Annotated in this window: 202 protein-coding genes, 3 tRNA genes, 1 other RNA gene, 8 pseudogenes and 1 riboswitch (2 of these 215 running past the window's edge); of the genes and pseudogenes, 94 read left to right on the plus strand and 120 right to left on the minus strand. The window is 70.5% G+C overall.

Going from position 1 to position 230,686, the window contains the following annotated elements; all coding sequences use genetic code 11:
* Positions 1-466, minus strand: the start of a protein-coding gene (locus OG948_RS13075; RefSeq protein WP_406296396.1) for a GlxA family transcriptional regulator. Its footprint begins 821 nt before the window's first position; the window shows 466 of its 1,287 coding nt (coding positions 1-466); the start codon lies at positions 464-466; its stop codon lies beyond the left edge, outside the window.
* A 185-nt stretch (positions 467-651) separates the two neighbouring features.
* Positions 652-1,578, minus strand: a complete 927-nt coding sequence (locus OG948_RS13080) for a LysR substrate-binding domain-containing protein (RefSeq protein ID WP_406296399.1) — start codon at positions 1,576-1,578, stop codon at positions 652-654.
* Positions 1,579-1,589: 11 nt separating this feature from the next.
* Between OG948_RS13080 and OG948_RS13085 the strand changes: the two genes are divergently transcribed.
* The 3 genes from OG948_RS13085 to OG948_RS13095 all read left to right on the plus strand — a co-directional run bounded on the left by OG948_RS13085 (position 1,590) and on the right by OG948_RS13095 (position 5,277).
* Positions 1,590-2,702, plus strand: a complete 1,113-nt coding sequence (locus tag OG948_RS13085; protein ID WP_406296401.1) for a YeiH family protein — start codon at positions 1,590-1,592, stop codon at positions 2,700-2,702.
* A 716-nt stretch (positions 2,703-3,418) separates the two neighbouring features.
* The gene (locus OG948_RS13090) at positions 3,419-3,916 is read left to right on the plus strand and encodes a universal stress protein (protein ID WP_020550635.1); all 498 of its coding nucleotides are present in this window, start codon (positions 3,419-3,421) and stop codon (positions 3,914-3,916) included.
* An 83-nt stretch (positions 3,917-3,999) separates the two neighbouring features.
* Positions 4,000-5,277, plus strand: coding sequence for a MerR family transcriptional regulator (locus OG948_RS13095; protein ID WP_406296403.1), 1,278 nt, complete (start codon positions 4,000-4,002; stop codon positions 5,275-5,277).
* A gap of 85 nt (positions 5,278-5,362) precedes the next feature.
* On the opposite strand, the gene OG948_RS13100 is transcribed toward OG948_RS13095, so the two are convergent.
* Positions 5,363-6,031, minus strand: coding sequence for a TetR/AcrR family transcriptional regulator (locus tag OG948_RS13100; RefSeq protein ID WP_406296405.1), 669 nt, complete (start codon positions 6,029-6,031; stop codon positions 5,363-5,365).
* Positions 6,032-6,206: 175 nt separating this feature from the next.
* On the opposite strand from OG948_RS13100, the gene OG948_RS13105 reads away from it, so the two are divergent.
* Positions 6,207-8,672 carry a beta-glucosidase gene (locus OG948_RS13105; protein WP_406296406.1) on the plus strand — a complete coding sequence of 822 codons (2,466 nt, stop codon included), beginning with the start codon at positions 6,207-6,209 and terminating at the stop codon, positions 8,670-8,672.
* Positions 8,673-8,941: 269 nt separating this feature from the next.
* A complete protein-coding gene (locus tag OG948_RS13110; RefSeq protein ID WP_406296408.1) occupies positions 8,942-9,526 on the plus strand; it encodes a TlpA family protein disulfide reductase in 585 nt (194 codons plus the stop codon).
* Between the two features lie 30 nt (positions 9,527-9,556).
* On the opposite strand, the gene OG948_RS13115 is transcribed toward OG948_RS13110, so the two are convergent.
* Positions 9,557-9,760, minus strand: a complete 204-nt coding sequence (locus tag OG948_RS13115; protein WP_406296409.1) for a hypothetical protein — start codon at positions 9,758-9,760, stop codon at positions 9,557-9,559.
* Positions 9,761-10,004: 244 nt separating this feature from the next.
* Here OG948_RS13115 and hemC point away from each other — a divergent pair, with 244 nt between their 5' ends.
* Positions 10,005-10,904: a hydroxymethylbilane synthase gene (hemC, locus tag OG948_RS13120; RefSeq protein ID WP_406296411.1), complete on the plus strand. Its 900-nt coding sequence runs from the start codon at positions 10,005-10,007 to the stop codon at positions 10,902-10,904.
* Positions 10,905-11,085: 181 nt separating this feature from the next.
* Here hemC and OG948_RS13125 read toward each other — a convergent pair whose 3' ends face one another.
* Entirely contained in the window at positions 11,086-11,568 is a 483-nt protein-coding gene (locus OG948_RS13125; protein WP_406296412.1) for a hypothetical protein, read from the minus strand.
* 341 nt (positions 11,569-11,909) lie between these two features.
* Between OG948_RS13125 and OG948_RS13130 the strand changes: the two genes are divergently transcribed.
* Positions 11,910-12,458, plus strand: a complete 549-nt coding sequence (locus OG948_RS13130) for a hypothetical protein (protein WP_406296414.1) — start codon at positions 11,910-11,912, stop codon at positions 12,456-12,458.
* A 63-nt stretch (positions 12,459-12,521) separates the two neighbouring features.
* On the opposite strand, the gene OG948_RS13135 is transcribed toward OG948_RS13130, so the two are convergent.
* Positions 12,522-12,764: a hypothetical protein gene (locus OG948_RS13135; RefSeq protein ID WP_395863159.1), complete on the minus strand. Its 243-nt coding sequence runs from the start codon at positions 12,762-12,764 to the stop codon at positions 12,522-12,524.
* Between the two features lie 131 nt (positions 12,765-12,895).
* On the opposite strand from OG948_RS13135, the gene OG948_RS13140 reads away from it, so the two are divergent.
* The gene (locus OG948_RS13140) at positions 12,896-13,102 is read left to right on the plus strand and encodes a hypothetical protein (protein ID WP_395863161.1); all 207 of its coding nucleotides are present in this window, start codon (positions 12,896-12,898) and stop codon (positions 13,100-13,102) included.
* On the opposite strand, the gene OG948_RS13145 is transcribed toward OG948_RS13140, so the two are convergent.
* The gene (locus OG948_RS13145) at positions 13,093-14,256 is read right to left on the minus strand and encodes a nucleoside 2-deoxyribosyltransferase domain-containing protein (RefSeq protein ID WP_406296416.1); all 1,164 of its coding nucleotides are present in this window, start codon (positions 14,254-14,256) and stop codon (positions 13,093-13,095) included. The genes OG948_RS13140 and OG948_RS13145 overlap by 10 nt on opposite strands.
* Before the next feature lie 164 nt (positions 14,257-14,420).
* On the opposite strand from OG948_RS13145, the gene OG948_RS13150 reads away from it, so the two are divergent.
* A complete protein-coding gene (locus tag OG948_RS13150; RefSeq protein WP_406296418.1) occupies positions 14,421-16,124 on the plus strand; it encodes a protein kinase domain-containing protein in 1,704 nt (567 codons plus the stop codon).
* A 15-nt stretch (positions 16,125-16,139) separates the two neighbouring features.
* Here OG948_RS13150 and OG948_RS13155 read toward each other — a convergent pair whose 3' ends face one another.
* Positions 16,140-17,861 carry a class I adenylate-forming enzyme family protein gene (locus OG948_RS13155; protein ID WP_406296420.1) on the minus strand — a complete coding sequence of 574 codons (1,722 nt, stop codon included), beginning with the start codon at positions 17,859-17,861 and terminating at the stop codon, positions 16,140-16,142.
* A gap of 172 nt (positions 17,862-18,033) precedes the next feature.
* Between OG948_RS13155 and OG948_RS13160 the strand changes: the two genes are divergently transcribed.
* Positions 18,034-18,891, plus strand: coding sequence for an enoyl-CoA hydratase-related protein (locus OG948_RS13160; RefSeq protein WP_406296421.1), 858 nt, complete (start codon positions 18,034-18,036; stop codon positions 18,889-18,891).
* A 207-nt stretch (positions 18,892-19,098) separates the two neighbouring features.
* Positions 19,099-19,575 (plus strand): MarR family winged helix-turn-helix transcriptional regulator, encoded by a 477-nt coding sequence (locus OG948_RS13165; protein WP_406296423.1) that lies wholly within the window; start codon positions 19,099-19,101, stop codon positions 19,573-19,575.
* Positions 19,576-19,614: 39 nt separating this feature from the next.
* Here the strand turns inward: OG948_RS13165 and OG948_RS13170 are convergent, their stop codons facing one another.
* Together OG948_RS13170 and OG948_RS13175 are read right to left on the minus strand one after the other, a co-directional pair.
* Positions 19,615-21,870: a RelA/SpoT family protein gene (locus OG948_RS13170; RefSeq protein ID WP_406296424.1), complete on the minus strand. Its 2,256-nt coding sequence runs from the start codon at positions 21,868-21,870 to the stop codon at positions 19,615-19,617.
* A gap of 243 nt (positions 21,871-22,113) precedes the next feature.
* Entirely contained in the window at positions 22,114-23,250 is a 1,137-nt protein-coding gene (locus tag OG948_RS13175) for a phosphotransferase family protein (RefSeq protein WP_406296426.1), read from the minus strand.
* 241 nt (positions 23,251-23,491) lie between these two features.
* On the opposite strand from OG948_RS13175, the gene OG948_RS13180 reads away from it, so the two are divergent.
* Positions 23,492-24,304, plus strand: a complete 813-nt coding sequence (locus OG948_RS13180) for a phosphatase PAP2 family protein (protein ID WP_406296428.1) — start codon at positions 23,492-23,494, stop codon at positions 24,302-24,304.
* 279 nt (positions 24,305-24,583) lie between these two features.
* On the plus strand, positions 24,584-25,249 hold the full coding sequence (locus OG948_RS13185) for an HAD family hydrolase (RefSeq protein ID WP_406296429.1): 666 nt from the start codon (positions 24,584-24,586) through the stop codon (positions 25,247-25,249).
* 352 nt (positions 25,250-25,601) lie between these two features.
* Here the strand turns inward: OG948_RS13185 and OG948_RS13190 are convergent, their stop codons facing one another.
* The gene (locus tag OG948_RS13190) at positions 25,602-26,648 is read right to left on the minus strand and encodes a transcriptional regulator (protein ID WP_406296430.1); all 1,047 of its coding nucleotides are present in this window, start codon (positions 26,646-26,648) and stop codon (positions 25,602-25,604) included.
* Positions 26,649-26,992: 344 nt separating this feature from the next.
* On the opposite strand from OG948_RS13190, the gene OG948_RS13195 reads away from it, so the two are divergent.
* Together OG948_RS13195 and OG948_RS13200 are read left to right on the plus strand one after the other, a co-directional pair.
* A complete protein-coding gene (locus OG948_RS13195) occupies positions 26,993-27,442 on the plus strand; it encodes a hypothetical protein (protein WP_406296432.1) in 450 nt (149 codons plus the stop codon).
* Between the two features lie 401 nt (positions 27,443-27,843).
* On the plus strand, positions 27,844-28,179 hold the full coding sequence (locus OG948_RS13200; RefSeq protein WP_406296434.1) for a hypothetical protein: 336 nt from the start codon (positions 27,844-27,846) through the stop codon (positions 28,177-28,179).
* Between the two features lie 145 nt (positions 28,180-28,324).
* Here the strand turns inward: OG948_RS13200 and OG948_RS13205 are convergent, their stop codons facing one another.
* The 4 genes from OG948_RS13205 to OG948_RS13220 all read right to left on the minus strand — a co-directional run bounded on the left by OG948_RS13205 (position 28,325) and on the right by OG948_RS13220 (position 34,228).
* Positions 28,325-29,668 (minus strand): AAA family ATPase, encoded by a 1,344-nt coding sequence (locus OG948_RS13205; RefSeq protein WP_406296436.1) that lies wholly within the window; start codon positions 29,666-29,668, stop codon positions 28,325-28,327.
* A complete protein-coding gene (locus OG948_RS13210; RefSeq protein WP_406296438.1) occupies positions 29,665-31,206 on the minus strand; it encodes a hypothetical protein in 1,542 nt (513 codons plus the stop codon). The genes OG948_RS13205 and OG948_RS13210 overlap by 4 nt, the downstream gene beginning before the upstream one ends.
* Entirely contained in the window at positions 31,203-32,339 is a 1,137-nt protein-coding gene (locus tag OG948_RS13215) for a hypothetical protein (RefSeq protein WP_406296439.1), read from the minus strand. Before OG948_RS13215 ends, OG948_RS13210 begins: the two co-directional genes overlap by 4 nt.
* A gap of 74 nt (positions 32,340-32,413) precedes the next feature.
* A complete protein-coding gene (locus OG948_RS13220; protein WP_406296440.1) occupies positions 32,414-34,228 on the minus strand; it encodes a hypothetical protein in 1,815 nt (604 codons plus the stop codon).
* Positions 34,229-34,484: 256 nt separating this feature from the next.
* On the opposite strand from OG948_RS13220, the gene OG948_RS13225 reads away from it, so the two are divergent.
* Positions 34,485-34,558 (plus strand) — tRNA-Lys (locus tag OG948_RS13225).
* Between the two features lie 216 nt (positions 34,559-34,774).
* Positions 34,775-35,989, plus strand: a complete 1,215-nt coding sequence (locus OG948_RS13230; protein WP_406296442.1) for a cytochrome P450 — start codon at positions 34,775-34,777, stop codon at positions 35,987-35,989.
* A 46-nt stretch (positions 35,990-36,035) separates the two neighbouring features.
* Here OG948_RS13230 and OG948_RS13235 read toward each other — a convergent pair whose 3' ends face one another.
* From OG948_RS13235 to OG948_RS13255, 5 genes are all read right to left on the minus strand, one after another.
* On the minus strand, positions 36,036-37,331 hold the full coding sequence (locus tag OG948_RS13235; protein ID WP_406296444.1) for a cytochrome P450: 1,296 nt from the start codon (positions 37,329-37,331) through the stop codon (positions 36,036-36,038).
* Positions 37,328-37,951: a GTP-binding protein gene (locus OG948_RS13240; RefSeq protein ID WP_406296446.1), complete on the minus strand. Its 624-nt coding sequence runs from the start codon at positions 37,949-37,951 to the stop codon at positions 37,328-37,330. The genes OG948_RS13235 and OG948_RS13240 overlap by 4 nt, the downstream gene beginning before the upstream one ends.
* Complete coding sequence (locus tag OG948_RS13245; protein ID WP_395863201.1) at positions 37,932-38,291, minus strand: DUF742 domain-containing protein; 360 nt, start codon at positions 38,289-38,291, stop codon at positions 37,932-37,934. Before OG948_RS13245 ends, OG948_RS13240 begins: the two co-directional genes overlap by 20 nt.
* A complete protein-coding gene (locus tag OG948_RS13250) occupies positions 38,288-38,752 on the minus strand; it encodes a roadblock/LC7 domain-containing protein (RefSeq protein WP_406296448.1) in 465 nt (154 codons plus the stop codon). The genes OG948_RS13245 and OG948_RS13250 overlap by 4 nt, the downstream gene beginning before the upstream one ends.
* An 83-nt stretch (positions 38,753-38,835) precedes the next feature.
* Complete coding sequence (locus OG948_RS13255) at positions 38,836-40,344, minus strand: ATP-binding protein (RefSeq protein ID WP_406296449.1); 1,509 nt, start codon at positions 40,342-40,344, stop codon at positions 38,836-38,838.
* A 969-nt stretch (positions 40,345-41,313) separates the two neighbouring features.
* Here OG948_RS13255 and OG948_RS13260 point away from each other — a divergent pair.
* The 3 genes from OG948_RS13260 to OG948_RS13270 all read left to right on the plus strand — a co-directional run bounded on the left by OG948_RS13260 (position 41,314) and on the right by OG948_RS13270 (position 44,842).
* Positions 41,314-42,570, plus strand: coding sequence for an Ig-like domain-containing protein (locus tag OG948_RS13260; protein ID WP_406296451.1), 1,257 nt, complete (start codon positions 41,314-41,316; stop codon positions 42,568-42,570).
* Between the two features lie 153 nt (positions 42,571-42,723).
* Complete coding sequence (locus tag OG948_RS13265) at positions 42,724-43,911, plus strand: Ig-like domain-containing protein (RefSeq protein ID WP_406296453.1); 1,188 nt, start codon at positions 42,724-42,726, stop codon at positions 43,909-43,911.
* A 265-nt stretch (positions 43,912-44,176) separates the two neighbouring features.
* Complete coding sequence (locus tag OG948_RS13270) at positions 44,177-44,842, plus strand: DUF6629 family protein (RefSeq protein WP_406296454.1); 666 nt, start codon at positions 44,177-44,179, stop codon at positions 44,840-44,842.
* Between the two features lie 91 nt (positions 44,843-44,933).
* Here the strand turns inward: OG948_RS13270 and OG948_RS13275 are convergent, their stop codons facing one another.
* Both OG948_RS13275 and OG948_RS13280 read right to left on the minus strand, forming a co-directional pair.
* Positions 44,934-45,950 (minus strand): S-adenosylmethionine:tRNA ribosyltransferase-isomerase, encoded by a 1,017-nt coding sequence (locus OG948_RS13275; protein WP_406296456.1) that lies wholly within the window; start codon positions 45,948-45,950, stop codon positions 44,934-44,936.
* Positions 45,947-46,654, minus strand: coding sequence for an SDR family NAD(P)-dependent oxidoreductase (locus tag OG948_RS13280; protein WP_406296458.1), 708 nt, complete (start codon positions 46,652-46,654; stop codon positions 45,947-45,949). Before OG948_RS13280 ends, OG948_RS13275 begins: the two co-directional genes overlap by 4 nt.
* A gap of 134 nt (positions 46,655-46,788) precedes the next feature.
* Between OG948_RS13280 and soxR the strand changes: the two genes are divergently transcribed.
* Positions 46,789-47,271, plus strand: a complete 483-nt coding sequence (gene soxR, locus OG948_RS13285) for a redox-sensitive transcriptional activator SoxR (protein WP_406296460.1) — start codon at positions 46,789-46,791, stop codon at positions 47,269-47,271.
* Positions 47,272-47,467: 196 nt separating this feature from the next.
* On the opposite strand, the gene OG948_RS13290 is transcribed toward soxR, so the two are convergent.
* Complete coding sequence (locus tag OG948_RS13290) at positions 47,468-48,748, minus strand: hypothetical protein (RefSeq protein WP_406296462.1); 1,281 nt, start codon at positions 48,746-48,748, stop codon at positions 47,468-47,470.
* Between the two features lie 278 nt (positions 48,749-49,026).
* On the opposite strand from OG948_RS13290, the gene OG948_RS13295 reads away from it, so the two are divergent.
* The gene (locus tag OG948_RS13295; RefSeq protein ID WP_406296464.1) at positions 49,027-49,827 is read left to right on the plus strand and encodes a YoaK family protein; all 801 of its coding nucleotides are present in this window, start codon (positions 49,027-49,029) and stop codon (positions 49,825-49,827) included.
* A 233-nt stretch (positions 49,828-50,060) separates the two neighbouring features.
* Positions 50,061-51,704, plus strand: a complete 1,644-nt coding sequence (locus OG948_RS13300) for an ABC-F family ATP-binding cassette domain-containing protein (protein WP_406296466.1) — start codon at positions 50,061-50,063, stop codon at positions 51,702-51,704.
* A gap of 91 nt (positions 51,705-51,795) precedes the next feature.
* On the opposite strand, the gene OG948_RS13305 is transcribed toward OG948_RS13300, so the two are convergent.
* Positions 51,796-52,314, minus strand: a complete 519-nt coding sequence (locus OG948_RS13305; protein WP_406296467.1) for a pyridoxamine 5'-phosphate oxidase family protein — start codon at positions 52,312-52,314, stop codon at positions 51,796-51,798.
* Positions 52,315-52,356: 42 nt separating this feature from the next.
* Between OG948_RS13305 and OG948_RS13310 the strand changes: the two genes are divergently transcribed.
* The 3 genes from OG948_RS13310 (at position 52,357) to OG948_RS13320 (ending at position 57,031) form a co-directional block, all read left to right on the plus strand.
* Positions 52,357-53,349 carry a helix-turn-helix transcriptional regulator gene (locus tag OG948_RS13310; protein WP_406296469.1) on the plus strand — a complete coding sequence of 331 codons (993 nt, stop codon included), beginning with the start codon at positions 52,357-52,359 and terminating at the stop codon, positions 53,347-53,349.
* Positions 53,350-53,682: 333 nt separating this feature from the next.
* Positions 53,683-54,441, plus strand: coding sequence for an ABC transporter ATP-binding protein (locus OG948_RS13315; RefSeq protein WP_395863474.1), 759 nt, complete (start codon positions 53,683-53,685; stop codon positions 54,439-54,441).
* A 22-nt stretch (positions 54,442-54,463) separates the two neighbouring features.
* Positions 54,464-57,031: an ABC transporter permease gene (locus OG948_RS13320; RefSeq protein ID WP_406296471.1), complete on the plus strand. Its 2,568-nt coding sequence runs from the start codon at positions 54,464-54,466 to the stop codon at positions 57,029-57,031.
* A gap of 200 nt (positions 57,032-57,231) precedes the next feature.
* On the opposite strand, the gene OG948_RS13325 is transcribed toward OG948_RS13320, so the two are convergent.
* Together OG948_RS13325 and OG948_RS13330 are read right to left on the minus strand one after the other, a co-directional pair.
* Positions 57,232-57,933 (minus strand): endonuclease V, encoded by a 702-nt coding sequence (locus OG948_RS13325; RefSeq protein ID WP_406296473.1) that lies wholly within the window; start codon positions 57,931-57,933, stop codon positions 57,232-57,234.
* A 79-nt stretch (positions 57,934-58,012) separates the two neighbouring features.
* Complete coding sequence (locus OG948_RS13330) at positions 58,013-59,023, minus strand: acetamidase/formamidase family protein (RefSeq protein ID WP_406296474.1); 1,011 nt, start codon at positions 59,021-59,023, stop codon at positions 58,013-58,015.
* 212 nt (positions 59,024-59,235) lie between these two features.
* Between OG948_RS13330 and OG948_RS13335 the strand changes: the two genes are divergently transcribed.
* The 6 genes from OG948_RS13335 to OG948_RS13360 all read left to right on the plus strand — a co-directional run bounded on the left by OG948_RS13335 (position 59,236) and on the right by OG948_RS13360 (position 64,201).
* Positions 59,236-60,441 (plus strand): amidohydrolase family protein, encoded by a 1,206-nt coding sequence (locus OG948_RS13335; RefSeq protein ID WP_406296476.1) that lies wholly within the window; start codon positions 59,236-59,238, stop codon positions 60,439-60,441.
* A 250-nt stretch (positions 60,442-60,691) separates the two neighbouring features.
* Positions 60,692-61,189 (plus strand): hypothetical protein, encoded by a 498-nt coding sequence (locus tag OG948_RS13340; protein ID WP_406296478.1) that lies wholly within the window; start codon positions 60,692-60,694, stop codon positions 61,187-61,189.
* A 123-nt stretch (positions 61,190-61,312) separates the two neighbouring features.
* Complete coding sequence (locus OG948_RS13345; RefSeq protein WP_406296480.1) at positions 61,313-61,762, plus strand: hypothetical protein; 450 nt, start codon at positions 61,313-61,315, stop codon at positions 61,760-61,762.
* Positions 61,763-61,800: 38 nt separating this feature from the next.
* Positions 61,801-62,844, plus strand: coding sequence for a cation diffusion facilitator family transporter (locus OG948_RS13350; protein WP_406300248.1), 1,044 nt, complete (start codon positions 61,801-61,803; stop codon positions 62,842-62,844).
* A 45-nt stretch (positions 62,845-62,889) separates the two neighbouring features.
* A complete protein-coding gene (locus OG948_RS13355) occupies positions 62,890-63,273 on the plus strand; it encodes a BlaI/MecI/CopY family transcriptional regulator (RefSeq protein WP_395863242.1) in 384 nt (127 codons plus the stop codon).
* A 4-nt stretch (positions 63,274-63,277) separates the two neighbouring features.
* Positions 63,278-64,201 carry a M56 family metallopeptidase gene (locus OG948_RS13360; RefSeq protein WP_406296482.1) on the plus strand — a complete coding sequence of 308 codons (924 nt, stop codon included), beginning with the start codon at positions 63,278-63,280 and terminating at the stop codon, positions 64,199-64,201.
* 14 nt (positions 64,202-64,215) lie between these two features.
* Here the strand turns inward: OG948_RS13360 and OG948_RS13365 are convergent, their stop codons facing one another.
* From OG948_RS13365 to OG948_RS13400, 8 genes are all read right to left on the minus strand, one after another.
* Positions 64,216-64,779: a Uma2 family endonuclease gene (locus OG948_RS13365; RefSeq protein WP_402234161.1), complete on the minus strand. Its 564-nt coding sequence runs from the start codon at positions 64,777-64,779 to the stop codon at positions 64,216-64,218.
* A gap of 68 nt (positions 64,780-64,847) precedes the next feature.
* The gene (locus tag OG948_RS13370; RefSeq protein WP_395863247.1) at positions 64,848-65,255 is read right to left on the minus strand and encodes a hypothetical protein; all 408 of its coding nucleotides are present in this window, start codon (positions 65,253-65,255) and stop codon (positions 64,848-64,850) included.
* Between the two features lies 1 nt (position 65,256).
* Entirely contained in the window at positions 65,257-67,824 is a 2,568-nt protein-coding gene (locus OG948_RS13375; protein ID WP_406296484.1) for an Hsp70 family protein, read from the minus strand.
* The gene (locus OG948_RS13380) at positions 67,821-68,666 is read right to left on the minus strand and encodes a hypothetical protein (RefSeq protein ID WP_406296485.1); all 846 of its coding nucleotides are present in this window, start codon (positions 68,664-68,666) and stop codon (positions 67,821-67,823) included. The genes OG948_RS13375 and OG948_RS13380 overlap by 4 nt, the downstream gene beginning before the upstream one ends.
* Positions 68,666-69,127: a hypothetical protein gene (locus OG948_RS13385; RefSeq protein WP_406296487.1), complete on the minus strand. Its 462-nt coding sequence runs from the start codon at positions 69,125-69,127 to the stop codon at positions 68,666-68,668. The genes OG948_RS13380 and OG948_RS13385 overlap by 1 nt, the downstream gene beginning before the upstream one ends.
* Positions 69,128-69,134: 7 nt before the next feature.
* A complete protein-coding gene (locus tag OG948_RS13390) occupies positions 69,135-70,409 on the minus strand; it encodes a hypothetical protein (RefSeq protein ID WP_406296489.1) in 1,275 nt (424 codons plus the stop codon).
* Entirely contained in the window at positions 70,402-72,465 is a 2,064-nt protein-coding gene (locus tag OG948_RS13395) for an AAA family ATPase (RefSeq protein WP_406296491.1), read from the minus strand. The genes OG948_RS13390 and OG948_RS13395 overlap by 8 nt, the downstream gene beginning before the upstream one ends.
* 44 nt (positions 72,466-72,509) lie before the next feature.
* Positions 72,510-73,859: a hypothetical protein gene (locus OG948_RS13400; RefSeq protein ID WP_406296493.1), complete on the minus strand. Its 1,350-nt coding sequence runs from the start codon at positions 73,857-73,859 to the stop codon at positions 72,510-72,512.
* Positions 73,860-74,065: 206 nt separating this feature from the next.
* Between OG948_RS13400 and OG948_RS13405 the strand changes: the two genes are divergently transcribed.
* Positions 74,066-74,139 (plus strand) — tRNA-Lys (locus tag OG948_RS13405).
* Positions 74,140-74,504: 365 nt separating this feature from the next.
* Here the strand turns inward: OG948_RS13405 and OG948_RS13410 are convergent.
* A pseudogene (locus OG948_RS13410) lies at positions 74,505-74,825 on the minus strand (peptidoglycan-binding protein); the annotation flags it as partial.
* A pseudogene (locus OG948_RS13415) lies at positions 74,800-75,803 on the minus strand (IS5 family transposase). The pseudogenes OG948_RS13415 and OG948_RS13410, both read right to left, overlap by 26 nt.
* Before the next feature lie 126 nt (positions 75,804-75,929).
* Here OG948_RS13415 and OG948_RS13420 point away from each other — a divergent pair.
* The 4 genes from OG948_RS13420 to OG948_RS13435 all read left to right on the plus strand — a co-directional run bounded on the left by OG948_RS13420 (position 75,930) and on the right by OG948_RS13435 (position 78,509).
* Positions 75,930-76,934, plus strand: coding sequence for a DUF932 domain-containing protein (locus tag OG948_RS13420; protein WP_406296495.1), 1,005 nt, complete (start codon positions 75,930-75,932; stop codon positions 76,932-76,934).
* Positions 76,925-77,179, plus strand: a complete 255-nt coding sequence (locus tag OG948_RS13425) for a hypothetical protein (protein WP_406296497.1) — start codon at positions 76,925-76,927, stop codon at positions 77,177-77,179. The genes OG948_RS13420 and OG948_RS13425 overlap by 10 nt, the downstream gene beginning before the upstream one ends.
* 106 nt (positions 77,180-77,285) lie before the next feature.
* The gene (locus OG948_RS13430; protein WP_406300249.1) at positions 77,286-77,981 is read left to right on the plus strand and encodes a recombinase family protein; all 696 of its coding nucleotides are present in this window, start codon (positions 77,286-77,288) and stop codon (positions 77,979-77,981) included.
* Between the two features lie 60 nt (positions 77,982-78,041).
* Positions 78,042-78,509 carry a hypothetical protein gene (locus OG948_RS13435; RefSeq protein ID WP_406296498.1) on the plus strand — a complete coding sequence of 156 codons (468 nt, stop codon included), beginning with the start codon at positions 78,042-78,044 and terminating at the stop codon, positions 78,507-78,509.
* A gap of 220 nt (positions 78,510-78,729) precedes the next feature.
* Here OG948_RS13435 and OG948_RS13440 read toward each other — a convergent pair whose 3' ends face one another.
* Positions 78,730-79,437 (minus strand): HAD-IA family hydrolase, encoded by a 708-nt coding sequence (locus OG948_RS13440; RefSeq protein ID WP_406296500.1) that lies wholly within the window; start codon positions 79,435-79,437, stop codon positions 78,730-78,732.
* A 142-nt stretch (positions 79,438-79,579) separates the two neighbouring features.
* Between OG948_RS13440 and OG948_RS13445 the strand changes: the two genes are divergently transcribed.
* Positions 79,580-80,146: an NUDIX hydrolase gene (locus OG948_RS13445; protein WP_406296502.1), complete on the plus strand. Its 567-nt coding sequence runs from the start codon at positions 79,580-79,582 to the stop codon at positions 80,144-80,146.
* 4 nt (positions 80,147-80,150) lie between these two features.
* Here OG948_RS13445 and OG948_RS13450 read toward each other — a convergent pair whose 3' ends face one another.
* The 4 genes from OG948_RS13450 to OG948_RS13465 all read right to left on the minus strand — a co-directional run bounded on the left by OG948_RS13450 (position 80,151) and on the right by OG948_RS13465 (position 84,112).
* Positions 80,151-80,840, minus strand: coding sequence for a class I SAM-dependent DNA methyltransferase (locus OG948_RS13450; protein WP_406296503.1), 690 nt, complete (start codon positions 80,838-80,840; stop codon positions 80,151-80,153).
* A gap of 5 nt (positions 80,841-80,845) precedes the next feature.
* Positions 80,846-82,039 carry a radical SAM protein gene (locus OG948_RS13455; RefSeq protein ID WP_406296505.1) on the minus strand — a complete coding sequence of 398 codons (1,194 nt, stop codon included), beginning with the start codon at positions 82,037-82,039 and terminating at the stop codon, positions 80,846-80,848.
* 26 nt (positions 82,040-82,065) lie between these two features.
* A complete protein-coding gene (locus OG948_RS13460) occupies positions 82,066-83,166 on the minus strand; it encodes a hypothetical protein (RefSeq protein WP_406296507.1) in 1,101 nt (366 codons plus the stop codon).
* Positions 83,167-83,500: 334 nt separating this feature from the next.
* Positions 83,501-84,112 (minus strand): hypothetical protein, encoded by a 612-nt coding sequence (locus OG948_RS13465; RefSeq protein ID WP_406296509.1) that lies wholly within the window; start codon positions 84,110-84,112, stop codon positions 83,501-83,503.
* 214 nt (positions 84,113-84,326) lie between these two features.
* Here OG948_RS13465 and OG948_RS13470 point away from each other — a divergent pair, with 214 nt between their 5' ends.
* Complete coding sequence (locus OG948_RS13470) at positions 84,327-84,671, plus strand: hypothetical protein (protein ID WP_406296510.1); 345 nt, start codon at positions 84,327-84,329, stop codon at positions 84,669-84,671.
* Between the two features lie 62 nt (positions 84,672-84,733).
* Here OG948_RS13470 and OG948_RS13475 read toward each other — a convergent pair whose 3' ends face one another.
* From OG948_RS13475 to OG948_RS13490, 4 genes are all read right to left on the minus strand, one after another.
* On the minus strand, positions 84,734-85,297 hold the full coding sequence (locus tag OG948_RS13475; RefSeq protein ID WP_406296512.1) for a DUF6262 family protein: 564 nt from the start codon (positions 85,295-85,297) through the stop codon (positions 84,734-84,736).
* On the minus strand, positions 85,294-87,816 hold the full coding sequence (locus OG948_RS13480) for a tyrosine-type recombinase/integrase (protein ID WP_406296513.1): 2,523 nt from the start codon (positions 87,814-87,816) through the stop codon (positions 85,294-85,296). Before OG948_RS13480 ends, OG948_RS13475 begins: the two co-directional genes overlap by 4 nt.
* Positions 87,813-88,910 carry a tyrosine-type recombinase/integrase gene (locus tag OG948_RS13485; RefSeq protein ID WP_406296516.1) on the minus strand — a complete coding sequence of 366 codons (1,098 nt, stop codon included), beginning with the start codon at positions 88,908-88,910 and terminating at the stop codon, positions 87,813-87,815. Before OG948_RS13485 ends, OG948_RS13480 begins: the two co-directional genes overlap by 4 nt.
* A gap of 145 nt (positions 88,911-89,055) precedes the next feature.
* Entirely contained in the window at positions 89,056-89,757 is a 702-nt protein-coding gene (locus OG948_RS13490) for a hypothetical protein (protein ID WP_406296517.1), read from the minus strand.
* Positions 89,758-89,893: 136 nt separating this feature from the next.
* On the opposite strand from OG948_RS13490, the gene OG948_RS13495 reads away from it, so the two are divergent.
* The 5 genes from OG948_RS13495 to OG948_RS13515 all read left to right on the plus strand — a co-directional run bounded on the left by OG948_RS13495 (position 89,894) and on the right by OG948_RS13515 (position 93,452).
* The gene (locus tag OG948_RS13495; RefSeq protein WP_406296519.1) at positions 89,894-90,334 is read left to right on the plus strand and encodes an ATP-binding protein; all 441 of its coding nucleotides are present in this window, start codon (positions 89,894-89,896) and stop codon (positions 90,332-90,334) included.
* Positions 90,335-90,376: 42 nt separating this feature from the next.
* On the plus strand, positions 90,377-90,664 hold the full coding sequence (locus OG948_RS13500; protein WP_406296520.1) for a hypothetical protein: 288 nt from the start codon (positions 90,377-90,379) through the stop codon (positions 90,662-90,664).
* The gene (locus OG948_RS13505; protein WP_406296522.1) at positions 90,664-91,656 is read left to right on the plus strand and encodes an MvdC/MvdD family ATP grasp protein; all 993 of its coding nucleotides are present in this window, start codon (positions 90,664-90,666) and stop codon (positions 91,654-91,656) included. The genes OG948_RS13500 and OG948_RS13505 overlap by 1 nt, the downstream gene beginning before the upstream one ends.
* Positions 91,657-92,766, plus strand: coding sequence for a methyltransferase domain-containing protein (locus tag OG948_RS13510; protein ID WP_406296524.1), 1,110 nt, complete (start codon positions 91,657-91,659; stop codon positions 92,764-92,766).
* 143 nt (positions 92,767-92,909) lie between these two features.
* Complete coding sequence (locus OG948_RS13515) at positions 92,910-93,452, plus strand: ATP-binding protein (protein WP_406296526.1); 543 nt, start codon at positions 92,910-92,912, stop codon at positions 93,450-93,452.
* A 179-nt stretch (positions 93,453-93,631) separates the two neighbouring features.
* Here the strand turns inward: OG948_RS13515 and OG948_RS13520 are convergent, their stop codons facing one another.
* Genes OG948_RS13520 through OG948_RS13530 form a run of 3 tightly spaced genes read right to left on the minus strand, consistent with a single transcriptional unit; the run spans position 93,632 to position 96,557 of the window.
* Entirely contained in the window at positions 93,632-94,477 is an 846-nt protein-coding gene (locus OG948_RS13520) for an alpha/beta fold hydrolase (RefSeq protein ID WP_406296527.1), read from the minus strand.
* Positions 94,478-94,507: 30 nt separating this feature from the next.
* Entirely contained in the window at positions 94,508-95,311 is an 804-nt protein-coding gene (locus tag OG948_RS13525) for an acyl-ACP desaturase (RefSeq protein ID WP_406296528.1), read from the minus strand.
* A 13-nt stretch (positions 95,312-95,324) separates the two neighbouring features.
* Positions 95,325-96,557 carry a hypothetical protein gene (locus OG948_RS13530; RefSeq protein WP_406296530.1) on the minus strand — a complete coding sequence of 411 codons (1,233 nt, stop codon included), beginning with the start codon at positions 96,555-96,557 and terminating at the stop codon, positions 95,325-95,327.
* 771 nt (positions 96,558-97,328) lie between these two features.
* On the opposite strand from OG948_RS13530, the gene OG948_RS13535 reads away from it, so the two are divergent.
* A complete protein-coding gene (locus OG948_RS13535) occupies positions 97,329-97,661 on the plus strand; it encodes an Lsr2 family protein (protein WP_406296532.1) in 333 nt (110 codons plus the stop codon).
* A 98-nt stretch (positions 97,662-97,759) separates the two neighbouring features.
* On the opposite strand, the gene OG948_RS13540 is transcribed toward OG948_RS13535, so the two are convergent.
* The 5 genes and pseudogenes from OG948_RS13540 to OG948_RS13560 form a co-directional block, all read right to left on the minus strand.
* Positions 97,760-98,140, minus strand: coding sequence for a hypothetical protein (locus OG948_RS13540; RefSeq protein WP_406296534.1), 381 nt, complete (start codon positions 98,138-98,140; stop codon positions 97,760-97,762).
* Positions 98,141-98,911: 771 nt separating this feature from the next.
* Positions 98,912-99,745, minus strand: coding sequence for a hypothetical protein (locus OG948_RS13545; RefSeq protein WP_406300405.1), 834 nt, complete (start codon positions 99,743-99,745; stop codon positions 98,912-98,914).
* Between the two features lie 141 nt (positions 99,746-99,886).
* A pseudogene (locus OG948_RS13550) lies at positions 99,887-100,084 on the minus strand (J domain-containing protein); the annotation flags it as partial.
* A gap of 294 nt (positions 100,085-100,378) precedes the next feature.
* Positions 100,379-101,335, minus strand: coding sequence for a UvrD-helicase domain-containing protein (locus tag OG948_RS13555; RefSeq protein WP_406296536.1), 957 nt, complete (start codon positions 101,333-101,335; stop codon positions 100,379-100,381).
* Entirely contained in the window at positions 101,336-101,458 is a 123-nt protein-coding gene (locus OG948_RS13560) for a hypothetical protein (RefSeq protein WP_406296538.1), read from the minus strand.
* Between the two features lie 14 nt (positions 101,459-101,472).
* Between OG948_RS13560 and OG948_RS13565 the strand changes: the two are divergent.
* A pseudogene (locus OG948_RS13565) lies at positions 101,473-101,706 on the plus strand (type II toxin-antitoxin system PemK/MazF family toxin); the annotation flags it as partial.
* A 118-nt stretch (positions 101,707-101,824) separates the two neighbouring features.
* On the opposite strand, the gene OG948_RS13570 reads toward OG948_RS13565, so the two are convergent.
* Positions 101,825-102,385: a polysaccharide deacetylase family protein gene (locus tag OG948_RS13570; protein ID WP_406296540.1), complete on the minus strand. Its 561-nt coding sequence runs from the start codon at positions 102,383-102,385 to the stop codon at positions 101,825-101,827.
* Here OG948_RS13570 and OG948_RS13575 point away from each other — a divergent pair.
* The 3 genes and pseudogenes from OG948_RS13575 to OG948_RS13585 all read left to right on the plus strand — a co-directional run.
* Positions 102,342-103,148, plus strand: a pseudogene (locus OG948_RS13575) (HAMP domain-containing protein); the annotation flags it as partial. The gene OG948_RS13570 and the pseudogene OG948_RS13575 overlap by 44 nt on opposite strands.
* 259 nt (positions 103,149-103,407) lie before the next feature.
* On the plus strand, positions 103,408-103,620 hold the full coding sequence (locus OG948_RS13580) for a sensor histidine kinase (protein WP_406300250.1): 213 nt from the start codon (positions 103,408-103,410) through the stop codon (positions 103,618-103,620).
* Positions 103,621-103,801: 181 nt separating this feature from the next.
* Positions 103,802-104,389 (plus strand): NTP transferase domain-containing protein, encoded by a 588-nt coding sequence (locus tag OG948_RS13585; RefSeq protein ID WP_406296542.1) that lies wholly within the window; start codon positions 103,802-103,804, stop codon positions 104,387-104,389.
* Positions 104,390-104,450: 61 nt separating this feature from the next.
* Here the strand turns inward: OG948_RS13585 and OG948_RS13590 are convergent, their stop codons facing one another.
* Positions 104,451-104,981 (minus strand): cell division protein SepF, encoded by a 531-nt coding sequence (locus OG948_RS13590; protein WP_406296544.1) that lies wholly within the window; start codon positions 104,979-104,981, stop codon positions 104,451-104,453.
* Between the two features lie 737 nt (positions 104,982-105,718).
* Between OG948_RS13590 and OG948_RS13595 the strand changes: the two genes are divergently transcribed.
* From OG948_RS13595 to OG948_RS13610, 4 genes are all read left to right on the plus strand, one after another.
* Positions 105,719-106,465, plus strand: a complete 747-nt coding sequence (locus OG948_RS13595) for a hypothetical protein (protein ID WP_406296546.1) — start codon at positions 105,719-105,721, stop codon at positions 106,463-106,465.
* Positions 106,466-106,530: 65 nt separating this feature from the next.
* Positions 106,531-109,104 carry a protein kinase domain-containing protein gene (locus OG948_RS13600; RefSeq protein WP_406296548.1) on the plus strand — a complete coding sequence of 858 codons (2,574 nt, stop codon included), beginning with the start codon at positions 106,531-106,533 and terminating at the stop codon, positions 109,102-109,104.
* Positions 109,105-109,343: 239 nt separating this feature from the next.
* The gene (locus OG948_RS13605) at positions 109,344-109,784 is read left to right on the plus strand and encodes a DUF6325 family protein (protein ID WP_406296550.1); all 441 of its coding nucleotides are present in this window, start codon (positions 109,344-109,346) and stop codon (positions 109,782-109,784) included.
* Positions 109,785-109,969: 185 nt separating this feature from the next.
* Positions 109,970-110,431 carry a hypothetical protein gene (locus OG948_RS13610; protein ID WP_406296552.1) on the plus strand — a complete coding sequence of 154 codons (462 nt, stop codon included), beginning with the start codon at positions 109,970-109,972 and terminating at the stop codon, positions 110,429-110,431.
* A gap of 116 nt (positions 110,432-110,547) precedes the next feature.
* Here the strand turns inward: OG948_RS13610 and OG948_RS13615 are convergent, their stop codons facing one another.
* A complete protein-coding gene (locus tag OG948_RS13615) occupies positions 110,548-110,874 on the minus strand; it encodes a rhodanese-like domain-containing protein (RefSeq protein ID WP_406296554.1) in 327 nt (108 codons plus the stop codon).
* A 35-nt stretch (positions 110,875-110,909) separates the two neighbouring features.
* Here OG948_RS13615 and OG948_RS13620 point away from each other — a divergent pair, with 35 nt between their 5' ends.
* A complete protein-coding gene (locus tag OG948_RS13620; RefSeq protein WP_406296555.1) occupies positions 110,910-111,545 on the plus strand; it encodes a TetR/AcrR family transcriptional regulator in 636 nt (211 codons plus the stop codon).
* A gap of 55 nt (positions 111,546-111,600) precedes the next feature.
* Here OG948_RS13620 and OG948_RS13625 read toward each other — a convergent pair whose 3' ends face one another.
* Positions 111,601-112,254 (minus strand): hypothetical protein, encoded by a 654-nt coding sequence (locus OG948_RS13625; RefSeq protein WP_406296557.1) that lies wholly within the window; start codon positions 112,252-112,254, stop codon positions 111,601-111,603.
* Between the two features lie 360 nt (positions 112,255-112,614).
* Here OG948_RS13625 and gndA point away from each other — a divergent pair, with 360 nt between their 5' ends.
* Complete coding sequence (gndA, locus tag OG948_RS13630) at positions 112,615-114,051, plus strand: NADP-dependent phosphogluconate dehydrogenase (protein WP_406296559.1); 1,437 nt, start codon at positions 112,615-112,617, stop codon at positions 114,049-114,051.
* A 120-nt stretch (positions 114,052-114,171) separates the two neighbouring features.
* Here gndA and OG948_RS13635 read toward each other — a convergent pair whose 3' ends face one another.
* From OG948_RS13635 to OG948_RS13645, 3 genes are all read right to left on the minus strand, one after another.
* Positions 114,172-114,690, minus strand: coding sequence for a hypothetical protein (locus OG948_RS13635; RefSeq protein ID WP_406296561.1), 519 nt, complete (start codon positions 114,688-114,690; stop codon positions 114,172-114,174).
* Positions 114,691-114,826: 136 nt separating this feature from the next.
* Positions 114,827-114,910 (minus strand) — tRNA-Leu (locus tag OG948_RS13640).
* 212 nt (positions 114,911-115,122) lie between these two features.
* Positions 115,123-115,758, minus strand: a complete 636-nt coding sequence (locus tag OG948_RS13645) for a TetR/AcrR family transcriptional regulator (protein WP_406296563.1) — start codon at positions 115,756-115,758, stop codon at positions 115,123-115,125.
* A 199-nt stretch (positions 115,759-115,957) separates the two neighbouring features.
* Between OG948_RS13645 and OG948_RS13650 the strand changes: the two genes are divergently transcribed.
* Positions 115,958-117,406, plus strand: a complete 1,449-nt coding sequence (locus tag OG948_RS13650) for a purine-cytosine permease family protein (RefSeq protein ID WP_406296564.1) — start codon at positions 115,958-115,960, stop codon at positions 117,404-117,406.
* A gap of 68 nt (positions 117,407-117,474) precedes the next feature.
* Positions 117,475-119,118, plus strand: coding sequence for an amidohydrolase (locus tag OG948_RS13655; protein ID WP_406296566.1), 1,644 nt, complete (start codon positions 117,475-117,477; stop codon positions 119,116-119,118).
* A gap of 15 nt (positions 119,119-119,133) precedes the next feature.
* On the opposite strand, the gene proP is transcribed toward OG948_RS13655, so the two are convergent.
* Both proP and bcp read right to left on the minus strand, forming a co-directional pair.
* The gene (proP, locus tag OG948_RS13660; protein WP_406296568.1) at positions 119,134-120,549 is read right to left on the minus strand and encodes a glycine betaine/L-proline transporter ProP; all 1,416 of its coding nucleotides are present in this window, start codon (positions 120,547-120,549) and stop codon (positions 119,134-119,136) included.
* Positions 120,550-120,683: 134 nt separating this feature from the next.
* On the minus strand, positions 120,684-121,160 hold the full coding sequence (gene bcp, locus OG948_RS13665) for a thioredoxin-dependent thiol peroxidase (protein ID WP_395863290.1): 477 nt from the start codon (positions 121,158-121,160) through the stop codon (positions 120,684-120,686).
* Positions 121,161-121,401: 241 nt separating this feature from the next.
* On the opposite strand from bcp, the pseudogene OG948_RS13670 reads away from it, so the two are divergent.
* The 6 genes and pseudogenes from OG948_RS13670 (at position 121,402) to OG948_RS13695 (ending at position 126,057) form a co-directional block, all read left to right on the plus strand.
* Positions 121,402-122,441 (plus strand): annotated as a pseudogene (locus OG948_RS13670) (energy-coupling factor ABC transporter permease).
* A gap of 2 nt (positions 122,442-122,443) precedes the next feature.
* The gene (cbiQ, locus tag OG948_RS13675; protein ID WP_406296569.1) at positions 122,444-123,205 is read left to right on the plus strand and encodes a cobalt ECF transporter T component CbiQ; all 762 of its coding nucleotides are present in this window, start codon (positions 122,444-122,446) and stop codon (positions 123,203-123,205) included.
* A gap of 43 nt (positions 123,206-123,248) precedes the next feature.
* Entirely contained in the window at positions 123,249-124,010 is a 762-nt protein-coding gene (locus OG948_RS13680) for an energy-coupling factor ABC transporter ATP-binding protein (protein WP_406296571.1), read from the plus strand.
* Positions 124,011-124,119: 109 nt separating this feature from the next.
* Positions 124,120-124,605 (plus strand): DUF3618 domain-containing protein, encoded by a 486-nt coding sequence (locus OG948_RS13685; RefSeq protein ID WP_406296573.1) that lies wholly within the window; start codon positions 124,120-124,122, stop codon positions 124,603-124,605.
* A 218-nt stretch (positions 124,606-124,823) separates the two neighbouring features.
* Positions 124,824-125,126, plus strand: a complete 303-nt coding sequence (locus OG948_RS13690) for a co-chaperone GroES (RefSeq protein WP_052173837.1) — start codon at positions 124,824-124,826, stop codon at positions 125,124-125,126.
* Positions 125,127-125,391: 265 nt separating this feature from the next.
* Complete coding sequence (locus tag OG948_RS13695; protein WP_406296575.1) at positions 125,392-126,057, plus strand: RICIN domain-containing protein; 666 nt, start codon at positions 125,392-125,394, stop codon at positions 126,055-126,057.
* Between the two features lie 124 nt (positions 126,058-126,181).
* Here OG948_RS13695 and OG948_RS13700 read toward each other — a convergent pair whose 3' ends face one another.
* Positions 126,182-127,633, minus strand: coding sequence for a catalase (locus tag OG948_RS13700; protein WP_406296577.1), 1,452 nt, complete (start codon positions 127,631-127,633; stop codon positions 126,182-126,184).
* Positions 127,634-127,890: 257 nt separating this feature from the next.
* On the opposite strand from OG948_RS13700, the gene OG948_RS13705 reads away from it, so the two are divergent.
* Positions 127,891-128,931 (plus strand): LLM class flavin-dependent oxidoreductase, encoded by a 1,041-nt coding sequence (locus OG948_RS13705; RefSeq protein ID WP_395863478.1) that lies wholly within the window; start codon positions 127,891-127,893, stop codon positions 128,929-128,931.
* A 108-nt stretch (positions 128,932-129,039) separates the two neighbouring features.
* Here the strand turns inward: OG948_RS13705 and OG948_RS13710 are convergent, their stop codons facing one another.
* Positions 129,040-130,602 (minus strand): molybdopterin-dependent oxidoreductase, encoded by a 1,563-nt coding sequence (locus tag OG948_RS13710; RefSeq protein WP_406296579.1) that lies wholly within the window; start codon positions 130,600-130,602, stop codon positions 129,040-129,042.
* A 187-nt stretch (positions 130,603-130,789) separates the two neighbouring features.
* Between OG948_RS13710 and OG948_RS13715 the strand changes: the two genes are divergently transcribed.
* Positions 130,790-131,518: a GNAT family N-acetyltransferase gene (locus OG948_RS13715; RefSeq protein ID WP_406296581.1), complete on the plus strand. Its 729-nt coding sequence runs from the start codon at positions 130,790-130,792 to the stop codon at positions 131,516-131,518.
* Here the strand turns inward: OG948_RS13715 and OG948_RS13720 are convergent.
* The 10 genes from OG948_RS13720 to OG948_RS13765 all read right to left on the minus strand — a co-directional run bounded on the left by OG948_RS13720 (position 131,497) and on the right by OG948_RS13765 (position 145,687).
* A complete protein-coding gene (locus tag OG948_RS13720) occupies positions 131,497-136,449 on the minus strand; it encodes a DNA repair ATPase (RefSeq protein ID WP_406296583.1) in 4,953 nt (1,650 codons plus the stop codon). The two genes, OG948_RS13715 and OG948_RS13720, sit on opposite strands and share 22 nt — an antisense overlap.
* A 150-nt stretch (positions 136,450-136,599) precedes the next feature.
* Positions 136,600-138,630: a flotillin family protein gene (locus tag OG948_RS13725; RefSeq protein WP_406296585.1), complete on the minus strand. Its 2,031-nt coding sequence runs from the start codon at positions 138,628-138,630 to the stop codon at positions 136,600-136,602.
* Between the two features lie 128 nt (positions 138,631-138,758).
* Entirely contained in the window at positions 138,759-139,412 is a 654-nt protein-coding gene (locus tag OG948_RS13730) for a hypothetical protein (RefSeq protein ID WP_406296587.1), read from the minus strand.
* A 126-nt stretch (positions 139,413-139,538) separates the two neighbouring features.
* Positions 139,539-140,648: a PucR family transcriptional regulator gene (locus OG948_RS13735; RefSeq protein WP_406296589.1), complete on the minus strand. Its 1,110-nt coding sequence runs from the start codon at positions 140,646-140,648 to the stop codon at positions 139,539-139,541.
* 308 nt (positions 140,649-140,956) lie between these two features.
* Positions 140,957-141,559, minus strand: coding sequence for an XTP/dITP diphosphatase (locus OG948_RS13740; RefSeq protein ID WP_406296591.1), 603 nt, complete (start codon positions 141,557-141,559; stop codon positions 140,957-140,959).
* Positions 141,560-141,828: 269 nt separating this feature from the next.
* The gene (locus tag OG948_RS13745; protein WP_406296593.1) at positions 141,829-142,227 is read right to left on the minus strand and encodes a hypothetical protein; all 399 of its coding nucleotides are present in this window, start codon (positions 142,225-142,227) and stop codon (positions 141,829-141,831) included.
* A 237-nt stretch (positions 142,228-142,464) separates the two neighbouring features.
* Positions 142,465-143,190, minus strand: a complete 726-nt coding sequence (gene rph, locus OG948_RS13750; protein WP_395863318.1) for a ribonuclease PH — start codon at positions 143,188-143,190, stop codon at positions 142,465-142,467.
* Positions 143,191-143,244: 54 nt separating this feature from the next.
* Entirely contained in the window at positions 143,245-144,000 is a 756-nt protein-coding gene (locus OG948_RS13755; protein WP_406296596.1) for an MBL fold metallo-hydrolase, read from the minus strand.
* On the minus strand, positions 143,997-144,812 hold the full coding sequence (murI, locus tag OG948_RS13760; protein ID WP_406296598.1) for a glutamate racemase: 816 nt from the start codon (positions 144,810-144,812) through the stop codon (positions 143,997-143,999). Before murI ends, OG948_RS13755 begins: the two co-directional genes overlap by 4 nt.
* 479 nt (positions 144,813-145,291) lie before the next feature.
* Complete coding sequence (locus OG948_RS13765; RefSeq protein ID WP_406296600.1) at positions 145,292-145,687, minus strand: hypothetical protein; 396 nt, start codon at positions 145,685-145,687, stop codon at positions 145,292-145,294.
* A gap of 59 nt (positions 145,688-145,746) precedes the next feature.
* Here OG948_RS13765 and OG948_RS13770 point away from each other — a divergent pair, with 59 nt between their 5' ends.
* The 6 genes and pseudogenes from OG948_RS13770 to OG948_RS13795 all read left to right on the plus strand — a co-directional run.
* Entirely contained in the window at positions 145,747-146,196 is a 450-nt protein-coding gene (locus tag OG948_RS13770; protein ID WP_406296602.1) for a MarR family winged helix-turn-helix transcriptional regulator, read from the plus strand.
* 45 nt (positions 146,197-146,241) lie between these two features.
* Positions 146,242-146,775, plus strand: coding sequence for a DUF6879 family protein (locus OG948_RS13775; RefSeq protein WP_406296604.1), 534 nt, complete (start codon positions 146,242-146,244; stop codon positions 146,773-146,775).
* Between the two features lie 269 nt (positions 146,776-147,044).
* A complete protein-coding gene (locus OG948_RS13780; protein WP_406296606.1) occupies positions 147,045-147,245 on the plus strand; it encodes a hypothetical protein in 201 nt (66 codons plus the stop codon).
* Between the two features lie 2 nt (positions 147,246-147,247).
* Positions 147,248-147,787, plus strand: coding sequence for a DUF6879 family protein (locus OG948_RS13785; protein WP_406296608.1), 540 nt, complete (start codon positions 147,248-147,250; stop codon positions 147,785-147,787).
* Positions 147,784-148,626 (plus strand): helix-turn-helix domain-containing protein, encoded by an 843-nt coding sequence (locus tag OG948_RS13790; RefSeq protein ID WP_406296610.1) that lies wholly within the window; start codon positions 147,784-147,786, stop codon positions 148,624-148,626. The genes OG948_RS13785 and OG948_RS13790 overlap by 4 nt, the downstream gene beginning before the upstream one ends.
* An 807-nt stretch (positions 148,627-149,433) precedes the next feature.
* Positions 149,434-149,838 (plus strand): annotated as a pseudogene (locus OG948_RS13795) (protein-L-isoaspartate O-methyltransferase family protein); the annotation flags it as partial.
* 852 nt (positions 149,839-150,690) lie between these two features.
* On the opposite strand, the gene OG948_RS13800 reads toward OG948_RS13795, so the two are convergent.
* The 7 genes from OG948_RS13800 to clpS form a co-directional block, all read right to left on the minus strand.
* On the minus strand, positions 150,691-151,641 hold the full coding sequence (locus OG948_RS13800) for a PLP-dependent cysteine synthase family protein (protein WP_406296612.1): 951 nt from the start codon (positions 151,639-151,641) through the stop codon (positions 150,691-150,693).
* Positions 151,641-151,922: a MoaD/ThiS family protein gene (locus OG948_RS13805; protein ID WP_406296614.1), complete on the minus strand. Its 282-nt coding sequence runs from the start codon at positions 151,920-151,922 to the stop codon at positions 151,641-151,643. The genes OG948_RS13800 and OG948_RS13805 overlap by 1 nt, the downstream gene beginning before the upstream one ends.
* Positions 151,923-152,097: 175 nt before the next feature.
* A complete protein-coding gene (locus OG948_RS13810) occupies positions 152,098-152,208 on the minus strand; it encodes a putative leader peptide (protein ID WP_395863480.1) in 111 nt (36 codons plus the stop codon).
* 204 nt (positions 152,209-152,412) lie between these two features.
* Positions 152,413-152,826, minus strand: coding sequence for a Mov34/MPN/PAD-1 family protein (locus OG948_RS13815; protein ID WP_406296616.1), 414 nt, complete (start codon positions 152,824-152,826; stop codon positions 152,413-152,415).
* Between the two features lie 93 nt (positions 152,827-152,919).
* Entirely contained in the window at positions 152,920-154,329 is a 1,410-nt protein-coding gene (locus OG948_RS13820) for an amino acid permease (protein ID WP_406296618.1), read from the minus strand.
* Positions 154,330-154,470: 141 nt separating this feature from the next.
* Positions 154,471-155,070, minus strand: coding sequence for a DUF2017 domain-containing protein (locus OG948_RS13825; protein ID WP_402234127.1), 600 nt, complete (start codon positions 155,068-155,070; stop codon positions 154,471-154,473).
* A 73-nt stretch (positions 155,071-155,143) separates the two neighbouring features.
* Entirely contained in the window at positions 155,144-155,434 is a 291-nt protein-coding gene (gene clpS, locus OG948_RS13830) for an ATP-dependent Clp protease adapter ClpS (RefSeq protein WP_391588984.1), read from the minus strand.
* A gap of 116 nt (positions 155,435-155,550) precedes the next feature.
* Between clpS and OG948_RS13835 the strand changes: the two genes are divergently transcribed.
* Both OG948_RS13835 and OG948_RS13840 read left to right on the plus strand, forming a co-directional pair.
* Complete coding sequence (locus tag OG948_RS13835; RefSeq protein WP_406296621.1) at positions 155,551-156,495, plus strand: RDD family protein; 945 nt, start codon at positions 155,551-155,553, stop codon at positions 156,493-156,495.
* Between the two features lie 142 nt (positions 156,496-156,637).
* A complete protein-coding gene (locus tag OG948_RS13840; RefSeq protein ID WP_406296623.1) occupies positions 156,638-157,360 on the plus strand; it encodes an RDD family protein in 723 nt (240 codons plus the stop codon).
* Here the strand turns inward: OG948_RS13840 and OG948_RS13845 are convergent.
* Entirely contained in the window at positions 157,344-157,547 is a 204-nt protein-coding gene (locus OG948_RS13845) for a hypothetical protein (protein ID WP_395863343.1), read from the minus strand. The genes OG948_RS13840 and OG948_RS13845 overlap by 17 nt on opposite strands.
* A gap of 392 nt (positions 157,548-157,939) precedes the next feature.
* Here OG948_RS13845 and OG948_RS13850 point away from each other — a divergent pair.
* Both OG948_RS13850 and OG948_RS13855 read left to right on the plus strand, forming a co-directional pair.
* Positions 157,940-158,380, plus strand: a pseudogene (locus OG948_RS13850) (immune inhibitor A domain-containing protein); the annotation flags it as partial.
* 37 nt (positions 158,381-158,417) lie between these two features.
* Positions 158,418-159,533, plus strand: a complete 1,116-nt coding sequence (locus OG948_RS13855; RefSeq protein WP_406300251.1) for an immune inhibitor A domain-containing protein — start codon at positions 158,418-158,420, stop codon at positions 159,531-159,533.
* A gap of 630 nt (positions 159,534-160,163) precedes the next feature.
* On the opposite strand, the gene OG948_RS13860 is transcribed toward OG948_RS13855, so the two are convergent.
* From OG948_RS13860 to OG948_RS13875, 4 genes are all read right to left on the minus strand, one after another.
* Positions 160,164-160,787, minus strand: coding sequence for an isochorismatase family protein (locus OG948_RS13860; RefSeq protein ID WP_406296625.1), 624 nt, complete (start codon positions 160,785-160,787; stop codon positions 160,164-160,166).
* Positions 160,788-160,839: 52 nt separating this feature from the next.
* Complete coding sequence (locus OG948_RS13865) at positions 160,840-162,144, minus strand: nicotinate phosphoribosyltransferase (RefSeq protein ID WP_406296627.1); 1,305 nt, start codon at positions 162,142-162,144, stop codon at positions 160,840-160,842.
* A 184-nt stretch (positions 162,145-162,328) separates the two neighbouring features.
* Entirely contained in the window at positions 162,329-163,135 is an 807-nt protein-coding gene (locus tag OG948_RS13870; RefSeq protein WP_406296629.1) for an SDR family NAD(P)-dependent oxidoreductase, read from the minus strand.
* Positions 163,136-163,244: 109 nt separating this feature from the next.
* The gene (locus OG948_RS13875; RefSeq protein WP_395863353.1) at positions 163,245-163,607 is read right to left on the minus strand and encodes a hypothetical protein; all 363 of its coding nucleotides are present in this window, start codon (positions 163,605-163,607) and stop codon (positions 163,245-163,247) included.
* 220 nt (positions 163,608-163,827) lie between these two features.
* On the opposite strand from OG948_RS13875, the gene alaS reads away from it, so the two are divergent.
* Positions 163,828-165,120 (plus strand): alanine--tRNA ligase, encoded by a 1,293-nt coding sequence (alaS, locus tag OG948_RS13880; RefSeq protein WP_406296631.1) that lies wholly within the window; start codon positions 163,828-163,830, stop codon positions 165,118-165,120.
* Between the two features lie 126 nt (positions 165,121-165,246).
* Here the strand turns inward: alaS and OG948_RS13885 are convergent, their stop codons facing one another.
* The gene (locus OG948_RS13885) at positions 165,247-166,227 is read right to left on the minus strand and encodes a helix-turn-helix domain-containing protein (protein WP_406296633.1); all 981 of its coding nucleotides are present in this window, start codon (positions 166,225-166,227) and stop codon (positions 165,247-165,249) included.
* Between the two features lie 767 nt (positions 166,228-166,994).
* Positions 166,995-168,362 carry an FAD-binding oxidoreductase gene (locus tag OG948_RS13890; RefSeq protein ID WP_406296635.1) on the minus strand — a complete coding sequence of 456 codons (1,368 nt, stop codon included), beginning with the start codon at positions 168,360-168,362 and terminating at the stop codon, positions 166,995-166,997.
* A gap of 72 nt (positions 168,363-168,434) precedes the next feature.
* Between OG948_RS13890 and OG948_RS13895 the strand changes: the two genes are divergently transcribed.
* The 4 genes from OG948_RS13895 to OG948_RS13910 all read left to right on the plus strand — a co-directional run bounded on the left by OG948_RS13895 (position 168,435) and on the right by OG948_RS13910 (position 171,810).
* Positions 168,435-168,905 carry an Lrp/AsnC family transcriptional regulator gene (locus OG948_RS13895; protein ID WP_406296637.1) on the plus strand — a complete coding sequence of 157 codons (471 nt, stop codon included), beginning with the start codon at positions 168,435-168,437 and terminating at the stop codon, positions 168,903-168,905.
* Between the two features lie 193 nt (positions 168,906-169,098).
* Positions 169,099-169,746 carry an ABC transporter permease gene (locus OG948_RS13900; RefSeq protein WP_406300252.1) on the plus strand — a complete coding sequence of 216 codons (648 nt, stop codon included), beginning with the start codon at positions 169,099-169,101 and terminating at the stop codon, positions 169,744-169,746.
* On the plus strand, positions 169,739-170,995 hold the full coding sequence (locus tag OG948_RS13905) for an ATP-binding cassette domain-containing protein (RefSeq protein ID WP_406296639.1): 1,257 nt from the start codon (positions 169,739-169,741) through the stop codon (positions 170,993-170,995). Before OG948_RS13900 ends, OG948_RS13905 begins: the two co-directional genes overlap by 8 nt.
* Complete coding sequence (locus OG948_RS13910) at positions 170,992-171,810, plus strand: ABC transporter permease (RefSeq protein ID WP_406296641.1); 819 nt, start codon at positions 170,992-170,994, stop codon at positions 171,808-171,810. The genes OG948_RS13905 and OG948_RS13910 overlap by 4 nt, the downstream gene beginning before the upstream one ends.
* A 194-nt stretch (positions 171,811-172,004) precedes the next feature.
* Here OG948_RS13910 and OG948_RS13915 read toward each other — a convergent pair whose 3' ends face one another.
* From OG948_RS13915 to OG948_RS13970, 12 genes are all read right to left on the minus strand, one after another.
* Positions 172,005-172,784, minus strand: a complete 780-nt coding sequence (locus OG948_RS13915) for a PDZ domain-containing protein (RefSeq protein WP_406296643.1) — start codon at positions 172,782-172,784, stop codon at positions 172,005-172,007.
* A gap of 86 nt (positions 172,785-172,870) precedes the next feature.
* On the minus strand, positions 172,871-173,542 hold the full coding sequence (locus OG948_RS13920; protein WP_406296644.1) for an IclR family transcriptional regulator: 672 nt from the start codon (positions 173,540-173,542) through the stop codon (positions 172,871-172,873).
* Positions 173,543-174,210: 668 nt separating this feature from the next.
* Positions 174,211-175,992 (minus strand): DEAD/DEAH box helicase, encoded by a 1,782-nt coding sequence (locus OG948_RS13925; protein ID WP_406296646.1) that lies wholly within the window; start codon positions 175,990-175,992, stop codon positions 174,211-174,213.
* Positions 175,993-176,434: 442 nt separating this feature from the next.
* Positions 176,435-177,448 (minus strand): phosphotransferase family protein, encoded by a 1,014-nt coding sequence (locus tag OG948_RS13930; protein WP_406296648.1) that lies wholly within the window; start codon positions 177,446-177,448, stop codon positions 176,435-176,437.
* Positions 177,445-179,934, minus strand: coding sequence for a hypothetical protein (locus tag OG948_RS13935; protein WP_406296650.1), 2,490 nt, complete (start codon positions 179,932-179,934; stop codon positions 177,445-177,447). Before OG948_RS13935 ends, OG948_RS13930 begins: the two co-directional genes overlap by 4 nt.
* Before the next feature lie 133 nt (positions 179,935-180,067).
* Positions 180,068-181,405 carry an MFS transporter gene (locus tag OG948_RS13940; RefSeq protein ID WP_406296652.1) on the minus strand — a complete coding sequence of 446 codons (1,338 nt, stop codon included), beginning with the start codon at positions 181,403-181,405 and terminating at the stop codon, positions 180,068-180,070.
* A gap of 232 nt (positions 181,406-181,637) precedes the next feature.
* Entirely contained in the window at positions 181,638-183,809 is a 2,172-nt protein-coding gene (locus OG948_RS13945; RefSeq protein WP_406296653.1) for a xanthine dehydrogenase family protein molybdopterin-binding subunit, read from the minus strand.
* Between the two features lie 30 nt (positions 183,810-183,839).
* Positions 183,840-184,409 (minus strand): (2Fe-2S)-binding protein, encoded by a 570-nt coding sequence (locus OG948_RS13950; protein ID WP_406296655.1) that lies wholly within the window; start codon positions 184,407-184,409, stop codon positions 183,840-183,842.
* A complete protein-coding gene (locus OG948_RS13955; protein WP_406300253.1) occupies positions 184,406-185,239 on the minus strand; it encodes an FAD binding domain-containing protein in 834 nt (277 codons plus the stop codon). The genes OG948_RS13950 and OG948_RS13955 overlap by 4 nt, the downstream gene beginning before the upstream one ends.
* Before the next feature lie 274 nt (positions 185,240-185,513).
* Positions 185,514-185,831 carry a DUF3039 domain-containing protein gene (locus tag OG948_RS13960; protein ID WP_406296657.1) on the minus strand — a complete coding sequence of 106 codons (318 nt, stop codon included), beginning with the start codon at positions 185,829-185,831 and terminating at the stop codon, positions 185,514-185,516.
* Positions 185,832-185,928: 97 nt separating this feature from the next.
* Complete coding sequence (locus OG948_RS13965; protein WP_395863378.1) at positions 185,929-186,486, minus strand: YqgE/AlgH family protein; 558 nt, start codon at positions 186,484-186,486, stop codon at positions 185,929-185,931.
* 4 nt (positions 186,487-186,490) lie between these two features.
* Positions 186,491-186,865 (minus strand): hypothetical protein, encoded by a 375-nt coding sequence (locus OG948_RS13970; protein ID WP_406296659.1) that lies wholly within the window; start codon positions 186,863-186,865, stop codon positions 186,491-186,493.
* A 152-nt stretch (positions 186,866-187,017) separates the two neighbouring features.
* Here OG948_RS13970 and murA point away from each other — a divergent pair, with 152 nt between their 5' ends.
* Positions 187,018-188,361: a UDP-N-acetylglucosamine 1-carboxyvinyltransferase gene (gene murA, locus OG948_RS13975; protein ID WP_395863382.1), complete on the plus strand. Its 1,344-nt coding sequence runs from the start codon at positions 187,018-187,020 to the stop codon at positions 188,359-188,361.
* Between the two features lie 157 nt (positions 188,362-188,518).
* On the opposite strand, the gene OG948_RS13980 is transcribed toward murA, so the two are convergent.
* The 3 genes from OG948_RS13980 to OG948_RS13990 all read right to left on the minus strand — a co-directional run bounded on the left by OG948_RS13980 (position 188,519) and on the right by OG948_RS13990 (position 191,961).
* A complete protein-coding gene (locus tag OG948_RS13980) occupies positions 188,519-188,800 on the minus strand; it encodes an HU family DNA-binding protein (RefSeq protein WP_355539945.1) in 282 nt (93 codons plus the stop codon).
* A 235-nt stretch (positions 188,801-189,035) separates the two neighbouring features.
* Positions 189,036-190,442 carry an NAD-dependent malic enzyme gene (locus OG948_RS13985; protein ID WP_406296661.1) on the minus strand — a complete coding sequence of 469 codons (1,407 nt, stop codon included), beginning with the start codon at positions 190,440-190,442 and terminating at the stop codon, positions 189,036-189,038.
* Between the two features lie 460 nt (positions 190,443-190,902).
* Positions 190,903-191,961: an ABC transporter permease gene (locus OG948_RS13990; RefSeq protein WP_406296663.1), complete on the minus strand. Its 1,059-nt coding sequence runs from the start codon at positions 191,959-191,961 to the stop codon at positions 190,903-190,905.
* A gap of 124 nt (positions 191,962-192,085) precedes the next feature.
* On the opposite strand from OG948_RS13990, the gene OG948_RS13995 reads away from it, so the two are divergent.
* A complete protein-coding gene (locus OG948_RS13995; protein WP_406296665.1) occupies positions 192,086-192,700 on the plus strand; it encodes a TetR/AcrR family transcriptional regulator in 615 nt (204 codons plus the stop codon).
* Positions 192,701-192,750: 50 nt separating this feature from the next.
* Here OG948_RS13995 and ssrA read toward each other — a convergent pair.
* The 5 genes from ssrA to ftsE form a co-directional block, all read right to left on the minus strand.
* Positions 192,751-193,120, minus strand: a transfer-messenger RNA (tmRNA) gene (gene ssrA, locus OG948_RS14000).
* Between the two features lie 140 nt (positions 193,121-193,260).
* Positions 193,261-193,740 (minus strand): SsrA-binding protein SmpB, encoded by a 480-nt coding sequence (gene smpB, locus OG948_RS14005; protein WP_406300254.1) that lies wholly within the window; start codon positions 193,738-193,740, stop codon positions 193,261-193,263.
* A 93-nt stretch (positions 193,741-193,833) separates the two neighbouring features.
* Positions 193,834-195,078: a peptidoglycan DD-metalloendopeptidase family protein gene (locus tag OG948_RS14010; RefSeq protein ID WP_406296667.1), complete on the minus strand. Its 1,245-nt coding sequence runs from the start codon at positions 195,076-195,078 to the stop codon at positions 193,834-193,836.
* Between the two features lie 163 nt (positions 195,079-195,241).
* Positions 195,242-196,147 carry a permease-like cell division protein FtsX gene (gene ftsX, locus OG948_RS14015; protein WP_395863391.1) on the minus strand — a complete coding sequence of 302 codons (906 nt, stop codon included), beginning with the start codon at positions 196,145-196,147 and terminating at the stop codon, positions 195,242-195,244.
* Positions 196,148-196,203: 56 nt separating this feature from the next.
* Positions 196,204-196,893 (minus strand): cell division ATP-binding protein FtsE, encoded by a 690-nt coding sequence (gene ftsE, locus OG948_RS14020; RefSeq protein WP_020553326.1) that lies wholly within the window; start codon positions 196,891-196,893, stop codon positions 196,204-196,206.
* A gap of 236 nt (positions 196,894-197,129) precedes the next feature.
* Between ftsE and OG948_RS14025 the strand changes: the two genes are divergently transcribed.
* Entirely contained in the window at positions 197,130-197,318 is a 189-nt protein-coding gene (locus OG948_RS14025) for a hypothetical protein (RefSeq protein ID WP_402234107.1), read from the plus strand.
* A gap of 509 nt (positions 197,319-197,827) precedes the next feature.
* Positions 197,828-198,754: a hypothetical protein gene (locus tag OG948_RS14030; protein ID WP_406296670.1), complete on the plus strand. Its 927-nt coding sequence runs from the start codon at positions 197,828-197,830 to the stop codon at positions 198,752-198,754.
* 339 nt (positions 198,755-199,093) lie between these two features.
* On the opposite strand, the gene prfB is transcribed toward OG948_RS14030, so the two are convergent.
* The 3 genes from prfB to OG948_RS14045 all read right to left on the minus strand — a co-directional run bounded on the left by prfB (position 199,094) and on the right by OG948_RS14045 (position 203,953).
* On the minus strand, positions 199,094-200,206 hold the full coding sequence (gene prfB, locus OG948_RS14035; RefSeq protein WP_395863397.1) for a peptide chain release factor 2: 1,113 nt from the start codon (positions 200,204-200,206) through the stop codon (positions 199,094-199,096).
* 37 nt (positions 200,207-200,243) lie between these two features.
* Entirely contained in the window at positions 200,244-202,310 is a 2,067-nt protein-coding gene (locus tag OG948_RS14040) for a protein kinase domain-containing protein (protein ID WP_406296672.1), read from the minus strand.
* Positions 202,311-202,459: 149 nt separating this feature from the next.
* Positions 202,460-203,953 (minus strand): serine/threonine-protein kinase, encoded by a 1,494-nt coding sequence (locus tag OG948_RS14045; protein WP_406296674.1) that lies wholly within the window; start codon positions 203,951-203,953, stop codon positions 202,460-202,462.
* Between the two features lie 357 nt (positions 203,954-204,310).
* Here OG948_RS14045 and OG948_RS14050 point away from each other — a divergent pair, with 357 nt between their 5' ends.
* The gene (locus tag OG948_RS14050) at positions 204,311-206,941 is read left to right on the plus strand and encodes an FHA domain-containing protein (RefSeq protein ID WP_406296675.1); all 2,631 of its coding nucleotides are present in this window, start codon (positions 204,311-204,313) and stop codon (positions 206,939-206,941) included.
* 110 nt (positions 206,942-207,051) lie between these two features.
* Here the strand turns inward: OG948_RS14050 and glyA are convergent, their stop codons facing one another.
* Positions 207,052-208,332 (minus strand): serine hydroxymethyltransferase, encoded by a 1,281-nt coding sequence (gene glyA / locus OG948_RS14055; protein WP_406296677.1) that lies wholly within the window; start codon positions 208,330-208,332, stop codon positions 207,052-207,054.
* A gap of 32 nt (positions 208,333-208,364) precedes the next feature.
* A riboswitch (ZMP/ZTP riboswitch) is annotated at positions 208,365-208,453 on the minus strand.
* 158 nt (positions 208,454-208,611) lie between these two features.
* Here glyA and OG948_RS14060 point away from each other — a divergent pair.
* The 5 genes from OG948_RS14060 (at position 208,612) to OG948_RS14080 (ending at position 214,121) form a co-directional block, all read left to right on the plus strand.
* A complete protein-coding gene (locus OG948_RS14060; RefSeq protein ID WP_406296679.1) occupies positions 208,612-209,823 on the plus strand; it encodes an ABC transporter ATP-binding protein in 1,212 nt (403 codons plus the stop codon).
* A complete protein-coding gene (locus OG948_RS14065; RefSeq protein WP_406296681.1) occupies positions 209,820-211,166 on the plus strand; it encodes an ABC transporter substrate-binding protein in 1,347 nt (448 codons plus the stop codon). Before OG948_RS14060 ends, OG948_RS14065 begins: the two co-directional genes overlap by 4 nt.
* Positions 211,167-211,175: 9 nt before the next feature.
* Complete coding sequence (locus tag OG948_RS14070) at positions 211,176-212,537, plus strand: ABC transporter permease subunit (RefSeq protein ID WP_406296683.1); 1,362 nt, start codon at positions 211,176-211,178, stop codon at positions 212,535-212,537.
* Positions 212,534-213,454: a carbohydrate ABC transporter permease gene (locus OG948_RS14075; RefSeq protein ID WP_406296685.1), complete on the plus strand. Its 921-nt coding sequence runs from the start codon at positions 212,534-212,536 to the stop codon at positions 213,452-213,454. Before OG948_RS14070 ends, OG948_RS14075 begins: the two co-directional genes overlap by 4 nt.
* A gap of 241 nt (positions 213,455-213,695) precedes the next feature.
* Complete coding sequence (locus tag OG948_RS14080; protein ID WP_406296687.1) at positions 213,696-214,121, plus strand: hypothetical protein; 426 nt, start codon at positions 213,696-213,698, stop codon at positions 214,119-214,121.
* 80 nt (positions 214,122-214,201) lie between these two features.
* Here the strand turns inward: OG948_RS14080 and OG948_RS14085 are convergent, their stop codons facing one another.
* Entirely contained in the window at positions 214,202-219,085 is a 4,884-nt protein-coding gene (locus OG948_RS14085; RefSeq protein WP_406296688.1) for an NAD-glutamate dehydrogenase, read from the minus strand.
* A gap of 360 nt (positions 219,086-219,445) precedes the next feature.
* Between OG948_RS14085 and OG948_RS14090 the strand changes: the two genes are divergently transcribed.
* The gene (locus OG948_RS14090; protein ID WP_406296689.1) at positions 219,446-220,009 is read left to right on the plus strand and encodes a DJ-1/PfpI family protein; all 564 of its coding nucleotides are present in this window, start codon (positions 219,446-219,448) and stop codon (positions 220,007-220,009) included.
* Positions 220,010-220,087: 78 nt separating this feature from the next.
* Here the strand turns inward: OG948_RS14090 and pruA are convergent, their stop codons facing one another.
* From pruA to OG948_RS14105, 3 genes are read right to left on the minus strand one after another with little or no spacing between them, the layout of a single operon-like run.
* On the minus strand, positions 220,088-221,716 hold the full coding sequence (pruA, locus tag OG948_RS14095) for an L-glutamate gamma-semialdehyde dehydrogenase (protein WP_406296691.1): 1,629 nt from the start codon (positions 221,714-221,716) through the stop codon (positions 220,088-220,090).
* A gap of 55 nt (positions 221,717-221,771) precedes the next feature.
* Complete coding sequence (locus OG948_RS14100; RefSeq protein WP_406296693.1) at positions 221,772-222,431, minus strand: HAD family hydrolase; 660 nt, start codon at positions 222,429-222,431, stop codon at positions 221,772-221,774.
* Positions 222,432-222,457: 26 nt separating this feature from the next.
* Entirely contained in the window at positions 222,458-222,919 is a 462-nt protein-coding gene (locus OG948_RS14105) for a DUF6912 family protein (protein ID WP_406296695.1), read from the minus strand.
* Between the two features lie 275 nt (positions 222,920-223,194).
* Between OG948_RS14105 and OG948_RS14110 the strand changes: the two genes are divergently transcribed.
* Positions 223,195-223,788, plus strand: coding sequence for an Rv3235 family protein (locus tag OG948_RS14110; protein WP_406296697.1), 594 nt, complete (start codon positions 223,195-223,197; stop codon positions 223,786-223,788).
* Between the two features lie 179 nt (positions 223,789-223,967).
* On the opposite strand, the gene secA is transcribed toward OG948_RS14110, so the two are convergent.
* Positions 223,968-226,736, minus strand: coding sequence for a preprotein translocase subunit SecA (gene secA, locus OG948_RS14115; RefSeq protein ID WP_406296698.1), 2,769 nt, complete (start codon positions 226,734-226,736; stop codon positions 223,968-223,970).
* 139 nt (positions 226,737-226,875) lie between these two features.
* Between secA and OG948_RS14120 the strand changes: the two genes are divergently transcribed.
* Both OG948_RS14120 and OG948_RS14125 read left to right on the plus strand, forming a co-directional pair.
* On the plus strand, positions 226,876-227,406 hold the full coding sequence (locus OG948_RS14120; protein ID WP_406296700.1) for a GNAT family N-acetyltransferase: 531 nt from the start codon (positions 226,876-226,878) through the stop codon (positions 227,404-227,406).
* 28 nt (positions 227,407-227,434) lie between these two features.
* Positions 227,435-228,643: a winged helix-turn-helix domain-containing protein gene (locus OG948_RS14125; protein ID WP_406296702.1), complete on the plus strand. Its 1,209-nt coding sequence runs from the start codon at positions 227,435-227,437 to the stop codon at positions 228,641-228,643.
* Between the two features lie 158 nt (positions 228,644-228,801).
* Here OG948_RS14125 and OG948_RS14130 read toward each other — a convergent pair whose 3' ends face one another.
* The 3 genes from OG948_RS14130 to OG948_RS14140 all read right to left on the minus strand — a co-directional run.
* On the minus strand, positions 228,802-229,512 hold the full coding sequence (locus OG948_RS14130) for a response regulator transcription factor (protein ID WP_052174179.1): 711 nt from the start codon (positions 229,510-229,512) through the stop codon (positions 228,802-228,804).
* A gap of 219 nt (positions 229,513-229,731) precedes the next feature.
* The gene (hpf, locus tag OG948_RS14135) at positions 229,732-230,412 is read right to left on the minus strand and encodes a ribosome hibernation-promoting factor, HPF/YfiA family (RefSeq protein ID WP_395863432.1); all 681 of its coding nucleotides are present in this window, start codon (positions 230,410-230,412) and stop codon (positions 229,732-229,734) included.
* On the minus strand, positions 230,300-230,686 hold the end of the coding sequence (locus OG948_RS14140; protein ID WP_406300255.1) for a ComF family protein. It continues 495 nt past the right edge of the window; 387 of the gene's 882 nt are visible here — the last part of the coding sequence; the start codon falls outside the window, past its right edge; it ends in the stop codon at positions 230,300-230,302. Before OG948_RS14140 ends, hpf begins: the two co-directional genes overlap by 113 nt.

Raw genomic sequence — 230,686 nt, forward strand, 5'->3', positions numbered from 1 at the left:
ACGGCGCGATCAGTTCGACGCCGCCGGTGGTACGGAGCGGTCCGGGTTCGGCCGCGCACACCAGTAATCGGTAGTTCGGCACGCCGGCGTCGCGTCGATCCACGCCGAACACCGATATCGGGATCGAGCTCTCCAGGATCGGCGAGTTCGCGAACAGCAGCACCGCGATCGTGTCCGGGCGGCGCCGACCGAGCAGCGGGCGCTCTCGCCCCGGGGCCAGCACGCCCTCGGCGTCGGGGTCGTACTCGCCGTCCAAGTCGATGTCGTCGGCGAGGTCGGCGTCGTCCTCGATCGAGTCGCCTTCGGGCGGAGCCTCGGACAGCACAGTGGACGCCGCGACGATCACCGCCGTGTCCTCGTCGCCGACCGGGACGGCGTCGACCGCGTCGGGCGCGGCCGGGTGGTCGGCATCGGCCACCCGGGCTCGCCCCCGTCGCCGGTCCTTGCGGCTGTCGATCCTGCTCATGGCCCCGATCGCCCCCTTCACCCCTCACGCCCCAGTAGGTCACAGGCGTCACTCACGTAACCCAAGATCGGAACTTACTCTCTCTTACCTTGTCTATGCATGGTGTTCTCTACGTGACGTTATGTAGATATGCACGTTTGTGACGGTGGTCACATCGCGGAACTTATCGACATTCGCTTCCGCGGTCAGGCTCCCGGGCGTCGGCGGGCCGCGTGCAGCAGGTGCAGGGCCGCCTCCGGGAGCTCCCGACCGCGCGGCCAGACCGCCCGCAGGACCCGGTCCAGCGCGGGCAGATCGGCCACCGGGACGGCCACCAGGCGCCCCTCGGCAAGGTCCTCGCGCACCGCGAGATCGGACAGCACGGCCGGCGCGGACCCGGCGATCGCCGCCGAGCGCAGCGGCGCGGTCGCGCCCAACTCCAGTGCGGGGACGGCCACTCCGTCGTAGGCCGCCAGCGCCCGCTCCAGCGTCTCCCGGGTGCCCGAGCCCGCCTCGCGCAGCAGCAGCGGCGTCGCGGCCAGTTCGGCCGCGGCGATCGCACGTCGGCGCCGGGCCCACGGGTGGGTCGGCGCGACCACCACCACGAGCCGATCCCGGCCCACCGCCGCCGACTGCAGGTCGCGCGGGACCCACGGCCCCTCCACGAAGCCCAGATCCGCCTCGCCCGCCCGCAGCGCCGCGATCACGTGCAGGCTGTTGGTCACCTGGAGCCCCACGTGCACCCCGGGCACCGCCTCGCGCAGCATGGTCAGCCAGCCGGGCACCAGGTGCTCGGACACGGTCAGGCTCGCCGCGACCCGCAGCCGGTCCTGCTGCCGGGCCTTGAGCGCCGCCGCGCCCTCCACGAGCGCGTGCGCCTGATCGAGCACGCCGCGCGCCCAGTCGGTGATCACCAGCCCGGCCGCGGTGGGCACCGAGCCGGTGGTGCTGCGCTCCAGCAGCCGCACCCCGAGCCGCCGCTCCAGGGTGCGCATCCGCGCGCTGGCCGAGGGCTGGCTGATGCCGAACCGGCGGGCCGCGCTGCCGAGGCTGCCGCTCTCGGTCACCGCGACGAGCAGTTCGAGGGTGTACAGGTCGGGCAGTCGGTCCGAGGGGCGCGCCGGCGAGCTCATAGCCAAACCCTATGACCTACCAGGCAAGCGACCGCTACCCGCGCGAGGCGGGCGGGCCGAGGGTGGTGATCATGACCCTGACGGCCGCGCACCGCGCCCACCCCGAGCAACTTCCGGCCACCGCCGCGACGAACCGGTCGCGCTTGTGGCCGGGGCTGCTCGCGGCGGCGGTGGCGGTGGCCGCGAGCTGGGGTGCGCACCGAATCTGGCCGCAGCTCCCGATGCTCACCGTCACCGTCGCGCTGGGCATCCTGGCCGCCAACGTGCGGGCGCTGCCCGCCGCGACCGCACCGGGACTGGGCTTCGCGGGCAAACGGCTGATGCGCGCCGGCATCGTGCTGCTCGGGCTCAAGCTCGCGCTGGGCGACATCGTCGGGCTCGGCTTCGCGCCGGTGGCGATGGTGATCGTGGTGGTCGTGCTGACCTTCTTCGGCACCCGGTGGTTGGGGCGGCGCATGGGCCTGCCCGGTGATCAGCCGCTGCTGATCGCGACCGGCTTCTCGATCTGCGGCGCGTCCGCCGTGGCCGCGATGAACGGCGTCAGCGACAGCGACGAGGAGGACGTGGTCACCGCCGTCGCGCTGGTCACCCTGTGCGGCAGCCTGGCCATCGGCGTGTTGCCGCTGCTCCAGGCACCGCTGGGTCTGGATGCCGTGCGCTACGGCGGCTGGGTCGGCGCGAGCGTGCACGATGTCGGCCAGGTGGTCGCCGCGGGCGGCGTGGCCGGGCCGGTCGCGTTGCACACCGCGGTCGTGGTCAAGCTGATGCGGGTGCTGTTGCTGGCGCCGATCGTCGTGGGGACCGGGTACGCGCTGCGCCGCCGGGCCGCGCGGGGCGGCGACACCGGCCCCGAGGGCACGCGGCGGCCGGCGCTGATGCCGCTGTTCGTGGTCGGCTTCCTGGCCATGGTCGCCGTGCGCGGCACCGGCCTGCTGCCCGCCTCGGCGCTGGAGGTCGCGGGCACCGCGCAGGACCTGCTGCTGGCCGCCGCGCTGTTCGGCCTGGGCAGCATGGTGGACCTGAGCCGGCTGGTGCGTACCGGTTGGCGCGCGCTGCTCCTGGGCTTCGCGTCCTGGGGGCTGATCGCCGGCGCGGCCTACGGCGGCGTGCTGCTCACCATGTGAGGCCCGCGCGGCCGTGCGATCCCGCCGCCGTGCCGTCCCGCCCGGAGTGCCCGGAGAAGCCGGAGCCGCCGGAGCCGCCCGGCGAGGGTGCCGGGGCCGCGACACGCACGCGTCCGGAAGTACGTCGAACCCGCCGACGGCCCGGCGCGTGACGGGCCGTCAGACAGGTTCGACGTCGGCGCCGCGGCGCGGGTCGGCGTGAGGGAGGGTCGGCGTCCAACCTGCGGATCGCCGCCCGTTTCGCGCGGTCGCCCGGACGCACGGTGTCGCCTTGACCAACGCTCGGGCGGGGTCCGGGGTAACGCCCGTTCCCTCCTGCGGCGTCAGCGCGCACCCCCGAACGGTCCCGGACGCCCGCCCGAACGGCCCCGCGGCCGGCCCGAACGGGCCCGATCCGGGGCACGCGCCGGGGCCGCCGACCGCCCTCCGTGAGCGTCGCGAACCGACCGCGACCGGATCACGATCACCCACACGGCCTCGCGGGTCTCCCCATTCAGGGCGTTGTCCGGCTAATGTGCGTGTCTCGCCGAGGCTTTGTCGGGGGCGCCATCCCCGTGCGTGGTCCGGCGGAACGCTTCATGCCCCGCCCGGCACGCGTCGTGGTGTCTTTTTTGTCCGGGAGAACCCCGGTTGGCACTTCGAATGTGCGGGTCGGCGCAGTAATCTGGTTCAGGAAGCCCCGAGGCGCCCCTCCACAGCAAAGACGCCCGATTCCCATGGCTGCTTTCGAGTTCAGTGACCTTCCGGACGGCACACCGTTGCTCCGTCCCGACTCTCCTCATCAGCGCGATCCCGCGTTCCAACACCCTGTCGTGGTCGGTTTCGACGGGTCCGAGTCCAGCGAGCGTGCGCTCGCGTACGCGTCCGGCATGGCGCGCAGACTCGGTGGCGGACTGGTGATCGTGCACGTGGCCAACCGCATTCCGGCCACCGTGTGGGCCGGCTGCGAGCCGCCGGTCTTCATCGATGTGCCGGACAGTCGCTCCGAGGCCCTCGGTCTCGAGTTGGCGTGCGCGGATCACCTCAGCGACGTGCCGTGGATCCTGGTCGAGCGCGGGGGTGACATCTGCCACGAGATCGAGGACGTCGCGCGCGAGTTCACCGCCGACGCGATCGTGGTCGGCGGGTCCACCGGGCTGGCCAGCCGCATCTTCGGTTCGGTCGCGTGCCGGTTGGTCAAGCACGCCAAGCGACCGGTCGTCGTGATTCCCTGACCACCGCCGTCCGCCCGGTCCGCCCGCCCGCGAACCGCCGGCACGTCGTTTCCGGGCTTTTCCCGCGCCTTTCGGGTCACCGTGTGATCGAACCTCGAACGCATCTGCATTACGTTGGCCGCGGACACGGGGCACGAGGATCGCGAGGCACGAGGTTGGCGGAGTACCGGATCGAGGACCTCGCCCGCGAAGGGGGCACGACCGTACGCAACGTACGGGCGTACCAGGATCGCGGGCTGTTGCCGCGGCCGAGGCGACAAGGACGGGTGTCCCTGTACGACGACGGCCATCTGGGCCGGCTGCGGCTGATCGGCCAGTTGCTGGAGCGCGGGTACAGCCTGGTCAGCATCAAGGAGCTGCTCGACGCCTGGGATGGCGGGCGCAGCCTCGGTGGGGTGCTCGGCCTGGTCGCCGAGGCGAGCGGTCCATGGAGCGACGAGGCGCCGGAGCGGATGACCCGGGCCGAGCTGATCGCGATGTTCGGCGGCCTGTCCGATCCGGTCGCGCTCGCGGGGGCGGTGCGGCTGGGCCTGCTCGAACCCGAGGACGACTCGCTGACCGTGTTCCGGGTGCCCAGTCCGCGCGAACTCGCGGTGGGTGCCGAGTTGCACGCGGCGGGTGTGCCGGTGGCCGCGGTCACCGAGCAGCTCCGGATGTTGCGCGCGGCGATGGAGCACGTGGCCGAGGGTTTCGGCCGGCTGATGGAGTCGCACCTGCTGCCCGCCGACGGCGACGCGGACGAGACGGCGGAGATGATCCGCCGGATGCGTCCGCTGGCGCTGCGCGCGGTGGAGGCGGAGCTGGCCCGGGCCATGCGCCGCACGGCCGCGCGCCGGCTCGGCGAGGAACTCGGGAAGGTGCTGCGCGAGGAGCCCGCGCCGACCCGGGGCGGCCCGGAGCCGGTCGACGACGAGGAGCCCGCGCTCGATCGGCACCCCTTCATGTCGGACGCGTGGATAGCGGCGGTGTCCCGGCTCAGCCGGCTGATCACCCCCGATCCGGAGAAGCGCACGCCGCATCCGGCGATCGTGGACATCGTGGTGAGCGACGTGCCCGACCGGGACGACCCGGCCGAGCTGCACCTGGACGTCTTCCAGGGGCGCGTTCTGGTCCGCCCCGGGCTGTTGCCGGGCCCGGACCTGATCGTGCACATGGACTACGACACCGCGCGCCGGGTGATCCTGCTCAACGATCGCCACGCGCCGCGCGAGGCGCTGGCCACCGGCCGGATGACCGCGCGGGGCGACCTGTTCGGGCTGACCGTCTTCCGCGAGGCGCTGGCCGGGCTTTCGAACTGGGACCTGGGCGCGGTGCTGCGCGAGCTGACCGCGGGCGAGGGCGCGACCGGCGCGGCCGTGTAGCTCCCGACCGCGCGGCCGTGCGGGTCCCGGGCCGTGGGGCCCGGCGGCGATCCGGGCCCGGCCGCGCCGGCCCGCGCCCGGGGATTCAGGCCCGGATGCGGCGCAGAAGCTGTTCCACGTAGTCGTGGAACAGCGTCGCCATGTCCACGTGCTCGGGGTCGAGCAGCCATTGCAGTTGCAGGCCGTCCATCATCGCGAACACCTGCGCCGCGACCGCGTGCGGATCGATGTCCGCGCGCAGCTCGCCGCCGGACCGTCCGGCTTCCAGGGAGGCGGTCAGGCTCGCGCGCAGCACCGCGTAGCGCTCCTGGGCCCAGCCGTGCGCGGGGTGGTCGGTGGTCACCGCCTCGCCGGTGAGCACGGTGAAGAGCTGGACCAGGCCGGGGATGTTGCGGTTGTGCTCGGCGAGCTCGACGAGCTTGGCCAGGGCCGCCTCGCCGCCGAGCGGGAGCACGCCCACGTCCAGGTGCTCCATGTCCATGCGGTCGCGCAGGTCGAGCACCGCCACGAGCAGTTCCTGCTTGCTGCGGAAGTGGTGCAGCAGGCCGGCCTGGGTCAGCTCGGCGCGCTCGGCGATCCGGGCCAGTGAGGTGCCCCGATAGCCGTTCTCGGCGAACTCCTGGAGCGCGATGTTGAGGATGCGCGTACGCCGGGCATCGCCGGACGCGTAGCCGCGCCCGCGCGGTCGCGCCCGGGTGGCCCGGGCGGGGGTCGGGGTCGGGGTGCCGGGCATCTCGTCCCGTTGCGCGTCCATGAGCTCATCCTGCCGTGTCCCGAAACGGGCTCGTCGAGGTGTGTGTCACGTCAAGATAACAAAGCTACCGCGCAATAGGTTTTTGTGGTTACCGTACGAACGGATCCCCGGTCGGCCCGAGCGGGGGGTCACCCCGGGATGCGGGTCGATCAGGAACGCGAGCGGAAGGCAGACGATGGCGTCTCACACCACACCCACCGGCAACGAGGCCACGGACGACGAGCTGCGCGACCTGGTGGCACGGCTGACCCTCGAGGAGAAGTTGTCCCTCGTGGTCGGCGAGGACTTCTGGTCGCTCCCGGAGATCCCGAGCATCGGCCTGCGCAAGCTGCGCGTGTCCGACGGCCCGGTCGGCGTGCGCGGCGTCACGTGGGACGAGCGCGACACCTCGCTGCTGTTCCCCAGCCCCAGCGCGCTGGCCGCCGCGTGGGACCCCGAGGTCACCCGGCGGGCCGGCTTCGTCATGGGCGCGCAGACCCGCGACAAGGACATCCACGTCCTGCTGGCGCCGACCGTGAACCTGCACCGCAGCCCGCTCGGCGGCCGGCACTTCGAGTGCTACTCCGAGGACCCGCTGCTCACCGCGCGGATCGCGACCGCCTTCATCGAGGGTGTGCAGTCCGCCGGCGTCGGTGCCACGATCAAGCACTTCGTGGGCAACGAGACCGAGGACGACCGGATGTCCTACGACTCGCGGATCGACGAGCGCTCGCTGCGCGAGGTCTACCTGGTGCCGTTCGAGGAGGCCGTCCGCACCGGCCGGGTGTGGCTGGTGATGAGCGCGTACAACCAGGTCAACGGCGAGACGATGACCGAGAACTCGCGACTGGTCAACGGTGTCCTCAAGGACGAGTGGGGCTTCGACGGGGTGGTGATCTCGGACTGGATGGCGGTTCGCTCGACCGAGGCCGCCGCGGCCGGCGGCACCGACATCGCGATGCCCGGCCCGACCGAGGTGTGGGGTGAGCCGCTGCTCGCCGCCGTGCGCGAGGGCCGGGTCGCCGAGTCGCTGATCGACGAGCGGGTCACCCGGATCCTGCGCCTCGCGGCGCGCGTGGGCGTGCTGGGCGAGCGCACCCCGGCCACGACCACCACTCCGGACGACGCGGTCGCCACGCTGCGCGCGATCGCCGCGCGGGCGATGGTGCTGCTCGGCAACGACGGCACCCTGCCGCTCGACCCCTCGACGCTCTCCCGCGTCGCGCTGATCGGGCCGAACGCGCTGCGGCTGTCCGCGCAGGGCGGCGGCAGCGCGCATGTGAACCCCTCGCATGTCGTCTCGATCCCCGACGGCCTGCGAGAAGCGCTCGGCGAGAGCGTCGAACTGACGCTGACCAAGGGCGCCTTCACCCACCGCGCGCTGGCCGACCTCTCGCTCGAGACGGCCCGCGACCCGGAGAGCGGCGAGCCGGGCCTGCGCGCCGAGTTCCTCGACGCCGAGGGCACCGTGCTCTCCTCCGAGCACCGGCTGGGCTCCAGCCTGATGTTCTGGCCGGACAACGTCCCGGCCGGAGCCACCGTGATCCGGCTGCGGGTGAGCGTCACCCCGACCGTGTCCGGCACCAACATTCTGGACGTGCGCGGCGCGGGCCGCTTCGAGGTCACCATCGACGGCGCGACCCGCACCGTGGACATGACCGCGCCCGAGGGCACCGACGTGATCGAGACGATCATGCGCCCCGAGGCCACCCGGATCGAGGTCGAGGCGACGGCCGGCACGCCGGTGGAGATCCGGGTCGACTTCAGCCAGGGCGGGCAGTTCTTCATGGCCGCGCTCGGTCTGGGCTGGGCGGACCCGCGCCGGTCCGAGGAGGCCGAGTTGCTCGCCGCGGTCGAGGCCGCGCGGGCCGCCGACGTCGCGGTGGTCGTGGTCGGCACCACCGACGACATCGAGTCCGAGGGCTTCGACCGCGCGGACCTGGCCCTGCCCGGCCGCTCGGACGAGTTGGTCCGGCGGGTCGCGGCGGTCAACCCCAGGACCGTCGTGGTGGTCAACGCGGGCTCGCCCGTGCTGATGCCGTGGCGGGACGAGGTCGCCGCCGTGGTGTGGGCGTGGCTCCCCGGTCAGGAGGGCGGCGCCGCGCTGGGCGACGTGCTCACCGGCGTGGCCGAGCCGGGCGGTCGGCTGCCCACGACCTACCCGGCTGCCGCCGCCGACGTGCCGGTGTACTCCACCGCCCGGGTGGACAACGAGCACCACTACGCGGAGCAGTCCAGCAACATCGGCTACCGCGCCTGGGCGCTGGGCGACGCCGCGCCCGCGTACCCGTTCGGGCACGGTCTGGGGTACACGACCTGGGCGTACGAGGGCGTGACGGTCAAGGGCGACGCGAGCGGCGTGACCGTGGAAGTCACCGTGGCCAACACCGGCGAGCGGGCGGGCCGTGAGGTCGCGCAGGTGTACCTGGAGACCGCCGACGGCACGCTGATGGGCCGGCCGGAGCCGATCCGCCTGATCGGGTTCGCCTCGATCGAGGCCGACCCGGGTGCCCGGGTCACCGCCACGGTCGAGATCGACGCACGCACCCTGGCCCGCTGGGACGAACAGGGCGCGACGTGGGTCACCACACCGGGCACGTACACGCTGCGCGTCGGTCGCTCGCTGGGCGACCTGCCACTGAGTGCGGAAGTCGCGCTCTAGGCACGAGCCCGGCCACCGGGGCCGCGGCACCGTACGCCGGGCCGAGGGGCGACCGCCCCTCGGCCCGGGTCGACGCGGTGCGGCTCGCCCCCTCGGACACGGCCGCGTCGGCCGGGGAGTCACGGCCCCGACCGACGCGGTCGTTCGGGTGCGCCGTGCGGCGGCTCGGGCGGGTCCGGTGCCTCGGGCACCGTGCCGGCTCCGGCGGTGGATCGGGGCCGCCCCGCCCCTGTGCGTGTGGCGGGTGGGGCCGATGGGACGATCACGGCATGCGACTTCCTCGCGCCCGGCGGCAGATCCCGATCGCACTCGCGCTGATCCTGCTGTCGGCGGGCTGCGCCGGCTTCGGCGCGCCGGACGCCAAGGACTCGGCGGTGATCTCCGCGGACGGCGTGCGCAGGATCCCCGCGGGCGAGCGCACCCTCTCGCCGAACCTGTCCGGCGAGACGCTCACCGGAGAACGCCTCGACATCGCGTCGTTGCGCGGCCGGATCGTGGTGCTGAACCTGTGGGCCTCGTGGTGTGCCCCGTGCCGGGGCGAGGCTCCGGCCCTGCAACGGGTCTACGCCGATCTGCGGCCTTCCGGGGTGGAGTTCGTCGGCCTGAACACCAGCGAGTCGACCCGGGAGAACGCGCGGGCCTTCGAGACCCGCTTCGGCATCGGCTACCCGAGCCTGTGGGACCCCGACAACCGCAACGTCCTCCGGTTCGGCACGTACGTCAACGCCGCGGCCCTCCCGAACACCGTGGTGCTCGACCGCTCCGGCGCGATCGCCGCGTCGGTGATCGGCAGGGTCTCCGAGGGTCGGCTCCGCGACGTGCTGACCCCGTTGCTCGCGGAGCCGGCCGTCTAGGCCGTCCGGCGGAGGCGTGTGTCGTCGGTGTCAGCAGCGTTGGCCGAAGGCCGGGTTGATGAAGCCCAGCAGGTCGGCGCCGTTGCCGCAGAGGCCGCCCGCCGTGTCGATCGTGTCCGCCTGGACCCGGTGCGTCTCGGCGCCGGCCGGTGCGGCGACCGACGCGGTCGCGCCGACGACGGGGGTCGCGATGACGGCCGTGCTGACCAGAAGACCGCGGACGATGCGCTGCATGGAACGGTTCCTTTTGTCGAAGTGGCGGTGCCTCGACGTCACGGTGCCTCGAAGTGGCGGTCCCGAACGCCGAGGAGGACCCGACTCGCCAACGCGGCGCCGCACCCGAAGGACACGGCGGTTGCGCCGAATGGAAGATGCGTCCGTTTCGTTCCGGCGGTGCGCGGATCGGCGTCCCACCTTCGGGGGATCGGGCTCGGGCGAAATGCGGTCCCGCGCGCGTCACGGCCCTAGCGTGTCGCGCATGCAGCTCCGCATCGGTACCCGGTCCTCCCCCATGGCCCTCGCCCAGGCTCGGCTCGTCGCCTCCCTGCTGCCGAGACACCCGCACGAACCCGCCATCGTCCCGCTGTCCACGAGCGGCGACCGCTGGGGCGGCAGCCTCGCCGTACTCGGCGGCAAGGGCGCGTTCGTCAAGGAACTCGACCGCGCCCAGCTCGACGGGGAGGTGGACCTGGTGGTGCACTGCCTCAAGGACATGCCCGGCGACGTACCGCTGCCCGACGGGCTCACCGTGGCCGCCTACCTGCCCCGCGACGACGTGCACGACTGCGTGGTCGGCGCGCGGTTGGCCGACCTGTCGCCCGGCGCCCGGGTGGGCACCAGTTCGGTCCGCCGCGCGGCGCAACTGCGGCGCGACCACCCGCATCTGACCCCGGTACCGATCCGCGGCTCGGCGAACTCCCGGCTGGCCAAACTGGACGCGGGCGAGTTCGACGCGCTGATCCTGGCCGTCGCGGGCCTGGAGCGCATCGGCGAAGGGCTGCGCGTCGCCCAGATCCTGACCACCAGTCAGATGGTGCCCGCGGTCGGCGCGGGCGTCCTGGCGTTGCAGTGTCGGATCGACGACGCGCCCACCCTGGCCGCCGCGCGAGCCCTGGACGACACACCCACCCGGGCCTGCGTCACCGCCGAGCGAGCGCTGCTGCGCGAGTTGCGCGGTCACTGCCACAGCCCGATCGCCGCCTATTGCACGGGCACCGAGACCGGTCTGACCCTGCACGCGGCGGTATACGCGACGGATGGCGGCCGAACACTGGAGGCCACCGACCACGGCTGCGAGCCGGACAAGCTCGGCGTCGCGGTGGCCGGAGAGCTACTCGCCCGAGGCGCCCGGGCGCTGATCGACGCGATCCCGCACTGAGCGACCCGGCACCCGGCGACTCCGCGATCCCGCGATCCCGCGATCCCGCGATCCCGCGATCCCGCGACCAGGCGACGGAACGCGAGCGGTCCCGCCGCCGGCCACGTGGGGTCGGCGGCGGGACCGCTCGTGCACGCCGGGCGGCCACGCCCCCGCGCGGCCCGGCTGAGGTTCGGCGTGCTCAGCTGTTGAGGCACTTCTGCACGGTGGACTGCAACTCGCTCGGCAGCTTGTTGGTGCGGGCGTACTCCTGGTCGAACGCGTTCATCTGAGCCTGGCTGTACTTGCTCTTCAGCTCGGTCAACGCGCACTGGCAGTACTTCGTATTGTTGCCCGAGGTGCTCAGGCAGCCGTTGAGGAAGTTCGTCGAGTAGAGCGAGCTCCAGTCGCTGCCACCGCCGCTCGCACCGGTCGAGGCCGGCGGATTGGGCGCCGTGGTGCGCGGGCGGGTCGTGGTCGGGCGCTCGCTGACGGGTGGCGCCGGCGTGTCGTCGTCGGTGGCCCGGCTCGTCGGGGTCTTCCCCGTCGGCGTGCTCTCCCCGGTCGCGCTCTTGGTGTCCTTCGGTTCCCCGAGACCGAAGCTGCTGCCGTCCCCGTCGCTCCCACAGGCGCCGACCGCGCAGGTCAGAATCACCGCAATCAGCCCGACTTTGAAGGTGCGCATGCATTTCCCCCTAGAACGATGTTGGTCGAGACTCTCCTCCCCTGGCTTTGCCGGTCACAAGGGGATCTTTTCGGCCATTGCGTAACGGTTTCGTCGCCGAGACCGTTACAAATGCCGTGGCGCCTCGCCGGCGTGACCTCACACGAGACCGACCCGGGTCGTCGATGGGCGCACCCGCCCGGCATCCCCGGCGGCGGGCGTCGCGCGGGTTTACCGCTCGACAAACATCCACAAACCGGGCACCAACGTGCCGATCGTCACATTCCATGGCGTTTATCGATCGAATCTGTTCACTATGGACGGGTTGCCTCCCGTCGGACGGCAGAAAGGAACGGCACACCATGAGCTTGACGCCAGAGCACGTGGCCGCGCTGCGCGGCCTTGCCGCCGATGTCTCGGCCCTGGGCGCGGAAGGCGCCCAACGGCATCCCGCCTTCGCCGGTTCCGCCGGTTCGATCGCCGACCGCGCGGACGCGCTCGCGAGCGAGGCACCGCCGTTCCACAAGGTCGCGCTGCGCCGGATCGGCGACGCGATGCGCGCCTGCGCCGAGTCCCGCGAGGCCGGCGACCCGACCCGGGTCGCCACCACCCAGCGCACCGCCGCGCACCTGGCCGATCGGCTCGTGCACGCGCTCGACCGCTACGCGTCGGCCTCGCCGACCGCGACACCGGCCGTCTGCACGCGCTGCGACGAGCCGTACATCGCCCGGTTGATCCCCACCCAGCGGCGTTATCTCTCCCGGATCGACGCCCCCGTGTCGGGGCACGTGTTCAACGCGTCCGGCACCACCTACATCGTCGAGCGGCACGTCTTGTGCCCGCTCCAGGACGTGGCCCGTCTGTCCGACCTGCCCGAGCTCGAGAACCTGGACGACCTCGACAACGCCTGACCCACCCCGTCCGGGCGCGACGGGCGCACACGACCGAGGCCGGGCCCCCGAGGGAGCCCGGCCTCAGTCGTGGCCCCGGTCCTTGCGATCCTTCCGCAGCCGGCGCAGGTATTCGCGGGTCCACCCGGTCACCTTGACCACCTCGGCCTGCTTGACCCCCGCGGCCATCGCCCGCACCGCCGCCCGTTTGAGTTCTTGACGCGCCTCTTCGTGCGCCTTCTCGGTCCTTCGATACGCCTTCGCGGCCCGGACCAGGCCCTCTCCGGCGGAATCGGGGTGCTCGCGGTCGACATCCTCGTGATCCACACTGTCAGGATGCCATATGGGGGCCACCCCCGTAGGCCAACAGAGTTGACATTTCCGCATCCAAGAAGGAAACTGGAGACCGAATCAAAGGTGAACGGAAGGTTAACGTCACCAGTCACGGAGGAACCGACATGCTCAAGACCCTCACCGCCCCGGCCATGTGCACCCGATGTGGCGAGCCGTACGTCGCGGCGCTCAGCCCGCGCTCGCTGGTCACGCTGCAAACGCCGGTGTTCCGCAGCCCGGAGATCGTCGGCGGTCGGCTGATGACCATCGACGACACCGTCTGCCTGGTCGAGCGGCACGCCCCCTGCACGGGTCTGGGCAACTACCGCTGATCCTCGGCGGCGCCTGCCAACACCGCCGCCAGCATCCCCAGCGTCGACCAGTCGACGCACCCGTCACGCAGCAGTTCGCCGTACGTCGTGATCTCGACGTGAGTGCGTTCCCCGTCCCCGGCCACACCATGTGGGCCGGGGACGCTGCGTAGCAGGGCCAATTCCGCGTCGGTGAGTTCGGCCGAGTACACGTGTGCGTGATGCGCCGCCAGGGTGCCGGCGAGCTGGCGCGAGCCGTGTGCCCGCAGTCGCTCCGGCGCGAGCGCCAGACCGGTCTCCTCGGCGACCTCGGCGCACCCGTCCACCGCCGTGCGCCCGCTCCCGCCCGGGAACTCGCGCACGAAGCCGTCCCCCGTCCGCGCCGCCGACCGGAACTCGCGCACGAGCACCACGGTGCTCGCCTGTGCCGGCTCCGCCCGCCGGTAGAGCACCACCGCGGTCACGTCCGGCCGACCGAGCACCACCTCGTCGTCCTTGACCCGGCCGCCCTCCGCGGCGATCGCGACCCGTACGTGTGCCGCCCACAGCCAGGTCGCCGCGCGCCGCCGCCACACCCACGCGATCCGGCCGCCGAGCAACGTGTTGCCCGCCGCCCGCTGGGCCGCGTACCAGTCCGCGAAGGCCCGGGTCAGCCACACGTTCAACGGGATGTCCCGCTCGCCGTCCGCGCGCGGCTCGCCCGCGCCGAGCGCCTCCAGCACGGTGTCGATCGTCTCGGCCAGGGTGTCCCGTACCGGCACGTCGTGGCCGAGCGCGTAGGCCCGCTGATAGCGCACGTGCGGCGCGTCCGGCGGTGTGCCCAGCACCGCGCGGCCGGAGTCCTTGAGCCAACCCCACTCGTCGTTGGTGGTCAGCCCCGGCAGGTCGCGCAGGTCGCGCGGGATCCAGAAGAGCACCCGGTCGCTGCGGTCGAGGTTGCGCAACTCCCAATCCCGCTGCACCTGATGCGTGGGCCACGAGTGCCCGTCCGCGGGCTCGGGGACGAACACCACCAGGCGGCCCGGGCCGCGCCACCGCTCGCGGAGCAGCTTCAGCGCGGCGGGCCGCCAGGAGGCGACGTGCGCGGCGCGGGGTGTGGGGCCGGCCAGGAAGACGCTGGCGTCCCACTCCCGCGGCGGCTCGTCGGGCGAGTTCACGACGACGATCTCGGTCATGGCCCCGACCGTAGCGGTCGTGCCCGAGGGTGATCGAGGGTCGGACCGACGCGCGTGGGACGGACCCGATCCCAGACCGGGTGGTGATGTCGCATACCGTTCCCCGCACGCACGCTGCTACGAAAGAATCACATCCACAAGGCGCGTACGGGGAGGCGTTTGCGGTGGCTCAGTTGTGGCTTGGCAGCCGATATCGGCTGGACAAGAGGCTGGGCTCGGGAGGCAACGCGACCGTGTGGCGCGCCTGGGACCAGAAGATGCAACGGTTCGTCGCGGTCAAGGTGCTCAAGGAGTCGTTCGGCGCGTCCAACAACAGCGTGGACCGCTTCGGCCGCGAGGCGATCATCGTCGGCGGGTTGTCCTCGCCGAACATCATCGTCGTGCACGACCAGGGCCGGAAGGCGGTCGTGGAGCACCGAACCGGCCCGCAGGCGCCCGGCCCCGATGCGACCGAGCCGAACCGGCCCCGTCCGAGCGGCCGGACCGACCCCGAGACCCGGGTGTTCACCCACGAGGCCGAGACGGTGCACGACGCGCAGGTCACCTCCGCGCTCGGTCCGGGACCGGGCGAGCTGCGCCGCACCGACGGCAAGGTGATGTACCTGGCGATGGAGCTGATCACGGGCCGGTCGCTGGCCCAACTCGTCGCGGACGGCGCGTGGCTGCCGCTGGGACACGTGGTCGGCTGGGCGATCCAACTGTGCGACGGGCTCGACGTCGCGCACGCGGGCGGCGTGCTGCATCGCGACATCAAGCCCGCGAACGTCATGGTGACCTCGCGCGGCGTGGTCAAGGTGCTCGACTTCGGGATAGCGCGATACATGGAGAAGGTGTCCTCGCGCGCGGGCATCACACTGCCCGGCAGCATGATCGGCACACCCGCGTACATGTCGCCCGAACAGATCCTCGGCGGACGCATCGACGGCCGCGCCGACCTGTACAGCGTGGGCTGCGTGCTGCACGAACTGCTGACCGGCGCACCGCCGTTCGGCCTGGACCATCCGCATTCGATGATGCAGGCCCACCTGGGCCGCACGCCCGAGTCGGTGCGCAACACCCGGCTGGAGGTGCCCGACGACCTCGCCACCCTCGTCCTCGCGCTGCTCGCCAAACGACCGGAGAACCGGCCCGCGAGCGCGGCGGAGGTCCGCGACCTGCTGTTGGAGTTGTCCGTCACGCCACCGCGCAACCTCGCGCCGCAACCGTGGGGCATGCCGGCCTCGGATCCGGTCGCGGACGACGACGCGCAGCAGACCCAGGATCAGCCGGTGCGGCTGCTCCCCGAAGGGCCCGAGCCGCAACCGACGCGCGCCGAGGCGCCCGAGCCGCGCCCGGCCCGGGCGAGCGATTCGCTCCAGGTGATGCGGGCCGAAGTCGGGCGGCGGATCCGGGAGTTCGGCAAGGACCACCCGGACACGCTGCTGCTGCGCGAGCAGTTGGCCGCCCGGCTCGGCAAGGACGGGGACCCGCTCGCGGCGATCACCCTGCTGCGCGGGGTGATCTCCGACGGCGGGCGGTTGCGCGGCGCGCTGACCCCGGACACGCTGCGCGCCCGGCACGCGCTCGCGCACTGGACCGGGGTCGCGGGCCGGCCGGCCGAGGCGGCGCGGCTGCTCAAGAACCTGCTGCCGGACCAGGTCCAGGTACTGGGCACCGACGACCTGGACACCCTGCGGATCCGCCGCGAACGGGCCCGCCGGGAGGGCGAGGCGGGCAACTTCGTCGGCGCGGTGCACCACCTGCGCACCCTCGTCCCGGACGTGATCCGGGTGCTGGGCCCCAATGACGGGCTGGTCATCGAGGTCTGGGACGAACTCACCTACTGGGAGCACCGCCTCGACGGCTACGGCGTCCGGGACCAGGCGTGAGGCTCGCGCCCGCCCTCACAACGCCAGCATGTCGCGCAGTTCGCGTTTGAGCACCTTGCCCACCGCGTTGCGCGGCAGCGCCCGCTCGGTGAAGCGCACCAGCGTGGGCACCTTGAACGCGGCGAGCCGGCGCGCCACGTGTCCGCGCAGCTCGGCCGCGGTCGCGGCGCCGGCCACGTGCAGCAGCACCACGGCGGCCACCTCCTCGCCCAGATCGTGGTGCGGCACCCCGACCACCGCGACGTCGGCGATCCCCGGATGCTCGAACAGCACCGCCTCGACCTCGGCCGAGTAGACGTTCTCACCGCCGCGGATGATCACGTCCTTGAGCCGGTCGACCACGTACAACAGCCCCTCGGCGTCGATGTGGCCGAGGTCGCCGGTGCGGAACCACCCGTCCGGGAACGCCTCCCGGCTCTCCGCGGGCCGATTCCAATAGCCCCGGACCACCTGCGGGCCCCGGATTCGGATCTCGCCCGTGTGCCCGGTCGGCAACTCCTCGCCGGTCAGCGGATCGGCCACCCGCAGATCCGCGGTCGGCACCGGCCGGCCGACGCTGTCCGGGTGCGCGTAGTAGTCGTCGCCGGCGTTCGCCACCACCACACAGGTCGTCTCGGTCATCCCGTAGGCGTTCAGCGGCACGATGCCGTTGCCGGACATGGTGCCCACCTGCGCGACCAGGTCCGGCGGCACCGGCGAGCCGCCCGCGCCCAGGCTGGTCAGGCTGGACAGGTCGCGACCGGCCCGCAGCGGCGATTCGACCAGCCGGCGCAGCAGCGTGGGCACCATGTTGGCGGTGGTGATCCGCTCGGTCTCGATCAGCTCCAGCGCCGTGGCGGTGTCCCAGCGGTGCATCAGGCACAACTTCGCGCCCTGGGCCGCGCCGATGTAGAGCCCGGCCAGTCCGGCGATGTGGAAGAACGGGTAGACCTGCAGACTGCTCGGCGTCGGCAGGCCCGCGGCCATTTCCTCGAACACGGCCGGACCCTTGGCCAATTCGGCGGCGGGCAGGCCCAGTCGAGCCAGGCCGATGGCCTTCGTCAACTGCATCGTGTGCAGGTTGGTGGTGTGGTTGTGGTGCGTGGCGACCGCGCCCTTGGGCCGTCCGGTGGTGCCGGAGGTGTACAGGATGGTCGCGTCGTCGAACGGCTCCGGACCGCTCGCCGGCAGCGCGCACTCGCCGGTGAATCCGCGCAGCAGCGCGGACAGGTCGGTCTCGCCGGCGACCGGCGGCCCCTCCGGGCGGACCACCAGGACCGCGGGCGCCGTGCCCTGGTCCAGGTGTCCCCGGATCCGCTCGGCCCGCTCGTCGTCGCAGATCAGCACGGCGGCGCCGGAGTCGGCGAGGGCGTAGCGCAGCTCGTCGGCGGTCCACCACGCGTTGAGCGGCACCGCGACCGCGCCCAGGACCTGGGTCGCCCAGAACGCGAGCGGCCATTCCAGGTGGTTGCGCATCGCGATGGCCACCCGGTCGCCGCGCCGCACCCCGCACTCGCCGGCCAGATGTCGGGCCAGGTGGGCGACCAGGCGATGCTGCTCGGCGTAGTCGATCCGCTCGTCCCCGGCGACCAGGGCGTCCCGGCTCCCGTACGCCGCCAGGTCCTCGAAGACCGCGCGCAGCGTCGGCGGGGCCTTGCTCAGGACCCGCCAGGGGATGCCGTCGTGGACGACCTCCTCGATCGCGTAGGCCGATTCGGGTCCCGTCAGTTCGGCCAGGGCCTGTGTGCGATCCAGCATCCGGTGGGTCCACCTCCTGCACGCTGCGAGCGACTGGGGTACCGGGGGGTTAGGAGCCCATCAAAGCTAGTGCGGAGATCGCATCCCGGGAACCCTGGCAATCGAGGTGATCACGCGGCAGGGTGGCCGGACGGGTATCGCCGGCACGCGTTCGAACCTGCGGGGGGCTTGCGTGGACTACGAGGAGATCTCGACCTCGATCGAGGCAAACGTGCTGACCGTGACGCTGGACCGGCCGGACCGACTCAACGCGTACACCTACCGGATGGGCCGGGAGATCTCGCACGCCTTGGACGTCGCGGACGAGGACGACGACATCCGGGCGGTGGTGTTCACCGGACGCGGGCGGGCCTTTTGCGCCGGGGCCGATCTGGAGATGGGCGCCGACGCGTTCGACCCGGGCGCGCACGCGAAGCGGTTCGACGGCGCGGTGGACGACGCGGAGGCGTTCCGCGACGACGGCGGTCGGCTCGTGCTGCGCCTGTACCGCTCGAAGAAGCCGCTGATCGCGGCGATCAACGGTGCGGCGGTGGGCGTGGGCGCGACCATGACACTGCCGATGGACTTCCGGATCGCGTCCTCCGCGGCCCGGTTCGGCTTCGTCTTCGCCCGCCGCGGGATCACTCCCGACGGCTGTTCGACGTGGTTCCTGCCCCGTGTGGTGGGCCTGGACCGGGCCCTGGAATGGTGCTTCACCGGCCGGGTCTTCGACGCGGCGGAGGCCGCGGAGGCCGGCCTGATCCGTGCGGCGGTGCCGCCGGAGGAGTTGCTCCCGCGAGCCCGGGAACTGGCCCGCACGATCGCCGAGAACACCCCGGCGGTGGCCATCGCGCTGACCCGGCGGTTGTTGTGGGGCATGCAGAGCGTGCCCGACCCGGAGACCGCCCACCTGCACGAGTCCCGCGCACTGCACTGGACCGGCGGCTCCGCCGACGTACGCGAGGGCGTGGTCGCCTTCCTGGAGAAGCGCCGCCCGGACTTCCGCCTGCGGGTGAGCACGGACCTGCCGGATCTGCCGCCGATCCCGTAGTCCGAGACCTTGCGTCCGAGACCTTGCGCGGGCGCCCGCGCGCGGCGGATTCGGCCGGGCCGAGGCATCGTGGAGATGCCGGCCCGGGGGCGCGCGCCGCGCGGCGTCGGAGGCCATTCCGGTGCCCATTACAGCTTGTTGTGTTTTGCAACCGTTTCGGGCACTCTTGGCGCACATTCAGGGCGCAAGGTGTTGAGGAGCAAGGCGATGTCGGACAGCGTTGAGCGGCGAGTGGTCCGCGAGGTCGGTGCGGCCACCCGGTTGATTCGGCTGTTGATGGCTCCCCCGCTGCAAGCGGCGGGAATCACCCAGGCGGAATACCACCTGCTCGCCCACCTGGAGGAACGCGGCACCTCCACCGGCAAGGAACTCGCGTGCCGACTGAGCCTGGACAAGACCACCATCAGCCGGCAGTTGACCGCGCTCGAGGAGGCCCGGCTGATCGCCCGCACCACCGATCCGACCAACCGCCGATCGCACCTGATCACCCTCACCGACGCCGGCCGACTGCGCCTGGCCGACGCCCGGCAACGCAGCCTCGCGGTGATGGCGGAACGGTTCACCTCGTGGCCCAAGGAGGAACTGGGCGCGCTCGCCGACCACCTGGCCCGGTTCAACGACGTACTGCGCGGCGACTCCACCGAAGCCGCCGAGCAACAGCAGCAACAACAGGCACAGCAATAGCGGACGCGCGCGACCCGACGGCCGGGCCCGGGGCGTGTCCTAGTTGTCCGCCACCCGCGGATGCACCCGCGGCCGGGCCCGGTAGACGTCGTAGACGCCCTGCACCCGGCGCAGCGCCCGCAGCAGCTTCGGCAGCGTCGCGAGGTCGGCCAGCCGGATCGTGTACGTCTGCCGCACCCGCATCTGTTGCGGCGGCGCGATCGAGGCCGAGGTGATGTCGGCGCCCTCCGCGTCGATCGCGGCGGTCACGTCGGCGAGCAGTCGGGGGCGGTCCAGCGCCTCGATCTGCACGGTGACCCGATAACCCTGATCGGCCTGGTGCGGCAGCCACGACGCGGCCACCACGTCGCGGCCCGCGCGGCGCATCTGCTGGACGTTCGTGCAGTCGGAGCGGTGTACCGCGACCGTGCCGCCGCGGATCACGAAGCCGGCCAGTTCGTCCGGCGGCACCGGGGTGCAGCAGCGGGCCAGTCGGACCGGGGCTCCGGGCGAGCCCGGCACGCTGACCACGGCCTCGCCGGGGTCGGCCGGTGGGCGCCGGGTTCGGGCCGGGGCCTGCGCGGCGTCCGCGGGGGGGCCGGCCGGCTCCGGGACGGTCGTCGCCGGTGCGCCCTGTGCGGCTTCGCCGGCGGCGGCCAGATTGCCCAGCAGCGGGTCCATCCGACCCTCGACGCCGTGCGGGTACTTCGCCAACCAGGCCTCGATCGCGACCCGGGCCAGTGGGCTGCGGACGAACGAGAGCCATTCCTTCGACGGTGCCGCGGCGCCGGGCGGAGCGGTGATGATGGACACCGTCTCGCCGTCCGCGAGCACCGAACTCAAGGCCACCAGACGGCCGTTGATCTGCGCGCCGATACATCGGTGGCCGGTCTGCTCACCCATCGCGTAGGCCGCGTCCACACACGTGGACCCGGCGGGTAGGGTCAGCGGGCGGCCGCCGGGGGTGAAGACCAGGAGCTCGCGGTCCGCCGACAGGTCGGCGGTCAGCGAGCTCCAGAAGACGTGCGCGTCCGGGATGCCGCCCTGCCACGCGAGCAGCCGGTGCAGCCACGCGAGCTGCTCGGGGGCGTCCGGCCCGGTGTCCGGTTTGCCGGTGTGCGCGACCACGCCGAACTCGGCCAGTCGATGCATGCGCCGGGTGCGGATGAGCACCTCGACCTTGTCGCCCTCGGGCAGCGTGATCGCGGTGTGCAGGGACTGGTACAGGTTGAACTTGGGGGTGGCGATGTAGTCCTTGAACTCGCCCGCGATCGGCGACCAGCAGGTGTGCAGTACGCCGAGCGCGCCATAACAGTCGGTGTCCGCGTCGACGACGATCATCAGCCGGGACAGGTCGAACGGTCCCAGTTCCTCGCGCCCTCGACGCTTTTGTACTCGGCGCACCGATACGTGGTGCCGCGCGCGCGGCGATACCTCCGCCTCGATCCCGGCGTCCCGCAGCGCGCGTTTGACCGTCGCGCACAGCTTGGACACGGCCTCGTCGGTGGCCGCCTGGCTCGCGCCGACGGTGCGCGCGGTGGCGGCGTGCTCCTCGGGGCGCAGCGTCGCGAAGACGATGTCCTCCAGCTCCGACTTGAGCACGTGGATGCCCAACCGCTCGGCGAGCGGGATGAACACCTCCTGCGTGGCCTCGGCGGTGCGGATCTGACTGGCCCGGCGGCGATATCGGATCGTGCGCATGTTGTGCAGCCGGTCGGCCAGCTTGATCACGGTCACCCGCAGGTCCCGGCCGGTGGCCACGATGATCTTGCGCATCGTCTCGGCCTCGGCCCGGTCGCCCAGGTCCACCCGCTCCAGCTTGGTCACGCCGTCGACCAGGTGCGTGACGTCGTCGCCGAACGCCGCGCGCACCTCGTCCAGGGTGAGGTCGGTGTCCTCGACCGTGTCGTGCAGCAGCGCGGCGACCAGCGTCGTGGTGTCGGCACCGAGCTCGGCCAGGATCGTGGCCACCGCGAGCGGGTGCGTGATGTACGGCTCGCCGCTCTTGCGCATTTGCCCGCGATGGGACAACTCCGCGACCGCGTACGCCTCCTGAATGGCCGTCACATCGGCCTTCGGGTGGTGCACGCGATGCACCTGGAGCAGTGGTTCGACCGCGTCCGGCGTGCGTCGGCGGCTTCCGGTGAGGAAGGTGACAGCGGCCAGACCCAGGCGTTGGATGGGTTGTTGGACAGGCCTGCGGGAGAGTCGTCCGACGCGGTCGGACATGCTCCGGCTCGGAACGTCACCCTCGGCTCGCGGCGCACCCTTGGGCACACCCGCACCGGCCGGCGGGTCGAGTCCCCCGATCGTCATGCGGCACCTCCGGCAGCTACCCCCGGAGTCGCCCCCGGTGATTCATGCTACCGACAACAACACGGACCGTGTCCGCGTGATGTCGCCCGTCACACACGATCACCCGCACGGGTCATGGCGCCCGCTACGGATGATGGTGAAGAGCCCAGCCTAACCCCTCGGGATCTTGTCCGGGCGCGCACCCACCGGGCCCGGGGGGCGCACCCGTCGCGCGGCGGGCGTGCGAGTCGCGGTGACAGGGCGTCAGTTCCCGTCCGGGCGCTCCCGGTACGTGCCCGCGATCATGGCCTCGATCAGTGCCCGGTGCAGCACCGTCTCGTCCAGGTCGGCCGGCTGCTCGCGCTCGCCGAAATGCCACTGACGGTGCGCGATGCGAGCCATCACCACGCCGTGCCGCACGGCCGCGTACATCTCGAAGTACCGCATGTCGCGCGGCGTGTGGCCGGTGAGCTTCTCGTACTGCGCGCACACGTCCTCGGTGCGCATGAAGTCGGGCAGGCCCGGCATGCCGTAGCGGGTGGCGATGTCCTGGAAGAACGCGTGGATGAAGATCATCCAGGCGATGTCCAGCTCGCGCGGGCCGACGGCGGCCATCTCCCAGTCCAGTACCGCGGTCGGTTCGAAGTCCGCGTAGAGGATGTTGCCGATCCGCGCGTCGCCCCAGCTGATCACGTCCGGGCCGACCTCGGCCGGGAAGTTGTCCTCCAGCCACGCGAAGGCCCGGTCCAGGAGCGGCACGCGCTGCCCCTCGATGCCCCACTCGTAGAACGCGCGCAGGTCGTCCAGGTGCCGGCGCAGCGCGTTCTCGCCGGTGCCCTCGTACTGGAGGAAGGCGATCTCCTCGGGGGTCGTGTCGATGCCGTGGATCGCGGCGACGACGGCGACCGACTCCTCCTGGAGCCGGCGACGCTGCTCGGGCGTGGCCGCGAGCATCCAGCCGTCGATCGTGTACGGCATCACGTCCGGCGGCGCGGCGCCCTCGGCCCGGCGCATCACGAAGAACGGGGCGCCCAACGCGCCCTCGTCCGGCTCGTTCCACAACAACGCGGGCACCGGGATCGAACAGCGCTCGCCGACCAGGGTCATCACCGCGTACTGCTTGTCCAGGTCGTAGGTCGGGAAGACCGGCTTGGCGTCCATCGACGGGCGCATCCGCACCACGCAGCGCTCGGTGCGGCGCTCGCCGTCCACCGTCCAGGTCGCGTCGAACAGCAGGGTCTCGCTGGACATCCCGTTGCCGGAGGGCGCCTTGAGCTCGGATATCTCCGGGTCGGCGCCCTCGGGCAGCCGGCCGGCCAGCCACGCGAGCAGTTGGTCGTGCACCGTCGCCAGGTCCCGTGTGCTCGTCTGCGGACGGGTGACCTCGTCGGGGTCGGCCACGACAACCTCCGGTATCCACGTCGCGATGTGCGACGGGCGCTGCCGGACGTCCCTGCCGACGCCCGGTCCCCGCCCTGCCGGCGGCGGTTGCCCGCCGGAAAAGTGAAACACGTTCTATCATGTGTGACACGTGTCATCAATGGCCGTGCGGCCCACCGCGGCCCGGGCGCCCGGGCGATCACCGGCCGGAACGCCCGGACGCGGTGCCGAGTTCGGGTCCCCGGTGTTGCAGACTGGACGGATGCCCCCAACCTCCGCCACGGTCCGCCGGCGCCCGCGCTGGTGGACCGAGTTGCTGCTGATCGCGGTGCTGTACGAGGCGTACTCGCTGAGCCGGCTCGTGGTCCGCGGCGACGTGGACGCCGCGCTGCGCAACGCCGAGCGAATATTGCACGTGGAGTCGCTGACCCACCTGGATCCCGAACGCATGCTCAACCGGGTCGTCACCGACCACGTGTTCATCGGCGTGGTCTGCGACTACGCGTACGCGACGCTGCACTACGTGGTGACCCCGCTGGTGCTGTTCTGGTTGTGGCGCAGACGTCCCGAGCGCTACCGAGGCGCCCGCACCACGTTGGCGATCGCCACCGTGGTCTCGCTGGCGGGCTTCATGCTCTTCCCGACCGCGCCGCCGCGGATGATCGACGGCTTCACCGACACCATGGCGCACTTCGCGTCCTGGGGCTGGTGGGGCGCCGGCGCCAGCGCGCCGCGCGGCATGGAGCACATGACCAACGAGTACGCGGCGATGCCGTCCCTGCACGTGGGCTGGGCCGCGTGGTGCGGATGGCAGTTGTGGCGGCACGGACGCGGTCCGGTGCTGCGCGGGCTGGGCGTGGCGTACCCGCTCTTCGTGGTCCTGGTGGTGCTCGGCACCGCGAACCACTACCTCGCGGACGTGCTCGCGGGACTCGCGGTGATGGGGCTGGGCGCGCTCGCGTCGCCGTGGGTGCTGCGCGGACTGGACCGGGTGCGCGACGGGGTGGCGATGCGCCGGACGGGATCGGAATCGCCGGGACAACCGATCGTCATCGACCACAGAGATGCCGCTTAGTACCGCCGATTCGCGGCTGAAGAAACGATTTCGATCAAGGTCGGCCGGATGCGACCTTCGAACGACGCTTGCCTGGCAGGCAAGCGGTACCTTCTGGGAGGTCCCGTGCCCGGCAACGGCAAGGATTCCGTCATCGGGTACACGCCGATCGGACAAGCCACCACATCGGTGGCCCAACCCGATCGGGCTCGGCCTGACCGGCCCAGACCCCGCCCGACGGACCCAGGGGCACGGCGAATCGGAGACGGGGCCGGCAGGCGACGAGAGCGGGGAGCTGTAATGCGGATCAGCGCCGTGGTGTTCGACGTGGGCGAGACCCTCGTCGACGAATCGCGCGAGTACGGCACCTGGGCCGACTGGCTCGGGGTGCCCCGACACACGTTCGCGGCCACGTTCGGGGCGGTGATCGCCCAGGGCCTCGACTATCGCGAGGTGTTCCAGCGCTTTCGGCCGGGCTTCGACCTGACCGTCGAGCGCGCCGCGCGCACCGCCGCGGGCTTTCCCGAGTGGTTCGGCGAGGAAGACCTCTACAACGACACCCGCCCGTGCCTGAAGGCGCTGCGCGACCAGCACGTGTGGCTCGGCGTGGTCGGCAACCAGACCGTGAACGCGGGCGTCATCCTGCGCGGCCTGGATCTCGGCGTGGACCTGCTCGCCACCTCCGACGACTGGGGCATCAGCAAGCCCGAGGCGGCCTTCTTCGAGCGCCTGGTCGCCGAGTGCCCGTGCCCGGCCGAGGAGATCCTGTACGTCGGCGACCGCCTCGACAACGACGTCCGCCCCGCCCACCTCGCCGGCCTGCGCACCGCCCACGTCCGCCGCGGCCCCTGGGGCTACCTGGTAGCCGACGACCCCGAACTGATCGAGGTCACCGACCTACGCCTGGAATCCCTCGGCGAACTCCCCGCCGCCGTAGCCCGCATCAACGGCATCACAGAGCCGTAACCCCCCACCCCCGGCCCCAACCGCCGGCCGCGCACCCCCAGCCCGGCCGGCACCACACCCCAAACCCCCGGCACGGCAACCAAAACCCTCCCCGAGCACCCACCAGCCCAGCCGGCACCGCAGCCACAACGCCGACCGAACAACCGACCCGGCCGGCACCGCAGCCAAAACACCGACCGAGCTCGGCCCAGCAGGCACCGCAGCCCAAAACACCAACCGAGCAACCATCAGCCCGGCCGGCGCTTGAGGCCAAGCAGCCCGGCCGGCGCTTGAGGCCAAGCAGCCCGGCCGGCGCTTGAGGCCACCTCGGCCGAAGGCCAGGCCACCCCAGCCCAGCCGGAGGCCGAGTGCATCAGGCCGACCCCTCCCCGACCTGCCCCCCACCACCGCCGCCGCCAGTCCGCCCCCCACCCTCCGAGCGCAACCGATCGTCGACTTCCCGCACGAACGACTCCCGCGCCCAAGGCGCCAGCGAAGCCCGCACCGTCCGCACCCGATCCACCGCCGTCGCATACCCCTGCACACCGACCAGATCGAGCGCCTCCTCCAACAGCCGACAGGCATCTTGCGGCTCACGCGCACCGACCGCGGTCGCGGCCAGCTCCGCGAGTGTCATCGCCCGCTGCTTGTGGCTGTGCGCCGGCAGCCCCGCGAGCGTGCGCTCCAGACTCGCCCGGGCCTCGGCCGAGCGCCCGGCCGCCACCTCCGCGGCGCCCCGGAAGCCCTCCAGACGCGCCGCCGAGAACCAGTCCAGCCACGCAGGCGGCCCGGTAGCCGTCCACGAACCGGGCGTCTCCGGCGGTGCGTACGTGTCGGCGGCACGATCCAGCAGCGGGAAGGCCGCGTCCGGCGTACCGAGCCGGACCTCCGCCTCGGCCGAGATCGCGTCCAGCCACGCCCGCAGCGTGGGTCCGGCGTCGCCACTCGTGGTCCGCTCCCGCGCGGCGGCCAGGGTGTCCCGGGCCTCCCCTCCCCTTCCGGTCCAGGCGGGCGCGAACGCCATGTGTCCGAGCACGGCGGCGGCCAACGAGCCGTCCCGGCCCCGGTCCGCCGCGTCCAGCGCCAGTTCCTGCCAGCGCCGCACATGCGGCCCGCGCAGGCTCAGGTCGAAGAAGGCGATCCGGGACGCGAGCAGCGCCGTCTCCGCGATCGCGGACTGGTGCGCCCCATCCGGCCCCTCGGCCAACAGCCGGGCACCGTTGCGGGCGTGTTCGGCCACCACCGGTAGCAGTCGTCCCGGCTCCTCGATCCAATAGCGGGACCGCAGCCGGGCGGTGGTGGCGATGTAGGCGGCGGGATCGGGCAGATGGGCTGCCGACCCCGAGGAGGCGTATGCGGCGGAATTCTTCGCCGTGAGGCCGGCGACGGCGGCGCCGGCCAGAAAGGTACGTCGTTGCACCGCGTCCTCCATACGCGTGGTGGTGACGGACATGCCTGCGTGGACCCGGTCACGCGAACCACCGGGCCCGTACGCTCCGTACTGGATCTCGATCGTGACCCCGTCCCACCTGCGGCGTCATGCCTCTAGCCCGTTAGAGCGGCAAGAGTCCTCAGCGCGTCCTACAGGAGTCCCACCGCGGGCCTCGTCACACGGTGTGCCGGCCTGGTTGCATCTAGGGCAGAAGCGGACGTCCCGAAGTCGGACGCTTCGGGCTCGTGCAGGACGAAGAGGACGCTTCGAGGACCTCCCGGCCCCCGAGGACGATTCCGTTTCCACGACGAAACGAGAGGACCGCCTCACCGATGGACGCCGACGTGAACCGAACGACGCTGGCAGCGCTGCCGCAGGACGCGCTTCGGAACCCGTACGCCCCTCGCCTGGTAGCGGCCGGCGAGACGTTCGACGTGATCGAGGTGGAGGACCGGCTCGGCCGTGAGGCCCTGGCCACGCTGCGCGCACACCGCGTGCCGGTCGGGCCGGTCATCTTCGATCGCCGTTACCGCCGGATCGGATTCCTCGTACCGCCGACCACCGTGATGCCGATGCGGCCGCGCGATCGTCGGCTCGGCCCGCGCCACCACGGCCGGGGTGCCTGGATCACCTTCCCGCCGCCGCCGGAGCAGAACGACGGGCCGCTCGTGTGGCTCGTGCCGCCGACGCCCGACAACCGGCTGACGACGCTGCGGCACGTGCGCGCGGCGATCGCCGAGGCCGCCCGCGCGCTCGCCGAGCGCCACCAGCAGGCGATCTGAGATCGCCCAGGACGTACCGGTCGGGGACCTGACATCACGAGCGGCTCCCCCAATACCTGCTCGACCCGGCCGGTACCGGTAGGACGCGATGCGCCCCCACGCCACAGCGCGTGGGGGCGCATCCGCTTGTCCCGACCTGCTCCGATCCGACCTGCTCCGAGAGGTTTACCCGCCGTCGAAACATGCCCGCGACACCCGGTCCGCGCCGCCGAATCGGGGTTTATCGAAGCGGGGTCCGAGGTCTCGCGCCTCTTTCGGGCAAGGGTCTTTCGGATGGCGTCCGGTTGGCGACAATGGCAAGGGCACGGGATCTTGCGGACCCTCCAGGGTCGACCGATCCCGTCGCTCCCCCCGTCCGTATTCGTCGTCAGCACGTCTGCACTGTCGGAAGGAATCCGCGCATGCCGTCCGAGTCGCGCAAGCCCCGTATGCGGCCCGCGCCGCTGTTGTTCGAGCCCTCGGTTCCCGAGCCGCCCGACGAACGCTTCTTCGACCTGGACGATCTGACCGATCCCCAGGAGGTGCTGACCCGCTCCACGGATCTGGCCGAGGCGTTTCGCGCGGCGGCCGACCGGGCGGTGGACTACCAGGCGATGGCCGCGGCCCGGATGGCGGATCCGAATCGGTTCGACCACCTGACGACGGCTCAGATCGCGGCGCGGGCGGGGTGGGGCGAGGAGTACACGGCGAAGATGATCGAGCACGGCCGGAAGCTGCTGCTGGAGCGCGGCGAGTAGCGCCCGACCACGAACGCCGGTCGGGCACCGCCCGGCCGGCGTTCGCACGTCTCACCCCGCCCGCACGGACCCACTCCGCAAGGACTCGCCCCGGAGACCGACCACGCGATCCCACCCGACCGCCGTCCCACCCGGCGCCCCGACCTCACCTCGACAGCGCGACCCGGTGCCCGGCGAGTTCGGCCAGCACCGCCTGGTTCGCCTCCCAGCCGTCCGGGAAGTTGACCGGGACGCCGAGGTGGACCGGGTCGGCGGTGGGGTGCGCGTCGAGCAGTTCGGGGATGCCGGCCCTGGCCACCACCAGGCACGCGTGCCGATGCCGTGAGGCCAGCACGCACAGCCGCCCGGTCTCCAGGTGGAACTCGGTCGCGTCGCGCCGACCGGAGAGCGGATGCAGCACCACGGTCACATCGAACTCGCGACCCTGGAGCCGGTTCGCGGTGTCCACCACGATCTCCGTCGCGCCGAGTGTGCGCAGCGCCGACTCGACCCGGGCCCGTTGCTCGCGGTGGCTGACCCCGATCGCGATCCGCGACGCGTCCAGCGCGACCCCGTCCGGCGTGCGCTCGCCGATCGCCGTGCCGCCGCGCGCGAGCAGCCGCGCGGCGAGCGTCGCGACCACGTGCACCGCCTCCTCGTCGGCCGCCGCGGTGAACCGCGCGGGCAACTCCAACAGGCCCCAGCCGGAGGTCGCCGCGACGTCCACCACCGCGTCGTACGCGTCGTCCTCGCGCGCCGCCTCGAAGCGCAGGAGCCGCTCGCCCGGACCGGTCCCCGAGCGGAACGGGGTGAACGGATAGAACGCCTCGGACACCAGCGGCGCCGCGCTCGCGGGCAGCCGCCAGGACACCGGAAGCCGATGCACCGGCAGGTCCGGGTTGTGCCGGCGGAGCACCACCACCGCGCTCTGCGAGGGGTCGTAGGTCAGGCTGTGCCAGCGCGAGGTGTCCACGGTGGCGAACGGGTCGAGTTGGCCGGGGTCGCCCACGAACAGCGCGCGGTCGAACAACCGGGCCACCAGCAGCAGGGCGTCCGAGCGCATCTGGTACGCCTCGTCGACGATCGCCCAGGGCCAGCGCCGGTCCTGGACCAGCGCCCACTTGGCGGCGGTGGCCACCACCACGGCGCACGCGTCCAGTGCCTCGGCCTTCTCCGCGTTCACCACCGACGTGCCCACCAGCGCGGGCGGCAGCCGGTACCCGGTGGCGGACAGCCGACCCACCGTCAGCCTCGGGTGCTCGGCCACCAGTCGCACCAACAGATCGTCGACCTGGTTGTTGGTCTGCGCGACGATCATCAGCCGCTCGCCGCCCTCGGCCAACTCTCCCGCCGCGCGCACCACCAGCGTCGACTTGCCCGCACCGGGCGGCGAGTCGACCACGACGCCGCGATGCGTCCCGGAGCCGAGGTCGGCGAGCACGGCGTCGGTCGCGGCGGCGGCGAGCGCGGCCGGGTCGCCCTCGGGATGCCGGGCCCGCACGACCGTCACGACCACTCCTCCAACGCGTCGTCGTCCGCCTCCGGGGCGGCCTCGGGTTCGGGTTCCGGCGGCGGACCGCCGTGCGTCCAGGGGGTGTCCTCGACGGCGGGCCAGTCCGGACCGCGCCGGAACTCGGCGATCAGCGAGGTCCAGCACAGGACTTCGCCCGGCTCGGGCACACTGCCCGGCTTGGGCGCCTTGCCGCCGCCCATCCCGCCGCGCAGTTCCAGCACGACCCGACCGGGCTCGGTTTCCAGGACGCGCGCCTTCGCGTCCGGGCGCTCGACACACGCGAGGTCGGTACCCGGTCCGAACAGCGGTTCGTCGTCGGTGGAAAAGCTCAACAGCGGGCGCGGGCGGGCGGTCTTCTTCCCCGGCTCGGCGACCATGCGCTCGGCGTCCACCGCGATCAGCTCGCCGCGGAACGCCTCACCCGCGAGCCGGACCGCGGCCATCAACAGCGGGTCGTCGCGCACCTGTTCGGCGTCCAGTCGGGCCTGCGCCCGTTCTCGGGTGGCCAGTTGCGCGGCGGCGGAGATCGCCCCGGGCACCCGCGGCTGCGGGCGCGACTCGGGGTCGGCCAGATCCGCGGCGAAGAAGCTGTACGAGGCCCGGTCGGCCTCCCACCGCCCGGCCACCGAGGCCCCCACGGGCAGCGCGCCGAGCAACTCCACGCCGCGCCACATGCGATCCCAGGTCGGCATCAACTCGGCGGCCAGCGCGTCCCGGATCGCGTTCTCGGCGTCCCGACCGCGTGGCCCGAGGTCGGTGCGCACACCGGTGTCGGCCGCCTCCTCGCCCCGCTCCGCGGCCACCGCCTCGTCGAACGCGGCGATCAGCGGCACCAGTCGCTCGTCGAACGCCGGATCGGTCGCGGGCCCCGCGGTCGGACCGCCCTCGACCTCCCGGGCCGCCCGATCCCCGCGCTGCCCGGCCGGCGGGTCGATCCAGGCGAGCAGCGCGGCCAGTTCGCCGTCCTCCAGCGCGCTCTGGCCGGTCGCCCACATCTGGGTGAGCAGGTCGGTCATCGCCAGCAGTACGCTCGATCCGGGCACCCCGGCCCGATCGGCGAGCCACGTGCTCCACCGGCCGAGCAGCGGGACCTCCGCGGCCACCGCGAACTCGCCCTCGGTGCGCCGGAATCGGGTGGAGCGGCCGAGCAGCCGCAGATACTCGACACCGCCCGACGTGGGCACCAGCACCTGGGGCGCGTCCACGCTGCGCTCGTACGGGTCGTCCCCGCGTCGCTCGATCGTCTCCGTCTCGGCGGCGAAGGCGCCCAGATACGGCAGAAGCAGTCGACCCAGCTCGGCCGCGTGCGCGAACCGCCGGTCACGGTCCCGCGGTTGCGGTACGGCGAGCAGGTGCGGCCGCTCGCGCTCGGTCCCCACCAGCACGGCCAACGGCGCGAACGCCTCGCCCGCGAGCACGTAGGGCACCAGCACCACCGGGCGGGCGGACAGATGCCGGTGTCGGACGGTCGCGGCCGGTTGGGCCACCCCGGTCGCGGCGGCCCGCAGTCGGCCGAGCGCGGCGATCGCGCTCACCCGACGCCGCCGAGCACCTCGGAGCGCAGCGCCTCGGCCCGGCGGAGCAGTCTGGCCACGTCCTCCTCGCCGGGCTCGGCGGCACGCGTGCCGTCGGCGAGCGCGAGCGCGTCGGCGATGTCCTCGATCCCGCCCAGCGCACCGCGCACCGCCGTGCCGAGCGTGCCCACGCTGCCGCCGCCGGGTGCGCAGCCGCGGGCCTCGTGCCGACAGAACAGCGCGAGTTCACACGCGGACAGACAGTCCGGGACGTACGCGGCGGGCACCTGTGCGACGGCCGCTTCGGCCCGATCGCCGTCGACGTCGAAGGTCAGCGTGTCCGGCAGTTCGCCGAGCAGTTCCTCCACCCCGGACAGGCGCTCCAACCGGCGTCGGGTGGTGGCCAGTTCGCGCCGTACGTCGAGCACGACGGCGACCGGGCGATTGGAGAAGTCCTGCGCGCACACCAGCACGATGTCGGTGGCCACGATCTCCGGGTCCAGGCCCAGGTCCGCGGCCAGTCGGCGCAGCGCGTGCACGTACACCGCGGACTGCCGGGTGGCCGAGGCGAGCTTGCCCGGGTCGGCGGACCCGTCGATGATCGCGAAGGACTTGATCTCCACCACGTACAACCGCCCGGCCACCCGGCACGCCATGGCGTCCGGTTCCAGGTAGGCGCGGCGGCCGGCCACGTCCAACGGCAGCAGCGGGTGGTCCAGGATCGCGCACGCGTCGGGTTCGCCGCGGGCGGCCCCGAGCAGCGCGTCGCGGGTGCGGGCCACTCGTTCCTCGCGGCTCGGTCGGCCGGTGCTCTCGTGGTCGACGTCGACCAGCGCGCCGCGGTCCGGGTCGGCGCCCAGCGTCTCGGCGAGCAGTCGGCGCAACTCCGCTCCGCCGTCCGCCTTGACCCGGGCCTCGAACACGTTGCCGCGCCCGATCGCGAACGGCGATCGGCCGTAGCGGGGCGGGAAGCCGAGTCGGTCGGCGAGCACGGTCTTCTCGATGCCCGCCGCGTCGAGCACGCCCCGGCGGGCGCACCCCGGGTTGGCCGCGAGGGCGGCGACCGTGCGGGCGTTGTGATTGCGGGTGGGCAGTGTGCCGCGCAACTGCTCCAGCCTGCCGGCGATAGCGCCGGTGGTACCCGTCGTGCGCATGTCTCGTGTACGGCTTTCGTCGTCGAACCGTCCGGTCCCGGGTCAGTGTGGACCATGTCACCGACACGGGGAACTCAGGTCTGCTCGTCCGCTCCGGGCAGGGCCACGAATCCGGTCTCGTCGGTGGGCGCCAGTTCGCTGAACGACTCCAGCGCTTCGTCGAGTTGGCGCACGGCGACCGAGTTCTTGTAGGGCTCCAACTGTTTGCGGGTGATCCGTACGCGGTCCATCGCCATCGAATACCAGTGCACGCGCAGCATGTCGACGGCCTGGAACAGCCGGCCGCACGCCTCGTCCACCCGGCCGGCCTGGAAGGCCGCCTCGGCCAGGTCGGCGTACATCACCGCCCGCTGCTTGTCGCCGTTGGGCGGCAGGTTCTGCAGCGCGTCGTTGAGCGAGCCCTGGGCCTGGTCCATCCGGCGCGCGGTGAGTTCGGTCTTGCCGCGAAAGCCCCACAGCCGGGAGGCGTCGAAGAAGTCCAGCCATGGCGGCGTGGGCGTGTTGTCCGGATGGCACAGCAGGTCCTCGGCCCGGTCGAGCAGGTGCAGCCCGCGCTCGGGGGTGCCGCGCAGCGACTCGAACTCGGATTGCACCGCGTCGAACCACGCGAGCATCACCATCGGCGCACCGCGCGTAGCCGTTTTGCGCGCGAAGTCGAGGATGTCCTCGGCGGCGGAGGGCGCCGCGTCGAAGGCGGGGATGAACGCGGTGTGCGCGAGCACGGCGGCGGCCAGCAGGGTGTCGCCGGCCTCGTTGGCGGCACGGTAGGCGACCAGGTAGTGGTCCTGCGCGTCGTGCGGGCGGTCGAGGTCGAAGAAGGCCATCCGGCCGGCCAGCATCGCGGTCTCCGCCAGGGACGCGCCCAGGATCCGCCGGGCCCGGGCCGGGCCGGGTGCGTTGAGCAGTTGGGTGCCCAGGCGCACGTGCGCGATCACCGACGGGTAGGCGATGGCGGCGGGGGCGACCCAGTACATCTGCCGGTAGGTCCGGGTGAGCATCGCGTACTGGTCGGCGCCGACCACGGTGAGCTGGCCCGCCCGCGAGTGCATGGGGACCGCGAGGGGGCCCGGGTCGGGGGTGTCCCGGAGCAGTTGGCGCAGCACCGCGGGGGTGGCGATCTCCAGCGTCCGGGCCGGGGGCTCGGCGGCCGAGGGGCCGATCGCGCGCAGCGGCGGGCGGACCGGCAGGCCCGGTGGTGCCGGTGGTGCCGGTGGGCCGTCCCCTTCCAATCGACGACCGCCGACCACGGTGGGCCCGGTCTCGAAGGGGGACCGGGGCGGCACGATCGCGGGTCCGGGAGGCGGCACCGGGCCGGGCGCGGGAGGGGGCCCGGAGGGTGGCACGGGGCCGGGCGGTGGCACCGGGCCGGAGCGCGGTGGCGGCACCTGTCGCTTGACCCCGGGCGCCGGGTGGGTCGGCACGGCCATCGCCCCGCCGATCGGACCGCCGATGGCCGGCGGCTGCCGGCGCACTCGGGCCTCGCCGTAGCCCGGATACTCCGGGCGATCGGGCGCCCGCCCGGTTTCCCGGGCGGGCGCGGGGAACGCGGGTGGAACGGTCGGTTGCTCGGGGGCGGGCGGTGTGTCGGTGTAGCCCTCGCCGTACTCGGCCAACTCGGCCTGCCACGGAGGGGTGAACCCCAGGTCGGTCAACGGCCGCTCGAACAAAGCCTGCAGGACCTGCTGATAATCGGGGGTCGGCCAGGGCGGATCGGCACTTTCCCAACGCCGTACCTGCCGCACGCTGACGCCGAGTCGAAGTCCGCATTCGAGCGCCTTCTTCTCGAAGGCGTCGGCCAATTGTTGCTGGGAAACCCAGCCATGCGAGTGCCGTAGGGCCTTCAGCCGGACATTCCCGGACGAAGGACCGGCCCCCTGCCGCATGGCCATCGGCCCTCCCGGTTACGACGTGCGGTGTGCTGTGCAGGCTGTGATGCCGACGGTACCCGCCGTGAGACGGGCCGGGGGACCTCTTTGCGGATGTCCGGAAAGGGGCGTCCTCCCGGTGTCCTCAAAGAAGTCCTACGAGGGACCTTGCGCGCCCTCGATACGCTCCCCGCGCGCCCCCGCCCGCGATCCGAGGCTGTCGATGGGTGTCGATTTTCGATCACCGCCGACCCCTGCTAATGTTTCCCACGCAACGCAAGCGCCGCTAGCTCAGTTGGTTAGAGCAGCTGACTCTTAATCAGCGGGTCCGGGGTTCGAGTCCCTGGCGGCGCACCTTGCGAAACGACGATGGGGCCCTCGGTTCACCGAGGGCCCCATCGTCGTTTCCGCGTTCTCGCATTTTCTGGTCCTCGCGTCGAATTCACGAACATTTGTTCGCCTGGATGAATACGTGGGCGTACGGACGGGGTGGACTCCGGGGTGCGCTGATCCATAGCCTGGTCGGGTTGATTGATGATCTTCGATTGCGTTGTTGGACAAGGGGATTCGATGACCGCCCTGGACGTGCCAGACATACTTTCGCCCGAGTTCGCGGCCGATCCGTATCCGCTGTACCGCAGGATGCGCGACGAGCACCCGTTGCTGTGGCACGAGGGGATGCAGAGTTGGATCATCTCCCGTTACCAGGACCTCGAACGGGCTTTCAAGGAGCCGGTGTTCACCACCGACAACTACGACTGGCAGTTGGAGCCCGTGCACGGGCGGACGATCCTGCAGATGAGCGGGCGCGAACACTCGGTGCGCCGCGCGCTGGTGGCGCCCGCTTTTCGCGGAAACACCCTCCAGAAGACCTTCCTGCCGGTGATCGAGAGCAACGCGCGACGGCTCGTGGACACCTTCCGCGACCGCGGATCGGTGGACCTGGTACCGGAGTTCGCCCAGCGTTTCCCGGTCGACGTGATCGCGGACATGCTCGGCCTGGACCAGGCGGACCACGCGCGGTTCCAGGGCTGGTACACGTCGGTCATCGCGTTCCTGGGCAACCTGAGCCAGGACCCCGACGTCGCCGCGGCCGGGCTGCGCACGCGCGAGGAGTTCGCCGCGTACCTGCTGCCGCTGATCGCCGAGCGGCGCGCGAACCCCGGCACGGACCTGCTGTCCACGCTGTGTCTGGCCGAGATCGACGGCACCCGGATGAGCGACGAGGACATCAAGGCCTTCTGCAGCCTGCTCCTCGCCGCCGGCGGCGAAACGACGGACAAGGCGATCGCGAGCCTGTTCAAGAACCTGCTGGAGCACCCCGACCAGCTCGCCGCGGTGCGCGCGGACCGATCGCTGATCCCGCGGGCCTTCGCGGAGACGCTGCGCTTCTCGCCGCCGGTGCACATGATCATGCGCCAGCCCGCCGAGGACGTCGAGTTCGGCGGTGGCGTGGTGCCCGCCGGCAGCACGCTCACGTGCCTGATCGGCGCGGCGAACCGGGACGACCGGCGCTACGCCCACCCGGATCGCTTCGACATCTTCCGCGAGGATCTGACCGCGAAGACCGCGTTCTCCGCGGCGGCCGACCACCTGTCCTTCGCGCTCGGCCGGCACTTCTGCGTCGGCGCGCTGCTCGCGGTGGCCGAGGTCGAGGTCGGCACCAACCAACTGCTCGACGCGATGCCCGATCTGGCCTTCGCACCGGGATTCGCGCCCGCCGAGAAGGGCGTGTTCACCCGCGGCCCGGTGGCGCTGCCGGTGACGTTCACGCCGGTGGTCTGAGCCTTCGACGGGGGCGGGATCGTGCCCGCCCCCGCATCGGCCCGGATCAGCCCACGTACGCGGGGGTGAACTCGACCGGGAGGTTCTCCAGGCCGCGCATCCACACCGAGTCGCGCCAGACCAGTTCCCGGGTGGGCACCGACAGGTTGACGTCCGGCAGCCGGTCGAGCAGCACCTCGATCGCGGCGCGCGCGATCACCTCGGCCAACTCGGGTGCCGGGTAGGGGCAACGGTGCTCGCCGTGGCTGAACGACATGTGCGCGTTGTTGCCCGCGGCGCCGGAGTGCGAGTCCGGCCGCACCTGCGGATCGGTGTTGGCCGCCGACAGACCCAGCACCAACAGGTCACCGGCCTTGATCTTGCGACCGCCGAGCACGGTCGCGCGCACCGCCCATCGGCCGATGAAGTTCTGCGTCGGGGTGTCCTCCCACAACACCTCGTTCAGCGCCTGACCGACGCTGCGCCGGCCGCCGGACAGGGTCAGCGCGAAGCGGTCGTCGGTCAACATCAGCCGCAGCGTGTTGCCGATCCAGTTCGCGGTGGGCTGCTGGGCGGCGGCCATCACCACGAGCATGTCCTGGATCAGTTCCTCCTCGGCCAACCCGGCCGGGTGCGCGAGCAGCCGCGAGGGCACATCGGCGCCCGGGCGTTCGCGCTTGCGCTCCAGCAGCCGGGCCATCGTGGCCCCCACCCGCAGATGCGCGTCGACCGCGCCGTCGCCGCCGTCCAGCGACGCGGCCAGGTCCTGTACCAGCGCCGGGGTCTCCTCCTCGGGCAGCCCGAACAGCCGGGCCACCACGAGCGAGGGCAGCCGGTGCGCGTAGTCGGCCATCAACTCGGCCTCGCCCACCCCCGCGAACTCGTCGACCAACCGGTCCGCGATCCGCTCCGCCTGGGCACGCAGCTCGAACTGGTCCACCGCCGCGAGCGCGTCGCTGATCGCCCCGGAGCGCCGCCGGTGTTCGGGCCCCTCGGTGAACATCACCGACGGCTGGTAGCCGACGAACGGCATCAGCGGCCAGTCCGGCGCGATCGTGTCCCACGCGTGCCAGCGCCGCGAGTCACGCGCGAAAAGCTGGTCGTTCGCGGTCACGTGGTGCACTTCGCGGTAGCCCAGCACGAACCACGCGGGGATGTCGCCGTCGAGCAGGATCGGCGCCACCGAACCGTGCTCCTGACGCAGCGTGCGGTACATCCGGTGCGGGTCCTGCCACAGGCCCGGGCCGGCCAGCCGCGCGGCGCCCACGTGCGAGGGGTCGAGCGGCGGGCCGTCCGCGTGCGCGGGGCAACCCTGCGGCGGCACGGCGCCGTTCGGGTCGTCGATGTCCGAATGCGTGGTCACAGGGCGCGCTCCCGGGCGGCAGACAACGTGTAGAGGTGGTTCACCAGCGCGATCAGCACGGCCTTGCTGGACTCGCGGCTGCGCGCGTCGCAGTCGACCATCGGGATGTCGACGGGCAGTGACAGCGCGTCGCGCACCTCGTCCAGGGTGTACTCGGGCGGGCCGAAGTTGTTGCGGGCGAGCACGAACGGCATCCCGTGGTGCTCGAGCCGGTCGATCGCGTACCACGAGTCCTCGAGCCGCCGCGGGTCCACCAGCACCACCGCGCCGAGCGTGCCCGAGAACAGCCGGTCCCACAGGAACCAGAACCGCTCCTGGCCGGGGGCGCCGAACAGGTAGAGCACCATCTCGTCGTTGAGCGAGATCCGACCGAAGTCGAACGCGACCGTGGTCGTGGTCTTGCCGTCCGCGGCACGCGCGTCGTCGATGCCCACGCCCGCCCGGGTCATCGTCTCCTCGGTGTTGAGCGGACGGATCTCGCTCACCGAGCGCACCATCGTCGTCTTGCCGACGCCGAAGCCGCCCACGATGGCGATCTTGAGCCCGTCGCTCGCGGTGCTCGCCAGGGGGGTACGGACGGCCGGCTCGGACGTGGCGAGCTCAGAGGTTGTGGAGTCCAACGAGCACCTGCTTCAGGATCTCGGTATCGGGTAGTTGCGCCCGGCGCGGGGACAGGCGCGGGTGCCGCGCGGTGATTCGCCCCGTGTCGAGCAGATCGCACAGCAGGATCTTCACCACGCCCACGGGCAGGCCCAGTTCGGCGGCGATCTCCACGACGGCGGTGGGGCGATCGCACATCCGCAGGATCCGCACGTGCTCGGACTGCATTCCCGGGGTCGGTTCGCACTCGCTGACGATCAGCGTGACCAGGTCGAACGCGTCCTCGTTCGCGTGCGTCCGACCATTGGTGACCGTGTACAGCCGGTCCGGGTCCCCGCTGTCGACTGGTCGCCGGATCATGCCGATCGGCCGCCTTCGTCGAACTCGCGGGCCGGTGCGCTCAGGTACTCGCCGATCTGCTCGACCAGTTCGTTCATGTTGTGGCCGACCACCCCGGCGTCCGCGTCGTCGTCCGCGATCACCGCGAGGTGCGCGCCCTCACCGGCCTCGACGATGAACAGGATGCCGCCGTGGAACTCGGTCATCGACTGCCGGACACCGCCGCTGCCGTCGCCGAACTCGATGGAGGCGCCGTGCGACAGGCTCTGGATGCCGGACGCGATGGCCGCGAGTTGGTCCGCCTGGTCCACCGTCAGGCCGGAGGTACGGCACAACTTGAGGCCGTCCTTGGACAACACCAGCGAGTGCCGGGTGCCCGGGGTGCCCTTGATCAGGTTCTCCAGCAGCCAGTCGAGTTCCCGGTCGGGCTGCCGCTGCGTGCCGATCGGCTGTGCGTCGGTGCCGTGTGCTGTTGCGCTCATAGGGCTTCCGAGGCGGACATCCGGTCCGGATGGCCGACCCCTGCCTCCGTTCTCTCGTTGCGTACGACCCGGCGAAGGGGCGATCAGGAATTGTCGTCGGGGGACGCCGTCACGTCCCGACCCGGCTTCTCGCCCTGGACCGCCTGGCGGAAGGCGCCGAAGCGGGCTCCGGGCGCGGGGCGCGGCTTGGCCGTTCGGGAAGCGGGGTCCGAGCGCCCTTCGGCCCGCTCCGTCGCCTTGGCCGCGGCGGCCAGGGTCTGTCCGGGGCGGCGCTTGGCCAGCCCGGAGAGCTTGGGCTCGGGCGCCGCCTCGGGCGCCTGCTCCGGCTCGGCCGGCGGGTGCCCGGCCACCGGTTCGAACACCGGCGGGGCCGCGGCCGGCTGTCGGGGCACCGCCGCCGGTGCCGGCGGTCGGGTGCCGGGCGCCGCCCGCTTGCGCGGCTCGGGCCGGGCCTCGCCGACCAGTTGCCGGGGAATCATCACCACGACGCCGGTGCCGCCGCGCGAGGACGGGCGGAACGACACGGTCAACCCGTGCTTGCGGGCCAGGCAGCCGACCACGGCCAGGCCCAACCGGGTCCCGGACAGCGTGGTCAGGTCCAACGTCTCGGCCGCGACCGCCTGTTCGGCCCGACGCAGGGCGAACTCGCCCATCACCAGGCCGCCGTCCTCGACGGTCACCACGACACCGGCGGGCACGTCCTCGACGTAGACGTGCACCTGCTCGGAGGGCGGCGAGAACTTGGTGGCGTTGTCCATCAGTTCGGCGAGCGCGTGCATGACGCCCTCGGCCGCGTAGCCGGCCACCGCCGCCTCGCTGGTCGAGTGCACTCGCACCCGCTGGTAGGCGCTGATCCGGCCGACCGCGCCGCGCAGGATGCTCTCCATCACGATCGGCTTGGTCCACCGGCGGCCGGAACGGGCGCCGGTGAGCACCGCGATGCTGTCCGCGAGCCGACCCGCCTGGGCGGTGCTGTGATCCAGCCGCAGGAGATCGCCGAAGACCTCCTCGCCGTGCCGCCCCTCCATCTCGCGCAGATCGGCGAGCATGCTGGTGGACAGCGCCTGGACCCGCCCGGCCGCGTTCGCGCACGCGGACATCGCCGCGGCGCGCATGCGCTCGCCCTGGCCGACCTCGCGGGCCACGGTCGTCAACATCCGCTCCAGCGCCTCGTGCCGCGGGGTGGGTACGCCGGCGAGCGCGGTGTCCACCGACGCGCCGTCGCGCAGCAGCGCCACCAGCGCCGGCAGCGTCTCGTCGGCGAGCCGGGTCGCCTCGGCCTCCAGCGCGGACATCCGGTCCCGGTTGTCGTCGTTCCACCGAGCGGCGTCGCCCTCCATCTCGGCGATCCGGGCGCGCAGCCGATCCGCGGTGCCGACCGCGTACACCGTGGCCGCGACCGCGATGGCCAGCGCGAGCGCGACCGCCACACCGCCCACCGCGACCGTCGTGCGATGTTTCGAGCCGACCGCGGACACCGCCCACACGACCGCGCCGGCGGTGATGATCGACACGGCCGCGAAGGCGAGCAGTGCCCGTCCCGTGGGCGGTCGTTCCGACCGGGCGCGAGGGGGCATGTGTGCAACTGACATCAAGCGGATCCTCGTTGCCGGGGGCTGGTCGGGCGTGAGCCTACCCGCGCGATCCGGACGTTCCCAACACCGACCTTCCGGACGCAGGCGTAGCCTGACGTGTCGTCAACCGCCCTGATATGTCCGTGACTTACCCTTCTCGACGGGACGCCGTTCAGCGTGCCGCAACCCTCTCGGCGACCGGTCCCGGGCCACCGCCGCGGGGGCCGGCCGGGGGCGCGCGGAGAGCTCCGACCCTCCGGGCCGGCGGGTCGCGCCGACCACGTCGGGCGGGCCCGATCGTCGCCCGCCCGTTGCCCCCACCAGCACACCGGCCGGCGGCGTGCTCGATCCGGGAGAGCGGCTCGGGACCCGCCGCCCACCTGCACGGGGGCACTCGGACCCGCCCGGCCCGCGGTCGGGCGGGGTCCACCCCGGCCACCCGCGACACGGCGCGGCATGCGCCGTCGCACCGGGCGCCGATCCGGGCGGATCCCACCGCCGAGAGCCGGACGGTGATCAGTCTCACGTCGACGGCGCCGCCGCGCCGCCGCGCCGCCGCCGGGTGCGGCCGGCCGGATTCCGGCCATCCATACCGATTTTCGGTCGGTACGGAGGAGGTCCGGGCATTCCGCCCCGGCTGCGACGCTGCGCATATATCTTTGCCGACGTCGTCCGCGCAAGCCGCTATGCGCGGGGACGATCGGGCCCTACGGCCGTCCCGCCCGACCCGGACGCGACCCCCGAGCCGGGTGCGGACCCGGGAATTCCCTGTGCCATCGGGACTCGACCGCCCGCGCGGGCCCCCGGCCACCACCTCCGGACGCGACCCGATCCGGGCTTGCCACGTTCGATACGAGACGTACATCACATCACCCGGGGAGCAACCTGAGGGGCCCTCCGACAGTCAATGATGCGGAGACTCGCGTCGCGCGACCTCCATCTTTTCGACCCGTTTGAAGGGAATCCCGAAACGTGGCAGGTAAAGCGATGCGACGGCGCACCGTTCCGGCCGTCCTGGTCGCCGGCGCGATCCTGTTCACGGGGGCCTGCGGGCTGCTGGGCGGCGACGACAAGGGCGACAAGACGAGCAACGCGGGCAGCGATTCCAAGGTGGCCCCCGGTGCGGCCGGTGCGACCGCCGGCGCCGAGTCCGGCAAGCCCCAGGATCCGCCCAAGGGGGCCGCCCCGCAGGTGACCATGACGCCCGAGGACGGCGCGACCGGCGTCGACCTGGGCGATCCGCTCACCTTCGCGGTCGAGGGCGGCAAAATCGCCTCGGTCAAGGTGCTCAACGCCAGGGGCGAGGCGGTCGACGGCACGCTCTCCGCGGACGGCAAGTCCTGGAAGCCGAAGGTCCCGTTCACGCCCGGCGGCCAGTACACGGTGAGCACCACGGCGAACAACCCGGAGAACCAGCCGACCACGATCTCCACCAAGTTCACCACCCAGACGCTGGGCAAGGAGGTGACCGCGTCGATCTTCCCGGACGGTGGGACGGTCGGCGTCGGCCAGCCCGTCTCGGTGCGCTTCGACCGTCCGATCACCAACAAGGCCGAGGCGGAGAAGGCGATGAAGGTCACCGCGACGCCCGCGGTGTCCGGCGCGTGGCACTGGTTCGGCAACACGCGCGTGGAGTGGCGGCCGAAGGACTATTGGAAGGTCAACACCAAGGTCAAGGTCGATCTCAACCTGCGCGGCGTCGACCTCGGCGGCGGCGCGGGCTCCAAGCAGTACAAGAGCTTCAACTTCGCGATCTCCGGCGTGGCCCGGATCTCCACCGTCGACGTGGCCGCCAAGACGATGACCACGACCGAGAACGGCAAGGTCGTCAAGACCACCAAGGTCACCACCGGCGAGTCCCCCAAGTACGACACCTGGGGCGGCGTGATGGTGGTGATGGAGAAGTACACCCAGACCCGGATGAACTCCGCGACCGTGGGGTTGGGCAAGGAGTACGACATCGCGGACGTGCCGTCGGCGGTCCGGATCACCACGTCGGGCACCTTCGTGCACGGCAACTACTGGTACGACAAGGCGAACCCACCGTTCGGTCGGGCCAACACCAGCCACGGCTGCGTGAGCATGACACCCGAGGACGCCAAGTGGTTCTACGACCACGCGGATCGCGGCGACGTGGTCAAGGTGGTCAACTCCAAGGAGCGCGCGGTCTCGGCCGACAACGGCTACGGCGCGTGGAACCTGACCTGGGCCCAGTGGTTGTCGACCAGCGCGACCAAGGAGTGAGCCGGGCGTGACGATCGCGCGACGCGACAGGCCCGCGTCGCCCGGCGGTCCTCCCGAGTGATCGCGATCACAGGGTCCCCCGCGCAACGCCGGCGGCGCCGGCAGCGTCCCTCAGGTGAGTTCACCAGACGGCCGAGCACGGGGGACCTGTCCATGTCTCGAATCATCCGACGCACCGGAGTCGCCGCACTCGTCGCGGCGTCGCTGTTGTTGACCGGCGCCTGCAACAAGGACGACGCGAAGAAGACGACGCCGGACCCGGCCAAGGCCGCCGGCGAGAACCGGGCCGGACCGGCGGAGCCCGCCGTCGTCACCCTGACCCCTGCGGACAAGGCCACCGGTGTCGATCCGGGGGCGCCGGTCACGATCGCGGTCGGCGGCGGCAAGGTCGCCGAGGTCAAGGTGACCAACGCGAGCGGCGAGAGCGTGGACGGCGCGCTGGCGGGCAACGCGTGGAAGCCCAAGGTGCCGTTCATGTACGGCGGCAAGTACACGGTGACCGCGACCGCGACCAACGCGGACAACAAGCCGACCACCGCGACCTCGGCGTTCACCGTGCTCAACCCCACCCGGCCGGCCACCGCGACGTTCATGCCGGACGCGGACTCCACGGTGGGCGTGGGTCAGCCGGTCTCGATCACGTTCGACGAGCCGGTGAAGAACCACAAGGCCGTCCAGGAGGCGATCAAGGTCACGCCCACCCCGGCGGTGGACGGCGCGTGGCACTGGTTCGGCAACTCGCGGGTGGAGTGGCGGCCGAAGGACTACTGGCAGGTCGGCACCCAGGTGAAGGTGGACCTGAACCTGCGCGGCGTGGACCTCGGCGGCGGCGTGATGTCGAAGCAGTTCAAGAGCTTCTCGTTCAAGATCTCGGACACCAAGCGGATCGCCGTGGTGGACGCCAACGCGCACACGATGACCGTCTCCGAGAACGACCAGGTGGTCAAGACGATCCCGATCACGGCCGGCGAGGACCCCAAGTACACGACGTGGAACGGGATCATGGTGATGGAGGAGCGCTATCCCACGCTCGACATGAACTCGCAGACGGTGGGCCTGGGCAACGAGTACGACCAGAAGGCCGTGCCGTTCGCGATGCGGATCACCGAGTCGGGGACGTTCCTGCACGCGAACACGTGGGCGACGACGAACCCGTTCGGCAACGCCAACACCAGCCACGGCTGCGTCAGCATGGCCCTGGAGAACGCCAAGTGGTTCTACGAGCGTTCGATCCGCGGTGACATCGTGCAGGTCAAGGGCAACGAGGAGAAGCCGGTCGCGGCCGACAACGGCTACGGCGCGTGGAACCTGACCTGGGAGCAGTGGACCGCGGGCAACTGACCCGCTCCGCCCCGCTTCCGGCCGGCCCCGACCAACGGGGCCGGCCGGCGGTACGTGCGCCCTACACGCGAACGTGACCGAGGCCACGGCTATTACTGCGCCCGAATGAGCGTATGAACTGTTGAATACATCGACTACGGGTACGCCTGCCACGGAACAAGCCACTCGACCACCCCGTTGAAAGGCGTCCCGACAACCTCCCGACCACAACCTTCCCTGGCGAGACGAGGCAGCCGTGTGTTGGAGCGCCGAAGCCGATCTCGTGATGGGCAGTGCCATCACGGCCGTGGGCATAGCGAGCGTCGCGTCGGTGCGACGGATCAACGACCTTCCGATGGCGATGCTGCCGGTGATCCTGGGCGCCCACCAGTTGATCGAGGCGGTGGTGTGGAAGGGCGAGCGCGGCGCGGTGTCCCCGGGCACCGCCGAGATCGCGCGCGAGGCCTGGGCCGTGATCGCCTTCCCGCTGCTGCCCGCGTTCGTCCCGCTCGCCGTGTTGGCCGCGCAGTGGCCGCTCGAGCGCGGCCGGGAGCGGGTCCGGGCGACCGTCCTGATCGTGCTGGGCCTGGTGGTCGCCGGCGCGCTGGGACACGCGGTCGCGACCCGCCCGGTGAACGCCGAGATCTGTGGGCACACCGTGCGCTACTCGGTGGGCATCCCGGCCGCCCCGTGGGTGATCGCCGGCTACCTGGTCGCGACCCTGGGGTCGCTGCTGCTCGCGCGGGACCGATTGCTCCGCGTCCTGGGGCTGGTCTGCGCCGTCGGTGCGGCCGTCACGATGCGCCTGTGGTTCCACTCCTTCGCCTCGACGTGGTGTGCCGTGGCGGCCGTGGCGAGCGTGATCGTGCTGTGGTGGGTGCGCTCCCGGCGCGATCTCCCGCCGGGAGGCACGGGACACCGACACGGTCCGGTCTCCGAACTCGTGCGGTGAACTCGTGCGGTGAACCCGGGTGGTACCGCGTGCGCGCGTCGCGGGTCGGGTCGTCCGGGTCGGGCGTCGTTCGGGTCGGGCCTCGTCCGGGTCAGGGAAGCAGCAGCGTGCTGTCGCCGAACTCGTGCCACAGATAGCCCTCCGCGAGGGCCTCGTCGTACACCCGGCGCAGCACCGTCGGGCCCACCACCGCCTCCAGCAGCAGCAGGTGGGTGGCCTCCGGCGCGTGCAGACCGCTGATCAGGCCGTCGACCACGCGGGCCGGTCGGTCCGGGCCGAGCAGCAGGTCGGTCCAGCCGCTCGCGGGCGCGATCTCGCCGTCGTCGCGCACCGCCGATTCCAGCGCCCGGACCACCGTGGTGCCCACCGCGATCACCCGACGGGCCTGCCGGACCATGGCGGCCGTGTGCTCCGGCACGCTGAACCACTCGCGCAGCGGCGGCTCCCCCACCTCCTGCGAGGACACCCCGGTATGCAGCACGATCGGCGCGATGGCCACGCCGCGTGTGATCAGGTCGACCACGAGTTCGTGGGTGAAGGGTCGTCCGGCGCTGGGCATCTCGGCGCTGCCCTCGTCCCGCGCGAAGACGGTCTGATAGGCCGTCAGCGGCCAGCGCTCGCGCAGGTACGAGTAGGCGATCGGGCGCCCGCGTTCGGCCAGGAAGGTCTCCACCCGCGTTTGCGGGACGGTGATCCGTGCCTTCCACAGCCGCTGCCGGGCGTGTTCCCTCGGGTACGCCTCCAGCAGCAGCGCCATCCCGCATCCGGTGCCGGGGAAGCGCACCGCCTCGAACCGGCGCACGCCGTCCACCGGTCCGGGTGTGCCGTCGGTGTGCCGCAGTTCGAGCACCCAGGTCTCCTCGTCGAGCCGGGTGGCGAAGTGCACGGTCACCGGCGAGCCGTCGGCCCGGTAGCCGTCCACCGCGGCGGGCAGCGTCGCGGAGGTGTTCACCACCAGCAGGTCGCCGGGCCCCAGGTGGCGACCGAGGTCGCGGAACACGGTGTGCTCGACCCGCCCCTCGGAGTGCACGAGGAGCCGGATCCCGTCCCGCGCGAGCCCGCGCGCCTCGGCGGGTTCGGTCGCGTCGTGGATGACCGGGGTGCTCACGAGGTCACCGCCGCGGCGAACTCGGCCACGGTGTACCGGCCGCTCGCGGGCCGCTCGTCGAGCAGCCGCAACAGCGCCGGCACCACCGTCGCGGCGGCCGGCCGATCGGAGATGTCCTCGCCCGGGAACGCCTGTTGGTGCAGATCGGTGTTCATGTCGCCGGGATCGAACGCGTACACGTCCAGGTCCGGATGCTCGGCGGCCAGCGTCGCGGTGACATGGTCGAGCGCGGCCTTGGTGGAGCCGTAGCCGCCCCAGCCGGGATAGGCGTTGACGGCGGCGTCCGAGCTGATGTTCACGACGGCGCCGCGACCGACGCCGACCAGCAGGGACAGGTTCGCTTGGGTGAGCGCGAGCGGCGCGAACACGTTCACGTCGTACGTCCGGGCCAGGTCGGCGACGGAGTGGTCGGCGAGCGGCGGCATCGGGCTCGGGCCGAGCACGCTCGCGTTGTTGACGAGCAGGTCGAGCCGACCCGACTCGCGGACCACGTCCCGCAGTTCGCTGCGGTGCGCGGGGTCGGCCACGTCGCCGGCGACGGCGATCACGTCCTCGGCCCCGAGGTCTCGCAGTTCGTCGGCCGCGCGGGTCAGGTCGGCGGCTCGGCGGGCGTCCAGGACCAGGGTCCAGGATCGGGCGGCGAGCGCGCGGGCCAGGGCCAGGCCCAGTCCCCGCGAGGCGCCGGTGATGAGTGCGACAGGCATGGTGATCTCCAGGGGAATCCACACCCCACCCGGTGATGGGCTGCCCCTCTACACTGCAAGTTCAAGTGCACTTCAGGTCAAGCGGACGAAACCGGAATCCACCGGACCGCCGGGCCGGGATCTCAGGAGGCGGCGTGCTCACCGGGACGGATTTGTTGACGGTCGGCCAGATGACCGCACGCAGCGGGTTCGCGGCATCCGCGCTGCGCTACTACGAGGCCGAGGGGCTGATCAGCGCGAGTCGCACCACCGGCGGCCAACGCCGGTACGAGCGGCACATCCTGCGGCGGCTGGCGTTCATTCGCGCGGCGCAGAACATCGGCCTGTCGCTGGAGGAGATCAAGGACGCGCTCGGCAAGCTCCCGGAGGGCCGAACGCCCACGCCGGCCGACTGGGCGAAGATCAGTCGGGCCTGGCGTGGGCGTCTGGAGGAGGAGATCGAGGCTCTGGTACGGCTGCGGGACGGCTTGGAACAGTGCATCGGCTGTGGCTGCCTGTCGATGAAGCGCTGCCGCATCTCCAACCCCGACGACGTCGCCAGCCGCTACGGCTCCGGCGCGGTAACCCTCCCCGAACTCCTGCGCGAAGACCGCCGCCATCCCCACTCACACGACTGACGCCGACCGGGTGCAGCCCCTCGCCCGGTGGCCTCAAACGCCGGCCGGGCTGAATTTTCCAGCCTGCCCGGCGCTCGAGGCCACCTCGGTCACAAACCGGCTCCCCCAGCCCGGCCCGCGCTTGAGGCCACCCCGGTCGCAGACCGCGTTCCCCCAGCCCGGCCCGCGCTTGAGGCCACCCGGGCCGCAGGCCCGATCAGTACCGGTCCCGCACCGCCGCAGCCCGCCCCCCACCGGAAGCCGCAGCCGGAACCGCGGGAGCGGCGGGCGCGGGCGCGGAGCCGGCGAGCGTCGACCAATCCGGCTTCGCCCCGATGTCATACGTCCGCAGCTTCGAGAGCACCGCGGGATCCTGGACATCGAGCCAGTCCACCAGGTCGCGGAAGCTCACACACTTCGTCTCCGGCCGAGCGCACGCGGTCCGCATGGTGCGTTCGACCGCCTTCATGTAGATGCCGCCGTTCCAGCCCTCGAAGTGGTTGCCGATCATCAGCGGCGCCCGGTTCCCGGTGTACGCGCGCTCGAAGCCCGCCATGTAGCTCGCGTACGCCTGCTCCTCCCACTCCTGGAACTTGGCCGGGTCGCCCTTGACCGTGCGCGACTGGTTGAACATCACGTTGTAGTCCATCGACAGGACCTCGAACTTGCGCCCGGGCAGCGGGATTTGCTGCAACGGCAGATCCCAGATCCCGTTCACCTTGGTCGGCCACACCTGGCGCCCACCGGGCGAACTCGCGTCGTAGCGGAAGCCCAGCGACGGCGCGGCGTCGAGCAGCGCCTTCTGGCCCTCCAGACACGGCGCCCGGCCACCGATCAGTTCCTTGTCGTAGTCGAACGGAAGCGCCGGCAGATCCGCCCAACCGGTGTTGGTCTTCCAGTTCTTGACGAACGCCTTGGCCTGGTCGACCTCGCTGCGCCAGTCGTCCGCCGACCACGAGCCGCCGCCGGTGGGGCCGCAGAAGTGGCCGTTGAAGTGTGTACCGATCTCGTGGCCCTCGTTCCACGCGGCGCCGAGTTGTTCCAGCGTCATCCGCAGGTGGACGTCGTCGAGGTAGCCGATGTCCGAGGCGCCGATCGGCTTGTGCGGCGGCAGGTACTTGGCCCGCTTGGCCTCCGGCAGCACGTACACCCCGGACAGGAACAGCGTCATCTTCGCGTTGCTCTCCTTGGCCACTTGGCGGAAGCGGGAGAACAGCTTCTTGTCGTCCTCGCCGGCGCCGTCCCAGGAGAACACCAGGAACTGCGGCGGCGCCTGGCCCGGTGCGAGCTTCTCAGGCTTGAGCCGGCCCGGCTGCTCGCCCGTGCTCGACGTCGAGCCGTCGCCGATCAGGGTGACCGGCCCCTGCCCGGGCGGCACCTTGGGGGCACCCTGGGCGGGCGCGGCGGCCTTTTGCTTCGGGTCCTCGTCATGCCCACCGGCGAACACGACGAAGCCGATGGCGGCGACCACCGCCACCACCAGGACGATTGCGGCCACGCCGCGGGATGATCGCACGAATGCCCCAAATGATCGGAAATATAGGGAAATCCATTGCAGGCTAAATCGCCCATCGTCACGGTTGGTGGCATGCCTGGCCGCGCGCACGATCATGATCACCACATGGGATGAAGGGGTACGGCCACTCGGCGGCAACGGGGCCGCGCTCATCGGCCGGCCGAGGTGTCCGGACGTCCCGAACGGGCTATGGATAGCCGGGCCGGTGCTCGGGCCGGTGCTCGGGCCGGGCGCAGGAAGGCCGATCCGGAAGGGAATCGATGCGCGAAACGCTTCGGGAGGCCAAGCACACCCTCATGCCGCCGCGCGACGACCCGCACGGCCCACTCTCGCCGCTGCTGATCGTGCTCACCGTGGTGACCGGCCTGGTCGACGCGCTGAGCTACCTCGAACTGGGCCGGGTCTTCGTCGCGAACATGACCGGCAACGTGGTCTTCACCGGCTTCGCCCTGGCCGGCACCCCCGGCCTGTCCGTGTCCGCCTCGCTCGCCGCCCTGGCCGCGTTCCTGGTCGGCGCCGCCGGCGGTGGCCGCCTGGGCGCCGGGTTCGGCGATCGGCGACTGCGCCTGCTCTGGGTCGGCTGCGCCCTCCAGGCCGTCCTGATCGCGGCGGCCCTGACCGTGGCCGCGGCGGTGAGCGGGCTCGGCACCGGCGAGCGGTACTCGCTGATCCTGCTCCTCGGCCTGGCCATGGGGCTACAGAACGCGGTGGCCCGGCGGCTGGCCGTACCGGACCTGACCACCACGGTGTTGTCCCAGACGCTCACCGGACTCGCCGCCGACCTGCGTCGATTCGGCGGCCCCGGCTCGCGCGCGGGCCGTCGAATGCTCTCCGCGTTCGCGATGGCGCTCGGCGCGTTCACCGGCGCGACGCTGGTACTGCACGTACACATCCTCGTCGCCTTCGCCGCGCCCCTGATCCTGCTCTTCGGCGCGGCAGTGGCCGGGTACGTCCTGGACCGCCGCGCCGGTCCGGCCGACTCCGCGGATCCGGCCCCGGACGACGCCGCTCCGGACACCGGCCCCGAGCCACGCGTCGCGCCGGACGGGAAAAACATTTGAGGTCCTCGGCGTCCGAGGGTTAGCCTGGGCCGGTCACATTGTCGTCCGTCTGGATGGTCCGTTGCGCATCTGAGGTCCGGACATCGCGCCGCTCGAGCCCCTGTGTGTGCTCGCGGTCGCGTCTCGACCTCGGTGTGGCCGTCCCGGACGATTTTTTCATGTCCGGCCCCCTCCCGATCCCGCCGCGCGGTGTCCCACGCGATCCGTTCACCACGCGTCCAGGGAGCCACTCCATGTCATTTCCGACCGCACCGGCGATCGTATGTTCCGACCTGTCCTTCGCCTGGCCCGACGGCACCCCCGTCGTCGCCGGCCTCGATCTCGCCATCGGCGGCGGCCGAACCGGCCTGGTCGGGGTCAACGGCGCGGGCAAGTCGACCCTGCTCAAACTGATCGCCGGCGTCCTGTCGCCCACCTCCGGATCGATCACCGCCGGCGGCGACCTCGGCTACCTCCCCCAGCATCTGCCGCTCGACGCGGACCGTCGGGTCGACGACGTACTGGGCATCGCCGGCACGCGCGCCGCGCTGCTGGCGATCGAGGGCGGCGACGCCGACGTGCGGCACTTCGACGCCGTCGGCGACGACTGGGACGTCGAGGAGCGGGCCCGCGCCGAACTCGACCGGCTCGGGCTGCCGCACGTCGACCTCGATCGCACGGTCGGCACGTTGTCCGGCGGCGAGTCGGTGCTGCTCGGGCTGGCCGCGCTGCTGCTGCGCCGGCCCGACGTACTGCTTCTGGACGAGCCGACCAACAACCTCGACGGCTCCGCGCGCGAGCGGTTGTACGACGCGATGCGGGGCTATCCGGGCGTACTCGTCGTGGTCAGCCACGACCGCGTGCTTCTGGATCTGGTGGACCGGATCGTCGAACTGCTCCCGGACCGGGCCCGCACCTACGGTGGCAATCTGAGCGCGTATCTGGAGGTCCTCGCACAGGAGCGGGCGACCGCCGAGCGCCTGGTCCGCACCGCGCAGACCGATCTGCGCAGACAGAAGCGGGAACTGGCCGAGGCCCAGGTGCGATTGGCCCGCCGGGTCCGGACCGGCCGCAAGGCCCAACTGGAAGGGGGCGTGCCCAGGATCGTCGCGGGCAACCTCAAGCGGGCCGCCGAGGTCTCCGCCGGCAAGCTCAGGGGCACGCAGGAGGGCCGGCTCGACGACGCCCGAACGCGGCTGTCCGAGGCCAGGGACGCGGTGCGCGACGACAAGGAGATCCGCATCGAGTTGCCCGGGACCGAGGTGCCCGCCGGGCGCACGGTGCTCGTCGCCGAGGGTCTGAACACCGCGGATCTGCTGTACGGGCCGGACGGCCTGGACCTGAACGTGCGCGGTCCCGAACGGATCGCGCTGACCGGCGACAACGGATCGGGCAAGACCACTTTGCTGCGGCTGCTGACCGGGGTGGAGCAGCCGGCCCGGGGCAGCGTGCGGATCGGCGTCGACGGGGTACGGCATCTGCCGCAGCGGCTGGACGTCCTCGACGAGGACGAGAGCGTCCTGGCCAACCTCCGCCGCTTCGCGCCCACGGCGTCGGACTCCGAACTGCGCGGCCGGCTCGCCCGCTTCCTCTTCAAGGGCAATCGCCCCGAACAGCGAGTCGGCACCCTCTCCGGCGGCGAACGTTTCCGCGCGGTCCTGGCCGCGCTCCTGTCCGCCGACCCGCCCCCACAACTACTGATCCTCGACGAGCCCACCAACAACCTGGACCTCGCCTCGGTCCACCAACTCGAACAGGCCCTCAACGCCTACCAAGGAGCCCTACTGGTAGCCGGCCACGACCGCCCCTTCCTCACCAACATCGCCATCACCCGAGAACTCCCCCTCCACCGAGGCCACGGTCTGAATCCCCCCACCGACAGCCCGGCCGAGGCATGAGGCCAATCAGCCCGGCCGGCGCTTGAGGCCGGCCCAGCCCCGCCGGCGCTTGAGGCCGAATAGCCCGGCCGGCGCTTGAGGCCAACCAAGCTCAACCCACCTCCCGCGCAGAACCATCGTCGTTCCCCCGCCGAATCGTCCGAACCCGCGCGCCAGGCCGCCAAACCCGCAGGACGATCTCCTCGCCCTCCACCCCCACCCCACTCACCTCGTCGAGCTCGACCCGAAACAGATGAAACGGCACCGGCGCCCCCGTCTCGGCCGCATACGGCCCCTTCACCACGTCGTCCACGACCTCGACCGCCCGCCCACTCACCCGCACGTCACCGTGCGCCAGTTCCGCCCCCTCCCCCGGATTCGCGAAGATCGAGAACCGCGGATCACGCAGCAGGTCCCGCGCCTTCAACGAACCCGGCATCATGCCGAGCCACATCTGCTCGAACCGGAAATCCACCTCCAACCCGCTCAGCCGAGGCGAGCCGTCCCGCCGCACCGTGCCCAGCACGTGGTGCTTGTACATCCCGAAGCGCTCGCGCACCGGGGTCGCGAACTCCGGCTCGGCCTTCTCGAACTCCGCCCAACTCGTCATATGCACATCGTGCACCGCCATCCCTGACAACCCTTGGCAAGGATTCCGGGTTAGTTTCGAGTCATGCGATCCGGCCGACTGGTGGCACTCCTGCTCCACCTGCAGAACCGACCCGGCGGAGCCACCGCCGCCGAGCTGGCCGACGAGTTGGAGGTGTCGGTCCGCACCGTGTACCGCGACGTCGCCGCGCTCCAGGCGTCCGGCGTACCGCTGTGGACCGAGACCGGACCGCGCGGCGGGATCCGGCTCGTGGAGGGCTGGCGGACCAGGCTGGACGGACTCACCGGCGACGAGGCGGCCGCGCTGTTCCTGTCCGGCGCGCCGCACGCCGCCGACGCGCTGGGCCTGGACACCGTGCTCGTCGCGGCGCAGACCAAGGTGATGGCCACCCTGCCCGCCGACCTGCGCACCCGCGCGGGCCGGGTCCGGCAGCGCTTCCACCTGGACGCGCCGGGCTGGTTCCACCGCGACGAGGACGTCCCGTACCTCACCGAGATCGCGAGCGCGGTGTGGACCGGCCGCCGGCTGGACCTGCGGTACGCCCGCCGCGACCGCGAGGTGTCCCGCCGACTGGACCCGTTCGGTCTCGTTCTCAAGGCCGGCGTCTGGTACCTGGTCGCCCGCCATCGCACCGACATCCGCAGCTACCGGGTGTCACGGGTGGTGGCCGCGAGCACTCGGCCGGAACGTTTCGAGCGTCCGGACGGCTTCGACCTCGGCGCGTGGTGGGCGCACAGCAACGAGGACTTCGCCCGATCGCTGATGGGGTTCGCCTGCGTGATCCGGGTCTCGCCGTCCGCACTGGGCCGATTGCCGCGGATCTTCGGCCCCGTGGTCGCCGCGGACGCGCTCGCCTCGGCGGGGCCGCCCGACCCGGACGGGTGGCGCGAACTGCGGCTGCGCACCGAGTCCGAGGAGGTCGCACTGGGCCAACTGATCGGTCTGGGCACGCATATGGAGGCCGTGTCGCCCCCAAGCCTGCGCCGCGCGGCGGCCGGGGTCGGCGCCGCGATCGCGGCCCGCCATCGGATGCCGGAGGGTCCCTCGCAAGACTGACGCCGGCCACCTCGGGGAGCGCGGCGAACCCGGACCCGACATTTGGGGAACCCCGGGTCGGATGCGGATCGTTGGTACGAGCGGGATCCACACAGCGTGACGGATCGTCGACTCTTCCCCGGGACGTACCCCACCGGTACGGGGCTCCCCTTAGGGGAAGGGTCGTTCGGCGTACCCGGGGTCCTCCCTGCGTAGGACGGCCGGATCTGTCCTTGGAGAGGATTCGCCGGAGCCCCATCCCCCCTACGGTGATCCTGTGCACTGCAAACCGCGGAGCGCGCCACCCTTTCACCTCATCTGGGGGACAGACTCGTGACCACGGCCACGGCTGCCATGACCGACGCGGACTCCAGGGGCACCATCGCCGCCCGCGCGCAGCAGCTCACCAAGGCGTACGGCGAAGGCGAGACCCGAGTCGTCGCTCTCGACAGCGTGGACGTCCAGATCGGTCGCGGTCAGTTCACCGCGATCATGGGCCCCTCCGGCTCCGGCAAGTCGACCCTGATGCACTGCCTCGCCGGTCTCGACTCGGTGAGCGGCGGCAAGAGCTGGATCGGCGACACGGAGATCACGAGCCTGAAGGACAAGGCGCTCACCAAGCTCCGCCGCGACAACATCGGCTTCATCTTCCAGGCGTTCAACCTGCTCCCGACGCTGACCGCGCTGGAGAACATCACGCTGCCGATGGACATCGCGGGTCGCAAGCCGGACAAGGCCTGGCTGGACACCGTGATCGAGACCGTCGGCCTGCGCGACCGGCTCAAGCACCGCCCGAGCGAGCTCTCCGGCGGTCAGCAGCAGCGTGTCGCGTGCGCCCGCGCGCTGGCCAGCCGGCCCGAGATCATCTTCGGTGACGAGCCGACCGGAAACCTCGACTCGCGCTCCGGCGCCGAGGTGCTGGGCTTCCTGCGGCGCAGTGTCAACGAGCTCGGTCAGACCATCGTGATGGTCACCCACGACCCGAACGCGGCGTCCTACGCGGACCGGGTCCTGTTCCTGGCAGACGGTCGAATCGTCGACGAGATGCTGCGTCCCACGTCCGACGCCGTACTGGAGCGCATGAAGCGCTTCGACGGCGCCCGGACCAGCTGAAACAGGCGGAGAGTCCCCCACCATGTTGAAAGCCACGTTCCGCAGCTTCCTCGCCCACAAGGGGCGAATGGTGCTGTCCGCCCTGGCAGTGCTGCTGTCGGTCGCGTTCGTCTCCGGCACCCTGGTATTCACCGACACGATCACCAAGACGTTCGACGAGCTGTTCAAATCCACGGCCTCGGACGTCTCGGTCAACCCGAAGTCCGAGTTCGACAAGGACGACCTCGCGCTCACCGGGCAGACGCCCACGCTGCAGCGCTCGGTCATCGACAAGGTCGCCAAGGTCGACGGCGTCAAGGAAGCGCACGGCGACGTCAACCTCGAGTCGATCACCGTCGTCGACAAGAACAACAAGTCCGTGGGCCCGTCCTCGGGCGCCCCGACCCTCGCCACGAACTGGTACGAGACCGACCGCACCCCGGTCAAGGTCACCAGCGGCAACCTGCCCAAGGGCCCGGGCGAGGTGATGATCGACGCCGACACGGCCGACAAGAAGAAGGTGAAGATCGGTGACGAGCTGCGGGTGATCGCACCGATCGGGCAGTTCCCGGTCAAGGTCACCGGCATCATGACCTTCACCACCACCAACCCCGGTGCGGCGCTGCTCTCCTTCGACTCGGCGACCGCTTCGCAGCGGCTGCTCGGCGACCCGAACCTGATCACCTCGATCTCGGTCTCCGCCGCCGACGGCGTCTCCGACAAGGTCCTCAAGCAGCGCGTCGAGCAGGCGCTCGGCGACACCACGAACTTCGAGGTCAAGACGGCCGCGGAGTCCGCCAAGGACGCCAGCGACTCGCTGAGCGGCTTCCTGAACGTGATGAAGTACGCGATGCTCGGCTTCGCCGGTGTCGCCGTACTGGTCGGGATCTTCCTGATCTTCAACACCTTCTCGATGCTGGTCGCCCAGCGCACCCGTGAACTGGGTCTGATGCGGGCGATCGGCGCGAGCCGGGCGGACGTGAACCGCTCGGTGCTGGTGGAGGCGGTCCTGCTCGGCGTGGTCGGCTCGACGCTCGGCCTGTTGGCCGGTCTCGGTCTGGCCGTCGGGCTCAAGGCGCTGATCAGCGCGGTCGGGATCAACCTCAAGGGCACGTCCCTGGTGATCAAGACCTCGACCCCGATCGTGGCCTACCTGGTCGGCGTGATCGTCACCGTGATCGCCGCGTACGTGCCGGCCCGCCGCGCGGGCAAGGTCGCCCCGATGGCGGCCCTGCGCGAGGCCGGCGCCCCGCCGCAGAAGTCGATCAAGACCCGCTCGATCATCGGCCTGGTGCTGTTCGCCCTGGGCGCGCTCGCACTGGTCGCCGGCGCCACCGCGGACAGCGGCGGCCAGGGCGGCGGATTCCTCGGCCTGGGCGTGATGTTCACCCTGCTCGGCTTCATCGTGCTGGCGCCGCTGCTGGCCCGCACGGTGGTCCCGGCGCTGGCGTCCTGGTACCCGAAGGTGTTCGGCTCGATGGGCCGGCTCAGCCGGGAGAACGCGCTGCGCAATCCGCGCCGCACCGGCGCCACCGCGTCGGCGATCATGATCGGTGTCGCCCTGGTCAGCGGCATGGCGGTCGCGGCCTCGTCGATGTCGGCCTCGTTCGACAAGCAGATCGAGAAGTCCCTGGGCGCCGACTACACGATCCAGTCGCTGGTCGGTACCTTCCCGGAGGACGTCGTCCAGGCGGCGAAGAAGACCCCCGGCGTGGGCGAGGTGGTCAGCCAGACGCTCAGCAACGCGACGCTGACCGCCGACGGCAAGAGCAAGAAGGACTTCGTCGTCGGTTCGGACCCGGGCATGGACGACACGCTCAAGACCACCTACCTCCAGGGCAGCGGCAACGCGGCCATCTCGGCGGGCAAGGCGGCCATCGGCGAGAACTTCGCCAAGGATCACAACCTCGGCATCGGCGGCAAGATCGAGATCACCTTCCCGAACGGGCAGAAGACCACGGTCGAGGTCGGCGCGATCCGCAAGAAGGCCGAGGGCGCCGACATCGGCGCGGGCGACACGACGATCATCCCGAACACCGTGATGAAGCAGTTCGTCCCGAACGTGCAGTACCAGATCATGATGGTCAACGCGGCCTCCGGTCAGGACGCGTCGAAGGTCGGCGCGGCGCTCAAGTCGGCGCTCGATCCCTTCCCGCAGGTCAAGGCCCGTGACCAGAGCGACTACAAGGAACTGATCGGCAAGCAGATCGACACGTTCCTGTACCTGATCTACGGTCTGCTCGGCCTGGCGATCATCATCTCGATCCTCGGTGTGATCAACACGCTGGCGCTGTCGGTGGTCGAGCGCACCAGGGAGATCGGCCTGATGCGGGCGATCGGCGCCTCGCGCCGGCAGATCCGCCGGATGATCCGCCTGGAGTCCATGGTCATCGCCACCTTCGGCGCCCTGGTCGGGCTCGCGCTCGGCATGGCATGGGGTATCGGGGCCCAGCGCCTGCTGGCCAAGCAGGGCCTGGACGTCCTGGAGATCCCGTGGGGCACGGTGATCGGGATCGTGGTCGCCGCGGCGGTGGTCGGCCTGCTGGCCGCCGTGATGCCGGCCTTCCGGGCGGCGCGGATGAACGTCCTGCGGGCGATCGCGACGGACTGACCCGAATCGGGTGTTCCACCCATGAAGCAGCCGGCTCCCCATCCTCCCCCCTTGGGGAGCCGGTGACCGAAGAGCCCCCCGAACCACCTTGCGCAGGTGGTTCGGGGGGCTCTTTCATGCCGTCGCGGTGGTGCCGGCGGCGTCGGCCCGGCGGAGCACCGTCGGGTGGGCGCGGGCGGGTGCGCGGGCCGGCCGGCGACCTACGGCCGGGTGGTCTTCAGCGCCTGGCGGCAGGCCTGGTCGGCCTGGCGGGTGGTCTCCGGGAGGCGATAGCGCGGGGTCAGGGCCAGCACGTGTGCGCAGGCCGTGTCCAGGTCGACACCGTGGCCGATCGAGACGAACACCGGCCTGATCGCGTCGCGGGTGCGCAACACCCGCCCCACCACGTCTCCTTCGTACACGAGGTCGGCGGCCTCGCCGCGCTTGTCCCCCGGCGTCTCGTACGTGCCGACGAAGTGCGTCTTGCCGACCCCGACGGTCGGCAGCCCGGTCAGCACGCCGAGGTGGCAGGCCAGCCCGAACCGGCGCGGATGGGCCAGCCCCTGGCCGTCGCACACGAGCAGGTCCGGTGCGGTGTCCAGCCGTTCGAGCGCGGCCGACAACGCCGGGATCTCCCGGAACGCGAACAGCCCGGGCAGATACGGAAACCTCGCCACGCCGTGCACCACCGACCGCTCCACCACGGCGTGCGTCGAGGCATCCAACACCACCACGGCGGCGGCGAGTTCGTCCGAGTCCTCGGCGTAGGCCACATCCAGCCCGGCCACGAACCGCACCTGCGCGGGCCCCGGCCCGGGCCCGACCGTGTCCACCAGCGGCCGCAATCGATCCTGCACGGCCAACCCCTCGGCAGCCGTGCTCGGCCAGGGCTCGCTCGCGTCGATCGCGAAAGAGGTGCTCATCCGCGAAACGCTACCGCCCGCGCCCGCCCGGAACGCGGCCGATATCCCCGACCGCACCACCGCGGGTCGGGCTCGCCGCTCACCGTCCCGGCAGCGGGACCCGGGCGTGCACGCCGGTGCGGCTCGTGCCGAACTCGGCGGCGGCGCCCAGGTAGGCGCGGGCCTGATCGCGCGTCAGGCCGTGGCCGCAGCACAGCAGTTCCTCGCCCTGGGCGGCGCATCGGCGCAGCGCGAGGGCCGGATCGGCGCCGATGCCCAGCGGGATCAGCGCGTCCGCCGTGCTCATGAACGGGCCACGCGGGTTGCCGAATCGCGCGCGGGCCCGCTCGTACGGGATCACCTCGACGCGCAGGGTGACCTTGAGCGCTCCCTCCAGCGCCGCACCGTGGCCGTGTGCCAGGCGGGGGCCGCCGAGGTAGAGCAGCGCGCCGGCGGTTTGCACCGGCAGGTGGAGCGTGCTGCCCGCGCCCAGGATCGGCAGGTCGAGATTGCCGCCGTGCGAGCCCACCCGGGTGGACAACCGGCGCAGGCCGTCGGAGGTGGCCACGCCCAGTACCGCCAGACTCGGCCGCAGTCGCAGTGTCAGGTCGCCGGTCGCGGTCGGAATCCGGGCCCGGCCGTCCCGGATCGCACACACCGTGACCGGCGGCGCGCCGCGCCCGCGACCGTGCCGCTCGGTGAGTACGCCGTAGGAGGTCCGCGGGCGCAGCTCGAGCAGGTGCACCGCGAGTATGTCGCCCGGGCGGGCGCCGGCCACCGAGATCGGGCCGGTGATCACGTGCGGGCCGTCCACGGCGCGGTCGTGCGCGAGGTCGGAGGCGGCCAGTGCGCGGTGGTCCTCCGGGACACGATCGGCCCGGATGCGGTGCCGGCCGAAGAAGGCCACCGGGTCGCGACCCTGGTCGCCGAGCAGGCCCTCGTGCGAGACGGTGTCCGCGGTGAGCGTCTCGCCGGATTCGACGAACGCCACCGGCCGGTCCCGGGCACCGGGCAGCCAACCCCACAGGACGGTGCCGGGCCGGCACGACAGGTGTTGCCGGTGCCGTCGGGGACCCGGTACGGCGACGGGGGGCGCCTCGGTGATGGTCATGGGGACGGTTGTACGGGTTCGCCGTTGCCGGTCGGCGTCGCGCACGTTACGTGCCCGTTTCGCCCCCGAAGGGGTGGTCCTTAACGGCGCCGAAACGCCGCCGCAACAGCGCCCGGTCACAGTGGGTCGGGCGGCGCGGCGACGCGGTATCGGGGCGTTTCCTCGACCCCGCGTCGGATCGGGGTCGCGGATTCGAGTCCCAGGGGGTAGCGATGAGCGACACGATCACCCTGTTCGGCGCCACGCTGCCGGACGGGCGTACGCGTGACGTGGTGCTGCGCAACGGTCGGGTCGCGGTGCTGCGCGAGCCGGGTCGGCCGTACTCGCGGGCCGGCGCCGGGCTGGATCTGACCGGCTATCTGCTGCTGCCCGCTCCCGCCGAGCCGCACGTGCACCTCGATCGCGCGCTGACCTGGGAGCCGGTGGGCTCGGATCCGGACGGACGCGACGGCGCGTGGCGGTCCTGGCTGGTCCGGCCCGCCCGCTATCGACCCGGCGATCTGCGCCGGCGCTCGCGCGAGGTGTTGCGAACGCTGGTCGTCCGCGGTGTGACCGCCGTGCGCACGCACTTGGACATCGGCGAGGGTCGCACGCCGCTGCGCTCGGTCGAGGTGATGGCCGAACTGCGCGCCGAGTTCCATCGGGTCCTCGACCTCCAGATCGTCGCCGTCCCGACCCCCGGGGCGAGCGATCGCACGATCGTGGACGCGGTGGGCGCGGGCGCGCGGGTGATCGGCGGACGACCCAGGTTCGCGCCGGACTGCCGGCAGGAGATCCGCCGGTTGCTGCGGCTCGCGGATCGTGTCGAGGTCGGGCTCGACCTGCACCTGGACGACGGTTTCGATCCGCGCCTGCTCGTGGTCGGCGACCTGGCCCGGCTGTTGCGCGCGTCGGGCTTCGACCGGCCGGTGACGGCCAGTCATCTGGCCGGCCTGAACCGGCTCTCGCCGTCCGCGCTGGGTCGGGTCGGCGAGACGATCGCCGCCTCCGGGATGCGCGTCGTGGCGTTGCCGTCGGAGCGCGGTTGTGGGCTGCCGATCCGCGAACTGGTCGCGGCGGGCGTCACGGTCGCGGCCGGCGGCGACCATCTGCGCGACGCCGGGCACCCGATGGGTCTGGCCGACCCGCTGGCCACCGCCGCCGCCACGGGGTTGGCGCCCGCCCGGGCCTGGGCCGCGGTGGCCGGGCACGCGCGGGGCGTACTGGGCCTGGAGGCCGGCGGTCTGGAACCGGGGGCCCGCGCCGACCTGTTCGCGGTCCGGGCGCACTCCCTGTCCGAGGCGCTGCGCACCCGCCCGCAGGACCGCGTCGCCATCCGTGCCGGCCGGGTGGTCGCCGGCAGCGCCCGCCTCGCCCGTCTCGCCGGCAGCGCGCGACCCGGCCGAACGGGCCGGACCCGGGTCCCGGAGGCCGCGTAGCTTGACCCGGGACCGGCGCCGAACGCGGGCCCGCACGCCACCGGGCGAGCCGATGCCGCCGACCCGGGAACACCGTCGAACGACCGGCGCGGCACGGCCCGGACGGACATCGAACACGATCGCGACCTCGTCGGCGTGGTCGGGTCAGGGACGCGCTCGGATTGCCGCCGGCAACGCCAAGAGCGCGTCAACGGGTGGTCCGGGCGGGCGGATCCGGGAGGAGGCTGGGGGTGGTCGAAAGGAGGCCGCCATGTTCGCCGCAATTCGTCGGGTCGACGGGATCCGCCGCACCGCCTCGATCCGTCGGGCCGGTGCCCGCGCTCCCGAGGGCGGTCCTCAGGTCGTCGTGGTGCCGATCGTGCGGATGGACGCCGCCGCCGTCGCGGCGCTGACCACCGCGCGCGGGACGGCCGGGCGGGCGATCGCCGTGCACGTCACGCACGCCGGTGAGCGGGTCGCGCGGGACGCGTTGGTGGCCGCGTGGGACGCGTCCGGCGTGGACGCGCCGTTGAGCGTGGTCTTCGACGAGCGCGATCGGCTCGTCGAGGCGCTGGCCGGCTTCGTCCGAGGGTTGCCCGAGCGGCGGGTGGCGGTGTTGTTCCCGGCACCCGCCGAGCCGGTTCGCCCGCGCGGCCGGCGGCACGACGTCCTGGTCGAGTCGTTGCGCGCCGAGGGTTGTGCGATCAGGGTGGACCGCGCCGAGGCGCGTGCCCGCGCCTCCCGGGATCCGGTGGTCACCGCCGCCTGAGATCGGCCGGGATCGCGGCCGACACCCGCTCGGCCGCGGGTGGTCGCGCAGCATCGCCGGTGCCGCCGCCACGGCCGCCGCACCCACGCAGCCCGCCGCCACCGCGAACGCGACCGCGTACCCGTGCGCGAGGTGTCCGGGCGTGGGCCGGCCGGTGGCCTCGGCCGCGACCGTGCTCGGAACGGCCGGGCCGACCGCGCCGCTCACCCGCCGGGTGGTGTTCGGCACGCCCGCCGCGAGCCCGGCCCGCTCGCGCGACACCCCCGCCGTGGCCGACTGGGCGATCGGCGTGAAGCAGGCCCCGATCCCGAGTTCGGCGCGATCCCGGGCTTCGCGACCCGGTTGCTCACCGGCCCGCACCGGGACGCCGGACACCTGCGGATCCAGGACGACGCGGTCGCCGCGTTCATGCTCGGCGGCGCGGATCGCGAGCGGGCCCGGCAGTACTGGTACGTACTCGCCGCCGCCGTGCCGGGCTGGACCGCGATCCGGGAGGACGGACGCCTCCCGGCCGATCCGCCGATGGACTTCGAGGTGTTGCTCGATGTCCTGACGCGCGGCTACCAAGCCTGAGCCCGCGCCCTACGGGTAGGCGCCGCCTCGTGAACGAAGTGGACGAACGAGAAGGGCCCGGCACGACCGGGAGCGCCGGGCCGGCCGGCGACGACGGCGACACCAAGGGCACGGTCCTGGTCGCGCTCGGCGCGAACCTGGCGATCGCGCTGGCCAAGGTCGTCGGCGGACTGATCACCGCGTCGCCGGCGCTGCTCTCCGAGGCCGCGCATTCGGTCGCGGACAGTTGCAACGAAGTGTTCCTGCTCGCCGCGATCCGCCGCAGCAAGCGCGCGCCCGACGCGCGACACCCGTTCGGCTACGGCAAGGAGCGCTACTTCTGGTCGCTGCTCGCCGCCGTCGGCATCTTCGTGATGGGCGGCTGCTTCTCCTTCTACCAGGGGCTGCACGCGATGCGGGAGTCCGGCGAGGAGAGCCCCACCGGCTACCTGGTCGGCTACGCGGTGCTGCTGGTGGCGCTGATCGCCGAGGGCGCGTCGCTGGTCAGGGCGGTGCGGCAGATGTACCGGGACGCGCCGAGCGGTGCGCGCGGGCCGCTGGCGAAGGCGCGGGCGATCCAGGATCCGGCGTTGCGCACGGTGCTCGCCGAGGACGCCACCGCGGTGCTCGGCGTCACGCTCGCGCTGATCGGGATGGGGCTGCACGAGCTCACCGGCAACGTGGTGTGGGAGGGCGGCGCGTCGATCGGGATCGGTCTGCTCCTGGTCTACGTCGCCTATCGGCTCGGCATCGCCTCCCGTGACCAGCTCATCGGCGAGGCCGCCGACCCGGCGCTGCAACTGGAGGTACAGCGCTTCCTCGACGAGCAGCCCGAGGTGGACACGGTCACCAAGGTGTACACGATGCGGATCGGGATGGGACAGGTGCTGCTCGCGGCACGCGTGGACCTGACCGAGGGTGTGGACAGCGAGGACGTCGAGATCGCCGCGGTGCGGATCAAGGCCGCGATCCGCGAGCGATGGCCCGAGATCGAGCAACTGTTTCTGGACATCACCGACGCGGGCGAGCGCGATCGGGACCGGGCCGCGGCGCGACGCCGTGAGCTGGAGGAACAGGTACGCGTCGCCGATCCCGAAGGGTGACCGTTTAGGCTGCCGGGGCGTTGTGCCCATCCACCGGAGGCCGAAGTGACCGAAAGCAGAGCAGGCGGATCACCCGCGCGACGTGGCCCCGGCGAGTTGGAATCCGAGATCCTGTCGCTGCTGTGGACGTCGCCGACGGCGATGGGCGCGGGCGCGGTCCAGGAGCAGTTGTCCGGCGAGTTGGCGTACACGACGGTGGTGACCATCCTGTCCCGCCTGCACGACAAGGGCGTGCTCCAGCGCACCCGGTCGGGCCGCTCGTACGTGTACGCGCCGGTGTACGACGAGGCCGGGCTGGCGGCGCGACGCATGCGGCAGGTGCTGGACAAGGAGGGCGACCGGCAGGCGGTACTCGCGCGGTTCGTCTCGGACCTGTCCACCGACGACGAGGCGTTGCTGCGCCGGCTGCTGGACGAGAGCGGGTCGTAGCCGCGTGCGTTGGATCGTCTACCTGCCGCTGCTGCTGCCGATAACCTCGGTGCCCGTGGCCCGGCTCGCGGCCGACCACCTCGCGCCGCGCCGGGTGGTTCTCCTGCTCACCGCGCTGACCTCGGTCCTGGCCCTGTGCGCGACCATCAGCCTGGGCCTGCTCACCGTGGTGGGCACGGCCCAACTCCCGGGGGTACCGCTGCCCGATCACTGGTCCGATCCGCGGGTGCGGGCCTCGATTCCCGACGTCCAGGTGATCGGCGCGCCGGCGAGTGCGGCGCTGACCGCGGCACTGCTGTGCGCGGCGGTCGTCCTGGGCCGCCGCCGACGCGCGCTGACACTGCTGCGCGCGGGAGTGCCGGCGGCCGGCGACACCGAGTTGACCGTGTTGCCCACCGGACCGCCGACCGCGTTCGCGCTGCCGGGCCGACGGCCGCGGATCGTGGTCTCGGCATCGCTGCTCGCGCGCTTGGACGCGGACGAGCGGCGAGCGCTGCTGGCCCACGAGCGGGCGCATCTGAGCGGCCGGCACGATCGGGTGCTGCTGGTCGCGACGCTGGCGATGTGCGCGCATCCGCTGCTGCGGCCGATGCGCACGGCGATCGGCTACGCGCTGGAGCGCTGCGCGGACGAGGACGCCGCGCGCGTGGTGGGCGACCGTCGGGTGGTGGCCCGCGCGGTGGGCAAGGCGGCGCTGGCCGGACCGGCCGCACCGCGTGGCGCGATGGCCGCGACCGGCGGCCCGGTCCCGCGCCGGGTGGCCGCGCTGCTGGGCCCGTCTCCGACCGACCGCTGGCCCACCCCCTGGAGCCGCCCCGGCGCGGCCACCCTGATCGCCCTCGGCGGCGCCGCCCTCTCCACCTGGGCCACCTGGGACGCCGCCATCGACCTGCACGCCATCCTGCGCACGGCCGACCACGTGTTGTGAGGCCGGCCGAGCGATCAGTACATGGGAAAGTCCGCCGTCGCGATCGAGAAGCCGAACCGCGGGAGCGGTACATCCTGGCCGAACGCATAGGCGGCGCGCGCGGTGTAGCGACCGCCCTTCGGCTCGGAGTACACCGCGATCGTGCCCTGACGAGGGTCGATGATCAGGTAGACCGGGATGCCCATGCGCGGGTAGTCGCGCAACTTGGCCTCCCAGTCGTTCTCCGGGTTCGACCGTGAGACGACCTCGACGGCAAGCCGCACGTCGGCAGCCGGCACATGATTCTCGACGGTGAGGAGATCATCCTCCGGAAAGACGCAGACGTCGGGATTGCGCCTTATCAGGTTGGCGTCGTCCAGGACGTCCATCCCCCCGTGCACCGCCATCCCGGCCCACTCCTCGCGTCCGGCGATACCGCGCTCGATGCGCATCCGCAGCCGGCGCACGATGAACTCGTGGATGCCGGACGGGCCGGTCATCATCACGAGCGTGCCGTCGCTGATCTCGATCTTGTAGTTGGACGGCGTGCGGACAGAATTGGCGATGGCCGTCAGCCGGTCGAACTCCTCGCGGTCCATGTTCCCCATGGTAGGTCGCCGGACATCGCGACCGTGGTCCGTCCGTGCGCGACCGAGCACTCGGCTCGTCACCCCGGCTTCCGCGCCGCGAGGCGTTTGCTCGCGACGTCGAGGAGGCGGCGCAGGTCCGCTTCGCGCGGGAGTTGCGCCGGGAGCCGTTCGCCGTACGGCAGGCGGGTGCGTGCCTTGCGCCACAGGCGGTCCGGGAGGGTCCTCGGGTCCTGGTGGTAGCGGACCTTGGTGAGCAGTTGGCGGGCCTCGGCGTCGGCCGGGTTGAGCGCGAGGGTGACCGCCAGGTGTTCGGCCGCGGTGTTCCAGCGGCCGCGCCGGGCCGACCGGACCGCGTCGTTGAAGTGCCGGTCGGCCAACTCGACGAGGCCCGCGAGCGCGCCCAGGTCGCCGCCGCACGCCGGACAGCGCTCGGTCAGGTCGGCGATCCGGCGGCGGCACAGGGGGCAGGTGATCGCGAACGCCATGTCATTTCTCCAGGGAGCTCTTCGGGAGCCGCAACCCGATGTGCGGGGAGCCCTCCCGGATCTGTTCCATCCAGCGGTCCGCCCGGGCCCGCAGCGGCATGATCCGACCTCGATAGATCTCCACCAACCGGCGGTTGCCCGCCGCCTCGTCCCGTACGTCCACCTCGGCGGCGTCCTCGGCGATGGTGTCCAACTCGCGCAGATAGCCGTCCGCGTCGGCCCGGTGCCGGCCGGCGGAGGCCTGGTCCATCTCCTGGATCGAGCGGCGCAGGTACTCGACCTCCTGGAGCACCGCGACCTGGAACTCGGCGGCGGTGAACTGCTGCGGCGAGCGACCCCCGTGCAACATCCGCTCGGCCGCGTTGATCCGGTCCCGCACCGCCTCGTTGGCCAGGTGCCAGTCCATCTTGTTGCCCGCCGCGTACGCGGCCCGCCCGGTCGCGCGCAGACCCGGGATCGCGCCCCGGAAACGCTCCGCCTCGACCGGGTCGTGGTCGACCAGCCGGTCGGCCAGTCGGGCCAGGAAGGCGAGGTTGTCCTCGAACTCGCCGATCGCCGGGTTCAGCGCGCTGCCCGCCGTGGTGGCCACCCGCAGGCCCTGGACCAGCGTCTCCGCCTCCAGGATCTTGTGGTGCGTCTTGCCCGCGTCGATCCGGTCCCGAACCAGTTCGGCGATCTCGGCCAGCAGTCGATCCAGCGCCGGGCCGACCCGGATCGCGTCCGCCGGTGGGATCGCGTCCCGCTTCTCCACCCAGCCGGTGAGCACCTGCCGGTGCCGCTCGGCCAGTTCCGGCCAGCCCGGGATCTCCCGACGCGGGATGTCGATCACCGCGCTGCCCTCGGCGCCCACCTGCGGCAGCCGCGCCTCGGCCCGGATCGTCCAGCCCGCCTCGAACTCGAGCGTCACCTCGACGGTCGAGCCGACCGACACGTCGGTGGGCAGGTCCCGGATCGAGACCTCGCCGATCGGCACCAGGCCCTCGACCAGACCGACCCGCAGACTGGACCCCTGCGAGGCGGTCTCCAGGCGGAAGTCGGTGCGGTAGGGCACCATCGTCCCGGCCCGGACCACCACGTGCAGCCCGTCCACCAACTCGACCGAGAAGTCGTGCGCGAGCACGTCGCCGGTCGCGTCCGAACGGGGCTTGCCGTCGGACTCGATCGTCAACTGCCGCGACTCGATCTCCCGTCCGTGCGCCAACACCTGCACGGTGAAGCCGTTCTCGCCGTCGCGCAACGGCACGTCGGCGAACAGGAAGCGGCCCTCCGCGTCGGCCGTCTCGGTCAGGTACACCCGCCCGTCGTCCGAGCTGAGCAGCACCTGCGCGCCCGCCGGCGAGGCCAGCGCGGGTCCGGCCAGCACTCGGCCGCCGATGTCGGTCTCCGGCGGCAGCGCCTCGGGGCGGTCCAACTCCAGGTGCCCACTGCGGCTGGGCACGTTCGCCGCCTTGAGCGCGGCGCCCAGCGCGACGCACAGGTCGGGGTTGAGCAGCCGGGGCCCGCGCCCGAAGTGCTCGGTGAGCATCGTGGCCACCAGCGGGATCCGGGACGAGCCGCCGACCATGACGATCTCGTCCAGATCGGCCGCGGTCATCCCGGCCCGCACCAGCGCCCGGTCGCAGTCGTCCAGCGTGCCGCGGATCCGGTCCGCGATCATCTCCTCGAACTCCTCGCGGCGGATCGGCAGTCCGATGTTCATCGGGGTACCGCGCCGGTCCTCGCAGTACTGGCTGACGATCTCCGTCTCGGGGTAGCGGGACAGGTCGTGCTTGGCTCCCTCGGCGACCGACAGGAGTTGTGCCTCCACCTTGCCGTCGGCGGGGTCCTCACTGTCGATCGCCAGGTCGTACTCGGGCAGTTGGGCCGCGATCCAGGACACGATCCGCCGGTCGAAGTCGAACCCGCCCAGGTAGCGGTCGCCGCTGAACGAGCGGTTCTCGAAGCCCACCTCGGGATCCCAGGTGACCACCGAGGTGTCGAACGTGCCGCCGCCGAGGTCGTAGACCAGGAAGGTCTGCGGCTCGGTCAGCTCGCGGGCCCGCTCGTGGGTGTACGCGAGGGCCGCGGCCACCGGCTCGATCAGCGTCTCGACCACCTCCAGGCCGGCCGCCTGTCCCGCGCGCGTGGTCTCGTTCTTGGCCCGGGTCTCGAAGAACGCCGGCACGGTCACCACGGCCCGCTCCACCGGCACGCCCAGGACCTCCTCGGCCACCTGCTTGAGGTGGCGCAGGATGTGCGTCGACGCCTCCAGCGGGGTCAGGCGCGCGTGTCCGGCGGTGACCACCTGGTCGGTGCCCATGTTCCGCTTGAAGAACATCGCGGGCGGGGCACCCGGCAGCCGGGCCTTGTTCTTGGCCAACTGGCCGACGATCGCCTTGCCGCTCGGATCGATCCACACCGCCGAGGGTGTGGTCGGCGAACGGTCCGGATTGGCCACGATCAGCGAGTCCCCGACCGGCCGCAGCCGGCGGGCCGCGATCAACTCCGCCTTCCCGGGGATCTCGGCGTCGGCCGGTATGGCGATGCACGAGTTGGTGGTGCCCAGGTCGATGCCGACCACGATGCTCATCCGGTGGTACCGCCTTCGTGGTTCGCGTCGTTCGAGGTGTCGGTCTGCGGCGGGGTCGGATCCGACCCGGCCGGGGGTTCTTCGGTTGTCGACCGGGCGCCGCCGGCTCTCGGCTCGGGCTCGGCCGGGGTCTCGGGCTCGGCGGGGATCCCGGGCTCGGCCGGAATCCCGGGCTCGGCCGACGCGGTGGACTTGGTCGGTGCCTCGGGCTTCACCGGTGCCTCGGGCTTCACCCGCGCATCGGGCTCGGCCGGAGCACCGGACTCGGCGGGTCCGCGCTCCGCGCGCGCGGCGTCCTCGCGTTGGGCCGGGGTGGGCACGAAGCCGAGCACGACCTGCGCGCGCCGGATGACCTCGCCGTCGTCGAGCAGCACACCCGGCCGCAGCGTCCTGGCCACGATCATCGCGCTCTCGTCGCCGCTGTCGGGCGCGTGCGCGACGTCCACCCGACGGCCCACCGCCACGTACGCCTCGCCCACCGGGTCGTCGAAGCGAACGCCCGCGCGGTCCAGCGCGGTGGCGAACCGCCGGGCGATCGAGGCCAGTACGGCCGGCACCGGCTCGCCCTCCAGACTGCCGCGCAGTTCGTGCAGCGCGACCGCGGCGTCCGCGGCCAGACCGGTGTAGCGCTCGTGGGTGGACTCCAGCCGCTTGCGCATCTCCTCGCGGCCCGCCTCGCGTTCGCGCGCCGCGCCGCGCACCACGTCGTACACGAGCGCGAACGGCGGGTCGAGCGGGCGCTCGGGCACCGGCCGTTCGGTCTCGGTGATCGCCATCGGGTCCGTCTCGGGATCCGCAGGCGGGTCCGCCACGAGGGGGGCCCGCTCGGGTGTCGCTGCCATCAGTGCGCCCCTTCTTCCGTCCACAACGGTACGAACTCGCGCGGCGCGGGCGCCGGCACCAGACCCGCGAGCACCCGTCGGTCGATCCCGATCCGCACCGGGCCGGACGCCTCCGGCGGATCGAATTCGGCGAACTCCTCGGCCAGTTCCGCCGGATCCGCGCCGGGCCGCTCGGGCCGGTGGGTGAGCAGTTCGGCCGACAACCGCCCGGCGGGATCGGCCAGCGTCTCCTCCGCCGCGTTGACGTCGGCCGGGGCGAGCACCCGACCGTGCACCGGGAACCGGTCCGCGCCGCGCGCGATCCGCTGTCTGCGCTTGCGCACCCGCGCCTTGATCGCCGCCCGGCCGGCCAGGTCCGGAGCCAGGTCCAGGATCTGGAAGGCGGTGCCCCGATAGGGGTTTCGGCCGGACTGCCAGGCCCAGGGGTTCTCCCGGGCGGGCTCGTTCACGGCGCTGCTCATGGGGCGCTCAACTCCATTCGGGCCCACGCGCCGAGGCCAGGGACAGGACGACCCCTCGGAGCGCGTTGGCGATGTCGGGATGGTTCGCGTCCGGATCGGCGGCCACCTCGTCCGCGAGCCGGCGGGCGGTGGCCAGGTCGTCGGGCGACACGGTGTCCAGGTTGATCAACACCCGTGCCATGAACAGCCGTCCCCACGGCCCCGGCGCGGACATCGCCAACGCCCGGCGCAGCGCGTCGCGGACGTGACCGTCCGGCAGGCCCTGACGCTGTCGGGCGGTGGCGGCCAGCGCCCACTCCTCGGCGGCGAGCTGTTCCACGTCGCGGTACATGCTCTTGACCGCGAGATCGCGGTCCAGTTCGAGCGCGCGCAGCAGGTGCCGACCCGAGCGCAGCGCGGCCTGTTCGAGGGTGGCGGGTTCGTTGGCCGGGCCGGATTCGAGTTCGCGCACCACGATCCCGCGCCAGTACTCGTGCCGGGCCAGTTCGACCGCGAACGAGCCCTCGGGTGTGCCCACCTCGTCCCAGGCCGGAAGCACCAGGCGGGCCACCCGCTCGACCAGCGCCTCGATCTTGCGTGCCCAGCCGGGCGCGGCGACCACGATCTCGATGTGCCGCCGGGTCGCGTACAGCAGGGCCCGGGCCAGTCCGAGGTTGCCGGGGTCCACCGCGAGCCAGGAGGCGAGCTGTTCGACCACGTCGTCGAACCGGCCCTCCTCGACGTCCCGGGACACCTCGGCCAACACCTCGCGCACCAGGTCGCCCCGGGCACCGAGGATCGCCGAGCGCGGGAAGCCGGACTCGCGGACCAGGTCCAGATGGGCCCGCGCGCGCAGCGGATCGCCGACCCGGTGCTCGGCGGCCAGCGTCAGATGCGGCGCGAGCAGGTCCCGGGGCAACCGCTCGCGCACCTCCTGCACGGTCCCGGCCGGGACCGGCGTGCCGCCGACCGTCTCCAGGTGCTCGTGCATCCGGTCCCAGAACGCGCTGTCGTGGTAGAGCTCGGCCCAGTGCGCCAACGCCCGTTTCCAGTACGGGAAGGCCGCCTCGTGGTCGGCGGCCAGTTCGAGGTCGTAGGCGCGCGCGTGCAGCGCGACCGCGAGGTGGTGGGTGCGCCACGGGCCGCCGCCGGCGGTCCACAACTCCTCGGCCCGCGCGCTCCACGGCTGCGCCTCGGCCCCGTCGCCCAGGCTCTCGTACGCCTCGCCGTCCACCGCGTCGGCGCCGGCGCCGTACTCGCGCAGGCGGGCGGCGAACGCGCGCAGCGTCGCCCGGTCAGTCATCGTCGCTCCCCACCGCGAGCGTGTCCGCCACGACGCGGACCCGGACCGAGGTGATCGGCCTGCCGGCCGCGTCGCCCTCGTCGAGCAGCCGCAGGACGCCCGGCACGACGGCGTTGACGCAGCGGTTGACGCCGCGCGCGGCCTCCTCCGGTCGGCCGCGCCAGGCCACGGTGGCGATGTGGTCGGCGGCCTCGTCGGTCCAGCCCAGCTCGACGCCCAGTTGCTCGCGCAGCCGCGCGGCCAGCCGGGCCAGGCCGTTCTCGGCGATGCCGCGCAGTTCGGTGGGGCCGAACGGCGAGTACAGGATCACCTCGTCCACCCGGTTGAGGAACTCGGGCCGGAAGAAGCCCTCCATGGTGCGCCGCAGCCGGGCGCTCGCGGCGCTGCCGCCGGTCGAGCCCTCGGCCAGGATCGAGCCGATCAGGTTCTCCACGCTGTCCACGTCGTCCTCGACCGCCTCGGCCGCCGAGTGGGTCGCGCCCAGGTTGGTGGTCAGGATCACCACCGCGTCGTGCGCCTCGCGGACCGGGCCCGCCGGATCGCTGATCCGGCCCTCGTCGAGCAGTCGCAGCAGCGCGTCGAGCACCCGCGCGTCGGCCTTCTCCACCTCGTCGAACAGGAAGACCCGGCGCGGGTTGTCGCGCAGTCCGTTGGTCAACTTGCCCTCGCCGAAGCCGACATAGCCGGGCGGCGCGCCGATGAAGTTGTTGATCGACTCGCGCGCGCTGAACTGGCCCATCTCGAAGACCAGTACGTCCTCCTCCGAGCCGTAGACGACCTGTGCGAGCAGGCGCGCGGTCATCGTCTTGCCCGAACCGCTGGGGCCGCACAGCAGCAGCGCGGCGCGCGGCCGGTCGTCCGGTCGAAAACCCCGGGTCAGCGAGCGCTTGATCAGCTCGATGTGGAAGGCCAGCCGCTCGACCACGCTCTCCTGGCCGATCAGCCGGGATCGCACCCAGCGCACCGCCTCCTCCGGGGAGAGCGGTTCGGCGGTCCGGCTCGGCTCGGGCTCGGCCGGCTCGCGGTAGTAGGTGTCGGCGAATCGGCGCAGCCGGTCCAGGTCCAGGCCGATGTCGCGGAAGAAGCCCGCCGCCAGGCCGCTGGGGGTGTCCAGGAGCGCGGCGAGCAGATCGCGTTCGGTGATCGGGGTGCTCGCGTCGGGATCGGCGCCCGGTTCGCCGCCCGGGCCGGCTCCGGTCGCGGCGAAGGTCGCCGCCCGGCGCAGGGTCGACCGCAGCGACTCGTCCGGCTCGGCCGCGCCCGCCGCGCCGTGTCCTCGGGTACCGGTGAGCGCGATGGTCTGTTCGCGCAGCGCCCGTACGTCGCGACGCAGGAACAGGAAGGCCTGTTCGAGCAGGCCGCCCGGGGTGGTGGCCAGCGCGTGCAGGAGCATCGCGATGCCGTACCGCTGGTGGCCGAGGCCGGCCGCCTCGGTCGCCATCATCGCGAGCACGCGGCGGGCGCCGGGACCGAACGCGGCGGGATCGATCGACCCGTCGGGCCGGAACACCTCGACCACCCGGCGCGGGGTGGCCACCTCGGCCTGCCACGCGGCCAGGTCGACCCGGCCGTAGCCGACGAGCAGGTCCACCGCGCCCACCTCGAGGCGGGGCAACAGCTCGGCGAGCAGCGACCGTTCGTCGATGAGGCCGGCGTCGGCGGCGGCCGTGAAGGCGGCGCGCAGGTCGGCGGTGACCGGCAGGCCGCCGAGCACGCCGGCCGGGGCCCGGCCGTTGCGGCCCGGATCGAAACCGACTCGGTCGGCGACGAGGGCACCGGCGGATCCGCCGCCGGACCCGCCGCCTGGCCCACGGCCGAGCCCGCCGGAGCCGAGCAGGCCGGCCGCGAGCACGTCGGGCGGGATGCCCTGGCGGTCGAACAGCCCCGCGGCTCGCCCGCCGTCGATCCGGGCCAGCGCGATCAGGGCGTGCGCGACCTCGACGGTGTCCGCGCCCAGTTCGCGCGTCACCGCGGCGGCGGTGCCGAACCGACGCGTGGCCGCCAGCAGGCCGCTGTCGAACACCCGCTCCGGCACTCCCAGGATGTCCGTGTCCACGTCGTCATCTCCCCCGCCTCGCCGGCCGTCCACGTCGCGTCGGTTCACGCCTCGTCGCCGCCGGTCAGCAGTCGCTCGGCCAGCTCCGCCCGAGCCCGGGCCGACTCCGGTCGGCCCGCGCCCAGGGCCCGCACGCCCAGGGCCAGTATTCGGTACGCGGCGGCCGTCGAGACGGCCTGGCCCAGCCGGCCGGCGCGCAGTTCCGGCGGCAGCGACTCGACCAGCGCGGCGGCCAGTTCGGGGTCGGCGCGGGTGACCCGGTGCAGCACCAGGCCCGGACCCAGTGGCGTGCGCCGCGACCAGGCCGCGCCGTACCGCTCGAACAGGTCGCGCGCGGCGCCCGCCACCATCGCGTCGTGGTCCTCCAGCGCGCCGAGCAACAGCCGGACCGGCCAGGTGTCCGGGTGCGGCCGGCCGGCGGCGCCGCTCCCCTTCGCGCCCCCGGCCGCGGCCCGGGCATCGGCGTCGGCCTCCGCGTCGGGCAGACCGCGCCGCAGCAGCCGTACCGCGCCCATGTCGTCGCCGCGCTCCAGCAGTTCGACCGCCTCGGTGAACAGGGCCGCGGCCGAGCCGGGCCGAGCGCCGGCGGCCGGACCGCCGTCCCGGGCCGCGACGGCGGCGCGGTGCAACTCGCGGTACTCCGCGTGGTCCGGGTCCAGCATCGCCGCCTCGTACAGGAACCGGACCGCGCGCGCCGGGTCGCCGGCGGACAACTCGCGGTGTCCCTCGACGGCGAGCCGGTGGGCCAGCCGCGGCGCCGCGGCGGCGTAGCCCTGCTCGAAGGCGAGCCGGTAGCAGGTCCGCGCCTCGGCCTCGTCGCCGCGCGCCGCCGCCCGATCGCCCAGCACGCACGCCCAGTCGCCGCGCCCGGTCGGCGCACCCGGCGGCGCGACCACCGGCAGCAGCCGCCACAGGTCGTGGTCGGGGTGTCGCGAGGGCTGCTCGAAGCGTTCCTCCAGGCGTTCGAGCACGCGCGTGGTCGCGGCGACCCGCCAGTGCCGGACCGGCGCGCGCGGATCCAGGCCGCCGAGGACGTCCAAAAGTGCCCGCTCCAGCGGACGCGGGCCATTCGCCAACGCCCGCTCCAGCGTGTTCCAGGTCTCGGTGAAGCCGTCGCCCGGCTGTACCACCCACCAGCGCAGCACCGCGTCCACCGCGCGCGGATAGCGACCCTGCGGGTCGCGCCCGAGCACCTCCGCGAGCATGCGCGCGGCGGTCTCCGGCTGCTGTGCCGCCACCGCCTCGATCTGACTCTCGATCAGGCCCCGGTTGCGGGCCACCTCGGCGTCGGAGGCGTTGGCCAGAAAGTCGCGCATCGCGACGAGTCGAGGCTCCACCCCGCCCTCCCGATGCGTGGCCGTCCGGAACACCCGTACCGCCCCGGCATCCGACATGGCGTCTCCCCCGCGAGCACGACCAGCCCGACGGCACCGATCGCGACGACGTACAAGCAGCACGGTACTCGGCCACACCAACACCAGGGAGCGCACCCGGCGAACCCGTCCCCGTAACGTGATCGTCACCGGCGGTGAGGCCCCTCGCGCCGGGAAACCCGGGTGAGAACGGTCCCGAACATCGGGTAGTATTTCTCTCGCAGCAAGCGCCGCTAGCTCAGTTGGTTAGAGCAGCTGACTCTTAATCAGCGGGTCCGGGGTTCGAGTCCCTGGCGGCGCACTTGAAGGTAGTTGTATGACCTGGGCGTTCTTCCACTTGGAAGAGCGCCCTTGGTCGTTTTTGCCTGTCGGTGCTAGCCAGGTGCCAACCGCAACGTCGGTCGCTCGCTTGGGCGTCGGTTGCCGCACCAGGGCGGCGGCAGCCTCGGCTACCCGAAGCGCCACCTCCGGCAGCACCGACGTGTAGGTGTCCGCCGTGATCTTGATGGATGAGTGCCGCAGCATGGCAGAGATGGCCTTCATGTCTCCTCCGGCAGCATGTGCCAACGTCGCCGCAGCATGTCGTAGGTCGTGCAGTCGGATGGGCGGCAGGTAGCCGGGATGGGGATAGTCGCGCAGCGGGTCATCGGGAAAGAGTCGGTACCAGATGTGGGGGTCAACGATGCCGTTGACGGTCAACCCCTCCTGACGCTGAAACGCGGCCACGGCCCTACGCAGCTCAGGAGTGAACTCGTCTCCGGCCGGTAGCCCGAACACGGCCCGTAGATCGGCAACGGCTCGACCCGTGTCCTTCTCACGCAAGGTGTTGGCGCGGCGAACAACACGAACGAAGTGGCGGCTGACGTAATCGGGGTGGATCGGCTGCCCGTCCTGAGCGGTGAAGACGTGGTGACTGTCGATCCATGCCGGTCCCAGAGCTAGGGCGTGTATCCAGTTGAGATCAACAGGTGCTCCGGCTGAGGGCATTGACCCAGATCATCGCGGCGCGGAGGTGGAGGCCGGCGAGGTAGCTTTCAGGGGTTTTGTCGTATCTGGTGGCGATGCCGCGCCAGGCCTTGAGCTTGTTGATGAGGCGCTCGACGGTGTTCCGTTCCTTGTAGAGGTCGGCGTCGTGGCCGACGGGGCGGCCGCCGCCGCTGCCTTTCCTCTTGCGGTTGGCGGCCTGGTCGCTCTTCTCCGGGATGACCGCCTTGATGCGGCGTTTCCGCAGGTGGGCGCGGTTGGCGCGGGACGAGTAGGCTTTGTCCCCGGCGACCGCGTCGGGTCGGGTGCGGGGACGCCCGACGGGCCCGCGGACCCGTATTCTTCCGAGGACGGGGACGAACTGCGGGCTGTCGGCGGCCTGTCCCGCGGTCAGGACGAACGCCGGCGGGCGGCAGTTCCGGTCGCAGGCGAGGTGGATCTTGGAGGTCTGCCCGCCCCTCGATCGCCCGAGCAGAGCAACCCTCAGGCGGACCTTGTGTCGGCGCCGGACACGTCGTCGTTCCTCCCGCTTCGGGTCGATTCCGGCTCCGTTCCCGTCTTGTCCCTCCGGGCTGCCCCCTTTTTCCGGGCCTTCTCCTCCTCGGCGGCGGCCTTCTCCAGGGCGGTGAGCGTGGCGGGATCGAGATGCATCCCGGCGGCGTCGTGGTGCGCCCGGACGGTGGTGGAGTCCACGCTCACCAGCGACAGGTCCACCGCGCCCCGTTTCGCGGCCTCCGCGATCAGGCCCTCCAACAGGGCCTCGAAGACACCGGCGTCCCGCCACTGCCGAAAGCGGTTGTGCACGGTCGGCCACGCACCGAACCGCTCCGGCATCTCACGCCACTGCGCACCCGTCCGAAACTTCCAGATCACGCCCTCGAACTGCTGCCGCAGCCGCTCGGGATACGGACCGAACCCACCGATCGGCAGGTACGGCCCGATGAACTCCCACTCCACGTCCGTCAGTTGCTCTCTCGTCACAACAAGACGATCTACCAGACCAGGACCGCGCCTTGACGACGAATCCCGAAGATTGATCACGACCCGATACACGCCCTAGTCGTTCAGTCAGTTGCCGAGCGCGCTATGCCTGCCAACGTTGAGTCGATGTTCTCCGTCAGGGAGATGCCCTGGCACCGCGACGGGCTGGTCCTGGACCAGCATCCCGAAACCTGGGCCGCCGCCCGGCAGCTTGCCGGTCTCACCTGGGACCCCATCACCGACGCCGTGTACGAACTGCATGGTGTGGATGAGTCCGGCCAACCGGTGTTCAGGCCCATTGAGGGGTGGCAACGGATCGCCCGATCTGACACCAGCGCCACGCTGTGGATCAACCGAGAGACGTACATCGTCATCGATCACGGCGAGATGGGCGAGATCGTCGAAGCCGTCCTGGAGCAACCCAACGTGTCGTGGGAGACCGCGGGCGTTCTCGACCAAGGTCGCTCGGTCTGGTGTCTGGCTCAGCTGGACGAACCCATCCAGCTGCCGGGCGACGACAGCGTGACGCTGCCGTACCTGGCCATCACCAACCGGCATGGTCAGCCGGGCGGCTGCACGCTCAGAGCCACCGCGGTTCGCATCGTCTGCGCCAACACGTTCCGGGCAGCCGAACTCGAAGGCGACCGCACTGGCACCACCTTCTCCTTCGTCCACAAACCTGGCTGGCGCAACCGCGTTGCCCAGGCCCGGGAAGCCGTCACCGGCGCCCGACATGAGATGCGGGCCTACGAAGCCCTTGCCACCGAGCTGCTGGGCATCCCGATCTCGACCCGGCAGCGCGAGCTGTTCATCACCGAGTTCATCCCCATGCCTCCGGCCGGCCTGGTCACAGATCGTGTTGCCAGAAACGTTGAGGAGGCTCGTGAGGCCGTTCGCTCTGTTCTTGGCCTCACCAACCACCGCACCCATTGCCCACACCGCTTACGGGCTTGTACAAGCCGCAGGCGAATACCTGGACCACGTTCGCCGGTCCCGTACCTGGGAGACCAAGCTCAACCGCACTCTCATCCGACCCGAGCCGCTGAAGGCTCAGGCGCTGAAGTTGGCGCGGGCGGTGGTTTCCATCTGACTCCAACAATCAACTCACCGCCCGGATTGGCATGTCGCTGATCCGGGCTTTCTCTCATCATCAACTTGCCACCGAGGAGATTCCCATGCCCACCCACCCACGGACTCATGCTCAGCAACTGGACGACCTCCAGTCGATCCTGCGTGAAGACTACGGCCAAAATTATGAACTGGTCGAAGTTGCAGAAATAGCCGATTGGCTCGGGCGGTTCTACACCGCATTAATCAAGCTAGCCGTGCAACGTCGAGTAGCTGAGCATGAAGCCGCCAAGGGTGATATCTCTTGACTATCCCCAGGAAGGTCGCATAATAGTCGGGCGGGGAACCCATTAACTATCCGGCAGCGCCGGAGAAGGAGGTTCCACGAGTAACAAATCACAACGCGTCGTCATCCTGGTAAGGGTTTCGACCAAAGAACAAGAGCAAGAAGGCTACTCGCTAGAGGCGCAGGAGCGTTTTCTGCGTGAGTACTGCGAACGTATCGACCTGGAGATAGCCAAGGTGTTCCTCATCTCGGAGAGCGCGTCGAAGGCTGATCAGCGCAAAACGTTCAACGAGGTCATGGCCTACTTGAAGAAGCACCAAATCTTGCATTTCGCTTGCGAGAGAGTAGATCGCCTGCTGCGAAACTTCAAAGACGCAGTCATGGCCGAGGAATGGCTAGATGCAGACGAGGCGCGCCGGTTGCATGCGCCCAAGAACTCACTCGTCCTGCATAAGCACTCGGCCTCTCAGGAAAAGCTCGTCTGGGGCATCCACGTCGTTATGGCCAAGAACTATACCGACAACCTGAGTGAGGAAGTACGCAAGGGCCAACTGGAGAAGATCCGCCAAGGATGGTTTCCAACAGCCCCACCACCCGGCTACGAGAACGTCGTAGAGGGCGGCAAGAAGGTGCAAAGGGTCGTTCCGGCTGTTGCGTCGCTCGTGGTTGAGATGTTCAAACTCGCCAAGACGAAGCGCTTCACGGTGAAGTCCTTGGCACAAGAGATAACCAAGCGAGGACTGCTGATTGACGGTAAACCGATCAAGGGTGATCGGGTCTTCCGAATGCTCCATAACCCCTACTATGTTGGGGTTATTCGTTGAAACGGTAAGCAGTATCCAGGCAGTCACGACCCGATTATCTCGGTTGACCTGTTTGAACAGGTGCAGCGCACGCTGTCTCGGAGTGCCACTCAGATTCAGCACTACCGCAAGCACCGCGCCCTGTTTCAGGGGCTGGTGACGTGTGCTGCCTGCCAGGGACTGCTGGTCTGGGAAACCGCCAAGGGCTACTGGTACGGCAAGTGTCCCAAGCCGTGGTCGTGCAGTCGGCGGCGCTTCGTCCGGCAAGCGGTGATCGAAGAACAGCTAGCAGGCTGTCTGAGCCGCCTCAAGGCAGCACGGCCTCGCCTGACGGCGTGGCTCAAGAACGAGCTTGAAGCCGGTCTGCGGTCTCAACTCTCCCTGCAAGAAGCTGCTGCGGAAGGTCTTAAGCAGGAGGGAGAGCGCATCAAGAACAAGCTGACCATCCTGTATGACGACCGCCTCGACGGTCGCATCAATGGTGGTGAGTACGACCTGAAAGCTGTCTCGCTTCATGCTCAGCAGGCCGACATCGCCCGGCATCAGTGAGGCCCCAGAACCTGACTTCCGTTGGTACCGCTGCCGCAGCACGAAGCGCCACGATCATGTCGTCCAATTCCGCGCTCGTCATCTTCATCGCCCAGTGCCCGAACGACCGGATCGCCATACGCATCCTCAGAGCGTAGGGCTCACTCGCAGGTCACCGGAGGCAGATTGGCCAACCCGCCCGTACCTTGATGGGAGTCCATCGAGGCGCGGCCGAGGTACGTCAACAGGACGGCGCAACCGGTGTGAGCGCGGCAGCCAACCAACTCCGGCCGCCGACGTCAGCGAACAGCTCGGCCACCAGCTCAACCGTTCGCCTCGGCTCTTGGGCGTGGACCGTCGTCAGGCCGAGGGCCGCCGCCGGTGGCAGGTTAATCGCCTGGTCGTCGACGAAGATGCAAGCGTCGCCGGGCAGATCAAGCAGGTCCAGGGTGTGGCGGTAGATCGCCGGATCGGGCTTGGCGATGCCGCACTGCTCCGACAACACCGTCACGTCGAACAGGTCGGCCACGCCCAGCTCCCGGTACGGGTTGTATGGGTCAAGACCGAAGCTGTTGGACAGCAGGGCTGTCTTGATGCCCGCGGCTCGGGCTTGCCGGGTCAGCGCGATCAGCCGGGGCTCGGGCCGGGTGTCAGCCAGCAACCGGGCCATGAGGTTGATCGGGTCGAGGCCGAGCAGCCCGGCGGCACCCTCGTTCCACTCGGTCTGGCTGATGCGGCCGATCTCGATGTCGGTGTAGAGCCGCTGCCCGACAGGGTTGGTCCGCATCGCCTGGTGGTAGGCGTCGGGTTCCAGGCCGGATCGGACGCAGAAGGCACGGCTGGCCTCGCGCATCCCCACGGTCAGCACGCCGGAGAAGTCGAGTAGACAATGCCGCTTGCAGTGGGGCCGATCGGCAGGTCCGGCATTCACGGTCAACGCCGAGGTCAATTTATCCGATCATCCCACCCGGAGCGCAGGATTCAAGGCACAACGGGCTCTCCATCGGAGCTGGCTCGGCTAGACTAATGCGGCTTGTCCTAGCCATGACCAACATAGGCAATATTGCAATCTTTCGATAGAATGGAAAGCAATGGCAATTAATTTATCAATCGAGGCGCGGGCAGCTCTCGATGATGCGTTCACCACCCTCAAGACGCCATACAAATGGCGATCGGTGACATCGTACTTCAAAGACGAAGTGCCAGCTCGCGACTACACCAGCAATGTGCATGTGGTGCCGTTCGTTGGCGACCGCGCCGTATTGCTGCACACCAAGGAATCCGGCTGGGCAACTCCAGGTGGCACGCTGCTCGAAGGTGAGGCCATCGAGACGGCGGTCACTCGTGAACTGGCAGAGGAGATTGGCGGACAAGCCTCTCACTTCGAGCTCTTCGGCCAGTGGGACAGCCTGACCACCGCAGAGACGGCCTACCGACCGTGGTTGCCCCACCCGAACTTCGCCATTGCGCTGGGATGGGCGGACGTCGTCATCACGGGGTCGTCGGATGACGACGGCGGCGTCGAGCTGGAGTCGGTACAGGAGGTAGCCATCCTCCCGATCAAACAGGCCGCCGAGCGTCTGGTCGCCAACGACCGACCGCACTTGGCCGCGCTCTACCGTCTGGCCTACGAGATCCGCCGCGCCAGCAAGCGCTGAGCCGCTACATCCGCCGCGCCAGATAGAGGCCGCGTCCGAAACCGGGCGCGGCCTCTTGGCGTACTTCAGTAAATCCGGCCTTCCGAAACGCCGTTTGCAATGCCTGGTCGGTGTGCAGCGTGAAGTCGTAGCGTTCGTCGAAGTGCCGTATGCCGTCTGCGGTGCCGACGACGTTGTGAAAGTCGATGCGGCCGTTCGGGTACCCGTACCCGACACGTACCACGGTCGTCGCTTCGTCTTGATGGTGAACGACGTGGACCAAGCCGGGCCGCCACGCCTCGGGCGTGTACCACGGTTCGACAACGACCAGGCCACCACCTGTCATGTGCCGTGCGAAGTTGGTCAGCGTCGTTTCGAGGTCGCGGGCTGACACATACCCCAGGGCACCGTCCAGGCAGAGCAGCACCTCGACAGTCTGCGAAAGCTGGAAGCTCTCCATCCTCCCGTGGTGCAATCCGACCTCGTCGCCCAGCTTGTTGCGGGCTACATCGAGCATCAGTGTGCTCGCGTCCAGACCCACCCGGTGGTAACCGGTCAGGAACGCCAACAGGCTGCCGGTGCCGCACGCAACGTCCAGCAGCGTCTTGGCCGTCGATGCGTGCTGGTGAATGAGTCTGCGGATCGTGGCTGCTTCGCCCGCGTAGTCGCGGTGCGATTTGACCAAGTCGTAAACGGAGGCGATCTCGGTGAACATCTCGGCTATCCCCGGCGCAGCCGGGTCGGGCCGAGTTGGAGCAAGGGCGCAATGCAGCCGGGATCGTCTCCATCGAGGCTGCCGTTGACGTGCAGGCGCATGGCCGGGCATTCGGCATGGCAGGTGGAGTGGCGAGAACATGAGCCGCAGGTCTTGTTCTCGGGAAGGTTACGCATTTGGTGAAACGCCGGGGCGTTGGCCCAGATGTCGGCCAGCTTGCCCGGCTGCCACTGTCCGGCCTTAAAATCCTCTCCCAGGAACGTGCACGGCGACACGCCGCCGTCTTCGTCCACGAACATGATGCGCGTCCCCGCGCCGCAGTCGTTCTCGGACACCAACAACGGTTCCTTGGCACCGGCTTCGACGTTCATGAGGTCTTCTACGCCGCAGTGGTCGGCCTCGTTCAGCTTGACCACCGCGTCGTAGTAGGCCGGAGTGGGCGTGGTGATGATGTCCGTCGTCCCGATGACCCGACCAGCAGGCTTGGCCCGCCGAGCTTTGACGGGTACGCCCAGGTCCCGGCAGAGGTCGAGAACGGCATCGACGTCCGACAGGTTCGAGTTCATCAGGGTGAAGCGCACTGTGGGGCGGATACCAGCTTCCAGCATCCGGCGGATACCCCGGATCGTGCGCTCGAACGATCCGGCGCGGCCCCGGATGCGGTCATGGTTCTCCTTGTCGCCATCCAAACTGACGTTCACCCGCACTTCGTGCCGAACGAATTGCTCCAGGTCCCGAGTCGTCAGGATGGTGCCGTTGGTCGTCAGCGACACCCCCATGCCGTGATGCCGCATGGCGGCCACGAGCTGCCAGATGTCATGCCGCATCAGGGGTTCACCGCCCCCGACCACAATCAGGAAGACGCCCAGCTCGCCAGCTTCCTGAATCAGGGCCAAGAGGTCTGCGGTCGTCGGCTCGGTGCGTCCAGCCGGCGAGGAGCTAGACATGCAGTGGCTACACGTCAGGTTGCAACGGTTGGAGACGCTGACGAACAGCTTCAAGGGGGCGGACAACGCGTCGGTCAGCAGCGGACGCTGGATGCGACGGACCAGCGCTCCGCCGGATTCCAGCTGGTCGACGTGCTCGGCCGTAACCGGCTCGACCGAGTGCTTCACGCAGTCGAAAAGAAGCCATTCTTTGGCCTCTTTGCGGGCCAGAAAGTCGAACCGTAATGCTGCAACGGCGGTGGTGGCTGACATTGTGCACCTCTCGACGTTTCAATTTCCTACGGAACGCGCCGAATAGCCCCGTTGTCGCCATCAACAAAGGCTTCGACGATCTCACCAGGTTGAAGCTGTGCTAGTTGGCTACCGGCTACAGAGATATAGCTGAAGCCTTGGCGTTGCCGAACCACCTCTGGCAAACAGCAAGGGTCGTGACTGAGGCGGAAGCCGTCCACTGCGTCAACTACCAGTGTTTGATCGCCTCGTTCCAGCCGCCGCATAATGACAGGACAGCCAGCAAGGGACGCGGTCCGCTTGATCATGACCGCCGGTTGACCGGGAACATCGGCATCCAGGATGGCCCGGCCATTTTCCCATACGCCCCAAACCAGTGGCGTTCGGTGCCAGCCAGTGCCCTTCTGCATGGCTGGCAATTCGACGCCGCGCGGCATGTCATTGGGAATCGGGCGCAGTTGGACGGCAATGACGCCTCCATCCGACTCGAAGCCCTCGATGTCGAAGTCAAAGCCAAGCTGTCGACGGAGCGCTTGGAGAATCGAGTAAACCCGCACAGGGTCGGCTTCTCTTGTGCTGGCTGACCGGATGTGCGGCCCCTCCACAGAGGCCCGACGGGTCACCCGGTCTCCCGTCACCTCGGTGAACGTCCGTTGGCCCTTGCTGGTGGCCTCAACGAGCAACCGTTCAAGGTAGCAGTAGGCGTAGAAGACACCCGACAGCCCCGGGTCGTGGACGTACTGCTGGAATACGATGGCGCGCGTGCCCGGCGGTGGATGACGCATGGCCGCATCTACTATGGCGACAGCTTGCAATTGATCGACCCCGTCCCAAAACCGGCGACGCGAAGAATATCTGCCGCGAGCACATTCAGGGGAGAAACTTTCACCGTGGCCAGAGAATTTGAGGGCAAAGCCGCCGCGCAACGCCTCGGGTAGATTCCGGATGACGGCGGCTGCACCCGCCGTCAGGACCTCTCTCAGATCGAACACGGTGTCAGCTGGTAGTGCCAGGTTCGGGATATCAGTGGCTCGTCGTAGCAAGCCCAACCCTAAGACGGTTCCGCCTCGCTGATGATATCTATCGATCATTGTGGCATCGGTAATGCCAACGATTGCCAGATGCGCCGCCGCAACCTGACGTGTCACGACGTCTGAACCTTGAACGTTCGGCTCCACCCGTCGACCCCCCAAGATCAAGCGAGAAAGCTCATTGTCAGTGGCTCGCAACCCCTGCTTAGACGGTCGCATAGCGGTGCCCCTGGTGTCTCCCAACTCACCCAAATGGGCGTCGTCGCGTTCTTGGGGCTGTCAGCCGGGGCGTGGGAATCTCAACCAACTTCGCGCCTCGAATGACGTGGCCAGAAACCGCGAGATGGGTGCACCACTTACAGGTGGCCACCTTGCTATCGTCGCCTGACTAAGTAACCGGCAGGCTGCTCCAGCCCGCCTCGTCGAGGTGGGCTGGAGTAGTCCGTGTGCTTTAGGCCGCGACGGTTGTCGCCTGCCCCGTCGAGCTGATCACGTCCTCGGTACGTTCACGCAGGGCCGCTGTCTCAGCTGTGCGGTAGCGGCTGACCGACTCCGTGAGAGTGTTGAGCCGCGACACGACCAAGGCCGAGTCGATTCGCTCCGCCAGGTCGAGGGCTTCGGCACCGGCAGCTGCTGCTTGCTCCGGCTCACCTTCATCCAGCAGGGCGGCCGTTAGACCAATCATGTCCATCGCCCGGCAACGCTCGAAGCCGGGGCCACGTTGGTCGATGGCCTTGCGGAACTCATCACTGGCCTTGAGTCCCGGTGAGCCTTGCTGCGTCAGGTCACGAGCGCTGACGGCACGGGCGCCAGCGTGCTCGGCGGCATCGAAGTAGTCCGCCCAGGACGGCCGCTGCTCGACTTCGGCCAGGAAGACTTCGGCCTCGGCCAGGTTGGTGTCAGCTGCCTTGCGAGCACCCAGGGCGGCATACATCCGGCCGGTTTGGGAGCGAACCAGCGCCCGGACCGTGGGCTCCCGTTCCTTGTCGGCGGCTGCTCTGGCCACATTAAGCAGCTCGAGGGCATCTTGTGGTCGGCCGAGGTAGACCATCTGATGGGCCATGCGCGTCACGATCTCGACGCCGCGGCCTCGCTGCTGGGCTTCATTCGAGGCGTAGACGCCGTATGACCAGTAGCGCTGGGCGAGTCTTATCTAGAGTTGTCAAGGGTCTGCGCAGGTCACAGCCCAGCTGAGCGTCAGGCACGTGAGGCACGTTTTGCTGTGGGTCCGAGATCTTGCCCCTGCGAAGCGGGGAGTCTCGCTAGCGTGCATGCGTATGAGCGAGCGCTTCATAGAGATCAAGCACATAGACGAGTACGTAGTCACGTTTGGGGAGTCCTGGCCAGGGCGGAAGGGCTTGGAGGCCGTGAACGCGGCCTATCCCTCGGTTGTGGTCGACGGATGGAGCCAAGAAGGTTGGGTCTATTTCCTTCCCGGAGGTCAGGACGGTCCCCTCGACGAGGTCGGGCGGATCGTGGTCGTGGGGGCGAGCGGGTCGCTTCCCGTCCGCGTGTGTCGAGACGGCCTGACGCGAGGGCAGTGGAACGTCATCCAGGAACCGTTCAAGTACGGTCAGGAGATTGACTTCGAGCAGTTCATGCATGTGATCCACGACGCCTGATCGAGCGGGGTCTTGAACAGCGTGGAAGGCCTCTGTTCAAGACCCCGCCGTGGTCGTGTCGGTCAGGCGTTCTCGGAACGGATCATCCTGCGCAGGCTGGTGCGGGCAGCCCCGAGGTCTTCCTCTGTCTCGGCGAGCTTTGCCTCGAACTCAGCCCTTTCCCGTTCCAGGGCGTCTCGCTCAGCGATCAGCCGTTCGTTCTGCTGGGTCAGCTCGTTGATCCGGGCGATCAGGTCGCCGGCGGCCACTTGGTCGAGCTGCTGGCCGAGTTGACGTTGCAGGGCGCCTTTGAGCTTGTCGCGCTCGGTCCGCAGCGATGAGATTTCCTGGCGAGCCAGCTCCAGGTCGGTCTTCAGGCCGGCCGCGCCGGCCACCGTGCCGGCAGGGCGACCACGCTGAACTCGGGCGGCTTGCCTGTCTCTTGCCGTCTGGATGTGTTCGCGTACTCCATCGGCATAGACGAGCCAGTTCGACACTCCGGCGATCTTCGCGACCGCCGCGAACGTCACCGGTTGGTCGCTGCTGGCCATGGCCTCGACGGTCTCGAGTACCCTCGCCCGCTTGCGGTGGCTGTCGCGCCGACGGGAGTCGGCGAGGACTTCGGCGGGGGTGCGCTTGCCGCTCACGCGCCGCGCTCCTGACGTTGGATGACGGTAAGCGGCAGTGTGGCGCGGCCGTTCGCGGCCCGGGTCTTGCGGAGAATCTTGCTCGCTTCCTCGATCTCGGCCCGCTCGGCTGGGTCCAGCTCGTCCATCTGCTCCTTCATTCGCTCGGCAACGTCTTTGAACGACGCCACCTGCTCGGCCATGTTGCGCACGACCCATTCCTCGGCATCCATGGCTTCGGCGGTTTCCCGGTCGGCCTTCAGCGATCGGATGTGGTCCTCGATGGCGGGCAGGTAGGAGGGATCGGGACGGTAGAAGCCGCAACCGGCGCACTGGAAGCGGATCGGGCAGGCATGTCCTCCCGCTTTGACGTTGCTGGGCTCGACGCAGCCGCCGAACGGGACCGCGACGGAACGTCGCTCGTAGGAGACATTGGACGCCATCGGGGCCGGGCGCCCGGAGCGGTCGACCACGTGCAGCCGCATCGTCTTCACGGCCTGCCGCTTCCTCTTCAAGGACACCTTGTAGTAGCCCATGGTGGTGGAGGCATCCCGGTGATCCATAAGCTCTTTGAGCACGTCAAGTGGGGTGCCAGCGTCCGCATGCCGCTGAGCGTACGAATGCCGGAAGGCATAGGGATAGATCAACGAGCGGTCGAATGGCAGCGGGGTGCCGTCCGTGTCCGGGACCTCCGAGTCCAGGTTCGGGATCGCGTCGGCCCACTGACGGACCACCCTGGAGATTGCCAGTGTGGGGATGTACCTCTCGGCGCTTCGATCTGTCGGGGCCGGGAAGAGGTAGCGGCCGCCGTGCTCGCTCCGTTGCATCCGCTTGCGCACCTCGAGCCAGTCCTGGACGGTCTTCACAGTGCTGGAGTCGATCGGGAGCCGGCGTCGCAACCGTTTGCCCTTGTGGTTGTCCCAGACGAGGTTGTAATCGCCGTCGACGTGTTCCAGGCAGTCCACCTTCAGCGAGGCGATCTCGCGGGGACGGCGTCCCGTGTCCCGCAGCAGCATGTAGATCGTGCAAAACAGCTTCTTGATGTCGGCGGGCTCCAGGACGCCGTAGGTTGTCCCGTCCGCCAACTGGCCTATGTTCTGGTCGAGTTGCCGGATCACGGACTCGGGTATTGCCTTGCCGATGTCGTCCTCGTTCGGATCGTCCTCGACGATCCGGTGCGAGCGGTGACGCGTGAATCCGCCGGGAACGTCATCCAACAGTCCGGCCTGGCGCCCGAATTCGAGGACCTGCCAGAAGCCCGTCAGCAGGCTGCTGCGGTACTTGTTGGTGTAATCGGCGCCGTCAGCCCTGTTCAGGGTGCTGAAGTAGTCCGCGACCGCCGTCATGTCGGCGAACTGCAAGGCCGAGGGCTCCATGCCCTCGCCGAGGCGTACTGACAGTGCCCGCGAGGCGTGCGTGCAGGCGGTGAGCCGGACCGACAGCCGATGCCCGGTGGGGCGGGTGCTGCGGGCCCACTCCATGGTCACCTCCCGGAGCCAAGGCTGCCGGATCTGAGTGAAATCGATGGTGCCCGAGCGTCGGCGTCCTCGCTTGGTGGCGGTGGCGATGCCGAGTGCAGCGACGTCCCAGACGGGACACCGGGTGGGGTCGATGCCGTTGAACTCGTCGAAGGCGACGCGGAGGTAGCGCAGTGTCTGGCCGCAGAAGTAGACGCCGTTGGTCTGACCCTCGATGGCCCGCATCACTTGCGCCTCGGTCGCGCCCAGGATCAGGCTCGAAAAGCCGGTCAGTCTCGTGGCGAGCGACCGCACGACCCGCGGCACGACTCTTCCCGCGATGGCGTCACGTTGCTGCAAGCCGAAGAGCATCTCCAGTCGCACCGCCGGACTGAGCACGGCCAGGGAGAACTGCGCTCCCGTCAGATACGGAGCCGCGGTGACCGCCCAGGTCTCCGCCGGCACCGGCTCCGGGGACTGCGACATCGCCTTCTTCCACCGCTCGTAATGGGTGCCGCAAAGGCCCGAGCTCACGACACCGTCCAGCGGACAGCCGCCGACGATGCAGCACGGTGCGGCGTCCAGGCCCGGCACCCCGGCGGCCCACTCGACAAGGTGCTCGTCGGTGTCCGCCAAGCCGTCGCGGCGGAACACCCGGTGCCAGCGGGCATGATGGGAGCGACAGAGCCCTCGGCTGGCAGCCGAGCGACAGCACCGGTCTCCGCTGCTGCCGGCGATGCACCGGCTCGGCCGGGTATAGACGAGGTATCGCTGCGGGTCGCGGCGGTAACCGGCGTCGAACTCCGCCTCGTTCAGACCGCTGTCCCGCAGGGCCTCCCTGCAGAACTGGCACCGGCTGTGCGGGGATGGAAGCACCGAGAGGCATTCGGGAGTGCTGCACCGATAGGCGGCGGTTCGCGGGTTGTCTAGGTCGCCGGTGAACAGCCAGGCCGTGCTGTCCCACTCGTCCTCGCGCCAGGCCGGGTCGATCTTCCCGGCAAGGAAGATCCGCCACTGCTCGACCCGGTCGTCGTCCGCAGGCAGTGAAGGGATGGGGGCGACGGATGCGAGGCTGCTGTTCACGCCTGCACCTCCTGGCGGCGCTTGGCCGCGAGACGGTCGACGGCGGCTCGCTTGTCGGCCTCAGTGGCGTGAACGTACGGATCCATGGAGGACGGCGAGACATGGCCAAGGAGGTTCTGCACGACATCGCGTGGGGTGTCGCTGCGGATCCACCGGGTCGCGGCAGTGTGCCGCAGCATGTGCGGGCGAGCAGCGAAGCCCGCCTTGACCGCCAGGCGGTCGAACAGGTCTTTGGCATTGGGGTAGCTCATCGGCTTGCCGAGCGGAGCCCGGAAGAGGTTGACGAACACCATGTCGCAGTCGGCGGCCTCGGCTATGCACTCCCGCTCGTAGAAGTACTCGGCATAGAGCGACACCAGGTTCTCGTCCACGGGAATCCACCGGGGCATGCGGGACTTGGCCAGGGCGCCGTTGGCGTTCTGCCGGCGCCGGACGTGAATGTGCGGGCCGAGTACCTGGCAACCCAGCGAGGCAGACGTGGACAGCAGATGCATGTCCTGCCGGTGCAGACCCAGAGCCTCACCGATCCGGATTCCGGTCGCCCCCAGCAGACAGACCAAGAAGCGGTCCCGGGCCCGGGTCGTGACGTTGACCAGCTGCTCGAACTGCTCGTCGTTGAACCACTCGTAGCCCGGCACGGCGACGTTGAACTTGATGGTCTTCGCGTTGATGACGCGGTACTGACCGTCCTCACCCGCGCTGTACCCCGGAGGCAGGAACGACAGGTACTTCTCCTCCGACAGCATCGCGGCCGTCTCCGGCCGCACCCAACCGTTCGGGACGCCGAACCGCAGGAACTCACCGACCGTGGTCAGGATTTGGTTCGCCGTCGTCCTCGAGCGGTGGCGCGGTTCCGTTCGCCTCCGGCGTCCGCGCGGCGGTAGTGGTTCCTCCACCAACCAGTGCAGGAACCTGGACAGCGCGGCGAAGCCCGGCGCGGCCCAATCCAGACCGTTGGCCGCGCAATACGTCAGGTACAGCGCGACCCGGCCCGCGTACACGCGCTCCGTGTTGATCGAGCAGTCCCGTGACCGCAACGAGGCCACATACGCACTCGCCTCCGAGTGCAACTCGTACTCGTCGGACGCGATCACCCAGCGGACGGATCCATCGGCCGAGACGGCCTTCTCAGCTTTGAAAGTACGCGCAGCGGCGTACGTAACAGACGTGCCAAACACCTAGCAGATACCTCTCAGGAACAGGGATACGGGCACACAATTCTCATGTGCCTCAGAAGTCCTAAGAGCTATAGATAGATGTGCCGAACCGGCCGCAGTCGTGGGACATCCAGCCGGCAAGCTGGGCGAGATCGGCGGCAACAGCAAACACGCGCTGACGCAGGGATGGTGGTACGCCGTCTTGAATCCGGCGGGCCACTTCCGCCAGTTGAGCCACCACCGCTTGACGGTGCATCCCGCCACCGCGGACGGCATCCAGCTTCCTGAAGGTGTCGCACAGGGTCTCAAGGGCGGCCACGCCGTCGGCGTCGAATCCGCTGGTGGCGTTAGTGAGTTGGCGAGGTTGTCCGGTAAGCATCCGGTCGGCAGCCGCTACCAGCGGCACGCCGACGGCGAGTTGGCTGATCTCTCGCCGGTTGAGCATGAGATCAATCTCCGTCCATCCGAGGAGCGTCGCTGCGGCGCTCTCCGTCAACAACGGTAGCTGGATCGAGTTGAGGGAGACGGCCAGCGAAACGAAACCCAGGTCGCCCGGCGTAACCGCCTGCCCGGTGGCCTTGCTGAGCACGCTCGCTACCAGCGCCGGAACGGGTGGCCGCGGCGTTTCGCCACCCAGCCAACGGCGAACTCGTGTGCTATCCGGCGCCACCTGCGGCTCACCGGTACGACGAGCTTCATTTGCTACTTGGCGGGCCAGCTCCCCATGCGACAAACCGGCGATCCGTACCCACAAGGCCAAGTGGACGTTCTCGCTCTTGCCCATGCGTGGTCGCTCCTCCCCAAACGGCAAGCCTCACTCACCGTGATTATTCCGCCACCTTTCGCGGCCCTCAATGTACTGGTGACAGATGGTGTGGGCGGTGGAGTCTCGATGATGCGCCACCCACGAGGAGCACCTGATGAGACTGGCAACCGATTCCGAGACCTGCACCATCGTTCGAAGCGGCGTCACAGCTTGGTCCTACCCCCGGCTACCGGGTTCGGCGGCCCAGGCCCGGCACGACGTGGCCGAACTTCTGCGGCTGGCGGCTCGCAACCGTGATCTGTCGTTCGTGCTGGTGCAGGTGGTTTCGGAGCTGGTCACCAACGTCATCCAGCACGCGGACGGCACTGACAGCGTCCGGGTCGAGCTCGCGCTGAGCAACGGGGCGATTCGACTCGATGTGTCAGACCAACACCCCGGCCGGCCAGAGGAGTTGCCCCTGTCTGACGACGACGAAAGCGGCCGTGGCCTGTGGATCGTTTGGCACCTGACCCGTGAGCTGGGCGGCCAAGTCGTGGTCCTCGATGCCAAACAGGGTGGCGGCAAAACGATCCGGGTCACGCTCCCTGGCGCGTGATCTTCCAAGACAACCGGATCGCCCGATCTTCAAGGAGGAAGCATGTCCCTATTGACTGACCGACTGCCGACCGTCGATCGCAGCATCACCGGTCGCACGCCTGGCCCGCTGGCCAGCCAGCCGTTCGGTCTCGACTTCGTGACGCGGCCGGTCACGATCGCCGACCAGCCGCTGACCATCACCGTGGACCCGCAGTCGCGGCTGTCGTTGGCCGACGACCTGGTCGTCATCGACACGCCCATCCTCACGCCGATCATGGGCTCGTGCTGCAACACCGAGTCGGACGGCCAGACCGTCATCTCCGTGGACACCGACGAGAACGACGACTGATGGCTCAGTTCGGCCAGGGCACGCGCGGCCTCTCGCCGCGCGTGCTCGTCGTCACCGGTGCCTTGGACCCGACCGCGGATTACGTGCTGCGGGAGCTGGGCCGTCGGGAGATTCCGTTCTGGCGCACCGATCTGGCCGACTTTCCCCAGGACTCGACTGTGCAGGCCGAGCTGCGGCCGGATGGCGTCTGGCGTGGCCGGCTGCACGACCAGCGCCACGGCGTGAACCTGGACGAGATCGGGGCGGTCTGGTGGCGCAAGCCGCTGCCGTTCCGCTTCGCCGACGGCATGAGCGAGGCCGAGGAGCGATTCGCCCTGTCTCAAGCCAAGCGAGCCTTTGCCGGTTTGCTGGGGGCCAAGACTGACGTGGTGTGGGTCAACCGGCCGGAACGCAATGCCGACTGCACCAAGCCGGTCCAACTCACGGCCGCCGCCGAAGCCGGGCTCGCGGTGCCCGACACGCTCATCACCAACGATCCGGCCGCCGTCCGACCGTTCGCCGAGAAGCACCACGGCCACATCATCACCAAGGTCCTCGGCGGCATCGTCCACACCGAAGACGGCAAACGCAGCCAGATCTACACCTCACGCGTCGAGCCGGAGCAGTGGGATGACCCCCGGATCGCGTTGACGGCTCATCTGTTCCAGCGCGAGATCACCGACAAGGCGTACGAAGTGCGCCTGACGGTGGTCGGCGACCAACTGTTCCCGGTGGCAATCCACGCGCCCGTTGGCCCGGGTCGTCTTGACTGGCGGCGTGATTCGCCCCATCTCAGCTACACCGACGTCACCTTGCCCAGCGCCGTTGGTAGCGGCGTCCGCCAGATGATGCGTCGCCTCGGCCTGACCTTCGCCGCCGTTGACTTCATCGTCGATTCGCAGGGCGTCCATTGGCTGGTGGACGTCAATCCGGGTGGCCGGTGGGCCTGGATCGAACTCACCCGCAGCGCCATCACCAACGCCTTGGCCGACCTATTGGAGAAAGGCGCATAGATGCCCGCCCCCGACCTCACCGACGAAGCCCAGCCCCTGCGACACAAGCTCGTCCAGACCCTTGTCGACTCCCGCAGGCTGACCGATCCGACCTGGCGCAGAGCCTTCGAGCGGGTGCCGCGCCACCTGTTCATGCCCAGCTTCTACGACCAGGCCGGGAAGGTGATCAGCTCGACCGACCCGGACACCCATGAACAATGGCTGGCTGCCGTCTACTCGGATCGCTCCCTGGTGACGCATCGAACCGATGGGGCTGCCACGTCGTCGAGCAGCGAACCCTCCCTGATGGCCCGGATGCTGGAAGCGCTCGACCTGGCCGACAAGATGACGGTCTTGGAGATTGGCACCGGGACGGGGTACAACGCGGCGCTGTTGGCCGACCGGCTGGGCGATGGCAACGTCGTCAGCATCGACGTGACGCCGGACATCACGACGCCGGCCCGCGGCCGATTGACGGCGGCCAAGTATGCGCCGCTGGTGGTGACGGGCGACGGTGCACTTGGTTGGCCGAACCGAGGCCCCTACGACCGGATTCTCGCCACCTGCGGCATCCACGCGGTGCCGCAGGCGTGGATCGAGCAGCTGACCGACGACGGCTTCATTCTCGCGCCGTTGGGCGGGGCCTTGGTCCGCATCGAACGGACCGGCCCTGGGACCGCCACCGGCCGCTTCCTACTCGGCGGGGCCTACTTCATGCCGCTGCGTCGGGAAGCTGGCGATGGCGTACCGGCTCAGAGGCCATCGTTGCCGAACGACAAACGTCACGCCTCGGTCCTGCCTGCCTCGGCCCTGACCGACCCCGGCTACCGGTTCATCGCCGAGATCGCGCTGCCGCATCTGGTGTGGCAGTACGACCTGGGCGACAACGGCACCATCTCGGCCGCCCGGGTGTGGGCCAGCGACGGTTCCATCGCCGATCTGCACGCCGACGGCACCGTTGCTCAAGCCGGTCCGCGGCAGCTGTGGGACCTGCTCGAACTGGCCTACCAGTCGTATGCCGCCAGCGACCGGCCCGCGCCGGATTGCTACGGCCTGACGGTGACGCCCGACCAGCAGTATGTCTGGCTGGATGCGCCCGACAGTGGCCAGCGCTGGAACCTGAGCACCTAGCCACCGGGGGTTCCCGACAACTCACGCGAGCGCAGATAGGCCCCACTCCCATTGCGAGTGGGGTCTATGCCGTCACGCCCCGGCCCGGATCAGTTCAACCCCTCTGCCAACCTCAACTCCTGTGCCGTGAGAGGCAATTCATCGTGTTCGACCCGCAGCGTGCCTTCAGTCAGCTGACGCCGGCCGACACGCCCAACGCCGTGACCTGGGCCTGTCGCCACGTCGTCGACGTGCTGCGTCAGTGGCGCGTGTCGCCGGAGGTCATCGAGGCGGCCCGGTTCATCACCACGGAACTGGCGACCAACGCCATTGGCTCGCCTGACGAAGGCTGGTCCCAGGCCGGCTCCTACTCGGCCCGCTCGCCGGTAGGCACCATCACCATCTCGTTGTCGTTTGCTGGGTCCACGCTGGTTGTCTCTGTCTGCGAGCCCATCCGCCAGGCGGAGAAGGAAAGGACGGTCGACCGCGGTTCGCTGCTCGCCGCCGTGATGAGCCATCGATGGGGCTACTACTGCCCGACGCCGACCTCGAAGGTGGTGTGGGCCGAGCTGCTGCTTGGCGGGCCGTCTGGTTCTTCACCGGCGGCCGGGGCTACGGCTGTTGCGAGCAGACGGGCTGGCGCCGCCGGAGTGGTGTCCGAGCCGTTGCTCCTGCGCCGCGTGCTGGTTGGGCTGCGGCAGCTGTAGAAGCCCTGGCCGCCTTCCTACTGGAATCTATTTAGCGTTCAGCTCGCAGTCGCCGCATTCAATCGAACTCGAAATCGCTACGTCATTCGGGGGTAAGCTGTCGAAAGCGACTCACCTTCTTGAAGAGATGTGACCAGGATGGCTAACTACGCTCGCTATAGCATTCCACGCCGCGCGACTCAAGCCCGAGTGCCTTCGATATGAGCCACAATAAGCTGGGCAAGTTCAGCCGGATGCTGCTCGGGAATCCAATGAGTGGCACCATCCAATGGGTGGAACATATAGCTACCAGCAACCCAGTCTCCCGTGAGGTGCGCGGCTCTTTTGCTCACGGTGCGATCTTGGGTGCCCCACACGTAAAGAGTGGCGGGACGCACAGCGGAGGCCGTGAATCCGTATCTCACATCGAGAAGCAGCGCTCGATACCAATTGAGAGCGGCTGTTAGAAGTTCCGGATCTCCCGCGAACTTGCGCACGTAGCTGGCGGCAGTTTCTCTATCGAGCCCCAAGCCTGTGAGCCAACGCTGTCCAAGCTGTCCCCGATTTCGGGTCAGCAGCCACTCAGGGAACTTAGGGATCTGAAAGAACAGCAAGTACCAGGAAAGCAAAGCCTGCTTACTAACAAGAAGAGTACGCGACAACGCACGGGGGTGCGGAGTGGAGACTACCGTGAGGGAAGCGATCCGGTTTGGATACCGATCAGCCAAGTACCACGCTACGCCACCGCCCCAGTCATGCCCTACGACATGGGCACGCTCCAGCCCGGCAGCGTCCATGAGTCGGATGATGTCTAGGGACAGCTCTTTCAATCGGTATTCGCCAATCTTCCTCGGGCGAGCTGTCGGCGTGTATCCCCGCTGAAAGGGCGCCATCACATGAAACCCTGCGCGAGACACGCTCGCGCCTACCGAATCCCAACAATGAGCATCTTCAGGAAATCCATGAAGCAGAATAACTGCTTCACCTTTCGGAGGACCTGACTCGATTACGGGAAACCAAAGATCGCCCGAGCTGTAGCTTTCCATATTCCCACTTTAAGGTGTTTGCGGCTCTTCCTACAAGAGTAAAGTCTGATTAGTCTCCAAGAAACGCTTCATCGGCCTCGCGATACTATCCCCAATGAGGTCAGCCAGTAGATCATCGGCCCTCAAAAGCCGTCCCACATACACATCGTCCTCAAGGATCGGCCGGAAGATCTCCAACCACTTCGGCAACCCGAAAAGATCGACACCTGGAGGACGCCACAGGCGCGCGAGAAGTGCGGCAGTGACCCGTCGCGCTTGTCTCGGCTCCAGCAGAACCTGCGCAGCACCCCGATAGAACTTCATGTGCCGACCTTCCTGCTGGGCGATTTGCCTGAGTAAGCCGTCCAGAGCCGGATCGCCCAGCTTCTCCCCAATCCTGCGATAAGTGGTCAGGGCTATGTATTCCTGTACCGAGCCGAGGGTGCAGTAAGCAGCATCTAGATGTGGGACAAGGAACCCGGACAGGTACAGCGCAGGCCAGGTGGCGATGGACCGCAAATCACGGATACTTCGCCGCGAAGAAAAGGTTAAAGATCTTACACCCAACTTTTCTGCTGCTGCTTCCAAGGCTCGTCCATGCTCGGCTTCCTCAGCGAGCCATAGGATGTTGAACTGCTTAATGGGGTTGCTCCGGTCCGCGCGAGTTGCCGCCAGCTTGCGGCGCATCACGACCGAGTCGGTCTCGATGAGACCCAGGGCGTACAGCATCGTCCCATATTCGCAATTAATCGGCGCTTGGATCTTTGCACACTGGTCGCGCCAGCAGATTGGACCCCAAGAGCGCACATAACTGTCGAAGAGTTGACCGATGCGGGATTCGTGCTCAACAATCACGCACTTTCTCCTATTACCACAATATGATGAGCGAATATACGCCGCTAATGGTCGCCAGGAGTTGGAGCACGGCAAGGAAGATATCGCGGGGTCGATTGAAAGGCATGGAACGAATCGTGGCGACCCTCTTGATCCGCTGCGCAATCGCCTCGCACTCGCTATAGAATCTATGGTCCGCTACCAGGGCGGTGCGATTTGCCTCTACCCGACGCAGGGCGATTCCAAGCAGAACCACCTGCCTCTCCCGAAACGCGATGATACGTCGACGCGTAAGCAACGGCGGGAGTCCAAGGTAGAACGGCAAAGTGACGATCCACTGGAGCAGAATCGGCGCGAGCACCCAGGCCCCGATCGGCTGCGGCAACGAGATAGAGATAAGCACGAGAGAGAACCCGTGGATCAGGATAGCAACATAGGTCGGAAGCAAAACTCCTCGTGCTTCGGCCCAGCCGTAGTATCCATCCCGATTGTGCACATCTGCCTGATACTCAAGGACCTTACGCAGCCGCCACAGGGCCACCAAGACGCGACTTCCCGCCAGATTCATCACAATGATGAAGTAGATTCCGAAGGCGCCGATGCACAGGTAGAAGAAGGCGCTGACCGGAGCAACCTGCCAACTTGCCCACCAGTGGGAGTAAACAAGCTTGCCCCAGTCCCGGCGATCTGTCGAATTCGGCGCAAAAATGCTGTAGACGCCAAGCTTATTCTCGCCGACGGAGACCAACACGACGCAGATCAATGCAATAGCGAAGGTAAACCTCGCTGCGCGCCCGACCCTAACAAAGTATGCGTTGGCATTTGCAACTTCTGCGCGAATGGCCGCAGCGTCCGCACCCGTCCGGACCTTGATGGCGCCATTGCGTACCATCGAGGCCAGAAATACCGATATAGAACTCCATTGCCTGAAAGCAAGATATGGAGTGACAGCAAGCGAGAGAATAATGAACAGTGACGGGATATCTCGCCAGATGGGAAAATTCTCACTAACGACCACATCCTTAGCGCACTTCAGTTTCCCCATATGCAGGAAGGTTGCCACGTCCGAGCAGACCTGACCTCGGATGCCGGGGGTGGAGAACTCACCATAAATAGCTGAAAGAATGAGCACCAGCATCAAGGACGTCGGGGCAGCAAGGAGCATCCATCCTGTGCGCCAGCCATGGTTGCGAAATTTTGAAAGAAGCAGCGGCTCGGCGTCAAAGATCCTGAACGCGTAACCACTGACTGTCGGCGGAGGGGGCATCTCTGTTTCCTAATATTCTTGGGTTGCCACGCCAGGCACGCGCTCGCCGCCTGAGTCACCAAATCGAACAGGTGAGCCAAGCTACCGGACGGTAGGGTTTTCGGGCCCATCCGAGAGCCCATCCCACGAGTGGACAAGTTGACGAGAAGGCTGTCAAGCAGTTTGGCCGTATTGCAGGGTCTGTTGGATGTGCTGCTGTCATATAGCTCTGAACGTGCCAGACGAAAGGCGACCTTGCCCAGGCCGAGATACGTCTCGGAGGAACGTTTCTTCCTGGCCTCGGCCAACCCAAATGCTCGGGACCTTCTCCCCTTCTCCGGCCGACGCAGATTTCATGACATGATCCACAACCGCCAGCTCGTTCGCGGAACGAAATCGCGGACAGCTTGACCAACACGCCAGAAGCTTGCCGTCGTCAATGAATCAGCAGCCAGCATCGGGGGGAAGCTCCTCCGCGAGCACTTCCGTGAGCAGATGGCTATGCGAAATGCGCGTGGCACGGTACGAAGTTCGAGGGCGCCATCGAGTACGCCATAACTGACGATTTCCGGCTACAAACCCGAGACTCGTCTCGGCAAGCCTCGGCACAGCAATTCCAGCCTTTGGGTAGCTGCAACTTCCCGTGAGGTCGGCCAGCGCGTCGCCGCATTCGTCTGCCTGAGATGGACGAGTGAGGCCAAGACTTCCCAGACCAGACACTGAGACGACGTGAGCCCCTGGGCCTGTTTCTCCGTTACGATTCCCTCCCTCCCAGGAAGGGGATTTCTAACAATGGCTCAGCGCGTAGTCACGTTGTTCACGGATGACATCACCGGCAACGAGGGTGAAGACATCGCGACGCACACCTTCAGCTTGGATGGCGTCACCTACGAAATCGACCTCGGCCAGGAGACGTACCAGCAACTGCTGGACGCTCTCGGTCCGTTCTTCAACGCCGGGCGGAAGACCGGTACTGCCCGTCGCAGCAAGGCAGTTCGCGCGGCAGCTGGCCAAGGGCCCGACCCCGTAAAGGTCCGTGAGTGGGCCCGGTCGAGCGGCATCGAGGTCAACGCCCGCGGTCGGGTTCCGGCTGACCTCATCGAGAAGTACCAGGCTGCCCACTAAGCGGGCCTGGGCCCCAGTGGGGCTGCTGCTAGAGCTTTCGGCGCACCGTGGCCAGCCTCCAATCGGAGGCGTCGGCCCGGTGCGCCGCGCTATTGACCCTAGGCGATGGGCGGCTGCACCTGCTGGCCCGTGAAGCGCGTCCGGGCAGCCTGCGGCTCCTTGCCCAAGACATAGATGACCGACAACGACACCGCCGCCACGCACATACAGGTCACTGCCAGGCCCGCTTCGCCGACATCCACCAGGTGCCACGACAGGACGAACAAGAGGATGACGGTGCCGAAGCCGCACAGCATCGTCCACAGCCGATGACGTGCTCTCGTCTGGCGGAGCTGGAACTCGCGGACAGCATTTCTTTCCAGGTAGTCCAGGACCTTATCCACCTTGGCCTCGTCGAGGCCCAAAAGCATGCCAAAACCCTCAAGCTCGTTCGCAAGCCCGGGAACCGGTTGTGGTTGTGTCGGGTCATCCGCTTCCATTAGACGGCCCTCCCCCCTTGGAGTTGGTACCGTTACGTTCTCGGCCTCGAATACTCGCCAGGACCTGAACAATAGCTAGAAGGTCCTGACTGGTCAGGGAACGAGCGAACCTGACGGATACCACAGACACGGCGACCGCAACACCTGCGACAATAAACCAACCCGTCCAGTCGTATGCGAAGAACAAGGCAATGGAGGCAATCATCCACACCCACCAATTTGCCCAAGCCGCGAGCTTCACATATCGCCAGATAGGATGTGACATCTCTACGTGGCCATCACACATCATGATGTCGGACCCAGATGATGCCATCTTGTACTGATTCCTGCCAACGGAATCGACATGCTGATGTAGGCGGTCGCCTGTAGCGGGTTGCCCCGAGGATAATTTTTTAGTATTGCGCTCTGGGGAGACGGATTGGATGAGGGCAGCCGTTTCTGGCTGGGTAAGCTCGGATTCGAGTTGCCGCACGCTCTCTAGTGCTTCCTCACGCGCGTCTTGGCGGGCCAACTGCCACTCGATCTCGTGATCGAACCCAGCTAGGCGATCAAGGACGCGCTGGACTAGTGGCGCCTTTTCCATGTGCCCCCTGTCCGTGATCACATGGCGAGCTTCTACATTGCCGGTTGCCCCCAGTATGGGCACTCCGAGCAACTGCCGCCCAGTGCTTGCCCAACCCGTTGCCAAGCCAACGATTCATCGCGAAAGAATCACCAGCCCGAATGATCACTAACGGACAATCCGTGGCTGCTTCCGGTCCTGGTGGGGTTTTAGGCGCACCGCGACGAACCCAGCTCATGGCTCCACTCGGAGATGAAGGCGGTGCGCTTCGCAGCCTCAACCGAGGCGTCCAAGAAGTCGTGCCGGTTGAACAAGCTGCCGTTCAGGGGCTCCCACGGGCTACCCCAGCGCACGAGCACTTCCACGAACTCGTAGCGGCCGTAGACATGGCCGTCGTGGGTGAAGCCGTCTTGGGCGTTGGCACGCTCCCAGTACGGGAAGGCCGGAGTCCACCACGCCTGATACGGCTCGTTCTTGCCCGGCACCATGACCGACCAGACCGGCTCCTGGCTGCTGGGCTCGCTGGTGAGGTAGTAGGAGATCACGCCCCCGGCCTGCTTGACGGAGCAGTACGTGCCCGAGGCAGGTTCGGCCGCCGGAAGCGTCCGCTGATCCGACGGCCCGGACGGTTGACCCGCAGCCACCAGCGCCACCACCGCCAGGACCAGGGCCAGAACGAGCCCGAGCAACAATCCCCGCGTCCGTGAGCCGAGGTGACGCCGCGGTTGCTTCGGTGCCACCACAGGCTCCGGCGGCGGCGCGGGCACGATGACCGCGAGCAGCGTGACGCTGACCGTGACCTCGTCCATCTGGACCCGCAGCTTGTCGGTGCGTTGGCCGGTCGGCGTATCGGCCGCGATGGGTTGGCCGTACACGCGCAGATCGACCGTCGACACGTCTCGGAACTCGGCCGGGCCGGTGAACCAGAACAGACCCGACTCGGTGATGATCCGCGCCCGCCCGATCTGCGAGCCATCCGTGAAGCCCAACGTCACCGGACGCATCTTCGGTCGTTCGCCCACGGCGACGATCCCGAAGTCCACAACCTGTGGATGGGGCTCCACGATCCGCGGTGGTGGCGGTGGAGGTGGCGGTTCACGACGCGGTGGAGGCTGGTTGGCTCGGGGCTGTTGCGTGTGGTGCTGGCTGCTCGTCTGGCGACGGCGAGCGGCGTCGTACTCGCGGCGCAGGAGTGGACTGCGCAGCACTTGGTAGGCCCGATTGATCCAGATCATGTCCTCGTGGGCTCGTGCAGCCTGCTCGTTTGGCCGTCGGTCGGGATGGGCCTGCCGAACGCAGGCAAGGTAGGCCCGCCGGATGGTCTTTGAGTCGGCATCGGGCCGGATGCCAAGCACGGCGTACAGGTCGCGTGGCGGCGTCACGAGCCACCGCCTGGTGCTAGCGCGAGGCTAACGGCGACGCCGGACGATGCTGATTTGCTCTGGCAGCCTTCGACACGCCTGGGTGCTGGCTGACCTGCGAAGACGTACGATCCCGGACTCATTCGGCACCGTCCGGCTCGTCGTCCCGCTCACTCTTAATCAGCGGGTCCGGGGTTCGAGTCCCTGGCGGCGCACAGCGGCAACACCGAGAAGGGCCCGTCGATTTCGGCGGGTCCTTCTCGCCGTCCACACCCTCGCGAGGCCCCCGGCCGGCCGATCGGGCCCACCCGGCGGTCAGCCGATCCGCCCCTTCCACACCGACTCCCGAGCGCGCGAGATCGCCACGAAAAGTTGCCTGCGCGCCAACTCCCGGTGTTCCGCCAGGACCGCCTCGCTCACGTCGGCGAAGTCCGGCGATCCGGCGATCCGCACCGAGGCGTCGTATCTGGGCAGGAAGACGTGCTTGAACTCCAGCCCCTTGGCCCGGCGATAACTGCCGAGCTTGATCGCGTTCGCCTCCACGCCGTGGTAGCTCTCCAACCCCAGGACCGGCAGCCGGGCCTTCGTCAGGAGGCGCCGATAGTGCTCGATGTCCTTGCGGGACGGGCAGAGCACCGCCGCGTCGCCGATCGCCCCGGCGTCCGCGAGCGCGCGCAGGGCGGCGACCAGCGCACCGTCGTGCTCGGCCCCGGTCGGCCAAGCTCCCTCGAAGGTTTCGCCGTCGTGATAGGTGAGTTCGACATCGCGACGCCCGGAGAGCCGGTCCCCGTCGAAATTCTCGAAGTCGTCGTCGGCCACCACGGCCAACGCGCTCCGCAACACCTTCGCCCGGTTGCGGTAGTTGACTCGCAAAACCTGCCCCCGGTCCCCTCGGATGTCGATCCCCGCGTCGGCGAGCCGGAACCCGCCCGGATAGACCGCCTGCTGCCCGTCACCAATCAGCAGCAGACCGTTCGGGGCGTCGCCCACCAAGGCGTGCAACAAGCGCACACCGACCAGAGTGAGATCCTGCACCTCGTCGACGATCACGCAGGTGTAAGGCGTGGCCCCCGGCGCACTACGCACCTCGTCCAGGGCCATCCGCAGGACATCCCCGAAGTCCTGCACGTCGCGCTCGATCCGCAACCGCTCGTAGTGCTCGTACAGGGCCCAGACCGCCTCGCGGGCCGGCTTGCGCAGCAGGGTCTTGCGGCCGCGCCGAGGCAGCGCCGCGTACTCCGCGAAGTCGGTAATGCCGCGGCCCTTGATCACCTACTCGATCTCGTCCCGCCAGTGGTTCGGCGAGGGCGACAGCTCGGACAGCCGGCTGTCGCGCCCGAACCGCACCCAGACCAGGCCGAACGCGGTCCCCGCCGCACCGCTGTCCAGCCGCACCCGTCGTCTCCAACAACATTCGCAATCGCGCTCTGAACGATTGCCTCGCGGTCCGACTGACCACCTCGGTCAAACCACAAATGCCCAGCATCGTCGAACTAGGCCCGGCCGACCCCATGGTCGGACGCGTCCTGTGCGACGACATCGCCCTCCTCTATCGTGACGACTTGGACGAGGACCGAGGCGCCCTCACCCTCGCCACCATGGCGAAAATTGCCGCTGGGCTCCGCGCCGCGCTCGCCATCTGAAGCCGGCCCCGAATCGCCCCGGTCGGCCGTAGCGCGGTTGACCGATGTTCGCTCCTGCGAGGCTCGCGACAGACGGCCGGTGACACAAGGCCGGTGTCCCGGTCGACCCGGCTCCGGGCTACTCGAGGTAGTCCTCCAGCAGGGCCGGGGTGAGGCCGGCCGCCCGGGTCTGGTCGATGAAGGACTGGATGTCCTCCTTGAATTCCTTGCGGAAGTGCATGAGGACGATGTCGCCCGGGCGGAGCTTGTCGCCGACGGCGAATTGCATCCGACCCTTTTGGATCTCGGCGCTCCAGTGCACGACGTGCGTGACGCCGCAATCGTCGGCCGCGCGCATCGTGTTCTCGTCGTGGTTTCCGTACGGCGGGCGCAGCAGCGTCGGGCGCTTGCCGAATTCGCGTTCGTAGGCGTCGGAGGTGCCGCAGATCTGGTTCTTCTGCGTGTCGTACGGCTTGCCCCGGAGATTGGGGTGGTCGAGGGTGTGGTTCTCGATCGCGCCGCCGGTCTCGTCGCGCATCCGCCGGAGGAACCCCGGGTCCTGCTTCGCGTATTGATCGGTCAGGAACAACGTCGGCTTGATCCCGGCCTCGCGCAGCACCCGGATCATCTCCGGGTCCTTGTACGCGCCGTCGTCGATGGTCAGGAACGCGACCTTGTCCTGCGTCGATATTCGGTACACCGGCTTCTCCGGCAACGGGTGCGGGATCGGCTTCGCGGCGATCTGCGCGGTCGGCGGCGGGGTCTTGGCCTGCTGCGGGGAGTGTTGCCCGAGCAGTGTGGCGGTCGCCCTCGCGCTGAGCCTGACCGTGCACTTCGCCTTCGCGTACAAGCAGGCGGACGAGGCGCGCAAGCTCCAGGTCGACCGGATCGACCTGGCCCTGCGCGAGTACGCCCGGACCGGGCAGCCCACGTTCGGCAGCCGGGTGGACGACCCGCAGGTGCCGAGAGCGCTGCGGCTCGCGGTGCGCGACGGCGACCGGGCGACCGAGTTGGCCGGCGGTTGGATCTGGGCGGCGGTCGGGGTGGACGGACACGTGTTGTCGCTGCGCTCCAGCTACCGGGATCGCACCAGCGACCTGGCCTCGCTGGACCGGGTCCTGGTGCTCGGCGCGGTGTGCGTGGTGGTGTGCGGCGCCGGGGTGGGTGTGCCGATCGGGGCGCGGCTGTCGCGTCGACTGCGCCGGGCGGCCGACGCGGCCCGGCGGGTCGCGGCCGGCGAGCGCTCGATCCGGGTCCGGGCCGCGATCGGTGGCAGCGGTCGGGACGAGGCCGCCGAACTGGCCGCGGCCGTGGACGCGATGGCGGACGCGTTGCAGGCCCGATTGGACACCGAACGCCGGGTCACCGCCGACATCGCGCACGAGTTGCGTACGCCGCTGACCGGGTTGAGCGCCGCGGCCGACCTGCTGCCCACGGATCGGCCGGGCGAGTTGGTCCGGGACCGGGTACGGGCGCTGCGCTCGCTGGTGGAGGACGTGTTGGAGGTCGCCCGGCTGGACACCGCGACCCAGCGTGCGGATCTGACCGAGGTGCCGCTGGGCACGTTCGCGGTGCGCCGGGTGGCGGCGATCGCGCCCGCGGCCGAGGTGCGAGTGGTCGGCGACGAGGTGGTGGTCACCGATCCGCGCCGGCTGGAGCGGATCCTGGCGAACCTGCTGACCAACGCGACCCAAGCACGGGTCGGCGCCGGTGGTGGTGGAGGTGGACGGGCCGCGGATCCGGGTCCGGGACGCGGGGCCCGGCTTTCCGGCCACGTTGCTCCGCGAGGGGCCGAGTCGGTTCCGCAAGGGTACGGACGACCGGGCGGTGGGCGGGCACGGCCTGGGACTGACCATCGCGATGGGGCAGGCGGCGGTACTGGGGGCGTCGTTGACGCTCGCGAATCCGGAATCGGGCGGGCGCTCGCGGAGCTGACGCTGCACTCGGGGGATTCGTAGGGTGTGGTGCCCGCCCGCTCCGCCCGTTGCGCCCGCTGCGTCGCGCACCGAGCCTGCGGGTCCACCGCGCTCCGGCGCGGCGTGCTCGGACCCGCCCTGCGTCGGTGCGATTCGGGTGTCGGTATGGGTATCGGTGGCGACGAGGACGGGAGTATTCCGTGGTTGCTGTGGTCGGGTTGTTGTTGGCGGCCGGTGGTGGGCGACGGCTCGGGGGGCGGGCCAAGGCGCGGTTGACGCATCGGGGCCGGCCGTTGGTCGAGTTCGGGGTCGGCGAGTTGGTGCGCGGCGGGTGTGAGCGGGTCGTCGTGGTGCTCGGCGCCGAGGCCGACGCCGTACTGGCCGAGGCGGAGCTGACCGGCTGTGCCGTGGTGCGCAACGACGACTGGGCGAGCGGTATGGGCTCCTCGCTCGCCGCCGGAGTGGCCGCCCTGCCCACCGACGCCGACGCGGTCGTGGTCACCCTCGTGGACATGCCCGGTGTCGGTGCCTTGGCCGTCGCGCGCCTGATCGCCGCGGCCGGCGGTCCCGAGGACCTGATCGCGGCGGCCTACGCCGGCACCCGCGGCCACCCGGTCCTGTTCGGCCGTGCCTGGTGGCCCGAGCTGGTCCGTACCGCCGAGGGCGACGCCGGTGCCCGGGCCCTGCTGGCCGCGCAGCGCGCCCGGGTACGCCTGATCGAGTGCGCCGATATCGCCGACCCGTACGACATCGACACCCCCGCCGACCTGGACCGGCTCGACCCCTGACGGCGCACGGACCCGGGCCGGCGGGGCCCGGGTCCGTGCGAGGCGTGGTGCGCGGCGCGGGTCACGCCTGGTTGAAGAACCCGTCGTGGTTCTGCTGGGACGGATCGCCCGTCAACAGCCGTGCGTCGGCCGGCATCAGCAGGAAGACCCGCTTCGCCAGCCGCTCGATCGCGCCGCGCCGACCGAAGGTCAGCCCGGAGGCGAAGTCGACGACCCGCTTGGCGTCCGACTCGTCCATCGCCGTCAGGTCGATCACAACCGGAATGTCCTGCCGGAAGTATTCGCCTATCGCCCTTGCCTCGTGGTAGCTCTTCGGGTGTACGACGGCGATGCGCGTGCTCGGCCGAACCGGCGTCTCCGTGGCGGCCGCCCGTGCGGCGAACACCTCCGACGCCGGAACCACGCTGCCCTCCAGGGCGCGCGAACGCGACTCCTCGGGCTCGTCGTCGTAGACCCAGCGCGACCCCGTGTCGTCGTCGTCTGCGTCGTATGTACCGGTCTCGTAGGCACCCGCGCCGGTGCGGTACAGGTCGTCGTCCACGTCCCCCGAACCGATCCCGAGCCACGAGCCGGCCTTGCGCAATGCGCCCATGGGCACCTCCGCGTCCGCTCGTCCCGGCCCCGTCCGGGCTATCTCGTCATCCTCCACTCGACCGAACTGTATGCGAGTGCCGGGTCTGATGCGTCGAACGACGCGCCTATAAACGGACAGATCATCCAAGCGACCTCGAACGGGCGTACCCAGTGCGGCTTCTGACGCCATTTGAGATCTTTATCCGCGCATTCCGAATCGAACCGCATCGAAATTCCGACTCGCACCGTTCGAACACAATAACTCGAACTGATGTACGAAAGTCGGGAATTCCGACGGCCGACCGAAGGAAACGCGCAACGATTCGGGCCGAGAACGTAAGCGGAGGCAGGCGCGGACGCGGACGCGGGCCCGGAAGGCGGAAGCGGGCGCGGGCGCGGGCGCGGGCGCGGGCGCGGGCGCGGAAAGCGGAAGCGGAAGCGGAAGCGGAAGCGAGCGCGGCACCGGAAGGGCAGCGGGCCCGGAAGCTCGCGAGGAACCGCACACCCCACCGACCCTTTCCACCTCCCACGCCCGGTCGGCGACACTCGGCCGAACCCCCGGCCCGCAACAAGGCGCTGGAATACCCGAACCCCGTTGACCAGCAAGGCCGTTGCCGATCAACGACCAAGCCTGCGCGAGCCCTCGGCAAGCCCCGTACCGGGCCCCGGGAATCCCGCGCGGTCCGCCCCGGCGCACCTCTACCGGTGGACCGGGGGCAGGTCGCACACTCGGATGCGACATCTTCGGAGGTGAGCATGGATTCGCCTTTCCGCATCGTGCGGCCCCCTCGTCCGCTCGAAGAGCCGTATCCCTCACGGGCCCGCATCAACGAACAGGTGGGTGTCGTCTGGGACTGGGGGATGCGTGAGGATCCCGCGGCGGCCATCCGGCTCTACCACCACCTCGGCGAGGTCGCGAGCAGGGTGCTCGGCAGCACCGATCGGGACACGCTCAACATCCGCCGGGCGTACGCGCACTTCGTCGGCCAGGACGGCGATCCCCGGCGTGCCGCGCAATTGCTGGCCGGCCTGATCCCGGTCGCCACGCAGCACCTGGGCCCCGGCGACTGGGTCACCCTCGACATGCGGCTGTGTCACGCCCGGTTCACCGGCGAGGGCGGCGAGGCACCGCGCGCGGTCGCGCTGTTCATCCGGATCGTCGCCGACATGACCCGCGCGTTGGGGCCCGAGGCGGAGAGCACGCTGACCGCGCGCAGCTTCCTGGCCCGGTTCACCGGCGAGTCCGGCGATCCGCACCGGGCCGCCGGGATGTACGGCGCGCTCGCCCTGGACTCGATCCGGATCCTGGGTGCCGACTGCCTGGAATCGCTGGTGGCACGCGCGGGCCACGCGATCAATCGCGGACTCGCCGGCTACCGGGGCGAGGCGCTGGCCCTGTACGACCCGCTGATCGCCGACTTCGTCCGGGTACTCGGCCCCGACCACGCGGAGACCCGACAGACCCAGGTCTGGCAACGCTGTTTCCGAGGGGGAAGCGGCTGAATCCGGGCCGACGGGCGGCGGCTAAGGTAGCCACTCCTGTACGGCCGGAACGGGGAACGGTAGACATGGAAGAACTGCGCGACGGGGATCCGATACGGCTCGGGCCGTATCGGCTGCGCGGCCGGTTGGGCGAGGGCGGGATGGGCGAGGTGTTCCTCGGCACGTCTCCGAGCGGAGTGCGGGTCGCGGTCAAGACCGTCCGTCCCGAGTTCGCGACCGACCACGGATTCCGCGACCGGTTCCGACGTGAGATCGACCTCGCACGGCGGGTGGACAGCGCGTGGACCGCGCCGATCGCCGAGGCCGACCCGGACGCGCGACCACCTTGGCTGGCCACCGAGTTCCTGACCGGACTGTCGCTGTCCGAGGCGATCAACCGGTACGGCCCCCTGCCCGAGGGCACGCTGCGCATCCTGGGTGCCCAGTTGGCCGAGGCGCTGATGGCGATCCACCGCGCGGGCCTGATCCATCGCGACCTCAAACCGTCCAACGTCGTACTGGGCCGCGATCGGCTGCGGGTGATCGACTTCGGCGTCTCGCGCGCGGTGGACGAAGGTGGCCAAGGTCTGACCGGGACCGGCCGGGTGGTGGGATCGCCGGCGTTCATGTCGCCGGAGCAGGCGGGTGGTCGAGCACTGGGACCGGCGAGCGACGTGTTCTCGCTCGGCTCGGTGCTGGTGTTCGCGGCCACCGGGCGGGGTCCGTTCCACCACGACGCGCCGGTGCCGCAGTTGCAGATGATGATGCGGGTGCTGCGCGACGAACCGGCGCTGACGGATGTGCCGGACGGCATAAGGGACTTGCTCGCCGAGTGCCTGGACAAGGACCCGGACCGGCGACCCACCCCGACCGCCGTGCTGAATCGCTTCATGGGCGACGACGAGCCGCCGGCCACGACGTCGTGGCTGCCGGCCGCGCTCGCGGCCGAACTGGAGCGGCGGCACCTGGGAGACCCGACGGCGCCGGCGGCGCTCTCGCCGGTCGAGCCGACGGGCGAGGTCACGGTGCCGCCGACCCGGGCGCTGGGCATCGGGGTGGAGAACGGCGCGAGCGCCGGGCAGACCCGGGCCGCGGAGTCCGCGCCGCCCGCCGGCCGGAAGACGCCGCCGCCGCAACCGAGCCTGCCACCGACCGTCGGCATGCCCGAACCCCCGCCCGAGAAAAGGGCGTTGACCCGTCGCGCCTTCCTGTTCGGCGGCGGTTCCCTCGCGGTGGCCGCGGTGGGCGGTGGCGCCGGATGGCTGCTGATGGGCGACGAGAGCGATCCGGGCAAGCGGGTCTGGCAGTACGCGGCCGGCGCCGTCGCCGCCTCGTCGCTGAAGGTGCAGGGCGATCTCGTTTACCACGTCGCGGACGGTGTGGGTGGCGCCAAGGGCCAGATCACCGCGATCGACGCGGAGTCCGGCAAGCAGGTCTGGCGCAAGGCCACCGCGGGCAGCTCGGTGTCCGCACCGCTGACCGCGAAGGACCACGTGTTCGTCGTCTCCTGGACGGTCGACGGTTCGGCGTCGGTGGCGGAGAAGACCCAGCCCTCGATCTGCACGGTGCACGCCTTCGCCCTGGGCGACGGCGAACAGCGCTGGAGCCAGGAGTACGCCGCTCGCTGGGTCAACCTGCCGGCGGCCCTGGACGGCGACGTGCTGTACCTGGGCGTCTCCGAGGAGAACTCCACCTCACCCGATGCCGGCCGAATCGTCGCCATCGACGTGACCAGGAACAAGGAGGTGTGGAAGGCGGAGATGACCGGCGACGCCGGAATGCCGTCGACGCCGGTGTTCACCGGGAGCATGGTGTACGTATTCGCCCAGCCGAGGTACTCCTCATACCCGTCGGTGATCCGCGCCTACGAACGCAACGGGACCCCGAAGTGGGAGATCCCGTTCAAGGACTGTCCCTGGGGCCGCGACGTGGTGGTGGCCGGCGAGCGGGTGCTGACCGTGGTGACCTCCGGAAGCAGCGGCGGTGTCTACACCTGGCAGCGCCACGCCCGGTACGCGGCCACCGGCGCGCCGGCCTGGGGTCCGATCTCGGTCAAGGGCGGGCAGAGCCGCGGTTTCACCCTCGCCGGCGACATCGCGTACTTCGCCTACGACGGCGCCGACGACACGTCCAGATCGGGCCTGGTGGCGGTGGATCCGGTGACCGGCGCCGAGATGTGGAAGTACGAGATGGAGGCACGCAACGTCGGCGAGGTCACCCGGGTGGGGGACGTCGTCTATGTGGCGAACCACCCCTCCAAGGCCCAGGCGGGGGTCAAGCCGAGCAGCACCGCGAGTGCGCCGCCCACGGACGAGCCGCCCACGTCGGTGACCAGGAGCAAGGTCTACGCGCTGAACGCGAGGACCGGCGTGGTCGTGTGGTCGCGCGAGTTGCCGTCCTTCGGCGCACCTGGGACACCGGTCGTGCAGAACGGCAAGGTGTACGTCTCGATGGACGCCACGGCGGCGGACGCGACGGGTGACGATGCCGCGCAGTTGTTCGCGCTGCGGGTGAAGACCGGCGAACCGGCCTGGAAGGTCGTGTTGCCGGCGCCCGTGTCGTCGCGGGTGGTGTTGGCGAAGGGCAACGCCTATCTCGGCCAGTGGCAACCCTCGAACTCCGCGAGGCCGGCGGCATCGGTGGTCGCGTACGAGGCGTGAGCCGGGATCGGCGGGTCGAGTCTCCGAGCGATGGACGAGCCGCCTGCACCGTGACCCGGGGACGGGACACCGGGCGACGGACGGACCGCCCCCATCCGTGACACATGAAAGCGCGCGCAGCGGGAACGGGAACGAGGTTGCGGGCATGTGCCCGTTTCCACCGACGCACGTGCTCCGCGAGACACCTGCTCCCTCGGACGCGTACTCCGCAGAGCACCTACTCCCCGAGACGAGGAAGCATGGTCGAGTTGGGACCCGTCGACGCCATCGTGTTGGGCTTTCCGGGCCAACGGCTGACCTCCTCCGTACTGGACGCGTTCGAGTCGGTCGAGGAGCGCGGCGACGTGCGGTTGATCGACGCGCTGATCGTGGTCAAGGACATCTCGGGTGTGGTGACCAGCCACGAGGTGAGCGAGTTCGAGGGACTGCGCGACATGGCGGCGGAGTTGGCCGCGCGCGAGATGCTGGGCCTGGCCGGGGCCGAGGACGCCGAGCAGATCGGCCAGGTCATGCCGCCGGATTCGCTGGTGGTGGTGCTGTTCGTGGAGAACATCTGGGCCCGCGAGGTGGCCGGTCGAATCCGCGACTCGGGCGGTCGGTTGCTCTCGTACACCCGGCTGCCGCAGTCCGTCGTGGACGATGCGGAAGAGGCGCTGGCGGGTACGCCGGACGGCGGTTGAGGGCGAGCGGGAATCGGTTGGCTCCGGCCGGTGGCGGCCGGAGCCGCCTGCGTCGGCCGGTCTCGGCCGAAAAGGAACGACTTGATTTCCAAAGGGTAAAGCCGGGCAAAGTCCGGCAACCCGCCCTACCGGTTGGGCGTCTCCACCGGTGCAAGGGCACAACCCCCAAGCAAGCGGAGGTCGACATGACCACCAGCATTCGCCGTACGGCCGCCATCACCCTGGCCGCCGGACTCCTCGTCACCGCCGGCGCCGCCGCTCCGGCCCTCGCCGCCGACGGTTCACCGCCCGGCGGGCAGCAGATCCGCAGGATCGGCGTCGTGGAGAAGGTGACCGCCTTCTACGACCAGTACCTGTCCGCCGTCAACGGCACCAACCCGGACATGAATCCGACCGAGGTCCGGAACGAGTTCCTCACCCCGGAACTCAACGCGCGCCTGGACGCGTGGGCCGAACAGCACATGGCCGACCCGGTCTTCCGCGCCCAGAACACACCGCAGAGCCGCGACGTGCGCTACGAGGGCAGCGGCGCGGGCAGCGCGTCGGTGGTCGTCACCGAACACTTCGGCGACTCCACCATCGACGTCCGGTACCGGGTCCCCCTGTCCGGCGGCCGAATCACCGACCTGACCGACACCCCGCGGTAACCGCCACACACAACGCCCCCTGCGGACCACCGCGCACCCGGCGGGTCACCGATCCGACACACCGCCACGAGGGCGCCTCCACCTCACCGGAGGCGCCCTCGCCGTGCGGTCGTGGATCAGGCGGACTCGGTGGGGAGGCCCGCGTTGGTCCAGTCCTCGATGCCCTCGGCGTACTTGCGGACGTTGGTGTAGCCGAGGTGGGTGAGTCGGTCGGCGACCTGGCCGCTGTTCGGGCAGGCGGGGTTGGAGCAGTAGGTGACGATCGCGGCGTCGCGGTCGGGCAACAGGGTCGGGGCCAGCGTGTCGACCTGGTCCCGGACCAGGGCGAGTGCGCCGGGCAGGTGTTGCTTGGCCCAGTACTCGCCGCCGAGCGCGTCGACGACGGTCACGGTGCCGGCGGCGATCTCGGCGCGCAGCTCGTCCCGGGTGATCAGTGCGGTCATGGCACACCTCCAAAGAATCGGACTATAGTCCGGTTGTGGCTCACGACGACATTAACGGACCGCAGTCCGCTTCTGCAATCCCCCTGGATCTGCTCCGCACCCCGCCCCCCAAGGAGCGCGCCGACGCGGCCCGCAATCGAGCCGCCATCCTGGAGGCCGCGGCCGGGCTGTTCGCCGAACAGGGCGTCGCGGCGGTATCGATGGACCAGATCGCGGCAGCGGCCGGCGTCGGCAAGGGCACCCTCTTCCGCCGCTTCGGCGACAAGTCCGGCTTGGCCACAGCGCTTCTCGACACCCGAGAGCGCGCCCTGCAAGAGGCGGTCCTGCACGGCCCACCGCCCCTGGGCCCGGGAGCACCGGCGGAGGAACGCCTCACCGCGTTCCTCGACGCCTACTTCGACTACCTACTGGAACACCTGGACCTGATTCGCGTGTCGGAGACCTCGTCCCCCGGCGCCCGCTACCGCATCGGCGCGTACCGCTTCTGGCACCGCCACGCGGCGATCCTGCTGGGCCCGGCAACCCCCGACCCGGACTACACCGCGCACGCCCTGCTGGCCCCGCTGGCGGCCGAACACGTCACCGCGCTGCTTCCGGAACTGGGTCCGGAACGAATCCGCGCGGGTGTACTCCGGTCGGCCCGCGCCGAGGCGCACCCCGGGCGCGGCTGACGGATCCCCGGCGCGCACCCCGGCGCTTCGCGCGTCGGGCCCGAAGGATCGCACCTCAGCGGGCGACCGCCGGCACGGAGCGCGCCCGCCAACTCTCCTCGTACGGGATCCGGGTACCCGGCGTGTGGCCCGCGTCGATGTGCGCGAGCAGGGTTTCGACGTACAGGTTTTCGCCGTCCGTGCGCATCGGGGTGACCTTCGCGCCGGAGAACTTGCGGACGATGCTCGGGTCGGCGTCCGTCCACAGACGGTCGGCGGCGAGGGCGAGGCGGTCGAGGAGGTACTCGAACGTGGCGTGGGAGAACTGGAGTTCGGACCCGGCGGGCGGTTCCAGGGTGGGATGGGCGGTGAAACCGCGAAGCTTGACCAGGGCGTCGGACTCGGGGACGTACCGCCCTTCCTCGGCCGGCTCCAGGTTCTCCAGATAGCCCAGCCCGTTGCGCAACCGCTGCGTGACGCCCTGCTCGGTGCGCTCCGAGACGCACCGCCCGACGAGTTCGGCACCGTTGAGGGACAGGGACGCGGCGGCGACGTACTGCCCCTGCGCCACCAACAACCCGGCCGACACCATGAATTCGCGCAACACGCCGGCCGTGTGCAGATACTTGCAGCCGTACGGCGGTATCCCGTACCGCGCGGAGACCGGCGCCCAGACCTCGGCCTCACCTCGCGGCAGCGCGTGCCGGGTACGTCGAATCGATGACTTCATGGCCCCATGGGTACCGGTGGCCGCAGTTCCCGGACAACCGGATTTCGCCGCCGAACCACCGCCGCCGAAGGCGACCACGCACAGCACGACTTCCCGATTCCGGCGTGTCCACCGATGCCGCCGGCCGGACGCCCGCGCCCACCCGCGATCCCCGACCGGAACCGACCGAGCTGCCGACCTGCCGTACCGCCCACCAACGGCCGGCGTGTTGTACGCGGGGGATTAACGCCGGACACGCACGATGTTGTCCCAGTGATCGCATGCGCCGATCACGGATCGGCCCGCGGCCTCGACGACCGCCCCGATCCCGCCCTCCCTCCGGACGGACGTCCGGACAGACCGCAGGAGTTGACGAAGAAGATGGCGGAGCGAGCTCGCATCGGTGTGACCGGACTGGCCGTGATGGGCCGCAACCTGGCCCGCAACTTCGCCCGACACGGGCACACCGTCGCCGTGCACAACCGGACCTCGGCCAAGACCCGCGCGCTGGTCGAGGAGTTCGGCGGCGAGGGCACCTTCCTACCCGCCGACACCGCCGAGGAGTTCGTCGCACTACTCGAGCCGCCCCGGCGGCTGGTGATCATGGTCAAGGCCGGCGCGCCCACCGACGCGGTGATCGACGAGTTCGCCGCACTCCTGGAGCCCGGCGACATGATCGTCGACGGCGGCAACGCGCACTTCGCCGACACCCGCCGCCGCGAGGCCGCACTGCGCGAGCGCGGCATTCACTTCGTCGGCACCGGGATCTCCGGCGGCGAGGAAGGCGCCCTGCTCGGCCCGAGCATCATGCCCGGCGGCTCCCCCGAGTCGTACGCCGCGCTCGGCCCGATCCTGGAGGACATCGCCGCGAAGGTCGACGGCGTACCGTGTTGCGCGCACATGGGCCCGGACGGCGCCGGCCACTTCGTCAAGATGGTGCACAACGGCATCGAGTACGCCGACATGCAGCTCATCGCCGAGGCGTACGACCTGCTCAACCGCGCGCTGGGGCTGCAACCCGACCGGATCGCCGAGGTGTTCAAGACCTGGAACTCCGGTCGGCTGGAGTCCTATCTGATCGAGATCACCGCCGAGGTGCTCGCGCACACCGACGAGGCCACCGGCAAGCCGTTCGTCGAGGTGGTCCAGGACCGCGCCGAGCAGAAGGGCACCGGCCGCTGGACCGTGCAGACCGCCCTCGACCTGGGAGTTCCGGTCAGCGGTATCGCCGAGGCGGTGTTCGCGCGATCGCTCTCCGGCCACGCCGACCTGCGCGCGGCGGCGCAGGGGCTGCCCGGACCGACCCGGAACACGCTCGACGGGGACGACGCCGACCGCTTCGCCGACGACGTCGAACAGGCGCTGTACGCGTCCAAGATCGTGGCCTACGCACAGGGCATCCACCAGATCCAGGCAGGCAGTGCCGAATACGACTGGTCGATCGACCCGGGTACGGTCGCCGAGATCTGGCGCGGCGGCTGCATCATCCGGGCCCGCTTCCTGAACCGGATCCGCGAGGCGTACGCGGCGGACCGAAAGCCCGACTCCCTGCTGACCGCCGAATACTTCCGCGACGCGATCTCCGGTGCTCAGGACGCGTGGCGCCGGGTGGTGGCCACCGCCGCCGAACTGGGCATCCCCACCCCGGGCTTCGCCGCCGCTTTGTCCTACTACGACGGCCTGCGCTCGCCGCGGCTGCCGGCCGCGCTGATCCAGGGCCAGCGGGACTTCTTCGGCGCGCACACCTACCGCCGGGTGGACCGCGAGGGCTCCTTCCACACCGAGTGGTCCGGCGACCGCAAGGAACACACGGTCTGACCCGAAACCGAAGGCCGCCCCCGGCGGGGACGACACACGTCCCCGCCGACCGGCCGAGCCCGCCCGCTCCCGGCGCCCTCGCCCCCGGGGCCCGTCACCCCCGCGACCCCCGGCACCGCCTCACTCCCAGCGCCCCGCCAACAACCGCGTCATCGCACCCGTCAACACCCCGCGCAACTGCCGCCGCACCGGCGGAGCCAGATGCCGCAGCCACAAATGCGCCGCCCGGTCACCCATCAGCCCCGCACACAGCAGCGGATCCTCGAACAGGAACGCCGGAGCGTGCCAGTTCACGCACACGTCCGGGTCCGGATCCACGGCCGGCACCCGACGCACGCCGACCGCGGCGAGGGCGGTCGCGCAGAGCAGACAGCAGCCGCTCGCGACATCGGTGAACTCGCCTGTCTCCAAAGGCAGTCCGAGCATCCGGGCCTGCTGGAGGCAGTCCATCTCGGCGTGCAGCCCGCGCTTCGACGAGCCCTCGAAGACCCGACGGCCGAAGCTCATCACGCAGTCCGCGCCGGGCTCGGCCGGCAGCGCCCGCCCGGAGGTGAGGACCCGCCCCTCGGCGACCCGCGCCCACCCGACCCAGTCACCGGCGATCTTCGGCACGATCATCTCCGCGGGGGGCGTCTGCACCCGGCCGCCGGAAACCTTCGGACAGTACTCGCAGTGCATGGCGCCTCCCCAGGGACGACATGCCGCAAGCTAGCGCGCGCGAGGTCGGGGTCGCCAGCACAAGACCGGCCGAAAACCACCGGAAAATCACCACTTGTGCGGCCGAAGGGACTCGAACCCTCATATCCTCTCGGACGGCAGGACCTAAACCTGCTGCGTCAACCAATTGCGCCACGGCCGCGCGCGACCGACCTGCGCGACAACGCCCCGAGGTCGACCAGGCTTCATGCTAGTGCCCGCCGCATCGAGCGGCCGGCACATATCCCCCCGCGACCAACCATCCGGCCGAGCCGAAGCCCGAGCCGAAGGCCCGAGCCGACCCCCAGCCCCGAGTCGACCCCGAGGCGACCCCGGCCGCCCCCGAGCCGTCCCGCGATCCCCCGCGACGCCCCCTCAGCGAAGAAGCCGCCCGGTCGCCCGCCGCGCCATCGCCAACGCGCCGTCCCGAGTCGTCCCGCCCAACCCGAGCACCGTCCGCGTACTCAACCCCTCCAACAACGCGAGCAGCTCGGACGCCTCCGCGACCGGGTCGTCGATCACCAGCACGTCCTTGTCCGCGCCCCGGACCAGGACGGTGACCAGGTCGTCCTGCCACCCCCGGTCGATCTCGTCCTGCGCGACCCGCAGTTCCGCGTTGCCGGCGGTCCGCGCCCACAGCTCCACCCACAACATCCAGCGCGGATCGCGCGGGCCGGCGGGCAGGTACAGGCCCAGGAACAGATCGAGCTTGCGGTCCGCCGGCACCCGGCGCGCGAGCAGTCGCGTGCGCTCCTCGGCCAACCGGTCCTCGCTCCAGCGCAGCGCGGCCAGCAGCAACTGATCCTTGCTGCCGAAGTAGTACAGGATGTGCCCGCCGCTGGTGCCCAGGCGCTCCGCGAGGCCGGACATGGTCAGCTTGGCCAGGCCATGCTCGGCAATCGCCGCTATGGCCTCCTCGAGCATCCGGTCCTGGGCGATCCGACCGTCGCTCCGCCTCGTGGCCACCACCGACACCCGCCTCTCGACCGCGCGGCCGACCCGCTCGCGCAAGGGCTCGACCCTATCCCGCCGGCGGCGTCGATCTTGAACGACAGTCAAATTCCGGTCCGATTCGTCACGAACTCTTGACACCTCGCCGACCCACAGCGCACCTTGAGTGGCGTTCAAAGTTCTTGAATGACATTCAAGCTTCCGGTCCGGCCGGCGCATGCCCTCGAAGCCGAACCGCACACCACGAAGAGGAGGTCCGGTGACCCAGCCCCACACGGACTCCGCGAGCGACACTCCGAGCGCCGCCACCAGCGCCACCCCGGCCGGCTTCGGTACGGGGGTCGCCTCCGACGAGCTCTTCCAGGTGGAGGTACACGGGATCGACCCGATCCCGGACGCCGAACGGCACGGCAGTGCCAAGGACGTCTTCTGGCTCTGGTTCGGCTCGAACCTGTCCTTCACATTCGTCATCAACGGCACCCTCGCGGTGATGTTCGGCCTGTCCTTCCGGGCCGCCATCGCCGTGGTCGTGGTCACCGGCCTGGCCTTCTTCGCGGTCGGCGCGCTCGGCTTCGCGGGCGTCCGCACCGGCACCGCGACCCTGGTCATCTCGCGCGCCGCGTTCGGCGTACACGGCAACTTCCCGGCCGGCCTGCTCAACTGGGTCGTCGGGATCGGCTACACCATCCTCAACACCGTGGTCGGCACGTTCGCCCTGGAAGGGCTGTTCGGCAAGCTCGGCTGGGCCGGCGGCGACCTCGCCCGGGTGGTCGCGCTCGCGATCACCCTCTCGCTCACCTTCGCCGTCGCGATGTGGGGCCATGCCACCGTGCAGGCCGCCGAGCGCTGGCTGGCCTACGTCCTGGGCATCGGCTTCGGCCTGCTGATCCTGTTCGTCGTACCGGGCCTGGAGACCGGGTCCGCGCCGGAGACCTCGAACAACTTCCACGCGATCTCGCTCGCCGTGCTCGTCCTGGTCGCCGGCCCGATCTCCTACCTGCCGATGCCCTCGGACTACACCCGCTACCTGCCCCGGGACACCTCACTGCGCTCGATCACCCTGTGGGGCGCGGCCGGCGGCATGCTCTCCTCGGTGCTGCTGGGCGTGGTCGGCGTGGCCGCCGCCACCCAGGCGGACATGACCGACCCGGTGGCCGGCGTCGCCGATCTGGTGCCCGGCTGGTTCGAGGCGCTGTTCCTGCTGCTCGTGGTGGGCGGCTCGATCACCAACTCGATCCTGACCCTGTACTCCTCCAGCCTGAACCTCCAGGTGCTCGGCATCCCGTGGTCGCGCGCCAAGGGCATCCTGGTCAGCACCGCGTTCATCCTGGTCGGCTCGTTGTGGGCGCTGTTCAACGGCAACTTCACCGACAACCTGACCAGCTTCCTGTCCGTGCTCGTGGTGGTGTTCGCCCCGTGGGGCGGCGTGTTCATCGCGGACACGCTGATGCGCCGCTGTCGCTACGACGACGCCGGTCTGCACGACATGCGCGGCGGCGCGTACTGGTACACCGGGGGCTTTCATCCCGCCGGGATGATCGCGCTCGCCGCCGGCATCGTCTTCGCGTGCCTGACCGCCGAGTCCGCGCTGTGGACCGGCGCGCTGGTCGAGACCTTCGACGGCGACCTCACGCTGCTCGGCGCGGTCGTCTCCGGCGTCCTGTACTGGGCACTCGCCCGCCGCGAACCACAATTCGCCGAGCGCTGACCGACCGCGCGCCGGCCCACCCGAAGACCCACCCCGCACCACGTTTCCGCACCACCCCTGGAGTCACCGTGTCCCACACCGCCGATCTGGTCCTGCGCAACGCCCGCGTCCACACCGTCGACCCCGACCTGCCCGAGGCCGAGGCGCTCGCCGTCCGCGCCGGCCGGATCGCCTGGGTGGGTGCGGACGCCGACGCGGCGGCCTGGATCGGCCCGGACACCACCGTGCTCGACGGCGCCGGGCGGCGGGTGCTGCCCGGCTTCATCGACGCGCACAACCACGTCCGGCTCGGCTCGGACGACGCGTGCGTGCAACTGGCCGGCGTGCGCACGCTGGCCGGCATCCACGAGCGGATCGGTGCCTGGCTGGCGGCCAACCCGGACGCCGAGTGGATCGAGGCCGAGGCGTTCGACTACTCGGCGATCCCCGACGGCCGGATGCCGCGCGCGAGCGACCTGGACCCGGTCACCGGCGACGTGCCCGCCTTCGTGCTCAGCTACGACGTGCACACCGCGTGGCTGAACAGCGCGGCGATCAAGCGCCTGGGGATCACCCGGGACAGCGACGTGCTGCCGTTCGGTCGGGTGGACAAGGACCCGGAGACGGGCGAGCCGACCGGCTTCGTCAAGGACTTCGCGATCCGCGGGCTCTCCCGCGAGGGGCACCGGGCACTGCGCGAGCTGGGTCTGCCGTGGGCCTCGGCGGACCGGCAGTACGGCCGGCTGGCCAAGAGCCTGGACGACGCGATCCGGTTCGGCATCACCACCGTGGTCGAGCCGCAGAACTCGCTCGACGACCTCGCGCTGTACACCCGCGCCCGGCACGAGGGCCGACTGCGCTCGCGCATCGTGGCGGCGCTGTTCCACCCGCGCGGTACCACCGCCGCGGACCTGGACGAGTTCGCCGAGGCGGCCCGGGCGCACAACGACGACCGGCTGCGGGTGGGCCCGCTCAAGCTGTACATCGACGACGTGGTCGAGCCGCGCACGGCCGCGCTCCTGGAGCCGTACCGCGGCTGCGCGCACCACCGGGGCGAGACGTTCTACCCGGCCGAGGAGTTCGCCGACCTGCTCGCCGAGTTGGACGGCCGAGGCTTCCAGTGCTTCGTGCACGCCACCGGCGACCGGGGCATCCGCACCGTCCTGGACGCGGTCGAGCACGCCCGGACGGTCAACGGCGAACGCGACGCGCGCCACCAGGTCGTGCACGTGGAGTGCCTGGACCCGGCGGACGTATCGCGCTTCGCCGAACTGGGCGTGGTCGCGTGCATGCAGCCGCGGCACTGCGCGCCGGAGATCGCCGGGCCCGGTCAGGACTGGGCCGAGAACGTCGGCGAGGAGCGCTGGCACAAGGCGTGGCCGATGCGGAGCCTGCGTGCCGCGGGCGCCGTGCTGGCGCTGTCCAGCGACTGGAACGTGGCCGAGATGGACCCGATGGTCGGCGTGTACACCGCGCTCACCCGGGCGCCGCTGACCGGCGGCCCGTCCTGGATCCCGACCGAGACGCTCGACATCGAGGCCACCGTGCACGGCTACACGATGGGCTCGGCGTACGCGAACTTCCTGGAGCACGAGCGCGGTTCGCTCACCGTCGGCAAGCTCGCCGACTTCGTCGTGCTCTCCCGCGACATCATGGGCATCGCGCCCGCCGACATCCCCGGCACGGTCTGCGAGATCGTCGCGGTCGGCGGCGAGGTCGTGCACACCGCATAGCGTCGTCGGCCGGGATCACCGCTGCGCGGCGACCAGTTCCCGGGCCTCCTCGACCGTCTCCACCGCCGGTGGCGAACCCATCAGCGGCTTGCGGGCCGTCTCGGTCATCGCGAGCGCGGCGGCCAGGCCGACGGCCGCCGCGAGCATCATGTAGAAGGCCGGCATGTAGTCGTTGCCCGTCCCGTCGACCAGCGCCTCGGCCACGAACGGGGTGGTGCCGCCGAACAGCGAGACCGAGATGTTGAACGAGACGGACAGCGCCCCGGAGCGGATCTCGGTCGGGAACAGGGCGGGCAACGCGGCGGACATGGTGGCCAGGAAGCAGACCAGGACCAGGCCCAGGATCAGCAGGCCGATGAAGATCGGCACCAGGTCGCCCTGCTTGATCAGCACGAAGCACGGGATCGGCAGCACCATGAAGCCCACGCACCCGGCGATGATCACCGGCTTGCGGCCGATCCGGTCGGTCAGCCCGCCCAGCGGGTGGATCACCGCGAGCAGCACGATCATCACCACGACGATCTGCAGCAGGCCGTGCGTCTCGTTGTAGCCGAGGGTGTCGGAGAGATAGGTCGGCATGTACGACAGCAACATGTAGTCGTTGATGTTGTACGCCGCGACCAGCGCGATGCAGATGACCATCGCCCGCCGTTGGCCGAGGAAGATCCGCTTGAACTCGCGCACCGTCTCGTTCCCGTGCTCGCCCTCCTGCCCTTCCGCCTCGGTCGCCGCCGACTGCTCCATCACCCTCGCGAACGCCGGCGACTCCTCCAGCCGCAGCCGCAGGTACAGCCCGATCACCCCGATCGGGCCCGCCACCAGGAACGGGATGCGCCACCCCCACGTGCGCATCTCGTGGTCGCTGAGCACCGCCGTCAGCAGGGTGACCAGGCTCGCCGCCAGGATGTAGCCGATCAGCGTGCCGAACTCCAGGAAGCTGCCGTAGAACCCGCGCCGCTTGTCCGGCGCGTACTCGGCGATGAACGTACTCGCGCCGCCGTACTCGCCGCCCGCCGAGAATCCCTGGAGCATCCGGAACAGGACCAGCAGGATCGGCGCGAGGAAGCCGATGGTGCCGTAGCTGGGGATCAGCCCGATGCACAACGTGCCGCTCGCCATCATCAGCATCGTGATCGCGAGCACCTTCTTGCGGCCGATCCGGTCGCCGAGCGGCCCGAAGAAGAAGCCGCCGAGCGGCCGGACCAAGAACGCGGCGGCGAACGTGGCGAACGAGGAAAGCGTTTGCGCGGTGTCGTTCCCTGAAGGGAAGAACACCTTGCCGATCGTGACCGCCATGTAGGCGTAGATGCCGAAGTCGTACCACTCCATGGCATTGCCGAGCATGGTCGCCTTGACCGCGGTGTCCACGGTCTTGGCGTCGACGACCGTGATGTCTTCCTCGCGCACCTGTCTCCCTCGTCCCGGAACCACCCCCGCGCTCCAGGTTGGGGCAGGTGGTCACGCGAAAAGGGGCACGACACAGGCTTCCACGCAAAAAGCCCCGATCCACCCGAAGATCGGGCGAATCGGGGCTTGTGGACCCCCGAGCGGAGCGGAGTGTGCCCTCAGGCCGCGTCGAGCTTGAGGTCCTTGATCAGCTTGGCCACGTGGCCGGTCGCGCGGACGTTGTACAGCGCCCGCTCCACCTTGCCGTTCTCGTCCACCACGAACGTCGAGCGGATCACGCCCTTGACGGTCTTGCCGTACATGGTCTTCTCACCGAAGGCGCCGTACGCCTCCAGCGTGCTCTTGTCCGGGTCGGCGACCAGCGTCACCGTGAGGTTCTCCTTCTCGCGGAACTTGCCGAGCTTCTCCGGCTTGTCCGGCGAGATGCCGACCACGTCGTAGCCCGCGCCCGCGAGCAGGTCCAGGTTGTCGGTGAAGTCGCACGCCTGCTTGGTGCAGCCCGGGGTCAGCGCGGCCGGGTAGAAGTACACGATGACCTTGCGGCCCGCGTAGTCGGACAGCGAGACGTCCTTGCCGTCGGCGTCGGACAGGGTGAAGGCGGGGGCGGTGTCGCCCGCCTGAAGACGGTCGCTCACGAAGAACTCCTCGGATCGCTCGGCAACGTACGCCGCAACGCTAGCGCTGCGGTCGGACCCATCCCGGCCCGGAGCCGCTCGGCGCGCACGCGCGTCCCGACGGCGCGTCATTCGTCAAGGCGAGGCAAAGAAGCATGCGCGCGCCCCTCTGTTGCCACCATCACCCAATTGCGAGGCTTTTGCAGTTGCGGCCGAAGGCCATAAAATCCCACAGCCGAATCCGGCATTTCGGGAGGGCCACATGCACATACCCAACGGGTTCATCGACGGCCCCGTATCCGCGGGAGCGGGCGTCGTCGCGGTCGCCGGGATCGCCGTCGGCCTGCGTGGCGCACGTCGCGAGCTGGACGAGCGCACCGCGCCGCTGGCCGGCCTGGTCGCGGCCTTCGTCTTCGCCGTCCAGATGCTCAACTTTCCGGTCGCCGGCGGGACCAGCGGCCACCTGCTCGGCGGCACCCTCGCCGCGATCCTGGTCGGCCCGTACACCGGCATGTTGTGCGTGGCGGTGGTGCTGCTGATGCAGGGCCTGTTCTTCGCCGACGGCGGCCTGACCGCGCTCGGCCTGAACATCACCGTCATGGGCATCGTGACCGTCGTGGTCGGCTACGGGCTGTTCCGCCTGGCGCTGGGCCTGCTGCCCGCACGACACTCGTCCGTACCCGTGGCCGCGTTCGTCGGCGCGCTGGTGTCGGTACCGGCCGCCGCCTGCGTGTTCACCGCGTTCTACGCGATCGGCGGGACCACCGATGTGTCGATCGGCAAGGTGGCCGGCGCGATGATCGGCGTGCACGTCCTGATCGGCATCGGCGAGGCGATCATCACCGCAGCCACCGTCTCCAGCGTGCTCGCGGTGCGGCCCGACCTCGTCCACGGCGCGCGCGGCCTCGCGCGCCCGCTCGAACTGCGCTCGGCAGGGGGACCCCGATGACCCGCGTCCGTACCCGCACGTTGCTGATCGCGGGCGTCCTGCTCGCCCTGGTGCTGGCCGGCTTCGTCAGCTACTACGCGAGCCGGAGCCCGGACGGCCTGGAGAAGGTGTCCGCCGACAAGGGCATCGACAGCAAGGAGCGGGACCACCAGTTCAAGGACGGCCCGCTGGCCGACTACAGCGTCAAGGGTGTGCACAACGAGCGGCTCTCCGGCGGCCTGGCCGGCGTGATCGGCGTCGGCGCCACGCTACTGGTGGGCACCGGCGTGTTCTGGTTGGTCCGCAAGCGCTCCACCGGCACCGACCCGGCGACCGCTCGCACGGCCGACTCCGCCGCCGGTTCCGGGGCCTGACCGTGTCGGCGGGACACGGACATCGGCTCCACCGACCCGGCGACTCGCCGATCCATCGGCTGCCGCCGCACTGCAAGCTCCTCGCGCTGGTCGGTTTCGTGGTGGCCACGGTATCCACCCCCCGGGATGCCTACTGGGCCTTCGCCGGGTACGCCCTGCTGCTCGCCGCGGTCGCCGCGCTCGCCCGGGTGCCGGCCGGCTTCCTGCTGCGTCGCATGCTGGTCGAGCTGCCGTTCGTGGGCTTCGCCGTACTGTTGCCGTTCGTCGCGAACGGGCCGCACGTCGAGGTGCTGGGCCTGTCGCTCAGCCGGGACGGCCTGCTCGGCGCCTGGAACATCATGGCCAAGGGCACCCTGGGGGTGATCGCGGGCGTGTTGCTCGCGGCCACCACCGAACTGCGCGCCCTGCTCCTGGGCCTGCAGAAGTTGCGGTTGCCGCCGCTGCTGATCCAGATCATGTCGTTCATGCTGCGCTACGGCGCGGTGATCACCGCCGAGATGGGCCGGATGCGGATCGCCCGCGAGTCGCGCGGCTTCCTCGCGCGCGACCTGCGCCAGGCCCCGGTGGTGGCCAAATCCGCCGGCGCGCTGTTCATCCGCTCCTACGAGCGCGGCGAACGGGTGCACCTGGCGATGCTCAGCAGGGGCTACACCGGGACCATGCCGGTGCTCCTGGACACCCGGGCCACCGGCGCCCAGTGGGCCGCCGCCGCGACACTCCCGGCGGCGGCGCTCGCGGTGTGGGCGGCGGCGCTGACCCTGTGAGGCGCCGACCCGATGGCGCCGCCCCGATGAACGGAGTCCCCAGGTGAGTGACACCCCGACCACCGCCCCCTCGCTGGTCGTCCGCGGCCTCGCCTACGCCTACCCCGACGGCCACCAGGCGCTGTACGGCGTCGACCTGACCATCGCGCGCGGCGAACGGGTCGCGCTGCTGGGCCCCAACGGCGCCGGCAAGACCACCCTGGTGCTGCACCTCAACGGCATCCTGACCGCCGGGGCCGGCACCGTCGAGGTGGCCGGCCTGCCGGTGGCGAAGGAGCACCTGCGCGAGATCCGCCGCCGGGTCGGCATCGTCTTCCAGGACCCGGACGACCAGCTCTTCATGCCCACCGTCCGCGAGGATGTCGCGTTCGGCCCGGCCAACCTGGGCCTGCGCGGCGCCGCGCTGGAGGAGCGCGTACAGGACGCGCTGGCCCGGGTGGGCATGGCCGGCTTCGCCGATCGGCCGCCGCACCACCTCAGCTACGGCCAGCGCCGCCGGGTCGCGGTGGCCACGGTGCTCGCGATGGAGCCGGAGATCCTGGTCCTGGACGAGCCGTCCTCGAACCTGGACCCGGCGAGTCGGCGCGAACTGGCCGAGGTACTCCGTTCGCTCGACGTCACCGTGCTGATGGTGACCCACGACCTGCCCTACGCGTTGGAGCTGTGTCCGCGCGCCACGGTGCTGGCGGGCGGCGTCGTGGTCGCCGACGGCGGCACCCGCGAGTTGCTCCTGGATCGCGACCTGATGGCCGCCCACCGACTGGAACTGCCGTACGGATTCGACCCGTCGTCGGTCCCGGCCTGACCGCTCCCGGGCCGCCCGCCGGCGCCACGACACCCGGTTGACACGGGTGCGGGGATGTACCTGACAGACTTGGGGAACACACGAGCACAGGGGCCGGAGAGGACGGGTTGTGAGCGACCACGGGCGGGAACTGTCTCCGGCGGAGTTGGAGCGGGAAGGCCGGGCGGCGTTGGGCCGTCCGGTGACGGCACACGCTGAGCGGAGTCGGGTGGAGTCGGTGAACGGTGCGCACAAGGCTGACGTTGCGAACGCCGAGCACAAGGACGGGAAGGCCGCCGACAAGCACACCGGCGGCGACCAGCCGGACCGGCGCTCGCCGCAGCAGATCGAGCGGGACATCGAGGCGGCCCGGGCCAGCCTGGCGGTGACGCTGGACGAGATCGTCGACCGGGTGAAGCCGGCCAACGTCGCCGCGCGCGCGAAGGACAAGGTGCGGGCCCAGTTCATCGACAGCGACACGGGCGCGCCGCGCAAGGAGCGCATCGTGCCGCTCGCGGGCGGGGTGGCGGGGCTGCTCCTGCTGGTCGTCCTGGTGAAGAGCCGGGGCAAGGCGGACAAGAACGTCAAGCCCGGCAAGGGCAAGAAGAAGCGCTGAGCCCGGCCGCGTCGACGCCGGGCACGCCCGCCGGGTCCGGTCCGGGACCGGACCCGGGCCCGGCCGAGGCCGAATCGACGCCGAACGGATCGGAACACCACACCTCCCGGTGACGCACGTTCGGCGTCGGACGGGTAGCTTGTCGAAGCGTGAGTTCCGACAGGTCCCAGTCTTCGAGCAACACCGCCCACCATCTCGGCGAGAAGCTGCCCATCCGCATGCTGCACGACCGTGTCCTGGTCCGCCAGGACGCGGCGGAGGGTGAGCGCCGTTCCGGCGGCGGCATCCTGATCCCCGCGACCGCGCAGGTCGGCAAGCGGCTGGCGTGGGCCGAGGTGGTCGCGGTCGGCCAGAACGTCCGCACCGTCGAACCGGGCGATCGTGTCCTGTACGACCCCGAGGAGCGCGCCGAGGTCGAGGTGCGCGGCGTCCCGTACGTCCTGCTCCGCGAACGCGATCTGCACGCGGTCGCCGCCGAGCGCATCGAGGTCTCGGGCGAGGCCACCGGCCTCTACCTCTAGAACAGGCCCGGTAGCCCGCCCCAGCCCTGGGAACGACCACCGCACGGGCGCCACGAGAGCACCGCCGCACGACCGCCGAGAGATCTCCGAACAGCCGTACCGCCGGGTGGTGAGCCGACTCGCCACCCGGCGGTTTTGTCCTCCGGCGGCGCTTTCGCACGCCCGGAACGCACCCGCTCGCACCCAGCGACTCACCCCTTGGGATGAACTCTTCTGCCAGGATGACCCGATCCGCACGAAGAGCCGGCCATGAGGAGAGGGACAGATGCCGCGACGTCGGATCTGGATAGCGGCGCTGTGCGCGGTCGCGCTGATGGGCTTCCTGGGCGGTGGCCTGGTCGGGGTGTTCGGCGGCGGCGACGGCAAGGCCGCCGGCGCGTCGGCGACCACGCCCGGCCCGAGCGGCTCCTCCCCGAGTCCGCCCGCCGCGGTCGCGGCGCAGGTCACCACGGCGCCGCCGACCACCGCCGCGCCGACCTCGGCGTCACCGTCGCCGTCCCAGAGCGCGTCCGCCAAGCCGGTCCTGGCCTCGGGCAAGCGCTACGTGCTGACCCTGTCGGACGGCCGGGCGATGGACGTGAGCGGCGGCAGCGACCGGGATCGCGCACCGGTGATCGTGTACCCGGCGGGGCCGGGCAAGGCGAACCAGCAGTGGGTGGTGCGCGACGCGGGCGGCGGTTTCGTCCGGTTGCAGTCGGCGGACTCGCACAAGTGCCTGGAGGTGGCGGACGGCCGAGGGGCCCGGGCCTATCAGGACGACTGCGGTCGCGGCGACACCCAGTTGTGGAAGCCGCAGGCCAGTGGCTCCGGGATGGTGCTGCTCGCCCGCAACGGCTCCGCGCTGGGGCTGGCCGACCAGGTCAAGGGCCAACAGAGTCTGGCCCTGGTGCCGGCCGGCTCGGGAGCGGTCTGGCAGGCCGGCGCGGCGTGACCTGGCGCCGGACGTCGGACGCCGGATCGACGTCGGCCGAGCCGGGCCGGCGGCCGCGACCGAACATGCCGAGGGACCGCCCGCGTCGGGCGGCCCCTCGGTGCCTCGTCCGGCCCGAACGGCGTCAGCCGCCGTTGAAGCCCTTCGAGACACGCGCGCCCAGGTCGACGTCGACCTTCGTCCAGTACTCGATCACCCGCGGCAGCACCTCGGCGCTCACCGGCCCGTCGCTCTTCATGTGCCCGACGATGTTGGCGACCAGGTGCTCCCGGTCGGTCTCGGACATCACGTGGCGCCACAGCGTGCCGGGCTGACCGAAGTCGTCGTCCTCGGCGTGCGGCTTGTAGGCGGAGCGCATGATCTCGCCGGTGACCGCGTAGTTCTCGTCCGTGTACAGCTCCGGATTCGCCACCGGGCCGCCGTAGCTGTTCGGCGCGTACACCGGGTCGCCGTAGTTCTCGAACCGCATCGCGCCGTCCTTGTTGTACGAGTGGACCGGCACGATCGGGCGGTTGATCGGCAGCTGGAGGTAGTTCGGGCCGATCCGGTAGCGGTGCGTGTCGGGGTAGCTGAACAACCGGCCCTGGAGCATCTTGTCCGGGCTCGCGCCGATCCCGGGCACCAGGTTGGCCGGTTCGAACGAGGCCTGCTCGACCTCGGCGAAGTAGTCCGAGGGGTTGCGGTTCAAGGTCATCCGGCCGACCTCGATCAGCGGGTGGTCGCCGTGCGGCCACACCTTGGTCACGTCGAACGGGTTGAACCGGTAGTTCGCGGCGTCCTCGAACGGCATCACCTGTACGTGCAGCGTCCAGGACGGGTGGTCGCCGCCGGTGATCGCGTCGCGCAGGTCGCGGATGTGGAAGTCGCGGTCCTCGCCGGCCTGCGCGGCGGCCTCGGCATCGGTGAAGTTCTCGATGCCCTGGTCGGTCCGGAAGTGGTACTTGATCCAGAACTTCTCGCCGCCCGCGTTGACCCACATGAAGGTGTGGCTGCCGAAGCCGTGCATGTTGCGCCACGTCCGCGGGGTGCCCCGGTCGGACATCAGGAAGGTGACCTGGTGCGCGGACTCGGGCGAGAGCGTCCAGAAGTCCCACTGCATGTTGTGGTCGTGCAGGTGGGTGTCCGACCGGCGCTTCTGCGAGTGGATGAAGTCGGAGAACTTGCTCGGATCCCGGATGAAGAAGATCGGCGTGTTGTTGCCGACCAGGTCGTAGTTCCCGTGCCGGGTGTAGAACTTGATCGCGAAGCCGCGCGGGTCGCGCACGGTGTCGGGGAACCCGAGCTCACCGGCGACCGTCGAGAAGCGGATGAACATCGGCGTCTCGCGACCGGGCTGGAACAGGTCCGCCTTGGTGAATTGGCTGACGTCCCGGGTGACCTGGAAGATCCCGTGGGCGCCGCCCCCCTTCGCGTGCACCACCCGCTCCGGCACCCGCTCACGGTTGAACTGCGCCATCTTCTGGATGACGTAGTGGTCCTGGAGCAGCAACGGGCCGTCGGGTCCGGCGGAGAGCGAGAACTCGTCGCTCGGGGCCGCGATACCCGCGTCGGTCGTGGTGGTCGGGCGTTCGGTCATCGCCAGTGTCCCTTTCGTGTGGTTCACGTGCCGGGTCTTGGAGCGCCGATTCCAACCTGCGTCCGAAATTGGAATGGGTCAAGACCTGTACGGCATCCAGTCCATGGTCTTTCCGACTGTCCTTTATGCCCCCTGTGATCGTCTGCACGCCTGAACCGTGGAACAGCGCGCAGCGCCCGCGGGTTGCAACTCAGAGCACCGGAGCGCAATCGGGTGGGCGGGAAACGGGCGAGAAAGAGGGACGCGGAGTGGACGCTGTGAAGTTGTCGGTACTGGACGTGGCGCCGGTGGGAACCGGGTACTCGGCGACCGAGGCGCTGCGCACGAGCACCGAGTTGGCGAAGCTGGCCGAGCGATGGGGCTTCCACCGGTTCTGGGTGGCGGAACACCACAACATGCCCGGCATCGCCAGTTCGTCGCCGCCGGTGCTGCTCGCCCATCTGGCCGCGCACACCTCGACCCTGCGGCTGGGCTCGGGCGGCGTGATGTTGCCCAACCACGCGCCGCTCGTGGTCGCCGAGCAGTTCGGCACGCTCCAGGCGCTGCATCCCGGGCGGATCGACATCGGCATCGGCCGGGCCCCGGGCACCGACCAGGTCACCATGCGCGCGCTGCGGCGCGGCGGCGGGGCCGAGTCGGTCGAGGAGTTCCCGCAGGCGCTCGGCGAGCTGATCGGGTTCGTCACCGGGTCGTTCGCGGCGGACCACCCGTACGCGCGGATGCACGCGGTGCCCGGCCCCGCGTCCGGGATCGAGGCGGGGGGCGAGTTCGCGTCCGCCGAGGCACCGGTGTGGTTGCTGGGGTCCAGCGGCTACAGCGCGCAGTTGGCCGGGATCCTGGGCCTGCCGTTCGCGTTCGCGCATCACTTCAGCGGGCAGCACACGCTGCCCGCGCTGGAGTTGTACCGCGAGTCGTTCCAGCCCTCCGAGTCGCTCAAGGAGCCGTACTCGATGATCGCGGCCGGGGTGATCGCGGCCGACACGCACGAGGAGGCCGAGCGACTCGCGTTGTCCCAGGCGTTGTCGATGTTGCGGCTGCGCGGCGGGAACCCCGGTCGGATGCCGTCGCCGGAGGAGGCCGAGGCCTACCCGTGGACGCCCGCCGAGCGGGAGTTCGTGGCGAACTACCGGCGCCAGCACATCTCGGGCGACCTGGCCGAGGTGCGGGCCGGCATGCGCGAACTGCGCGAGCGCACCAAGGTGGACGAGCTGATGGTGATCAGCAACGTGTACGGCCACGACGCGCGGATCCGCTCGTACGAGCTGATCGCGAAGGCGTGGGGACTGATCGAGGAGTGAGCGGTACCGGCCGGGCCGCGGGGGCGGCCCGGCCGGTACCGGTGACCTTCCCCGGAAAAGCGGCCCGCCGCGGCGTGGCTCGCGTCGGGCGGCCCGAAGTCGGGCCGTTCACCGCACCGTGACGCCGATCCGGTGATAGCCGGTCGCGCCGTCGGGGACCACGTCGGCGTTCTTGGCGGTCTGTACCGCGCCGGTGCCGTCCGTGGCCCGCACCCGCAGTACGTGCCGGCCCGGCGTGGCATCCCACATCCAGCGGTATTGGCGCCAGGTGTCGGTGGTGGTCTGCGGCGCGAGCTCGGCGGGCTGCCACGGGCCCTCGTCGACCTGGATCTCGACCGCGGCGATGCCCCGGTGCTGCGCCCACGCGACGCCGGCGACCGGGACCCGGCCGGCGTTCACGGTGCCCCCGTCCCTGGGCGTGTCCAGCCGCGACTGGGTCTTGATCGGGGCCTGCCGGGCCCAGCCGAGCTTGACCCAGTAGGCGCTGAACGCGTCGAACCGGGTCACCTCCAGGTCCACGATCCACTTGCACGCGGACACGTAGCCGTACAGTCCCGGAACCACCATCCGGACTGGGAAGCCGTGCTTGATCGGCAGCGGCTCGCCGTTCATCGCGTACGCCAGCATCGCGTCGCGCCCGTCGAGCACCTCGCGCAGCGGCGTGCCGATCGTCATGCCGTCCGGCGACCTGGAGACGATCTGATCGGCGCCGGGCCGGATGCCCGCCTCGCGCAGCAGGTCGGCCAGTGGGGTGCCCAGCCAGCGGGCGTTGCCGATCAGGTCGCCGCCGACCTCGTTGGACACGCAGGCCAGCGTGATGTCCCGCTCGATCGCGAAGCGGGCCCGCAACTGCGGGTAGTCCAGCCGGATTTCCCGGTCCACCAGGCCGTGGATGCGCAACTGCCAGTCCTCGGCCCGAAGCTGCGGCACGGTGAACGCGGTGTCGATCCGGTAGAAGTCGGCGTTCGAGGTCAGGTACGGGGTCAGGCCGGGCTCGACCAGGCCGGGGCCGGCCGGGGCGGCCGCGCTGATCGGCGCGGGCAGGTTCCCCGCGACGGACGCGCGGGACCGCTCCGCGTTGAACCGGGCGTGCTGGAGCATCCGGCCGCCGAACCCGGCCACCGCGGCGACCGCGGCGGCGCCGACCAGGATCACCGTACGGCGCGAGGTGTCCGGGGCCGGTTCGCGCACGTCGTCCTCGGACGCGCCCGGCAGCGGGCGGGCGAGCGGGCGTCGGTCGACCAGGTCGGGCCGGGTCGACAGGATCAGCGCGAGCGTCCCGAACAGCGTGCCGACCAGCACCGGGGCCAGGTCGGCGGGGGTGTACGAGGGGCGGTCGACGGCGGTCCAGGCCACGAAGGCGCCGAGCGCGAGCACGCCGACGATCCCGTAGCGCAGCCGCCGGGCGGCGAGCACACCGAGTCCGGCGGCGAACAGCGCGAGCAGCACGGTGATCACGGTCAGCAGGAACGCCTTGTCCGCGGTCCCGAAGGTGCGGATCGCCCATTCGCGCGGCCCCTGCGGCGCCCGGTCGGTGACCGCGCCGCTGATCGTCACGAACGGTGTGGCCTCCGGTCGCACGAACGCCGCGATCGCCTCGGCCACGCCGACCGCCACGGCCGCCGAGACCACGCCCGCCAGCGCGGCACCGGGCCTTCCAGAACGCCGCACGACGCCACCTCACGCTCGGGAAAATCGGTTCGCGGAACAGCTCCCTCCATCCTGACCCGCACGCGTCGTCGACGGGGGAATCCGCTGCTTACCGTTGTATGACGAAGCGTCAGGAGACCGCCGACCTTATTGCAAGTGGCTTGCAATAAGCTTTCCCGGTTCCATCGCCGATCCGTCGGGAGAAGCCGTGAGCACCATCGACCGGCAGCGGTCCATATCCACCGCCGAACTGATCCGGGCCTGGGTCACCGGTTGGGCGGCGGCCCGATCGGTGCCCGCGCCGGTCGAGGCGGCGGGTGGCTTCCGGCTCGACGTCGGATTGCCCGAGCACCGGGTGCGCTACGTGTTGCACGACGTCGGGCACGTGGCCGAGACGGCCCGGAGCCGGACCGATCCCGGCACCTGGATCAAGAGCTTCGGCCCGCCCGAGCGGATCGGCCCCGAACTGACGCCCGCGTGGACGATCGGCGACCCGGAGTACGTGATGACCGGGCCCCTGCGGCAGGCCGCGGTGGTCCCGCCGAGCGGGTACACGATCGAGGTCGAGCCGGTGGGCGCGGTCGTGTTCGTGCGGTTGCTCGCCGGCGACGGCGCGGTCGCCGCGAGCGGGCGAATCGGGATCACCGGGGAGACGGCCGTGGCCGACCAGATCCGGACCGACCCGGCGCACCGGCGTCGAGGGCTGGGCAGCGTGCTGATGACCGCGCTCGGCGACGCCGCCGCCGAGCGCGGCGCCCGCACCGGGGTGCTGGTCGCCACCCCGGCCGGCCGAGAGTTGTACACCCGCCTGGGTTGGACGCTGTACGGCGTGCTCACCCCGGCCTGGATCCCGGAACCGGCGATCGCACCCGACGCGGGGGCACCCGCCGAACCGAGCCTCGCGTCCCCTCCGGTTCAGGCCCGGCCCGCCCGGTAGGCCCGCCTGACCTCGGCCCAGCGTTCCCGGTCCGCCGGGCCGAGCCGGCCGCGCAGTTCGGCCAGCTTGAGCAGGTTGGCCTCGGCATCGGTGGTCAGCGTCTGTGCCTGCGCCGTGTAGTGGTCGTCCACGAGTGTGTCGACCTCGGAGTCGTCGAGCACCGGCAGGAGCCGCTCGGCCAGCCTGTTGGTGTCCCGGTAGGAGCCCTGGAGCCGGAACGGCGGTTCGGTGCGCGCCGACTCGGACTGCGCCGCCGAGGCGATGTAGGCCCGGTTGACCGCCAGCACCGTGTCGCACACCCGCAGCAGCCTGCCCAGCACGGCCAGGACGCGATCCAGCTCGGCCGGGTCGTACGGGTGGGCGAGCCGGTCCGACCGCGCGCCCTCGTCGCCGCGCGCGAGCCGGACCAGCAGTTCCAGGTCGGCGCGCTCGCGACCGGCGATCGGGGCCAGGATCGGGTTCGCGGTCAGCGCGTTCTCGATGTGGCTCAGCGCGAACAGGTCCTCCTTGCCGCCGAGCACGTCGCCGAGGTTCCACACGTCGGCCCGGTTCGCCAGCATGTCCGGAATCCGAAAGCGCGCGCCGGACTCGGTGTACGGGTTGCCCGCCATGCTCATCGCGAACCGCTTGCCGCGCAGGTCGTAGGCGCGTGCCTCGCCGTCCCGGACGCCGTCGATCCGGCGCTGGGCGTCGCACAGCGAGACGAACTTCTGGAGCAGTTCGGGCGAGACGTGCTGGATGTCGTCCAGGTGCAGCAGCACGTTGTTGCCCAGCTCCAGCGCGAAGCCGATCTTCTCGATCTCGCGCCGCGCGGCGGCGTCCGGCGCGGCGGCCGGGTCGAGCGAGGTGGTGCGGTACCCCAGGGCCGGGCCGTCGATCCGGACGAAGGCCAGACCGAGCCGGGCCGCGACGTACTCCAGCAGGGTGGTCTTGCCGTAGCCGGGTGGGGACAGCAGGAGCAGCAACCCCTGGCTGTCCGTGCGCCGTTGCTCGCCGACCGCGCCCAACTGCCCGGCCAGGTCGGCGCCGATCAGCGGAAGGTAGACCTCGTCGATCAGTCGGTTGCGGACAAAGGTCGGCATTACCTTGGGCGTGTGGGCGTCCAGTCCCAACCGTTCGCGCTCGGCGGCCAGCAGTTCGGCGCGGGTGTGCTGATAGGCCCGGTGGGCGGGCACCCGGACCCGATGGAACTCATCCGTGCGCACCAGGAATTCGTCCAGTCGCAGGTTCAGCGTGCCACCGCTCCCCAGGCGTGGATGAGCGCCGAGCAGGCCGGTCACCGTGGTGGCGACAGGGGCGTCCACGGGGTGCCGGTCCAGTGCCTCGCCGCACAGTTCGATCGCGATCGCCTCGGCCAGATCCGGCTGCGGCCCGCCGTCGAGGCGGTCGGCGTAGCCGCCGAGCCACGCGGTGACCAGTTGCCGGCGCGCGGCGAGGTCGTCGCCGAGGGCACGCAGGTCCTCGGCGAAATCCTTGGCGGCGGGCGAGCCCTCCCCGCCCAGCGAGGCCCAAAAGCCGGTCACCAGCGTGCGGGCGGCGGCGCCGGTGGCGAAGCGCGGCCCGCCGGCGGCGAGTTCCTCGAAGAGGTAGGCACCGAGCGCGGCGCCGGGCGCGGTCGGCACGGCCGGCGTGCTCGGCGTGCTCGGCGCGGCAACCGTGCCCCGCTTGTTCGGCGCCGCGAGCGTGCCCGGCGTGTTCGGCGCCGCGAACGTGCCCGGCGTGTTCGGCGCCGCGAACGTGCCCGGCGTGTTCGGCGCCGCGAGCGTGCCCGGCGCCGCGAGCGTCGCGGTCAGGAACGCGGTCGCCCGATCGCCGAGTTCGGCGGCCAGGTCGGTGACGGCCGGGATCGGGCCGAAGGTGCGGCGGGCCCGGGCCAGCGACTGGGCGCGGGTGATCCACCGCGCCCGATCGTCGGGGTCGGCGCCGTACGCCCAGAACAGTTGTGCCGCCGCCCGCACGTCCGGCGCGAATCGCAGCAGTCCGGCGCCGGAGCGCAGCCGCAGAACGGCCGCGAGCAACACCGCGGCGTCGTGGTCGTGCACGCCTCGGTCGTAGCCTTCGCCGTGCCGGGGCAGCGCGATCCGGCGCACGTCGGCGAGCAGTTCCTCGGCCGTCGGGGTGGCCGAGGGCGGGACATCGATCTCCGCCAGCACCACCGCGGCCAGGTATTCGGCCCGGTACACCTGCGGCGACTCGGAGCCGAGCGGCTGGTCCCGGAAGACCCGGTGCGCGGCGGGCAGGTGCGCGCGTACCGGCGCGCGGTAGTCGGTGCCCGTGATCGCGAAGGCCAGGCCGTCCGCGTCCGGGACCAGGGTCAGCTCGATCGGCCGCTCGTGCACCGCGAACCGGTGCCGGCCCAGCCGTACGGTGCCCGCCGCGTCGTAGAGCTCGGCCCGGTCGCGGGATGCCCGGGCGGCCTCCTGGCGGGCCGCCTTGAGCCGCCCGTCCAGTTCGCCGGCCCGGACCGGGTCGCCGAGTCCGCGCAGTTCCTCGGCGATCGAGCGGACCTTGTCGACCAGGGCGTCCGAGGCGAAGTAGGTGTTGATCTCGTCGGTGCCCGCCAGGGTGCCGATCCGGCGACCGATCGTGGTCAGGATCCGCCCGGCGGAGTCGATCAGGCGCTGCCCGTGTCGCGCGCGCTCGTCCAGGCGGGCCTGTTTGCGCGCGGAGAACGCGTCGTGGACGCGCTCGCGTTCGGTGCCGATCCGGGCCAGGTGTTCGTCGAAGGTGCCGAACCGGGCCTCCAGCTCCTCGATCCGGGCGAGCAGCCGGCCGAGGTGTTCGTCGCACTCCTCGGGGGTCGAGGCGGCGGACAGCGCACCCACCACGGTCTGTTCCAGGAGTGCGAACTCGGCGGTGAACTCGGCGCGTTGTTCGGCTTCGAGCAGCTCGTGCCGGCGCGTCCGAAGGGTCGCGCGGGCCCGGTTGACCGCGCCGAGCACCTCGCCGATCCGGGTCAGGATCGCGGTGCGCACGGTCGCGTCGGTGCCCTCCAGAGTGCCGACCACCTCGGTGACCACCCGCAGGCCGTCGGCCTGTTCGTCGATGCGGGCGCTCAGCGCGGTCGACGCGGCGACGGTGCTCGTGGCGGCGGCCTCGGCGGTCAGTTCGTCGACGACGCGGTGGGTGCCGGCGAACGCGTCGTCGTCGGCGAGGAAGGTGAGCGCTCGGCGGCCGGTCGCGGCGAGTTCCTCGACCAGCGTCGCGTCGAGTCGCGCCAGGGCGGCGGCGTCCACGTAGCGGATCTCCCGCAGGCCGGCCAGTCGGCCCTGCGCGCGCCTGAGTTCGGTGAGTTGGCGGACGCAGGCCGCAGCGCTGTCCGGGGTCTCCCCGCGTACCCGGCGGGTCAGCGTGGTGGTGCTCGCGGCGGCCTCCTCGACCGCCTCGGTGGCGATCCGGCGCAGGTCGAGTACCCGCCGGAATTCCTCGACCACATCGCCCGCGGTCCCGCGCACGGCGGCCAACGGCGCGGCCAGGGAGCCGAGTTCGGGGTCGGCGAGCCAGTGATGGGTGTCCTCGACCCGGGCGGCGGCCGCGGTGATCGCGACGAAGACCGCGGTGGTGGGCGCCATCTCCTCGGCCATCGCGGAGATCGCGAGGCAGTCGGCGATACCGCGCACCAGTTCGGGATTGCCGACCCGGGCCAGTGGGCCGGTCCCGGCGGGTCGGGCCGCGGCGTACGCGTCGGAGGTGTACGGCGTGTGCCACACCTGGAGCGAGTGCACCCGGGTGGGCTCGTCGCCGGCCGGGCGCAGTACCGCCATCGTGCCGTCCGCGAAGAACGCCCGGCCGTGTCCGACGATCGGGGCGGCGGCCTCCTCGCGGATCACGTTGTAGGACAGCAGCACGACGCGGCCTTCGACCCGGGCGTGGAACGTGTACAGCACGTCCTCGCCGTTGGGCGAACGCACCGTCGACTCGAACTCCAGGTCCGTGGTGTCGATGTCGAACGTGCGCGCGGTGCCGGTGCTCAGGTGATAGCCGCCGGGGAAGACGATGCCCTGTTCGTCGGGCAGCCGCCGGCAGGCCGCCCCGATGCCGTCCAGGCGCAGCACCCCGCCGGCGCGGGTGTCGTGCACCAGGTACCGCCAGGCGTCCTCGCGGTACGGGCGCACCCGTACCAGCAGCAGCGGACCGACCCGGGCGTACTCGACGTCCGCGTCGGCGAGCGACTGGAGCGGATCCTCGATCGGTTCCGCGTACACGCCCTCGGCGGTCTCGGTGTCGTCGACCACCTTGATGGTGAGCCGACCGTCCACGGTGGCCACGTACAGCGTGTTCTCGATCGCGATGTGCGGGTGTCGACCGGGCACGTGGTCGGCGCGGGTGCTCGCGGTCCACGCGAAGTCGTGTGCGGGTGGCAGCACATGCTCGCGCTCGCCCTGGGCGTCCAAATAGGTCGGCCGGCCGTCGGCGCCGAGCCGCCAGCGCAACACCCGGATGTCGGCAAGGCGTTCGCCGACCCGGAAGACCGCGAGTAGGTGGCTGCCGGTGTCCCGCAGGTGCAGCAGCCGGGTGTCCCGGAAGTAGCGGAACAGTTCGGTGAAGTCCTGCTCGAAGCGCGGGTCGTCGAGCAGACCCGGCACGGCGTCCGGCGGGGCCGGCGCGAAGCCGTCGGGCGTGCGCCGGTAGAGCGCGAACACATCCGCGGGCCGCACCGGTTCGTCCGGATCGCCGTCGGTTCGGCAACCGATCAGGAGCAGGCCGCCGACCTGCACGATGTCCCGGGCCAGGACCGCGTGTTCGGTGTGCACCCGATGGGTGCCGGCCAGGTCGAGCGTGCCACCGCCGTAGGTGCGGACCCGGCGCTCGTTCAGCGCGCGGGCCCGCGAGCCCAGTTCGCGGGCCGCGCCCAGGAGCCGGTCGCGCAGGACCTCGTACGTCCCGGGCTCGGCCTCGGGGCCGCCCGCGGTCGGGGCAGGGTTGCTCACGTTCGGGTCGACTCCCTTGTCGTCGCTTGTGGTTGCGGGTGGCGACACCCTTGTCGTCACGGATGTTTCCGGGCGAGGACTGCCTCGCCGTCACGGATGCTTCCGGGCGACGACTCCGATGTCGTCGCGAATCGTTTCGGGCCCGGGCGGCTATGTGCCCGCGCCGTTGAGCTGCGCGGGGGCGGCCAGATCGGCGAGTCGGGTGTCGCCGAGGCCGCCCGCGCGGACCGAATCCAGCAGAGCCTTGAGCATGGCCGTCTGCGGGCCGCCACCGGCGATCAACGCGCCGAGCGCGCCCGCCAGGGTGAGGTCGCGCACACCGCTCGCGCCCAGACCGGTGACCATCGCGCCGAGGTCGTCGGCGAAGGTGGAGGCGTTCGGGTCCAGCCAGGTGCCGGCCATCGCGCGCACGGTGTCGGACCGGCCGACGAACGCGTCCACGCTCTTCCCGGCCGCCATCGCGCCCATGATCCGGTCGAAGAACATGCTGTCCCCGCCGACGATGTCGATCTTGGCGTTCTCCAGACCGGTCGCCAACACCGTCGCCTGCGCCTCGGCGATCTGCCGGTTCACCTCCAGGCCGGCCAGCCGAATCTCCTTCTCCGTCTCCAGGCGCAGCCGGTACTCCTCGTGCATCCGGCTGGACTCGTCGAGCGCGGCCATCGCGGCGGCCTTCTCGGTCAGGCCCTCGGCCTCGCCCTTGAGCCGCTCGCGCAGCCCTTCGGCGTTCGCGAGCGCCTTCTTCCGGGTCACCTCGGCCTCGGCGTGGCCCAGCTTGGCCACCGCCTCGGCCATCCGCTCGCGCACCTCGGCCTCGGCCAGACCGGCCGCCGCCGCCTCGGCGCGCTTGCCCTCGGCGCCGCGGATCGCGGCCTGGGTGTCCAGTTCGGCCGCCTTGCGCCGGGCCTCGGCCAGGGTGAGCTGCTCGGCCGCCCGGTGGCCGGCCGCCGCCTCGGCCGCCTCGGCCGCCTTGATGTCCTTGACCAACCGCTCCTGGGCCTGGGCCTCGGCGTGGATGACCAGCGCCTGGCGCTCGCGTTCGGCCTCCTCCACCAGCCGCAGCTTCTTGATCTCCTCCTCCTGCGCGGCGACGGTGCGCTCGACCGCGATCCGCTCGCGGATCACCTCGGCGATGTCGCGCTTCTCCGCCTCGACCTCCTTGTCACCGGCGATCCGGCGCAGTTGGGTCTCCCGCTCCCGGGCGATCACCTCCAGGAGCCGGTCCTTCTCGATCCGCTCGTTCTCCACCGCGATGACCCGTTCGCGGTTCTTCTGCGCGACGGCCACCTCGCGCTCGCGGTTCTCGTTCAGCACCCCGATCGCCTCCTCCGTCCGCACGTGCGCGCTCTGCGCGCGCAGCCGCTCCTCGGCCTGCACGCGGGCGGTCTCGGCCTCCTCCCGGGCTCGGCTGATCTCGATCTCGCGGCGCTGCTTGATCTCCGCGTCGGCCTGCCGGCGCTCGAGTTCGAGCACGGTCTCCCGGGCCTCGACGTTCTGCCGGGTCATCTCCTTCTCCTCGGTGCGCTGGTACTCGTTGGTGCGCACGTGCTCGATCGCGGTCAGCTCGGTGATCTTGCGAATGCCCTGGGCGTCCAGGATGTTCGCGCCGTCGAGCTGGCTCATCGGGGTCTGCTCGAGGAAGTCGATCGCGGCGTCGTCGAGGTGGTAGCCGTTGAGGTCGGTGCCGATCACCGCGAGGATGCGATCGCGGAACTCCTCGCGCTTGGTGTACAGGTCGACGAAGTCGAGTTGTTTGCCGACCGTCTTGAGCGCCTCGGCGAACTTGGCGGCGAAGAAGTCCTGGATCGCGGCCCGGTCGCTGGCCCGGTCCGCACCGATCGCCTGGGCGACCTTGATCACGTCCTCGACGGTCTTGTTGACCCGGACGAAGAAGTAGATGTGGATGTCGGCCCGGATGTTGTCCTGGCAGATCAGCCCCTCGCGGCCGGTTCGGCGGATCTCGATGGTCTTCACCGAGATGTCCATGGTCTCGGCCCGGTGCAGCACGGGCAGCACCACGGCGCCGGTGAAGGTGACATCCACCGTGTTGGCCTTGGAGATGATCAGGGCCTGGCCCTGCGACACCTTGCGGTAGAGCCGGGTCACGGCCAGGAGCACGACGAGTACGACGAGCAGGACGACGGCGACGAGCACACCGATACCCACGGTGATGGCATCCATCAGTGAGATCCCTCGATAGAGCGGGACGTTGGTTTGCGGGCGGACGACTTCGGCGCCGCGACGGGCGAGCGGTGAACGGGATGCGGGAGGCGGCAGGCGGCAGGCGGCAGGCGGCGAACGGCGCGCGCTCAGCTCGCGGTGCGGTCCGGGTCCAGCGCGCTGTCGAACCCGGTCACCCGGAAGAACTCGCCGGCCGCGTCGTAGTCGAAGATCAGCGCGGTGCTGCCGGACACCAACCCGTCCTCGTCCGTGCGCACTTGGAGGATCGCGGTCGACCCGTCCGCGGCCCGGACCTCGGCCTGACCGAAGTCGTGGCCCACCCGCCCGGTCCGGATCCGGCAGGTACGACCGACGAAGTCGGCCCGCAGAGCCGGGCGTTCGGGTGGCAGAAAACGCCGGACCAGCACGCGCGTCGAGCGAGCGGTGAGCAGGCCCAGCACGAGCGCCGCGGGGAGCGTCGCGGCGCGCAGCCACCAGCGGTCGGTCAGCGCGGTACCGACCAGACAGCCGAACCAGGTCACCGCGATCGCGAGCGAGATCGTCACGGTGATCGGTACGCCGGCGGTGTCGCGTGGGTCGTCGTCCCCGTGACCCACGTGGTCACCGTGACCGTCATGACCCCCGTGGGCCCAGGGCCCGCCATGATGACCACCCCCGTGATCCCCATGACCCACGACGACACCGCCGAGCAGCACCAGCAGCCAGTAGGCCGCCACCACGACGAGCGCGAAGCTGAACAGGACGGCGGGAAACGCCAGTGCCGCCCGCACGAAATCCCCCACCGTCCCACCCCCTCGGCCCCTCGTGCGCCGACATCGTGGCACCGGCCGGAACGCCCGCACATTGCCGGATGCCGGCAGTGTTGACGCCTCCTTGGCGTCCGGCTACGGGCTCCGGGAAAAGCGCGGTCAAAGCGGAGTACCGGGCCAGCCCAGGATCCGGGCGCCCAACGCGGCGGTCTCCAGGGTGTAGCGCTGGATCGCGTCGCCGGGGTCGTATCCGGTCAGCGTCCGGATCCGCTCCAGCCGGTAGGAGAGGGTGCGCACGCTGATCCGCAGCCGGCGCGCGGCCTCGGCGTTGACGTAACCGGCCGCCGCACACGCGGTGATCGTCTCCAGGAGCGGGACCGCGCCGCCACGCGCCTGCGCCAGCGGCCCCAGCGCGCTGCGTACCAGGTCGGACATCGCCGCGCGGTCGCGCATCAACACCGGGAAGACCAGCAGGTCGGCCGCGTCGAGCACGGTTCCGGACAGATCCAGCCGCACGGCCAGGTCGAGCGCGCCCAGCGCCTCCTCGTAGGAGAGCACCACGCCGCCCGCACCGGCGTGCGGCCGGCCCAGGGCGACCCGGTCGGCGCCCTCGTGGCCCGCGCCGCCGGCGGTCGCGTACTTCGCGAACGCGGTCAGCACCGACTGCTCGTCGTCCGCCGCGACGCACACGAGCCGGCCGTCCTTGGTGGTCAGCAACACGTCCCGCTCGCCGAACCGCCCGATCAGCTCGCGCTCGACCCGGCGGACCAGCGGGTGCGCCTCGTCGTAGCCCGTCGCTCCCACGGCGACCGCGACCACGTGCGTCCGGGCCAGCCGCAGGCCGAACCGTTCGGCACGCTCGGCCAGCCGACCCAGGTCGCTGCGCCCGTACAGCAGGTCGTCGATGAACTCGCGCCGCGCGGCCTCCTCCTGGCGGACCGCCAGCCGCCGCGCGTGCTCGTGACCGGCGCCGAGCGCGGCGATCGCCGCGTCCAAGGCGGCCAGCGCCGCGTCCCCGCCCCGGGCCGCCTCGGTCACACTCGCCGCCCGACCGATGCCGGGCAGCGTCCCCCAGGCCCGACGCGTCTCGCGCAGATACAGCCCGACCAGCGGACGCCAGTCGTACCCGGCCTCCCCGGCCCGCTCCCCCATCTCGGCCAGCGCGTGCAACTCGGCCCGCCGCAGCAGCCGTCCGGTCGCGGAGACCTCCCCCAGCAACTCGACCCATCCACCCACGAACTCGACGGGTATCCCGTCGTCGCTCTTCACGCCGCGTCCCCCCGAGGCCCCACCACGTTGCCGAATAGCAGCCGTGAAACGCTACCAACCTTGCCGATTCCCGGCAGAGCGACGGCGATGGGGGCACCGGGCCACGCACCGACACGGTCCACGCGCGGATTGCCTCGACGGCGCGGCGTGGGCACGGCGCATTCCGGCGTGGCGGGCCGAACATCGAAGTGGTCGCCGAGACCGGGGACGAGACGGCGACGGGACAGGCCGCCCGATCGCGAAGCCGGAGCCGGAGTCGGAGCAGAGGTCGGATCGGCGCGATCCGTCGGCCCGCTCCCGCCCGGTGGTCAGCCGATCAGTTCGGAGACGATCGGCGCCAGGGCACGAAACGCCTTGCCCCGGTGGCTGATCGCGTTCTTCTCGGCGGCGGTCAGCTCGGCGGCGGTGCGAGTGTCGTCGGCGACCAGGAGGATCGGGTCGTAGCCGAAACCGCCGGTGCCGCGCGGCTCGCGGGTCAAGGTGCCCTCGAACCGGCCCTCGACCACCCGCTCGGTGCCGTCCGGCAGCGCGAGCGCCGCCGCGCAGGCGAACCACGCGGCGCGGTGTTCGTCCGCGATGTCGGACAGTTGCGCGAGCAGCAACCGCAGGTTGGCCGCGTCGTCGCCGTGCGTGCCGGCCCAACGCGCGGAGAAGATACCGGGCATGCCGTTGAGCGCGGCCACGCACAGGCCCGAGTCGTCGGCGATCGCCGGGAGCCCCGTGGCCCGCGCGATGGCGTGGGCCTTGAGCAGGGCGTTGGCCGCGAAGGTGAGGCCGGTCTCGGGCACGTCGGGGACGTCCGGGTAGGCGTCCATGCCGACGAGTTCGACGTCGAGCCCGACATCCTTGAGGATCTGCTGGAGTTCGACGACCTTGTTGGCGTTGCGGGTGGCGAGTACGAGACGGCTCATACGGCAAGCCTAGAGCGTGTCTTCAGTCCCCGTCGGGCTCCGCGGCGTGAGCGAAGCGAGGAGCCCGAAGGGCGGATGCCGTGCATCGGCGTGCCGGAGAAGCGCCCGCATAGTGGTTCTATTCGGGTGGTTCTCCGGGGCGGCGAGCGCAGCGAGGAGCCCGATTGGCGGATGCGGTGCCGGGCGTCGTGGAGCCCGACGGGGGACTGAAGACACGCCCTCGACTCGCGGCGGCCGCGGATCGAATCCGGGCCGCCCTCGCGGACCGGTTACTTGACGCAGATCGTGGTCAGGTTCTTCGCGCCGTTGATCAGCGGCTGCACGTCGCTCGGGCCCAGGCTGTCACCGTTGGCGGCCTTGGTGCTGAGCTGGGTGATCACGTCACCGAGGCTGTTCGCGGCGTTCTTGGCGTCGCCCGAGTCCAAGTCCTTGGTCTTGTCGTCCAAGGTCTTCTGCAGGTTGTCGAGCGACTTGCGGGCAGCGGCCGGATCGTTGAGCACATTGCTCAGGTTGGAGATGTCGTTGGTGAGGTTCATGGCCAGTTCGGCACACGAGATGGTCTGCTGTGCCTGCTCGCACGCGACGGTGGCGAACAGCGCGCCCGCCATGGCGGTGGCCGCGATCGTGGTGCGCAGGACCCGGCGGGGACGGAACGTGGCGCGGAACATGGAGCTCCTCGTCAGGGACGGGCTGATCGGCCCGGTCGTGGCGGGTGCTGATCGGGATGACCAGATGCCATGACCGTACTGGTGACCGGGCCCACGCCGGGCCGACCGTGGCACACCCGGTGCGTGCCGGTTGCGCGTACGTGACACTCGCAACCGGCACGTGACCACCATTTGCGGTGGTATGCCCGGGAAAGCGACTTCGCGGTCACGCCCGGGCGGTTGCCGTACGGGTTCGGCTCAGGACTCCAGCGCGAGTTGCTGAAGCACCGTCAGCTCCTCGCAGCCCCGCGCACCGAGGTCGAGCAGGTTGTTCAGCAACGCGCGATCGAAGGGCTCCTTCTCCGCGGTGCCCTGCACCTCGACGAAGCGCCCGTCACCGGTGCACACGATGTTCATGTCGGTGTCGGCTCGGACGTCCTCCTCGTAGGGAAGGTCGAGCATCGGCACGCCGTCGATGATCCCGACACTGACCGCCGCCACCGAACCGACCAGCGGGTTGGCGCCCTTGCGGGTGAGCTTGTGCTCGCGCGCCCAGGTCACCGCGTCGGCCAGCGCGACGTACGCGCCGGTGATCGCCGCGGTCCGGGTGCCGCCGTCCGCCTGGAGCACGTCGCAGTCGAGGTGGATCGTGGTCTCGCCGAGCGCCTTGGTGTCGATCACCGCGCGCAGCGAACGACCGATCAGCCGCGAGATCTCGTGCGTACGCCCGCCGATCCGGCCCTTGACCGACTCGCGATCACCGCGCGTGTGGGTGGCGCGCGGCAACATCGAGTACTCGGCGGTGACCCAGCCCTCCCCGCTGCCCTTGCGCCAGCGCGGCACGCCTTCGGTGACGCTCGCGGCGACCAGGACACGGGTACGGCCGAACTCGACGAGGACCGAGCCCTCGGCGTGGTCGAGCCACTTGCGCTGGAACGTGACCGGGCGAAGCTGGTCGGGGGTACGGCCGTCTACTCGTGACATGGACCCAGCCTAAGCGGTGGCACGCACCCGTTCGGACCGGACACCCGGGCGGGCTCAGACCGTGTGCGAGGCGTCCGGCAGGGCCAGCTCGACGGCGCCGGAGAAGGTCTTGCGGGCGTCCTCGAGATTGCGCCCGCGGCTCGTCCAAGGCGGGATGTGGGTGAGCAACAGCCTTCCCACGCCCGCCCGTTCGGCGTGCTCGCCGGCCTGGCGGCCGTTCAGGTGCACATGCGGCAGATTCTCCCGGCCGTACTCGAACGACGCCTCGCACAGCAGCAGGTCGGCGCCGCGCGAGATCCGGACCAGGTCGTCGCTGACCCCGGTGTCGCCGGAGTAGACCAGTGACCGGCCGCCGGCCTCGATCCGGTAGGCGTACGACTCCACGGGATGCGGCATGCGGTCGGCGGTGATCCGGAACGGGCCGACCTCGAAGGTGCCGGTGACCACCGTGCGGAAGTCGAACACGTCGCCCATCCGCCCGTTGTCGATGGCGCCCTCGACGTCGTACGCGCGCGCGATCCGCTCGTGCGTGTCGGCCGGTCCGTACACCGACAGCCGGGGCAGCTCGCCGGACGGGCAGTACTTGCGGGCCACGAAGTAGCAGGCGAGGTCGAGGCAGTGGTCCGCGTGCAGGTGGCTGAGCAGCACCGCGTCGATCGAGCCGAGCGTGGTGTGCCGTTGCAGCGCGCCGAGCGCGCCGTTGCCGAGGTCGATCAGGATGCGGACCCCGTCGGCTTCCAGGAGGTAGCACGAGCAGGGGCTGTCCGGTCCGGGGAAGCTGCCGGAACAGCCGACGACGGTGAGTTTCACGTGAGGGCTCCGAGCGCGTCGACGTGCGCGAGTTCGGGGCCGAGGAACCGGCGACCCACGTCGCGGAACTGGGCGGGATCGCCCGTGGTGAGGAATTGGTGCTCGGGCGCGGCCCGTCCGGTGTCACGCATCAGCCCGCCGGCCGCGAGTGCGCGGTAGACGTCCTTCGCGGTCTCCTCCGCGCTGGAGATCAGCGTGACCTGCTCCCCCACGACGTAGGAGATGACACCGGTGAGCAGCGGGTAGTGCGTACAGCCGAGGATGAGGGTGTCCACACCCTCGGACACGACCGGGTCGAGGTAGCCCCGGGCGACCTTGAGCAGTTCGTCGCCGTTGGTCACCCCGCGCTCGACGAACTCGACGAAGCGCGGGCACGCCTGGGTGGTGAGGTTGATGTGCGGTGCGGCGGCGAACGCGTCCTCGTAGGCCATCGAGGTCTTCGTGGCCTGGGTCGAGATCACCCCGACCCGCCCGTTGCGAGTGGCCGCCGCGGCGCGGCGGGTGGCCGGCTTGATCACCTCGACCACCGGCACCGCGTACCGCTCGCGCGCGTCCCGCAACATCGCGGCGGACGCGCTGTTGCAGGCTATGACCAGGAGTTTCACCCCCTCGTCCACGAGCCGGTCCAGGCATTCCAGCGCATACCGGCGAACCTCCGCGATCGGCCTGGGCCCGTAGGGCTGCCGCGCGGTGTCGCCGAGATAGCGGATCGACTCGTTCGGAAGCTGGTCGAGCACGGCCCTGGCCACGGTCAAGCCACCAAAGCTCGAGTCGAAGATCCCGATCGGCGCGTCGTTGGATGCGAATGCCACCCCCTGAGAGTACGCAGGGGAGGGGTACGTCCCGGTGCACAACGGGCATGGGGGTGACCGACGTCATATATAACCGCGCTGCGCGCGGGGCGGCTTCGCCGCGCGGCCTCCGGCCGCCTGATCAAACGCGCTACGCGCGAACCGGCGGCTCCGCCGCTCTCCTCGCAGGCTCGTCGATCACCGGTCGACGATCAAGTCGTGGGCACGGATGAGACGCGCTACGCGCGAACCAGCGGCTCCGCCGCTCTCCTCGCAAGCTCGTCGATCACTGGTCGACGATCAAGTCGTGGGCGCTGACGCGCCGGGGGGTGGGCCGAGTAGGCGTCGCGGGCGGGGCGGGCGAGGGTGCGGGCGGACGGCCGCCTCGTCGGTTCGGCGTCGCCGTCCGGCAACGGGGCGGGCCGGTGGGCGAGTTGTCGCGACGCCATGACGAACCGGTGGCCGCGCGACGGTCCGTTGTCCCGCCGCGCGCGAGCGGCTCAGCCGGCGTTGATCGCGCCGGAGGCGAATGTGCGGGCGGGTGGACGGGAGAGCCACCACGCGGAGGCGAGGTGCACGGTCGCGCCCAGGGTGCCGCCGATCGCCATGCCGGTGATGCCCTGTTCGATCCCGATCACCGCGTCGCCCAACTGTGCGACGCCGGCCACGATCAGGATCGGCGTCAGGCCCCGGTCGGCGCGCCGGGCGAGCAGGTAGAGCAGGCCGGCGGCGAGCGGGATGGCGCGAACGCCGTACGCCTGCGCGTACATGTCCATTCCGTCGCTCACCTCGGTCCCGGGCACCGACAGGATCCCCGGGTCGACCATGCCGAGCACCGCCGAGCCCGCCGAGCCCAGCGCCATCACCGCATTGAGAAGCAGCACCGCACGCCGCATGTCTTCACTCCTTAAATGATTCGAGCTCTGAATGATTCTCACAGGTTATTATGCAGACCATGAAAGATGTCAAGGGTCAGGGTCCGCTGGCGAGCACGGTCACCTTCCGCCTGGGCACCATCGGCGCGATCGTCACCGAGCGCTTCACCGAGCAGGTCCAGGCGTACGGCCTCAAACCCAAACAGGTCGGCCTGATGGCGGTCCTGGCGGCCGGTGCCGCCGACTCACAACAGGAGATCGCCCGCACGATGGGAGTCGCGCCCAGCCTGGTGGTCGGCCTCGCCGATCAACTCGAAGAGCTCGGTGCGATCCGCCGCGAACGCGACCCGGCCGACCGCCGCCGCCAAGTCCTGACCCTCACCGACCACGGCCACACCCTCCTCGCCGAGTGCACCGCCGCCGCCCACACCCTCGACGAGACCCTCACCGCCCACCTGACCCCCGCCGCCCGCCAGGCCCTACACCAAGCCCTGACCACCCTCGCCGCCCAATCCGGCCTCCCCACCTGACCGATCCCCAAGCGCCTCGCCCCCGCCTCGCACCCCAGGAGTGCCATGCGCGAACTCGTCGCCGCCCCGGACATCACCGAGTTCTTCCGAAACGGATTCGAGCACACGGCATGGCGCCTCGAAGCCCGGAGGCATTACGAGGTCGACTACGAAAGCGCCCGATACCGGGCCTTCCTCCGAGGAAAAGATCCGGGCATCGCAGGACGCGAGGCGTGGCTGGGCACCATCAAGCAGCTGACCGGCCGAAGGCTGCGCGTCGAGCGAGCACGTCTCATCGACGAACCACCCACCGACTACCAGCGGTTCCTGCTCTGGGGCACGAAGGACACCGTGGCCGCAGGCGAAGACATCCGCTACCTCACGCGCACCCGGGCCGAGGCAATGGGTCTACCCGCGCGCGACTTCTGGCTGTTCGACTCCCGGCTCATCGGCGAGTTCCACTACGACGGCGACCACTCACTCGGCATGGAACTGACCGACGATCCACAAGAAGTCCTCACCGCCTGCCAAATCCGCAACCGCGCCTGGCACTTCGCGATCCCCTACACAGATTTCACCGCAACGCGACCGGCTGATTGAGGGTCGCGCCGGTTAGGGTCCGAGCTGCACGGCTCCAGGAAACGTACGAGTCATCGGATGCGCAGCCGCCGCCGTCCCTCAACCGCCCACCAAGCCCTTCAAGAAGCCCCGACCATCCGCCGCGGTGGCCCGACACGACCAAAAGTCTGTATCACTCCGGAAGAAATCTTGAGAAACACACCGGAACACCTGCCCCGGTCACGTCTACTGTCGAAGCATCGTCTCGGCACCATCAACGAGCCGTAGCCCACCCACGAATGGGGAGCGACATGCGTCTGCGCTTCGTCGGCACCACATCCGATCACGGAGACTGCCCGACCTTGTACGAGACGGACAGAGGCGACTTTGTCGTCCAAGGGGATCGGCTCACCGACCCGGAGGCACTCGCCCAACTTCGAGACGTCAAGGACGGTGAGACGTTCGTCGTGGTGCCCCGGGAACTCCTCGCCCGCTTCGCACCGAAGGAATGACGTTGCCGGAGTCGATCAGTGGTGCGGCCATCACGAAGTTCTTCCGCGATGGGTTCGAGCACACGGCTTGGCGCCTGGAGACCAGACGAGCCTACGGCGTCGCAGCAGAGAGCCCGCGTCTCCGGGCATTCCTCGCCGGCGACGCGGACCACGGTCGAGCGCCCACGAGCGAGTGGCTGGATGTGATCCGAGAACTCGTCCGGCAGCGAAAGCGAGTCGAACGTGTGCGCTTGGTCGACGAACCGGCGACTGACTACCAGCGGTTTCTGCTGAACAACGCTCCGGATAACATCGAAGCCGGTGAGAACATTCGATACCTCACACGCAGGGATGCCGAGCGGGCCGAGCTGCCCATGGAAGATTTCTGGCTGTTCGACTCCCGCGTCATCGGCCGCTTCCGATTCGATGGCGATCGGTCTCTCGGTATGCACTTGTCCGAAGACCCGGCAGCAGTTCTGAAAGGCTGCCAAATCCGCGACGTAGCCTGGCACTTCGCCGTCCCTTACGCGGATTTTCATACGAGGCCGTCCACGCGGGAGTGAGTACCGACTACCAACGTGCCCGAAGCGCCCTCGGCGCGCGCCTTCGCGAGTTGCGCGTCGAGAGTGTAGGCAGTGGACGTGAACTCGCGCGCCGGCTCGGCTGGCCTCCGTCCAAGATCTCCAAGCTGGAAAACGGCCGACAAACGCCGAGCATCGACGATCTCCGAGCATGGGCCGAAGCAGTGGGTAATCCGGCCGCCGCAGGCGAGCTCACATCCCGACTGCGTGGTTTGGAGACGCACTACCGCAGTTGGCGACGGCAACTCGCCGGCGGACACGGCACCCGCCAGGAAATCGGGGTCTCCGAGAACCGAAAATCCAAGGTCGTCCGAGGCTTCGAGGTGGCCCGTATGCCAGGGCTGTTCCAGACTGCCGAATACGCACGACGCATGTTCATTCTGAATGCGGAGTTCCAGCAATCACCACTGGACACAGAGGCGGCAGTCCGTGCCCGTATGCGCCGACAACACACGCTGTACGAGCCTGGTCGCAGCTTCCGTTTCATCGTTTCGGAGGGTGTCCTACGCATGCTCCTCTGCCCACCTGACGTGATGGCCGCTCAACTCGACCGACTCATGGACCTGTCGAGGTTGGACACAGTCTCCATCGGGATCATCCCGATCAACGCCCCGATGAGGCGCACACCCGCTCACGGATTCTGGATCTACGACGATCGTCTGGTCATTGTCGAGACGATCAACGCGGAGATGTGGCTCGATGATGCGGATGACATCGCACTCTACGTAAAAGCTTGGGATTGGTTGAACGACTCGGCCGTATACGGACATCAGGCTCACCGCCTCATCGCCGGCGCTCTCGCCGGGCTCCCCCGAAACTGAGCGACATCGGAAAAGATGGGCGCCCCCGAAAGAAATACCAAGAAGCGGAGCAGGACACTCGACCCTTGCTGCTCTAGCGTCGAATCATGATCCTCTCGCCGATTTCTTCGGCGAGATCCACGCGAAGGTCCTCGATGGGTCGGGTCGTCCCGAGGCCGGACGAGTGAGGGGCAGCAGCATGCCAGATCCGCCGACCATGCGCTCCGGCTCGGACGATGACCCGTTTCCCGAGCCGCCCGGCAGCAGCATCACTCTGGCCGTGTATTGGGTCGGGCCACGTGGGGGTGAGGTGCTGGTGCCTCGGGAGACGTTTGTGGGGTTCAGTCGGGTCGGGGAATCGGGGGAGCCGCCGTGCCGGTGTTCGCCGGAGTGTCGGTGGCGGCATGTGGTCGAGTGAGACGGCTTTCCGAGAAGGATGGGACACCAGGGTGGCGATTCGCACCGCGCGGCATCGGGACAAGAGTGGGGACGACTCGCAGAAGGATCGGCCGATTCCGCCGGAGATTCCGCCGGATCCGCCGCCGCAGAAGTGAGCGGGAGCGAGGCGAGAGCGAGGACACACACGTGGATTCGGAAGTCGGGGAGTGGGAGTCGGCCCGGGCCAATGCGGAGTTGGTGCGACGCGTCGAAGAAGTCGTCGGACCCCTGGGGCCTTGGCGGGAGGCCTTTCTGGCCGTGCCTCGGCACCGATTTTTGCCGGATGTGGTGTGGGTGCGGCGGCGTGGGGAGCGTGGACCGGTTCGGGTCGACCGGAGGGTGGCCCCGGGTGAATGGTTCGATCTCGCGTATCAGGACGTGTCGGTGATCGTGCAGGTCAACGACGGCGCCGCCGCCGATCCGACGAACGGACCCGATTGGCCGTCCTCCGCCGCGTCGCAACCGAGTGTGGTGGCACGGATGTTGCTCGACCTCGACGTCCACGACGGGGACCGCGTCCTGGAGGTGGGCACCGGGTCGGGCTGGAACGCCGCGCTGCTCGCACGTCGGGTCGGGCCCGATCGGGTGGTCACCGTCGAGGTCGATGCCACGCTCGCCACGAGGGCCCGGCAGCGCCTGGCAGACCTCGGGCCGACGGCCCCGGACGTGGTGACCGCCGACGGCGCGGCGGACCTGCCGACCGCCGAGCCCTACGACCGGGTGCTCTGCACATGCGCGGTCGAACGCGTCCCGATGTCCTGGCTCGCCCTGACCCGCCCCGGCGGCCGGATCCTCACGCCGTGGGCGACGTCCTGGACGGCGGACGGTTCACTGCTGCTGACGACACGTCACGACGGATCCGCGACAGGCGAGTTCGTCCCCGGCGGTGCCTTCATGCGGATGCGCGCCCACCGCGCCGGCCGCATCGACGACCTCGACGACCTCGTACGCCCCGAGCACGTGCCCGACCTCGGCACCACCACGGTGTCGCCCTGGGAGGTGACCGGCGACGCCGACTTCACGATCGGCGTCGCCGTACCCGGCGCGTGGCATCTCTGGGAGCCGAGCCCCGCCGCCGACGGTGTGCACACCCGCTTCTGGGTGGCCGACGAGACGGGGAGATCCTGGGCCTCCGTCGACTACGACGGCGTACGACTCGCGAGCTTCCCCGTCCGGCAGTTCGGCCCCCGCCGGCTGTGGGACGAGGTGGCCGCCGCCCGGGACTGGTGGGATTCGGCGAACCGCCCCGGCCTCGACCGGTTCGGCCTCACCATCGGCACCGACGGCACGCAAACCGTCCGGCACAACCCGCCCACCGGCGCGTCCTGGCCCGTCCCCCCTGAACCCGGGTTCGCCCTCCCGGATGCCCCATCGGCCGCGAGCAGCCGTCCCCCGCACGACCCGAAGCGATCCCCTCTATCGCGTCCACCACCCGATGCGCCTCGACCACCTCCGCGAGCGGCAGCCGCACGTGCACGGTGCCCCGCAGCCAAGCCCGCCCGAGCACGCCACCGCCGGCCCACCCACAGCCCACCCCAAAAAAACCGAACGCCCCCGGCGCCCGAAGGCGGCCCGGGGGCGATCGAAGCAGACCCGGCACGAAGCAGACCCGGCACAAGGCTCAGCCGGAGCCTCGCACCACGCAACTCAAGCCCAGAGCTGACCCTGAAGTCCCTCCACCGCGGCCTCCGTGCTCTCGGCCGTGTAGATGCCGGTGGACAGATACTTCCAACCCGCGTCCGCGATCACGAAGGCGATGTCGGCCGACTCCCCCGCCTTGACCGCCTTGCGCGCCATCCCGAGGGCCGCGTGCAGCACCGCGCCGGTCGAGATGCCCGCGAAGATGCCTTCCTTCTCCAGCAGCTCACGAGTACGTCGGACCGCGTCGGCGGAGCCCACCGAGTAGCGCGTGGTCAGCACGTCGGCGTCGTACAGCTCCGGCACGAAGCCCTCGTCGAGGTTGCGCAGGCCGTACACGACGTCGTCGTAGCGCGGTTCGGCCGCCACGATGCTCACTCCCGGGACCTTCTCGCGCAGGTAGCGGCCGACCCCCATCAGCGTGCCGGTGGTGCCCAGACCGGCCACGAAGTGGGTGATCGTGGGCAGGTCCTCGAGCAGTTCGGGGCCGGTCGTGGCGTAGTGCGCGTCCGGATTGGCCGGGTTGCCGTACTGGTACAACATCACCCAGTCGGGATTCTCGGCCGCGAGCTCCTTGGCCACCCGGACCGCCGTGTTGGAGCCACCCGCCGCGGGCGACCCGATGATCCGCGCGCCCCACATGCGCAGCAGTTCGCGGCGCTCCTCGGAGGTGTTCTCCGGCATCACGCAGACGATCCGATAGCCCTTGAGCTTGGCCGCCATCGCCAACGCGATGCCGGTGTTGCCCGAGGTCGGCTCCAGGATCGTGCAACCGGGGGTGAGCAGCCCGTCGCGCTCGGCCGCCTCGATCATGTGCAGGGCCGGACGGTCCTTGATCGAACCGGTCGGGTTGCGGTCCTCCAGCTTGGCCCACACCCGCACGGTCGGCGACGGCGACAGCGTCGGCAGGCCGACCAGCGGGGTGCGGCCGACCGAATCGAGCAACGATTCGTAACGCATCAGATCGCGCCGCCGGCGACCGCCGGAAGAATGGTGACCGTGTCGCCGTCGTCCAACGTGGTGCCGAGGCCGCCGGTGAAGCGCACGTCCTCGTCGTTGAGGTAGACGTTGACGAAGCGGCGCAACTCGCCGTTCTCCTCCACCAGTCGTCCCCGAACGCCCGGGTGCCGGGCCTCCAGGTCGACCAGCAGGTCGGCGAGGGTGGCACCCGAGCCGGGTACGGCCTTGGCGCCGTCGGTGTAGGTGCGAAGGATGGTCGGGATGCGGACCTCGATGGCCATGGATGCGCTCCTCTGGTGGTGACGCGTACGGAGAGAACGCAGTCCGGACGCGGGCCGCACCCTTGACGCTCCAGCGGGGACGGTGGAGACCGTGGGGCGGGGATCGTTCGCGTGCGCCGGTGCTGCGGGACGTGCCTGCTGCCTGGGGTGCCTGGTGGGCCGATCCGGAAGCGGATCAGCTCACGCGCGCAGCGCGACAGAGGGCGCTGGAGAGTCGGCACAGATCGACGTGCAGGCGTGCGACGAGAAGCGCGCCCGGGGCACCGCCCGCTACCGCTTCCGTCATATTCACGCCCGCATAACGCATATGGTCATGCTAGCCATTCCATCGAGAGGCTCCGATGTGATCTCGCATGCCGGAACATGCCATACCGACAGGTGAGACGCAGCCCGGCGAGAATATCCGACGAATCGGGTATTCGTCCCGAAATCACCCGTCCCTTGGGCTTCGAACAGTCACCGAACAACCCGCGAACAGCCGTCGGCCGGGTCAATAGGCCTCCACCACGTCGACCTCCTCCTCGGTGATCACACCGTCGACGATCCGGTACGACCGGAACTCGTACGTCTCCTCCTCCCTCGTCGACACGAGCACGTAGTGCGCGTTGGGCTCGGACGCGTACGACACGTCCGTGCGCGAGGGGTACGCCTCGGTCGCGGTGTGCGAGTGGTAGACGATCACGGGCTCCTCGTCCCGGTCGTCCATCTCGCGGTAGAGCTTGAACAGGTCGGCCGAGTCGAACTCGTAGAACGTGGGCGACCGCGCGGCGTTGAGCATCGGGATGAACCGCTCGGGGCGGTCGGTGCCCTCGGGGCCCGCGACGACGCCGCACGCCTCGTCGGGGTGGTCGGCACGGGCGTGGGCGACGATCCGATCGCGCAGGGCTGCGGTGATGGTGAGCATGCCCCGAGCGTACTGAGCGCCCCCGGGACCCGCGCGACACCTCACCCCCGCCCCGCCCCGCCACTCCACGCACCGGGCCGGCCCGTCCGCCGCTCAGACCCTGACCGGCTTCCCGCGCCGCGCCGAGGCGTACGCCGCCACCAGGAACGCCACCCAGATCGGCACCACGTACAGCGCGATCCTGGTGTCCGCCGAGAACCCGAGCAGGACCACCACCATCAGCAGGAAGGCCAACACCGCCCAGCCCGTGTACGGCGCGCCCGGCATCCGGAAGCCGTGTCCCGCCAGCCGTCCCCGGTTCACCGCGCGCCGGTAGCGCATCTGGCACGCGACGATCATGCCCCAGGTCCACAGCGCGCCCACGGTGGCCACCGAGGTGATGTACATGAACGCCTTCTCCGGCACCAGCGCGTTGATCAGCACGCCGACGCCCATCACGATCGCCGACACGGTGATCGCCATGGCCGGCACCCGATGCGAGCTGAGCGTGCTCACCTGCGGCGGCGCCTGCCCTTCGACGGCGAGCGTGCGCAACATCCGGCCGGTCGAGTACAGGCCCGAGTTGCACGAGGACAGCGCGGCGGTGAGCACCACGAAGTTGATGATCGCCGCCGCGGCCGGGATGCCCACCCGGTCGAAGACGACCACGAACGGGCTCTCCTTGGCGTGGAAGTCGGTCCACGGCGCGAGCGAGAGGATGATCACCAGGGCGCCGATGTAGAACAGCCCGATCCGGAACGGGATGGTGTTGATCGCGCGCGGCAGCACCTTCTCCGGGTCCTGCGCCTCCCCCGCGGTGACACCGATCAGCTCGACGCCCAGGAACGCGAACATCACGATCTGGAGCACCATCAACGTCTCGCCGACGCCGTTGGGCGCGAACCCGCCGTCCGACCACAGGTGCGAGACGGACGCCTGGTCACCGGCCTCGCCGAAGCCGAGGATCAGCACCCCGATGCCGACCAGGATCATCCCGACGATCGCGGTCACCTTGATCATCGAGAACCAGAACTCGAACTCGCCGAACAGCTTGACCGAGATCAGGTTGGCGGCGAACAGCGCCAGCAGGACCACCAGCGCGGTCACCCACTGCGGGATCCAGGACCACCAGTACTGCACGTAGACGCCCGCCGCGGTGATCTCGGCCATCCCGGTGACAACCCACATGATCCAATATGTCCACCCGGTCACGAACCCCGCGAACGGCCCGAAGAACTCCCTCGCGTACTCGGCGAAACTGCCCGCCACCGGCCGGTACATCAGCAGCTCGCCCAGCGCGCGCATGACGAAGAAGATCAGTACGCCGGCCACCGCGTAGGCCGCGATCAACGACGGCCCGGCCTTCTCGATCGCGCCGCCCGCGCCCAGGAAGAGCCCGGTGCCGATCGCGCCGCCGATCGCGATCATCTGGATCTGACGGCCGTTCAGCCCCCGTTCGTACCCCTCGGCGTCGACACCCGGTTCGACCGCCTGCGCGCTCGACTCGGCCTTGATGTCCGTCATGATCGCTCCCGTTCGTTGGTACGGAGGCCGTATTACCAACGAAAACGAGCGGAAACCCGAATGCCGAACGGTCCGGCGTGTCCCTTTCGCCGGATGTACTCCCGCGGTCGGCGGCACGCGGCCACGGCCCGCGGTACGGCGCTACAGCGCCCCGAGCAGCGAGTCCTGCAACCCGCCCAGCCAGTGGAAGACCGCGAACAGCCAGCGTCGCGGATCGTCGTCGGCCAGTTTGGCCTCGAATTCCTCCATGTCCTCGGTGACTTCGAGCCGGGTACCGATCACCAGGCGCAGGTCGTTGAGGGTGCCGAGCCAGGCCTGGATGCCCTGCTCGTCGAGCACCACGCGGTGTTCGCCGCCCTGCGCGCGCAGTTCCTCGGCGCCCGGCGGTTCGGTGAGGTCGACCAACTCGGCCAGGTCGGCCAGCACGATCCGCGCGTTGTCGCGCTTGCGCAGCCGCAGGTCGGTCTCGGTGTAGCGGCGGAACTCGGCCGCCGCCTCGGCGTCCTCGGCGTAGGCGTCCGGCAGCAGGCGGGCGAGCGCGGGGTCGTCCGGGGTGACCGGCGTGTCGGTCGAGCCGAGCCCGGTCAGGCCCAGCTCGGCGGCCAGCGGGTCGCTCGCCTCGTCGTCGGGCGAGACCATCTCGACCAGTTGACCGCACAGATCGGCCAGCACTCGCACGTGCATGTCCTCCAGGACGATCTCGGGTCGTCCCGAGCGTCCGCGCATGAAGAGGCCGTTCACAGGCTGTGCAACTCCCGGGGAATATGGGGCGGAAACCGGAGGGGCCGGCCGGGCCGAGCGAACCGAGCGGGTGTCACTTGTCGTGCTGGATGGTGGCCCACAGGCCGAATCCGTGCATCGCGGTGGTGTCGCGCTCCATCTCCTCGCGCGTCCCCGACGAGACCACGGCCCGACCCTTGTTGTGCACGTCGTGCATGAGCTTCTCCGCCTTCTTCTTCGGATAGCCGAAGTAGGACTGGAAGACGTAGGTCACGTACGACATCAAATTGATCGGGTCGTTCCAGACGATGCACACCCACGGGGTCTCCGCCCGGACGTCCTCTTCGGGCTTCTGCTTCTCGACCTCGATGGGAGCGACACTCATGGGTCCCATGCTGCCATCAGCCCAGGGCCCGGGCGAACCGGCTCGACGGTGGTGTTCGGGCCCGGATGTGACCCGGGGCGTACACGTCACCCCTCCGGTACGGCAAAATCCCGCCCATGTCCTCTGCACCCGCACCGGGTTGGTACCCGGATCCGGAGATCACCGGCCACATCCGCTACTGGGACGGCGGTGCCTGGGTGCCGGACAGCAGCCGGCCGGCCGAGGAACCCGGCCGGCCCGCCGCCGAACAACCGGACCCGGCCACAGAGTCCGGCGGCCCCGAGGCGATCGAGCAGGGCGGCCGGGTGATCCAGGGCGAGGTGTTGTCCGCGCGCATCGGCGCTCCGTACGACATGTCCTCGACCGGCACGTACGCGCCGCCGGCCGGTTCACCCGGCCCCGGTGCCGCCGGCTCGTCCGACGCGGGCACGTCGTGGTCCGGCCCGACCGGCCCGACCGCCCCCACCGGCCCGGCGCGCGGCTCGACGCCGCCGGCGGGCGGGGTGCCGCCACAGCGCGCGGCCGAGGAGCCGGGGCCGTGGCGACCGGTCCAGGCCGACATCTTCGGCAGCAACGAACGGCGCCCGGCGAACCTGGGCCGACGGCTGCTGGCCCGGATCGCCGACGCGCTGGTGCCGCTCGCGGCCGGCGTCGCGGTCGGCATCCCGATCGTCCCGGACGCGGTCGAGCACATCCGGGACAAGATCGACCGGGCCCGCTACGAGGGCCGCGACACCACGGTCTGGCTGATCGACGGCACCACCGGGACCGCGATCGCGATGGTGCTCGGCGCCGTGCTCGTGGCCGCGCTGCTGTACGAGGCGCTGCCCACCTGGAAGTGGGGTCGCTCGCTCGGCAAGACCCTGTTCGGCCTGCGTGTCGCGGACCTGGACAGCCACGACACCCCCTCGCTGTGGCAGTCGGTGCGACGCTGGCTGGTCCTGTACGTACCGGGCGTGTTCGTGGTCGGCGTGCTCGGCGCGCTGTGGGGTCTCTTCGATCGGCCGTGGCGGCAGGGGCTGCACGACAAGGCGGCGCGCACGTTCGTCGCGCGCGACTGACCGACCGGGCCGGGCGCGGCCGGCCCGCCGGCCGGTCACCCGATCACCGCGTCACCACCCCGTCACCCGTACAGACGCGACACGACCGGATTGGTCGAACACGTCACGGTAGCGTCGGCTTTTGTCCGGTTTACTCAGCTTTATGACAGGTAGTGCACCGCCTCCGCCACCCGACCCGTTCGGAGACGACCCCTCGGGTCGAAACCCCTACGGGCAGCAACCACCGCCCGGTCAGCCGCCCCACGGACAGCAGCCGCCTCCCGGATCGGACCCGTCCGGACGGCGGCAACCTCCGTACGGCGAGAATCCCTCCGGGCAACCGCCGTACGGCCAGGACCCGACCGGACAGTATCCGTACGGTCAGGGCGGCCCGTACGGCCAGGACCCGTCCTACGGCACGGGTGGCGGCACGGGCGGGTACGGGGCCGGGCCGGAGCTCGCCGGTCCGTGGCGGCGGCTGCTCGCGCGGATCATCGACAGCATCATCGTCGGCGTGCTCGCGGGCCTGCTCTCGTGGCCGCTCACCGACTACGACTACGACGACATGAGCTTCGGCACGCAGTTCACCTCGGGGCTGATCTTCTCGCTGCTGTACTTCCTCTACGAGGGCTTCCAGCTCGACCGCTACGGTCGCACGCTCGGCAAACGGGTGCTGCGCATCCGGGTGGTGCGGGTGGCCGACGGCGGGCCCATCGCGGGATCGCCCGCATGGACCCGCGCCGGCGTGTTCACGCTGCCCCCGATCGTGCCCTGCCTGGGCACGATCTTCTGGCTGGTCAACGTGTTGTGGCAGTTCTGGGATCAGCCGTGGCATCAGTGTCTGCACGACAAGGCGGCCAAGACCACCGTCATCCGCGGGTCGTGACCCGAGGCTGGTGATGCCGAGCGCGAATGCCGAGCACTGCCGTCGTCGTGCCCAGCGCGACCCCGATGCCCATGGCGACGGCAGCACCCGCCACGGTGCGCGGCTCCCAGGCCGCCAATAGTGAGACCGTCAAGACGATCGTGACGAATACGCCGTAGCCGAGTCGGAAGAAATCTCCTCTTGCCACGACGCACCACCTCCCCTGCACCCCTTTGTGCACGCCCCCCGCTCTCACGCTACTGCTCACGACGCGCAATGTAACCAGTCGATTGCGATCGGGATTTATCGGTCCCGGCTCCGGGCACCCTCCCGCGACGGTCGGAGCACCGATCCCGCGATTGAAGACAGCCCCAGGACCGCCCGACCCGGAGAGTCCACGTGAACCGCAGGCACGTCACCCCCGTCGTCACCGCGTTGTGCGCGCTGCTCGTGCCGGCCGCCGCCCCGGCCGCGCCGGGCCGGATCGCGGACGTCCCGGGCGAGCGCACCGGCTCCGGAACCTTCGTCGAACGCGACGACGACCTGGCGCACCCCTTCACCGAGCGGCGCAGACAACGACGCGACGCGGCGGTACGGGCGATGACCGAGGACCCGGCGCTGACGGCGCGCACGGTGCCGGCGGGCGAGGCGGGCGCCGCGGAGACCCGGCCGCCCGCCGAGGCGCGGGTGTTCGTGGTCCTGGTCGAGTTCGGCGATCGCCTCGACGCGCCGAACGGGCATCGCTACAGCTCCCGGCCGGGTCCTCGACACGGCACCATCCCGGCGCCGAACCGGGCCGAGGACACCACGACGCTGTGGCGATCGAGCTACGAACGCGACCACTTCCGGGGCCTGTTCTTCGGCCCGGGCACCGACTCGCCCTCGCTGGCCTCGTACTACCGCGCGCAGTCCGCGGGCCGCTACTCGCTCGACGGCGAGGTCACCGAGTGGGTCCGGGTGCCCTACAACGAGGCGCGCTACGGCAACGACGGGTGTGGCCGCAACGTGTGCCAGGACGTGTGGGCTCTGGTCCGGGACGCGATGAAGGTCTGGTACGACGGGCGGATCGCCGGGGGGGCTGACCGCCGCACAGGTCCGCGACGAGCTCGCGTCGTTCGACCGCTGGGACCGGGACGACTTCGACGGCGACGGCGACTTCGACGAGCCGGACGGCTACCTCGACAACCTGGAGATCGTGCACGCCGGCGTGGACAAGGCCCAGGGCGGCGGCGAACAGGGCCGGGGCGCGGTGTGGTCGCACCGCTGGTACGCGTACGCCGACCGGGTCGGTCGCACCGGACCGGCGACGAACCGCGCGGGCGGCACACCGATCGGCGACTCCGGGATCTGGGCCGGGGACTACACGATCCAGTCGGAGAACGGCGGACTGGGCATGATCGCCCACGAATTCGGTCACAACCTGGGCCTGCCGGACCTGTACGACCGAGGCAACTCGACCGACGGCCCGCCGGGCTTCTGGTCGCTGATGGCGCTCGGCGGCTACCTCGGCGACGAGGACGGCGCGGGCTCACTGCCGGGCTCGTTGTCCGCGTGGGACAAGCTGCAACTGGGCTGGTTGGACGTACGCATCGTGGACCCCACCCGCAAGACCGTGGCCCAACTCGCGCCGAACCAGTCCACGGGCGACCCACAGGCACTGCTCGTCCCGCTGCCACCACGCCCCGGAAGCAACGCCAAACGTTGGTACATCGTGGAGAACCGGCAATACGTCGGCGCGGACACCACCCTCGTTACCGGCCCCTACCAACTCACCGGCAACAAACGCGTGGCCGCCCACTTCCCGTACGGCGAGGGCGTCCTGATCTGGCTGTGGGACACCTCCTTCACCGACAACGACGTCTCCCGCCACCCCGGCGAGGGCCTGATCCTGCCCGTCGACATCCACCCGGCTCCCCTCCTGGACCGGACCGGAAAACCGCTCCCCGCCCGCTTCCAGACCGCCGACGCCGCACTGACCTCCACCACGGAACACACCTCGGCGATCACCCTGGGCAACCTGGGCACCTTCCCCTCCCGCCCAGGCGTCCCCACCTTCACCGACAGCGCGGTGTATTGGTCCGCCACGTCCCCCAACACCGGCGTGAAAGTCCCCCACACCGGCACCACAATCACCACAGAAGGCCCCACCCGCACCGGCACCGCCGCCCGAGTAACAGTCGGCCCCACCCCCTGACCCCCGCCCACCCTCAACAACCACCACACCCCACAGCCACCAACCAAACGCCCCACCACCAGAACACGGCACACCCACCGCACATCGCGGCACAACCAACACCCACGCCACCCTCAAGTCCCGGCCAAGCCACCCCAACAGCCCACCGGGCGCATGAGGGCAACTCAGCCCGGCCGGCGCTTGAGGCCACCCAGCCCGCCCGGCGCATGAGGGCAACTCAGCCTGCCCGGCGCATGAGGGCAACCCAGCCTGCCCGGCGCTTGAGGGCAACCCAGCCGGGCCGGCGCTTGAGGCCAACTCAGCCCGGCCGGCGCTTGAGGGCAACCCAGCCCGGCCGGCGCTTGAGGCCAACTCAGCCCGGCCGGCGCATGAGGCCAACTCAGCCCGGCCGGCGCATGAGGCCAACTCAGCCCGGCCGGCGCATGAGGCCAACTCAGCCCGGCCGGCGCATGAGGCCAACTCAGCCCGGCCGGCGCATGAGGCCAACTCAGCCCGGCCGGCGCATGAGGCCAACTCAGCCCGGCCGGCGCTTGAGGCCAACTCAGCCCGGGCCGGCGCTTGAGGCCAACTCAGCCCGGCCGGCGCTTGAGGCCAAAAAAGCCCACCCAACCGCCCACGGCCCGCCCGGCCTCAGGGCACCGCCGGCTCGCCCACCAGAACCGCCCCCGCCCCCCGAAGCTCGGCGAGCGCCGAGGAGGTCGTCCCCGCCGCCACCCCCGCCGTCAGCCCCAACAACACCCGCGTCGCAAACCCCTCCCGCACCGCGTCCAACGCGGTCGCCCGCACGCAGTGGTCCGTGGCGATCCCCACCACGTCCACCTGGGTGACCCCGCGCTCCCGCAGCCACTCCGCCAACGACGTCCCGTCGGCCGCCACCCCCTCGAACCCGCTGTACGCGGCCGCGTGTGCGCCCTTGGAGAAGATCTCCTCGACCCGCCCCGACTCGACCGCCGACGCGAACGCCGGGTGGAAGCGCGCGCCCTCGGTACCGGCCACGCAGTGCGTCGGCCAGGTCTCCTCGTAGTCCGGCGTGGCCGAGAAGTGCGCCCCGGGATCCACGTGGTGGTCCCGCGTGGCCACGATGTGCGCGTACGCCGGCGTCTCCGCGTGCACGGGGTCCGGCGGCTGCTCGGCCGCGTTGGCCGCGATGTGGTGTCGGATCGCCTCGGCGACCGCCGCCCCGCCCGCGACCGCGAGGCTGCCTCCCTCGCAGAAGTCGTTCTGTACGTCGACCACGATCAATGCCCGGGTCATCGCCGCCTGCCTCCTCGTGGCGGGTCCGTCGAGTCCGACGAACCGCTCGCGTCTACTCGTAGATGGTCGGAAGTACCGGTTCCCCGCGCGAGAGCTGCGTAGCCGAAAGCGGCAGTTCCTCACGCGAACGCGCGTGTCGGTCCCGCGCCGCCGAGAGCGGCTCGCGGCCCACGATCTCCCCGTTCACCACCAGCGGGACCAGCAATTCCCGCTCGCCCGGCACGACTTGCGCGTCGGCCCGGAACGGCCGCAGCACCTCGGCCTCGGCCACCCCGTCCGCGTCGTAGCGCCGCACGGCGCTCTTGCGGCCGCCGTGGCTCGGCTTGCCCGGCGACTTCTTGGCCACCGGCACCAGCGGTGCGTCCGGCGCGTCGCTCATCGCCCGCGCGACCAGCTTGTACACCAGCGACGCGGTCGGCTGCCCCGAACCGGTGACCAACTGGGTGCCGACCCCGTAGGCGTCCACGGGAGCCGCCCGCAGCGAGGCGATCGCGTACTCGTCGAGGTCGCTGGTGACCACGATCCGGGTCTTGACCGCGCCGAGCTCGTCGAGTTGCGCGCGCACCCGGTGGGCGAGCAGCAGCAGGTCGCCCGAGTCGAGCCGGACCGCCCCGAGTTCGTGCCCGGCCACCTCCACCGCCGTGCGTACCGCGCTCGCCACGTCGTAGGTGTCCACGAGCAACGTGGTGTCCGCGCCGAGCGCGGCCACCTGCGCCACGAACGCCTCGCGCTCGTCGTCGTGCAGGAGCGTGAACGCGTGCGCGCTGGTGCCCCGGGTCGGGATGCCGTACCGCTGCCCGGCGCGCAGGTTCGAGGTGCTCGCGAACCCGCAGATGTACGCGGCGCGCGCGGCGGCCACCGCGGCCTCCTCGTGGGTGCGGCGCGAGCCCATCTCGATGCACGGCCGCCCGGCGGCGGCCGACGTCATCCGGGAGGCGGCGGCGGCCACCGCGGCGTCGTGGTTGAGGACCGACAGGATCAGCGTCTCCAACACCACCGCCTCGGCGAAGCTGCCCTCGACCACGATCAGCGGCGACCCCGGGAACCAGCACTCGCCCTCGGCATAGCCCCAGATGTTGCCGGTGAAGCGGTAGCCGGCCAGCCAGTCCAGCGTCGCCGGGCCGACCACGCCGGCCTCCTCGAGGAAGCGCAGCGTCTCGTCGTCGAAGCGGAAGTTCTCGATGCCGTCGAGCAGCCGCCCGGTGCCGGCGGTCACGCCGTAGCGCCGGCCGTCCGGCAGCCGGCGGGCGAAGACCTCGAACACCGAACGGCGGTGCGCCGCACCGCTGCGCAGTGCGGCTTCGAGCATCGTCAGCTCGTAGTGGTCCGTCAGCAAGGCCGTGGTCGCGGTGTCCATGTCGTCAGCATAACACGATTACTCGTCAGTTTGACGATTACTCGCAAGAGTGGTGAGCGTCACGGCATTTCACCCGATTATGACCGGATATTCGGGACATCGACGGCCAGGCCCTGTCCGGCGGATCCTGGTGGATCGGGCCGCGTCGTCCGGTGCCGACCCACCAGGATCCGCCGGACAGGGTCTAGCCGAGCCGATCCTCCTCCGGCGTCGGCGCCCAGGTCGACCCGTTGATGTGCGTCCCGCCGCCGACGAACAGCGTGTTGCCGGTGACGTAGCGCGCATCGTCACTGGCCAGGAACAGCGCGGCCCCGCCGATGTCGGTCTCCGGGTCGCCCATCCGGCCCATCGGGTTGGCCGCCTCGGCGGTCGCGGCGGCCTCCGGGTTCACCTTCGCGAAGGCGGCGAACGCCTCCGTCTTCGCCCCCGGGCAGATGACGTTGGCCCGGATCTGATGCGGCGCCCACTCGCGGGCGGCCGAGCGGGTGAGCGCGCGCAGCGCCTCCTTGCCGACGTTGTACTCGGCGGTGAACCGGTGCGCGTTGACCCCGTTCAGGCTGGCGATGTTGATCACGCTGCCGCCACCCGCGTCCCGCATCGGTTCGAACGCCGCGCGCATCGTCCACCACCCGGCCCACAGGGCCATGTCCAGACCGTGCCGGAACATCTCGTCGGTCTTGTTCTCCAGGCGGTTGATCCGCCCACCGCCCCACGCGTTGTTCACCAGCGTGTCCAGTCGGCCCCACCGGACCAGCGCGGCCTCGACCAGACCGACCGCGTCCGCCTTGACCGTGACATCGGCGACCACCGCGAGCGTTTCGACGCCGAACGCCTCGGTGATCTCGGCCGCGACCCGATCCGCCGACTCCGCCCTGATGTCGTTGACCAGGATCCGGCACCCCTCGGCCGCGAACCGCCGGGCGATCCCGCGCCCGATGCCCGCCCCGGAGCCGGTGATCACCGCGACGTGGTCCTGAAGACGTCCTGCCATGGCGCTGCCTCCCACGTTGATCGTTCGACCTCGTGGGTATCCGCAACAGCCTTGGAAAACAAGGGCTTCCCGGCCCGACCGGACCCGGGCTCCCCGGTGGAACCGCAGGTCAGCTCGGCCGCCACTGATGATCACAGTCCCGGCACTTGCGGTCCCCGTACGGCATCGAGGACACCTTGCCCGAGCCGCACTCCGGGCACGTGGGACCGTCCGCGGCGGTCGGCGGACGCCAGCGCGCGGCGCACGAGCCGCACACGTAGTCACCGACGATGTCGGTGCTCACCTTGGTGGAACCGCACTTGCCGCACTGCACCTCGACGTGCCGGCGCTTGCGCGGCGCGGCCCGCCCGATCGCCGCCTGGCGTTCGCGCTGCGCGGAGAAGCCCCAGTAGGAGCGCAGCCGATCGGCCATGTCCGGACGCAGGTCGGCGCCCGGGCCGACCGGTACCTCACCGCGTGGCTGCTCGCTCATGACCGTCACGGTAGGGCATGCCGGCCGGCGCGCGGAGCCGGTTCACGGCGCGGAAATCCACTCGACTCCGGCGCGAGGGCGGTTATCGTCGAGGTATGCGGATCCACGGGCAGCGAGCTACCGGCGTCGGGCCGGCGAACCGAGCGCGATAGCGCGGCTCGGCCCGGCTCGGCGTGTGTGTACTCCCACCGCCCGCTGCTCTCGCGAAGGCCGATTCGCCATGCTCTCCCCGCAGATCCGTTCCACCTTCCTCGATTTCTTCACCACGCGCGGCCACCGCCTCGTACCGTCCGGGTCGCTGCTGCCGCCCGATCCGAGCCTGCTCGTGTCCAACGCGGGGATGAACCAGTTCAAGCCGTGGTTCCTGGGCGACGTCGAGCCCGGGTTCCCCCGGGCGACGTCGGTACAAAAGTGCGTACGCACCGTGGACATCGACAACATCGGGCACACCCGCCGGCACTCGACCTTCTTCGAGATGCTCGGCAACTTCTCCTTCGGCGACTACTTCAAGGAGGAGGCGATCGGGTTCGCGTACGACCTGCTGACCGGCCCCTTCGACCTCTCCCCGGACCGGCTGTGGATCACCGTGTACGAGGACGACGACGAGTCGGCGCGGATCTGGCGCTCGGTCGGCGTCCCGTCGGCGCGGATCCAACGCCTCGGCGCGGCGGACAACTTCTGGTCGATGGGCGTACCGGGACCGTGCGGACCCTGCTCCGACGTCACCTACGACCGGGGCCCGGCGTTCGGGCGCGAGGGCGGACCGGCGATCGACCCCGAGCGCTTCGTCGAACTGTGGAGCCTGGTCTTCATGCGCAGTGTGCGCGGCGAGACCGAGCCCGACGGCGGCTTCCCGGTACTGGGCGACCTCCCGCGCACCGGCGTCGACACCGGCCTGGGCCTGGACCGACTCGCGACCGTACTCCAGGGCGTCGACGGCGTCATCGGGACCGACCTGCTGCGCCCCACCCTCACGAGCGTGGAGGACCTGGCGGGCCGCGAGCACTCCCGCCTCGACCGGGACGACCCCGACCGGGTGTCCTTCGAAGTGGTCACCGACCACGCACGGGCGATCGCGTTCCTCCTCGCGGACGGCATCCGACCGAGCAAGGAGGGCACGGGGTACGTGCTGCGCCGGCTGATGCGCAGAGCGATCCGACACGGTCGTCGCCTCGGCATCCAGGGCCCGATCCTGCCCCCGACCACCGCGAGCGTGGTGGCGAACCTCGGCCCCACCTGGCCCGAACTCACCCAAGCGGCTTCCCTGATCGAATCCGAGACCACCCGCGAGGAGGAATCCTTCGACCGCACCCTCACCCGAGGCACCCGCCTCCTCGACAAGGCAATTCGCCGCCGCCTCGAAGCGGGCGAACCCGACCTCCCCGCGGAAACGATCTTCACCCTCTACGACTCACACGGCTTCCCGCCCGACCTCAGCATCGAAGCAGCCCAAGAATCCGGCCTGACCGTAAACCGATCCCACCTGACCACCCTCCTCCCCCACCACCCCTGACCCCACCCGAGCCCCCACCTCAGCCCGCCCGGGCATCGAACCACTCGTCCCGGGCGGGACACGAGGCCACTCAGCCGGCCGGCACATGAGGCCACTCAGCCCGGCCGGCGCATGAGGCCAACCCCGTCACTCAACCCAATTCGCATCCGGGGCCACCGCCCCGAACAGAACCTGCACCCCCACCACCCGCAGCAACGCCAACCGATCCGCCGCCGAACTTCCGGGCGCAGCCGTGTACACGACCAACCGCTGCCCCGCCTCCACGGCATCAAGCACCTGGCACCGCAAGGCGATCTCCCCGACCTCCGGATGCCGAATCGTCTCCTCCACCTCACGCCGCCCAGCCACCCCATGCCCAGCCACCCCAGGCCGCGCATCCACCCCAGGCCGCACGTCCCCCTCAGACCGCCCGTCCCCTTCGGACCGCCCGTCCACCCCAGGCCGCCCGTCCACCCCGGGCGGCCACGCCCGCCCCTCATCCCACAGCGCCGCGAACTCCGCCGACTCCGAGCGCAACCGCGCCACCAGCGCCGCCGGTCGAGCGTCGTCCCTCCGCACCTCACCGGCGGCACGCAGATCCGCCACGTAAGCCCGGGACATCGCCTCCGCGTCCACCGCCCGATAGCGCACCCGCGAAGCCGGCTCGGTGAACCACCGCACCAGGAGGTTGCGCCCGACGTTCGGCCCCATCAGCGCCACCGCCATCGCGTTCTGCGCCAGCACGTCGCCCAGATCCGACAGCACCTGCGCCGGTACGTCGTGCAACCGGTCGAGCATCAGCAACAGCGCCGGCGACACGTGCTCGTCGCACCCCGACGACCGTCCCGGCGGCAGCTGCCCGGCCAGGTGGAAGAGATGATCGCGGCCGGCCCGGTCCAGCCGCAGCGCGCGGGCCAGCGCGGCGAGAAGTTGCGGCGACGGATTGGGACCCCGGTTCTGTTCCAGCCGCGCGTAGTAGTCGACCGACATCCCGGCCAGCCGCGCGACCTCCTCGCGCCGCAGCCCGGCGGTTCGTCGCCGGGCCCCGTCGGGCAGCCCCACATCCGCCGGGGAGAGCCGGCCGCGGCTGCACACCAGGAAGTCGGCCAGTTCGCGTCGATCGTTCATGCCCTCAGGATCGGCGCTCCCGAGCCCGGTAACCAGGGACCACTTGTCCCTGGATCGGCAGTCCCCGGTTGAGTAATCCACAGGGACGCGCGCAGTGATCGAAGGCCGCGTTCACGCGCCGTGATCGCGCGGTCGAGTCCGGGGTCAGGCGGCGCGGCGGATCGCGGTGACGAGTCGGGCGGTGGCCTGGGCGCGTGCCTGTCGACGCCGGCGCAGCGCGATCGCCGCGACCCGTACCTCTCGACTGTCCCGCTTCTCCACGACCGCCACCTCCATCCGAACCCGCCCCGCCCGAGAGGGCGGCACCGTACGCCCCAACAGGAGCGACACCAGCAAATCTAGGCGCCGTACCCCCATCCGGGCGTCGGCCGGGAGTGCCGATCGGGCCTACTACCCCAGGACGACCCGAACCCCGAGCTACCCCCGAGGCATGCCCCCTCAGGAGTACGTGGTGGGACTTCCAAAGGACCAACACCGTCCCGAACCACCACAACCGGCCACCGCACCCGACCCACCGCACCGAGCCCCTACGGAGCCCCGACGGAGCCCCGACCAGGCCGGTGACCAAGCCCGTGTCCGAGCCACGACCGGACCGCTCGGCTACCCAGCCCGTGCCCCAGCCGCTCGCGTGCCCGAGGCGCATGCCGGCCAGAGGCCGGGCCCGTCGCGACCCCGTCCCGAACCAAGCCCCGCCACCCACGTCACCACAGCCCGCACACCACGACCCGACGACCCGAGGACCCGACATCCCCACGTCCCGGCCCCGCTCAGATCACCTTCCCCGGGTTGAGAATCCCCAGCGGATCGAACGCCGCCTTGACGCTTCGATGCACCCGCACGCCCACCGGCCCCAGTTCCTCGGCGAGCCAGTCCCGCTTGAGCATGCCCACACCGTGCTCGCCGGTGATCGTGCCACCGAGGTCCAGGCCCAGGCGCATGATCGCGTCGAACGCCACCCCGGCCCGCTCGACCGCCGCCGGGTCGGTCGCGTCGAAGATCACGATCGGGTGGGTGTTCCCGTCTCCCGCGTGCGCGCACACCCCGATCACCGTGTCGTGCCGCTCGGCGATCGCGGCCACCCCGTCGAGCATGTCCCCCAACCGCGAGCGCGGCACCGCGACGTCGTCGATCATGCTCGTGCCCAGCCGCTCCAGCGCGGGCAGCGCGAGCCGGCGGGCCTGCATGAACAGCGCCGAGTCCTCGGCGTCCTCGGCGGTGAACGCCTCGAACGCGCCGGCCTCGGTACAGATCGCCTCGATCGCGGCCAACTCGGCGGCGGGCTCCGGGGTGTCCACCGCGATCAGCAGCAGCGCGGCGCTGTGCTCCGGCAGACCCATGTTGGCCATCGCGTTCACCGCGCGCAGCGTGGTGCCGTCCATCAGCTCCATCAGCGAGGGGGTGTGCCCGGCCGCCATGATCGCCGAGACCGCGCGGGCCGCCGAACCCGTGCTCGCGAACTGGGCCACGGTCACCAGCGCGGGCGGCGGCGTGGGCCGCAGCGCGAGCGTGGCCCGGGTGACCACGCCGAGGGTGCCCTCCGCGCCGACGAACAGCCGGGTCAGGTCGTAGCCCGCGACGCCCTTGGCGGTCCGCCGTCCGGTGCGCAGCAGTTCCCCGTCGGCGAGCACCACGTCCAGGCCGAGCACGTACTCGGCGGTCACCCCGTACTTGACGCAGCACAGCCCGCCCGCGCCGGTGCCGATGTTGCCGCCGATCGTGCAGGTCTCCCAACTGGACGGGTCCGGCGGGTAGACCAGGCCGTACTCGGCGGTCGCCTTGGACAGATCGGCGTTGATCACACCCGCCTCGACCACGGCCGTGCGGTCGACGGGATCGATCTGCAGGATGCGGTTCATCCGGACCAGCGAGAGCACGATGCAGCCGTCGACGGCGTTGGCGCCGCCGGACAGGCCGGTGCGCGCGCCCTGCGGGACCACCGGTACCCGCAGTCGCGTGGCGACCCGCATCACGTGTCGGACCTGCTCGGTGGTCTCGGCAAGGACCACCACCGCAGGGTTACCGGCCGCACACAGGCCGGCCATGTCGCGCGCGTACGATGCGGCGATGTCCGCGTCCGTCACCAGGGCGTGCGCGGGTAGCTCCTCCCGCAATGCCTCGATCAGGTCGGTGGTCATGCTGCCTCCCGGTGTGGCCGTGAATGGCCCCAGGGTAGGCACCGGGAAACCAGTCCCCCGAGGGAGGGCACCTTGCAGATCGACCGGTTGGATGCCGCGCTGATCCGGCTGTTGGTGGAAACACCGCGGATCGGTGTCGTGGAGTGTTCGCGCCGGCTCGCGGTGGCACGCGGAACCGTACAGGCGCGCCTCGATCGACTGCGCGAGGCAGGGGTGATCAGGGGCTTCGGGCCGGACGTGGACCCCGCCACGCTCGGCTTCTCGGTGACCGCGTTCGCCACTCTGGAGATCCGCCAGGGGCAGGGGCGCGACCTGCGCAAGGACCTGGAGTGTGTGCCACAGGTGCTCGAAGTACACGCGATCACCGGTCGGGGCGACCTGCTGTGCCGGATCGTCGCGCGCTCGAACGCGCACCTGCAACGGGTGATCGAGCAGATCATCGAACTGGACGGGGTGGTCCGCGCGTCCACCACGATCGCGCTGGAGAACCCGGTGCCCTACCGGGTGTTGCCCTTGGTGGAGTGCGCGGTGACGGACGGCTGACAGCGGCGCCCGCAGGGGTGAACGCGGGGCCGGGAGGACGGGTGCGGGTCACCGGCACCGGACCCGAGCCGGACGGGTGACAGCGCACCGGAACGGGTGACGAATCGGACCCGCTCGGCCCATCCCGCGTTTCCCGGACGTACCACGACGGTAACCGACCGCGGTCGGCACCGGGTTCGCGGGAAGGGCTGTGTTGAGCTTCTGGGACTACGTCTCCAGCCGCCGCGAGCAGCTTTGGATCGAGACCTGGATGCACGCGAGCGCCGTGTTCCAGTACATGGTGATCGCGACGCCGATCGGGGTCGTGGTGGCGATCGCCACCTACCGCGGCGCGCTCGCGTCCCGGATCGCGATCGGCACCACCGCGACCATCCTGATCATTCCCTCGTTCGCGCTGCTCGGCCTGCCGATCCCGCTGCTCGGCCTCGGTGTCGCACCGACCGTGGTCGCACTGGTGCCGTACGCGCTGCTGCGAATCGTGCGCAACGCCATCGTGGGTCTGGCCGGCGTGGATCCACAGCTTGTGGACGCCGCGCGCGGGATCGGGATGAACCGGGCGATGATCCTGCTCCGCGTCGAATTGCCGCTCGCGTGGCCCGCGCTGCTCACCGGCATCCGGATGTCCACCCGGATGATCATGGGCATCGCGGCGATCTCGGCCTTTGTGTCGGGTCCGGGACTGGGCAACGAGATCTTCACCGGACTGGCCCGCCTGGGCAGCGAGAACGCGATCAACGCGGCCTGGGCGGGCACCCTGGGCGTGGTCGTGTCGGCCCTCCTCTTCGACGCCGCGTACGTGCTCCTCGGCCGGCTGACCGTCTCCAGGGGGATCCGTGACTGACGTCAACGGCGCGACGATTCGACTCGAAGAGCTCACCAAGCACTTCCCCGGGCAGCGGACGGCCGCCGTCGATCGGGTCACCCTGGAGATCCCGGCCGGCCAATTCGTGGTGTTCGTCGGTCCGTCCGGCAGCGGCAAGACCACCACGATGAAGATGATCAACCGGCTGATCGAGCCGACCTCGGGGCAGATCTCGATCGACGACCGGGACGTCACCCACCTGGATCCGGTCAAGGTGCGCCGCAAGATCGGCTACGCGATCCGGAACAGCGGTCTGTTCCCGCACATGACGGTCGCTCAGAACATCGCGCTGGTGCCGAGGATGCTCGGCTGGGGCCGGTCGAAGGTGTCCACCCGGGTGGACGAACTCCTGGAGACCGTGGGCCTGGACAGCGCCGAGTTCCGCAACCGATATCCGCGCCAACTCTCCGGCGGTCAACAGCAGCGGGTCGGCATCGCGCGAGCACTCGCGGGCGACCCGCCGGTGTTGTTGATGGACGAGCCGTTCGGCGCGGTCGACCCCATCACGCGCGGCCACCTCCAGGACGAACTCATCCGGATCCAACACGAGTTGCACAAGACGATCGTGTTCGTCACGCACGACTTCGACGAGGCGGTCAAGCTCGGCGACAAGATCGTGGTGCTACGCGAGCAGTCGCACGTCGCCCAGTACGACACCCCCGAGGCGATCCTGACCAACCCGGCCGACGAGTTCGTGGCCGGCTTCGTCGGGGCGGGCGCCGCGCTGAAGCGGCTGACCCTGTCCCGGGTGCGCGACGTCGAGGTGAAGCCGTTCGCCACCGCGGGGATGCGCGACGACATCGAGACGATCCGCCGGGCCGCGGGCGAGCACCGGGCCGACGAGGTGCTGCTGTTGGACGACCGGCGCCGGCCCACCCGTTGGCTGCGGCGCGAGAAGGTCCGGCGCGGCGGCCCCGGGCTCGCGGTGGCCGCGCACGAGGTGGGCGACACGGTCACCCGCGACGCGACGCTGCGGGACGCGCTGGACGTGATCCTGACCGAGGGCGGCGGCAAGGTCGCGGTCACCGGCGCACGCGGCGAGTACGTCGGGGTGGTCTCGATCGAGACGCTGATGGCGTCGATCCAGGAGATGCTCGAAGCCGACCGCGAGGCCGCGCGCGAGCACCTGGAGGAGTCGGAGGCGCGGCGCGAGGTGCAGCGCTTGGAGGAGGAACGGCGCGCCGGTCACCAGGACGGCGCACACGCGGCCGAGAACGGCCGGCGGTGAGCGGCGGACCGCAGGTGCGCCCGGTCGGGCCCACGGTCGACACCGAGACCCGCGCCGCGCTGCCCTCGCGCTTTCGGTGGACCGACTTCGTGGTGATGCCGATCTTCCTGGGCCTGGTGCTGCTCGTGTTGTGGCAGGGGGTCGACCACCAGGAGCCGGATCCGATCGAACGTGTCACGCCGGCCTGGCCCAACGTCCGCCGCCGGATCATCGAGCACATCCAATTGACCGCGGTGTCCACGGTGTTGGTGCTGGTGCTGGTGCTGGTGATCGCGATCCCGCCGGGCATCGTGCCGACCCGCCGACGGGCCCGCCGATTCGCGCCGTTCGCACCGGCGCCGGCCGACATCGGTCAGGCCACGCCGGCGATCGGGCTGCTCGTACTGCTCACGCTGTGGTTGGGCGTGGGTGTCGAGGTGGCCATCATCGGCGCGGTGGCCTACGCGGTGCTCCCGGTGCCGAGCAGCACCATCGCCGGCCTCAAGGACGTGGACCGGCAACCGGTCGAGGCGGCGCGCGGGATCGGCACGTCCATGCCGGGCGTCCTGTTCAGGGTCGAACTCCCGCTCGCGGTACCGCTCGTGCCGGCCGGCGTACGCAACGCACCGGTGCTGAACGTGGGCATCGCGACGCCGGCCACGTTCGTCGACGCGGGCGGGCTCGGCGACGTCATCCAGGACGGGATCCTGCTCCAGCGCACGCTCGTGCTGATCGTCGGCAGCGTGCCGACCGTGGTGCTCGCGCTCACGGTGGACTGGCCGGCGTCCCTCGCCGAGACGGGCCTGCGTCCGCGCGGTCTGCGGGCCGGGGGTTGACCATGGAACGGGGACCGACGATGCGTCACGCGCCTTGGCGCGCTGTCCTGTCGGCCGAACTCCCCTCGGCCCGGCCGGCGCTCGAGGCCAACCCAGCCAAACGAGCGCCCGAGGTCAGCCGAACTCCCCTCGGCCCGACCGTCGCATGAGGTCAGCCGAACCCAATCCGGCCCGGCCGGCGCTTGAGGCCAAAATCAACACGAGGCGACTTTGCCCCCCGCGTTCAACGCGTTGAGCGCGTCGACCGCCCCCGAGAGCGTCTCGACCGGAACCAACCGAAGCCCCCCGGATTCCACCCGCCCAGCCTCCCCGCACTCCCCCTTCGGCAACACGAACACCGTCGCCCCCGCCCGCTTCGCCGCCAACAGCTTCATCGGCAGCCCACCGATCTCGCCGACCTTGCCATTGCCGTCGATCGACCCCGTGCCGGCGATCGTCCGTCCGCCCGTGAGTTGACCCTCGGTCAGCTTGTCCACGATGCCCAGCGCGAAGAACAGACCCGCGCTCGGCCCGCCGACATCGCTCAGATGCAGCGTGACCTTGACCTGGTCCGGCGACTTGCCGAGGTACTTCAGCGCCGCGACGGTCGCGCTGTCCTGCGACTTGACCATGTCCTTGGCGTTGGTCTCGACGACCTGCTCGATTGATTTGCCGTCCGGGTAGACGGACTTCCTCGGGACAACCGCCTCTTCCGTGTCCCACCACGCACCGAGCAGCGACGCCAGCCGGTGCTTCTCGTCGCGTCCGCTCGCGTGGATCGTGGTCAACAACAGGTGCCCGGTCGTCGGGTACACCGTGGCGGGCCCGGAGATCTCGACCACCGGCCGCCCCGCGTCGTCGCCGAGTGTGTCGGCCACCGATCCCGGTGTGATCAGGACGTACGGCATCGGCACCAGGAACGCGAAGCCGAACAGGATCGCGACGAGGAGCAGAGACACCGGGAGGGTGAGCTTGGTACGGGCCACGCCTGGCATTAAACACGGCCCGGCCCGACGCGCCGTACCGGACTCACCCCACCCGCACCGCGACCCGGGTCGTCCGCCGCGTCGCGCCGTCCGACCTATGCGGCGGAGACGCGCATTCCGCCCAGTTCGTCGGACAACTCGGCCGCCGCCTCGGCCACCCGGCGGCCCAGTCGTTCGGTGTCCAGGTTGCCCAGCGAGACGATCCCGACGCTCGACTCGACGGCGGCGAGATCGGGCACCGAGGCGGCGATCCCGGGCACCGTGTGCCGACCGTCGCCGGGCGCGTACACGTAGGACCTGGGCCCGTCCAGCCCCGCCACCACCCGGCGCGCGGCCAGGATCGCCAGACCCGCCGCGCCCGCGTCCAGCGCGTGCCGCGAACCGACCCGGTAGGCCACGTGGTAGTCGGTCCAAGTGGGCTCGGCCACCGCGACCACCAGGGCCTCCATGCCGTCCACGATGGTCAGGTGCGCGGTGGCCCCGGTCTCCTCGGCGAGCCGGCGCAGACATGGCACCGCCGCGTCGCGGACCAGCGGATGCGCCCGACGGGCCAGTTGCAGCGCGCCCAGACCGAGTGTGGTGCGGCCGCTGTCGTCGCGCCGGACCAGGCCGTGCTGTTCGAGTGTGGCGAGGATGCGATAGACGACGGTGCGATTGACGCCGAGTGCGGCGGCGATGTCGTGTACCGACAATCCGTCCGAGGCATCGGCGAGCAGTTCGAGGACCTTGAGCCCTCGGTCCAGGGTCTGTGACGTTTCGGCGACCACCGGCCCCCCTCCCTTCGCGTGACGTTGCATTACGTCCAGCGGCGCTCGATCCCCGAACGGAACGCCACATTCGCGAGGCTGTGCGGCGCCAGGTCATGGGGCCAGGACACGTACTCGTCACCACTCGGCGGGCAGGCCGAACGGATTCCCACGTCCGAGCAGGACGGTTTCTCCTGCTCGGCGCGTCGGAGGATCACGCTAACCAGAGAGGGCACTTTTGGCACCGGATATCCGGGATACGGACAGGAAAAATAACAGATCTTTCGGGACATGTAGCACGTAATGTGTAATTCGCCAAATGCGATCCTCGCCACGTCCCCCCGAGAGCATGACCGGACGGCTCCGTACTCACCAGTCGGACACATCGTCCCAACCAATGAGATAGCCACTCCGACCGACACCCCGGCCGACACCCGGATCGACCACACGACCGGCCCCGAATCCGCAGCCTGATCGCATCCGGACCGGACTCGTGCCGACACCCGGGCACCAAAGCACAGCCGAGCCCGCAATCGCGACTCGATGATCTGGTGACCGATGATCCAGCGACAAACGATCCGGTGGCCGATGATCTGGTGACCCTCGACCCTCGACCCGCGGCCCGACGACGAGGCGACCGGATGACCCGATGCCCCGATGACGGCTCCGGCCACCCGGCCCCGCGCGAATCAGCGCCCGGACGTGGCCCACTCGCGGATCTTGCCGATCCGCGCCTCCAACTGTCCAACCGACGCCTGTGCCACCGCCGGCCCGCCGCACACCCGGCGCAGCTCGTTGTGGATCTGTCCGTGGGTCTGCCCGGTGCGGTGGTGCCAAGCGGCCACCATCGTGTTGAGTTCCTTGCGCATCGCCGTCATCTGACGGTGCGTCACCACCGGGCGCTGGTCGGCCGGCTTCTCCGACAGGTCGGCCTGGTGGTCCGGCTTGCGCCGGCTCTTGGCCACCTGCTTGGCCTGCCGGGACTGGAGCAGCATCTGGACCTGGTCGGGTTCGAGCAACCCGGGAAGGCCGAGGTACTCCTCTTCCTCCTCGCTGCCCACGTGCGCCTGAAGCCCGAACTCCGCGCCGTCGAACAGCACCCGGTCGAAGCGCGCCTCGCTCTCCAGCGCCTCGAACGCGAACTCCTCCTGCTGCCCCGGCTCGTCCTTCTGCGCGTTGGCCTGCGCGAGGAGGGCGTCCTCCTCGTCGTACATCCCGCCCTCCTTCTTCGGACGGTCCAGCACGTGGTCGCGCTCGATCTCCATCTCGTTCGCGTGCTGGAGCAGCGTCGGCACGGAGGGCAGGAACACCGACGCGGTCTCGCCCCGGCGCCGGGCCCGGACGAAGCGCCCCACGGCCTGCGCGAAGAACAGCGGCGTGGAAATCGTGGTGGCGAACACGCCCACCGAGAGGCGGGGTACGTCCACGCCCTCGGACACCATCCGCACCGCGACCATCCAGCGGTCCTCGGACGCGGAGAAGTCCTCGATCTTCTTCGACGCGCCGGCGTCGTCGGACAACACCAGGGTGGCGCCCTGTCCGGTGATCTCGCGGATCATCCGCGCGTACGCCCGAGCCGACTCGTGGTCGGTGGCGATCACCAGGCCGCCGGCGTCCGGGATGGCCTTGCGTACCTCGCCCAGCCGCTTGTCGGCGGCCCGCAACACCTGCGGCATCCACGAGCCCTGCGGATCCAGCGCGGTACGCCAGGCCTGGCTGATCGCGTCCTTGGTCATCGGCTCGCCGAGCGAGGCCGCGATCTCGTCGCCGGCCTTGGTCCGCCAGCGCAGGTCGCCCGAGTAGGACAGGAAGATGACCGGGCGTACCACGCCGTCCGAGAGCGCGTGGCCGTAGCCGTAGGTGTAGTCGGCGGACGAGCGGCGGATCCCGTCCTTGCCCTCCTCGTACGCGACGAACGGAATCGGGTTGATGTCCGAGCGGAACGGCGTGCCGGTCAGCGCGAGCCGGCGGGTGGCCGGCTCGAACGCCTCCATGCACGCCTCGCCCCACGACTTGCTGTCGCCCGCGTGGTGGATCTCGTCCAGGATCACCAGCGTCTTGCGGTTCTCCACCCGGCGGCGGTGCAACATCGGATGCACGCCGACACCCGCGTAGGTGACCGCGATGCCGTGGTACTCCCGGGAGACCGGGCCCGACGAGCTCGAATAGTTCGGGTCGATCCGCAGGCCTATGCGCGCGGCGGCCTCGGCCCACTGCTTCTTGAGGTGCTCGGTCGGCGCGACGATGGTGATCTGGTGGATCACGTGCGCGTCCAGCAGTTCGGAGGCGATCCGCAGCGCGAACGTGGTCTTGCCGGCGCCCGGCGTGGCCACCGCGAGGAAGTCGCGCGGTTGGCGTGCGAGGTAGGTGTCGAGGGCCCCCTGCTGCCATGCGCGCAGCTTGTTCGCGGTGCCCCAGGAGGCACGGTTCGGGAAGGCCGGGGACAGATGGGACGCGGCTGCGGTACTCACTGCGACGGGTCTGCTCCAGGCCGAGGGGGCGATCGCGGGCAAGCGATCAGGCTACCCGAGCCCCCGCCCGATTCCGCGCGCCCACGACTTCCGCGCCCCGAAACCCGGGCCGCCGAACGGCGATTCCGCCGGGAACACCGGCCCGACCGCCCCTCGAACCCACCCTCCCACCCGATCTCCGGCGCGTCCCGACCACGCCCCGACAAACCACGACCCACCCACCCACACCCACCCCGAGCCAAGCCACCCGGCCACGTCGCCCGCTCCACCCCACGGGCCACACGCCCTGCCCGGCGCACTCGGCGCACTCGCCACGATCGTCCTCAGCCGTCTGCTGCGCGGCCGCGCCCCCGGCCGACTCGCCATCCGAGACGCCCTCCTCACGCGCGCCCGCGCCCTCGGCGCGATCCCCCTCACCCGCCACCTCCGCCGCCCGCCGAGCTCACTCCCGCACAGGCCCGTGCACGCCGAGAACCCGCCGGATCTCCCCGGGGTCCAGCGGGTCGCCCACGCCCCACACGACCCGGGCCCGGTTGAGCTTCGTGGTCAGCGAACCCACGAGTCGGGCCTCGGTAGCCGGGTCGACCGCGGCCAGGATCAATTTGGAGTACCGCACCGTGTCGACGAGAGCCGACTTGACGCGTTCGTGCCGGATGTACACGGGAAGATCCGCGAGAGCCTCGGTGCGCACGTCGTCGGGCATCGCCGCGAGCCACCCGCTCCGCACCGCGTCGGCTTCGTCCGGGAAGTAGTCCATCTTGTGCAGGTGTACGGCCAGGTCGTACAACGGGTCCCCCCAGAGGGCGAGTTCCCAGTCGAGGAAGTAGGTCCGACCGGCGGCCACGATGACGTTCTTGCGATGGACGTCACAGTGCAACGCGCGAAACGGGCGACACGTCAGGGCGGACCAGTCCGCTTCCACCCGGGCGAGCGGATCCGCCGGGACCCCCAACGCCGCGTACAGCGACGCATAGGGCGTCCGGAAGCGCCGCCAGACGTCGGCGGTGACCGCCGAGAGACGCGCCCCGAACCCGGCGGTGTCCCCGTCCTTGGGCCAATCCGCGGGCAACGCGGGAAGCACGTCGAGCGGCACTCTCGACAGGTCCCGGAAGAAGCCCACCACGTCTGTCGCCAGGTGCGCGGGCACCGACCGCCCGCGTGGCGCGAGCACGTCCAGCACGTCACCCGGGATGAACCGGTGGATCTGGAACGCCGGATCATCCGAGACGTGCAAAACGTCGGGGATCACCGAGATCCACGGCGCGACCGCCCGGATCACGTCCTGCTCCGGCCACACACGCAGATCCATGCCGTCCGCACCGTGAATCGGGATCCGGACGATCACCGGCCCGTCGTCCGTCTCGGATCGCACGTTGTCGTTGTAGAACCCGGAAGCGCTGATTCCCGATTCACACGCCGTGCGATAGAGCGTCAGCGGATCCGGCGTCATGCTCATTCCCCCAGGATGGTGGCGACCCATGCGTCGACTCTTCCCTCCAACGCCTCCAGGGAGTCGACCGGACGGATCACCGCGCGGGCTCGCGCGAGGGAGGCCGCGTGAACCGGTCGTTCCAGGCCGGCTCTGCGCAGTACGTGCAAGGACGCGAGCACGAGCGTCGGATACACCTCCGCACCTTCGAATTCACGAATCGCCCACTCCGCGGTACCGCGGGCGTTCTCGGATTCGCCGCGGCGGAGCAGCACGAGGGACCGGACCAGTTGGGCGCGGGCGGTGCCCGAACGGTAACGCGCACGTCCGAGGACCTCCAGGGCGGTGTCCAACGACGCCTCGGCCTCGACGACGCGCCCGCACCGAAGCAGGGCCAGGGCTTTGGCCGTGTACGCCTTGCCCAACTCGTGCAGGGCGCCGATGTCGCGCTGCACCGCGATCGCCTCGTCCGCCACGTCACCGGCGTGCTCGGGTTCGGTCCAGGCCAGGAACTCGGCGCGATTGACCACCAGATTCGCCAGGCGGACCGCGGATCCGGCCTCCAGGTAGTGCAGTTGCGCCTGATCCAGGTTGCTGCGGGCGGCCGGGAAGTCGAACGCGAACCGCCGACCCAGGTGGATCAGCCTCGCCGTGTCCCCACGCAACAGGTGTTCGTCGCGGCGCAGTGTGGCGGTGAGCCCGTCGACCACGTTCTCCGCGTCGCGAAAGCGCCCGCCGGCCATGTAGAGGTCGGCTGCCCACAACGCCGCGCTTCGGCCCTCGGGAACCGTGGCCTGCTGCCACAACGACGAGTACCGGGTGAGCGCCTCCGAGGTCCGTCCGAGCATCCGCAACGCGTCAGCGCCGGCCAGTGCCAGCCGCACCTGGGCCGAGCTGCCGCCCTCGACACCCGCCAACCCTCGGGTCAAGGCCTCGGCATGCTCGGCGTCTCCGACCAGGATCGCGGTCTCGGCCTCGACGCAGCGCGCGGCCATCTCCAACTCGGCGCGCGGTTGGTCGTCCGCCGCACAGAACCGCCGAACGTCCTCGACGACTCCGCCCAGGGACCGAATGCCGCCGCTCGCGGCGATCTCCGCCGCGAGCGTGAGCAGCTCACCGGGCCCGAACTCACCGGCGTAGAGACTGTGGAAGGCCACCTCGCGCAGGTGCACGCCCGTCGCGCGACGCGTGCTCGCGACTCCCGTCGCCACATTGTCGGCCCGGGCCCGCCACAGCGCCCGCAGCACGCGATGTACGGCCTGACGCGTCGCCGTCGTCTGGCGTGCCCTCAGCTCGGTCGCCATCAGTTGGTGCAACTGGAATCGCTCGGCACCCGCCGGTTGGACGAAGGAGTACGCGGTCAACGTCTCCCAGGTCCGCCGATCCGCCGACAGCCCGAACGCCGCCGCGACGGTGCGGAAGATGTCGTAGTCGATCGTGCGCGCCACGGCGAGGACTTCGAGCAGCCGGACCTCTTGCGCGTCCACGTGCTGGAGGAACCGTTCGAGGATCTCCTCCCCCGACACGGCCGGCGTCAACGCGCCGTCGCCCCGGTCCGCGCCGGTATCCGCGTCCAGGGCCAGGTTCAGGTAGAACGGCACACCGGAACTGGCCCTGGCCAGGGCGGTGCGCGCGCGGACGTCGGATACCCCATGCGCTTCGAGCAGTTCGACGCGCGCGGTCATGGGCAGCCCGTCCAGGGGCAGGGGGATCAGATGCGCGGTCCACTGGCTGTCGTACGCCTCCCAGCCCAGCGGCTCTCGGCTCGCGATCAGGACCAGGCCTCGGTCCAACTGCGACACGAGGTCCCGCAACCAGGCGTCGAGCCCGGCGGTCCGACCCGCTCGGGTGCTCCCGCCCACCAACGCCTCGTACGCGTCGACGCAGACGAGGTATCGCCGCTCCGCGCTCGCGCTGCGCAGGTCCTCGGCGAACAGGAACGTGGCGGCGTCGGCGAGTTCGGCGGGGTCGAGCTCGTCGAGCCGATGCAGGGTCTCGTCGTTCTTGAGCCATCGCCACCGCCTGAACCTCTCGGATGACCGACCGGCGACCCGGAGCAGTCCGCCGACGGTCCGAAAGATCGGCAGCCCGCCCACCGCGTCCGCGAGATCGGCCAGGACCTCGCTCTGCTGTCGAGCCGCCACATCGGCGAGGGAAATCTGCAGGTGGGGGTGCAGGCGCTGCCACAGGGCGAGGTATGCGAGGTCGTATCGCGGAAACGAGGCGCCCTGGGCACCGAGATTGGAGCGCAGCACCGCGAGCGCCGCGTCCTGCTCACGCAGCGCCGGGATCTGGAGGTCGAGCAGCACCGTTCGGGCCTCGGACTCCAGTCGTGACTGGCACTCGCGCAGGAACCGCGACTTCCCGATCCCGCCAACGCCGGTCACGTTCACGACCCGTAGGCCGTCCCCACCGGCGTTCCACGCGCCCTCGAAGATCGCCGTCGCCTCTTCCCGATCGACGAACCGGCGCTGAGAACCCGCGGACCTGCGAAATCGCGGTTGCAATGGCATGAGGTCCCCATCCCCGAAGCCCGCACCGCAGCAGGCACCCGGGACTCAGGGTAGTCGGACAGACCGAGAACCGTAACGAATTCGCCCCTCGATCGACGCCTTCCCGCCGGCTTCCCGGGTGACTCGGGTTCGGTCAGGGGGTGGTTTGGGGGCGGACTCTGGGGGCCAGGAGGGCGCCGAGGAGGGAGATGGTGAGCATGATGGCGAAGATCAGGGTGAAGACGCCCGCGTCCTTGCCGGTGCCCTCGTGGAGTGCGGCGAAGATGGCGCCGGCCAGGCCGACCATGACGATCGTGCCGAGCGAGTCGGCGACCTGGAGCGATGAGGAGTTGGTGCCGGACTCCTCGGGTGTGGACAGGTCGAGGGTGAGCACGCTCACCGAGGAGACGGCCATGCCCATGCCCGCGCCGCCGAAGAACCAGCCCACGGTGACCGTGTACGGGGACATGCCCGGGACCAGGGCCAGCAGTGCCCCGCCGATCGCGATCGCCACGAACAGGAAGCCCAGTTGGACCAGGCGGGGCCGGCGCTCGTGCGGCGAGCGGCCCTGATACCAGGAGCCGACCGCCCAGGACAACGCGCCGACGGTCAGGGTCAGTCCCGCCTGGGTCGGCGACAGGCCGTGTTCGCTGATCAGCATCAGCGGTACGAACGACTCGACCGCGAAGAAGGCACCGGCCAGCACGCCCCGGGACAGGATCACCGTCGGCAATCCGCGTACCGCGCGCAGCGTGCCCGCCGGCAGCAGCCGGGGTACCGTCACCGCCATCAGCGCCAGGCCCGCGACCAGTAGCAACACGCCCACCACGCTCAGGTGTTGGCCGCCGTACTGCAACATGCCCGCGCCCACCGAGGCGCCGACCGCCGCGCCTATCCGGCGGCGGTTCATCCGCGCCTCCGGGTCCGGTTCGCTCGCCATCCGCTTGAGCTGCGGCAACATCATCACGATCGGCAGCGCCACCAGCACCGGGATGGCCAGGAACACCCAGCGCCAGCCCAGGTGATCGGTGACCAGGCCGGACACCGGCGGCCCGACGATCGAGGGCAGCACCCACGCCGCCGAGAACGCCGAGAACACGCGGGGGCGCAGCGCGGACGGGTACGCCTTGCCGACCACCACATACAGCGACACGATCACGAGCCGGCCGCCGAGGCCCTGCACGGCCCGGCCCACGATGAACGGCCACATCGACTGCGCGGTGCCGGCCAGCACGAGTCCGGCCGCGAACGCCCCGATCCCGCCGAACAGCGGCAGCCGGGGTCCACGCGCGTCACACCATTCGCCGGAGACCACCATGGCGAGCAGGCTCGTGGTGAAGAACGCGGAGAAGGCGAGGGCGTACAGCGGCACGCCGTCCAGTTCCTCGACCGCCACCGGCATCGCGGTGCCGACCGCCATCGCCTCGAAGGCGATCAGCAGGACGACCGACACGATCCCGAGGGTGAGGTGGAGATAGGGCCGGGTCAGCACACCGGGCTCCCCGTCGTCGGATTTCCCGACACTCCGCCGTGCGGACTTCGACTCTCCCGGGGCTGTCACCGAGTCAGCCTAGACCCTGCCATATGGAAGTACTTATCAATACGATCCGCCCACCCTCTCGGGCCGACCGGCGGGCACGAAACGCCGACCGGCAGGCACGGAACGCCGGCCGACCCGCAGGCGCGGAACGCCGGCCGACCGACAGGCGCGGAACGCACCCGCCCTAGTCCAACACCACATCCCGAGGCCGCAGCGGCAATCGCGGCAGTTCCAACCCGGTCGCGTCCCGGACCGCCGCCGCGACCGCCGCCGGGACCGGCACGATCGCCGCGTCGCCCAGGCCCTTCGCGCCGAACGGCGCGCCCGGCTGCGGCTCCTCGATCCACGCGGCCACCCGCACCGGCGGCACGTCCCAGGTCCCCGGCGGCGTCCACGCCGACTCGATGTCCTCCATCAGCGCGAGCCCGACCCCCATCGCCACCGAGCTCTCCACCCGCACCCGGGCCTGCGCGGGGTCCAGCACCCGCCCCGCGTCGTAGGCCCCGGTCACGTCCACCACCCGGATCGTGCCCAGCTCCGGATCCAGGTCGACCACCACCCGACACGCCGAGAAGGCCACCGCCGGGTACGCGTTGCCCTGCCCCGCGTCGTCCAGCGGCTCGGTGCTCGGCGCCCGGCACGCGCCCGCCGTGGTCACCGTCGCGGTGTCCTGGTACATCACGTCCACCGACAGGTCGATCAAGCCGTCGTAGGACCTGATCCGCCCGTCCCGCACATCCAACAACCGCGCCGTCATCCCGTACCGCGCCGCCACCGGCGCCAACAACCGCTCGCGGATCTCCCGCGCGGCCTGCTCCACCGCCCCCGCCGTCAGCCACGTGTGCCGCCCCACGCCCGGCACCCCCGCCGTCGGCAGCGCGGTGCCCGCCTGGAGCACGATCGCGTCCGGCACGCCCAGCACCTCGTCCACGATCTGCCGGACCAGCGTCACGAAGCCCTGCCCGACCTCGACCGCCGCGCAGGTCACCGTCACCACGCCGCCGTCGAGCCGCACGGTCGCCGTCGAGGACTCGTCGGCCCCCTCGATCCCGAGCAGCGGCATCAGCCCGACCGCGTATCCGGTCCCACGCAACGTCCCGGGCGCCGGCGGCGCGGCCGGCGGTGCCGCCTCGGCCACCGCCCGCAGCGCGGCCCCCACCGGAACCGGCCCGTCCAGCACCTGACCCGTCGTCAACATCGTTCCGGAGCTGAGCGCGTTGCGCAGCCGCAGCTCCACCGGATCCATCCCGAGCGCGTCCGCGAGCTTGTCCATCTGCGCCTCGTGCGCGAAGCACACCTGCACCGCGCCGGGCCCGCGCATCGCCCCCGCCGGCGGGTTGTTGGTGCGCACCGCCCACGCGTCGACCACCGCGTACGGCACCATGTACGGCCCGGCGGCGCACCCGATCAGCCGCCCGATCACCTCCGGCGAGACACCCGCGTACGCGCCGCCGTCCAGGATGATCTGCGCCTCCACCGCGAGCAGCCGACCGTCCCGGTCCGCCCGGTGGGTGTACTTCATCCGCGCCGCGTGCCGATGCCCGCCGACCCGCAACGACTCGTCCCGATCGAGCACTGCCTTGACCGGCCGCCCGGTGCGCAGCGCCAGCAGCCCGACCACCGCGGTCAGCCCGATGTCCTCGCGCGTGCCGGAGGAGCCGCCCGCGCCGGTGGGCATCAGCCGGACCATGCCGGCGGGCAGCCCCAGGCACTCGGCGACCTGGTCGCGGTCCGCGTGCGGGTACGGCGAGGCCACGTGCAGCTCGACCCCGCCGTCCGGCGAGGGCAGCGCGAGCGCGGCGTCGGTGGCCGGGTTGGCCTGGTACTGCGCGGGCACCTCGTACAGCCCCTCGACCACCACCTCCTCCACCGGCGTGCCGTCCCGGCGCAGCTTGACCGGCCGGCCGTGGCGCAACGCGATGTGCCGCAGCACGTTGCCGTCGGGATGCAACGGCGGCCCCGCGAAAGCGTGTTCGGGATCCGAGGCGACCTCCAGCGGCTGGTACGACACGAGCACCGCCGCGGCGCCGGCCCGCGCCGCCTGGAGGGTCTCCGCCGCCACCGCCGCGACCGCCTCGCCGGCGAAGCGCACCACGCCGTCCGCGAGCACCGGCCGGTCCGCCACGATCGCACCGTGGCACGCGCCCGGCGGCAGGTCCGCCGCGGTGACCACGCCGCGCACCCCCGGCACGGTGTAGGCCGGGGCCGCGTCCACGCCCAGGATCCGGGCGTGTCGATGCGGCGAGCGCACCAGCACGCACCACAGCAGGCCCGGCGCCCACAGGTCGCCGGTGTAGGAGAAACGTCCCCGTGCCTTGGCGTCCCCGTCCGGACGCGGTGCGGACTCGCCGATCACCGGTTCACGCCGATCACTCGTTCTCGCCGATCACTCGTTGCCGCCGGCCGTCGGCGGCGCGATCACGTTGAACATCATCGTCGTGTGGGTCTCCCGCGGCGCCCGCCTGCGCGCCGCCGCGCGGACCGCGTCCACCATCGGATGCGGTCCGGCGCACCGGCACGGGTGTCCGTCCAGCGCGCGCCGGATCTCCACCTCGCCCGGCTCCGCCACATGGGCCAGCAGCGCGCACGCGGACGCGACCACTCCCGGCACGCAGTAGCCGCACTGGACCGCGCCGGACTCGACCAGCGCGCGCTGCACGTCGGCGGTCTCCGGGTCGTTGTCCAGGTCCTCGATGGTGCGCACCTCGCGGTCGCCCAGGGTGGCCGCCGCGATCAGGCACGCGGACACCGCGACCCCGTCCAGGTGCACCGTGCAGGTCCCGCACACGCCCTGCCCGCAGCCGTCCTTGGCACCGGGCAGGCCCAGCCGCTCGCGCAGCACGTACAGCAGGTTCTCGCCGATCCAGGCGTTCTCGATCAGCCGCGCCTCGCCGTTGACGCGCAGGACGTACGACGTCGTCGGGGTCGCGTCGGCGTCGAACCCGGGGCCGCTCATCCGCCGAACGCCCGTTGTACCGCGCGTCGCGCGCACACCGCGACCACATGCCGCAGGTGGGCCCGAGCGGCGCGCTGTTCCGCCTCGGGTCGGACCTCGTCCGCCACCAACCGGCCGAAGTCGGCCGCGTCGCGCGCGTCCAGGAGCCGCCCCGTGTGCGCGTCCATCCGCCCCGCCAACCACTGTTCGGCCTCGAACGCGCGAACCGGACCGGGGTGCGCCCCGCCGACCGCGCAGCGCACGTCGCCGACCACCGGGCCGGCCACCAGGGCCAGGGTCAGGGATCGCCCGCCGCCCACCGGCGCCTTGACGAACTCCTGTACGCCGCGCAGCAGCGGCACCCGCACGCCGGTGATCAACTCCCCCGGACGCAGCAGCTGTTCGGCGATCGCACCTTCCTTGGGCGCGAGCAGATGCGGGGCGACCTCGCGCACTCCGCCCGGCGAACGGCACGACACGGTGGCCTCCAGGGCCGCGAGTACGGGCAGCGAGTCGGCGGCCGCGCCGCGGCTGAGGATGTTGCCGCCGAGGGTGCCCATCGCGCGCACCTGCGCGGTGCCCACCTCGTTGGCGGCGGCGGCCAGCGCCGGCACGAGCGAGGCCAGGTCGGCGTCCGCGAGCCGGGCCCAGGTGAGCCCGGCACCGAGCATGGCGAAGCCGTCCTCGTAACCCCACCGCCGCAGGTCGGCGACCTTCGCCAGGCCCACCAGGGCCGGCGGTCGCACCGTTCCGGCGTTGACGCGGGGCATGAGGTCGGTCCCCCCGGCCACCGGCAGTGCCCGGGGATCGCGCGCGAGGGCCTCAACGGCCTCGTCGAGCGACAGCGGCATCAAGATCGTCGCGTCCACAGCGCCGCCCACCCTATTGCCACGCACCCGCGAACGGACCGCCCGGACCGAGATTTGAGCCAACCCGAAACCCCACCACACCCGGAGGCCCACCAGGCCCCCACAGACCCACCCCGAAGCCGTAAAACCCCAGCCTCGAACCAAAACGAAACGGGTGGACGGGCGGACGGACACTCCCGAGCCGACCAGGACGCAACGCAAGAGGCGCCGGCCAAAGCAACCGACGCCTCCGCAACCCTCGACGCACCCTCAGCGACTACTTGCCGCCGCTCTTGCCACCGCTCTTGTCCTTGTCCCCACCACCGGCCCCGCCGGCCGGCATCGTCTCGTAGATCTCCTTGCACATCGGGCAGACCGGGTACTTCTTCGGGTCGCGACCCGGTACCCAGACCTTCCCGCACAAAGCGATGACCGGGCTCCCGGACATCGCGCTTTCCATGATCTTGTCGCGCTGGACGTAGTGCGCGAAGCGCTCGTGGTCACCGTCGCCGTGGGAGAGCTTCGGCGTCTCCTCGATCAGCGTGCCGGTGCCCGTCCCGTGCTCCGGCTCCGGGAAGCTCTGGGGAGTGGTCATGCCCACCAGGATAGCCAGACACCGGCGGCGCCGAACGGCGCGTTGGATCGTGCCGGCGAGGCGCCCGCCCGAGGTCGGTCCGGGCACCCGCCCGAGGTCAGTTCAGCGTCGGATCCTCCGGGTACGTGGCGACCATCGCCAACTCGCCCACCTGCCGCCGCAGTACCGCCCGCCACAGCCGATCCGGGGTGGGCGAGAACGCGTCGCCGGGCTCGGAGTCGACCACGTACCACGCACCCGACTTGAGCTCGGTCTCCAACTGCCCCGGTCCCCAGCCCGCGTAGCCCGCGAAGACCCGCATCGAGCCGAAGTCGGCGGCGACCAGTTCCGGCGGCACGTCCAGGTCGACCAGACCCAGCCCGCCGTGCACCCGGCGCCAGCCCAGCGGCTCCGCGCCGCCCGGTACCGACGCGATGGCCAGCGCCGAGTCCATCGCGACCGGGCCGCCCTGGAACACCACCGGCGGCTCGCTGACGATCTTGGACCACGGCACGAGCACGTCGTTGACGTCCACCGGGCTGGGGCGGTTGATCACCACGCCCAGGGTGCCGTCCTCGTCGTGCTCCAGGAGGAAGACCACACACCGGTCGAAGTTGGGATCGGCCAGCGCGGGCGTGGCCACGAGCAGGCGTCCGGTGAGCGATACCTCGGTCATGCGCTCATGATCCCGCAACCGCCGGGTCGTGGTGCGCCACCCGGCGAGGAAGTCGCCCGGCGAGGAGCAGCGCGCAGGAGGTTCCGGCCAGGTCCGCGACCGCGTCCCACGGGTCGCCGCTGCGATGCGGGAGCACGAAGTGCTGGATCAATTCACTCTCCACCGCGTGTGCCGCGAGCGCCAAGCCCAGCACGGTCGGGCCGATTCCGACACGCCGACCGGTCCAGGCAATGGCGGCGAACGAGAGAAAATGCACGATCTTGTCACGATGCGGAACTATCGGCGCCGGGTCGCCCGGGCTGCCCGGATTGAACAGGAGTACCAGGTTCACCAGCACCGCTCCCGCGAATGCCCAGTACGCAAGCTTGTTGGCGGCCATCCCAACCCTTCGTCCACGGGCCGAACGACCCTTATTCCCGGGCCCTTCGGTGCCGCGAGCCGGCAACGGGAGCGGTAGGTGTCCGACTACCGTGTAGCGCTGTCGGCCCATCTCCCCTGTCGGCTTCGGTACCCAAAGAAGTGCGAGGATTCATGCAAGACGACGTGCTCTTGGTTCACGGCGGTTCCCCGCTTGAGGGCGAGGTTCGCGTCAAGGGCGCCAAGAACCTGGTGCCGAAGGCGATGGTGGCCGCGCTCCTGGGCGAGGCGCCGAGCCGACTGCGCAACGTCCCGGAGATCAGCGACGTACGCATCGTCAAGGGCCTGCTGCAACTGCACGGTGTGGCGGTGCGCGAGGGCGACGAGCCGGGCGAGTTGCTGATGGACCCGACCCAGGTCGAGCAGGCCAACGTCGCGGACATCGACGCGCACGCGGGTTCGAGCCGGATCCCGATCCTGCTCTGCGGACCGCTGCTGCACCGACTGGGCCGCGCGTTCATCCCGGACCTGGGCGGCTGCATGATCGGCGACCGGCCGATCGACTTCCACCTGAGCGTGCTGCGCGAGTTCGGCGCGGTGATCACCAAGCGTCCCGAGGGTCTCTACATCGAGGCGCCCAACGGCCTCAAGGGCACCAAGGTGAGCCTGCCGTTCCCGAGCGTGGGCGCCACCGAGCAGGTGCTGCTCGCGGCGGTGCGCGCGGAGGGCACCACCGAGTTGTCCAACGCGGCGGTGGAGCCGGAGATCATAGACCTCATCTGTGTGCTCCAGAAGATGGGCGCGATCATCTCGGTGACCACCGACCGGGTGATCCGGATCACCGGCGTGTCCAAGCTCGGCGGCTACGACCACCGCGCCCTGCCGGACCGTCTGGAGGCCGCGTCCTGGGGCTGCGCGGCGCTGGCCACGCACGGCGACATCTACGTCCGCGGCGCCCGCCAACTGGACATGATGACCTTCCTGAACGTCTTCCGTCAGGTCGGCGGCGCGTTCTCGATCGACGACGAGGGCATCCGCTTCTGGCACCCGGGCGGCCCGCTGAACGCGATCGCGCTGGAGACCGACGTGCACCCGGGCTTCCAGACCGACTGGCAACAACCGCTGGTGGTCGCGCTGACCCAGGCCACCGGCCTGTCCATCGTGCACGAGACGGTCTACGAGCGGCGGCTGGGCTTCACCTCCGCGCTCAACCAGATGGGCGCCACGATCCAGCTCTACAGCGAGTGCCTGGGCGGTACGCCGTGCCGGTTCGGCCAGCGCAACTTCCAGCACTCCGCGGTCATCTCCGGTCCGGCCAAGCTGCACGCGACCGACCTGGAGATCCCGGACCTGCGCGCGGGCTTCTCGTACCTGATCGCCGCGCTGGCCGCCGAGGGCACCTCGCGGGTCACCGGCATCGATCTGATCGAGCGCGGCTACGAGGACTTCCAGGCCAAGCTCGAGGCCCTGGGCGCCCGCGTGGAGCTGCCGATGAGGGTCGCCGAGAGCGTCGCCTAGCCGTTCCCCGGCCCTCCTCGGGCCCCAGTGCCCTCTTCCCGGGGCCACAGGGGCCCGAGGAGGCCCGCAAACGGCCCCGGTGGGCCCGACAACGCCGGAAGGGCGGCTTCCCCGAGGGGAAGCCGCCCTTCCGGTTTTCTACCGGGGCGCTACGGACTTACTTGCCCGAGGCCGCGGCCTTGAGCTTCGAGCCCGCCGAAACCTTGACGCCGAAGCCGGCCGGGATGTCGATCGGGTCACCGGTCTGCGGGTTCCGCGCGGTGCGGGCGGCGCGGTGGGTGCGCTCGAAGGTGAGGAAGCCCGGGATGGAGACCTTCTCGTCACCCTTGGCGACGATCTCGCCGACGACGTCGGCGAGCGCGCTCAGTACGGCGTCCGCGTCCTTGCGGGTCACGTCGGCGCGCTCCGCGAGGGCGGCCACCAGCTCACTGCGGTTCATGTGTCACTCCCGTGTCTTGCTGACCTCCGCCGACGACCACGGAACGTGGTCGCAAACGTGGTTCAGTCCAACTCGCTGTTCTTGCCCCGGGGACGAATCCTGCACTCATCCATGCCCGGAAGCTAATCAAGGACACGCCAAATCACTGGGAAAGCCCCGTGATTTCGCGGTTCCGGCAGATTACGGGGCCGTTAGGGGGCCCCTGCAACCGGGATACGTACGGACAGTACGACGATCATCCCGCAGGGTTCTGACGCTCCGCCAACACCGCGTCCCGCACCGCCGCGGCCACCACGGCGGACACCTCCGGGTGGAAAACACTCGGAATGATGTAGTTCGGGTTGACTTCGTCGTCGGAGACCACCGACGCCAGCGCCCGCGCGGCGGCGAGCAGCATGTCGTTGGTGATGTGCCGGCTCTGCGCGTCCACCAGACCGCGGAAGACACCCGGAAAGACCAGCACGTTGTTGATCTGGTTGGGGAAGTCGCTGCGGCCGGTGGCGACCACCGCGGCGTGCTCCAGGGCCGTCGCCGGATCCACCTCGGGATCCGGGTTGGCCAGCGCGAACACGATCGAGTCCGGTGCCATCGCGGCGATGTCGGAGCCGGCGAGTACGTTCGGCGCCGACACCCCGACGAAGACGTCCGCGCCGACCACGGCCTCCTTGAGCGTGCCGGTGAGGCCCTGCTCGTTGGTGTGCTCGGCGATCCAGCGCAGGTCCTCGCCCATGTCGGTGCGACCGGTGTGCACGATGCCGCGGACGTCCGCGACCACCACGTGGCCGGCCCCTGCGGACAGGAGCAGCTTGAGGATCGCCGTGCCCGCCGCGCCCGCGCCGGACATGACAATGCGCACATCCTCGATCTTCTTGCCGACCACCCGCAGCGCGTTGGTGAGCGCGGCGAGCACCACGATCGCGGTGCCGTGCTGGTCGTCGTGGAAGACCGGGATGTCCAGCGTCTCGCGCAGCCGGCGCTCGATCTCGAAGCAGCGCGGCGCGGAGATGTCCTCCAGGTTGATCCCGGCGAAGCCCGGCGCCATCACCTGGACGGCCCGGACGATCTCGTCCGGGTCCTGGGTGTCCAGGCAGATCGGCCACGCGTCGATCCCGGCGAAGCGCTTGAACAGGGCGGCCTTGCCCTCCATCACCGGCAGCGCGGCCTTGGGGCCGATGTTGCCCAGGCCGAGCACCGCGGAGCCGTCGGTGACCACCGCGACGGTGTTGCGCTTGATGGTCAGCCGGCGCGCGTCGTCCGGATTTTCCGCGATCGCCATGCACACCCGCGCCACGCCCGGGGTGTAGATCATCGAGAGGTCGTCACGGTTGCGGATCGGATGCTTGGACTGCATCTCGATCTTGCCGCCGAGGTGCATCAGGAAGGTTCGGTCCGAGACCTTGCCGAGGGTGACGCCCTCGATCTCCCGGACCGCCTCCACGAGCCGGTCGGCGTGCTCCGTCGAGGTCGCGGCGATCGTGACGTCGATCCGCAGGCGCTCGTGGCCGGACGCGGTGACGTCGAGCGCGGTGATCGACCCCCCGGCGGATTCGACCGTGTTGGTGAGTCGACTGACCGATCGGCCCCCTGCGGGGACCTCCAGTCGAGCCGTGATCGAGTACGAGGCGCTGGGCGCTGCGGGCATGAACTCTTTCTCCTCCGATCGCTGCGGCACCCCGTCTGCCACGGCGCCGCATCGCTCCCGATGGTCTCACTTCGTGGACACGAGCGGGTCCGCGGGCCGTCCCGGGCGCCCGCTCTACCCGGGCCGGGCGCCGCCGCAAACTGTGATCCTCGTCCTTCGCCGTTCATTCCGGCGCCGGGCGGCCGGTCGGTTACGCTGTTTCACGACACCGGCTCGATCCAAGCCCCCGGGCCCAACCATTAGTCCCTACGAGGGACCACTTGCCGAGAGGCGAGCATTGGCGGGTCGGTGTCCTCGACATCACACCGGCGGTCCCCCAGGGGCCGCCGGTTTCGTATGCGCGGCCTCGCCCCGCCGACACTCCCACGACGCCCTACGCCCTACGCCCGACGCGCCTCACGCCTTACGCCGCTCACCGACCGCGGTCCGGCACCCGTCGACGAGTCGGCCGCGGTGACGCTCATTCCGCGCGCGTTCGCCCTAGGCCGAGGCCGAGGCCGCTCGCGGCCGAGAGCACGGCGCCCAGGGCGATCCACGCGCCGAGCACCGCGAGGTGCTCGCCGGCGCCGTTGCCGTCGAAGAAGGCGGTCGAGCGCAGCAGGTTGCCGCCCGCGCCGGGCGGCAACAGCCGGCCGAGCGTGCCCCACGGCTGGGGGAGCAGTTCCGGTGCGCTCGTCGCGCCCGACAGCGGATTGCCGATCAGGAACATGGTGACCGCGCCGAGCGCGATGCCCGGCCTGCCCAGCACCGCGGCCAGGCCGATGATCGGCAGGTTGACCGCGAGCAGCAGCAGCGCCACGGCGCCGGCGTCGACCGCGTAGGGGCCCGACAGCGCACCGACCCACCCCTGGAGCAATCCCGTGGCCGCGAGCCCGCCCAGCGCGGCGAACAGTGCCGCTCCGGCTAGCCGCAGCCGCAGTCGGGGCACGAACAGGGTCAGGAAGATCCCGCTGAACATCCCGGTCATGACGAGCGGCAGCACCGCGCCGCCCAGGCCCGCGCCGCGCGGATCGTCCGCGGGAGCCGGTACGACGTCGACCACGGACACCGGCAGGCTCTCGTTCACCGCGGCCACGTATCGCGGCAGCGACTGCGCCACGGTGGCGCTCGCGGCGGAGGCGGTCAGCAGGCGCGGTCCGTCCGGGCCGAGCACGATCGCGCCGTAGTCCCGGCGATCCTCGATCCGGGCCCGCGCCGCCGCCTCGTCGGCCACCGCGTGCACCGTGAACGCGCCCGGATGCGCGCGTTCGAGGCGATCGGCCAGCGCGCTCGCCTCGGCCGGCGCACCCGCCACCACGATCGGCAGGTCCCGCGGCTCGCTGCGGGCGCCCGGCCACGCGAAGAGCGTCACCATCAGCAGTTGCAGAACCACGAGCCCCACCGCGACCGCGACCGCGATCCGCACCGGCGACATCGGTCGCGCGCTCCGCGGCGCCGTCTCCGGGCCCGACCCCGACCACGCGGGCGCCATCTCTTCGGCCGTTCCCGGGGTCCGCTCCTCCGAGGCGTTGTGCGGCATGGCGACTCCACGCTCCCTCGCGCACGATCCCCGATCGGGATCCGGCAATTCATCGATCGATGAATCCGATCCTGGGCGCACACCGGCGTAGTGTCAAGACGAATGTTCGTTTTATTATCGAGCCATGCCCAAGGTCAGCCAGGAACACCTCGACGCCCGCCACCGCCAGATCCTGGTGGCCGCGCGGCGCTGCTTCGCGCGCAACGGCTTCCACCGCACGTCGATGCCCGACGTCTTCGCCGAGGCCGGGCTGTCCGCGGGCGCGGTCTATCGCTACTTCAAGGGCAAGGACGAACTGATCGCCGCGTGCTGCACCGACGCGCTGCAGGCGGTGGCCGCCGCGCTGCCGGACCCGCACACGCTGGCGCACGGGGACGTCGGGCTGCCCTCGCTCGCGGCGACCCTGGATCGGCTCGTCGACGCCGTGGTCGAGCTCGACGGCCAGGAGGGCATCGGCCGGGTGGCGATCCAGGTCTGGGGCGAGGCCATCCGCGACCCGCGACTGAGGGCGCACGTGCGGGCCGAGTACGACGCCGTCCTCGATCGCCTCGTCGCGGTCTGCGCGCTCTACCTCGACGCCGGCGCACTGCCCTCGACCGTGGATCCCAAGGTCGTCGCTCTGGCCGTGATGGCGCTGCTCCAGGGCTTCACGATCCAGCGCACGGTGTTGGGCCACACCTCGGAGGCCGACTTCAAGGCGGGCGTTCGCGCGCTGCTCCGCGCGCGCGACGACGTGTGAGCACGCGAGAAGGCCCGGTGTGCGAGCACACCGGGCCTTCTCGTCAACAGGGGTGGAGGTGGCGGGAATTGAACCCGCGTCCTACGGTGCGGAACCAGAGCTTCTCCGAGCGCAGTCCACAACGATTTTCTCGGCCCCGGTGTTCACGTGGACAAGACACCGACGGGCCCAGTTACTGTTTTTTGTCCCGCACGACCCCGTAACCGGGTCTTGCGGTGGAGTCCCCTAGATTATGCCAGGGTCCGGGGCGGGGACGCACCCGGTCTGACACCTTCGGATACTCGCTTAGGCAGCGAGGGCGAAGGAATCGCGCTTGGTATCGGCGATTATTTGTTTGCGACAGGTGGTTAACGAGATCATTGTCGCTTCCTCGGCTCGCTTCCTCTGCTTCGACAGCCGCAGTCGAAACCGATCACCCCCTATTGAGTTTTCAAGCAACCACCGAGGCTCCGAGGAACCCTGGTGCCCTGCTCGACGGCCCGAACCGCCACACTTGCTCGGCCCGAACCAGCCACATCGTACGGTCCAACGTCGGACCGGTCCACTTCATTCCCGGCGGGTCACCCTCGACGGCCGCGCACGTACTTCGACATCACGCGCTCCGTCTCGCGCCGGTCCTGCTGTTCGCGCAGGGTCTGTCGTTTGTCGTAGTTCTTCTTGCCCTTGGCCAGCGCCAGTTCGAGTTTGGCCCGACCGTCCTTGAAGTACAGGCTCAGCGGCACGAGGGTGTGACCGGTTTCCTGGGTCGCCTGGACCAGTTTCTCGATCTCGTGCCGGTGCAGCAGCAGCTTGCGCTTGCGCCGCGCCGTGTGGTTCGTCCACGTGCCCTGCGAGTACTCCGAGATGTGCACGTTGTGCAGCCACACCTCGCCGCCGTCGATGCTCGCGTAGCCGTCCACCAGGGACGCCTTGCCGGCTCGCAACGACTTGACCTCGGTGCCGGTCAGGACGAGGCCGACTTCGAGGGTGTCCTCGATGAGGTAGTCGTGCCGCGCCTTCTTGTTCTGCGCGATGAGCTTGCGCCCGGTCTCTTTCGCCATGATCCCTGCATTCTCGCGCATGGCCGCAAGCTCATTACCCGCCCGGGTGGTCGGCCTTTCCGATCCGATTCCGCCGCCGGCCGGGGTCCGCTCTCACAACCACAGTGCCGGGTCGACGAACTCGCCGTCCACGAGCACCTCGAAATGCAGGTGCGCGCCGGTGGACCAGCCGGTGTTGCCGGACCGGCCGACCTGATCGCCGCGGGCCACCCGCTGCCCCTCGCGCACGCTGATCCGGGACAGGTGGTTGTACGTCGTGGTCAGCGCGACCCCGCCGACCCGCCCGTGCGAGAGCACCACGCGGTAGCCGTACGCCGCGTTGTAGCCGGTCTGCACCACCGTGCCCTCGCGGGCGGCGGCCACCGAGGTGTCCTGCGGGACCGCGAAGTCGGTGCCGGTGTGCAGCTTCGTGTACTCCAGGATCGGGTGGTAGCGCATCCCGAAGCCCGAGCTGACCGGCCCGCGCACCGGGTAGGAGAGCGCACCGCCCTGCTTCGTGGACGAGGCCGGTCGGCCCGCCGGCGCGTTGCTCCGGTTCGCCAGCTCGGTCAACCGCTTCTGCTCGGACCGGATCGCCTCGTAGCGCTGCTGGTCGGCCGCCTTCTCCTCGCGCGCGGTCGCCAGCGCGGCCTCGCGCTGCTTCGCCAGTGCGGCCACCCTCGCCTCCGCGTCGGTCGCGGTCTTCTCCAGGGCGACCACCTCGGCGAGCTGCCGAGTGGCCTCGGTGTGCCGCACCCTGGCCTCCGCGCGACGCCGCTCCAGCTCGGCCCGGCGGGCGTCGATCGCGTCCCGGGTGCGCTCCAGCCGGGCGATCGTCTCGTGGTCCGCCTGAAGCATCTGCCGATAGCCCTGGAGGCTGCTGAGCAGCTCCGCCGGGGTCTGCGCGCGCAGGATCATCGACAACTGCGCCATCGCGCCGTTGCGGTACGCCCGGCCCACCAGCCGGGTCACGTCGTCGCGCACCGCCTGGGTCGAGGCCGCCACGTCGTGCAGCTCGGCCTCCGCCGTGCGCACCGCGGCCTCCGCCAGCTCCACGCCGTGGCTCAGGTCGGCCGTCCGGGTTCGCGCCTCGGCCACGCGCGCCCGAGCCGCCTCGAGGGCGGCCCGAGCGCCCGGCCCCGCCGCCTCGGCCTCGGCGAACGCGGTCTCCGCGGTCGCCAGGCGGGCCAGTGACGCGTCCAGGTCGGCCCGCATGCCCCGGGCCGCGGCGTCGGCGCGCTGCCGGCGGGCCCGCGCGTCACCGCCGTCGCCGTCGGCGTACGCGGGCACGAAACCGACCGCGGCCGTGATCACCACGAGCGCGGAGAAGCCGAGTCGCCTGGTCCGAATTCTGCGCATGATCATAAGAAACGCGTAATTGCCAGGAATTGCCACGACCCACACCGGTATGGAAGTAATACGAACCCATCCGGCTGCGTACAGACGTTCGACGGCCCCGTTCCGCGGTGGCGGAACGGGGCCGTCGGGGCCGTCGGGTCGGTTCCCGCGAGCGGATCCCGGATCAGACCTTGAGGTACTTCAGGAGCGTGAAGAACGACGCGATCGCCGACATCAGCACCCCGAAGAGGATCAAAAGCGGCAGGGTCGCCAGCACCGGTCCCCAGCCGATCAACTCGAATGCGTTGAACTGCTGACCCAGGCCCTTCTCGACACCGAAGAAGAACCCGGTGCTCAACAGGCCGGAGGCCAGCACACCGCCCAGCAGGCCGGCGATGGCGGATTCCATGATGAACGGCAATTGGATGTACAGATTCGACGCGCCGACGAGCCGCATGATGCCGGTCTCCCGCCGCCGGCTGAACGCGGACACCCGGGCCGTGTTGACGATCAGCAGGATCGCCACCAGGAGCATGAATCCCATCACGCCGTAGGCCGCGTATTGCGCGTTCTTCAGCAGCTTGAAGAACGGCTCCAGAATCTTGCGCTGGTCCTGGACGGACTGCACGCCCGGTCTGCCGGCGAACGCGCTCGCCACGACGTTGTACTTGGTCGGGTCCTTGAGCTTGACCCGGAAGGATTCCGGCAACTGGTCGGCGGTGACGCTGCCGGAGAGCGGGGATTCCTTGTTCTGCTCCTTGAAGTGCTGGAACGCCTCCTGCTTGGACTCCTGGTACGTCTTCTCCACGAGCGGCATCCGGCTGAGCTCGGCCTTGATCGCATCGCGCTGCTCGTTGGAGACCTCGCCGCCCGCACATCCGGCGTCGTGGTCGCTCTTGCCGCACAGGAAGATCGAGACCTCGACCCGGTCGTACCAGTAGTCCTTCATCTCGTTCACCTGAACCCGCAGCAGCGCACCCGCTCCGGCCAGCGTGAGGGACAGCGCGACACTGACGATCACCGCGATCGTCATGGTCAGGTTCCGGCGGAGACCGACTCCGATCTCCGAGAGGACGAACTGGGCGCGCATGATGTCCTAGTCGCTAGGGGCGCGGCCGGACTGCCGCGCCGTGGTGGTCCGGTGGATCAGTGCTGGTAGCCGTACACGCCGCGAGACTGGTCGCGGACCAGGCGGCCCTGCTCCAGCTCGATCACGCGCTTGCGCATCTGGTCCACGATCGCCTGGTCGTGTGTGGCCATCAGGATCGTGGTGCCGGTCCGGTTGATCCGGTCGAGCAGCTTCATGATGCCGACGCTGTTCTGCGGGTCGAGGTTGCCGGTCGGCTCGTCGGCGATGAGGATCATCGGCCGGTTCACGAAGGCACGGGCGATCGCCACACGCTGCTGCTCACCACCGGACAGTTCGCCGGGCATGCGGTCTTCCTTGCCGCCCAGCCCCACCAGGTCCAGCACCTCCGGCACCACCTTGCGGATCGTGCCTCGGGGCTTGCCGATCACCTCGAGCGCGAACGCGACGTTCTGATAAACCGTCTTGTTGGGCAGCAGGCGGAAGTCCTGGAAGACGGTGCCCACCTGGCGGCGCAGCGCCGGCACCTTCCAGTTGGACAACCGGCCGAGGTCCTTGCCCGCCACGAAGATGTTGCCTAGGGACGGCCGCTCCTCTTTGAGGACCAGCCGCAGGAAGGTGGACTTACCCGAGCCCGAGGACCCGACGAGGAAGACGAACTCACCCTTCTCCACTTCGAGGGAGACGTCGTGCAACGCGGGGCGCGGCTGCTTCGGGTAGGTCTTGCTGACGTTGTCGAATCGGATCACGGTTGCATCACGGTGCGCCAGTGTAGGGGGCAGGGCATCCGGCCGGGGGCACAGGTGTGGCCAAGGGACCACGCCGTCGCGAGCCGGGCGCCCAGGCTCGAACGGAGTGGTCGTGGGGCATGGCCATTCCGTGAGTGTAAGCGGCACAGTGGAAGGGGACGGGAACTTCCCACCGCGTCGTGAGCGTTATGGGTGTCGATGCGTGATAGCGGAGCAATCGAGGCGGAGGCGTCGAGATGACCTTGGACCGCCTGGTGTGCGCGAACTGTGCCGGCCTGGTCGCGGAGGGTCGCTGCCCGACGTGCCGGGCCAGTCGTGAACGGCTCCAGCGCTCCGGTGGACTCAATCTCCAACCCGCGATGCTCGCGGCACTCGCACTGCTGGTCCTGGTGTGCGCGCTGCTGCTGGCCCGCGTGGGCGGCTGAGCCGCGGAGCACGAGTCGCCGGGCCAAGACCGGGCCCCGGAGCCGGGCCGGATGCGGCCCCGCTCGCCCGGGCAGGACCCCCACAATCCCCGAACAACCCCCGAAACGACACGAAGGCCCTGGGTGCCCCCAGGGCCTTCGCGTCGTACAGCGGCGTTCCCGCGGCTTCCGGAACCCGGATCGGGCGTTGTCGGCAGCTGTCCGACGCGGACCGAACCGAGCGGGCGCCCCGTTGTCGAGGCCGGGCACAGGGCCCGACGTCGTACCGCGGTGCCGCCCACCGTCCGTGATTCCGAGCCGACCGTTTCACAGACGCACTCGCGATGACGCGGTGCGCCCGGCCCGGAACGGCTGGACGGCGGATTCAGTGCCCCGGCACCGCCGCGCCGGGGCACAAGTCTTCGACTCAGGCCGCGGAGGCCTGCTGACGGCGCTTGAGCCGCGCCGGCAGCACGGTGAAGGTGAAGCCACCGGCCGCCATCGCGGCGCCGCCGACGACCAGGAACGCCATGTTGGCGCCGGAGCCGGTCGAGGCCAGTTCCTTGTTCGCGGGCTGCTGCGCCGCCGGAGCGGTGTCGCCGCCGCCGAAGTCGCGAACGGGGGCGTTCTGCTGGTCGCCGTTGCCGCTGCTCGTCCGGGTGTTCCCGTCGCCGCCGCAGTTCAGGTCGAGGCCGCCGGTGGCGTGCGTGGCGTCACACGTGTTGCCGCCGCCGGTGCTGCCGCCCGAGTTGCCCTTCGTGGTGGTCCCGGAACCGCCCGAGTTGCCCTTCGTGGAGCCCGAGGACGAGTTCCCCGTGGAGCCGGCCGAAGTGCCCTGCGAGCCGGAGGACGTACCGCTCGAGCTGCCCGAGCTGGTCGTGCCGGTGGTCGAGCCCGACGTGGTCGTACCGGTGGTCGAACCGGACGTGGTCTCACCCGTGGTCGAACCGGAGGTGGTCGTGCCCGTGGTCGAGCCCGACGTGGTCGTACCGGTGGTCGAACCCGACGTCGTCGTACCGGTGGTCGAACCCGAGGTGGTGGTGCCCGTGGTCGAACCCGACGTGGTCTCACCCGTGGTCGAACCGGAGGTGGTCGTGCCCGTGGTCGAGCCCGACGTGGTCGTACCGGTGGTCGAACCCGACGTCGTCGTACCCGTGGTCGAACCCGCCGTGTTGCCGGTCGTGGCGCCCACGATCGTGCCGCCGGAGGTCGCGCCCACGACGGTGCCGCCGGTGGTCGTGCCCGTGGTGGTACCCGTGGTGGTGCCCGTGGTCGTACCGGTCGTGCTGCCGGAGGTCTCACCGGGCGGGCACGTGTGCGTCTGCTCGCACCCGTCGTCCGGACCCGGGTCCGCCGCGCTCGCGACGCCCGCGACCGCGAAGGACGCGCCCGCAGCGAACAGCGCGGCGGCGGCTATCCGTGCCGTCCGGACGCGCATTTTGGTTGTCATCAATTAACCCCCAGTTGGTGGGATCCCCGTATCCGCGCCGGCGCGGGTGGGGTCCCAAACGCCGTTGGGCATCACTTCGACGCGCGCCCGTGCCATCCGTGGATGCGCCCCGGACTCCGATCGGATGCGTCGCGACAATGCCGCCGTTCAGACTGGTAACCGGGCGGATGCCGCGTCAAGGGCGTTCGGAGAGGGTTGCGGGGTTAATTCCGATTCGCCGCGAAAATCGGCACGAAAGCGCAACGCGTCACAACACGAAGACCCCCGCGAATACGTGGGGGTCTTCGTGCGCGTGAATCGGGTATGAACCGGCTTTTCGCTCGGCGGGCCCCGCCGTTCGCGGCGACTACGCGGCGGCGGTCTGCTGTTGCTTGCGCCAGCGGATTCCGGCCTCGATGAAGCCGTCGATTTCGCCGTCGAGCACCGACTGCGGGTTGCCCACCTCGAATTCGGTGCGCAGGTCCTTGACCATCTGGTACGGGTGCAGGACGTACGAACGCATCTGGTTGCCCCAGGACGAGCCCTCGCCCTTGAGCGCGTTCATCCGGGCCTGCTCCTCCTGGCGCTGGCGCTCGAGCAGCTTGGCCGAGAGCACCGCCATCGCGGAGGCGCGGTTCTGGATCTGCGAGCGCTCGTTCTGGCAGGACACCACGATGCCGGTCGGGATGTGCGTGATGCGCACCGCCGAGTCGGTGGTGTTGACGCCCTGGCCACCGGGACCGGACGAGCGGTAGACGTCCACCCGCAGCTCGGACTCGTCGATGTCGACGCGGTCGCTCTGCTCGACGACCGGCAGCACCTCGACGCCCGCGAACGAGGTCTGTCGGCGGCCCTGGTTGTCGAACGGCGAGATCCGCACCAGGCGGTGCGTGCCCTGCTCGACGGACAGCGTGCCGTAGGCGTACGGCACCTTGACCGCGAAGGTGGCCGACTTGATGCCGGCCTCCTCGGCGTAGGAGGTGTCGTAGACCTCGGTCGGGTAGCCGTGCCGCTCGGCCCAGCGGGTGTACATCCGCAGGAGCATCTCGGCGAAGTCGGCGGCGTCCACGCCACCGGCCTCGGAGCGGATGGTCACCAGCGCCTCGCGCGAGTCGTACTCGCCGGAGAGCAGCGTGCGCACTTCCAGTTCGCCGACCGCCTTGTGCACCGCCGCGAGCTCGTTCTCGGCCTCGGTGCGGGTGTCCGCGTCGTCCTCGGCCTCGGCGAGTTCGAACAGGACGTTGACGTCGTCCAGACGCCGGCGCAGGTCCTCGACGCGGCGCAGTTCGCCCTGCAGGAAGGAGAGCCGGCTGGTCACCTTCTGGGCGGCTTCGGGGTCGTCCCAAAGATCCGGCGCCGCCGCCTTTTCGTTGAGCGCGGCCACATCGGCCCGCATCTTGTCGAGGTCGAGGACGGCCTCGATCGACGTCATGGTCGACTCGACGGACTTGAGCTCTTCGGAAGGATCAACGGCAGCCACGCCACCATCCTAAGTGGATCGCGGCCCGGTCTCGGACTCAGCCCGGGTCCGGACTCGACCCGGCGGCCTGGACCCGGCCGTTGTCGGCGCGGATGTACACGTCCACCCGGTCGGTTCCGGCGGCCGTCGCGGCCGGGGCGTCGGCGGTGGCGGTGTTCGGGTCGACCGGCCGCCAGCCGCCCTCGCCGGGCACCGCGCCGAGCAGTCGGCCGTTGCCGTCGCGGGCGAGCACGAGCAGGCCCCGGCCCTGGGTGTAGGCGGCGGCCGGGCGGGCGGACGCGGCCAGGCCGACCCGCTCGGGCTCGCGCCAGGTGCCGTCGAGGAAGGGGATGTGCAGCACCGCGTGGTCGCCGGCGCGCACCACGAACGCGGCCAGCGTGCCGGGGACGCCGGCGGTGAGCGCGGGCGCGGCCTCGATCCGGCCCGCGCTGGGCACCGTGGTGAAGCCGCTCCAGGAGGTCCCGGTGAGCGATCCGGCGGCCAGGCCGTCGGTGCTCGTGCGCGCGACGATGTCGATGCGATCGCCGGTGGCGACCGCGGCGGGCGCGCCGCCGAGTTTGGTCTTGGCGTCCGTCCTGGTCCACTCGCCGAACCGGCCGTCGGCCAGGGTCGAGCGGTAGAGCAGCTTGTCGGTCGCGCCGACCGCGAACACGTCCAGTCGTCCGGGCGCGGCGCTGACCGCGGCGGGATCGTCGGTGGTGCGGAAGGTGGGCAGCCGGCGCCATTCCCCCCAGCGCGGGCCTTCGCCGCCGATGTACCAGAGCCCGCCCTCGCCGTCGCGCTGCACCACCCAGGCGTGTTCGGCGTCCGCCCGGGCCGCCGCCGGGCCGCCCTGGAGCAGCACGGGCGCGGCGGGCAGCGGCACGAACGCGGGCCACGCGTAGCCGGCGCCGGCGCGCTGCGGGGCGGGGCCACCCGAGCCGCCCGCCGGACCCGGGGTCGTCTGCTGCGTGACGCCGGAGGTCTGCCCGGCAGGTCGGGTCGGGGTGCCCTTGTCCCGGGTGAACCACACCGCGACCGCGCAGACCGCCGCGATGGCGAGCACACCGCAGACCACCAGGATCAGTCGGCGGCGCGCGGCGCCGGCGCGGCGGGCCGGTTTGCTGCGGCGGTGCGATTGCACCGGGGCCGCGTCGTCGAACACCGGGCGGGTCAGGTTGGTGTGCGTGTCCCGGCTGCCGTCGGCGGCCTCCGAGGTGCCCGAGACCAGCGGGACCACGCCCGCCGGGCGCGGTACGGGGGTGTCCTGGCGGCCCACGTTCCCGTTGGGGTCGGGCACGTCGAACGCGGGCAGGCCGATCAGCGACGGCAGCGCGGAGCGCAGCCGTTCGCCGAACTCGCGGGCGGTCAACCGGGCGGCGGGCGCCTTGGACAGGCAGGACGCCAGCACCGCGGCCAGCGGATCCGGCAGGCCGGGGATGCCCGGCACCGGTTCGGTGACGTGTCGACGCAGCACCGCGCCGGGGTGTCCGCCGCCGAACGGCGTCCACCCGGTGAGCAGTTCGTACAGGACGGTGGCCAGCGCGTACACGTCCACGGCGGCGGTGGGTTGCAGGCCCTCGATGATCTCGGGTGCCAGGTAGTCCGGCGTGCCGATGATCCGGGTGGCCCGGGTGCGGCGCGGCGCGTCGACCAGGCGGGCGATGCCGAAGTCGGTGAGGCGGGCCCGGGAGACCCCGGCGGCGTTGTCGATCAGGATGTTCTCGGGTTTGACGTCGCGGTGGATCACACCCTCGGCGTGCGCGGCGGACAATCCGTCCGCGACGTCGGCCACGATCGCGGCCGCCAGTCGGGGGGTGAGCACACGTTCGCGCTCCAGCCGGGCCCGCAGGTCGGGACCGATGACCAGGTCCATCACCAGCGCGAGGTCGGTACCGTCCACGACCAGGTCGTGCACGCCCACGATGTTGGGGTGGTCCAGGCTGGTCAGCGCGGTGCGCTCCTGCACGAAGCGCGCGACCAACACCTGGTCGGACGCGAGGTCTTCGCGCAGCAGCTTGATCGCGACGGGTCCCTCGGGGCCCTCGCCCTGCCAGACGGTCCCGCTGGCGCCGCGCCCGAGCACCTTCAGGGCGACGTATCGGCTACCGATCTTGCGTGCCAAAGCAGCTCCGTGGACCCAGCGAGCGTGGTGCTCACAGCGGACTTCCCCGACCGCACCCTACGCGGCCGACCCCCGGATCCGGGGACCGTCGGGCAGGACGGCGTGTACGAGGTCGTCCTCGACACGGGCGACCGGGGGATGACTATGCGTCAGTTCTCGGTGTCACCGCCGCCGCCGTTGCCGGAGACGAAGTCCTTGACGCTGTCGTACCAGCCTCGAACGGTATCGAACCAGTCGATAGCGGAGTTCACCCAGTCGCGCAGCGGGCTGAACCAGTAGATGGCGAACAGGATCGCGGCCATGATCACCAGCCGGAGCAGGCAGCCGATGGTGCAGCCCACTCCCGGGATGCTGGTCAGCCGAAACCCGCGTCGCCTGCGCGGCTCGCGCTCGCGCGGTTCCGGTTCGCGCTCCCTCGGCTCGCGCGCCGGCCGTTCCCGGCGGCGCGGCTCGCGTTCGGGTGCCTCCTCGCGCCGGTAGCGCGGCGGCGGTGGTGGCGGTGGCGGTCCGGGATCGGCGGGCGGCGGGGCGGGCGGCGCGGCGGCCTGTCGCACCGGCTCGGCGTACGCCGGTTGCGGCGGGTATTGCCGCGGTGGTTGCGGGTAGCCGGGCGGCTGCGTGCTCATCACCCGGGTCGCGTTGGGCGGGCTCGGCGGCGGCGTGCTCGGCGGCGCGGGCGGCGGCGCGGGATAGCCGCTCTGCGCCTGCGGGATGACCCGGGTGGGGTCGCCGGCGCCGGGGCGGGCGCCGAACGCGCTCGCGGCCAGCACCTGGGCGAGCGAGCCGTCGTCGGGCCGGACGCCGGCGACGATGTCGGCGGCCAGTCGCAGCGCGCGGCCCAGGCCCGCCGCGTCCGGCCGAATCTCGGGCTGCTTGGCCAGGCAGCGCTCGGTGATCAGCCAGTACGCGTCGGGCATGCCGACCGGGCGGGTCGGCGCCTCGGTCAGGTGGTGGTGCAGCAGCGCGATCGGGTTGGTGTCCCGGAAGGGCGGGTGGCCGGCCACGAGTTCGTAGAGCACGACACCCGCGGCGTAGACGTCCACGGCCGGGGTGAGCGGTCGGCCTTCGGCGGTCTCGGGCGCGACGTAGCTGGGGGTGCCGACGAGTTCATGGGTGCGGGTGAGCGCGGGCGAGTCGGCGAGCCGGGCGATGCCGAAGTCGGTCAGCATCGGGTAGAGCGAGTCGCCGTTGCGGGCGAGCATGATGTTGGCCGGTTTCAGGTCCCGGTGGATCACCCCGTCCGCGTGCGTCACGCTCAGCGCGTCGCAGATCTGAGCCATCGTCAAGGCGGCGGCGGCCGGCGGCAACGGGCCGTTGTCACGCAGGTAGGTGCGCAGGTCGGGGCCGTCGATCAGGTCCATCACCAGGGCGAGCGTCTCGCCCTCGACGACGAGGTCGCGTACGTGCACGAGGTTGGGGTGGCGCAGATTGAGCAGCAGCGAGCGCTCGCGCAGGAAGCGGGTGACCACGTCCGGGTCGGTGCCCAACTCCTCGCGCAGCACCTTGACCGCGACCGTCTCGCCCGAATCGCGCACGCTCGCGCGCCAGACGGTGCCACTGGCTCCGCGCCCCAGGGTTTCCTGAAGCAGATATTTGCTGCCGACCGGCCGGTCCACGACGCTCCCCACTGTCCTGTCCGCCACCTGGGCGGTGGTGCCGGGTTGCCGTCCACCCTAGGTGGTACTCGGCTACAGACGCATCGACCCCGGGTACGGTTCGCCACGTCGCGGCCGAACCCGCGCCGATCGCGAGCCGAACCCGAGGCGGTCCCGGTCCGGACCCGGTCCGAACCCGGGCCGGATCCGAGCCGGGCCCGCGCGGCGGATACTCGATGACGCAGGGCGACTCGACGTCGGCACCGTGTTCGGGCGATTCGTCGGCGACCCGGTCTTTTTCGGTTGAAATTCGGACAAGATCCATCGTCTGTCCGGCTGTAGGCGACATGACGGTCGCGGGTGCGAGGATGCCTCTTGTTTTCTGCTCGGAGGAGGGAGGCGCGCATGCAGATCCGGCTCACCGTGCACGGACCGCAGCGGACCGGACCGGGCGCCGACGTGCTCGTCACCGCGCCGTCCGGGACGACGTTCGCGGGCATCGCGGGCGCGCTGCGGACCGCCTCCGGGACCGAGGGCCAACGCTTCTGGGTGGGCGACATCCGGCTGCGCGACGACACCCCCGTGGGCCGACCGCCGCTGGTGGACGGCGCGCTGATCACCGTCGACGCGCTCGGCTCCCCCTCGCCTTCCGCCGGATCCCCGCAGTTGCGGGTGGTCGGCGGGCCGGACGCGGGCGGCGTGCACCTGCTGCACCAGGGCGGGGTACGGATCGGCCGCGCGCCCGAGGCCGAGGTGCGCCTGGGCGACCCCGACCTGTCCCGCCTGCACGCCGAGTTGTGGATAGAGCCCGGCCGGATCCGCGTCGCCGACCTCGGCTCGACCAACGGCACCACCGTGGACGGGATGCCGATCGGCCGCGAACCGGTCGACCTGCCGCCGGGCTCGCTGCTGCGGGTCGGCGAATCCACCCTCCAGACCTTCCTGCCTCCGCCCTACGGCTCGCCCGAGGACGGCTCCGGAGCCCGCGCCCGGGCCGACGGCACCGGACACATCGAGGTGCGCCGCACCGCCCGCGCACAACTGCCGGTGCCCGCCCGCGCCCGCTTCGAACTGCCCGAGGAGACGGCGGGCCGGCGCCGCCCGTTCGCGCTGCGCCGCCGGGCCGCCGGGACCGAGCGGGAGACGATCGAGGCGGCCGCCCGCTCGGCGCTGCTCGACGAGGTGCGCTGGCGACGGGACCAGTCGCCCGATCCGGCGACCCTGCTCCTGGACGCGCTGGCCACCGGCGAGCCCGGCCCGGCGGGCCGGTTGTGGGAGCGCGCGGCCGGCCACCCCGAGGCGCTGGGTGTGCGTCTGGGCGTCGGCGACCTGCCCTCGCGGGTGACCCTGGTGGAACCCTCGACCGTCGCCGGCACGGGCGGCGAGGAGCGCCGACTGACCGCGTTCTCGGTCCCGGTCACCGTCTCGCTCAGGGACACCGTGCTCGGCCTGACCGGACACCGCCCCCGACTGCTGGGCCTGGCCCGCTCGGTGGTGGCCCAACTCGCCGGACTGCACGGACCGCAGGATGTGGAACTGGTCGTGTTGTGCGCCGACCCGGGCACCGCCGCCGACTGGTCCTGGGCCCGCTGGTTGCCGCACCTGCGACCGGGCGAGGGTCAGGACTGCCGACTCCTGGTCGGCCTGGGAGCGGATCAGGTGCGGGCCCGCGCGGGCGAACTGCTGGACCGGATCGACACCGCCGAGCGGGTCCCGGTCCGGCGCACCGTGGTGGTCCTGGACGGCGCGGGCCGGTTGGCCGCCCGCCCGGAGATCGTCCGGCTCCTGGTCGAGGGACCCGCGGCCGGCGTGCACGCGTTGTGCCTGGACGAGCGGGCCGAGGAACTGCCGGCGCAGTGCTCGGCGGTCGCGCACGTCGCCGGCGAGGTCGGCACCCGGATCGACCTGATCGGGCCGGGCACCCGACGCGTCGAGGACGTGGTCGCGGACGCGGTGTCGTCCGCGTGGGCGGACCGGTTCGCCCGTGCCCTGGCCCCGTTGCGCGAGGCCACCCGTCGGGTCACCTCGCCGTTGCCGGAGTCGGTCCGGCTCCTGGACCTGCTCAACCTGGACCTGCTCACCCCCGCCAAACTGCTCGCGGGCTGGCGCGAGGCGGGCCGCTCGCCGCGCGCGGTGCTCGGCTCGGACGCGCGCGGCCCGGTCACCGTGGACCTGTCCACCGACGGGCCGCACGTGGTGATCGGCGGCGCCGCGGGCTCGGGCCGATCCGAACTGCTCGCGTCCGTGCTGTGTTCGCTCGCGGTGGCCAATCGACCGGACGAGCTCGCCATCGCGCTGGTGCACGGCCCGGAGGGGCTGTCCGAGCTGCCGCACGTGGTGGGACACCTCACCGACGCGGAGATCCCGGCCGCCGGCGACGCGGTCGCCGCCGTGCGGGACGAACTGGATCGCCGTGAGGGGCTGTTGCGCGGCACGCCGTTCGAGGCGTACCGGGCCGGCTCGGACCGGCCGCTGCCCCGGCTCGTGGTGGCGGTGGACGACATAGACCTGCTGGCCGAGGCGTACCCCGGCTTCGTCAAGAGCCTCGCCGACGTGGCCCATCGCGGCGGCGCGCACGGCGTGCACCTGCTGGTGACCACCGGTCAGCCCGCCCGGACCCCGGAGATCGAGGCCGCGGCGGGCGCCGAACTGCGGATCGCCCTGCGGGTGGACGATCCGCAGGCCTCGCGCGTGCTGATCGACGTCGAGGACGCGGCGGGCGTGGACGAGGACTATCCCGGGCGCGGCTTCGTGCGCGGCCGGGACGGCGCCGTCGTCCCGTTCCAGGCCGGCCGGGTGACCGGCCGGATGCCGCGCACGGCCACCCTGCGCCCCACCGTGGTCCGCCAGGAGTGGCAGGAGATGGGCAACCGCCTGGCCCGCCGCCCGACCCCCGTGGGCGGCGGCAAGGGCCCCACCGACTTGGCCCTGCTCACCGGCGCCGTCCGCCGCGCCGCGGAACAACTCGGCACCCCACTCCAGACCCCCCTGTGGCCCCCGGCCCCCCTGGAACACCTGGCCCGCAAGGCCCGCTAGGGCCCACCCGACCAGGCCGCGGGGCCCACCAGGCACCCCGCGCCGCGGCAGAACCCCAACCTCCCCACCCAACGCGACGGCTGGAGCGGGTGGGCGAAACAATCCCGCGCCTACACAGGCAACCCCCGCGCCGGAAACCCGCCCAAAAGCTCCCGCACCTCACCCCGCACGCGCTCGATCACGTCCTCGGCTCCGACCCCGGCCGCCGTCACCACCCGATCGATCCACCGCGCGACTGCGGCCATGTGCTCCTCGGCGAGCCCACGCGACGTGAGCGCCGGCGTCCCGATCCGAATCCCGGAGGGGTCGAACGGCGACCGGGTGTCGAACGGCACGGTGTTGTGGTTCACCACGATGCCGGCCCGATCCAGCGCCTTCGCCGCGACCTTCCCGGGCACCCCGCGCCGGGTCAGGTCCACCAGCAGCAGATGGTTGTCCGTCCCGCCCGACACCAACTCGAAGTCCCGCCGCGCGAGTTCCTCACCGAGCCGTTTCGCGTTCGCCACCACCGCGTGCGCGTATGTCCGAAACTCGTCGGTCGCCGCCTCGCGCAGCGCGACCGCGATGGCCGCCGTGGTGTTGTTGTGCGGCCCTCCCTGAAGGCCCGGGAAGACCGCCTTGTCGATCGCCTTGGCATGTTCGGCGCGGCACATCAGCATCGCCCCGCGCGGCCCGCGCAGCGTCTTGTGCGTGGTCGTGGACACCACGTCCACGTGCCCGACGGGCGACGGATGCGCCCCGCCCGCGATCAGCCCGGCGATGTGGGACACGTCCGCGACCAGGATCGCGTCCACCTCACGGGCGATCTCCGCGAATCCGGCGAAGTCCACCGTGCGCGGCACCGCCGTACCGCCGCAGAAGATGATCCGCGGCCGCTCGCGCAGCGCGAGGTCGCGCACCTCGTCCAGGTCGGTGCGCCCGGTGTCGGCGCGCACGCCGTAGCGCACGCCGCGGAACCAGGTCCCGGTCGCGGACACGCCCCACCCGTGGGTGAGGTGCCCGCCCATCGGCAGCGCCATGCCCAGCACGGTGTCGCCGGGCCGGGCGAAGGCGAGGTAGACCGCGAGATTGGCCGGTGAGCCCGAGTACGGCTGCACGTTGGCGTGCTCGACGCCGAACAGGGACTTGGCCCGCTCGCGGGCGATGATCTCGATCGGGTCGATGTTCTGCTGACCCTCGTAGTACCGACGGCCCGGATAGCCCTCCGAGTACTTGTTGGTCAGTACCGTCCCGGTCGCCTCCAACACGGCGGCCGAGACGTAGTTCTCGCTCGGGATCAGCCGCAGCGTGTCCTGCTGCAACAGTTCCTCGGCGCGCACCAGCGAGGCGATCTCCGGGTCGGTGCGGCGCAGTTCCGGGTGGCGATCGGTCACGTGCCCGTGGATGTCCATGTGTTCTCCGGCTCGGTTCACAGCGAATGTGATCCGGGTGCCCAGGCGGACGACACCTCGTCGGTGGAACCGCCGCTTCCTCGTGGTCGATCCCACGCGTACGCCAGTCGCGGCCCGTTCAGCATACGGAGCGCGACGGGCACCCGCCGCCTCATTACGCAGCGATGATCGAAAGTCACGAATAAGGCTCGTTGCACGGGGCAGGGGTTGTGGCCAACGCCACACCAGGCGTACCACAGGACATCAGCAGGCGGGATCTGTCCACCATCGGGGGAATTCGTGGCGGAAGTGGTACTGGATGCGGTTGGAAAGTTGTATACGGACGGCACTCGAGCGGTCACCTCGCTCGATCTGACCGTCGCGGACGGGGAGTTCCTGGTTCTGGTCGGCCCGTCCGGATGCGGGAAGACGACCGCGTTACGGATGGTCGCCGGCCTGGAGGAGATCAGCGAGGGCACGATCAGCATCGGCGACCGAGTGGTCAATCGGGTGCCCTCGCGCGACCGGGACGTGGCGATGGTGTTCCAGAGCTACGCCCTGTATCCGCATCTGAATGTGCGGGACAACATCGGGTTCGGGCTCCGATTGCGGAAGTTGCCCAAGGACGAGATTCGCGAACGGGTCACCAAAGCGGCCCGGACCCTGGGCCTGGAGGAGCACCTCGGCCGCAAGCCGCGGCAACTCTCCGGCGGTCAGCGGCAACGGGTCGCGATGGGCCGGGCGATCGTCCGAGAGCCGCAGGCGTTCCTGATGGACGAGCCACTGTCCAATCTCGACGCGAAGCTACGCGTGCAGATGCGCGCCCAGATCGCCCGACTGACCCGCGAACTCGGGGTCACCACGCTGTATGTGACGCACGATCAGACCGAGGCGATGACCCTCGGCGATCGGGTCGCGGTGATGAAGAAGGGCGTCCTCCAGCAGGTCGCCCCGCCGCAGGAGCTGTACGACCACCCGGTCAACCTGTTCGTGGCCGGCTTCATCGGCTCGCCCGCGATGAACCTGATGACCGGCACGCTGAACCGCGACGACGCGGACGGCACCACGGTGGCCATCGGCAGCCGGCGGTTGACCGTGCACCCCGACGTGCTCGCCGCGCGTCCGGCACTGGCCGGCTACCACGGTCGCCCGCTGATCGTCGGCATCCGCCCCGAGGACCTGTACGACACGGCCCTGGAGGGCGCCGAGCCCGCCGAGGGCGCGGTGTTGCGGGCCGAGGCCGACCTGGTCGAGGCGATGGGTTCGGAGGTGCTCGTCCACGTGCGCGTGGACGCGCCGCCCGCGGTCACCGAGGACATCCAGGAACTCGCGCGCGATGTGGGCGCGGAGGACACGGTGCCGGACCCGGGCGCGGCCCATACCGAGTTGGTGGCCCGCTTCGGGCCGCGTACCCGGGCCCGCGAGGGCGCCGATGTGGTGATGCGGGTGGCAACCGACCGGCTGCACTTCTTCGACCCGGAGACGGGTCTGTCCATTACGGAGGACGCGTGAAGCGGTTCGTGGGCGCCTTGGCGGTCGCCTCGATGCTCGCCATGGGTCTCGCGGCCTGTAGCGACGACGGCGACGACAAGGGCAAGAAGAGCGACGCGACGCCCGGCGGGAGCGGCGCGCCGGCCGTACCCCGCCTCGACGGCACCACGGTGAGCGTCGCGGCGGTGTGGACCGGTGACGAGCAGGCCGCCTTCAAGAAGGTGCTCGCCGACTTCGAGAAGCGCACCGGGGCCAAGACCGAGTTCATCCCCACCGGTGACAGCGCCTCCACCTTCCTGGGCCAGCGGGTCGAGGGCAACGCGCCGCCGGACGTGGCGTTCCTGGCCCAGCCGGGCGTACTCCAGCAGTTCGCGCAGAAGGGCTGGATCAAGCCACTCGCGGCCGACGTGCAGCAGGCCGTGCAGGCGAACTTCGCGACCCAGTGGCAAAAGCTGGGCTCGTACCAGGACAAGCTCTACGGCGTCTACTACAAGGGCGCCAACAAGTCGCTGATCTGGTACAACGCGAAGGTCTACGAGAACGCGGGCGCCACCGAGTCCAAGACCTGGGACGACCTGCTCAAGAACGCGGGCCTGATCTCCGACTCGGGCACCCCGCCGTTCGCCATCGGCGGCGCGGACGGGTGGGTGCTCACCGACTGGTTCGAGAACATCTACCTGAGCCAGGCCGGCCCGGAGAAGTACGACCAGTTGGCCAAGCATCAGATCCCGTGGACCGACCCCTCGGTCAAGACCGCCCTGGAGACGCTGGCCCAGGTCTTCGGCAAGAACGACTGGTTCCCCGGCGGCAGCGGCGGCGTGCTCCAGACCGAGTTCCCCGCGTCCGTACCGCAGGCGTTCGGCGATCCGCCGAAGGCGGGGATGATCTCGGGCGGCGACTTCATCGGCACCAACATCATCAAGGACACCAAGGCCAAGATCGGCACCGACGCGAAGTTCTTCGGCTTCCCCGCGGTCGGCAGCGGCAAGGCGCCGGTGGTCACCGGCGGCGACGTGGCCGTGGCGATGAAGGACTCCCCCGGCGCCCAGGCCCTGCTGAAGTACCTGGCCTCGCCGGACGCCGCCAAGGTGTGGGCGCAGCAGGGCGGTTACCTGTCGCCGAACAAGAACCTGGACATGGCGTCCTACCGCGACGACACCACGCGCGGGATCGCCAAGAACCTGATCGCCGCGGGCGACGACTTCCGCTTCGACCTCTCCGACCAGGCGCCCGCCGCGTTCGGTGGCACCAAGGGCGAGGGCGAGTGGCGCGATCTCCAGGACTTCCTGCGCAACCCCTCGGACGTGGCCGGGGCGCAGAGCAAGCTCGAAGCGGACGCCGCCAAGGCCTACGCGGGCGGGTGACCGACGTCGATGAGTGAGAAGGCACCCGTAAAGGTCGCGGTGCCCGAGAAGACGAAGCCGACGCCCGCGCGCGAGTCGCGCGGGCTCGGTTCGGGCGCCCTGTTGGGCTGGCTGTTCCTGCTGCCGGCCATCGTCATGCTCGCCGTCCTGGTCGCCTATCCGATCGTGTGGTCGCTGATCCGCAGCCTGTTCGGCGCGGACGGCTGGTCGGACTTCGTGGGGATCGACAACTACAAGGAACTGTTCACCGACGACGACACCTTCACCGCGCTCAAGAACAACCTGATCTGGGTCCTGGTGGTGCCCGCCGTGGTCACCTCGCTGGGCCTGGTCTTCGCGGTGCTGACCGAACGGGTCAGGTTCGCCACCGCGTTCAAGCTGATCGTCTTCATGCCGATGGCCGTGTCCATGCTGGCCGCGGGCATCATCTTCCGGCTCGTCTACGACCGCGATCCCGATCAGGGCGTGGCCAACGCGGTGATCACCAGCGTGCACGACATGTTCGACGAGGGTGCGCCGTATCCCGGCGCCCGACCGCGCAACGACACCGTGCTCGCGCCGCAGGGCGGCGGCTTCATCACCAAGGCCGGTACCGTGCCCGGCGGCACCGCGCTGTTGCCGCTGGTCGCGCTGCCCGCGGACAAGATCCCCACCGACGCGCGGGACGCCAAGCCCGGCGTGCCGCCCGCCGGGGGCCTCGGCGGCGTGGTGTGGGTCGACTTCACCAAGGGCAACGCGGGCAAGGCCGGAGTGGTCGACCCCGGCGAGAAGGGCCTGCCCGGGGTGCGGGTCGAGGCGGTCCGGAACGGGAAGACGGTGGCGAGCGCGAGCACCGGCAAGGACGGCTCGTTCACCATGCCCGCGTCCGCCGCCGAGGGCGGCCCGGTGCAATTACGGCTGACCGGGGGCAACTTCGCCAAGTCCTTCGGCGGCTACGACTGGCTCGGGCCCAACCTGGTCACCGCCGCGATCATCGGCGCCTACATCTGGATGTGGGCGGGCTTCGCGATGGTGCTGATCGCGGCCGGCCTGGCCGCGATCCCGCGGGACGCGCTGGAGGCCGCGCGCGTGGACGGCGCGACCGAGTGGCAGGTCTTCCGCCGGGTCACCATCCCGCTGCTGGCCCCGGTGCTGGTGGTGGTGATGGTCACGCTGGTGATCAACGTGCTGAAGATCTTCGACCTGGTGTACATCATCTCGCTGGGCTCGTCCCAGAAGGAGGCCAACGTGCTGGCCCTGCAGATGTACATCGCCTCCTTCGGCGGCGGCAACAACCAGGGCCTGGGCAGCGCCATCGGCATCCTGCTCTTCCTGCTGGTGCTGCCGGCGATGTTGTTCAACATCCGTCGCTTCCGAAGGGAGAACCGGTGAGCACGTCCGCGACCCCCGACCTGACGAAGCCTCCGAAAGCGCCGGCGCCCCCGGAAGGGGGCATCAAGCGTGGCCTCGCCTCGCGGATCGTCGGCCGCACCGGCGGCGGTCTGGCGGCGATCCTGCTGGTGCTGATCGCGCTGTTCTGGCTGATGCCCACGTTCGGCCTGCTGGTCTCCTCGCTGCGCGATCCGCAGGAGATGAGCAAATCCGGCTGGTGGAAGGTGCTGGGCAAGCCGAGCGACCTGACCTTCTCCAACTACGACAAGCTGCTCGACAACAAGGACATGACCCGGGCGTTCTTCAACACCATCTGGATCACCGTGCCCAGCACGCTGTTGGTGATCCTGATCGGCTCGCTCGCGGCCTACGCCTTCGCCTGGCTGGAATTCCCCGGTCGGGACTGGCTGTTCCTGATCGTGGTCGGACTGCTGGTGGTGCCGGTTCAGGTGGCGCTGATCCCGATCTCGAAGCTGTACGGCGACACCGGGTTGTTCGGCACCATCCTGGGTGTGGTGCTCTTCCACGTCGCGTTCGGCCTGCCGTTCGCGGTGTTCCTGTTACGCAACTACTTCGCGGGCATTCCCCGCGACCTGCTGGAGGCCGCCCGGATGGACGGCGGCACCGACCTGACCATCTTCTTCCGGGTCATCCTGCCGCTGGGCCTGCCCGCGATCGCGTCGCTGGGCATCTTCCAGTTCCTGTGGGTGTGGAACGACATGCTGATCGCGTTGATCTACGCGGACACCGAATCGGCGCCGCTGACCGTCGCGTTGCAGTCCCAGTCCCGGGCGTTCGGCGCCAACATCGACGTGCTGGCCCCCGGCGCGTTCCTGTCGCTGATCGTCCCGGTGGTCGTCTTCTTCAGCTTCCAGCGCTACTTCGTCCAGGGCGTGATGGCAGGCGCCGTCAAGTAGTCACCGAGGAGGCGCACACCCCCTCGACGTCGAACAGGCGTCCTGGGCAACGGCCGCGGGGCCGTCCGGCGAAGTCCGGGCGGCCCCGCGGCCCGTGTGTTTCGTGCCGCCATCGTTACGGATCCGACTTCGGGAACGGAATTCCGTGTGACATCGTCCGAAGGCGTAGGGTGCTCCCCGCCGCTTCGGAACCGGCTCGGGGGTGTACCAAACGGGGGACATACGTCATTTCGGGGGAACAATGAGGGGAAATCGCCGAACCGGTTTTCTACGGACCCTGCTGATCGCGCTGGTCGTCGAAACGGTGCTGATGAGCGCGACCGCCGTCACGTTGGCGGTCATGTCGTTCGCCGTGCGCGACGACCGCAAGAGCCTGGAGGGACTCGGTGATCTGCTGCTGATCGCGTCGGTGTTGTGCGCGGGCATCGCGGTGGTGAGCGGCATGGGCGTGGCCGGCGTGCGCGACGCGATGCGGCGCGGCACCGGGGCGCTGGGGCGCGCGGCCGCGGTGGGCCTGATCCACGTGTTCGTGGCGCTGGTGGCCACGCTGATGACCACTCCGCCATGGACGGTCCTGGTGGCCGGCCTGCCCGCGATGATCTACCTGCCGTGCTGGTGGGCGGTGCGCGAGCGCAGTCATCACGAGCTGTTGATGCTCGAACCGTAGCGAGTCGGCGCGACCGCACCGCACAGGCCGCCGGCCCGGAACCCGCGTGGGTTCCGGGCCGGCGGCCTTCGCGCACCCGATCAGCTCTTGCTGCCGGTCCGCAGCAGCGTACGGATCGTCCGCATCGCGACCGAGAGCGTCGCGAGGTCGTAGTTCTCCGCCTCCTGCAACTCGTCCAGCGTGGACCGGGCGCGGGTGAGCACGGCCGCGTTCCGGTGCTCCCACGCCTTGAACCGCAGCTCCGGGGTGGCGTCCGGTTCGCCGGAGACGAGCACCTCCGCGGTGAGCCCGGCCTGCGCCGCGTACAGGTCCTCGCGCAGCGAGGCCCGTGCCATCGACTTCCACCGGTCGCTGCGCGGCAGTTCGATGATCCGGTCGAGCAGGTGCGCGATCGGCAGCCGGTCGGCGATGTCGAAGTACACCTGCGCGACGTCGAGCACCGCGCGCTCGGACTCGTGCGCCACCTCGACGATGTCCAGGGCGGCGTACGTCGAGGACATCCCGGCCACCGCGGTGGCCAGTTCGGTGGGCACGCCCGCCTCGGTGAACTCCTCGTACAGCCCGTCCATCCAGGCCAGGTCCGAGCCGCGCAGCACCTTGGGCAGGTGTGCGACCACCTCGGCCACACCGTCGCGGAAGAACTCCACCTGCGCGGCGATGTCGATCTCGCGCCGGCTGCCCAGGAACCACCGGGTCGCGCGCTCGATCAGCCGCCGGCTGTGCAGCCGCAGCTTGGTCTGCATCTCGGCCGGAACCTTGTTGTCCAGCGCCGCGATCGCGCCCATGATCCGGTCCGCGCCGAAGATCTCCCGCGCGGTGATGTGCGCCCGGGCCACCTCCTCCGCCGACGCGCCGGTCTCCTCGCGCATGCGGAACATGAACGAGAGGCCGCCGAGGTTGACCACCTCGTTCACCACGACCGTGGTGATGATGTCCCGACGCAGCGGGTGTCGGTCCATCTGCTCGGCGAACCGCGCCCGCAGCGCGCTCGGGAAGTAGCGGTACAACTCCCGGGCCAGGAACGGGTCGTCCGGCAGGTCCGAGGCGATCAGGTCCTGGGCCATCACGATCTTGGTGTACGCGAGCAGCACGGCAAGCTCGGGCTGGGTCATCGCCAGCCCGTTCTGCTGCCGCTCGCGCAACTGCCGGTCGGTCGGCAGGAACTCGATCTCCCGGTTGAGGTGCCCGTCGCGCACCAGCCGGCGCATGTACCGCATGTGCACGTGCAGCAGGCTGGTGGCCTGGGCGACCGCGTTCTCCAGCGCGCAGTTCTGGCCGTAGTTGGCGGCCAGCACCAGGTGCCCGACCTCGTCCGTCATGGCCGCGAGCAGCTCGTTGCGCTGCTTGAGGGTCATGTCGCCGGCGGCGGTGACCTGGTTGAGCAGGATCTTGATGTTCACCTCGTGGTCCGAGGTGTCCACGCCCGCCGAGTTGTCGATCGCGTCGGTGTTGATCCGGCCGCCCGCGAGCGCGAACTCGACCCGACCGAGCTGCGTGCAACCCAGGTTGCCGCCCTCGCCGACGACCTTGACCCGCAGGTCGGCGCCGTTGACCCGGATCGCGTCGTTGGCCTTGTCGCCGACGTCGGCGTGCGACTCGCCGCTCGACTTGATGTAGGTACCGATCCCGCCGTTCCAGAACAGGTCCGCGGGAGCCTGCAGGATCGCCTTCATCAAATCGGCCGGAGTGAGTCGGATCACCGCGTCCGGCAGCCCCAGCGCCTGCCGCACCTGCGCGTTGATCGGCACCGACTTGGCGGTGCGCGGGTACACCCCGCCGCCGGCCGAGATCAGCTCCTTGTCGTAGTCCGCCCACGAGCTGCGCGGCAGGTCGAACAACCGGCGCCGCTCGGCGAAGGAGACCGCCGCGTCCGGGTTCGGGTCCAGGAAGATGTGCCGGTGGTCGAAGGCGGCCAGCAGCCGGATGTGCTCGGACAGCAGCATGCCGTTGCCGAACACGTCACCGGACATGTCGCCGATGCCGACCACGGTGAAGTCCTCGGTCTGGGTGTCGTGACCCAGTTCGCGGAAGTGCCGCTTGACCGACTCCCACGCGCCGCGCGCGGTGATGCCCATGCCCTTGTGGTCGTAGCCCGCCGAGCCGCCGGAGGCGAACGCGTCGCCCAGCCAGAAGCCGTACGCCTGCGCGACCTCGTTGGCGATGTCGGAGAACGTCGCGGTGCCCTTGTCCGCGGCCACCACCAGGTAGGTGTCGTCCGCGTCGTGCCGCACCACGTCCGCCGGCGGCACGACCTCGCCGTCGACGAGGTTGTCGGTGATGTCCAGCAGCGCGCCGATGAAGGTGCGGTAGCAGGCGATGCCCTCGGCCAGCCAGGCCTCGCGGTCCGCGGGGTCCGGCAGTTGCTTGCAGAAGAACCCGCCCTTCGCGCCGACCGGCACGATCACGGTGTTCTTGACCATCTGCGCCTTGACCAGGCCCAGGATCTCGGTGCGGAAGTCCTCGCGCCGGTCCGACCAGCGCAGCCCGCCGCGCGCGACCGCGCCGAAGCGCAGGTGCACGCCCTCGACCCGGGGCGAGTAGACGAAGATCTCGAACCTGGGCCGCGGCGCGGGCAGGTCGGGGATCTCCTGCGGGTCGAACTTGAGCGAGAGGTAGTCGTGCGCCTCGCCGTCCTCGCGGTGCTGGAAGAAGTTGGTCCGCAGGGTCGCCTTGATCATCGCCAGGAACGAGCGCAGGATGCGGTCCTCGTCCAGGCTGGCCACCTGGTCCAGGGCACCCTCGATGGCCTCGACGATGCCGTCCACCAGCTCGGTGCCGGCCTGCTGGTGGCCCGGCGAGAAGCGGGCCTCGAACAGGTTCACCAGCAGCCGCGTGGTGTGCGGGTTGGAGACGAGGACGTCCTCGATGTACTCCTGCCCGAACGTGGTCCCGGCCTGCCGCTGGTACTTGGCGTAGGCGCGCAGCACCATCGCCTGGCGCCAGGTGAGCCCGGCCCGGAAGACCAGCGCGTTGAACCCGTCGTTCTCCGCACGCGCGGTCCAGGTCGCCGAGAACGCGTCCTGGAACAGCTCCTTGACGTCCTCGGGCTGCCCGTACATCGCCGAGGCGTCGTAGCGCAGACCGAAGTCGTACACCCACGCCACGGTCCCGTCGGCGCGGCGCAGCTCGTAGGGCCGCTCGTCGACGACCTCCAGGCCCATCCGCTGCAGGATCGGCAACACCTCGGACAGTGACACGTGCCGACCGGTGCGGTAGATCTTGAAGCGCCGCTCGCCGGGCAGTGCTCCTATCGGCTCGTACAGGTGCAGCTTGAAGTCCGCCTCGGGGGTCAATTCCTCGACCCGCTTGAGGTCGGCGACCGCGGTCCGGGGCGGGAAGTCGGACTTGTAGCCCTCGCCGAACGCGTGTGCGTAGCGGCGGGACAGTTCGGCCGCGCTCTCCTCGCCGCATTCGGCGACGAGGGCCTCGCCGAAGTCGTCGATCCACGAGCGGGTGGCCTCGGACAGCAGTCGTTCGATGTAGTCCACGTCCGGGTCGCCGAGTTCGGCGCCGGTGGGCACGCGCACGGTGAAGTGCAGGCGCGCGAGCACGGATTCGGTGTTGCGCGCGGTGTAGTCGACCACCGAACCGGCCAGCTCGGCGAGCAGGATGTCCTGCATCTTGAGCCGGACCTCGGTGGTGTACCGGTCGCGCGGCAGGTAGACCAGGGCCGAGTAGAACCGGCCGTACTCGTCCTTGCGCAGGAACAGCCGCAGCCGGCGGCGCTCCTGGAGGTAGAGCACGTTGATCACGATGTCGTGCAGCTCGTCCACGGCGATCTGGAACAGGTCGTCGCGCGGGTAGGTTTCCAGGATCTGCAACAGGTCCCGGCCGTCGTGACTGACCGGCGGGAAGCCGGCCTTCTCCAGCACCGCGTGCACCTTGCGGCGCACCACCGGGATGCGCTGGACGCTGTCGGTGTACGCGGCCGAGCTGAACAGTCCCAGGAAACGACGCTCGCCGACCACGTTGCCGGCCGCGTCGAACTTCTTCACACCGATGTAGTCGAGGTAGGCCGAACGGTGCACGGTCGCCCGCGAGTTGGCCTTGGTCAGGATCAGCAGCTGTTTCTCCCGGGCCTTCGCGCGAGCCCGGGTGGAGAGCCGGCTGAAGGACGCGGACAGGTCCTGGTCGGCGCGCAGGATGCCCAGGCCGGTGCCGGGCACCGCGCGCAGCACGTCCTCGTCGTTCTCGCACACCAGGTCGTACTCGCGGTAGCCGAGGAAGGTGAAGTGGTCCTCGGAGAGCCAGCGCAGCAGCTCCCACGCCTCGCCGATCTCCTCCTCCGGCAGCGAGGCCGGCGGGTCGTTGGCGAGTTCGTCGGCCAGCCGCAGCGATGTGTCGCGCATCTTGGTCCAGTCCTCGACCACCTCGCGCACGTCGCTGATGATCCGCTGCAACCCGGTCTCGACCGAGCGCAGGTCCTCGCGGTCGCTCTCCCGGTCGATCTCGATGTGCATCCAGGACTCGACGATCGCGTCCTCGGGCACCCCGTGTGCGTCGGTGGTGTCCACGATCTCCAGCAGCTCGCCGGCGATCGTGCGCCGGACGATGAGCTGGGGGTGGATCACCACGTGAATGCTGCGTTCCTGGCGGGAGAGCTCGTTGGTGACCGAGTCCACCAGGAAGGGCATGTCGTCGGTGACGATCTCGACCACGGTGTGCCCGGAGGCCCAACCGTTCTCCTCCACCGTGGGCGTGTACGCCCGGACCCGCGCGGTGCCCTGAGGGCGCTCCGCCGCGAGTCGACAGTGCGAGATCGCCGCACCGTACACGTCCACCGGATCGCGATCGATCAGGTCGTCGGGTGCGGTGTGCCGGTAATAGCGGGACAGGAGGACATCGAGGTCCACCCGGTTCGGGCCCTCGGGCCCGCCGCCTCCGTGCTGTGACGATGCCGCTCGTGCCGCTTCCGCCGCTCGGGCGAGAAGCTCCGCCTTCGCCTCGTCCAGCTTGCTCTGCATGATGCTGCCGCTCCTGTCGCGCGCCGTTGCGTGACCATTGCCGTCCCCGGGCGTGCCCGGCTGTGTACTGCCGGTACCCGCTTTGTCGCGAGTACCTGTTTCAGGCGACGTGCGCGGGCCCACGGTGGTTCCGGGACTCCGTCGTCCCGGCTCGCGGCCCACGCGGCGTCGCCGCATCGTCAGGCTACTCGCGTGCCTCCCGGCCGCCGAGAGGGGATCTCGGATCACCCTGTAAGTAATTTCCGGGTCGGTCCGGACACCTCGTACCCATTGCCTCGAAGGCGGCGCTCGGGGCACCGTGGACGCGGGACGAACGACGCAACGCACGGGCGGGACGGACTCGGTGGGGAGACGATCGTCATGGCCAAGAAGGTGCTGTTGATCGCCGGCGACGCGGCGGAGTCGCTGGAGGTCCTGTATCCGTACCAGCGCCTGCGCGAGGAGGGCTACGACGTGCACGTCGCGGGCCCCTCGCGCAAGAAGCTCGCCTTCGTCGTGCACGACTTCGTCGAAGGCTTCGACACCTTCACCGAGCAGCCCGGCTACACGTGGCCGGCCGACTTCGCGTTCGTGGAGGTGCGGCCGGAGAACTACGTGGCCCTGGTGCTGCCGGGCGGGCGGGCTCCGGAATACCTGCGCAACAACCCGGTCGTCCTGCGCCTGGTGCGGCACTTCTTCGAGGCGGACAAGCCGATCGCGCAGATCTGTCACGGCCCGCTGATCGCGGCCGCCACGGGGATGTTGGCCGGGCGACGCACCGCCGCCTACCCGGCGATCGCGCCGGACATCAGGGCCGCCGGCGGCACGTGGGTGGACGGCGAGGCGGTCGTCGACGGCACCCTGGTCTCCGCCCGCACCTGGGTCGACCACCCGGCCTGGATGCGCGAGTTCGTCCAGGTGCTGCGGGCCAAGGCGCCGGCCTGAGCGGTCGGCATCCGCGGCGGCCGGCCCTCGGTGGTCGGCCCCGCGGCGGTCGGCTCCGCGACTGTCGGCTCCGCGGCCTCAGCCCATGTGCGGATAGCGGTACTCGGTCGGCGGGTCGAACGTCTCCTTGATCGTGCGGGTGCTGGTCCAGCGCATCAGGTTCTGCATCGCGCCCGCCTTGTCGTTGGTCCCCGACGCCCGCGCGCCGCCGAACGGCTGTTGGCCCACCACCGCGCCGGTGGGCTTGTCGTTGAGGTAGAAGTTGCCCGCCGCGAAGCGCAGGAAGCCCGCGGTCTGCGCCAGCGCCCGCCGATCGCGCGCGATCACCGAACCGGTGAGCGCGTACGGCGCGGCCGACTCCATCTGCCGCAACATCGCGTCCCAGTCGCCGTCCTCGTACACGTGCACGCCCAGCAGCGGCCCGAAGTACTCGGTGGTGAACACCTCGTCCCACGGGTCCTCGGCCAGGACCACGGTGGGCCGGACGAACCAGCCGACCGAGTCGTCGTAGGTGCCGCCCGCCAGCACCCGCAGCCCGTCGCCGGCGTGCGCGCGATCGATCGCCGCCTTGAGCTTGGCGAACGCGCGCTCGTCGATCACCGCGCCCATGAAGTGCCGCAGGTCCGTCACGTCGCCCATGGACAGGCCGTCCACCTCGGCCAGGAACGCGTCCCGGAACTCGCTCTCCCAGATCGAGCGCGGGAGGTAGGCGCGCGAGGCGGCCGAACACTTCTGCCCCTGGTACTCGAACGCGCCGCGCACCAGCGCCGTGCGCAGCACGTCGTGGTCGGCGCTGGGATGCGCGACCACGAAGTTCTTGCCGCCGGTCTCGCCGACGATCCGCGGATAGCCGCGGTAGGTGTCGATGTTCGCGCCGATGGTGCGCCACAGGTGCTTGAACGTCGCGCTCGACCCGGTGAAGTGCAGCCCCGCGAAGTCCGGGTCGGCCAGCGCGATGTCGGAGACCGCGACGCCGTCGCCGTGCAGCAGGTTGATCACCCCCGGCGGCAGCCCCGCCGCCTCCAGGAGCCGGATCAGGTGGTGCGCGGCCAGTGCCTGGGTGGGCGCGGGCTTCCACACCACCACATTTCCCATCAGCGCCGGCGCGGTGGGCAGGTTGCCCGCGATCGCGGTGAAGTTGAACGGCGTGACCGCGTACACGAAGCCTTCCAGCGGCCGGTGGTCCAGCCGGTTCCACACCCCCGGCGAATCGATCGGCTGCTCGGCCATGATCCGCCGGGCGAAGTGCACGTTGAACCGCCAGAAGTCGACCAGTTCGCACGGCGCGTCGATCTCCGCCTGCTGCACCGTCTTGCCCTGACCGAGCATGGTCGCGGCGGCGATCGTCTCGCGCCACGGCCCGGCCAGCAGGTCGGCCGCCTTGAGCAGGATCGCCGCGCGGTCGTCGAAGTCCATCGCGCGCCAGTCGGGCGCGGCCTCCTTCGCGGCGATCAGCGCGGCCCGCGCGTCCTCGTGCGTCGCGTTGGCCAACGTGCCCAACTCGCCCGCCCGCCGGTGCGGCTGCACGATCTGCACACGCTTGCCCGCGCCCATCCGGTGCTCGCCGCCGATCGCGTGCGGCAAGTCCACCGGCGCGTCGGACAACTCGGCGAGCCGCGCCGCCAGGCGCTCCCGCTCGGGAGAGCCCGGCGCGTAGCCGTGGACGGGTTCATTGCTCGGCCGGGGCACCCGGGTGACAGCATCCATGGATGCGCAGTGCCCGCGAATTCGACAATCGATGCGCCGGGCACCGACGCGAGGGTCAGCCCGGATACGTGCGCGCGAGCGCCACCGCGTCCGCGAGCGAGTCCACCACCGGCACGCCGACCCCCTCCAGGCTGGCCCGCGCGTGCGAACCGCCCGTGTACAACACCGCTCGCGCGCCCACGTGCAGCGCCGCCGCCGCGTCGTCGGCGGCGTCGCCGATCAACACCACCTCACCCGGATCCCGACCCAGCGCGGCCAGGTGCCGGACCAGGTGCTCGGCCTTGCCGCCGCCGGGCGGACCCACCCGCCCGTCCACCCGGACGAACCGCTCCTCGATCCCGAACCGGCGCACGAACGGCATCAGCGACTCGTGCTCGGTCAGCGACAACAACGACTGGGTGCCGCCCTCGTGCTGCCACGTGCGCAGCAGTTCGTCCGCGCCGCCGGCGAGCTCGCACAGCGCGCTGTGCGTGGCGTAGACCTGCTGGAAGGCGTCGTCGAGCAGCACCCACTCGGCGGCATCGGGAACCCGGCCGGTGACCTTCTCGTAGAACTTCGGCACGGGCACGCAGTAGAGCTCGCGATAACGCTCGAGGGTCATCGGCGGCAGCCCCAGCAGCGCGAACGAGGCATTGGTGGCCGCGATGATCGCGTCCATGTCGTGGAACAGCGTGCTGTTCCAGTCCCAGACCAGGTGCGGAGGTCGACTCTTCATGGACCTTCATTGTGCCGTGGGCACGCTCACAGCAGGTCGGCAAGCTCCTGTGTCGCGAACCACAACAACTCGTGCTCCTCGGTCGCCTCGATCAGATCGTCGGTGAGCCCGCCGGCCAGCGCCGCGGCGATCGCCTTCTCGGCCTCGGCGGTGTCCATGTGCACCGCCGCGATCCGCTTGCGCGGCACCGTCGCGTCCACCAGCACCGCTCCCGGCCCGTCCTGCGCGCGCACGCTCACCAGGTGGTCCGGTACGTCCGCCGCGAGCACGATCCGACGCGTGCCGCCCGGCTCGCCCGCGAGCAGCCGCAGCGAGGCCTCGGCGGCCCGGGTCAGCGCGCCGTACTCCAACTCCTCCTCGTCCTCGCTCTCGTACCAGGCGCGAAACGCGTCGGTGACCGCGTACGCGGGCAGCGGTGCCGAGACGATCGCGCCCTCGGCGTGCACCGAGGCCAGACCTGCGGGCGTGGTGGGGATGAACACACGCATCGGGCGACTCCAATCGAGTGAAATCCCGGCATCCGTTCGAGTTCGCCGAACGCCGGGGCGACGGTCGACCTACCGCCACATTGCGTGAGTCGACGCGCGTCAGCGTAATCCCAGGGCGGCCAGACGAATGGTTGACCACGCGCCGCGAGCCGGCTAGGAAGTGCCTGCACACGTCCCGGTCGGGGGAACGAGCGGGACGTGTGCGCGGCCACACCGGACGCTCGCGTCCCCGCACGCCTTTCGCACGTCTTCGCACAGCTTCACGGGGAGGACCCATGGTCCACACGAACACCGTCCGCACCACGACGCCACCGCACCTGTACGTGGTGCGGGCACCCGCCGGCGAGAGCCCCTTCGATCCGGCCCCGGCCGGGCGAGCCGATCGCGGGATCCTCCCGCTTCGCCCGCCCGCGCACCGGGCCACGCTCGTGCACGGCTCGCTCGCGCTCGCGCCCGATCCGGCCTTCGACCCGCCACCCGCGACACGCCCGGCACTGCGGCTGATCCGCGCCCTGGACGAGCCCGACCCGGCCGAGGCCAGGCTGCGCGCGCGACGGCTGGCACACGCGCTCGCCGAGATCGGCTCCGGCCTGCGCGCGGTCACCCAGTTGCGGCCGTACGCCTCCGCCTCCGTCTACGCCACCACACACCACCTGGTCCGCCGACTCGCCGCCCGCCGGGTCGGCCGGCTGAGCGTGGAATCGTGCGGCGGCCGGGCCCCCGCCGACGGCGTCGCCGAGGGCTACGCCCGACTGCGCGCGGCCTCCTGGGTCCTGACCCTCGCCTTCCGCCTCGAACGCGACGCCCCCACCCGCCGGCCCACCGACACGTGGTTGTGCACCGCGCTGGAACACGACGGCCTCACCTGACGCGAAAAACCCGAGGGTCCGGACCGCGGTCGCGGTCCGGACCCTCGGGTCGATCCATCACTTCGGACAAGCCGTCGACCACCAGGCTGCACGTCGGCCATCCGGCCCGTCCGGCAACCACCCGGCCCGTCCGGCGTTTGAGGACAGGCGGGCCGCAGGCCGACCGAGTCGACCCGGGTCTACTTCTTCTTGCGCTTCGCGCGCTGCGCGCGCCTGCGCTCGGCCCGAGTCGCACCCTCGTCGACCTCGACGTCGTCCTCGTCGAAGTTCTCCTCGGAGGTGATCACACCACCCTCGCCGTCGATCGTCGGCGCGCTGTACTGCAGGTGCGCCGGCCGCTGGGGCGCGTCCAGGCCCTTCGCGTGGATCTCCGGCAGCGGCGCGACCTTGTCGATCGAGATGCTCGGCGCCTCGGGCACCTGCTCGATCTCGACCTCGACGTTGAAGAGGTAGCCGACCGACTCCTCCTTGATGCCCTCCATCATGGCGTTGAACATGTCGAAGCCCTCGCGCTGGTACTCCACCAGCGGGTCGCGCTGCGCCATCGCCCGCAGGCCGATGCCCTCCTGGAGGTAGTCCATCTCGTAGAGGTGCTCACGCCAACGACGGTCCAGCACCGACAGGATCACCCGGCGCTCCAGCTCGCGCATGACCTCTTCGCCGAGCTTCTCCTCGCGCAGCGCGTACGCGGCCTGGGCGTCCGCCCGCAGCAGTTCCACGAGCTGCTCGGTATCCAGGTCGGAGCGGTCGCCGAACTCCTCCTCGACCTCCTCGATCGTGACGCTGACCGGGTACAGCCGCTTGAGGTTGGCCCACAACTTCTCGAGGTCCCACTCCTCCGCGAAGCCCTCGGTGGCCCCGTGCACGTACGCCTCGACGGTGTCGTCGATGAAGTGGCCGATCTGCTCCTGCAGGTTCTCGCCCGCGAGCACCCGACGGCGCTCGCCGTAGATCACCTCGCGCTGGCGGTTCAGCACCTCGTCGTACTTGAGGACGTTCTTGCGGATCTCGAAGTTCTGCTGCTCGACCTGGGTCTGCGCGGACTTGATCGCGTTGGAGACCATCTTCGACTCGATCGGCTGGTCCTCGGGCACGTTGGCCAGGGTCAGCACGCGCTCGACGATGTTGGCCTTGAACAGGCGCATCAGGTCGTCACCGAGCGAGAGGTAGAAGCGCGACTCGCCGGGGTCGCCCTGGCGGCCGGAGCGACCGCGAAGCTGGTTGTCGATCCGGCGGGACTCGTGCCGCTCGGTGCCCAGCACGTACAGGCCGCCGAGGTCGGAGACCTCCTCGTGCTCGGCCTTGACCGCCTTCTTGGCCTTCTCCAGCGCGTCCGGCCAGGCGCCCTCGTACTCCTCCGGCGTCTCGGTCGGGGTGAGCCCGCGCTGGGCGAGTTCGGCCGCGGCGAGGTGGTCCGGGTTGCCGCCGAGCATGATGTCGGTGCCTCGGCCGGCCATGTTGGTGGCCACCGTGACCGCGCCCTTGCGGCCGGCCTGCGCGACGATCTGCGCCTCGCGCTCGTGGTGCTTGGCGTTGAGCACCTCGTGCGGCACGCCGCGCTTGCGGAGCTGGGCGGAGAGGTACTCGGACTTCTCCACGCTCGTGGTGCCGACCAGGACCGGCTGGCCCTTCTCGTGCTTCTTCGTGATGTCCTCGACCACCGCGTCGAACTTGGCCTCCTCGGTCTTGTACACGAGGTCGGACTGGTCCACGCGCTGCACCGAACGGTGGGTGGGGATGGGCACCACGCCGAGCTTGTAGATCTGGTGGAACTCGGCGGCCTCGGTCATCGCGGTGCCGGTCATGCCGCCGAGCTTCTTGTACAGGCGGAAGAAGTTCTGGAGGGTGACGGTGGCCAGGGTCTGGTTCTCGTCCTTGATGTCCACCCCCTCCTTGGCCTCGATCGCCTGGTGCATGCCCTCGTTGTAGCGGCGCCCGGCGAGGATGCGGCCGGTGTGCTCGTCGACGATGAGCACCTCGCCGTCCACGACCACGTACTCCTTGTCCCGCTTGTACAGCTCCTTCGCCTTGATGGCGTTGTTCAGGTAGCCGACCAGCGGGGTGTTGACCGCCTCGTAGAGGTTGTCGATGCCGAGGTAGTCCTCGACCCGGGCGACGCCGGACTCGTGGATCGCGACGGTGCGCTTCTTCTCGTCGACGTCGTAGTCGCCGGTCTCCTCGATGCCCTTGAGCGGGTTGGCCGCCTCGCCGCGCTTGAGCCGCTTGACCATCTTGGCGAAGTCGGCGTACCACTTCGTGGCCTGGTCGGCCGGGCCGGAGATGATCAGCGGTGTGCGGGCCTCGTCGACCAGGATCGAGTCGACCTCGTCGACCACGGCGAAGAAGTGGCCGCGCTGCACCAGTTCGTCGGCCGACCACGCCATGTTGTCGCGCAGGTAGTCGAAGCCGAACTCGTTGTTGGTGCCGTAGGTGATGTCGTACCCGTACGCCTTGCGACGCTCGTGCGGCGGCATGTTGGCCAGGATGCAGCCGACGCTCAGGCCCAGGAAGCGGTGGACGCGTCCCATCCACTCCGAGTCGCGCTCGGCGAGGTAGTCGTTGACCGTGACCACGTGCACGCCCTCGCCGGCGATCGCGTTCAGGTAGGCGGGCAGCGTGGAGACGAGGGTCTTGCCCTCACCGGTGCGCATCTCGGCGATGTTGCCCAGGTGCAGCGCGGCACCGCCCATCAGCTGCACCTTGTAGTGCCGCTGGCCCAGAGTGCGGCGCGCGGCCTCGCGAACGGTGGCGAAGGCTTCCGGAAGCAGGTCGTCGAGGGTCTCCCCGTCGGCGTAGCGCTGCCTGTACTCGTCCGTCAGTGCCCGAAGCTCGGCATCGGAGAGGTCCTTGAAGTCATCTTCGATCGACTCGATCTGATCTGCGATGCGGTTGAGCTTGCGCAGGATTTTGCCCTCGCCGGCGCGCAGGACCTTGTCGAAGATAGACACGCTGGATGAGCTCCTTGCCCGACGGCGCCCGCCCGCCTTTCGGACGTGACGGCACGGCGGGGCCCGTCCCGCCGATACGGCCATCGTATGCGAGGAGGCAAGCCGGGATCGAGCCTCGCGGGCCGGCACAGTGACCGGCATGGAACCTGTGGAGATCGCGGCGGGGCGCTTTCAGCTCCGGCCCTGGAACGAACACGATGTCGAGGTGGTCCGCGAGGCGCTGGCCGATCCCGAGATCACCCGCTGGATGTCGGTGCCGACGGACGGTGACCCGAGAGCGTGGCTGACCGCCCGCCAAGAGCGCTGGGCCGACGGCGACAGCCCCTCGTTCGCGGTGATGGACGCGGTGACCGGCGAGGTCCACGGCCACGTGGCACTCAAGAACCTCGTCCCGCGGTGGCGCACGGGCGAGATCGGCTACTGGACGCTGAAGGGCGCGCGGGGCCTGGGCGTGGCCCGGCACGGGGTGGGCGCGGTGACCCGGTGGGCGTTCGGCGCGCTGGACGTGCACCGGGTGGAACTGCGGCACGCGGTCACCAACACCGCCTCGTGCGCGGTCGCGAGCGCGGCCGGATATGCACTCGAAGGAGTTCTCCGGGACTGCGTCATCGGCGCCGCCGAGCCCTTCACCGACGTGCATCTGCACGCCCGGCTCGCCACGGACACCTGATGCGAACACACGTTCTAGGGTGGCGGTCATGACCACACAGCCGACCATCTTGCCGGGCACCGAACTGACCGCCGACGAGGCCCGCCGGATCGTGCTGGCCGCGCAGGGCCTCCTGGGCGCCCCCGACCGCCGCGCGGGCGTACCCGGCGTGCTGCGCTCGCTCGGCGCGGTCCAACTCGACACCATCTCCACGCTGGCCCGCTCGCACGAACTGGTGCCGTACGCCCGCCTGGGCCCGGTCGGCCGCCCGGCCGTCGAGGCCGCCTACTGGCGCGGCGACACCGCGTTCGAGTACTGGTCGCACGCGGCCTGCGTGCTGCCGATGTCCACGTGGCCGGACTTCGCCTTCCGCCGCCGGCACTACCGCGGACGCGGTCACCTGTGGGGCCATCAGGTCACCCCGGAGGCGTACGCGAGCGTGCTGGACCGGCTGCGCGCCGAGGGCCCGCTCACCGCGACCGGCCTGGGCGGCGCCAAGAACCGGGGCGAGTGGTGGGACTGGAGCGAGACCAAGGTCGCCGCCGAGCGCGCGCTCGCCTTCGGCGACGTGGTCTGCGTGCGCCGCGAGGGCTGGAAGCGGGTGTACGACCTCCCGGAGCGGGTGATCCCGGCGGCCCTGCTCGCCGAGGAGCCCGACGACGCCGAATGCGTCCGCCGCCTGGTCGCGCTGGCCGGCCGCCAACTGGGCGTGGCCACCCGGGCCGACCTGATGGACCAGTACCGGCTGACCCGGGCCCAGGTCGACGCCGCGCTGCCGGACAGCGGCCTGGTCCCGGTCACCGTCGCGGGCTGGGGCGAGCGGGCGGCCAAGGAGGGCACCTGGGCCGACCCGACCGCGCTCGCCGCCGCACCGCGCGGCCGCCATCGCACCACGCTGCTGTCCCCGTTCGACGCGCTGGTGTGGGACCGGCCACGCACGGCCCGGGTATTCGGCGGCTTCGAGCACCGACTGGAGGCGTACGTGCCGGCCGCCAAGCGCGTCCACGGCTACTTCGTGATGCCGCTGCTCGCCGGCGGGCGGTTGATCGGCCGGGTGGACCCGGCCCGCGAAGGCCGCACCCTGGTGGCCCGCCGCCTCTCCTTCGAGGCCGGCCCCAAGGTCACCGAGCGCGCCCTGACGGCCATGGCCGACGCCATACGCGAGGCCGCAACCTGGGTGGGCTGCGAAACCATCCGCATCGAACACCTCACCCACGAAACCACCCGCGCCCCCCTGAACGCCCTACTCACAACCTGACCCACACACCACACCAACCCCACCCACCGCCCAAGCCCCCCACACTCAGCCGGCCGGCGTTTGAGGCCACTCAGCCCGGCCGGCGCTTGAGGCCAACCAGGAAGCCGCACGGCCCGAGTGCGTTTGAGGCCACCCCGGAGGCCGCACGGCCCGAGTGCTCAGTCGCCGATCTCCAGAATCTTCTCCCGCATCGCGTAGACCACGGCCTCCATCCGCGAGTGCAACTGGAGCTTCTCCAGGATGTTGCGCACGTGGTTCTTGACCGTGTTCTCACTGATGAACAACTGCTTGGCGATATCGCGGTTGTTGCGGCCGGTGGCCACCAGCCGCAGCACCTCGATCTCGCGATCGGTCAGCCGCGGCGCGGGCACCAGGCGTCGTTCGTCGTCGCGCCTGCTCATCGACTTGAACTCGGTCAGCAGCTTGACCGCCATCGACGGGCTGATCTGCGACTGCCCGTCGGCCACCGCCCGGATCGCCGAGGCCACCTCGCCGTGCGAGATCTCCTTCAGCAGGTAGCCGGTCGCGCCGGCCTTGATCGCGTCGTAGAGGTCGGCCTCTTCCTCGCTCATCGTCAGCATGATGATCTGCGTGCTGGGCGCGACTTCCTTGATCGCCGTGCACGCCTCGATACCGCCGCGTCTGGGCATCCGGACGTCCATCAGGATGATGTCGGGCAGCAGATCCTGCGCGGCCTCCAGCGCCTCGGCCCCGTCCCCGGCCTCGCCCACCACCGTGATGTCCGGTTCGGGCGCGAGCACGATGTCCAGACCCCGGCGAAACAGATCGTGGTCGTCGACCACCAGCACGCGAATCGGTTCGCCCGCTGAGCCGTGGTCCACGCGGGTCGGAACAGACTGTTCACCCACCGTGTTTCCCCCCTGGGTCGGCACGATCCGTGTCCAGGACATGATCCCACGTGATCGCCACTACGCCAGGCCCTGATGGGTGTTATGTGCGGAACGTACTTGCGAAGCGGAACTTTCGCCAGGGAACGCCAGGGTCGAGGACGCAACCGACGCCGAAACCCCGAAGGGTTTCGGCGCCGGATCACCGACCGAGGGCGCGCCCGAACGGCCCGACCGCTGTTACTGCGGTCCGCCGTCCTCGCGGTCCTCGGGCTTGAGGTGGATCACACCGTAGTCGTAGCCGTGCCGGCGGTACACCACGCTCGGCCACCTGGTGCTCGAATCGATGAACAGATAGAAGTCGTGGCCTACCAACTCCATCTCGTACAGCGCCTGGTCGAGCGCCATCGGGCGCCCGGCGTGTACCTTCTCGCGAACCACGAGGGGGCCTTCGCCGTCTACCTCGATCGGGCCCGCCATGTGCGGCTGGGGCCTCAATTCGCCGTTCTTCACAGCCTCGATGTCTTCCGCGGACGCCACCACGGCCCCGTTGAGCCGATCGGCGTGATTGATCTCCGCAGTGGCCGCGCCCACCGATACGGGGGAGCGGTGACCATGGTGCACGCGCCGCCGGTCGGCGGCCTTGCGCAACTGCGCTTCGAGCCTCGCGCACGCCATGTCGAGTGCGGCGTATGGGTCGGACGCGGCGGCTTCGCCCCGGATGACGGGACCACGCGTGTTCAGCGTGATCTCCACCCGGTCCGAACGCTCCGCCAGCCGCGGGTTCCGCTCCTTGGATACCTCGACGTCAACGCTGATCACCTTGTCGTCGAGCTTGCGGATCTTCTCCAGCTTCTCGACGCAGTGCTTGCGAAAACGCTCGGGTACCTCGGTCTTGCGGCCCTTGACGACAATGTCCACGCAGAACTCCATCCATTGCGCCATGCCGGAGGGGTGGGCACCCAACCGACCGACCAGGTCGCCGATGGCCCTGCTCCGGCCGGCGCCGCCGGGCGGTCGCGGCCACCACGGCCGCCGCCTCGACTCGCCCTCCCACGGCTCGGACCGCACGGGTCGCCTCCGCGAGAGTTGCGCCGGTGGTGCAAACATCATCGACGACGATCACCACACTAATGCCCGTAAACAAGGGCGCCAACCTGTCCGAAACGATCATTGATCGGTGGACGTTCATCCC

The sequence above is a fragment of the Embleya sp. NBC_00888 genome, assembly GCF_045207655.1.
GTDB lineage: Bacteria > Actinomycetota > Actinomycetes > Streptomycetales > Streptomycetaceae > Embleya.

What these genes read in the sequence shown, in the direction of transcription:
- OG948_RS13080 (WP_406296399.1), bottom strand. Translation starts at nt 1,578, where the DNA reads ATGAGCTCGCCGGCGCGCCCCTCGGACCGACTGCCCGACCTGTACACC.
- OG948_RS13085 (WP_406296401.1), top strand. Translation starts at nt 1,590, where the DNA reads ATGACCTACCAGGCAAGCGACCGCTACCCGCGCGAGGCGGGCGGGCCG.
- OG948_RS13090 (WP_020550635.1), top strand. Translation starts at nt 3,419, where the DNA reads ATGGCTGCTTTCGAGTTCAGTGACCTTCCGGACGGCACACCGTTGCTC.
- OG948_RS13100 (WP_406296405.1), bottom strand. Translation starts at nt 6,031, where the DNA reads ATGGACGCGCAACGGGACGAGATGCCCGGCACCCCGACCCCGACCCCC.
- OG948_RS13105 (WP_406296406.1), top strand. Translation starts at nt 6,207, where the DNA reads ATGGCGTCTCACACCACACCCACCGGCAACGAGGCCACGGACGACGAG.
- OG948_RS13110 (WP_406296408.1), top strand. Translation starts at nt 8,942, where the DNA reads ATGCGACTTCCTCGCGCCCGGCGGCAGATCCCGATCGCACTCGCGCTG.
- OG948_RS13115 (WP_406296409.1), bottom strand. Translation starts at nt 9,760, where the DNA reads ATGCAGCGCATCGTCCGCGGTCTTCTGGTCAGCACGGCCGTCATCGCG.
- hemC (WP_406296411.1), top strand. Translation starts at nt 10,005, where the DNA reads ATGCAGCTCCGCATCGGTACCCGGTCCTCCCCCATGGCCCTCGCCCAG.
- OG948_RS13125 (WP_406296412.1), bottom strand. Translation starts at nt 11,568, where the DNA reads ATGCGCACCTTCAAAGTCGGGCTGATTGCGGTGATTCTGACCTGCGCG.
- OG948_RS13130 (WP_406296414.1), top strand. Translation starts at nt 11,910, where the DNA reads ATGAGCTTGACGCCAGAGCACGTGGCCGCGCTGCGCGGCCTTGCCGCC.
- OG948_RS13140 (WP_395863161.1), top strand. Translation starts at nt 12,896, where the DNA reads ATGCTCAAGACCCTCACCGCCCCGGCCATGTGCACCCGATGTGGCGAG.
- OG948_RS13145 (WP_406296416.1), bottom strand. Translation starts at nt 14,256, where the DNA reads ATGACCGAGATCGTCGTCGTGAACTCGCCCGACGAGCCGCCGCGGGAG.
- OG948_RS13155 (WP_406296420.1), bottom strand. Translation starts at nt 17,861, where the DNA reads ATGCTGGATCGCACACAGGCCCTGGCCGAACTGACGGGACCCGAATCG.
- OG948_RS13165 (WP_406296423.1), top strand. Translation starts at nt 19,099, where the DNA reads ATGTCGGACAGCGTTGAGCGGCGAGTGGTCCGCGAGGTCGGTGCGGCC.
- OG948_RS13170 (WP_406296424.1), bottom strand. Translation starts at nt 21,870, where the DNA reads ATGACGATCGGGGGACTCGACCCGCCGGCCGGTGCGGGTGTGCCCAAG.
- OG948_RS13180 (WP_406296428.1), top strand. Translation starts at nt 23,492, where the DNA reads ATGCCCCCAACCTCCGCCACGGTCCGCCGGCGCCCGCGCTGGTGGACC.
- OG948_RS13185 (WP_406296429.1), top strand. Translation starts at nt 24,584, where the DNA reads ATGCGGATCAGCGCCGTGGTGTTCGACGTGGGCGAGACCCTCGTCGAC.
- OG948_RS13195 (WP_406296432.1), top strand. Translation starts at nt 26,993, where the DNA reads ATGGACGCCGACGTGAACCGAACGACGCTGGCAGCGCTGCCGCAGGAC.
- OG948_RS13200 (WP_406296434.1), top strand. Translation starts at nt 27,844, where the DNA reads ATGCCGTCCGAGTCGCGCAAGCCCCGTATGCGGCCCGCGCCGCTGTTG.
- OG948_RS13215 (WP_406296439.1), bottom strand. Translation starts at nt 32,339, where the DNA reads ATGCGCACGACGGGTACCACCGGCGCTATCGCCGGCAGGCTGGAGCAG.
- OG948_RS13220 (WP_406296440.1), bottom strand. Translation starts at nt 34,228, where the DNA reads ATGGCCATGCGGCAGGGGGCCGGTCCTTCGTCCGGGAATGTCCGGCTG.
- OG948_RS13230 (WP_406296442.1), top strand. Translation starts at nt 34,775, where the DNA reads ATGACCGCCCTGGACGTGCCAGACATACTTTCGCCCGAGTTCGCGGCC.
- OG948_RS13245 (WP_395863201.1), bottom strand. Translation starts at nt 38,291, where the DNA reads ATGATCCGGCGACCAGTCGACAGCGGGGACCCGGACCGGCTGTACACG.
- OG948_RS13250 (WP_406296448.1), bottom strand. Translation starts at nt 38,752, where the DNA reads ATGAGCGCAACAGCACACGGCACCGACGCACAGCCGATCGGCACGCAG.
- OG948_RS13255 (WP_406296449.1), bottom strand. Translation starts at nt 40,344, where the DNA reads ATGTCAGTTGCACACATGCCCCCTCGCGCCCGGTCGGAACGACCGCCC.
- OG948_RS13260 (WP_406296451.1), top strand. Translation starts at nt 41,314, where the DNA reads ATGCGACGGCGCACCGTTCCGGCCGTCCTGGTCGCCGGCGCGATCCTG.
- OG948_RS13265 (WP_406296453.1), top strand. Translation starts at nt 42,724, where the DNA reads ATGTCTCGAATCATCCGACGCACCGGAGTCGCCGCACTCGTCGCGGCG.
- OG948_RS13270 (WP_406296454.1), top strand. Translation starts at nt 44,177, where the DNA reads ATGGGCAGTGCCATCACGGCCGTGGGCATAGCGAGCGTCGCGTCGGTG.
- OG948_RS13280 (WP_406296458.1), bottom strand. Translation starts at nt 46,654, where the DNA reads ATGCCTGTCGCACTCATCACCGGCGCCTCGCGGGGACTGGGCCTGGCC.
- OG948_RS13295 (WP_406296464.1), top strand. Translation starts at nt 49,027, where the DNA reads ATGCGCGAAACGCTTCGGGAGGCCAAGCACACCCTCATGCCGCCGCGC.
- OG948_RS13300 (WP_406296466.1), top strand. Translation starts at nt 50,061, where the DNA reads ATGTCATTTCCGACCGCACCGGCGATCGTATGTTCCGACCTGTCCTTC.
- OG948_RS13305 (WP_406296467.1), bottom strand. Translation starts at nt 52,314, where the DNA reads ATGGCGGTGCACGATGTGCATATGACGAGTTGGGCGGAGTTCGAGAAG.
- OG948_RS13310 (WP_406296469.1), top strand. Translation starts at nt 52,357, where the DNA reads ATGCGATCCGGCCGACTGGTGGCACTCCTGCTCCACCTGCAGAACCGA.
- OG948_RS13315 (WP_395863474.1), top strand. Translation starts at nt 53,683, where the DNA reads ATGACCGACGCGGACTCCAGGGGCACCATCGCCGCCCGCGCGCAGCAG.
- OG948_RS13320 (WP_406296471.1), top strand. Translation starts at nt 54,464, where the DNA reads ATGTTGAAAGCCACGTTCCGCAGCTTCCTCGCCCACAAGGGGCGAATG.
- OG948_RS13325 (WP_406296473.1), bottom strand. Translation starts at nt 57,933, where the DNA reads ATGAGCACCTCTTTCGCGATCGACGCGAGCGAGCCCTGGCCGAGCACG.
- OG948_RS13330 (WP_406296474.1), bottom strand. Translation starts at nt 59,023, where the DNA reads ATGACCATCACCGAGGCGCCCCCCGTCGCCGTACCGGGTCCCCGACGG.
- OG948_RS13335 (WP_406296476.1), top strand. Translation starts at nt 59,236, where the DNA reads ATGAGCGACACGATCACCCTGTTCGGCGCCACGCTGCCGGACGGGCGT.
- OG948_RS13340 (WP_406296478.1), top strand. Translation starts at nt 60,692, where the DNA reads ATGTTCGCCGCAATTCGTCGGGTCGACGGGATCCGCCGCACCGCCTCG.
- OG948_RS13365 (WP_402234161.1), bottom strand. Translation starts at nt 64,779, where the DNA reads ATGGACCGCGAGGAGTTCGACCGGCTGACGGCCATCGCCAATTCTGTC.
- OG948_RS13370 (WP_395863247.1), bottom strand. Translation starts at nt 65,255, where the DNA reads ATGGCGTTCGCGATCACCTGCCCCCTGTGCCGCCGCCGGATCGCCGAC.
- OG948_RS13375 (WP_406296484.1), bottom strand. Translation starts at nt 67,824, where the DNA reads ATGAGCATCGTGGTCGGCATCGACCTGGGCACCACCAACTCGTGCATC.
- OG948_RS13380 (WP_406296485.1), bottom strand. Translation starts at nt 68,666, where the DNA reads ATGGCAGCGACACCCGAGCGGGCCCCCCTCGTGGCGGACCCGCCTGCG.
- OG948_RS13385 (WP_406296487.1), bottom strand. Translation starts at nt 69,127, where the DNA reads ATGAGCAGCGCCGTGAACGAGCCCGCCCGGGAGAACCCCTGGGCCTGG.
- OG948_RS13390 (WP_406296489.1), bottom strand. Translation starts at nt 70,409, where the DNA reads ATGACTGACCGGGCGACGCTGCGCGCGTTCGCCGCCCGCCTGCGCGAG.
- OG948_RS13400 (WP_406296493.1), bottom strand. Translation starts at nt 73,859, where the DNA reads ATGTCGGATGCCGGGGCGGTACGGGTGTTCCGGACGGCCACGCATCGG.
- OG948_RS13420 (WP_406296495.1), top strand. Translation starts at nt 75,930, where the DNA reads ATGTTCTCCGTCAGGGAGATGCCCTGGCACCGCGACGGGCTGGTCCTG.
- OG948_RS13425 (WP_406296497.1), top strand. Translation starts at nt 76,925, where the DNA reads ATGTCGCTGATCCGGGCTTTCTCTCATCATCAACTTGCCACCGAGGAG.
- OG948_RS13445 (WP_406296502.1), top strand. Translation starts at nt 79,580, where the DNA reads ATGGCAATTAATTTATCAATCGAGGCGCGGGCAGCTCTCGATGATGCG.
- OG948_RS13450 (WP_406296503.1), bottom strand. Translation starts at nt 80,840, where the DNA reads ATGTTCACCGAGATCGCCTCCGTTTACGACTTGGTCAAATCGCACCGC.
- OG948_RS13455 (WP_406296505.1), bottom strand. Translation starts at nt 82,039, where the DNA reads ATGTCAGCCACCACCGCCGTTGCAGCATTACGGTTCGACTTTCTGGCC.
- OG948_RS13465 (WP_406296509.1), bottom strand. Translation starts at nt 84,112, where the DNA reads ATGGCCCATCAGATGGTCTACCTCGGCCGACCACAAGATGCCCTCGAG.
- OG948_RS13470 (WP_406296510.1), top strand. Translation starts at nt 84,327, where the DNA reads ATGAGCGAGCGCTTCATAGAGATCAAGCACATAGACGAGTACGTAGTC.
- OG948_RS13490 (WP_406296517.1), bottom strand. Translation starts at nt 89,757, where the DNA reads ATGGGCAAGAGCGAGAACGTCCACTTGGCCTTGTGGGTACGGATCGCC.
- OG948_RS13495 (WP_406296519.1), top strand. Translation starts at nt 89,894, where the DNA reads ATGAGACTGGCAACCGATTCCGAGACCTGCACCATCGTTCGAAGCGGC.
- OG948_RS13500 (WP_406296520.1), top strand. Translation starts at nt 90,377, where the DNA reads ATGTCCCTATTGACTGACCGACTGCCGACCGTCGATCGCAGCATCACC.
- OG948_RS13505 (WP_406296522.1), top strand. Translation starts at nt 90,664, where the DNA reads ATGGCTCAGTTCGGCCAGGGCACGCGCGGCCTCTCGCCGCGCGTGCTC.
- OG948_RS13510 (WP_406296524.1), top strand. Translation starts at nt 91,657, where the DNA reads ATGCCCGCCCCCGACCTCACCGACGAAGCCCAGCCCCTGCGACACAAG.
- OG948_RS13520 (WP_406296527.1), bottom strand. Translation starts at nt 94,477, where the DNA reads ATGGAAAGCTACAGCTCGGGCGATCTTTGGTTTCCCGTAATCGAGTCA.
- OG948_RS13530 (WP_406296530.1), bottom strand. Translation starts at nt 96,557, where the DNA reads ATGCCCCCTCCGCCGACAGTCAGTGGTTACGCGTTCAGGATCTTTGAC.
- OG948_RS13535 (WP_406296532.1), top strand. Translation starts at nt 97,329, where the DNA reads ATGGCTCAGCGCGTAGTCACGTTGTTCACGGATGACATCACCGGCAAC.
- OG948_RS13540 (WP_406296534.1), bottom strand. Translation starts at nt 98,140, where the DNA reads ATGGAAGCGGATGACCCGACACAACCACAACCGGTTCCCGGGCTTGCG.
- OG948_RS13590 (WP_406296544.1), bottom strand. Translation starts at nt 104,981, where the DNA reads ATGGGCGCATTGCGCAAGGCCGGCTCGTGGCTCGGGATCGGTTCGGGG.
- OG948_RS13595 (WP_406296546.1), top strand. Translation starts at nt 105,719, where the DNA reads ATGGATTCGCCTTTCCGCATCGTGCGGCCCCCTCGTCCGCTCGAAGAG.
- OG948_RS13600 (WP_406296548.1), top strand. Translation starts at nt 106,531, where the DNA reads ATGGAAGAACTGCGCGACGGGGATCCGATACGGCTCGGGCCGTATCGG.
- OG948_RS13605 (WP_406296550.1), top strand. Translation starts at nt 109,344, where the DNA reads ATGGTCGAGTTGGGACCCGTCGACGCCATCGTGTTGGGCTTTCCGGGC.
- OG948_RS13610 (WP_406296552.1), top strand. Translation starts at nt 109,970, where the DNA reads ATGACCACCAGCATTCGCCGTACGGCCGCCATCACCCTGGCCGCCGGA.
- OG948_RS13615 (WP_406296554.1), bottom strand. Translation starts at nt 110,874, where the DNA reads ATGACCGCACTGATCACCCGGGACGAGCTGCGCGCCGAGATCGCCGCC.
- OG948_RS13625 (WP_406296557.1), bottom strand. Translation starts at nt 112,254, where the DNA reads ATGAAGTCATCGATTCGACGTACCCGGCACGCGCTGCCGCGAGGTGAG.
- gndA (WP_406296559.1), top strand. Translation starts at nt 112,615, where the DNA reads ATGGCGGAGCGAGCTCGCATCGGTGTGACCGGACTGGCCGTGATGGGC.
- OG948_RS13690 (WP_052173837.1), top strand. Translation starts at nt 124,824, where the DNA reads ATGCTGCACGACCGTGTCCTGGTCCGCCAGGACGCGGCGGAGGGTGAG.
- OG948_RS13695 (WP_406296575.1), top strand. Translation starts at nt 125,392, where the DNA reads ATGCCGCGACGTCGGATCTGGATAGCGGCGCTGTGCGCGGTCGCGCTG.
- OG948_RS13700 (WP_406296577.1), bottom strand. Translation starts at nt 127,633, where the DNA reads ATGACCGAACGCCCGACCACCACGACCGACGCGGGTATCGCGGCCCCG.
- OG948_RS13725 (WP_406296585.1), bottom strand. Translation starts at nt 138,630, where the DNA reads ATGGATGCCATCACCGTGGGTATCGGTGTGCTCGTCGCCGTCGTCCTG.
- OG948_RS13740 (WP_406296591.1), bottom strand. Translation starts at nt 141,559, where the DNA reads ATGAGCCGTCTCGTACTCGCCACCCGCAACGCCAACAAGGTCGTCGAA.
- OG948_RS13745 (WP_406296593.1), bottom strand. Translation starts at nt 142,227, where the DNA reads ATGTTCCGCGCCACGTTCCGTCCCCGCCGGGTCCTGCGCACCACGATC.
- rph (WP_395863318.1), bottom strand. Translation starts at nt 143,190, where the DNA reads ATGTCACGAGTAGACGGCCGTACCCCCGACCAGCTTCGCCCGGTCACG.
- OG948_RS13765 (WP_406296600.1), bottom strand. Translation starts at nt 145,687, where the DNA reads ATGCGGCGTGCGGTGCTGCTTCTCAATGCGGTGATGGCGCTGGGCTCG.
- OG948_RS13770 (WP_406296602.1), top strand. Translation starts at nt 145,747, where the DNA reads ATGAAAGATGTCAAGGGTCAGGGTCCGCTGGCGAGCACGGTCACCTTC.
- OG948_RS13775 (WP_406296604.1), top strand. Translation starts at nt 146,242, where the DNA reads ATGCGCGAACTCGTCGCCGCCCCGGACATCACCGAGTTCTTCCGAAAC.
- OG948_RS13780 (WP_406296606.1), top strand. Translation starts at nt 147,045, where the DNA reads ATGCGTCTGCGCTTCGTCGGCACCACATCCGATCACGGAGACTGCCCG.
- OG948_RS13800 (WP_406296612.1), bottom strand. Translation starts at nt 151,641, where the DNA reads ATGCGTTACGAATCGTTGCTCGATTCGGTCGGCCGCACCCCGCTGGTC.
- OG948_RS13805 (WP_406296614.1), bottom strand. Translation starts at nt 151,922, where the DNA reads ATGGCCATCGAGGTCCGCATCCCGACCATCCTTCGCACCTACACCGAC.
- OG948_RS13810 (WP_395863480.1), bottom strand. Translation starts at nt 152,208, where the DNA reads ATGACGGAAGCGGTAGCGGGCGGTGCCCCGGGCGCGCTTCTCGTCGCA.
- OG948_RS13815 (WP_406296616.1), bottom strand. Translation starts at nt 152,826, where the DNA reads ATGCTCACCATCACCGCAGCCCTGCGCGATCGGATCGTCGCCCACGCC.
- OG948_RS13820 (WP_406296618.1), bottom strand. Translation starts at nt 154,329, where the DNA reads ATGACGGACATCAAGGCCGAGTCGAGCGCGCAGGCGGTCGAACCGGGT.
- clpS (WP_391588984.1), bottom strand. Translation starts at nt 155,434, where the DNA reads ATGAGTGTCGCTCCCATCGAGGTCGAGAAGCAGAAGCCCGAAGAGGAC.
- OG948_RS13835 (WP_406296621.1), top strand. Translation starts at nt 155,551, where the DNA reads ATGTCCTCTGCACCCGCACCGGGTTGGTACCCGGATCCGGAGATCACC.
- OG948_RS13840 (WP_406296623.1), top strand. Translation starts at nt 156,638, where the DNA reads ATGACAGGTAGTGCACCGCCTCCGCCACCCGACCCGTTCGGAGACGAC.
- OG948_RS13860 (WP_406296625.1), bottom strand. Translation starts at nt 160,787, where the DNA reads ATGACCCGGGCATTGATCGTGGTCGACGTACAGAACGACTTCTGCGAG.
- OG948_RS13865 (WP_406296627.1), bottom strand. Translation starts at nt 162,144, where the DNA reads ATGGACACCGCGACCACGGCCTTGCTGACGGACCACTACGAGCTGACG.
- OG948_RS13870 (WP_406296629.1), bottom strand. Translation starts at nt 163,135, where the DNA reads ATGGCAGGACGTCTTCAGGACCACGTCGCGGTGATCACCGGCTCCGGG.
- OG948_RS13875 (WP_395863353.1), bottom strand. Translation starts at nt 163,607, where the DNA reads ATGAGCGAGCAGCCACGCGGTGAGGTACCGGTCGGCCCGGGCGCCGAC.
- alaS (WP_406296631.1), top strand. Translation starts at nt 163,828, where the DNA reads ATGCTCTCCCCGCAGATCCGTTCCACCTTCCTCGATTTCTTCACCACG.
- OG948_RS13885 (WP_406296633.1), bottom strand. Translation starts at nt 166,227, where the DNA reads ATGAACGATCGACGCGAACTGGCCGACTTCCTGGTGTGCAGCCGCGGC.
- OG948_RS13890 (WP_406296635.1), bottom strand. Translation starts at nt 168,362, where the DNA reads ATGACCACCGACCTGATCGAGGCATTGCGGGAGGAGCTACCCGCGCAC.
- OG948_RS13915 (WP_406296643.1), bottom strand. Translation starts at nt 172,784, where the DNA reads ATGCCAGGCGTGGCCCGTACCAAGCTCACCCTCCCGGTGTCTCTGCTC.
- OG948_RS13930 (WP_406296648.1), bottom strand. Translation starts at nt 177,448, where the DNA reads ATGAGCATGACGCCGGATCCGCTGACGCTCTATCGCACGGCGTGTGAA.
- OG948_RS13935 (WP_406296650.1), bottom strand. Translation starts at nt 179,934, where the DNA reads ATGCCATTGCAACCGCGATTTCGCAGGTCCGCGGGTTCTCAGCGCCGG.
- OG948_RS13950 (WP_406296655.1), bottom strand. Translation starts at nt 184,409, where the DNA reads ATGAGCGGCCCCGGGTTCGACGCCGACGCGACCCCGACGACGTCGTAC.
- OG948_RS13955 (WP_406300253.1), bottom strand. Translation starts at nt 185,239, where the DNA reads ATGCCGCTGTCGCTCGACGAGGCCGTTGAGGCCCTCGCGCGCGATCCC.
- OG948_RS13960 (WP_406296657.1), bottom strand. Translation starts at nt 185,831, where the DNA reads ATGACCACTCCCCAGAGCTTCCCGGAGCCGGAGCACGGGACGGGCACC.
- OG948_RS13965 (WP_395863378.1), bottom strand. Translation starts at nt 186,486, where the DNA reads ATGACCGAGGTATCGCTCACCGGACGCCTGCTCGTGGCCACGCCCGCG.
- OG948_RS13970 (WP_406296659.1), bottom strand. Translation starts at nt 186,865, where the DNA reads ATGGCCGCCAACAAGCTTGCGTACTGGGCATTCGCGGGAGCGGTGCTG.
- murA (WP_395863382.1), top strand. Translation starts at nt 187,018, where the DNA reads ATGCAAGACGACGTGCTCTTGGTTCACGGCGGTTCCCCGCTTGAGGGC.
- OG948_RS13980 (WP_355539945.1), bottom strand. Translation starts at nt 188,800, where the DNA reads ATGAACCGCAGTGAGCTGGTGGCCGCCCTCGCGGAGCGCGCCGACGTG.
- OG948_RS13985 (WP_406296661.1), bottom strand. Translation starts at nt 190,442, where the DNA reads ATGCCCGCAGCGCCCAGCGCCTCGTACTCGATCACGGCTCGACTGGAG.
- OG948_RS13990 (WP_406296663.1), bottom strand. Translation starts at nt 191,961, where the DNA reads ATGCCGCACAACGCCTCGGAGGAGCGGACCCCGGGAACGGCCGAAGAG.
- OG948_RS13995 (WP_406296665.1), top strand. Translation starts at nt 192,086, where the DNA reads ATGCCCAAGGTCAGCCAGGAACACCTCGACGCCCGCCACCGCCAGATC.
- smpB (WP_406300254.1), bottom strand. Translation starts at nt 193,740, where the DNA reads ATGGCGAAAGAGACCGGGCGCAAGCTCATCGCGCAGAACAAGAAGGCG.
- OG948_RS14010 (WP_406296667.1), bottom strand. Translation starts at nt 195,078, where the DNA reads ATGCGCAGAATTCGGACCAGGCGACTCGGCTTCTCCGCGCTCGTGGTG.
- ftsX (WP_395863391.1), bottom strand. Translation starts at nt 196,147, where the DNA reads ATGCGCGCCCAGTTCGTCCTCTCGGAGATCGGAGTCGGTCTCCGCCGG.
- OG948_RS14025 (WP_402234107.1), top strand. Translation starts at nt 197,130, where the DNA reads ATGACCTTGGACCGCCTGGTGTGCGCGAACTGTGCCGGCCTGGTCGCG.
- OG948_RS14030 (WP_406296670.1), top strand. Translation starts at nt 197,828, where the DNA reads ATGTTGGCGCCGGAGCCGGTCGAGGCCAGTTCCTTGTTCGCGGGCTGC.
- OG948_RS14050 (WP_406296675.1), top strand. Translation starts at nt 204,311, where the DNA reads ATGCAGATCCGGCTCACCGTGCACGGACCGCAGCGGACCGGACCGGGC.
- glyA (WP_406296677.1), bottom strand. Translation starts at nt 208,332, where the DNA reads ATGGACATCCACGGGCACGTGACCGATCGCCACCCGGAACTGCGCCGC.
- OG948_RS14070 (WP_406296683.1), top strand. Translation starts at nt 211,176, where the DNA reads ATGAGTGAGAAGGCACCCGTAAAGGTCGCGGTGCCCGAGAAGACGAAG.
- OG948_RS14080 (WP_406296687.1), top strand. Translation starts at nt 213,696, where the DNA reads ATGAGGGGAAATCGCCGAACCGGTTTTCTACGGACCCTGCTGATCGCG.
- OG948_RS14085 (WP_406296688.1), bottom strand. Translation starts at nt 219,085, where the DNA reads ATGCAGAGCAAGCTGGACGAGGCGAAGGCGGAGCTTCTCGCCCGAGCG.
- OG948_RS14090 (WP_406296689.1), top strand. Translation starts at nt 219,446, where the DNA reads ATGGCCAAGAAGGTGCTGTTGATCGCCGGCGACGCGGCGGAGTCGCTG.
- pruA (WP_406296691.1), bottom strand. Translation starts at nt 221,716, where the DNA reads ATGGATGCTGTCACCCGGGTGCCCCGGCCGAGCAATGAACCCGTCCAC.
- OG948_RS14100 (WP_406296693.1), bottom strand. Translation starts at nt 222,431, where the DNA reads ATGAAGAGTCGACCTCCGCACCTGGTCTGGGACTGGAACAGCACGCTG.
- OG948_RS14105 (WP_406296695.1), bottom strand. Translation starts at nt 222,919, where the DNA reads ATGCGTGTGTTCATCCCCACCACGCCCGCAGGTCTGGCCTCGGTGCAC.
- OG948_RS14110 (WP_406296697.1), top strand. Translation starts at nt 223,195, where the DNA reads ATGGTCCACACGAACACCGTCCGCACCACGACGCCACCGCACCTGTAC.
- OG948_RS14120 (WP_406296700.1), top strand. Translation starts at nt 226,876, where the DNA reads ATGGAACCTGTGGAGATCGCGGCGGGGCGCTTTCAGCTCCGGCCCTGG.
- OG948_RS14125 (WP_406296702.1), top strand. Translation starts at nt 227,435, where the DNA reads ATGACCACACAGCCGACCATCTTGCCGGGCACCGAACTGACCGCCGAC.